Annotated in this window: 214 protein-coding genes, 3 tRNA genes and 7 pseudogenes (2 of these 224 only partly in view); 100 read left to right on the top strand and 124 right to left on the bottom strand. The window is 34.4% G+C overall.

The features are described from left to right. Positions 1 to 9,347 carry the 5' portion of an ankyrin repeat domain-containing protein gene (locus tag ASM33_RS03445; protein ID WP_110410363.1) on the bottom strand. The gene continues 4,162 nt to the left of window position 1, outside the view, so only the first 9,347 of its 13,509 coding nucleotides appear in the window; its start codon is at positions 9,345 to 9,347; its stop codon lies off the left edge, out of view. A 54-nt stretch (positions 9,348 to 9,401) separates the two neighbouring features. Between ASM33_RS03445 and ASM33_RS03440 the strand changes: the two genes are divergently transcribed. Continuing rightward, positions 9,402 to 10,526, top strand: a complete 1,125-nt coding sequence (locus ASM33_RS03440; RefSeq protein WP_110409390.1) for an IS4 family transposase — start codon at positions 9,402 to 9,404, stop codon at positions 10,524 to 10,526. Here the strand turns inward: ASM33_RS03440 and ASM33_RS03435 are convergent. The 30 genes from ASM33_RS03435 to ASM33_RS03290 all read right to left on the bottom strand — a co-directional run bounded on the left by ASM33_RS03435 (position 10,514) and on the right by ASM33_RS03290 (position 39,531). Then, positions 10,514 to 12,772: an ankyrin repeat domain-containing protein gene (locus ASM33_RS03435; RefSeq protein ID WP_237342958.1), complete on the bottom strand. Its 2,259-nt coding sequence runs from the start codon at positions 12,770 to 12,772 to the stop codon at positions 10,514 to 10,516. The two genes, ASM33_RS03440 and ASM33_RS03435, sit on opposite strands and share 13 nt — an antisense overlap. 698 nt (positions 12,773 to 13,470) lie before the next feature. Next, the gene (locus tag ASM33_RS03430) at positions 13,471 to 14,691 is read right to left on the bottom strand and encodes an IS256 family transposase (RefSeq protein ID WP_110409989.1); all 1,221 of its coding nucleotides are present in this window, start codon (positions 14,689 to 14,691) and stop codon (positions 13,471 to 13,473) included. 129 nt (positions 14,692 to 14,820) lie between these two features. After that, positions 14,821 to 18,219: an ankyrin repeat domain-containing protein gene (locus ASM33_RS03425; protein ID WP_110409990.1), complete on the bottom strand. Its 3,399-nt coding sequence runs from the start codon at positions 18,217 to 18,219 to the stop codon at positions 14,821 to 14,823. 183 nt (positions 18,220 to 18,402) lie between these two features. Beyond that, a complete protein-coding gene (locus ASM33_RS03420) occupies positions 18,403 to 19,029 on the bottom strand; it encodes a hypothetical protein (protein ID WP_110409991.1) in 627 nt (208 codons plus the stop codon). A 212-nt stretch (positions 19,030 to 19,241) separates the two neighbouring features. Further along, positions 19,242 to 20,894, bottom strand: a complete 1,653-nt coding sequence (locus ASM33_RS03410) for a recombinase family protein (protein WP_110409993.1) — start codon at positions 20,892 to 20,894, stop codon at positions 19,242 to 19,244. Next, positions 20,878 to 21,315: a DUF2924 domain-containing protein gene (locus ASM33_RS03405; protein WP_110409994.1), complete on the bottom strand. Its 438-nt coding sequence runs from the start codon at positions 21,313 to 21,315 to the stop codon at positions 20,878 to 20,880. The genes ASM33_RS03410 and ASM33_RS03405 overlap by 17 nt, the downstream gene beginning before the upstream one ends. Before the next feature lie 16 nt (positions 21,316 to 21,331). After that, positions 21,332 to 21,802 (bottom strand): ankyrin repeat domain-containing protein, encoded by a 471-nt coding sequence (locus ASM33_RS03400; protein ID WP_110409995.1) that lies wholly within the window; start codon positions 21,800 to 21,802, stop codon positions 21,332 to 21,334. A 35-nt stretch (positions 21,803 to 21,837) separates the two neighbouring features. Further along, positions 21,838 to 22,497, bottom strand: a complete 660-nt coding sequence (locus tag ASM33_RS03395) for an ankyrin repeat domain-containing protein (RefSeq protein WP_110409996.1) — start codon at positions 22,495 to 22,497, stop codon at positions 21,838 to 21,840. Between the two features lie 253 nt (positions 22,498 to 22,750). Then, entirely contained in the window at positions 22,751 to 23,902 is a 1,152-nt protein-coding gene (locus ASM33_RS03390) for a phage tail protein (RefSeq protein WP_110409997.1), read from the bottom strand. After that, on the bottom strand, positions 23,902 to 24,705 hold the full coding sequence (locus tag ASM33_RS03385) for a baseplate assembly protein (RefSeq protein ID WP_110409998.1): 804 nt from the start codon (positions 24,703 to 24,705) through the stop codon (positions 23,902 to 23,904). The genes ASM33_RS03390 and ASM33_RS03385 overlap by 1 nt, the downstream gene beginning before the upstream one ends. A 2-nt stretch (positions 24,706 to 24,707) precedes the next feature. Further along, positions 24,708 to 25,043: a GPW/gp25 family protein gene (locus ASM33_RS03380; RefSeq protein ID WP_110409999.1), complete on the bottom strand. Its 336-nt coding sequence runs from the start codon at positions 25,041 to 25,043 to the stop codon at positions 24,708 to 24,710. Positions 25,044 to 25,048: 5 nt separating this feature from the next. Continuing rightward, complete coding sequence (locus tag ASM33_RS03375; protein WP_110410000.1) at positions 25,049 to 25,303, bottom strand: PAAR domain-containing protein; 255 nt, start codon at positions 25,301 to 25,303, stop codon at positions 25,049 to 25,051. After that, positions 25,303 to 25,767, bottom strand: coding sequence for a phage baseplate assembly protein V (locus tag ASM33_RS03370; protein WP_110410364.1), 465 nt, complete (start codon positions 25,765 to 25,767; stop codon positions 25,303 to 25,305). Before ASM33_RS03370 ends, ASM33_RS03375 begins: the two co-directional genes overlap by 1 nt. Next, positions 25,754 to 26,224 (bottom strand): hypothetical protein, encoded by a 471-nt coding sequence (locus ASM33_RS03365; protein WP_110410365.1) that lies wholly within the window; start codon positions 26,222 to 26,224, stop codon positions 25,754 to 25,756. The genes ASM33_RS03370 and ASM33_RS03365 overlap by 14 nt, the downstream gene beginning before the upstream one ends. After that, positions 26,221 to 26,736 carry a phage tail protein gene (locus ASM33_RS03360; RefSeq protein ID WP_110410366.1) on the bottom strand — a complete coding sequence of 172 codons (516 nt, stop codon included), beginning with the start codon at positions 26,734 to 26,736 and terminating at the stop codon, positions 26,221 to 26,223. The genes ASM33_RS03365 and ASM33_RS03360 overlap by 4 nt, the downstream gene beginning before the upstream one ends. Next, positions 26,729 to 27,052 carry a head-tail joining protein gene (locus ASM33_RS03355; RefSeq protein WP_110410367.1) on the bottom strand — a complete coding sequence of 108 codons (324 nt, stop codon included), beginning with the start codon at positions 27,050 to 27,052 and terminating at the stop codon, positions 26,729 to 26,731. The genes ASM33_RS03360 and ASM33_RS03355 overlap by 8 nt, the downstream gene beginning before the upstream one ends. Before the next feature lie 114 nt (positions 27,053 to 27,166). Continuing rightward, positions 27,167 to 28,168 (bottom strand): major capsid protein, encoded by a 1,002-nt coding sequence (locus ASM33_RS03350; protein WP_110410368.1) that lies wholly within the window; start codon positions 28,166 to 28,168, stop codon positions 27,167 to 27,169. Positions 28,169 to 28,213: 45 nt separating this feature from the next. Continuing rightward, positions 28,214 to 28,582 (bottom strand): head decoration protein, encoded by a 369-nt coding sequence (locus tag ASM33_RS03345; protein ID WP_110410369.1) that lies wholly within the window; start codon positions 28,580 to 28,582, stop codon positions 28,214 to 28,216. 108 nt (positions 28,583 to 28,690) lie between these two features. Then, positions 28,691 to 29,773 (bottom strand): S49 family peptidase, encoded by a 1,083-nt coding sequence (locus ASM33_RS03340; RefSeq protein ID WP_110410370.1) that lies wholly within the window; start codon positions 29,771 to 29,773, stop codon positions 28,691 to 28,693. Then, the gene (locus ASM33_RS03335) at positions 29,770 to 31,182 is read right to left on the bottom strand and encodes a phage portal protein (RefSeq protein WP_110410371.1); all 1,413 of its coding nucleotides are present in this window, start codon (positions 31,180 to 31,182) and stop codon (positions 29,770 to 29,772) included. The genes ASM33_RS03340 and ASM33_RS03335 overlap by 4 nt, the downstream gene beginning before the upstream one ends. After that, entirely contained in the window at positions 31,151 to 31,360 is a 210-nt protein-coding gene (locus tag ASM33_RS03330; RefSeq protein WP_110410372.1) for a hypothetical protein, read from the bottom strand. Before ASM33_RS03330 ends, ASM33_RS03335 begins: the two co-directional genes overlap by 32 nt. A 9-nt stretch (positions 31,361 to 31,369) precedes the next feature. After that, positions 31,370 to 31,594, bottom strand: coding sequence for a gpW family head-tail joining protein (locus tag ASM33_RS03325; RefSeq protein ID WP_110410373.1), 225 nt, complete (start codon positions 31,592 to 31,594; stop codon positions 31,370 to 31,372). Further along, a complete protein-coding gene (locus ASM33_RS03320) occupies positions 31,587 to 33,416 on the bottom strand; it encodes a phage terminase large subunit family protein (protein WP_110410374.1) in 1,830 nt (609 codons plus the stop codon). The genes ASM33_RS03325 and ASM33_RS03320 overlap by 8 nt, the downstream gene beginning before the upstream one ends. Continuing rightward, positions 33,413 to 34,984 carry an ankyrin repeat domain-containing protein gene (locus ASM33_RS03315; RefSeq protein WP_110410375.1) on the bottom strand — a complete coding sequence of 524 codons (1,572 nt, stop codon included), beginning with the start codon at positions 34,982 to 34,984 and terminating at the stop codon, positions 33,413 to 33,415. The genes ASM33_RS03320 and ASM33_RS03315 overlap by 4 nt, the downstream gene beginning before the upstream one ends. 28 nt (positions 34,985 to 35,012) lie before the next feature. After that, positions 35,013 to 35,486 carry a hypothetical protein gene (locus ASM33_RS03310; RefSeq protein WP_110410601.1) on the bottom strand — a complete coding sequence of 158 codons (474 nt, stop codon included), beginning with the start codon at positions 35,484 to 35,486 and terminating at the stop codon, positions 35,013 to 35,015. 67 nt (positions 35,487 to 35,553) lie between these two features. Continuing rightward, a complete protein-coding gene (locus ASM33_RS03305; RefSeq protein ID WP_110410376.1) occupies positions 35,554 to 36,789 on the bottom strand; it encodes a DNA modification methylase in 1,236 nt (411 codons plus the stop codon). Positions 36,790 to 37,039: 250 nt separating this feature from the next. Further along, a complete protein-coding gene (locus ASM33_RS03300; RefSeq protein ID WP_110410377.1) occupies positions 37,040 to 37,528 on the bottom strand; it encodes a crossover junction endodeoxyribonuclease RuvC in 489 nt (162 codons plus the stop codon). Between the two features lie 24 nt (positions 37,529 to 37,552). After that, positions 37,553 to 38,560, bottom strand: coding sequence for a virulence RhuM family protein (locus ASM33_RS03295; RefSeq protein WP_110410378.1), 1,008 nt, complete (start codon positions 38,558 to 38,560; stop codon positions 37,553 to 37,555). A gap of 61 nt (positions 38,561 to 38,621) precedes the next feature. Beyond that, positions 38,622 to 38,753 carry a hypothetical protein gene (locus ASM33_RS08810; RefSeq protein ID WP_257791014.1) on the bottom strand — a complete coding sequence of 44 codons (132 nt, stop codon included), beginning with the start codon at positions 38,751 to 38,753 and terminating at the stop codon, positions 38,622 to 38,624. 106 nt (positions 38,754 to 38,859) lie between these two features. Then, on the bottom strand, positions 38,860 to 39,531 hold the full coding sequence (locus tag ASM33_RS03290; protein WP_110410379.1) for an AAA family ATPase: 672 nt from the start codon (positions 39,529 to 39,531) through the stop codon (positions 38,860 to 38,862). Positions 39,532 to 43,157: 3,626 nt separating this feature from the next. On the opposite strand from ASM33_RS03290, the gene ASM33_RS03285 reads away from it, so the two are divergent. The 11 genes and pseudogenes from ASM33_RS03285 to ASM33_RS03240 all read left to right on the top strand — a co-directional run. Continuing rightward, positions 43,158 to 45,227: an AAA family ATPase gene (locus ASM33_RS03285; RefSeq protein WP_110410380.1), complete on the top strand. Its 2,070-nt coding sequence runs from the start codon at positions 43,158 to 43,160 to the stop codon at positions 45,225 to 45,227. Positions 45,228 to 45,284: 57 nt separating this feature from the next. Then, positions 45,285 to 45,830, top strand: coding sequence for a helix-turn-helix domain-containing protein (locus tag ASM33_RS03280; RefSeq protein ID WP_110410381.1), 546 nt, complete (start codon positions 45,285 to 45,287; stop codon positions 45,828 to 45,830). Further along, the gene (locus tag ASM33_RS03275) at positions 45,827 to 46,657 is read left to right on the top strand and encodes an ATP-binding protein (RefSeq protein ID WP_110410382.1); all 831 of its coding nucleotides are present in this window, start codon (positions 45,827 to 45,829) and stop codon (positions 46,655 to 46,657) included. The genes ASM33_RS03280 and ASM33_RS03275 overlap by 4 nt, the downstream gene beginning before the upstream one ends. Positions 46,658 to 46,660: 3 nt before the next feature. Then, a complete protein-coding gene (locus ASM33_RS03270; protein WP_110410383.1) occupies positions 46,661 to 47,479 on the top strand; it encodes an AAA family ATPase in 819 nt (272 codons plus the stop codon). Between the two features lie 23 nt (positions 47,480 to 47,502). Continuing rightward, positions 47,503 to 47,715, top strand: coding sequence for a hypothetical protein (locus tag ASM33_RS03265; protein ID WP_110410384.1), 213 nt, complete (start codon positions 47,503 to 47,505; stop codon positions 47,713 to 47,715). An 18-nt stretch (positions 47,716 to 47,733) separates the two neighbouring features. Next, on the top strand, positions 47,734 to 48,237 hold the full coding sequence (locus tag ASM33_RS03260; RefSeq protein ID WP_110410385.1) for a hypothetical protein: 504 nt from the start codon (positions 47,734 to 47,736) through the stop codon (positions 48,235 to 48,237). A gap of 66 nt (positions 48,238 to 48,303) precedes the next feature. Continuing rightward, a complete protein-coding gene (locus ASM33_RS03255; protein ID WP_110410386.1) occupies positions 48,304 to 48,615 on the top strand; it encodes a hypothetical protein in 312 nt (103 codons plus the stop codon). 244 nt (positions 48,616 to 48,859) lie between these two features. Beyond that, entirely contained in the window at positions 48,860 to 48,991 is a 132-nt protein-coding gene (locus ASM33_RS08805; protein WP_257791013.1) for a hypothetical protein, read from the top strand. A gap of 481 nt (positions 48,992 to 49,472) precedes the next feature. After that, the gene (locus ASM33_RS08330) at positions 49,473 to 49,736 is read left to right on the top strand and encodes a DUF5372 family protein (RefSeq protein WP_157956406.1); all 264 of its coding nucleotides are present in this window, start codon (positions 49,473 to 49,475) and stop codon (positions 49,734 to 49,736) included. A 160-nt stretch (positions 49,737 to 49,896) separates the two neighbouring features. Further along, entirely contained in the window at positions 49,897 to 51,990 is a 2,094-nt protein-coding gene (locus ASM33_RS03245) for a recombinase family protein (protein WP_110409269.1), read from the top strand. A 9-nt stretch (positions 51,991 to 51,999) separates the two neighbouring features. After that, positions 52,000 to 52,173 (top strand): annotated as a pseudogene (locus tag ASM33_RS03240) (IS110 family transposase); the annotation flags it as partial. Between the two features lie 445 nt (positions 52,174 to 52,618). On the opposite strand, the pseudogene ASM33_RS03235 reads toward ASM33_RS03240, so the two are convergent. The 25 genes and pseudogenes from ASM33_RS03235 to ASM33_RS03115 all read right to left on the bottom strand — a co-directional run. After that, a pseudogene (locus tag ASM33_RS03235) lies at positions 52,619 to 53,164 on the bottom strand (phage tail protein); the annotation flags it as partial. After that, positions 53,164 to 53,973 carry a baseplate assembly protein gene (locus ASM33_RS03230; protein ID WP_110410388.1) on the bottom strand — a complete coding sequence of 270 codons (810 nt, stop codon included), beginning with the start codon at positions 53,971 to 53,973 and terminating at the stop codon, positions 53,164 to 53,166. The gene ASM33_RS03230 and the pseudogene ASM33_RS03235, both read right to left, overlap by 1 nt. 2 nt (positions 53,974 to 53,975) lie before the next feature. Beyond that, on the bottom strand, positions 53,976 to 54,311 hold the full coding sequence (locus ASM33_RS03225; protein ID WP_110410104.1) for a GPW/gp25 family protein: 336 nt from the start codon (positions 54,309 to 54,311) through the stop codon (positions 53,976 to 53,978). A gap of 6 nt (positions 54,312 to 54,317) precedes the next feature. Continuing rightward, the gene (locus ASM33_RS03220) at positions 54,318 to 54,572 is read right to left on the bottom strand and encodes a PAAR domain-containing protein (protein ID WP_110410389.1); all 255 of its coding nucleotides are present in this window, start codon (positions 54,570 to 54,572) and stop codon (positions 54,318 to 54,320) included. Further along, complete coding sequence (locus tag ASM33_RS03215; RefSeq protein ID WP_110410390.1) at positions 54,572 to 55,036, bottom strand: phage baseplate assembly protein V; 465 nt, start codon at positions 55,034 to 55,036, stop codon at positions 54,572 to 54,574. Before ASM33_RS03215 ends, ASM33_RS03220 begins: the two co-directional genes overlap by 1 nt. Next, positions 55,023 to 55,496, bottom strand: a complete 474-nt coding sequence (locus ASM33_RS03210) for a hypothetical protein (RefSeq protein WP_110410391.1) — start codon at positions 55,494 to 55,496, stop codon at positions 55,023 to 55,025. Before ASM33_RS03210 ends, ASM33_RS03215 begins: the two co-directional genes overlap by 14 nt. After that, positions 55,493 to 56,005 (bottom strand): phage tail protein, encoded by a 513-nt coding sequence (locus tag ASM33_RS03205; RefSeq protein WP_110410392.1) that lies wholly within the window; start codon positions 56,003 to 56,005, stop codon positions 55,493 to 55,495. The genes ASM33_RS03210 and ASM33_RS03205 overlap by 4 nt, the downstream gene beginning before the upstream one ends. Position 56,006: 1 nt before the next feature. Then, positions 56,007 to 56,318, bottom strand: a complete 312-nt coding sequence (locus ASM33_RS03200; protein WP_110410393.1) for a head-tail joining protein — start codon at positions 56,316 to 56,318, stop codon at positions 56,007 to 56,009. Positions 56,319 to 56,395: 77 nt separating this feature from the next. Then, entirely contained in the window at positions 56,396 to 57,397 is a 1,002-nt protein-coding gene (locus tag ASM33_RS03195; protein ID WP_110410394.1) for a major capsid protein, read from the bottom strand. A 4-nt stretch (positions 57,398 to 57,401) separates the two neighbouring features. After that, positions 57,402 to 57,773 (bottom strand): head decoration protein, encoded by a 372-nt coding sequence (locus ASM33_RS03190; protein ID WP_110410395.1) that lies wholly within the window; start codon positions 57,771 to 57,773, stop codon positions 57,402 to 57,404. Between the two features lie 105 nt (positions 57,774 to 57,878). After that, positions 57,879 to 58,967, bottom strand: coding sequence for a S49 family peptidase (locus ASM33_RS03185; RefSeq protein ID WP_110410396.1), 1,089 nt, complete (start codon positions 58,965 to 58,967; stop codon positions 57,879 to 57,881). A gap of 14 nt (positions 58,968 to 58,981) precedes the next feature. Further along, a complete protein-coding gene (locus ASM33_RS03180) occupies positions 58,982 to 60,394 on the bottom strand; it encodes a phage portal protein (RefSeq protein ID WP_110410397.1) in 1,413 nt (470 codons plus the stop codon). A 130-nt stretch (positions 60,395 to 60,524) separates the two neighbouring features. Continuing rightward, entirely contained in the window at positions 60,525 to 60,809 is a 285-nt protein-coding gene (locus tag ASM33_RS03175; protein ID WP_110410398.1) for a type II toxin-antitoxin system RelE family toxin, read from the bottom strand. After that, positions 60,800 to 61,075 (bottom strand): hypothetical protein, encoded by a 276-nt coding sequence (locus ASM33_RS03170; RefSeq protein WP_237342957.1) that lies wholly within the window; start codon positions 61,073 to 61,075, stop codon positions 60,800 to 60,802. Before ASM33_RS03170 ends, ASM33_RS03175 begins: the two co-directional genes overlap by 10 nt. Before the next feature lie 28 nt (positions 61,076 to 61,103). Continuing rightward, positions 61,104 to 61,337 carry a gpW family head-tail joining protein gene (locus tag ASM33_RS03165; RefSeq protein WP_110410399.1) on the bottom strand — a complete coding sequence of 78 codons (234 nt, stop codon included), beginning with the start codon at positions 61,335 to 61,337 and terminating at the stop codon, positions 61,104 to 61,106. A 1-nt stretch (position 61,338) separates the two neighbouring features. Further along, positions 61,339 to 63,165 (bottom strand): phage terminase large subunit family protein, encoded by a 1,827-nt coding sequence (locus tag ASM33_RS03160; protein ID WP_110410400.1) that lies wholly within the window; start codon positions 63,163 to 63,165, stop codon positions 61,339 to 61,341. Further along, the gene (locus tag ASM33_RS03155) at positions 63,162 to 64,736 is read right to left on the bottom strand and encodes an ankyrin repeat domain-containing protein (RefSeq protein WP_110410603.1); all 1,575 of its coding nucleotides are present in this window, start codon (positions 64,734 to 64,736) and stop codon (positions 63,162 to 63,164) included. Before ASM33_RS03155 ends, ASM33_RS03160 begins: the two co-directional genes overlap by 4 nt. A gap of 52 nt (positions 64,737 to 64,788) precedes the next feature. Continuing rightward, a complete protein-coding gene (locus tag ASM33_RS03150; RefSeq protein ID WP_110410401.1) occupies positions 64,789 to 65,295 on the bottom strand; it encodes a hypothetical protein in 507 nt (168 codons plus the stop codon). 22 nt (positions 65,296 to 65,317) lie between these two features. Next, on the bottom strand, positions 65,318 to 66,553 hold the full coding sequence (locus ASM33_RS03145) for a DNA modification methylase (protein ID WP_110410402.1): 1,236 nt from the start codon (positions 66,551 to 66,553) through the stop codon (positions 65,318 to 65,320). Positions 66,554 to 66,811: 258 nt separating this feature from the next. After that, entirely contained in the window at positions 66,812 to 67,300 is a 489-nt protein-coding gene (locus ASM33_RS03140) for a crossover junction endodeoxyribonuclease RuvC (RefSeq protein ID WP_110410403.1), read from the bottom strand. A gap of 1 nt (position 67,301) precedes the next feature. Beyond that, positions 67,302 to 67,562 (bottom strand): AAA family ATPase, encoded by a 261-nt coding sequence (locus ASM33_RS03135; protein ID WP_110410404.1) that lies wholly within the window; start codon positions 67,560 to 67,562, stop codon positions 67,302 to 67,304. 12 nt (positions 67,563 to 67,574) lie between these two features. Beyond that, positions 67,575 to 67,994: an AAA family ATPase gene (locus tag ASM33_RS03130; protein ID WP_110410405.1), complete on the bottom strand. Its 420-nt coding sequence runs from the start codon at positions 67,992 to 67,994 to the stop codon at positions 67,575 to 67,577. 106 nt (positions 67,995 to 68,100) lie between these two features. After that, positions 68,101 to 68,790 (bottom strand): AAA family ATPase, encoded by a 690-nt coding sequence (locus ASM33_RS03125; protein WP_110410406.1) that lies wholly within the window; start codon positions 68,788 to 68,790, stop codon positions 68,101 to 68,103. Between the two features lie 1,036 nt (positions 68,791 to 69,826). Then, a complete protein-coding gene (locus tag ASM33_RS03120) occupies positions 69,827 to 70,507 on the bottom strand; it encodes a Clp protease/crotonase-like domain-containing protein (protein WP_110410408.1) in 681 nt (226 codons plus the stop codon). Positions 70,508 to 70,829: 322 nt separating this feature from the next. Continuing rightward, positions 70,830 to 71,666 carry a type IV toxin-antitoxin system AbiEi family antitoxin domain-containing protein gene (locus tag ASM33_RS03115; RefSeq protein WP_110410409.1) on the bottom strand — a complete coding sequence of 279 codons (837 nt, stop codon included), beginning with the start codon at positions 71,664 to 71,666 and terminating at the stop codon, positions 70,830 to 70,832. A gap of 223 nt (positions 71,667 to 71,889) precedes the next feature. Here ASM33_RS03115 and ASM33_RS03110 point away from each other — a divergent pair, with 223 nt between their 5' ends. From ASM33_RS03110 to ASM33_RS03085, 6 genes are all read left to right on the top strand, one after another. After that, positions 71,890 to 72,381 (top strand): RNA polymerase sigma factor, encoded by a 492-nt coding sequence (locus ASM33_RS03110; RefSeq protein WP_110410410.1) that lies wholly within the window; start codon positions 71,890 to 71,892, stop codon positions 72,379 to 72,381. Between the two features lie 66 nt (positions 72,382 to 72,447). Next, on the top strand, positions 72,448 to 73,269 hold the full coding sequence (locus ASM33_RS03105; RefSeq protein WP_110410411.1) for an ATP-binding protein: 822 nt from the start codon (positions 72,448 to 72,450) through the stop codon (positions 73,267 to 73,269). A gap of 17 nt (positions 73,270 to 73,286) precedes the next feature. Continuing rightward, entirely contained in the window at positions 73,287 to 74,108 is an 822-nt protein-coding gene (locus ASM33_RS03100; RefSeq protein WP_110410412.1) for an AAA family ATPase, read from the top strand. Between the two features lie 37 nt (positions 74,109 to 74,145). Continuing rightward, positions 74,146 to 74,643, top strand: coding sequence for a hypothetical protein (locus ASM33_RS03095; protein ID WP_110410413.1), 498 nt, complete (start codon positions 74,146 to 74,148; stop codon positions 74,641 to 74,643). Next, complete coding sequence (locus tag ASM33_RS03090; RefSeq protein WP_110410414.1) at positions 74,640 to 75,902, top strand: AAA family ATPase; 1,263 nt, start codon at positions 74,640 to 74,642, stop codon at positions 75,900 to 75,902. Before ASM33_RS03095 ends, ASM33_RS03090 begins: the two co-directional genes overlap by 4 nt. A gap of 37 nt (positions 75,903 to 75,939) precedes the next feature. Then, positions 75,940 to 78,015, top strand: a complete 2,076-nt coding sequence (locus ASM33_RS03085) for an AAA family ATPase (RefSeq protein ID WP_110410415.1) — start codon at positions 75,940 to 75,942, stop codon at positions 78,013 to 78,015. Here the strand turns inward: ASM33_RS03085 and ASM33_RS03080 are convergent. Next, positions 78,012 to 78,470 carry a hypothetical protein gene (locus ASM33_RS03080; protein ID WP_110410416.1) on the bottom strand — a complete coding sequence of 153 codons (459 nt, stop codon included), beginning with the start codon at positions 78,468 to 78,470 and terminating at the stop codon, positions 78,012 to 78,014. The two genes, ASM33_RS03085 and ASM33_RS03080, sit on opposite strands and share 4 nt — an antisense overlap. Before the next feature lie 119 nt (positions 78,471 to 78,589). Between ASM33_RS03080 and ASM33_RS03075 the strand changes: the two genes are divergently transcribed. The 18 genes from ASM33_RS03075 (at position 78,590) to ASM33_RS02995 (ending at position 92,202) form a co-directional block, all read left to right on the top strand. Next, complete coding sequence (locus ASM33_RS03075) at positions 78,590 to 79,273, top strand: hypothetical protein (protein ID WP_110410417.1); 684 nt, start codon at positions 78,590 to 78,592, stop codon at positions 79,271 to 79,273. Between the two features lie 56 nt (positions 79,274 to 79,329). Then, positions 79,330 to 81,288 (top strand): DUF4815 domain-containing protein, encoded by a 1,959-nt coding sequence (locus ASM33_RS03070; protein ID WP_110410418.1) that lies wholly within the window; start codon positions 79,330 to 79,332, stop codon positions 81,286 to 81,288. A 36-nt stretch (positions 81,289 to 81,324) separates the two neighbouring features. After that, positions 81,325 to 82,518, top strand: coding sequence for a hypothetical protein (locus ASM33_RS03065; RefSeq protein ID WP_110409293.1), 1,194 nt, complete (start codon positions 81,325 to 81,327; stop codon positions 82,516 to 82,518). A 4-nt stretch (positions 82,519 to 82,522) separates the two neighbouring features. Continuing rightward, positions 82,523 to 82,723, top strand: coding sequence for a hypothetical protein (locus tag ASM33_RS03060; RefSeq protein WP_110409294.1), 201 nt, complete (start codon positions 82,523 to 82,525; stop codon positions 82,721 to 82,723). Beyond that, entirely contained in the window at positions 82,720 to 82,968 is a 249-nt protein-coding gene (locus ASM33_RS08690) for a hypothetical protein (protein ID WP_237342940.1), read from the top strand. The genes ASM33_RS03060 and ASM33_RS08690 overlap by 4 nt, the downstream gene beginning before the upstream one ends. Beyond that, the gene (locus ASM33_RS03055) at positions 82,968 to 84,071 is read left to right on the top strand and encodes a hypothetical protein (protein WP_237342939.1); all 1,104 of its coding nucleotides are present in this window, start codon (positions 82,968 to 82,970) and stop codon (positions 84,069 to 84,071) included. The genes ASM33_RS08690 and ASM33_RS03055 overlap by 1 nt, the downstream gene beginning before the upstream one ends. A gap of 12 nt (positions 84,072 to 84,083) precedes the next feature. Beyond that, the gene (locus ASM33_RS03050; protein WP_110409295.1) at positions 84,084 to 84,662 is read left to right on the top strand and encodes a hypothetical protein; all 579 of its coding nucleotides are present in this window, start codon (positions 84,084 to 84,086) and stop codon (positions 84,660 to 84,662) included. 131 nt (positions 84,663 to 84,793) lie between these two features. Next, positions 84,794 to 85,969, top strand: a complete 1,176-nt coding sequence (locus tag ASM33_RS03045) for a phage tail sheath subtilisin-like domain-containing protein (RefSeq protein ID WP_110409296.1) — start codon at positions 84,794 to 84,796, stop codon at positions 85,967 to 85,969. Positions 85,970 to 85,987: 18 nt separating this feature from the next. Beyond that, complete coding sequence (locus ASM33_RS03040; RefSeq protein ID WP_110409297.1) at positions 85,988 to 86,494, top strand: phage major tail tube protein; 507 nt, start codon at positions 85,988 to 85,990, stop codon at positions 86,492 to 86,494. A gap of 62 nt (positions 86,495 to 86,556) precedes the next feature. Further along, positions 86,557 to 86,766, top strand: a complete 210-nt coding sequence (locus tag ASM33_RS03035) for a hypothetical protein (RefSeq protein ID WP_237342938.1) — start codon at positions 86,557 to 86,559, stop codon at positions 86,764 to 86,766. Beyond that, complete coding sequence (locus ASM33_RS03030) at positions 86,750 to 87,031, top strand: type II toxin-antitoxin system RelE family toxin (protein WP_110409298.1); 282 nt, start codon at positions 86,750 to 86,752, stop codon at positions 87,029 to 87,031. The genes ASM33_RS03035 and ASM33_RS03030 overlap by 17 nt, the downstream gene beginning before the upstream one ends. A gap of 78 nt (positions 87,032 to 87,109) precedes the next feature. Then, positions 87,110 to 87,367 carry a phage tail assembly protein gene (locus ASM33_RS03025; RefSeq protein WP_110409299.1) on the top strand — a complete coding sequence of 86 codons (258 nt, stop codon included), beginning with the start codon at positions 87,110 to 87,112 and terminating at the stop codon, positions 87,365 to 87,367. A gap of 109 nt (positions 87,368 to 87,476) precedes the next feature. After that, positions 87,477 to 89,807 carry a phage tail tape measure protein gene (locus ASM33_RS03020; protein ID WP_110410419.1) on the top strand — a complete coding sequence of 777 codons (2,331 nt, stop codon included), beginning with the start codon at positions 87,477 to 87,479 and terminating at the stop codon, positions 89,805 to 89,807. Next, a complete protein-coding gene (locus ASM33_RS03015) occupies positions 89,807 to 90,163 on the top strand; it encodes a phage tail protein (RefSeq protein ID WP_110410420.1) in 357 nt (118 codons plus the stop codon). Before ASM33_RS03020 ends, ASM33_RS03015 begins: the two co-directional genes overlap by 1 nt. Then, on the top strand, positions 90,160 to 90,366 hold the full coding sequence (locus tag ASM33_RS03010) for a tail protein X (RefSeq protein WP_110410421.1): 207 nt from the start codon (positions 90,160 to 90,162) through the stop codon (positions 90,364 to 90,366). Before ASM33_RS03015 ends, ASM33_RS03010 begins: the two co-directional genes overlap by 4 nt. Next, positions 90,367 to 91,308 (top strand): phage late control D family protein, encoded by a 942-nt coding sequence (locus tag ASM33_RS03005; RefSeq protein ID WP_110410422.1) that lies wholly within the window; start codon positions 90,367 to 90,369, stop codon positions 91,306 to 91,308. 51 nt (positions 91,309 to 91,359) lie between these two features. After that, the gene (locus tag ASM33_RS03000; protein ID WP_338063658.1) at positions 91,360 to 91,890 is read left to right on the top strand and encodes an ankyrin repeat domain-containing protein; all 531 of its coding nucleotides are present in this window, start codon (positions 91,360 to 91,362) and stop codon (positions 91,888 to 91,890) included. A 72-nt stretch (positions 91,891 to 91,962) separates the two neighbouring features. Then, positions 91,963 to 92,202, top strand: coding sequence for a hypothetical protein (locus tag ASM33_RS02995; protein ID WP_110410423.1), 240 nt, complete (start codon positions 91,963 to 91,965; stop codon positions 92,200 to 92,202). Here the strand turns inward: ASM33_RS02995 and ASM33_RS02990 are convergent, their stop codons facing one another. Then, complete coding sequence (locus tag ASM33_RS02990) at positions 92,203 to 92,718, bottom strand: phospholipase D family nuclease (protein WP_237342955.1); 516 nt, start codon at positions 92,716 to 92,718, stop codon at positions 92,203 to 92,205. A 1-nt stretch (position 92,719) separates the two neighbouring features. On the opposite strand from ASM33_RS02990, the gene ASM33_RS02985 reads away from it, so the two are divergent. The 8 genes from ASM33_RS02985 to ASM33_RS02950 all read left to right on the top strand — a co-directional run bounded on the left by ASM33_RS02985 (position 92,720) and on the right by ASM33_RS02950 (position 99,752). Then, positions 92,720 to 93,646: a patatin-like phospholipase family protein gene (locus tag ASM33_RS02985; RefSeq protein WP_110410424.1), complete on the top strand. Its 927-nt coding sequence runs from the start codon at positions 92,720 to 92,722 to the stop codon at positions 93,644 to 93,646. Between the two features lie 203 nt (positions 93,647 to 93,849). Continuing rightward, a complete protein-coding gene (locus tag ASM33_RS02980) occupies positions 93,850 to 94,107 on the top strand; it encodes a hypothetical protein (RefSeq protein WP_110410425.1) in 258 nt (85 codons plus the stop codon). 34 nt (positions 94,108 to 94,141) lie between these two features. Further along, positions 94,142 to 94,972, top strand: a complete 831-nt coding sequence (locus tag ASM33_RS02975) for an ankyrin repeat domain-containing protein (protein WP_110410426.1) — start codon at positions 94,142 to 94,144, stop codon at positions 94,970 to 94,972. A gap of 24 nt (positions 94,973 to 94,996) precedes the next feature. Beyond that, positions 94,997 to 95,257, top strand: coding sequence for a helix-turn-helix domain-containing protein (locus ASM33_RS02970; RefSeq protein ID WP_110410427.1), 261 nt, complete (start codon positions 94,997 to 94,999; stop codon positions 95,255 to 95,257). A 3-nt stretch (positions 95,258 to 95,260) separates the two neighbouring features. After that, entirely contained in the window at positions 95,261 to 97,207 is a 1,947-nt protein-coding gene (ligA, locus tag ASM33_RS02965; RefSeq protein WP_110410428.1) for an NAD-dependent DNA ligase LigA, read from the top strand. A 55-nt stretch (positions 97,208 to 97,262) separates the two neighbouring features. Then, positions 97,263 to 97,508, top strand: coding sequence for an XRE family transcriptional regulator (locus tag ASM33_RS02960; RefSeq protein WP_110410429.1), 246 nt, complete (start codon positions 97,263 to 97,265; stop codon positions 97,506 to 97,508). 536 nt (positions 97,509 to 98,044) lie between these two features. Further along, positions 98,045 to 98,956 carry an Rpn family recombination-promoting nuclease/putative transposase gene (locus tag ASM33_RS02955; RefSeq protein ID WP_110410430.1) on the top strand — a complete coding sequence of 304 codons (912 nt, stop codon included), beginning with the start codon at positions 98,045 to 98,047 and terminating at the stop codon, positions 98,954 to 98,956. A 214-nt stretch (positions 98,957 to 99,170) separates the two neighbouring features. Further along, complete coding sequence (locus ASM33_RS02950; protein WP_237342954.1) at positions 99,171 to 99,752, top strand: pyrimidine dimer DNA glycosylase/endonuclease V; 582 nt, start codon at positions 99,171 to 99,173, stop codon at positions 99,750 to 99,752. A gap of 144 nt (positions 99,753 to 99,896) precedes the next feature. Here ASM33_RS02950 and ASM33_RS02945 read toward each other — a convergent pair whose 3' ends face one another. The 6 genes and pseudogenes from ASM33_RS02945 to ASM33_RS02920 form a co-directional block, all read right to left on the bottom strand. After that, positions 99,897 to 100,793 carry a hypothetical protein gene (locus tag ASM33_RS02945; RefSeq protein ID WP_110410431.1) on the bottom strand — a complete coding sequence of 299 codons (897 nt, stop codon included), beginning with the start codon at positions 100,791 to 100,793 and terminating at the stop codon, positions 99,897 to 99,899. Positions 100,794 to 101,220: 427 nt separating this feature from the next. Beyond that, positions 101,221 to 101,394, bottom strand: a pseudogene (locus ASM33_RS02940) (IS110 family transposase); the annotation flags it as partial. Positions 101,395 to 101,403: 9 nt separating this feature from the next. Further along, positions 101,404 to 103,497: a recombinase family protein gene (locus ASM33_RS02935; protein ID WP_110409269.1), complete on the bottom strand. Its 2,094-nt coding sequence runs from the start codon at positions 103,495 to 103,497 to the stop codon at positions 101,404 to 101,406. A gap of 161 nt (positions 103,498 to 103,658) precedes the next feature. Further along, a complete protein-coding gene (locus ASM33_RS02930) occupies positions 103,659 to 103,991 on the bottom strand; it encodes a DUF5372 family protein (protein WP_110409270.1) in 333 nt (110 codons plus the stop codon). Further along, positions 103,976 to 104,821 (bottom strand): annotated as a pseudogene (locus tag ASM33_RS02925) (IS110 family RNA-guided transposase); the annotation flags it as partial. The pseudogene ASM33_RS02925 and the gene ASM33_RS02930, both read right to left, overlap by 16 nt. Before the next feature lie 254 nt (positions 104,822 to 105,075). Beyond that, positions 105,076 to 105,726: a JAB domain-containing protein gene (locus tag ASM33_RS02920; RefSeq protein WP_110410049.1), complete on the bottom strand. Its 651-nt coding sequence runs from the start codon at positions 105,724 to 105,726 to the stop codon at positions 105,076 to 105,078. A 294-nt stretch (positions 105,727 to 106,020) separates the two neighbouring features. Between ASM33_RS02920 and ASM33_RS02915 the strand changes: the two genes are divergently transcribed. Continuing rightward, the gene (locus ASM33_RS02915; protein ID WP_110410432.1) at positions 106,021 to 107,100 is read left to right on the top strand and encodes a hypothetical protein; all 1,080 of its coding nucleotides are present in this window, start codon (positions 106,021 to 106,023) and stop codon (positions 107,098 to 107,100) included. On the opposite strand, the gene ASM33_RS02910 is transcribed toward ASM33_RS02915, so the two are convergent. Then, positions 107,097 to 107,444, bottom strand: coding sequence for a helix-turn-helix domain-containing protein (locus tag ASM33_RS02910; RefSeq protein WP_110410433.1), 348 nt, complete (start codon positions 107,442 to 107,444; stop codon positions 107,097 to 107,099). The genes ASM33_RS02915 and ASM33_RS02910 overlap by 4 nt on opposite strands. A gap of 69 nt (positions 107,445 to 107,513) precedes the next feature. Between ASM33_RS02910 and ASM33_RS02905 the strand changes: the two genes are divergently transcribed. From ASM33_RS02905 to ASM33_RS02880, 6 genes and pseudogenes are all read left to right on the top strand, one after another. Beyond that, positions 107,514 to 107,960, top strand: coding sequence for an XRE family transcriptional regulator (locus ASM33_RS02905; protein ID WP_110410434.1), 447 nt, complete (start codon positions 107,514 to 107,516; stop codon positions 107,958 to 107,960). A gap of 454 nt (positions 107,961 to 108,414) precedes the next feature. After that, the gene (locus tag ASM33_RS02895; RefSeq protein WP_237342935.1) at positions 108,415 to 108,762 is read left to right on the top strand and encodes a reverse transcriptase family protein; all 348 of its coding nucleotides are present in this window, start codon (positions 108,415 to 108,417) and stop codon (positions 108,760 to 108,762) included. 28 nt (positions 108,763 to 108,790) lie between these two features. Continuing rightward, complete coding sequence (locus ASM33_RS08325) at positions 108,791 to 109,054, top strand: DUF5372 family protein (protein WP_157956406.1); 264 nt, start codon at positions 108,791 to 108,793, stop codon at positions 109,052 to 109,054. Positions 109,055 to 109,215: 161 nt separating this feature from the next. Beyond that, entirely contained in the window at positions 109,216 to 111,309 is a 2,094-nt protein-coding gene (locus tag ASM33_RS02890; RefSeq protein ID WP_110409269.1) for a recombinase family protein, read from the top strand. A 9-nt stretch (positions 111,310 to 111,318) separates the two neighbouring features. Then, a pseudogene (locus ASM33_RS02885) lies at positions 111,319 to 111,492 on the top strand (IS110 family transposase); the annotation flags it as partial. A gap of 427 nt (positions 111,493 to 111,919) precedes the next feature. Beyond that, the gene (locus tag ASM33_RS02880) at positions 111,920 to 112,540 is read left to right on the top strand and encodes a hypothetical protein (protein ID WP_110410435.1); all 621 of its coding nucleotides are present in this window, start codon (positions 111,920 to 111,922) and stop codon (positions 112,538 to 112,540) included. Here ASM33_RS02880 and ASM33_RS02875 read toward each other — a convergent pair. The 5 genes and pseudogenes from ASM33_RS02875 to ASM33_RS08865 all read right to left on the bottom strand — a co-directional run. Continuing rightward, positions 112,472 to 113,014: a hypothetical protein gene (locus tag ASM33_RS02875; RefSeq protein ID WP_110410436.1), complete on the bottom strand. Its 543-nt coding sequence runs from the start codon at positions 113,012 to 113,014 to the stop codon at positions 112,472 to 112,474. The genes ASM33_RS02880 and ASM33_RS02875 overlap by 69 nt on opposite strands. Further along, positions 112,995 to 114,293, bottom strand: a complete 1,299-nt coding sequence (locus ASM33_RS02870; RefSeq protein ID WP_110410437.1) for an OTU domain-containing protein — start codon at positions 114,291 to 114,293, stop codon at positions 112,995 to 112,997. Before ASM33_RS02870 ends, ASM33_RS02875 begins: the two co-directional genes overlap by 20 nt. 437 nt (positions 114,294 to 114,730) lie before the next feature. Beyond that, positions 114,731 to 115,870 carry a hypothetical protein gene (locus ASM33_RS02865; RefSeq protein WP_110410438.1) on the bottom strand — a complete coding sequence of 380 codons (1,140 nt, stop codon included), beginning with the start codon at positions 115,868 to 115,870 and terminating at the stop codon, positions 114,731 to 114,733. Next, the gene (locus tag ASM33_RS02860; RefSeq protein WP_110410439.1) at positions 115,804 to 116,184 is read right to left on the bottom strand and encodes a hypothetical protein; all 381 of its coding nucleotides are present in this window, start codon (positions 116,182 to 116,184) and stop codon (positions 115,804 to 115,806) included. Before ASM33_RS02860 ends, ASM33_RS02865 begins: the two co-directional genes overlap by 67 nt. A gap of 142 nt (positions 116,185 to 116,326) precedes the next feature. After that, positions 116,327 to 116,416 (bottom strand): annotated as a pseudogene (locus ASM33_RS08865) (molecular chaperone DnaJ); the annotation flags it as partial. A gap of 126 nt (positions 116,417 to 116,542) precedes the next feature. Between ASM33_RS08865 and ASM33_RS02850 the strand changes: the two are divergent. The 3 genes from ASM33_RS02850 (at position 116,543) to ASM33_RS02840 (ending at position 118,741) form a co-directional block, all read left to right on the top strand. After that, on the top strand, positions 116,543 to 117,088 hold the full coding sequence (locus tag ASM33_RS02850) for a hypothetical protein (RefSeq protein WP_110410440.1): 546 nt from the start codon (positions 116,543 to 116,545) through the stop codon (positions 117,086 to 117,088). A gap of 285 nt (positions 117,089 to 117,373) precedes the next feature. Further along, positions 117,374 to 117,928, top strand: coding sequence for a hypothetical protein (locus ASM33_RS02845; protein ID WP_110410441.1), 555 nt, complete (start codon positions 117,374 to 117,376; stop codon positions 117,926 to 117,928). A 246-nt stretch (positions 117,929 to 118,174) separates the two neighbouring features. Continuing rightward, positions 118,175 to 118,741 (top strand): hypothetical protein, encoded by a 567-nt coding sequence (locus tag ASM33_RS02840; RefSeq protein ID WP_110410442.1) that lies wholly within the window; start codon positions 118,175 to 118,177, stop codon positions 118,739 to 118,741. A gap of 28 nt (positions 118,742 to 118,769) precedes the next feature. On the opposite strand, the gene ASM33_RS02835 is transcribed toward ASM33_RS02840, so the two are convergent. Then, complete coding sequence (locus ASM33_RS02835) at positions 118,770 to 119,030, bottom strand: J domain-containing protein (RefSeq protein WP_237342971.1); 261 nt, start codon at positions 119,028 to 119,030, stop codon at positions 118,770 to 118,772. Between the two features lie 172 nt (positions 119,031 to 119,202). Here ASM33_RS02835 and ASM33_RS02830 point away from each other — a divergent pair, with 172 nt between their 5' ends. Then, on the top strand, positions 119,203 to 119,775 hold the full coding sequence (locus ASM33_RS02830) for a NifU family protein (RefSeq protein ID WP_110410444.1): 573 nt from the start codon (positions 119,203 to 119,205) through the stop codon (positions 119,773 to 119,775). 4 nt (positions 119,776 to 119,779) lie between these two features. Further along, entirely contained in the window at positions 119,780 to 121,045 is a 1,266-nt protein-coding gene (gene hisS, locus ASM33_RS02825) for a histidine--tRNA ligase (protein ID WP_110410445.1), read from the top strand. Here the strand turns inward: hisS and ASM33_RS02820 are convergent. Together ASM33_RS02820 and mnmE are read right to left on the bottom strand one after the other, a co-directional pair. Further along, positions 121,024 to 121,114: transfer RNA gene (locus ASM33_RS02820), tRNA-Ser, on the bottom strand. The genes hisS and ASM33_RS02820 overlap by 22 nt on opposite strands. A gap of 146 nt (positions 121,115 to 121,260) precedes the next feature. Continuing rightward, positions 121,261 to 122,589: a tRNA uridine-5-carboxymethylaminomethyl(34) synthesis GTPase MnmE gene (gene mnmE / locus ASM33_RS02815; RefSeq protein WP_110410446.1), complete on the bottom strand. Its 1,329-nt coding sequence runs from the start codon at positions 122,587 to 122,589 to the stop codon at positions 121,261 to 121,263. Positions 122,590 to 122,721: 132 nt separating this feature from the next. Between mnmE and ASM33_RS02810 the strand changes: the two genes are divergently transcribed. Further along, a complete protein-coding gene (locus ASM33_RS02810; protein WP_110410447.1) occupies positions 122,722 to 123,711 on the top strand; it encodes a P44/Msp2 family outer membrane protein in 990 nt (329 codons plus the stop codon). A 258-nt stretch (positions 123,712 to 123,969) separates the two neighbouring features. Then, positions 123,970 to 124,578: a cell cycle transcriptional regulator TrcR gene (locus ASM33_RS02805; protein WP_110410606.1), complete on the top strand. Its 609-nt coding sequence runs from the start codon at positions 123,970 to 123,972 to the stop codon at positions 124,576 to 124,578. 63 nt (positions 124,579 to 124,641) lie between these two features. Here the strand turns inward: ASM33_RS02805 and ASM33_RS02800 are convergent, their stop codons facing one another. From ASM33_RS02800 to ASM33_RS02775, 6 genes are all read right to left on the bottom strand, one after another. After that, positions 124,642 to 124,890, bottom strand: coding sequence for a hypothetical protein (locus ASM33_RS02800; protein ID WP_110410448.1), 249 nt, complete (start codon positions 124,888 to 124,890; stop codon positions 124,642 to 124,644). Positions 124,891 to 125,009: 119 nt separating this feature from the next. Further along, positions 125,010 to 125,783 carry a CDP-alcohol phosphatidyltransferase family protein gene (locus ASM33_RS02795; RefSeq protein WP_110410449.1) on the bottom strand — a complete coding sequence of 258 codons (774 nt, stop codon included), beginning with the start codon at positions 125,781 to 125,783 and terminating at the stop codon, positions 125,010 to 125,012. Then, positions 125,780 to 126,472 (bottom strand): phosphatidylserine decarboxylase, encoded by a 693-nt coding sequence (locus tag ASM33_RS02790; protein ID WP_110410450.1) that lies wholly within the window; start codon positions 126,470 to 126,472, stop codon positions 125,780 to 125,782. Before ASM33_RS02790 ends, ASM33_RS02795 begins: the two co-directional genes overlap by 4 nt. Before the next feature lie 86 nt (positions 126,473 to 126,558). Further along, complete coding sequence (gene recA / locus ASM33_RS02785) at positions 126,559 to 127,629, bottom strand: recombinase RecA (RefSeq protein WP_110410451.1); 1,071 nt, start codon at positions 127,627 to 127,629, stop codon at positions 126,559 to 126,561. A 270-nt stretch (positions 127,630 to 127,899) separates the two neighbouring features. Beyond that, a complete protein-coding gene (locus ASM33_RS02780; protein WP_157956365.1) occupies positions 127,900 to 128,478 on the bottom strand; it encodes an outer membrane beta-barrel protein in 579 nt (192 codons plus the stop codon). A gap of 116 nt (positions 128,479 to 128,594) precedes the next feature. Then, complete coding sequence (locus tag ASM33_RS02775; RefSeq protein WP_110410453.1) at positions 128,595 to 129,218, bottom strand: hypothetical protein; 624 nt, start codon at positions 129,216 to 129,218, stop codon at positions 128,595 to 128,597. A gap of 436 nt (positions 129,219 to 129,654) precedes the next feature. On the opposite strand from ASM33_RS02775, the gene ASM33_RS02770 reads away from it, so the two are divergent. Then, positions 129,655 to 130,440 carry a hypothetical protein gene (locus ASM33_RS02770; protein WP_110410454.1) on the top strand — a complete coding sequence of 262 codons (786 nt, stop codon included), beginning with the start codon at positions 129,655 to 129,657 and terminating at the stop codon, positions 130,438 to 130,440. Between the two features lie 65 nt (positions 130,441 to 130,505). Then, on the top strand, positions 130,506 to 131,165 hold the full coding sequence (locus tag ASM33_RS02765; protein ID WP_110410455.1) for a VirB8/TrbF family protein: 660 nt from the start codon (positions 130,506 to 130,508) through the stop codon (positions 131,163 to 131,165). A gap of 216 nt (positions 131,166 to 131,381) precedes the next feature. On the opposite strand, the gene ASM33_RS02760 is transcribed toward ASM33_RS02765, so the two are convergent. The 5 genes from ASM33_RS02760 to ASM33_RS02740 form a co-directional block, all read right to left on the bottom strand. Next, on the bottom strand, positions 131,382 to 134,672 hold the full coding sequence (locus ASM33_RS02760; RefSeq protein ID WP_110410456.1) for an ankyrin repeat domain-containing protein: 3,291 nt from the start codon (positions 134,670 to 134,672) through the stop codon (positions 131,382 to 131,384). 183 nt (positions 134,673 to 134,855) lie between these two features. Next, the gene (locus ASM33_RS02755) at positions 134,856 to 135,371 is read right to left on the bottom strand and encodes an RDD family protein (protein ID WP_110410457.1); all 516 of its coding nucleotides are present in this window, start codon (positions 135,369 to 135,371) and stop codon (positions 134,856 to 134,858) included. 142 nt (positions 135,372 to 135,513) lie between these two features. Continuing rightward, positions 135,514 to 137,886, bottom strand: coding sequence for a phenylalanine--tRNA ligase subunit beta (gene pheT, locus ASM33_RS02750; RefSeq protein ID WP_110410458.1), 2,373 nt, complete (start codon positions 137,884 to 137,886; stop codon positions 135,514 to 135,516). 113 nt (positions 137,887 to 137,999) lie between these two features. Beyond that, positions 138,000 to 138,293 (bottom strand): hypothetical protein, encoded by a 294-nt coding sequence (locus ASM33_RS02745; protein WP_110410459.1) that lies wholly within the window; start codon positions 138,291 to 138,293, stop codon positions 138,000 to 138,002. Positions 138,294 to 138,359: 66 nt separating this feature from the next. Further along, the gene (locus ASM33_RS02740; RefSeq protein ID WP_110410460.1) at positions 138,360 to 138,713 is read right to left on the bottom strand and encodes a hypothetical protein; all 354 of its coding nucleotides are present in this window, start codon (positions 138,711 to 138,713) and stop codon (positions 138,360 to 138,362) included. Between the two features lie 183 nt (positions 138,714 to 138,896). On the opposite strand from ASM33_RS02740, the gene ASM33_RS02735 reads away from it, so the two are divergent. Together ASM33_RS02735 and ASM33_RS02730 are read left to right on the top strand one after the other, a co-directional pair. Further along, a complete protein-coding gene (locus tag ASM33_RS02735; protein WP_110409715.1) occupies positions 138,897 to 139,298 on the top strand; it encodes a hypothetical protein in 402 nt (133 codons plus the stop codon). After that, the gene (locus ASM33_RS02730; protein ID WP_110409534.1) at positions 139,292 to 140,020 is read left to right on the top strand and encodes an IS4 family transposase; all 729 of its coding nucleotides are present in this window, start codon (positions 139,292 to 139,294) and stop codon (positions 140,018 to 140,020) included. The genes ASM33_RS02735 and ASM33_RS02730 overlap by 7 nt, the downstream gene beginning before the upstream one ends. 127 nt (positions 140,021 to 140,147) lie before the next feature. Here the strand turns inward: ASM33_RS02730 and cgtA are convergent, their stop codons facing one another. The 4 genes from cgtA to ASM33_RS02710 form a co-directional block, all read right to left on the bottom strand. Next, on the bottom strand, positions 140,148 to 141,170 hold the full coding sequence (gene cgtA / locus ASM33_RS02725; RefSeq protein WP_110410461.1) for an Obg family GTPase CgtA: 1,023 nt from the start codon (positions 141,168 to 141,170) through the stop codon (positions 140,148 to 140,150). Continuing rightward, positions 141,158 to 142,435, bottom strand: coding sequence for a phosphopyruvate hydratase (gene eno / locus ASM33_RS02720; protein WP_410543251.1), 1,278 nt, complete (start codon positions 142,433 to 142,435; stop codon positions 141,158 to 141,160). The genes cgtA and eno overlap by 13 nt, the downstream gene beginning before the upstream one ends. A gap of 713 nt (positions 142,436 to 143,148) precedes the next feature. Beyond that, positions 143,149 to 143,775, bottom strand: a complete 627-nt coding sequence (gene tsaB / locus ASM33_RS02715; protein ID WP_110410463.1) for a tRNA (adenosine(37)-N6)-threonylcarbamoyltransferase complex dimerization subunit type 1 TsaB — start codon at positions 143,773 to 143,775, stop codon at positions 143,149 to 143,151. Then, entirely contained in the window at positions 143,775 to 144,908 is a 1,134-nt protein-coding gene (locus ASM33_RS02710) for a cation:dicarboxylate symporter family transporter (RefSeq protein ID WP_110410464.1), read from the bottom strand. Before ASM33_RS02710 ends, tsaB begins: the two co-directional genes overlap by 1 nt. Before the next feature lie 160 nt (positions 144,909 to 145,068). Here ASM33_RS02710 and ASM33_RS02705 point away from each other — a divergent pair, with 160 nt between their 5' ends. From ASM33_RS02705 to ASM33_RS02685, 5 genes are all read left to right on the top strand, one after another. Next, positions 145,069 to 147,174 carry a glycine zipper 2TM domain-containing protein gene (locus tag ASM33_RS02705; protein WP_110410465.1) on the top strand — a complete coding sequence of 702 codons (2,106 nt, stop codon included), beginning with the start codon at positions 145,069 to 145,071 and terminating at the stop codon, positions 147,172 to 147,174. 150 nt (positions 147,175 to 147,324) lie between these two features. After that, on the top strand, positions 147,325 to 148,083 hold the full coding sequence (locus ASM33_RS02700; protein WP_110410466.1) for an alpha/beta fold hydrolase: 759 nt from the start codon (positions 147,325 to 147,327) through the stop codon (positions 148,081 to 148,083). A 232-nt stretch (positions 148,084 to 148,315) separates the two neighbouring features. After that, positions 148,316 to 149,194 carry a hypothetical protein gene (locus tag ASM33_RS02695; RefSeq protein WP_110410467.1) on the top strand — a complete coding sequence of 293 codons (879 nt, stop codon included), beginning with the start codon at positions 148,316 to 148,318 and terminating at the stop codon, positions 149,192 to 149,194. A 38-nt stretch (positions 149,195 to 149,232) separates the two neighbouring features. Next, positions 149,233 to 150,951, top strand: coding sequence for an ABC transporter ATP-binding protein (locus tag ASM33_RS02690; RefSeq protein ID WP_110410607.1), 1,719 nt, complete (start codon positions 149,233 to 149,235; stop codon positions 150,949 to 150,951). 145 nt (positions 150,952 to 151,096) lie between these two features. After that, positions 151,097 to 151,870 carry an ABC transporter ATP-binding protein gene (locus ASM33_RS02685; RefSeq protein WP_110410468.1) on the top strand — a complete coding sequence of 258 codons (774 nt, stop codon included), beginning with the start codon at positions 151,097 to 151,099 and terminating at the stop codon, positions 151,868 to 151,870. 16 nt (positions 151,871 to 151,886) lie between these two features. On the opposite strand, the gene ASM33_RS08800 is transcribed toward ASM33_RS02685, so the two are convergent. The 3 genes from ASM33_RS08800 to ASM33_RS02665 form a co-directional block, all read right to left on the bottom strand. Then, positions 151,887 to 152,408, bottom strand: a complete 522-nt coding sequence (locus ASM33_RS08800) for a holo-[acyl-carrier-protein] synthase (RefSeq protein WP_257791012.1) — start codon at positions 152,406 to 152,408, stop codon at positions 151,887 to 151,889. Then, positions 152,405 to 153,682: a proline--tRNA ligase gene (gene proS / locus ASM33_RS02670; protein WP_110410469.1), complete on the bottom strand. Its 1,278-nt coding sequence runs from the start codon at positions 153,680 to 153,682 to the stop codon at positions 152,405 to 152,407. The genes ASM33_RS08800 and proS overlap by 4 nt, the downstream gene beginning before the upstream one ends. Positions 153,683 to 153,780: 98 nt before the next feature. Continuing rightward, the gene (locus ASM33_RS02665) at positions 153,781 to 156,234 is read right to left on the bottom strand and encodes a WH2 domain-containing protein (protein ID WP_110410470.1); all 2,454 of its coding nucleotides are present in this window, start codon (positions 156,232 to 156,234) and stop codon (positions 153,781 to 153,783) included. A gap of 265 nt (positions 156,235 to 156,499) precedes the next feature. Between ASM33_RS02665 and ASM33_RS02660 the strand changes: the two genes are divergently transcribed. From ASM33_RS02660 to ASM33_RS02635, 6 genes are all read left to right on the top strand, one after another. Beyond that, the gene (locus ASM33_RS02660; protein WP_179947427.1) at positions 156,500 to 157,939 is read left to right on the top strand and encodes a hypothetical protein; all 1,440 of its coding nucleotides are present in this window, start codon (positions 156,500 to 156,502) and stop codon (positions 157,937 to 157,939) included. Between the two features lie 4 nt (positions 157,940 to 157,943). After that, positions 157,944 to 158,552, top strand: a complete 609-nt coding sequence (locus ASM33_RS02655; protein ID WP_110410472.1) for a hypothetical protein — start codon at positions 157,944 to 157,946, stop codon at positions 158,550 to 158,552. Position 158,553: 1 nt separating this feature from the next. Beyond that, positions 158,554 to 159,360: a hypothetical protein gene (locus ASM33_RS02650; RefSeq protein ID WP_110410473.1), complete on the top strand. Its 807-nt coding sequence runs from the start codon at positions 158,554 to 158,556 to the stop codon at positions 159,358 to 159,360. A gap of 148 nt (positions 159,361 to 159,508) precedes the next feature. Further along, positions 159,509 to 159,581: transfer RNA gene (locus ASM33_RS02645), tRNA-Thr, on the top strand. A 25-nt stretch (positions 159,582 to 159,606) separates the two neighbouring features. Next, entirely contained in the window at positions 159,607 to 160,308 is a 702-nt protein-coding gene (locus ASM33_RS02640; RefSeq protein ID WP_110410474.1) for a triosephosphate isomerase, read from the top strand. A 152-nt stretch (positions 160,309 to 160,460) separates the two neighbouring features. Next, a complete protein-coding gene (locus tag ASM33_RS02635) occupies positions 160,461 to 161,393 on the top strand; it encodes an ankyrin repeat domain-containing protein (protein WP_110410475.1) in 933 nt (310 codons plus the stop codon). Here ASM33_RS02635 and ASM33_RS02630 read toward each other — a convergent pair. From ASM33_RS02630 to ASM33_RS08795, 6 genes are all read right to left on the bottom strand, one after another. Then, positions 161,390 to 163,090, bottom strand: coding sequence for an ABC transporter ATP-binding protein (locus ASM33_RS02630; RefSeq protein ID WP_237342953.1), 1,701 nt, complete (start codon positions 163,088 to 163,090; stop codon positions 161,390 to 161,392). The genes ASM33_RS02635 and ASM33_RS02630 overlap by 4 nt on opposite strands. 156 nt (positions 163,091 to 163,246) lie before the next feature. Continuing rightward, entirely contained in the window at positions 163,247 to 164,104 is an 858-nt protein-coding gene (gene ubiA / locus ASM33_RS02625; RefSeq protein ID WP_110410477.1) for a 4-hydroxybenzoate octaprenyltransferase, read from the bottom strand. A 6-nt stretch (positions 164,105 to 164,110) separates the two neighbouring features. Continuing rightward, on the bottom strand, positions 164,111 to 164,542 hold the full coding sequence (locus ASM33_RS02620) for a ribosome-binding factor A (RefSeq protein ID WP_110410478.1): 432 nt from the start codon (positions 164,540 to 164,542) through the stop codon (positions 164,111 to 164,113). Next, positions 164,542 to 166,854 (bottom strand): translation initiation factor IF-2, encoded by a 2,313-nt coding sequence (gene infB / locus ASM33_RS02615; protein WP_110410479.1) that lies wholly within the window; start codon positions 166,852 to 166,854, stop codon positions 164,542 to 164,544. The genes ASM33_RS02620 and infB overlap by 1 nt, the downstream gene beginning before the upstream one ends. Positions 166,855 to 166,864: 10 nt before the next feature. Next, a complete protein-coding gene (gene nusA, locus ASM33_RS02610) occupies positions 166,865 to 168,454 on the bottom strand; it encodes a transcription termination factor NusA (RefSeq protein WP_110410480.1) in 1,590 nt (529 codons plus the stop codon). Positions 168,455 to 168,642: 188 nt separating this feature from the next. After that, positions 168,643 to 168,768 (bottom strand): hypothetical protein, encoded by a 126-nt coding sequence (locus tag ASM33_RS08795; protein ID WP_257791011.1) that lies wholly within the window; start codon positions 168,766 to 168,768, stop codon positions 168,643 to 168,645. A 77-nt stretch (positions 168,769 to 168,845) separates the two neighbouring features. On the opposite strand from ASM33_RS08795, the gene ASM33_RS02605 reads away from it, so the two are divergent. The 3 genes from ASM33_RS02605 (at position 168,846) to ASM33_RS08685 (ending at position 170,660) form a co-directional block, all read left to right on the top strand. Next, positions 168,846 to 169,121 carry a hypothetical protein gene (locus ASM33_RS02605; protein ID WP_110410481.1) on the top strand — a complete coding sequence of 92 codons (276 nt, stop codon included), beginning with the start codon at positions 168,846 to 168,848 and terminating at the stop codon, positions 169,119 to 169,121. 51 nt (positions 169,122 to 169,172) lie between these two features. Next, positions 169,173 to 169,436, top strand: coding sequence for a hypothetical protein (locus tag ASM33_RS02600; protein WP_110410482.1), 264 nt, complete (start codon positions 169,173 to 169,175; stop codon positions 169,434 to 169,436). A gap of 66 nt (positions 169,437 to 169,502) precedes the next feature. Then, on the top strand, positions 169,503 to 170,660 hold the full coding sequence (locus ASM33_RS08685; protein ID WP_157956364.1) for a radical SAM protein: 1,158 nt from the start codon (positions 169,503 to 169,505) through the stop codon (positions 170,658 to 170,660). 38 nt (positions 170,661 to 170,698) lie between these two features. On the opposite strand, the gene gltX is transcribed toward ASM33_RS08685, so the two are convergent. Continuing rightward, positions 170,699 to 172,021 (bottom strand): glutamate--tRNA ligase, encoded by a 1,323-nt coding sequence (gene gltX / locus ASM33_RS02590; protein WP_110410484.1) that lies wholly within the window; start codon positions 172,019 to 172,021, stop codon positions 170,699 to 170,701. A 249-nt stretch (positions 172,022 to 172,270) separates the two neighbouring features. Between gltX and ASM33_RS02585 the strand changes: the two genes are divergently transcribed. Continuing rightward, entirely contained in the window at positions 172,271 to 172,666 is a 396-nt protein-coding gene (locus ASM33_RS02585) for a hypothetical protein (protein WP_110410485.1), read from the top strand. Positions 172,667 to 172,849: 183 nt separating this feature from the next. Here ASM33_RS02585 and ASM33_RS02580 read toward each other — a convergent pair whose 3' ends face one another. Both ASM33_RS02580 and ASM33_RS02575 read right to left on the bottom strand, forming a co-directional pair. Beyond that, positions 172,850 to 173,725 (bottom strand): hypothetical protein, encoded by an 876-nt coding sequence (locus tag ASM33_RS02580; RefSeq protein WP_110410486.1) that lies wholly within the window; start codon positions 173,723 to 173,725, stop codon positions 172,850 to 172,852. A gap of 64 nt (positions 173,726 to 173,789) precedes the next feature. Continuing rightward, on the bottom strand, positions 173,790 to 175,046 hold the full coding sequence (locus ASM33_RS02575) for an IscS subfamily cysteine desulfurase (protein WP_110410487.1): 1,257 nt from the start codon (positions 175,044 to 175,046) through the stop codon (positions 173,790 to 173,792). Between the two features lie 355 nt (positions 175,047 to 175,401). Between ASM33_RS02575 and ASM33_RS02570 the strand changes: the two genes are divergently transcribed. Further along, positions 175,402 to 178,185, top strand: a complete 2,784-nt coding sequence (locus ASM33_RS02570; RefSeq protein ID WP_110410488.1) for an ankyrin repeat domain-containing protein — start codon at positions 175,402 to 175,404, stop codon at positions 178,183 to 178,185. A gap of 41 nt (positions 178,186 to 178,226) precedes the next feature. Here the strand turns inward: ASM33_RS02570 and ASM33_RS02565 are convergent, their stop codons facing one another. Continuing rightward, the gene (locus ASM33_RS02565; RefSeq protein WP_110410489.1) at positions 178,227 to 179,225 is read right to left on the bottom strand and encodes an ankyrin repeat domain-containing protein; all 999 of its coding nucleotides are present in this window, start codon (positions 179,223 to 179,225) and stop codon (positions 178,227 to 178,229) included. Positions 179,226 to 179,529: 304 nt separating this feature from the next. Here ASM33_RS02565 and efp point away from each other — a divergent pair, with 304 nt between their 5' ends. Next, positions 179,530 to 180,096, top strand: coding sequence for an elongation factor P (gene efp, locus ASM33_RS02560; RefSeq protein WP_110410490.1), 567 nt, complete (start codon positions 179,530 to 179,532; stop codon positions 180,094 to 180,096). A 9-nt stretch (positions 180,097 to 180,105) separates the two neighbouring features. Next, positions 180,106 to 180,798 (top strand): inositol monophosphatase family protein, encoded by a 693-nt coding sequence (locus ASM33_RS02555; protein ID WP_110410491.1) that lies wholly within the window; start codon positions 180,106 to 180,108, stop codon positions 180,796 to 180,798. Here ASM33_RS02555 and mnmG read toward each other — a convergent pair. Both mnmG and ASM33_RS02545 read right to left on the bottom strand, forming a co-directional pair. After that, positions 180,791 to 182,830: a tRNA uridine-5-carboxymethylaminomethyl(34) synthesis enzyme MnmG gene (gene mnmG / locus ASM33_RS02550; protein WP_110410492.1), complete on the bottom strand. Its 2,040-nt coding sequence runs from the start codon at positions 182,828 to 182,830 to the stop codon at positions 180,791 to 180,793. The two genes, ASM33_RS02555 and mnmG, sit on opposite strands and share 8 nt — an antisense overlap. A gap of 123 nt (positions 182,831 to 182,953) precedes the next feature. Beyond that, entirely contained in the window at positions 182,954 to 184,300 is a 1,347-nt protein-coding gene (locus ASM33_RS02545; RefSeq protein ID WP_110410493.1) for a dihydroorotase, read from the bottom strand. Between the two features lie 155 nt (positions 184,301 to 184,455). Here ASM33_RS02545 and ASM33_RS02540 point away from each other — a divergent pair, with 155 nt between their 5' ends. Together ASM33_RS02540 and ASM33_RS02535 are read left to right on the top strand one after the other, a co-directional pair. Next, on the top strand, positions 184,456 to 184,950 hold the full coding sequence (locus ASM33_RS02540; RefSeq protein WP_110410494.1) for a hypothetical protein: 495 nt from the start codon (positions 184,456 to 184,458) through the stop codon (positions 184,948 to 184,950). A gap of 19 nt (positions 184,951 to 184,969) precedes the next feature. Beyond that, positions 184,970 to 185,788 carry a hypothetical protein gene (locus ASM33_RS02535; protein WP_110410495.1) on the top strand — a complete coding sequence of 273 codons (819 nt, stop codon included), beginning with the start codon at positions 184,970 to 184,972 and terminating at the stop codon, positions 185,786 to 185,788. A 71-nt stretch (positions 185,789 to 185,859) separates the two neighbouring features. On the opposite strand, the gene ASM33_RS02530 is transcribed toward ASM33_RS02535, so the two are convergent. Next, positions 185,860 to 186,846 carry an integrase core domain-containing protein gene (locus tag ASM33_RS02530; protein ID WP_157956349.1) on the bottom strand — a complete coding sequence of 329 codons (987 nt, stop codon included), beginning with the start codon at positions 186,844 to 186,846 and terminating at the stop codon, positions 185,860 to 185,862. Between the two features lie 65 nt (positions 186,847 to 186,911). Further along, positions 186,912 to 188,240, bottom strand: a complete 1,329-nt coding sequence (gene der / locus ASM33_RS02525; RefSeq protein WP_110410496.1) for a ribosome biogenesis GTPase Der — start codon at positions 188,238 to 188,240, stop codon at positions 186,912 to 186,914. A 134-nt stretch (positions 188,241 to 188,374) separates the two neighbouring features. On the opposite strand from der, the gene ASM33_RS02520 reads away from it, so the two are divergent. The 6 genes from ASM33_RS02520 to sucD all read left to right on the top strand — a co-directional run bounded on the left by ASM33_RS02520 (position 188,375) and on the right by sucD (position 194,376). After that, positions 188,375 to 189,223 (top strand): hypothetical protein, encoded by an 849-nt coding sequence (locus tag ASM33_RS02520; RefSeq protein ID WP_110410497.1) that lies wholly within the window; start codon positions 188,375 to 188,377, stop codon positions 189,221 to 189,223. 230 nt (positions 189,224 to 189,453) lie between these two features. Next, positions 189,454 to 191,844 carry a hypothetical protein gene (locus tag ASM33_RS08680; RefSeq protein WP_237342952.1) on the top strand — a complete coding sequence of 797 codons (2,391 nt, stop codon included), beginning with the start codon at positions 189,454 to 189,456 and terminating at the stop codon, positions 191,842 to 191,844. 51 nt (positions 191,845 to 191,895) lie between these two features. Beyond that, a tRNA-Pro gene (locus ASM33_RS02510) sits at positions 191,896 to 191,969 on the top strand. 139 nt (positions 191,970 to 192,108) lie between these two features. Continuing rightward, entirely contained in the window at positions 192,109 to 192,309 is a 201-nt protein-coding gene (gene rpsU / locus ASM33_RS02505) for a 30S ribosomal protein S21 (RefSeq protein WP_110410498.1), read from the top strand. A gap of 30 nt (positions 192,310 to 192,339) precedes the next feature. Then, positions 192,340 to 193,500, top strand: coding sequence for an ADP-forming succinate--CoA ligase subunit beta (gene sucC / locus ASM33_RS02500; protein WP_110410499.1), 1,161 nt, complete (start codon positions 192,340 to 192,342; stop codon positions 193,498 to 193,500). A 3-nt stretch (positions 193,501 to 193,503) separates the two neighbouring features. Next, the gene (gene sucD / locus ASM33_RS02495) at positions 193,504 to 194,376 is read left to right on the top strand and encodes a succinate--CoA ligase subunit alpha (protein WP_110410500.1); all 873 of its coding nucleotides are present in this window, start codon (positions 193,504 to 193,506) and stop codon (positions 194,374 to 194,376) included. Positions 194,377 to 194,500: 124 nt separating this feature from the next. On the opposite strand, the gene ASM33_RS02490 is transcribed toward sucD, so the two are convergent. From ASM33_RS02490 to ASM33_RS02460, 7 genes are all read right to left on the bottom strand, one after another. Beyond that, positions 194,501 to 195,568, bottom strand: coding sequence for a P44/Msp2 family outer membrane protein (locus ASM33_RS02490; RefSeq protein ID WP_110410501.1), 1,068 nt, complete (start codon positions 195,566 to 195,568; stop codon positions 194,501 to 194,503). A 64-nt stretch (positions 195,569 to 195,632) separates the two neighbouring features. Next, positions 195,633 to 196,868: a tRNA (N(6)-L-threonylcarbamoyladenosine(37)-C(2))-methylthiotransferase MtaB gene (gene mtaB / locus ASM33_RS02485; RefSeq protein ID WP_110410502.1), complete on the bottom strand. Its 1,236-nt coding sequence runs from the start codon at positions 196,866 to 196,868 to the stop codon at positions 195,633 to 195,635. Positions 196,869 to 196,879: 11 nt separating this feature from the next. After that, complete coding sequence (locus tag ASM33_RS02480; protein WP_110410503.1) at positions 196,880 to 199,558, bottom strand: 2-oxoglutarate dehydrogenase E1 component; 2,679 nt, start codon at positions 199,556 to 199,558, stop codon at positions 196,880 to 196,882. A gap of 77 nt (positions 199,559 to 199,635) precedes the next feature. Next, positions 199,636 to 200,799 (bottom strand): DnaJ domain-containing protein, encoded by a 1,164-nt coding sequence (locus ASM33_RS08320; protein ID WP_410543250.1) that lies wholly within the window; start codon positions 200,797 to 200,799, stop codon positions 199,636 to 199,638. 106 nt (positions 200,800 to 200,905) lie between these two features. Next, positions 200,906 to 202,114 carry an ankyrin repeat domain-containing protein gene (locus tag ASM33_RS08315; protein WP_110410505.1) on the bottom strand — a complete coding sequence of 403 codons (1,209 nt, stop codon included), beginning with the start codon at positions 202,112 to 202,114 and terminating at the stop codon, positions 200,906 to 200,908. Between the two features lie 144 nt (positions 202,115 to 202,258). Continuing rightward, the gene (locus ASM33_RS02465; RefSeq protein ID WP_110410506.1) at positions 202,259 to 202,555 is read right to left on the bottom strand and encodes a DUF2610 domain-containing protein; all 297 of its coding nucleotides are present in this window, start codon (positions 202,553 to 202,555) and stop codon (positions 202,259 to 202,261) included. Continuing rightward, positions 202,555 to 202,947, bottom strand: a complete 393-nt coding sequence (locus ASM33_RS02460) for a hypothetical protein (RefSeq protein WP_110410507.1) — start codon at positions 202,945 to 202,947, stop codon at positions 202,555 to 202,557. Before ASM33_RS02460 ends, ASM33_RS02465 begins: the two co-directional genes overlap by 1 nt. A gap of 80 nt (positions 202,948 to 203,027) precedes the next feature. On the opposite strand from ASM33_RS02460, the gene ASM33_RS02455 reads away from it, so the two are divergent. Further along, positions 203,028 to 204,074 (top strand): class I SAM-dependent methyltransferase, encoded by a 1,047-nt coding sequence (locus tag ASM33_RS02455; RefSeq protein WP_110410508.1) that lies wholly within the window; start codon positions 203,028 to 203,030, stop codon positions 204,072 to 204,074. Between the two features lie 123 nt (positions 204,075 to 204,197). Here ASM33_RS02455 and ASM33_RS02450 read toward each other — a convergent pair whose 3' ends face one another. The 5 genes from ASM33_RS02450 to ASM33_RS02430 all read right to left on the bottom strand — a co-directional run bounded on the left by ASM33_RS02450 (position 204,198) and on the right by ASM33_RS02430 (position 209,397). After that, positions 204,198 to 205,433, bottom strand: a complete 1,236-nt coding sequence (locus ASM33_RS02450; RefSeq protein WP_110410509.1) for a DEAD/DEAH box helicase — start codon at positions 205,431 to 205,433, stop codon at positions 204,198 to 204,200. Positions 205,434 to 205,468: 35 nt separating this feature from the next. After that, a complete protein-coding gene (locus ASM33_RS02445; protein ID WP_110410510.1) occupies positions 205,469 to 205,720 on the bottom strand; it encodes a cold-shock protein in 252 nt (83 codons plus the stop codon). 172 nt (positions 205,721 to 205,892) lie between these two features. Beyond that, positions 205,893 to 207,227 (bottom strand): TldD/PmbA family protein, encoded by a 1,335-nt coding sequence (locus ASM33_RS02440; RefSeq protein ID WP_110410511.1) that lies wholly within the window; start codon positions 207,225 to 207,227, stop codon positions 205,893 to 205,895. A gap of 18 nt (positions 207,228 to 207,245) precedes the next feature. After that, positions 207,246 to 208,118: an ATP synthase F1 subunit gamma gene (gene atpG, locus ASM33_RS02435; RefSeq protein ID WP_110410512.1), complete on the bottom strand. Its 873-nt coding sequence runs from the start codon at positions 208,116 to 208,118 to the stop codon at positions 207,246 to 207,248. A gap of 220 nt (positions 208,119 to 208,338) precedes the next feature. After that, positions 208,339 to 209,397 carry an ankyrin repeat domain-containing protein gene (locus tag ASM33_RS02430; RefSeq protein WP_110410513.1) on the bottom strand — a complete coding sequence of 353 codons (1,059 nt, stop codon included), beginning with the start codon at positions 209,395 to 209,397 and terminating at the stop codon, positions 208,339 to 208,341. A 214-nt stretch (positions 209,398 to 209,611) separates the two neighbouring features. On the opposite strand from ASM33_RS02430, the pseudogene ASM33_RS08670 reads away from it, so the two are divergent. Further along, positions 209,612 to 209,710, top strand: a pseudogene (locus ASM33_RS08670) (IS5/IS1182 family transposase); the annotation flags it as partial. A gap of 81 nt (positions 209,711 to 209,791) precedes the next feature. Here the strand turns inward: ASM33_RS08670 and ASM33_RS02425 are convergent. The 3 genes from ASM33_RS02425 to ASM33_RS02415 form a co-directional block, all read right to left on the bottom strand. Next, on the bottom strand, positions 209,792 to 211,048 hold the full coding sequence (locus ASM33_RS02425) for an ankyrin repeat domain-containing protein (RefSeq protein ID WP_110410514.1): 1,257 nt from the start codon (positions 211,046 to 211,048) through the stop codon (positions 209,792 to 209,794). Between the two features lie 140 nt (positions 211,049 to 211,188). Beyond that, complete coding sequence (locus ASM33_RS02420) at positions 211,189 to 212,628, bottom strand: ankyrin repeat domain-containing protein (RefSeq protein WP_110410515.1); 1,440 nt, start codon at positions 212,626 to 212,628, stop codon at positions 211,189 to 211,191. 58 nt (positions 212,629 to 212,686) lie between these two features. Beyond that, complete coding sequence (locus ASM33_RS02415; protein ID WP_237342951.1) at positions 212,687 to 212,950, bottom strand: outer membrane protein assembly factor BamE; 264 nt, start codon at positions 212,948 to 212,950, stop codon at positions 212,687 to 212,689. Positions 212,951 to 213,150: 200 nt separating this feature from the next. Between ASM33_RS02415 and ASM33_RS02410 the strand changes: the two genes are divergently transcribed. Together ASM33_RS02410 and ASM33_RS02405 are read left to right on the top strand one after the other, a co-directional pair. Then, positions 213,151 to 214,146: a ribonucleotide-diphosphate reductase subunit beta gene (locus ASM33_RS02410; RefSeq protein WP_110410517.1), complete on the top strand. Its 996-nt coding sequence runs from the start codon at positions 213,151 to 213,153 to the stop codon at positions 214,144 to 214,146. 128 nt (positions 214,147 to 214,274) lie between these two features. Continuing rightward, positions 214,275 to 214,910: a TenA family protein gene (locus ASM33_RS02405; protein WP_110410518.1), complete on the top strand. Its 636-nt coding sequence runs from the start codon at positions 214,275 to 214,277 to the stop codon at positions 214,908 to 214,910. A gap of 110 nt (positions 214,911 to 215,020) precedes the next feature. Here ASM33_RS02405 and typA read toward each other — a convergent pair whose 3' ends face one another. Then, positions 215,021 to 216,850 (bottom strand): translational GTPase TypA, encoded by a 1,830-nt coding sequence (gene typA / locus ASM33_RS02400; protein ID WP_110410519.1) that lies wholly within the window; start codon positions 216,848 to 216,850, stop codon positions 215,021 to 215,023. 299 nt (positions 216,851 to 217,149) lie between these two features. Between typA and ASM33_RS02395 the strand changes: the two genes are divergently transcribed. Next, complete coding sequence (locus tag ASM33_RS02395; protein WP_237342950.1) at positions 217,150 to 218,562, top strand: hypothetical protein; 1,413 nt, start codon at positions 217,150 to 217,152, stop codon at positions 218,560 to 218,562. 67 nt (positions 218,563 to 218,629) lie between these two features. Here ASM33_RS02395 and ASM33_RS02390 read toward each other — a convergent pair whose 3' ends face one another. Continuing rightward, positions 218,630 to 220,120 (bottom strand): phosphomannomutase/phosphoglucomutase, encoded by a 1,491-nt coding sequence (locus ASM33_RS02390; RefSeq protein WP_237342949.1) that lies wholly within the window; start codon positions 220,118 to 220,120, stop codon positions 218,630 to 218,632. A 132-nt stretch (positions 220,121 to 220,252) separates the two neighbouring features. On the opposite strand from ASM33_RS02390, the gene ASM33_RS02385 reads away from it, so the two are divergent. From ASM33_RS02385 to ASM33_RS02360, 6 genes are all read left to right on the top strand, one after another. After that, positions 220,253 to 221,326 (top strand): AI-2E family transporter, encoded by a 1,074-nt coding sequence (locus tag ASM33_RS02385; protein WP_110410520.1) that lies wholly within the window; start codon positions 220,253 to 220,255, stop codon positions 221,324 to 221,326. Between the two features lies 1 nt (position 221,327). Beyond that, positions 221,328 to 221,957, top strand: a complete 630-nt coding sequence (locus tag ASM33_RS02380) for a DnaA ATPase domain-containing protein (protein ID WP_110409208.1) — start codon at positions 221,328 to 221,330, stop codon at positions 221,955 to 221,957. Between the two features lie 342 nt (positions 221,958 to 222,299). Next, complete coding sequence (locus ASM33_RS02375; protein ID WP_110409209.1) at positions 222,300 to 223,295, top strand: tyrosine recombinase; 996 nt, start codon at positions 222,300 to 222,302, stop codon at positions 223,293 to 223,295. A gap of 47 nt (positions 223,296 to 223,342) precedes the next feature. After that, positions 223,343 to 224,044: a lysophospholipid acyltransferase family protein gene (locus ASM33_RS02370; protein WP_110410521.1), complete on the top strand. Its 702-nt coding sequence runs from the start codon at positions 223,343 to 223,345 to the stop codon at positions 224,042 to 224,044. 117 nt (positions 224,045 to 224,161) lie between these two features. Next, positions 224,162 to 225,313, top strand: coding sequence for an ankyrin repeat domain-containing protein (locus ASM33_RS02365; RefSeq protein ID WP_110409210.1), 1,152 nt, complete (start codon positions 224,162 to 224,164; stop codon positions 225,311 to 225,313). 168 nt (positions 225,314 to 225,481) lie between these two features. Continuing rightward, positions 225,482 to 226,027: a GNAT family N-acetyltransferase gene (locus tag ASM33_RS02360; RefSeq protein WP_110409211.1), complete on the top strand. Its 546-nt coding sequence runs from the start codon at positions 225,482 to 225,484 to the stop codon at positions 226,025 to 226,027. Positions 226,028 to 226,195: 168 nt separating this feature from the next. On the opposite strand, the gene ASM33_RS02355 is transcribed toward ASM33_RS02360, so the two are convergent. Beyond that, positions 226,196 to 229,150 carry a YhdP family protein gene (locus ASM33_RS02355; protein ID WP_110409212.1) on the bottom strand — a complete coding sequence of 985 codons (2,955 nt, stop codon included), beginning with the start codon at positions 229,148 to 229,150 and terminating at the stop codon, positions 226,196 to 226,198. Then, positions 229,143 to 229,580, bottom strand: a complete 438-nt coding sequence (rnhA, locus tag ASM33_RS02350) for a ribonuclease HI (RefSeq protein WP_110409213.1) — start codon at positions 229,578 to 229,580, stop codon at positions 229,143 to 229,145. The genes ASM33_RS02355 and rnhA overlap by 8 nt, the downstream gene beginning before the upstream one ends. Before the next feature lie 458 nt (positions 229,581 to 230,038). Between rnhA and ASM33_RS02345 the strand changes: the two genes are divergently transcribed. Beyond that, on the top strand, positions 230,039 to 230,686 hold the 5' portion of the coding sequence (locus ASM33_RS02345; RefSeq protein WP_110409214.1) for an IS5 family transposase. 312 nt of this gene lie beyond the right edge of the window; 648 of the gene's 960 nt are visible here — the first part of the coding sequence; the start codon lies at positions 230,039 to 230,041; the stop codon falls past the right edge of the window.

The following is a 230,686-nucleotide window of genomic DNA, read 5'->3' as shown; positions in this document are numbered from 1 at the left end:
CTACCAATGAAGCTGTTGTCATATTCGTAATCACGGTGAGTAAACTGAGGAAGACAAAGCATTTGTGCATCAGGAGAAGGAGATACCGGGACAATACGTGATAAATTTCGACCATTTCTTTCGTTGCTTGGGCTGGACATACCAATAGAGCTACTACTTGGCTCCACTTTCACCTCTTTTGGTTTTGGTAATAATTCTTTAATTGCTTCTTCCAGATCCTCTTGATTATGAACGTAAATATCGTTTCTCAATTTGGCACCTGTTATAGATTGTTCCATATCATCTACCATTCTTTTAGAACGGGAATGAGTATCATCGACAAATCTAATCTCTCCAAGTCCCATACCATAAGCAGCTACATGAGTATTATTCTGGAGATATTCCCATGCTTGTTCAGCTAATTTATTTACTACGTCTTTCCTTGCTGCAAGATATTGTACATCCTCAGGTGGTAGTTGCAGCGCAAATGTATGCCAAAATAGTCGAAACTCTTGGTTAGTGGTTAATTTGTACTTCTTATACTCAATGACCATACTAGTACCACTATAAAGCCCTTGACCAACAATGATTCCAAGTCCAATTACAGTGCCAGCACCTGGTTTTCCAAGAGCAGTAAATGCCACACCTATTGCAACTGATGAACCAGAGAAAGTAACTCCTGCTATACTATCTCTCCATTCTTTAGAGCCTTTTTTGCTATTTGCTAAATCAATTGATGAACTGACTAAATCATAAATATCAAATGGACTTGAGATTAACCCAGCAAACCCTCTTGTTAAGAAAATACTATGTTTCATCTGCTTAATAACTTGTGGCGCTACTTTTACAATGCCATCTTCAATTAGCTGCGAAAATAATGAAAAGCCAATTTCTCCAGAGCCAAGTAAAAAGCCTTGAGTATCTCCATAACGTATAGAGTGAGCAATATCATAGAATCCTTTGGCCATACTGATTCTGCCTGCTGCGTTAGTTAATCTATTTGGCCAGTGTTTCGTATTTGCAACTTCCATGTAATAAGGCAAAGCTTTAATTGATTGTTCTATTGGCCCTTTAAGAATTTTATTCAATTGATAAGAATCTAACATTTGACCATCATTAGAAAGAACTAAGTCTTGTATAGTTTTAGTATCCTTAATCTCATTAATTGACCCATCAAAATGCAGAGTAGAAACCTTTTGTACTAAGTCTTGAACAACTTCCTTTTTATTACCTTTAAGGTTTTGTAGATATTCACGAGCTGTGATCTTTATTTTACCAGAGTTTAAGTTTGCTGCTAAGTTTTCGCTGTTCATTTCAGAATTAATTAGTATAGGAGCACTTGCCTCTACATGTAATTTAGCTCCCATGTCATACAGTGTTACTCGAGATATCTTCTCACCATCAACATCAATCAGGCCATGCTCTTGATCTTGCAAAGAAAGAAGATGACGTTCTGTTTGAATTGGTTTTTCTAAGATTTCTTTCTGCTCATCTGTTAATGCATTATTTGCCGCAGTAACATCAAAATGCTCTACTAAAAACCCTTCTTCAGCCAGTTCATAGCCCGCATATTCTACACCTTTTTTCACAACTTTCATCAGCTGATCAACATTTTGTAAATCAGATACCAAAGCAACGTTACTATCAAAGTATGTATAAGTGTTACCTCTACGGTAAATTGCAACTACGTGATTGCTAGTGACTAAATGAATCGCAAAATCTTCAGTGAGTCTACCTACATAACGAGATAAATCATCAAGTGTTTTATAGCTTTTAATGTGACTAAGAGTTGAAGGCAAGCTGCTTGTAGGTGAATTTAACTCGCTCTCAGCACCATCAAGTAAACGACTTAAGGCAAAAATCTCCTGTTCCTCTCGAGAAGATATCTGTTTACCTTGCGCTAGGCGTTCATACAGTTCAGCTGAGGTTTGTAAGTTAGCCAAGAATGATTCATGCACTTGCCATAAAAATAACCCTTGAGAAAATATGCGAGTAATGGCTGCACACTTACCATCGATCTTAATATTTCGACTTTCAAATGATGGCAAATATAGTCCTTGCTTTACTGACTTTGTTTCAACTTCAGGAAAGTTACTGCCTATATACTTACTTAAACGTGTAAAGGCTTTTTGCTGTTTTTGATTAGATTGTATTTGACTACTTGAATGTCCTAATTGAGCTTTAGAAAGTAAATCAATAATACCGTAATTACCTCTTTCTTTAGCTGAATCTAACAGAGTTTTCCCGTTTTCATCTTTAGCATTAACGTCAGCTCCTTTTTCTATTAGGTATTTTACTACTTCCCATTTCAAACTGTAAGCAGCTCTATGCAGCAGTATACCGTAATATCCCTTAGCCTTAGCATTAACATCAGCTCCTTTTTCTACTAAGTACTTTACTACTTCCAATTTCCCACTTTCAACAGCTATGTGCAGTGGTGTTTCACTGTAATATCCCTTAGCATTAACATCAGCGCCTTTTTTTACTAGGTACTTTACTACTTCCAATTTTCCACTTTTAACAGCACTGTGCAGCAGTGTTTCATTGTCCTTAACATCAGCCCCTTTTCCAACTAAGTATTTTATTTCTTCCAACTTTCCACTTTCAACAGCACTGTGTAGTGGTGTAATGCCATTGTTGTCCTTAGCATTAACAAATTCGCTCAACTTATCAAGGTCTGTTTCTTCTACATGCTTTATTAGGTATTTTACTACTTCCCAACTTCTTCTTTTAGCAGCAATGTGCAGCGGTGTTTCCTTACCTTTGTTCTCAGCATAAACATTTGCTCTTTTCCCGACTAAATGTTCTACTATATCCAACTTTCCACTTTCAACGGCACTGTGTAGCGGTGTAATGCCATAGTTGTTCTCAGTATTAACAAATTCGCTTAACTTATCAAGGTTTATTTTTTCTACATATCCTATTAGGTATTGTACTATTTCCAAGTTTCCCATGCTGGAAGCTCTGTGTAGCGGTGTAATGCCATAGTTGTCTTTAGCATTAATAAATCCAAATTCGCCCAACTTATTAGGGTTTATTTTTTCTATATACTCTATTAGGTATTTTACTACATCCAATTTTCCACTTTCAACAGCACTGTGTAGCAGTGTAATGTCATCGTTGTTCTTAGCATTAACAAATTCGCTCAACTTATCAGGGTCTATTTTTCTTACATACTCTATTAGGTATTGTACTATTTCCAAGTTTCCTCTTTTAGCAGCAATGTGCAGAGTAGTACTGCCACTATAATCAACAGCATTAATATTAGCACCCATACCGATAAGCTTGCTAACTTCCTTCCGAATTTCTTCTGCTGAGCTTCCTTTATCTACAGCCTCTATTAGATAATAGTTGATAATATCTCTATAGTCCACTCTACTGTCTTCAGGTTTTTGCTGAATATAGCTTAATAACTCTCGCTTTTGATCTTCATGAAGACGATAAAATTCTCCACCATACTTTCTCAACAAAATTATAGCAACTTCCCAGTGCTTGCCTTTAGCAGCTAAGTCTAATGGTGTTTCCCAATTGTCATCTGTAATATCAGGATCTGCTTGTTTGCGTAATAACAACAGCACAATTTCTTGACTACCAACTTTAGCAGACCAGTGTAATGCTGTTTTGCCTTCATTATTTTTAACATCAACATCAGCTTCATACTCTAATAGTACTTGAGTTGCATCAACTTTCCCTAGCTCAGCAGCACACATTAATGGAGTGTTACCTTCAGTGTCTTTGGCATTAATATACTGGTCTATATCTTCTTTCGTTTCTTTAATTTTATCCAAGATTAATTTTATTATTTCTTTCTTATTACCATGTACTGCTTCATGTAATATTGTAGGGTGTTTATTTTTTATGAAAGCTTCTATTGTTCTTTCTAAAAGTGGTTCTACTACTGAAGATTGGTCATTAAAATCAATCTTGTTATCTGCCTGACCAAAAACTAACTCTTTTAAGCTATTTGGGTTATTCTTCATTCTATCTAACAGAATATCAATTACCTCTTTATGATCATTTAATGCAGCATAGTGTAATGGTGTTATTCCATACCCTTTAGTATCAAAAAGAAACTTATTTAATTCCTCAATGTCATCTTTAACTTCATTTAATAAGGCATTTACCACATCTTTGTTGCCATACTTAGCAGCTTTGTGTAATGGAGTGCCACCTCTCTTATCTTGAGTATTAATAACTGCTTTTATAGTATCAGAACGCTTTGCTTGCTGTAATAGATGTTCAACACTGTCTCTGTCATTTTTCTGAATAGCATTAAATATATTATCAATAAGTTTTAATAATTTTAAAATTTTAGATGATGGTTCAGAAAATTGAAACATAAGCTCTAACGCTTTCATCTTATTTTTTTTACCTACATCACTCAACTCCAATAAAGTTGTACTCAAAAAATCTATATCTTCAGAAGCAGTGATTTTCAATATTAAGTCATCTAATCCTTCTGGATTCTGCTTTTGGACAGTTTGCTGTACTCCTTTTTGCAACTTCTGTTTGCACTTCATTGCTTCATCTTTTACCTCATCGAATGCTTCAGAAATTTTATAATTCTGATTGACAAAAAGTTCCAGCACTCTTTTTAACAACCCCTCTTGCCCCTGCATATCATCGCTAGGGTTTTGTGATCTTAATTGCTTTAATACTTTAGAACCTAATATCTCATTAACGCTATAACCACCACGTTTCCACATTTCTTCTTGCTCTTGCAACCCATTCATATAAGAATCAAGTGACTCTAACACTGTATCTAATTTTTCATCCAACCCAAACCATGACATATAATCAGGCATTAGTCCTACTTTCTTTAATGCTTCATGAATTGTATCACCACTCAGGTTATGGCTCTTTAATTCTAATACTTTATCTGATACTTCATCCAGTATCTCATCAATTTTATAATTCTGCTGTTGACCAAGTTGATATACTTTTTTTAACAATTCTTGCACATAATGCATCTGCTGGGCAAGTTGTAATGGTGTTTTATCATTACTTGGGTTATAAATAACACCATATTCTAGCAAATGCTTCACTGTGTTAAAGAAATTTATATTTGTATCAGAGTAAAACAAATTACCCTTATAATTGACTTTTGTTATCTTGCTAATAGGAGCCAACAGACTATCGTATTTGAACTCGAAAATGATTGTATTTAAAGGTGTAAAACCTTCCTTATCAACTATGTTTAAATCAAGACCTTTTTTTACAAGAAGCTCCATTATTCTTGAACTTACATTTGAGTCTTCGTAGCCAGGCAAGTACCCAATAATATACATTACAGCGGAAGTAGAGTGTCCTCCAATTTTAAGATTATTGACACGGTCAATGTTAGTTTGCTCTATTAATAATTCAATCACATCTAATGGTGCATGTTCAGTAATGGTGTAAACTAGTAGTGATGTTCCATAACCACCACCAATATCACTATTAACATCAATTATTTTTAATTCTGGATTTAAATTTAAACAAGATCTAAGGACATCGAATTCTTTCCGCTCCAAGATAAATTTGAGTAGAGTATAGTGGTTGTTATCCGCCCTCCAAGTAAGATAATCAGGAAATTTTTCAATGAGAGTTTTTGCAATATTTATGTGACTATTTTCAGCAGCTAACCAGAAAGGACTAAAGTGCCATTTACGATAATAATCTAAATGACCTGAATCAACTGTGAGCTCTGGTGAAATTATCAAGGCGTTAGTAAATTTTATACACCCAGTTTCAGCAGATATGCGCAATAACTCTAATTTCTCATATTTGTTTACAACTACACTATTAATAATTTCTGAATCTTTTTTTTCTTCTCCTAATAAAGACAATTCAACAATAGTGAACAGTAACTTTATAGACTGTGAAAGATTATCAAATTTATAGCCAGGAGATTTAGTTATTTTAGGAGTAAGATTCTTTAATAGTGTAGTAATTTTGTGATCTTTATCAGAGAAATCAGTATCTTTTGCAAAGTCTCTCTGTGCTGCAGAGTAAAAGAATCTATAAATTTGTAATTTATAATCTGCAAAAGTATTTTCAATTATAATATCTTTAAGAAATCTATTTTCAAACTTGTCAATTTCAATTGACTTAAATTTTTCCCAAAGGTAATCAGAGGCAAAATATTCGGCATAACTACGGTGAACGAAGCTGGGCTTACCATTGATAATACGATTAATAATACCTATATTCTCTTTACCTTCTTCCACCTCTTCTTTATATTTTTTTATTTCATTCATTTTTTTGTTAGAAAGAAGCTTATTTAAGTCTTCTTCAGAGAAAAGTGCACTTAAAGCTAATAATCTATGTTTTTTTACAAAAGACTCTTGTTGTGATTTATATACTTTATCTATTTGTGCAGAATAAATGATCTTTTTTCCTACAAGATACCAATCCTTGTGTTTACTTTCAACAAAGCGCTTATATAAGTCGACCAGATCAAGCTTTTCAGGTAAGTTTGGTTCATTTTGACTAGAATCGTGAAATTCTTTAAAATTATTTTTAAAAGCTTGAGCAAACATTTTTATCTGCAACGGTATACCAATAAATTCTTCTGTATCAGCAATAGATCTTGATAGAAGATCAAGTGATTTCTCGATATACTTTTCTAACCGAGTTTCATTAATATTGCCGAGATCTAGGTTTTTACTCCAAAATTTCTTTAAAAATGTTTCTTGATTCTCTCTGGATAGTGGCTTTAAAGTGTATGCTAATATACCTAATTCATCTTCTAATTTGTCTCTCATGTGTGGACGAGTAGTTGCCCATAACTTCTCCACTTTTGTATCTTTTAAAATTTGTAGTAGTTCAATAACTTTTTCCTCATGTGTAGTAATTTCATCAAACCCATCAAATAACAAAGCAATTTTACCTTGATGATTCACTCTGCTCTTCCATAACCCTTTCTCTAGAGGAGTTTTTAGATCTGCCATATCCAATGGGAAGTTAATAACTTTATCTTTACTAAAATTTATCTCATCTAGCTTTTGCATATAATCATTTAAGTTAATTCTTATAATCCATAAAGAAGGATCAGATTTTTTCATTTTTTCTGCTAGCTTAGTTAATACAGTAGATTTACCCATACCAGATTCAGCACTGATGATTACTATTTTATCAGGTATATCTGTAATTTCCTCAGGTGTGTATTGTTTAGGTTTAGCACTTACATCTACAAATTTACGTAGCTCAGATAGATCACCTTGAGATTGTTGCCATATAAACCCGTTATCCTCTTTTTTGAGCCAATGAATATTATGTTGTGAGTAATCTTGCTTTAGCTGCTTAAAGTTTTCTTGCGTATTTTCACTATTATCTAATACAATAAACCTTATAGGGTTACTTTTATCTGGATCGTTATCTCCAAACCTACGTACCTTTTCTTTTTGCTCTTCTTTCTGCTTCTCATTAACTAACTTGTATAACTTATCTTGTTCTATATTACTAATAGCGAATAAATCAGTTATGCTTGCTTTTAAAAACTCTTGTTTAATTTTTACCTGACGATTAAATGTTCTAGGAATATAATAATCTTTAACATCACCTAAATCTTGAAGTGGTTTACCTATCTCTATTTCCTTACCGTTAATAAGCTTAGATAATACTTTCCCGTTTATTAATTTTTTTAACTCTTCGTAGTCTTTGTTTATTAAATCACCTAAACTTACCTCCTGCCCTTGAAATATAACTTCTCTGTCTTGCAAGAATTCTGCTTGTTGTTCAGGAGTGAGATCAAGATCGATAAGCCCATTGTTTTTATCAGGTTTTTCTATACAATTTTCATCAAAACCAGTCTTAAATTTACTAGCTAAAATATCACCTTCTTGAGTGATAAGAATAATTTTTTTACTACCATTAAGTTTACCTTGTAGAGAATTATATAATTCTTGTACATCTTTCTTTTTATCGTCACATTCAATTATCAATAAATCACCTTTTTCAAAAGCACTCAATACATGATCTTTTATTAATAAAATAGAGCTTAAGCGCATGAAAATATAACTATCCTGTTTTTGATATTTATCTATAGCTTTCATTGCTTGATACACTTTAATAGAAGTTAATACACTTTGTTCAGTAATGAGGTTAAAGATTTGTTTTTGAGAAGTAAAAAAATCGCTTAATTCTTCATGCTCTTCATTTTCATGTCCTTCAGTAAAAGTAAGAAGTCCATCAACTATATCTGATTTAAACTCAATATTAAATTCTTCAATTTTTTTAATATATTCTAAGGTTGGACCAATAAGTATCAGTCGATTAATTTGTTGTCTAGCCTCATTAAAAAATTGTGAAACTTCTTCAGCAGTTGAGATAAATTTCTCTTCAGTTAAGTCTAATGCTTTGGCTATTTCAACTCTAAAAGCATGTGCTATATAATCGTTGTCAATTAATCCAAATTCTTTGCCTAATTCATCTTCAACAACCTTACTTAACCTATCCTTAGAATAATTAACTGCAAATACTAACTTATTAAAAAAACCTTCTATATCGTTCTTTATATCGGTTAAGCTATGGTTTGGTAAATCCTTAGGTAGTGTAACAGTAGCAGAACCTTCAAACTGATTAAAATCTTTTATACCTTTCCAGAATGAATCTTCGTCTACTAATATTTCTTTATGGGTTTTAAAATTTGCGATTCTAAACTTACATTCCTTAAGCTTATCAGCTGTTAGCTGACTTTTTAATGTGTTTCTAAAAACTTTTAGATTGTCATCTGGCAGCTCATTGTCACTTGCGGCCCAAAACTTAGGATTAAATTGTATATCATCATCTTTCTCAATCAGTACATATCCCTTTAATTTATCGATATCCTCTGTAATATCTTCGCTTCTTATAATTTCGACATGTCCACTTTCATATATTTGAGATGCAATTTTTTGAGCTAACTTTTTACAATCAGATTCAGATATTACTAAATCTCCCTGTATATCTTTCTTCTTGCCTGTAACATTAAATCTATATTTCGTAAGTTTATTAGCAACTTGCTCTGCTGAATCCTGACTATTTATCAATCCTTTTGATTTAAGCTCGTTTTTTAAGGCATCTCTAAAAGCTTGTAAATTACCCAACTCATCATTACTCTTAGTCCAAAACTCATGATTAAATTGTGTGTCACCATTTTTCTGAACTAGTACAGATCCGCTTAATTTATCAATGTTCTCTTTTATAACTTTTGCTTTCCTTTCAATTTTAACAACATTAGGTTGACTGTCTGTTACTTTAAGCACAATTGCGTTAGCAAGAGCTTCAGGATTGTTTATCTTATAATCCCTGTTTAAAGATTTTCTTTGACTTGTAAATGCTTCTTGAAAAAAAGCTTCTCGTAAATTATTAATCTGCTCGGATAACCCTCGACCGCTTATACACAACTGTACGAACGTCTAATTTAGCGATAAGATAGGAAAAAAATTAGGGTGTGAAGTGTGTTTTATTACAAAGAAATAATATCAAAATTGCCGAAAGCAGTGTTAGATGAAATAGGCAAAGCGGTTGGCGTTGATTACAAAGTGGGCAAACTTACGGGAGAAAATATATTTAATTTACTGCTGTACAGCATATTGGAGAAAAACGAGCTGAGCTTGCGGACTATCGAGGAAAATTATCGTCGGATGTTTTGCCTGAATACGCGCCATTCATCGGTGGCAAGCCGCTTAAAAACGATACCAATTAAGTACTTCGAAAGAATTTTTTCGTTCGTTTTACAAAGTTTTTGTAACCAAAAAGACCAAGAAAAGCTATTAATTATAGATTCCACAACCCTGCAGTTATCGAGCAAATTACTGCAATCTGCAATACCATGGCGTGGTGGTGCAAAGAATATGGTAAAGTGCACCGTTGCCACTGACGGCAGGTTTGCAAAGTTGCTGAACTTGTATACTCAAGCCAAGGGCTCCTCTGACAGCACATCGTTCCGGGAAATGATTTTAAATCACGGTCAAGAGTCGATTTGCATATTTGATCGAGGACTGCAAAAACGTGCAACTTTCGAGGAGTTTATAGATAAAGGCATACATTTTATCACACGTGGCAACGATAATATTCGTTATCAAATTGTGCGTATCCACGGAAAAGTTGCAGGCATGCAGACTGGAACGCTTGAGCTAATGGAAGATGTAGTAGTCAGGCTGGGGCAAAAAGGTTCAAGATTTTTGTCGTTTGAAATCAGGCTAATTAAAGCGCAAAATCGACAGAATGGCGAAGTTCTCACATTTTTGACTAATATTTATGAAATGTCTGCTGAAGAAGTCTGCGCTCTTTACAAAAGGCGCTGGTCAATAGAAGTTTTCTTCAAATTTATCAAGCAGGAGCTCAACACGAAGCATTTTCTTGGACATAGCAAAAACACAATTTTGGTCACACTATACATGATTCTTATTGCTTCGGTTTTATTAACAGAATACAGAAAACGCAGCGAAATCAAGAGTTATAAGTTTGCAAGGAGAGCTTTTATGAATGAACTCAGGCTTGAAATCCTAAAACCTGTCATTGAATATTGTGGTGGAAACCCAGAAAAAGTCTACGATTATTACCTTTTTCACTTTCCATAACAAACGTTCGTACACTTGTGACCGCTTATAAAAGAGTTACGAAATTTATTTGCTTGAGTGTCAATTACGTTTTGTTCTAACACTGTACTATAAGGATTTAGAAAATTGTCTGTTGATAGGGATATAGGCTGATTATTTAATACACATTCTCCTAATCTTCTTGCTAGCTTTATTAAATCATACGTACCTTCTAGCATCTGCTCTATTTTCTCTTTATCAGGGGAGTTACTCTCCTTAATTTTCCAATACTCTGGCTTTTTACTTTGTATATCAGATATAACTTCTAAAACAGGAATTTTATTTTCTGGTTTTTCAAAGCTATTCTTCAAATCCTCATCTAAGTCAATATTTGTTACAATAATTAAGTTTCCTGTTTGTTCTTCATTTTTTTTATTTTGATATTTTGGATTTGTTTTTATTCTATCACGATAGGAAGTGAAGTATTTTTCTAGAGCGAAAGGACGTTTATCTGTTTTATCAGGTTTTGAAGAATCTTTTTGTTTAGGTTTGAGCAAGTCCTTAAGAGTAATTGTTTTACTTGGATTTAGCTTATGCTTGGCTTGCAAAAAATTATATCTATCTTCTTGTTGATCATCTTTATATTGCCAAACCACATCATCAAATTTTCCAGCATCCTTATCTTCCACTTCTGTTTTGAATGTAAAACCACTAATAGCACTATGCTTTTTTGACTCCAATGCAACTATCATCATCCATTGTATCTGATAGACAACTCCATGATAAGATGTAAGTAATCCAGTAGGAGAACGAGGTTTATCAATGTTTACAGGTTGGCTAGGCCGATCATCAGGAATTGCTTGCTGACCAGAAGATCCTGCGCCAACTGAGCTAAGTTTTGATCTTTTTGGACTTGAAGGCCCTGATTCAGGTTCTCTATCAACTTCCTCAGGACCAGAAATTCTTGGCTTTTTCGGATTACTGTCTTCCGGTGTATTTTCATCAGAATCGGTTCTAGTTCTTTTTTGCTGGACTAATGGCTGCCCAATAGAAGCTTGCTGATTAGAAGGTCCCGGTATCGGTTGAGAATGTGCTTGTAATATTCCAATAATAACATGATTCCCTAGGCGTGTAGCAATATCTAATGGACTTCTACTTCTATCATTTTTAATATGAATATCTGCTCCATTTGCTATAAGTAACCTAATAACCTCTAGATCTTGTTTACGAACAGCGATATGTAAAGGTGTATCATTATTTTGACCTTGAAAATTAACATTTGGCTTTAACTCTTTTGCGAAAAGTCCTCTAATCTTCTGCAGCTTTTCTTCTTCTAAATCGCTACTTTTTACAGCGTTAATTAACTCTTCTTCAGGTGTAGCATCATCATCATAATCTGGGGAATCAGAAGACCTAGAATGTATTTGGTGAGAAGAATCAGCTCTATTATTAATAGAATCAATAGGCTGGTTACCTAAATTAGGCTGTCGAGCTAAAGACGATTGTCCTACCGGATTATTAACTTGGCCAGAAGCTCCTGATTCCGGTTGTCGGTCTGATCTAGGCTGGCGGTTATCAGGAGGAGATTGCCTATTCTCTTGCTGGACTGTTTCTCTAACTCCTGCTTTATTGAGTATTGGTTCAAAATGTAAGTGCCCTTTATTTACTATGTGTATTGTATTGGCTTCATTATAATCTATATCATCTATAGACCTTGAACCTGATTCATCTACAATTTGACTAGTCCATATTTCTTCTCCTTGCACAGTATGCTTCTCAACAATATGTAATTTTATACCATATTCTTTACAAATTATCCTTCCCTCAATTTCAGTTCTACCCCATATTGGTGAAGTTAGTCTTAATAAGTTTATTGTGCCAGATCTTTGCTCAATATCACTTGCAGTAAATTCAATGCGAGGAATATACTCATTAATTTGTTCATTTTCATTTTTTAAAGCCTCTTTAAGCCATGATTGGTCTTCATTTAACTGATCTTGTGCAAACTTCTTACAAACTTCTCGTAAAGATTTCATAGTAAAGTCTGTTTCAGGTTTTAATTGTTTAAGTCCTTGCACAACTGAGTCGAAAAAACAATCTCCTCCACCTATTGCTGATTTTATTTCAAAATTGTCTGGTAAGCTTGGATTGTCTACAGAACGTTTAAATCGAGGTCTTTGTTTCCAATCTTTCCGCTCTATGTGTTGCTTTGCCTCTAGTGGATCAATGACTTCTGAATTAACCCATTTTTTTTTAAAATAATCTGTTGGATGTTGTGTTTTTAGCATAGAGATACCATATATTAATCAAACCCACTATGCTAAGCTTGGCTATATAGTAATCAGGAAAATCAGCAACGCAAGTTATTTAATACATATTTTGGCATTTATTTTTAGGCTGTTTTTGACTCGGATCCAGTGCTGACAAAAAATGTTTTATTTACTTTTGAATTTCGGCTTTTCTATAAATTTGCTTTAATTTTGTTCTCAGTTCTCCGATAGGTATGTACTAAATTTAATATCGCATATCATAAAAACCCAAGGAATATCACAACTTTCAGCCATTTTACATAACAGACGTGAGAGCAAGTTTTATTTGAACGGTAAGGTCCACCATTGAAAATCTAGAAATCGCTCTATGTTATAGTTTCAATACAGGTTTAAATCTGCCATATTAGCCAGCTTTAGGCATTTGGATATTTGGTGCTTTTACCCCCAATTATTCCCTAAAAAGCCCCTATATTTTTACATAATCTATTAATAAAGCTCTCTATTTCTCCACAATATAGGGATTTTTCGCCCATTTTTGAGAAAAACAAAGAGTAAATAAGTAAATAAAAGAATTTAAGATAGCGCTAAATAGAATGTTTCTTTGTAAATGAATTTGGTTGCCTTAATTTCAAGATTAGTATATTTGAATAATGCAAATTTTATCACAAATGCAGCTATGGCTGGGAGTGTTAAATAAACTGTGTCAAACCGCATTTTTAGCTCAACTCAATTTTCAATCTACCAGGAAAGAAAATGTCAAGCTGGGATATGGTTAATGCCCAATCATGTACAGACATAGTCCACTTTTCCTCTGCCTTCTTTATAGCACAATATACTAACTTGTACAAGGCATTTATGCTGTTAAATGAGCCTTTGGTTTTGGTAAATTTCCTGATTTGCCTATGCAACCCCTCTATGGGATTTGTGGTGTAAATCACTCTCCTAACAGGGCCAGAATACTTAAAGTAACAAGATAAATTCTCCCAATTGTTCTGCCAAGACTTTATAACCATAGGATACTTTGCACACCATTTTTCATCCAATTCCAACAGATAATTCTCAGCAATTTCCTTGCTTGAAGCTTGATATACCTTCTTCAAATCACCTAAAAAGCTCTTTGCATCTTTGCTAGCCACATACTTCAATGAGTTGCGTATCTGATGCACTATACACAGCTGCACTTCTGCGTTAGGAAAGACGCTGTTTATAGCTGCAGGAAAGCTTTTTAGCACATCAACACAAGCAATAAGGATATCTTCTACACCTCTTTCTTTGAGGTCATTCAATACTCCCAACCAGAAATTAGCACCTTCGCTTTCTGCCAAATAGAAGCCTAACACCTCTTTTCTGCCACTCTGATCTATGCCTAATATGCACTTACTTACACAACGTCCATCTTCCTTGACTTTAAAGAACATTCTATCCATGAAAACTATTGGATAAATCGACTGCAAAGGACGACTACGCCACTCGTTGATTACTGGAAGCAGCTTGTCAGTAATGTTAGATATTTCAGCAGTTGATATCTTATGGTCATACATTTCTTCAACGTGTGACGTTATGTCTCTATAGCCCATGCCACTGGCAAACATGCTCAAGATCTTCGTTTCAAGTTCAGGATCTAGGCTTGTTTGCCTTTTTTTGACTATCTGTGGTTCAAAATTTCCTTCTCGATCCCTTGGCGTTAGCAGCTCAAATGATCCTGAGCTTGTCCGTAAAGTTTTTGAACTTTTGCCATTTCTTCTATTCTCTTCTTCGTCGTTTGATAGATGATTTTCCATTTCACCTTCTAAACCTGCCTCCAGCAGCTTTTTTATCAATGGTGTTAATGCTCCATCTCTTCCGGTAAGTGGCCTACCTTCTCGTATAGACGATAAAATGTTTTCTTCCAATTCTTTGTAATCCACTAATCCAACATAGTTGTTTGCTTGACTCATGTCTAAACCTCCGTTTTTTATACTAATTATAATATATCATTTTTCGGTTTGACACAGTTTATTTAACACTCCCCTATGGCTTCTATTAAACGTTTAAATAAGCTTCTATTAAGCAGATAAAAGGCCTGTTTACATTCCTCTACCACAACCTTCATTTGTTCTTTTGCCTTGCATTCTGTTTAACCAAGATTCTTCTCCTGTATTTTTTATGTCTGTGCTACCAATATTTTCCATTACTTTTTTTGCTTCTTCTTTAATGTCTTGAGAAATAAAGCTTACTGTTTCAGAAGGTTCAGACCTTTTACAGCTTATTGTTTCAGAAAATTGAAGTTTTCCAGACCTTTCAAAATATCCTTGTTCAATAGCATCATAAACGGATAATCCTCCAAATAGACAATTTTTTCCTATTTCCTCTTTGATATTTACTAATTGATTAAATTTTTCAGGATCACAAACTTCTACTTCAATAGAATCTTTGTATTGTGTGCTGTTGTATAACCTAACATCTAACTCACCTAAACTTGTCTGAAACGTTATTATTACATCACCATTGTCTGAAAGATCAGTATAATTTCTTATGCCGCTCTTTGTTTCAATTTCTATTTCACTTTCACCAATTTTTACTATATTGCTGCCAAATACAATATTCCCATCGTATAATCCTAAACCTCTTGCTGCTTCTACGGCTTTTGCAACATCTACTGTGCTATCTGCCGAGTACTCCAGATAAAAAGTTGTATTATCTATTTCTATAAGTTCTATTTTACCAGTAGTTGCGTTTGCTACAGCTTCGTGAAAATCATTAATACGTTTATTAGCTTCTAAGTAAGCTTTTTGTATATTAGTTTTATGATCTTTAAATACTTCTTCCAATTCTTGATTTATTTTTTCATAGCTGTTAATATCGGCTCCCCTTGATACCAAATTACATATTATATTGCTGGAAATTTTAGAATTCTCTTTTAGCACTTGTATTCTTTGCATTACAACATCTGTAAAGCTGTTATTTTTATTATTAAGAAAATTTAATCTTACTCCTGATTTTAATGCTTCACTCACAACTTGATTTAATTCAGCTATGTCCTTACTTTTTGCTACCTTATCTGAAAATATATTCAGCCTTTCTTTGTCATGAAATGTGAGTCTAATTTTATTGATACTGTCTGTTTTTTGTTTAGTAGATTTTTTATCAGGTTTTTGTTCAATAGATTGATCTTTATTTTCTGATTTGTCTCCAGGCTTTTTAAACTCTAAATTTCCTAGATAACTCTCTTCTAATTCTTTTGCAAGATCTGGATAAAGTTCTGGAATTTCTTCAACATAAGAACCTATCTCACCAAAGAAACTATCATCAAGTGGCGGAGCGCTTGGTACATATTCATCCACTGGAGCATTTGGCAATTTATCATTTTCTCTATCCCTTAAGGCTTTTTCTAGTATTTTTCTCATTCTTTCATCATCATTTGTTGCTCTCACCAGAAAAGACTCTTCATCTTTACCAGTCCACGCTTTCTTTAATCCATTAACTATTTGATTGATACCACCTTTAGGCTTGAAAGCTTCAATATCAGAAAACATTGCTAGCTTCTCTACAATTCTATATGCTTTTTCTCTTTCTTCCTCTTTACAGCTCTTATCACATGCTGTTCTTATCGCAATATATATAGGTGTCCAACCTCTACTATCACTTATATTTGCCTTTGCTCCATTTGATAAAAACATTCCCACGGTATTTCCGTGATTATTACCCGCAGCTATTGAGATAGGTGTTTCTTTTTTATGCTCAATATCTTTTTTTATATTTTTTTCAGAGTCCCTAATATAAATGAATTCTCCTTCAGTGAAATCTCCTTTTTCTTTAACCTTTTCTAAATCATCAATTTCTGATTTTGTAAACTTTCCGCATTGAACGTTTATCCTAGCCTTTTTCTCAATAAAAAACTCTATTAGATCCTCTCGCCCATATTTCGCAGCTATATGAATTGGTGCTACACCATTTTTATTTTTTGCATTAATATCTATTCCACTTTCTACAAGAAAGTTAAGTATTTCTCTATCACATCCATATCTTACAGTCCAATGCAGCAGTGTGTTTCCCTGGTTATCTATAATTTTAGTCAGTATTTCTTTAGCTTTATCAATATCAATTTCTTTATCTAGTTCATTACCACACTCATCTATTTTATGTGGTAAAATTGCGCTTAGTGCTTCCAAGCTATTTGTTTTTACTGCATACTCAAATACTGTATACCCTTTTTTATTTCTTACACTTGTATCGGCACCCTTATGCACTAACTGCTTAGCAACCTCATTGTTACAATGTTCAACAGCATAAAATAAAGGTGTACTTCCACCTTCATCTTTAGCATTAACCTCACAACCTAAACTAATAAATTGATCCACTACCTTAGATTGAATATCTTCATAGCTATCAATATCGTTTAAGATTTCTTCAGCATATACATTCTTTGCTGCATTATGTAAACAATACTTATCTATATTTGCGCCCTTTGCTAATATCTTCTCTACTATGTTTGTAGTGCTAACACCTGCAGCAAGTAACAAAGGACTTTCTCCTTTTTTATTCTTAATATTTACATCTATATTTTTAGCATTTTCTAAAATGGCTTCAGGAACACGTTCATCTTTATTATTTAGAGCAATATGAAGTGCTGTATCTCCATCCTTATTTACAAGGTTAACATTATCACTCCTTTTTGTAAGAAGTCCTACTGAATCAATATAACCAACATTAGCTGCATAGTGTAGTGGTGTATTATCTTTATAGTCTTGAATGTCAATTTTTGCCCCTTTTTTTACTAAAATATCTATCATTTCATTATCTACTTCCCAAAATGTAGCATGGTGCAAAGGTGCTTTTCCTTCATTATCTTGGGCATTAATATCAATAGCTTCTTCTGTTAATAGCCTACTTATAACCTCATTGTGGCCATGAAAGACAGCATAGTGTAATGGTGTCTTTCCGTTTTCATCTTTTACATTAATATCAATAGATTTTTCTTCCAACAGTATATTCAGAATATCAAGATTATTGTACTTAGCAGCACAGTGTAATGGAGTTTTGCCCTTTTTATCTCCAATGTTTGGATCTGCCACAGCCTTTAAAAATAAATATACCGCCGAAATATTGCGTGTTGCCATTTTTTCCAATACTGTTCTTTTTCCTTCTCCTCTTCTTAGGTTAAGTACTACTTGCAGGTCTGGATCATTTTTATTAGCATTTAAAAACTCTTCAAGCTGCTTAGTACCAGCACGATCATAAATAAAGTCGCTAGCATTATAGAGCTCTAAATAACTACAATTAATGCTACTCAGCGCTATTAATAACCCCTGATCTAGCTTGTATTGATTTTCTGTTAATACTACTTCCTCTGAAAGCCATTCAACTATTTTCTCTCCCCACACTAAATCAGGTAGCATCGAGTTTTTTACCTGCAGATCATCAAAATAAATTTCCTTTATAGTTTCCAGAAATAATTGATTATTCTTTCTATTTTCATCAACCATACAACCCCCTACATTCTTTTTATATAGTATACTATAGTAAGTATATCATAATATTATTCCAATGTAAGAATAAATTTTCTATTATTTTGATATGATAGGAGAAAATCTTATTGTAAAATCTAAGGCGAGAGCTTGCTTTCTGCTATATATGAAAATTAGCTACTACAGGATATCTAATAAGCTTCACAAACTTTGCCTGCTATATATTTCTCCTGCTTTCAAAACTTCACTTTCAGTAATAAAACTCCCTGGTTCTTTAACTTCAGACGTTGAGCTATTTAACTTTTTAGATACAGCTGCTCCTAAACATTCCAAAGCACACACAAATAACATAGCAGCTATGCTTCCATATTGCAGATATATTGCAGTACCTGCTAACAAAGCTAACCCAACTAGAACCAACCCTTTTTTATTTGAAACAAGAGCTTCTGTTCTTTGCACTTCAGCTTTTTTATTTGCAAATTTTCCAATTTTCAACTTATCTAATTGTGTAGCCTGCACTTCCTTAGCTTGTTCTACTGCCATAGCTTTTTGTATATCGCTTTGACTGAAAAGCTCTTCCTGAGATGCGATTGTTTCTTTATCTTTCAGTAATTTTCTTCTTATTGGCAATTTTGTAATTTCTGTTTTATTTTTTTGCTCTGTTATTTTGGATTGCTCTGCTTTTTCAGTCAATATTGCCTCCATACCTTCTTCTACTTCCTCTGATTCCCGTTTTACAGGAGATATTTTGAGAGTGTCTTCGTCTATCTCCGTTGTCTTGAAGTCTACCTCTACTATTCCACTATTTTCTTCTTGTCCTATACCCATTGACTATTCCTAAATTAACATGAGAATTTTGTATACAGTATTGTTTAAGATATAGTAAATCCCACTTACAATACGTAGGTCCACATATTGGTAGCACTTTCAATTCTGAAGTGATAGGAACTTGCTTGATAAATAAACCAGCTTCCTTATCCTTAATTTTACTATAAAAGCTCGATTTATGCCATTTCTCCAACACTTCTAAATCCTCCAAGCTACCTATAAAATCTCTCTAACTGCCTTTCCCACAATAAATCCATTTTTGAACCCATGAAGTTATTCAACCTGATGTGAGGTGGCTGCTTTCCTTCCAATATTGCTTCCTTTATTTCTGAAGCCAGAAAGTTTAATTTTAAAATTGATCCAACATACTTAGGGCACGATATCTTGTTTGCATGACATATTTCTTTTATATTGGCATATTCTCCACTGTCTATCTGACTTTGCCATAAATGTGCTCTTACTAGTGCTTTTAACAATTTATCGTTTTTCTTTTCCTTTATCTCTCCTCCCTGTGGAACCAATATCATACTTTTTCCACTGCTTTTCTTTAACTTTAATTTTACAAATGTTACAATTTCTTCTCTGCTTACTTCTATTTCCTTTTCTGTGTTTCCATACTTACTGACTAAATCTTTTAGCCCTTCTTTACTTATTTCTATTTTTATTCCATCTTCTTTTAACCATATAGTTTTTATTAAGATATGAATTATGTTTTCTTGTTCTATTGGAAATATATTTTCCCAGATCTTGCTTATTTCTTCTAAAGTACCCAGTGCTATTTTTTCTCCTTTTTTAAAAGCTTTTTCTATTAATTCACTATTGCTCATTATCAAAGGCACCTGCTGCATTATTACTTGCTCTATTTCCCCAGCTGCTATTGTCTGATCTTTTGCTTTACATTCTCTTGCCTTTAAATGTTTTCCGCATACGTAATATCTATACTCTTTATTTTTCTTTCTAGCGTAAGTTGGCTGCATTGAAGTGTCGCATCCATAGCAACGCATTAACCCTTTTAATAACACTGCTGCTCTTTTCGTGCTTATTTGTTCTCTAGTACTAAAGTTTTCTTTTACCTTATTCCATAATTCTTGATCAATTATTGCTTCGTGCTTTCCTTTATATAATGTTCCCTTGTGACTTACAAAACCTATATAAGTTGGATTAGTTAAAATCCCTTTTACTGTTGCTTTTTTAAACTCTTCTCCTCCTTTATTTTTTAACTCTTTTGTTTGATAACCTTGTTCATTTAACTCTTTAGTCACTTTAACTATAGATTTTAAATCTGCAAATCTCTCAAAAATATGCTTTACTAGCTCTGCTTCTTTTTCATTTATTATCAGCTTTTTATCCTTGGCATCATATCCTAGTGGCACTCTACTTCCCATCCACAATCCTTGTTTTCTTGATTCTGCTATCTTATCTCTTATTCTCATACTTGCTAATTCTCTTTCATATTGCGCAAAACTCATTATTATGTTCAGCATTAACTCACCTACTGGGTCTGCTGTATTAAATGATTCTGTCACTGATACAAATGCTACTTCATGTTTTTTCAATAAATCCACTACTTTTGCAAAATCAAGTAACGACCTTGATAAGCGATCCATTTTATATACTACTACCAAATCTATTCTTCTTCTCTCTATGTCTTTAAATAACTCTTTCAATCCTGGTCTTTCTAAATTTCCTCCTGAAAAACCTCCGTCATCATATTTCTTTTCTATCGCTACCCATCCTTTAAGTTGCTGGCTCTTAATATAACTTTCTCCAGATACTCTCTGTGCATCCAGACTATTAAACTCTTGATTTAGACCGTCTTCACAGGATTTTCTTGTATATACTGCGCACCTAATTTGTTTTAACATTTTTCACCCCAAAAAACACTAACCCATTCCATCTTGTTCCTGTTATTTTATTAGCTATTGCAGACAGTGACTTATACGGCTGTCCTTTATATATAAATAATTTTTTACCACTGACTGTTACTTCATGCTTCTCTCCATGGTATTCTTTGATAATTTTTGTCCCTACTGCCATAAGAGGATTTTCACTACTTACTTTTTTTCCTTCTTTCATTTGCTCTGCTAAATAGTCTAGTTTCTTGGCTGCTTTTTCGGACAATTCTCCAAACGCATTTGCTTGTAACCAATGAGATATCCATCTGATAAAGTACTCCCTACGATATGGTGGTGCTTTCCCTTTAGATGCTGTCTCATACATTTTCCTCAGCTCTTGTGACGTTTTACTCGATAAAGACAAAACCTCTTTTTCTACAGATGCATTCATTTGCTTTTCCCCTTTTTTAAAATTTATACTGTTTGCTCTTTAATGAGGTGCTATCTTTATATGCAGTTAGCTCCTCCACTATCTCCTCAACTTGTCCCATATAAGCTAAATCTATTGGTGTATACCCCTTATAGTCTTTCACATTTGGGTCACCTCCTGCTTCCAAAATTGCTCTAACATTTTCCGGCTCCCTCATAAATACAGCTTGGTGTAGTGGCGTTCTTCCTATATGATTTTTAGCATTAACATTTGCCCCTGCATCTATTAGTGCTCTCACTTTTTCTACGCAGTTCATCATGCTTGCTAAGTGTAGCGGTGTATACTCTTCATGATCAGCAGTATTGACACCAGCTCCACTTTCTATTAGTGCTCTCACATCTTCTACCTCTCCAAAAATTGCAGCAGAATGTAATGTGGTCTTTTCTTGATTTACTTCGTTAATTCCATAAAATGAGTTTTTTTGAAGTTTTTTGTCTAATTTACTCATTGTTACCCCCACAAAATTGCCTCTTTAACTATAAATTAATGGTATTTCTTGTCTTTATCGCCTTCTACATCTGGTTCTTTATCGTCTGTTTTCTTAAGTTCTTCAATTTCTTCTGCATATAATTTTTTCACTGCCGATGATATTTCTTTCATAAGATGATCACCATAAAAATTCACGAATTCTTGTACACCTGTACCGAGCCTATTTATTATCTTTCCTCCATATTTTTTTATCAGCTCTGCTAACTCTGGTTGATCTTTAGCGCGAAATAATGGACTGGTTCCAAATCTGTCTATAGCGTTAACATCTGCTCCTGCTTTTAGCAGCTCTTTTACTGTTCCTTTGGCATTACCACCTTTCTCTCTAAATAACCATACAGACCCACTTGCAAGATGTAACGGTGTAGAACCATTGTAGTTTGTACAATCAACATCAGCTTCTGCTTCTATTATTGCCTTAACGTTTCTTGCCTTTCTTGCAAGTGCAGCTCGGTGTAGTGGTACTTCTCCTTCATTATTTTCAATATCAACATTAGCACCTTTTTCTATTAGTAATTTTACTGTTTTATAACTAGAAAACTGTGCTGCAAGATGCAGTATTGTATTACCATCTTCATTCTTTTTATTGATCCCATGAAACGATTTCAGTGATAATTCACTAAGTAATTTATTGATGGTGTTTTTGCTTTTACTCATATATCCCTCACAACTAGAACATAATACACTATGTGCTCTTATAATTATAATTAATGAACATAATATCTCCGTATTGGAAATAACTATGACCTTTCCTTACAAAATTAAGCCTCTTTCAACAGCAGCTTTTTTTCTTTTATTTACTGCTATTATTTTAGTATATTCCATCAAAAAGCGAAAAGCAAGATATTTCCACAATCGCGCGTATAGGTTTAACCCAATATTAGTATATATGAATATATTGAATATATAATTAATGTATTAAACAGATTGGGTGTTTTTCTTTCCAAGTCCTATGCAAATGACGATGCTCGTGCCATAAAAGTACGCCTGGATAAAGTACTGCTATATAATTTTCTAATTCATGAATTGGATCATCTTGTTTTAAATCTGAGCTATTTTTCCAATGCACATGATATTCGGTTAAGTTAAATTCTATAACTTTTTGATCAGTAAAATTCTTTGCTTCATAGTTGTAAGTAATGCTAAACCTTTCTAAAATCGGCGTGTATTTAAAATTCCACAATTGTTCTGAAAGCTTACTACTACCTAAGTAAAATCCACTTCCTTCTTCTTTTTTGCTAGTTGCAGGAAAACAGGTATTTATATCTCCTAACTTCCAACTGTCTGATAATACAACCTGCGCTTTAGCAAACTTAATTGGCGGCAATAAGCTTTGTGGGATAGGATATAGGGCTTTAAAATTATACCATACATGATCTCGCTCATATATACCATTATAGTTCTTTGTATGAGGCTCTGTTTCCCCAAGTACTGCTATGTCTAGCCTGTATACATCATTGCTGAAAGCTTGTTCATAATGAAACCTAAATGTACCAAACTTAAAACTTGGATTTTCTATTTTTAGCTCAAACGAACTCTTCCGACCAAATGATAATACTGGTCCATCCTTTTCCGTTTTAATACCTGAATAATCAGAAAGAACATCTCCCCATAAACTCTCATCCAGTATAAATCGTTGAGCATTATAATGATTATTAAAAATCCGCATTAACCTTGATCTTGCAGGAAGCGATAGATTTGCTAACTCTACTACCACATCAACAAAAAAATCATTTGGTACATCTGTTATTCCCACCTGAAGCTCAAAAAAATGCTTGCCTGGTGGTTCTTCAATAATCGTTATGTTATCTATGCTTGCCCACTTCAGTGCAATTTTTAGTGATGCTGGTGTTCCTCTTAGTCTCTGAAACTTTATCCCTTCTTTGATAGCTTTTTTCTTATCCTTTACCCAGAATAAAATTTCTTCCAGGCCGTATTCTTCTATGAGCCATGGTAAGATTTCTTCTCCATATTTAAACTTAAATCCTCTAATGCAACTTGGATCTACTTTATAATCGGTGCTGTCTACTATATCCCTTTCTTGCTTTGTGGAATTTGGCATTAGCTTTTGAATTCAATTTTTAAGTTACCAAGAGTAGCACACTCATTCCCTTTTATCTCAATATCTTCTCTTGGTTCTATTAATTCTACATTTTGCACTCCTTCAACGAAAAGACTTGCTATAATCCAAGACTTAGTAACATTCCAGCCCAATCTTTTGGCTGCTTCAAACTTTTCAATAAATTGCTTTTTCGCTGCTTCAATTGTCTCTTCTGATACTGCTGTAATCCTACTTTGAATATCTATTGCCATAATATTGCAATTTACAACTTCAATTGTATCTGTTAAAACCCTTATATCTTGGCTATTTAGCTGCTTTCTTACGATTTGAAGTAGCTCTTCTGATGGCACACCACCTGTTGATAACTCCGTGGATAAAATCGAAATCTGCACACTTCCTGGGTTAGGTGACTCAACTAGTGCATCTTTAACTCGAGAATCAGCTGATAATGCATGAAAGCGGTAATGCTCTTTACTTCCACCTGTACTCCATCCTGCTATTCTTGCTTTGATTCTTTTTCTAAAAGCTTCATCACCTTCTTCTCTGTTTCTCTCTACTCCATAAAATTCAGCTAAGTGGTCAAGGTCAGACCCTTCTGCGAACTTTAATAAATTTGCTTTAGCTGCTTCATTAATCCTCTGTCTTAGCAAAAGCTCCCTCCATGCAGCTACCTCTAAAATTTTTACTGCAGGATCATTTTCTATAAGCGCTGAAAACGTTGGGTCTCTACGTATTAATTCCTCCTTCATCCGTGAAAATATTTCCTCGAAGCTTAATTTTTCAATTACATTGGGTGGATGCATTTTTATATAACGATTCCTTTAAGCAAAATATTTTCGTTGTTTGGTAAGTAGATTCCTTCAAGATCAAGCGTTACTTTTCCTTCTTTGACTTCTGTAATTTTTACCTTTTCAAGTTTAAATCTTTTCTCCCACTTTTCCAGTGCTTCTGCTGTTGCTGCATAAATCTCAAGTGTAAAATCACGGTTTACTGGATGATCAACTAACTCAACCAACCTTGAACCATAATCTCGCCTCATTATTCTACTACTCACCGGAGTGGTTAAGATATCAATAATTGATTGTTTTAAATGTTCTATCCCTTCTAATTCCTTGCCTGTTATAGCACTCATCCCACGCATTATCTCTATCCTGCAAATACATTTTTGCTAACACTCATCACGTGAAAACCACACGACACCAAGTTGCCTGTTCTTGCTACACCTATGCCATTAGAAAATACACTGTTTGACCCTTGTGTTAGTGTCTCCCCTAGAGTCAAAATATCACTTTTGCGACAAGCAGATTTACCATTCACAAAAACATTGCTACTTCCACTCATACAAACATGGACAGGTATTCCTGTACAATGGTCCCCTATACAAACAATAGCTTTATCCATCAGTTTAAATCTATTCTATTTGCTTTAAGTTTTATACCATTCTTTGTTATTTCTATCTCTGACTTTCCAACCTTAAAAGTAATTCTATCAGCTACAATAAATTCAAGGTGATGACTTTCTCTGTTATATGATAATTTTGTTCCGTCCTTAAACTCAAAAATATCAGCATTTTCTTGGCGTTCAGATGGAAGGTACTTCTGCTGATAAATTGCTGGTAATACAACCCCTAACGACAATTCACCCAGCGGCGATAATACTACTACCTGCTCATTAACACTTGGTGGAGCCCAGTTTCTATCTTCTCCTGCTCTACTTGTTATCCACGGTAACCAATCTGTTAAAAACTCTCCTATTTGTACTCGTACTCTTGCTTTTTCATAATCTATTTCTTTAATGATCCCAATACGTATAATATTGGCTAATTTTCTCTGCAGTTCTGAAATGGCAAAATTACTTTCTAACATTCTCGCCTACCGTGATTTCATGCGGCTTAATTTTATCTTCTAACCAGACTGATTCTCCTAAATGTAGTTCATGCGTCCATTCAATCAACCAAACGAGGTACGCATCTAATTCCGGTCTAAATCCGTCAATTTCCGCAGATATAAATTCACCTGGTGAAATATTCATATTAAATGTATTTTTGTTTACAATCCTTGCAACCTCAGCAGCTAATGATCTGGCAACTATAGGAGCATTTTCTACTGTAGAATCAATTACTATTCTTGCATCAAATCTTGCCTTAAGAGCCAATTCCTCCGTCCCAGCATCTCTGCCAGGCTCTAAACTTGCTAATTCTACAAACACTGCAGGAGCTACCAGTTCTTTTCTTATTGCTGGGTAAATTTCACAAGTTTGAATCTCTGGTATTTCTGCCTTTAGCGTATCACAAATAGCGTTATGTAAATCAGCCCAATTCATACTTTCGCAATATAATTCAATTCACGTTGAAGAAATTTCTCAAATACCGCCTCAACTTCATGAATTACAAGCTCACTAATTATCCTTGAAGCCTCTGGTTCTAATGGTAATTTTACTTCTTTAATCGGTAGCGCTGTTCTTCCTTCTCTTTTAAAAACACCACGATGACCCTCTGGCATGGTTGCTATAAATGCATTATCAAACATATATTTTCCTGCTTTTGCTCCCATTTTTGTTTGCCTCATACTTCCAAGCGATGAAGCACTTACAGCATATAAATTTGCTTTAACTAAAACTTCTAACGTACTTGCTCTTGCTTTAATAATTCTCAGCCTTTTCCTCATTACCGTTAGTTTTATTTGCTTTTCTTTGCTAATCTCTTTAGCAGCTTGTGCTTTTAGCCAAAGTGCAGTCTTATTTAGTGCTTTTGCGGCTAGCAGCCGTACTTGTGACCCTTGATTATCAATATTACTAATAATTTGGTTAATATTATTAGCTTTAATGTTAAGCATCCTCAACCTCAATTGCTTGAATTTCCCATAAGTTATTTGAAGAATCTTTCAGTGGTGGTTCAAAAATCCTATAGAATTTATTACCAATTTTGATATAGTCTCCTGGACTAGGGTAAGTCACGTCCTGACTACGTATTTCTATGGAAGCAATTTGGTTCGTTAATGTTCCATCATTTCCTAAGGAATACGTAGTATCGGGACGTTTTACTAAAACTTTTACCTCACAGATGGCTTCCTTGTTTTTATTGCAATATGTGGCTTCCACTCCTAGATATTCGAAGCAGTCTATAAATAATCTATTGATATTTTTAAGCATAGTTTCTATACCAAGTTCAGTTGCTTTATATGCTTAAATTGGTATAATGCTTATTGCCATAGGTATGTGAAGCAGCCTGCTAGTAACTCAGCAATAGTCATTTTTGCCTCACAGCTAGCAGGTCACTTTGATTAAAACACCTGGCCTATGGCACATTGGTAGAGGATTGGATTGAGTATGTAGATCTGTTCCTCTATCAAATCTTCTTGGCTCTTGTTTTGCATAAAGTGGTTGCCCAAGTGTATTTACTGTCTCATTAAAATCTGCTGGACCAAAATAAGTCGTAAATGTATTTGCTGTACCAAGTGGAAAACAATGCCCTGTGTCTTTTTCAATAAATCTTCTGACATTACCTTCTGGATCAGTTGCTTGTCCTTTATACTCCTCAAATGTAATGCCACAGAAAGTAAATCCTGACCTCATATCGTTTCTGAGAGCTGCTCCTTCTTGCCATCTTTCATATGCTTCTTTTACTTTTTGGTGTGAAGTTAAAGCGTCAAAAAACTCAGGACTAACTAGGGCATGAATCCCTGTCATATATTCACCACTTAAGCTATCTTCAATATGGCGCAGTACTTCCATGCACTTCCTTTTTACATCTGTTGTTGCAGTTCCAAGTGCAAAATTTACTACTTTTGGAGTAATGCCAAATTCATTGTAGAGGTTTAAGAGCTCAGAGCCATCTGCATCAAGAATAATTCCCTTTAATGCTCCCATACGTAAATGTTCCAGCGTTATAGCATGTTTATTTCTCATTGACTGCAAATGATCAGTGACAACATCAGCAAGAGCTACAAGTTCATTTTCTGAACCAAAGCTACGTATTCCTTGAACTTCTTCAGGTAACACAACGTCATCGTGGGGAATATGAGGAATTGTAAATGTTCGAACCTTTCTCTTGCCACGTTTTCCCACTGTTGCTGGTGCTCCTGGGACTTGAGTTGGTAATAAATTTAAGACTCCGTTTTGCTCTTCTATAGTAATGTGACGAAATCTCACTGATTTACTTGGAAATAATTTCAAACTTTCCGTACGACCAAAATTAATCGGTAGAATATTAATTGCACCAGTTAATGCTGTCATATTGAATGCTGGATTTGAAAATGGATTTTGCATAATGTTTAGCTCCTGTTATGTAGAAAAATTAATATAGATTGAGGTTTAGACTCCCTTACGGACTACAATACCGCGCTCTTCAAGTTGTTTTATTGCTGCTGTTTTTTGCTCTTCGGTTATACTAGGTGGCCAAACAATTGCGTGATCAGCTAGCAAAGCTATACGAGTAATTATTACTGCTTTGGTGTTCTCTTTTGCGTTGACATCACTTGTCATCACACCTATGGCAGTTTGAATTCCATCTGTGGCTAGCGGATTTAGAATCTTAATTAAATTCTCTTTATCCAAGCCAACTACAGTACCCAAGGTAAGATTTTGTCCTTTGGCAACAGTAACTTGATCTCGTGAGTAAAGATTTGATGCCTCGTATTTTAAGAGGTCACCAAGATTGTTCTGTTCAGTTATACAAGACATGTTTTTTCTCCTGAAAATTTTTATAGAAATTATGTTTTTTGAATTTTTTCGCTGAGTTTGTAATTGCTATAGCCTGCGGAATAGCTTTAGCTTTGTGATGATTGAGGTTTATTGTCGTGCCTTAGCCGCTTTCATTACTAGACCTTCTGATGAGTCTTGTGGCAATGCACTGAAAATTTCATTCTTCACCGTTTGCTCTGCAAGAGTTTTCATTAAGATCTCTCGTGCTTGTTCAACATTTACGCTTTGTTCAATAAACTCTGTTATTTTTTCTGGCATTCGTGATAAATTACACAAACGTATTACCTCTAAAACTTCAGTGCGACATTTTTCATAACCAATATGCTTACCTTGATCAATTAATTCATCAGGGTTTATAGTTTGTGCTTTAGTTGCTTGTTCATTCATAGTGAAATTCCTCCTATGTTGATTAATAAATTCAGAAAATGTTATAATTCCATCTGCAATGCCAATCTCAATCGCTTTTTGACCAAAATAAAGCCCTGCTTCAGTGGATTTGACAGCTTCTATAGAAAGATTTCGATTGCGTGCTATAAGCTGTACAAACATTCCATATAAGCGATCTATTTCCCCTCTCAAACTTTCTAAGCCTTCAGAGTTAATAGGCTCATGCGGGTTTAAATCATTCTTTCTGCTACCTGCAAAAATAGTTGTATATTTAATACCTTGTTTCTCATCAAATCCACTTTGATCTATATGGCTTGCTATTACTCCAATACTTCCTACTCCTGAAGTACGAGTCACAAAAACCTTTTCAGCGCTAGAGGCAATAGCATACGCGGCAGAGTACGCATCATCATTGGCTATTGCTACAATCTTTTTTTTCGACCTTGATTCGTAAATAAAATCAGCTAGATCAAAAATACCATTTACCTCCCCTCCAGGGCTGTCTATATCTAGTAAAATGGTTTCTACTTTATCATTTCCCAATGCTTCCTCTATTTGAAAGCGAATTCTTTCATATGACGTCATACCTAAAATATCGTCAAAAGTTCCGGGGTTTTTAGTTAGAATTCCGTAAATTGGTACAATTGCTACTCCTTTTAGGCTTATAGTATTATGCTTTAAGTTCTTAAAGTTTGCTTGTTTTCCGCTATATAAAGATAGTAGTTCAAAACTTCTTGTCTCTACCATCATTGGTTTATTTAGCCATATTGCTTGTTTTGTCATGATTTTTGTTGTGTACTCCTTGTATCCGAGTCAAAAAATAGGTTGAAAGAATCAGCACGATTTTGATCTTCAGCTATTTCTTGATCAATTTCTTCAGCATCATATCCCATTTCTGAAACTACTTCTGACCTGCTCTTGAAGCCATTTCTTACTGCCATTTGCTGTGCTTGTTGGTCTTTTAGCGGGTCTACCCAATCAAATCCCTGTGGTATCCACTTTACTTCTTTTAACGTTTCTTTTGCTGTTGTAGGGAGTTTTCCAGATAGAGTGGCAAGTTCTATCCATCGATTCCATATAGGCCTGCAGAACTGAAATACCATAATATTGTGTTGTAACATTGCACATCTTCTGCGAAACTCTATTAATCCTGCTCTAATTGAAGAATAATTTACGTTGGTTAAATCACCTGTTAGTTGTTCATAGGTAATCCCAATGCCAATTGCAATTGCACGTAACTGCTGTCTCATGAATGCTTCATAACTGCCACCAACGTCAGATGGTTCTGAAAACTTAATATCTTCGCCTGGATCAAGTAATTGCATAGTGCCAGGTTCAAGGCCAGAAAGCGCAACTCCATGCTCATTTGCTTCACCTTCTCCTAAAATACTTGCCTCTGGATCAAGTCGTGTGATAAATCCAGCAAACATTGCCGCAGTCTTTTTTCTAACTAATTCTGCATCATCGTATTGGTCAAGCTCATAGAGTTTCAAAAGTACGTTGGAAAGCCAAGGTTCTCCTCTAATTTGCCCAGGTCTGAGTGGCTTATAGATATGCAAAACATCATTTGCTGGTACTCTTACAGACTCACCAAAAGTACTCTCACCAGGGTGTTCTCGAAATAGGTAATACGCTTCTCTTTGTCCAAGCCTATTGAACTCAATACCATTTCGGATTACGTTACCATTTGCCAGAGTTTGATTGCTTTTATTATCCAAGTGCTCTGATTCAAGCACTTGCAACTGCAATGGCACAGAGAATCCATCTTCTTGCTTGCGAGTACGTAACCGAACAAAACATTCCCCGCCTTCAACCATACTTCTGCATACCAGAGCCTGTAATCCGTAGAAATCACTAATATTATTACTATCTGCTTCATCGGTCCAACAAAGCCACAGCTCTTGAATTTTTTTGCGAAACTCTGCATCTTTAGCTTTTGATTGGGGTTTTATGCCAGTTCCAACAGAGTTGCTCACTATCGTATCAATAATATTTGCAGCATATGGATTTTTCCGCACCATGTCTCGAGAACGACTGCGCAAAGTTTCAATACTATGAGAAAGTAAGCTATTTATGCCACCTCCCTCTGGCTGCCAATACATAACTCTTCTACCAGATCCTGCTCCATCCCATGCAGAACTTTTGGCTTTTGGTAATTTGTTAAATAGTTGCTTTAGTGATTTGATCCACATGCTTTTTACTTCCTTTAGTTTTTGGGTTCTTAGATAACTCAATCTCTTTTACACTTGGAGAGCATTTTCTATGTTTTCTGATTCTGTGTTTTGCTATTCCAGAATGGCTAGCAGTAATAAAATTCTTTAGATGCTCTAAAAAGTCCTGATATTTCTCTTCTTCTGCAATCTTTTTCATAGACCTCCTTTAAATAATTCCCTTATTCGCCGAAAACACTACCTTTCTTTTAGGCTTTTGACCTGCAATTTTCAGTTCAGCTTTGATTCTTTGCCGAAGACTCAATAAATCGTTTATTTGTACTTCTGCATAACGAACAACATGATCACCATAGCCAATAGATACAACTCGCTCTCCTTTTTGGAGTTTCTTTATCGCTTTTTCAACTTGTAATAAATATTCTTCACTATACATTTTGATCGCCCAGCCACTTACTCTTTCTTATTTTTTCTGATTTCTTTCTACTCTCGGTCTTTTCACTCAAACTACTCCACTGATTTTCTTGCCAACGATCGATTCCCAGTGCAATAGATGCAGCTCTTGCGTAAATTCTACAATCAAGTGCTTCGTTACGATCTCTTATTTTCTGCCACTCTTGCTTCGTATATCCTTTTACTACTTTGGTAATTAATTGCTCTGCTGTAAGCTGTTTAAAATATTCAGGTGAGTACTCTGGGAAATGGCAATATCCAGCCTCTTCATTTTGCGAAATATTAAGCAATTGAAACAACTCTGACTTTAATATTGATACTCCAACTGGCCAGAGTTTCATTCCTCTGCGTAGTTTTTTCCCGCTAACCGTTATATCAACTCTACTTGGGCTATTGAGCGGAACAAGGGCTTTGTTCATTCCTTTGACTGCCATAACTCTGCCAGATCCTTGATGACTTCTCACCCAATTATATACTTCTTGCGTTGCATATCCTGCATCCACTGCCATCATGCTAATTGTGTATTCAACTCCATGCGGCCCAAGAAAGTGATGATTCAATAACTCTGATAATTTATTCCAAATAACTTTGTCTCCAGGATCTCCTTCAAACACTTGATAATCAATTGACCAGCTCTTTCTACCTTTTCCCCAAGCTACAACTTCAACTTCTAACCGATCTTTTTGAACATCAACACCTGCTGTGAGAACTACTTCTCCTTCTGGTATTGTGCCAATAAGGTAAGATTCTCTACGCTCAAAAAGATGTTTCCAGTCTGGTACTTCTCCTCTATCAACCCAAGTTTCTCCCAGCACTGTATTTATCCAGACTTTTAATAGTTGTTCGTTATCTTTACTATGCAAAAATTCCGCTACTGCTTGACTCCAGCTATACCATCCAACTGGACTATACAAGCTTGAAATATGAAACCCTGCTGTCTTTCCATCTTTTGTTGAATCAGTAGCTCTCCACTCTCCCTTGGCAAGCATATCTATTTTTTGATGGTTTTCTATTTTGCCTTTGCATTCAGTGCATTCATAATGTGCTGTTTTTGGATCCTTATCTTCCCACTTTATTTGTGACCATTTTAACACTTGATGGTGATTACAATGAGGACATGGGACAAAAAAGTAACGTTTATCGGAAGCTTCAAATTCTTTTTCTATTCTGCTGATGCCATGCACTGTAGGAGTTGATACTAAAAATATCTTTCGACGGGTAAAAGTATTAGTGCGGGCTATGCTAAGTAAGACAGGATCACCTTCTCCACTTGAATCTCCAGGATAGGCATCAATCTCATCAAGAAAGAGATATTTTACCGGCATAGAACGAAGGCCTACACTGCTATTTGCGCCAGTTATTACTACAATTCCTCCAGGAAACTCTTTACTTTGAACGGTATTACCTGAATCTCTTGATCTGGGATCTTTTACTTTATCTTTTAAACATGGCGTATTTTCAATTAAAGGCGCAAATCTTCCTTTAGACCAACGCTTTCCCATTTCTACAGTTGGTTGAACTACTAGCATGGGACCTGGTGTTTGATCAATGACATAGCCTATCCAGTTATTTCCAGCTTCTGTTCCTCCAATTTGTGCTCCTTTCATAAAAATCACTCTTTCAACCTTCGATGACGGCGAAAGTGAATCCATTATTTCTTTAAGGTAAGGAGTTCTTTCTGTTCTCCATTTTCCTGGCTCTGATGATGCTGTTTGTGAAAGCACTCGATATTCATCTGACCACTCTGAGACTTTAAGTAGTGGATCTGGCTTGAATCCTGCATAAAAACTGCTGCTATAAATCATCTTCTGCCTCTACCAATAGCAGCAACATCATCAAAGCTTTCTTTACTTTCTGTTTCTTTATATTCTTCTCTACACCTACTATTTACTACATCTTCTACTTCTTGAGTTGTTTCCAAAATGGAAATATCTCCCTGAGGTTCACATTGCTTCTCTAATTCTTTGGACATCTCTTTCTGGAATTCGTTTTCTATGTATCTTCTAGTAATGTCACTCATAATTATTGCTGTAGTCAGAGCGAGTATTCCAATCACTATGGCAATTACAGGGTTAGCGTATATTATGGTCAATGTTACTGCGCTAACTGCTGTAAAAATCCAGATAACATTGTTGTACTTTTTCACCTTTTTATCGGCTACTTTTCTATGTTCTATATATCTATTGTTCAAAGCATGAAAAGTTGGAAAATTTATTCCAGATGTTCTGTCCAATAGGGATATATTTCTCCCAACAAGCAAAATCTTTAGTAGCTCTAAATTATTTGATTTTATTCCATAATTAATGGCTGAAATAGGATTTGCTCCTTTTTTAAGTAGTAATTTTACAACATTTAAATGTCCTTTTTCTGCAGCAAGATAGATTGGAGATTGATCTTTATTATTTGAAACATTTACATCAATTCCTTCTTTTAAAATATCATCCAGTAACTCAACATATCCTCTTTCTGCTGCCAAATGTAATAAACTGTTTTTATCAGATCCATATTTATTACTTATTAAAGCCCTCTTGATCTCAGGCCTATTTCCCTCTTTAGCATAGTCAAATGGTGTTTTGCCATTATCATCCTTGACTAATGGGTCTATATCTTCTCGGGTTAGTAAAACTTCTATGGTTTTGAGCCTATCAGCGTAATGTAGCGGTGTTTTATTTTCATAATCTTGTAAATTGATCTTGGAGTTAGGAGCGTTTATTAAGCATCTCACAATATCCAAGCATAAGTCTCGTTCATCGTAATTACTGACACTTACAGCGTTGTGAAGAGGTGATAACTCCATCGAGCCTTGGCCTTTGCGAGCTAAGTTCACATCTCCTCCAAGCTTTAGAAGTAATTTTACTATTTCCAGTTTTTTATTGTTCACTGCATAGTGCATTGGAGTCTGATTTCTTGCATCAAAGACATCAAGTTCAGCGTTTCCTTCTTCAACTAAAACTTTTACAATTTCCGCATGTCCAATAGCAGCTGCTAAATGTAATGGCGTGTGAAGTAAAGCGTTTTGTGAATTAACATCAACACCTTTTCTGATTAAATATCTAACTGCATTAATCTCACCCACCATTGCTGCTAAATGAAGTAAGCTATCTTGTTCTGATCCATATTTATTATTAATCAGAGCTTCTAATATTTCTACTTTTTTACCGTCTTTTGCGTAATCAAGAGATGTTTTACCATCGTTGTCTTCCACAAAAGGATTAATGTTTTTCTTAAGTAATAGAAGCTCTACCAGACTCAGCTCATCGAGCTCTATAGCACAATGTAATGGGGTTTTGCCATTAGAGCCTCGAGCATTGATATCTATGCCTGGTTGATTGACAAGACATCTGATTAATTCTAAGTGTAAGTTACTGGTCATTTAAGGTGTTTTTGGTTTATTAAAATTTTTATTTAGGCAACTCTTCCATGGCAGTTCTAATTTCTTTTGTTAATTTTTCATGGATCTTTTCTGCCTCATTCATCGATGCAAGAAGTGCTGACACTCTATCTGGAATATTTAAAAGTTTATTTCTTACTACTCTTGCGACGTTAAAGGCATCACGCTTTACTTCTTCTATCGCTACTAATTCGCCAATTTCAGCTTTAGCCTTAGCTTCTAGGAGTTTACCACGCTCTATTTCATTTTTAATTCTGGTTTTAAGCAGCATGGTTGAAAGCTCACTAGTATTTTTTCTACCATCATCGTTTTCACCGTTTTTTCTTCTAAGTGGCTGACTTGGATCACGAATTGTTTCAAGTGCGTTATTTGCTTGTTCTCTATCCACCATACCACCTTCAAGTTCTACAATTCCTTGTTTCACTAAATAACAGACGTATTGCTTGGAAAACCCTTGTTCTCTTGCCCATTCTGTTTGTGTCATTTTTCCTTTTTCCACTTCTTTTTTCTCCTTTGTAATTTTTCTCTAAATGTTGAATCAAACTTAATTTTCACTTTTGTATTATCTTTTCTTGAGTTTCTAAAAAAGTCTTTCCAGTGTCAGCGAAAAGAGCATCTCTTCCTGTGTATACTTGCCAACGTTTTATAGTCACATCAACAAATGCAGGATCTAGCTCAATTGTTCTACATATTCTGCCTGTGCGCTCACATGCAATCAAAGTACTTCCAGACCCGCTAAATGGATCAAGAACTATATCACCTGGTCTACTGCTATTTATTATTGCTCTCTCCATTAACTCAACTGGCTTCATGGTTGGATGTAATGAGTTATAAGTAGGTTTGTCATAAAACCATAGATCACTTTGATTTCTCCCACCATACCACTGACGTTTACTTCCATCTTTCCAACCATAAAGTATTGGTTCATACTGTCTTTGGTAATCAGATCTCCCAATAGTAAAATGATTCTTTGCCCAAATGATAAATGTTGACCAACGTCCTCCTGCTTCTTCAAATACCTTTTGCAGCGTGGCAAGCTCAGATGATGATGAACAAATGTAAATTGCCCCTTTGGTATAGGCTAAAATATGAGAGCAAATGTTATAGAGGAACAATTCGTATTTTTCACCTTGATCATCATTAAGCATTTTTCGATCATCTCTTTCCTGACTAGCGCCATAATCAACGTTATAAGGAGGGTCACAAACTGTAATATCAGCCATTTTGTCATCTAAAATCGCTTTAAATGAATCAATTACTTGACTATCACCACAGTAAATTTTATGATCACCTAAAATCCATAAATCTCCTGGTTTTGTGACTACTGATTTGCTTTTACAACTGTGTTCATTTAAATCAGCAAGATCTTTTTCTTCCTCTTTGTATTCATCGTCAAGAAAACGTTGGATTTTTTCCAGTTCAAACCCAGTGAGCTTTAGATCAAAATTTAAATCTTCAAGATCCTGGAGTTCAAGTTTCAATAGATCATCATCCCACTTCGCCCAGTTAGCTGATTCATTTGCTAGTAATCTAAATGCTTTGGTTTGTGCTTCGCTTAAATTATCACTTAAGACCACCGGAACACTCTCCATACCAAGCTTTCTTGCAGCTTTAAGGCGTAAATGGCCATCAACCACCGTACCATCACTTTTTGCAACTATTGGAATGCGAAAGCCAAATTCGCGAATAGAGGCACACATTCTGTTCACCACAACGTCATTTTTACGTGGATTGCGGTCGTATTCGATTAGGTTCCCAATTGGATAATATTGAAGTTCTAAATTCATGATTTCAAAGAATTAATAGCTCGGTAAAGTAGTTAACATTCAAAATATCTCTAACGCTAGAAAACGCCCGGGCTCTTCGCCACCCACGCGAATTTTATTATGGGAAGGACCCACAAAATTGGTTAATATACAAAGGTTTTTTCATCATTATAATTAAGTTATTCATTTATTTTGTTTCTTATTTAGAATTATTACTTAATAAGCTAGGATATAATTTCTACTATGAGTATACATGGCCATATCTTAACGTTTAAGAATATTTATTTATATCTTCATAATTAGAATTGGAACTGAAATTCCTCTGTGCCAAAAACATAATAGCCAAAGCATCTGCCTCATTATCGTCTTGAGGTACAAATCCTTTGTTTTTCACAGCTTCAATTACTTCTGCCTTACTTGCGTTGCCCTTACCGGTAATAAAGCGTTTAATAGTCTTGACAGGTACACCTTCGTATGGAATACTATTTTCCTCACACCAAGCAGTTAAATGAGCTAAGAACCCTCCGTAGCAATGGGCAGCATCAGTCCCTAAATGTCTTCTTACCTCTTCAAAATACACTGCAGAAATATTTCCAAGTTTTTCCTTTATAGAGTTAAGCCAGCTATGGAAATTTAAGAACTTCATCCCACCACCGCTAAAACGATTACCATGAAAACTTTCACTCCCACTATGAATTACTCCATCATGTAGAATAGCCCATCCGGTTTGTTTGCCTAAATCAAGTGTTAGTATTGACATATTTTATTTTGAGATATAGAATTCTTAAAGATTTTTCTTTTTACTTTCTTCTAGCAATTTATCGAAGTCTGATTTGTACGATTTATCTTGTATTTTTCTGAATTCTTTATACTCCTTTGTAGCTAAGGCAATTGCTACTTCATGAGAAACTTTACCATAGTTCTTTAATATCTCTTGCTCGTTAAATTTTAAAAATGCGTCAAGCTTTTCCTTCCAATCTTTCATATACATTACTTTACCTCGAGCAGCTTGAAACTCTGCATGGTCTATATACATATTCACTATCTTATTCAATTGAGCAATTTCATTTTTATCTAAATAGTTTTTTGCTACCTGAGTGTTAGAGAGAAAGATTTTCTCTTTAGGTGCTTTTCGCCAATTTGTTAGGCCCATATTTGGTTTATTTCTATTTGCTCTATTTGCGATTATTTCTGCTGCTGTATTTCCGGTAATGGCAAAATGTAATTTGTTTTGCACTATAGCAAAGAAATCTCTTGTTTCAATTGCACAACTTGAATAATCTAATGAAGTTGCATAAATATCTGTAATTTTCTGGTAAGCTATACGCTCGCTAGCTCGAATTTCTCTTATTTCTTCAACTAGCTCATCAAAGAACCTAGCATCAAATCTTGTGCCATTCTTAAATCTATTACTATCTATTGCAAAGCCTTTAAAAATGTAATTCTTTAGTTTATCTGTTGCCCATGTACGAAAAGCTATGCCACGCTCTGAATTAACACGATAGCCTGCTGATATAACAGCTTCTAAATTGTAGAATACTACATTACGTTTTACTTCTCTTCCTCCTTCTTTTTGAACTGTCGAGAATTCCTCGGTAGTTGAGCTTTTGTCTAATTCTTTACTTAGATAAATATTCTTTAGGTGTAGCGAAATATTATCACTTGAACAACCAAATAGCTCAGCCATATGTTTCTGTGTAAGCCATAGATTGTCATTTTCAAACCTGACTTCTATACATACCTTTCCATCGCCTGTTTCATAAAATATGATTTCATTGTAACCTGGATTCATAAACTTTAATTCAGATACATACTTCAAGTTATTGTGGCATTTTCTGCTTTAAGTAGCAATTTTATTTGAAAAGAGACTTACCAACTTCATATTCTCCTTTAAGGAACGAAACATCTCCCATGGAAAGCCAACCCTCTAAAATAAACTCTTTCTCTGGAGCGCACCATTTTGCAAAATCTATTGCTTTTCTCATAAAATTATTTAGATGTTAAAAAGTTAAACTGGTAGTCTGTCTAGTATTTTCAAAATATAAAACACTCCATAATGGAAAATAACCCAGCCAGAAAATTAACTAATTGTCACTTTTGTTTGGAATAATGAGAGATGTAATTTACTAAATAGCTGCTATCTTCTTCATCCTGATAAGCATACATGTGAAACTTCATCGTATCGCGCCACACTCCTGTTTCTATTAACCCATGTTTACATAATAAAACAGCGCAATTAACTTTTCTTGCTATGTGAGCGCAGCACTTTTGAACAAATTGTTTGACATGAGAACTATTATTTTCATCTCCTCCAAAAAAGTCTGAGACTTCGTCCAACACTACAAGTTTAGGATTAAATGATTCAATATCACTAAGTAATTCATCAAATAAATGAGTTAATATTCCTACGTTATTGTTGTCAAATTTCATCAATAAATTTTCTTTACCAAATAGGGAAACCATTTTTATTCTGTGAGGACATCTTCTGCTCAGTCTTGTGTGAACTCTATGCTGTCGTGTCAATAGCTCATTTTCATCAATTTCCGAAAATACTCCATAAACTTTAGCTGGTTCAAAACTTGTATCTAACCAATGTTGACCAGTTGCAAGGGCTGTAATTAATTCTTGAACTAAGAAAGATTTGTTTGTACCACGTTCACCAGAAAGAGATGAAACGCTTCCAATAGCAAGCCAATCTTTAATTACCCATTCTTGTTCAGGCGGTAAACCATTCCACATTGAAAAATCTATTTCTTTTATCATAAATTACCAAAATATTGAAAGAAGAATTGCATAAAAAACTTTATGTAGAATAGCCAAGCCAGCTAAGATCAAGTGTGAGTGTCGACATTCTATTTGCTAACAAAGTTCATAAAAGAAAGAATTATTAGAGGCAGCCTAAGAAATGGAACCTTAAGCCACCTTTTTGAGATAGCGAGTTCATTGCCCCTATACTAATTATATACCGGATTTCTCACAACTTTTTCCGGAGATTTTGCAAAAAAATTCAAATAAATTTCAAATTTGCTAAAATTGTTCAATAAAACCCATTAAAATAGTAAAAATAATAATAAAATTTCTTGATATTTTAATCCTATATAAAGATTCGTTAAAAAGTTAGTAGTTAGAGCTTTTACCAGCTAAAAAATAAACCAGTTAAAATGTTCCCTATAGTAAAAAAGTTCTTGGCATAAAAATACGAATATGATAAAATTAAAAGGGTGTTTCTCTTCACAAGGAATTTATCTTGGTAATAAGTAGTAAGAAATACCGTTTATTTCAATTTTAAGCTATGTTACAAGCGTTCTTTGACTAAGGGGGGTATATTTCTTCATCCAGGTCATGGGTAGCTTTAAAAACGCATTTAAAACGACTTTTATATTTCGGTTAAAAATTTAAATGGTAAGTAGCACGGTATTAATTTGTATTAGCCTTTATTTAAAGCTTGTTCAGTTGAGCAGATGGCCGCCGCGGAAACTTTTCTTATGTATTATAAACTATTTGTAGGCTTTTAAACTATTTGTAGGCTTTTTAAGAAAAATTAATAAATTAAACATTTTAGCGCGTTAATAATATTATAGGTAGGTGTTATGAAGGTTACATATCCTATATGCTCTATTATTATTATATATTATTATTTTATATAATATAATATAAGGTCTCTCACGAAACTAAGCTATACTAAAAAACCCGCCACAGGCCTAGCTTTCAAAGCAATTAAGAAGTTTTCTTGAATTCCAACCTTAAATTACCATTAACTCTTGATATATAGCAGGATTTTTCCTTTTAGGAGATTTCATTTTCCAATCTAAAACGGACTAAACTGCCAAAAATCTGTGTAATCTCGAATCTAAAGCACTTAATTTGCAAATAACTATTATAAATAATTTTACTAATATGGCATTTTCGGAGCTCATGTACCTTAAGGTTTTTATCTTAGCAGCAACCATAATTTCTTGATTGTTTTAAATCTTTTAGTTAGGTTTTTAACTACATTGTTGCTTATAGTTTAAGGGTAGATAGAACGTTAGCAAAGAAAAATTAGATAAAGACCGATAGAGGTATGGCAGAAAATAGCTCAAGTTATCAAGAATTTTTAATATTGTACAAAATTTAAAGAGAAAGTTAGTGCATTTAGACCCACAAGGCTTGTACTTTAACCATACCCCTAAACTATCTTTATTGCTTTATGAAGACCTAAATAACGTTTCAAAGCGATTCTATTGTTTTTGGGTAAAATTTATCCACCCATACTCCTATCGCTAATATAAACCCTATTTAAATTTGAATAAAAGGCATAGCTGCACTGCCTCCATTTTAAATTCTATCACATTTTTTTGTTAGCTGTAATTAAAAATTTGGTCATTTTCCAAAATTTTGGTGAATATATATAATAAGCACAGGAGAAAAACTTTAATCGATACATTAGGAGGCCTTATGGAAATATAACCGCCAAAAAAAATTTGAACATTTTGAGAAGATTTCGCGATATATATTAGTAGGAGGGCATTAAAAAAATTAGACATTAGAGGCGGTTAGTTTCGGCATATAAATTTTTTTTAATTTTTTTTCAAATTTGCGGACGAATTTGCGAGTGACCGTATATATATATTATATGCAAGTTTAGTTTCATCGTATAAAATTTTTTTTATATTTTGCGACGAATTTGCAAATGACGGTGTATATATGTTACATGGGGTGATAGAAATGACTTACCGAAAAATTTAAGTTATGAAAAAATCTTTTACTCCAAGCAAGTTGTTTGTTTAGGCTACTTTGAAAAATTTTTATTGGTATTGCCAAAAACTTTTGAACATTTTGAGAAGATTTCGCGATATATATTAGTAGGAGGGCAAAAATTAGACATTGTGGAGAAGGTTTTTGGAATTCCTAGCCGGCTTGCTCTTTAAAACTTCTTAGGAGAGCTATGGAAATACAACAGCTTCTATCTCAAACCCCTGAACAATTTTTTGTTGTTCAACTTTTTTTTCAAAACCATCATAAAGTGAGGAGGCTAATCCTGTAATACATTAGTAGAGGGGTATAGAAAATAAGCATACTTCTCTCTGGTAATTGTAAATATGTTAAGCTTTTTTTTGATTCAAGACAGTTGGAAAGGCAAATTGCGTTGTCACACAAGTATGGTCTTTAAGACGTAAAAAATATTTTTTTGAACACTTTGAGTAGTTTTGTTGATATTTATTAGTAGAAGGGTATGAAAATCAGTTATGGGAGAAGAACAGCACAGGACTAAACCTATAGATGGCTTATTTAGGAGTGATCTTGCTGTAATTACGTAAGTATCTCATAAGCAAAGTATAGCGTATTTTGCAACATAATGCAGATGAAATATGCAACTTATAGGAGGCCTTTTTGTTAAAAGTTAAAATGAAAATAAATTTTGTAATCATCACAATTTTTGCTTATTGAAAGGAAATTATTTCAACAAATAAAGATTTTTTGGACAAAAATTTTCCAAATCCTGAATATAATATACATGGCATGTATTAAATGCAAAATTTTCTTCTTTTTTAAAAGTTGAATTTGTTAAGAAATGGAGGGTATTTCAACTTTTTTGGACGAAATTTAAAGTGCGCGGTGTATATATATAATATCTGAGGTAAATTTTTTTGAACAAAATGAGAGTGAATGTTGATATATATTTATAGGAGGCCTTTTTGTTTAAAGTTAAAATGAAAATAAATTTTGTAATTTTTTTGAGGAGTGTAAGTTGAGGGCAGAGTTAAATTTTCAATGCCACCATTAGCCGCTATAGAAGCAACTTTTCTTTGTGCTATTTATATATTTTTGCAATTTTTTGGACGATTTTGAAAGTTACCGGGTATATATGTAAGGCCTAAAACAAATAGGATATAAATTTTTTTTGTAATCTTTTAGACAAAATGACAATTGAACTTGTATATATATTACGGAAGCATATGAAAGTTTGTTAAAAAAAAGTGAACAGTTTTTGTAATTTTGTTGAACTTATTATATTAGGGGGCATAGCTCTTTTACCTAACAGACTTAGGCCGCAAACATTTTTATTAATATGGTAAATATGAACACTACTAACTTATATTTGAAAAAAAACTTCCACTATTCCCGGAAAAAACTACAACAAATCCGGTATATCTATAATAGAGGGCCATGAAAACATTAAGACACCTCTATTACTAACTCGCGTTAAACTTTAACTTATACGAGTGCTAAATAATAGTGAAACTAACCACTTCTTATTGTATAGCAGAAAGTAACGTTGTCAAGGGTTATAATTGATAAAAATGAAGAATTTTTTCAGGGCCAAATAGACAATGTCAATTTCACTCATAGAAGTAAGAGTTGAGACGTGAGTTGCAATTTATTTAACGTTTTTAAAGGTAATAAATATGTATACTTCACATGATAAACAGACTTTATTTGAAAGAACAGAAAAAGCAAAATCGGGGCTGATCTCAAGAATGGATTCATGCCTATCTTACTTATTTCCAGCCGGTTTCTTTCGCGATGATCAATTCTTTGTTGGTAACACAAGCGGAGATAAAGGTAAAAGTTTAGTAGTAGAAACAAGAGGTAGTAGAGCCGGATTATGGATTGACTTTGCCACAGGTGAGGGAGGAGATGAAATTGATCTCTGGCGTGATGCTACCGGTAAAAGCAAGTTTCTTGATACCATAGAAGACATAGAAAAATGGCTTAGTTATTCGACACCTCAACATAACAGAGAAATTTCAGAGCATTTAACAGCATGCTGGGACTACCATGATGAAAATAACCAAGTAATAGCTAAAATCTATCGTTATGATAACACCTTAGGAGAAAAACGTTACAGTTGTTTTGATGTAAGAAGATCAACTAATACTGCACCAGATCCAAGACCTCTATACAATGTCCCTGGCATACTTAAATCCGACAAGATCATTTTTGTTGAAGGTGAAAAGTGTGCTGAAGCTTTAATAAGCAAAGGCATAACAGCTACAACAGCAATGTTCGGAGCAAATGCACCTATTGATAAAACCAATTGGTTGCCACTCAAAGGTAAGCACATAACTATATGGCCAGATAATGACAGCCCAGGTCAGAAATATGCTGAAAATGTTGCAAAGAAGCTTTTAGATATTGGCGCTGCATCACTTGCTATTTTTAAAATTCCACAAGATAAACCAAAAGGTTGGGATGCAGATGATTGTATTGAAGAGGGAACAGATGTCGAAAAATTTTTAACTTCAACTGTTTCTTTCGAATGTACAAAAAACCTTACGTCATTTCCTGTATGGCAATATCTAGATGACAAATCACCAATGCCAGAAGATATCATAGCTCCAAGAATCTTAACTCCAAGTGGTCTTTTAGTCTTTGCTGGAGCACCTAAAGTTGGAAAGAGTGATTTTCTTATTTCTTGGCTCTTTCACCTGGCTGCCGGGGTTCCACTTCTTGATATGGCACCAAAAAGGCCTTTAAGGATCTTCTATCTTCAGACTGAAATTGGTTACCATTATATGCGAGAACGTTTGCAACAATTGAAACTCAGTGAAGAGCTCATAAAACTTGCTAAAAATAATTTGGTTGTTACTTCTCAGACCAAGTTACTTTTAAATGAAAATGGCATTAAGGACATTGTACTTGAAGTAGAGAAACATTTTGATCCAAAGACCATTGATATTATTGCTGTTGATCCATTACGTAATATTTTTGATGCTGACCAATACGGCAATGAAAACGACAATAATGCTATGCTCTTCTTTTTGCAAGAGAGAATAGAAAAGCTGCGCACTTTAATTAATCCTAATGCTGGAGTTATTCTTGTACACCATACACGAAAAATGCAGAAGAAACTATTGGAAGAAGATCCATTTCAGAGCTTTAGCGGCGCGAGTAGCTTACGAGGGTTCTATACTACAGGTATGATCATGTTTAGACCAGATGAGAAGAACAGCAATCGTCAACTGATGTTTGAGCTGCGTAACGGTAATTCTATTGCATCAAAGTGTATTGATAAAGTTGATAACCGTTGGTACGAAGTTGACGCTGAATCACAAAGGTTAGCAAATGAAGAATACGGCAAAAAACTGGATGCTGAACGTTCTCGTAGATACGATATCATTTTGGATTTAATTTGCGAAGAAGGGCGCAAAGGACATGTTTACACGATTAACCAATTTTGTCAGGCATTTGAAAACAGAGAGAGCCTAGGTAGTAGACATTCTATACGCGATCGTCTCGATGTTCTTGCCACGAAAGGTTGCATAAAATTCAACAAAGAAGGTAAAAACGCTGCAAGAAATAAATACGGAGTGCTTTGCGTTGAAGGTATGGAACTTGGGAAGAAAATATTTGATCCCGAGAAAAACAAGAAAGTAATGGTCTATCATAGATTATTACCAACACACTACAAATCAATGGACTATGGAAGCGTAATTCCAGTAGAAAATTCAAACTTCTGGGTCAATCACTACTAAATTCCCCCAAATATTAACATCTTAAATTCTTTCACATTTTTTTATTATGGAGAAATTATGACTTCAAAAAATTCCTACACTGGCATTAATCCAAAATTTGCTGAAAAAATAAAACACTATGCTAAATTTCTTAAGAGAAAGAATATTTTTGCTCACTGGCATATTAAAGATGTAGAACAAGAACTTTCACTGCATTGCTTACCTGGACTTAAGAAATACGATGAACGTGATGAGCAGTACGAGGCTAAAATTACTCAGTATATCAAATGCCGTTCTATTAATTTAGAAGAGAGAGAAGAGTGTAAAAAACGTGCGATTGATTTTGTTGATGAGGATGATTTAGATGCACTGGACGAAGAAAGTGAAAGTTTTGAATATGACTGTGCAGTACGAATTGATGTAAATGAAGCAATTGCAAAATTACCTTCGGAGCTAGGGGAGGTATGCAAGTTACTCATGGAGAATAATTTTAACGTCAATGAAGTTAGTAGGATAGCAAGTATACCAAAATCAACTCTTCACGACACACTTAAAAAATTAAGCGAGGATAAGAATTTTGTCAACTTAAAGATATATTTGCCTGTTTCAGGGGGAAAAATATGAAAATAATCAACTGCAATGAAAGAGCAAAAACAACAACAGGTATCAAGGTAGTAATCTTTGGTCCTTATGGTATTGGTAAAACCAGCCTCTTAAAGACTATAAGTGAACCAACACTCTGTCTCGATTGTGAGGCAGGTTTGCTTGCTGTTCAGGAGTGGAAAGGGGATTCTATTAGCATTCGTACTTGGAATGAAGCTCGGGATCTTGCCTGTCTAATTGGTGGTCCAAATCCTGCATTAAAATCTGATTCAGCATATAGTCAAAAACACTATGAGCATGTATCCAGTAAACACAAGGAGCTTTCTTCAGAGTTTCTCAAGTATCGATGTATTTTCATTGATAGCATCACAGTAGCATCACGCCTTTGTTTATTATGGGCAAAAATGCAACCTGAAGCTGTTTCTGAGAGATCGGGAAAACAGGACATGAGAGCTGCATATGGATTACTTGCTCAAGAAATGATGGCTTGGCTCAATCAGTTTCAACATATTAGAGATAAAGATATTATTCTAGTTGGGACTCTAGGTCAATACTTAGATGACTTCAATCGTCCAACTTGGCTACCTCAATGTGAAGGGGCTAAAACTGCCAGTGAAATCCCTGGTATTGTTGATGAAGTTATCAGCATGGTTGGTATCAAAAAAGATGATGGTACTGAGAAGCGCTCATTTGTTTGCCATACTATTAATTCTTGGGGATACCCAGCTAAGGATCGAAGTGGCTGCCTGAATATGGTTGAAGAACCGCATTTGGGAAAATTACTTACGAAAATTAAAACTAAAGCATTTTCTACTACTACTCAATTTTCCACTCAACTTGGAGCATAATTTATGACACAAAGCTTTTCAAATATCGATTTAAATATCGGTCAAAAAATTCCCTTCTTCAGCGTTAAAGAATATTTGAATGATCAATCGCCAATACCAGAGGATATAATTTCACCAAGAATCTTAACTCAGAGAGGTTTATTAGTATTTGGTGGCCCTCCCAAGATAGGAAAGAGTGATTTTTTGATTTCTTGGCTCGTTCATATGGCTGCTGGAGTTTCGTTTCTCGGTATGACACCAAGTCGTCCTATGAAAATTTTCTACATACAAACTGAGATTGAATACGACTACATGAAAGAGCGTCTGCAATACCTGAACCTTGATGAAGAACTTTTGAAGGTAGCTGCTGATAACTTAATTATCACTCCAAGGGTACAACTATCATTTAGTGGCGAAGAAATATCTGAAATAAAAAATACTGTCAAAGAGCGTTTTAAACCTGATGTTATAGCTGTCGATCCTCTGCGGAACATCTTTAGCAGTGAATATGGCAACGAAAATGATAATAGTGCTATGCTATTCTTTCTGCAAAAAACCCTTGAGAAGCTGCGTAATGCTATAAATCCTGATGCTGGTATAGTATTGACCCATCATACCAAAAAATTATCCAAAAAGATGCTCGAAGAAGATCCTTTTCAAGGCCTCAGTGGTGCTGGATCTTTGCGAGGATTCTATAGTACTGGAATGGTAATGTTTGCTCATGATGAAGAAAGTAGCGTACGTCAGATAGTATTTGAACTTCGTAATGGTGAGCGTGTCCCAAACAAGCTTGTAGACAAGGTAAATGGCCGTTGGCAAGTTGTAGATCAATGGAATAGCTAATTTTTTAATTTATTGGAGAATTTATGTTACAAAACTTTTTAAATGATAACAAAACGGTAACAGATATAAAGTATTTAAATCAAGAATATACTACAGAGGCCAGTGAATATCGGTCTACAATTGATAGAATTATTCGAGAGAACCCTGAGCTCAGCTATAGCGCAGTTAAAGAAATTTTATTAGGCCTTGAGGATGTCAAAGCAGGAAGAGTATGTGAATTCAAAACAAAAGTTTAACTTAAAAAGGAGATAATTATGATAGAAGGTTTCTTAACTGATTTTAATACTGCTAAGCCACAAAGTGGTTTAATACCGAAAGGCACAGTAGTAAAGGTCAAAATTGCAATAAAACCAGGAGGCTACGAGAATTGGTTTACCAGAAGCTTATCTACTGGGAGTATTTATTTAAATGCTGAATTTACTGTCACTGAAGGTCCATATGCAAAACGTAAGATTTTTCAGATGATTGGTATTAAAAGTGGCAAAGCAGAAGGTGCAGAAGATACATGGGGAGAAATGGGTCGCTCTATGATTAGAAGTATTTTGGAGTCAGCCCGTAATATTCATCCAAATGACACTTCTGAAAAAGCAACACTTGCCCATAAACTTAGCTCTATTGCAGACTTAAATGGTTTAGAATTTACAGCAAAAGTGGGAATTGAGGCCGATAATGGGTACGGAGACAGGAACAGAATTGCTACGATCATTACTCCGCAGCAGCAGCCTGAACCTCAGAAGGATGACTGGATACCTTTCTAAGAAAATTACAATTTTAAATGTGTTGCAGCACAAAACAATTTTTACAATAAATTAGTAGGAAAATTTATGACATCTTATATGAATAAGTCTCGAGAAGAAATAAAAGCATTGTTAGTTGATAGTATTGAAGAATATCTACTCTATCTAATACCTGATGGTGAATTTTATAAAGGTAAGTTCTACATTGGAGATTTATGTGGAGATAAAGTAATAGTTGAGACAACAGGAGAACGAGCAGGAGATTGGTATAAATTAGCTAAAATTAAAGGGGACGTAGTTGAATTTTTTACTTTCATTGCAGGTGATAGAGAAAGTGCTGAAGAGTTATATCGATACATTTTAGAGAAATATCCTGCTGCATTTTCTGTTAAGCATTAACTTACTTGGTACTTCTTCTCATTTAACCAAATTATTGAAATTCTCTCTGAAGTATTCTGCAAATCAAGCAAATCGAACTTCAGCCTATTTCAGAGCTAAATGGCTTAAAAGCAAAGAATATAAGTTAAATAATGAAATATTTAATGATAAAATTCCGTTTCAAAAATAATTTAAAAAAAATCAAATATTTTCCGGAAAAAACTATGAGAAATCCGGTATAACATATATAGAGGGGGTGAAAAACATGGCTATCGAATTTCAAGTGAGCTTTGGCAAAGGAACTGCTAATTTCTTAAAGTATATAGCAGAGTGTCAAGGTAAGACTATACCGAAATTGATAAGAACGTTGGTATTTGGTGCGCCAAGAAGTGCGTAAAGTTCAGTTGGTGAAAATCCAACATGGGAAAAGCTTAGCCAGCAGCCTGGAACAGACCATTATGCTACGTAAGGTAACGAGCGTAGTAAAGCTAATGGAATGGACAACATAGGGTGCAACGAGAGTGAAGGTATTGAGTCCCGTAAAAATGTTTGTTATGGAGGTTGACACTTTCAAAGAGGTGGAAGACAGTATGAGTGATAACGCTAAGGCAAGATGTCACTTACTCCATCGGGATCTAAGGCCGTATCATGTGTTGAGATGGAATTTACGTAAACTTGGGAGATCCTTTGTGTTCCCAATAGGGTACTCTGGAACAAGTCAATAAAGGCGAGAACTAGGGGATAATGCAAAGGAAGTCGGACTGACTGATAGTACTCGGAGTGTGGGAAAGCCACATACAAGGGGAAGCGGTCAGCAATTATAGTCATGGTTAGAATTAACTGCACCTAAGTCCAGTCGATATTCGGGATACGCTACTATTACTCATCCATTCCATCCATGGAAGGGGAAAAGTTTTCAAATATTATCAACAAAAAACTTTAATAATCGGGATATATTTAGTTTGAAAACGTTGACGCGTGGTACAGTAGGCATTCCACGTGATTGGACAGACAAAGCAGATCCTAATCTTTATCAAACCCTTACTGATTTATCGCCTATTTTATCGTTTTCCCATCTTCAGCAGTTAGTTAAATTAGTTACCAATCTTGATCAAGCTAAAAATAGCAAAGAGGTTGATTAATGACTAACACAGAAACGATTATAGGAAAGAATTATGCCATTGGAAGGAAAAACCTCCGTAATATCAGTAGATGCTACCAGGATAGCTATTTGTATAGCAAACATGTTGCATGAGTATTTAATAGTGGAACAACAATTGATTAAAACGGAGGATATTAATAATGACAGCACACAAAATTCAGAACCACCATATATTAAAACCAGCATACGTTTATTTAAGGCAATCAACAATGGGACAGGTAAGGCTCAATCAGGAGAGTACTGAAAGGCAGTATAAACTGAAAGATAAAGCGCAACAAATGGGATGGTCTCAGAATGCCATAAGAGTTTTAGATGATGATTTAGGGATTTCAGGAGCTCAAGCTAATAATCGAGAAGATTTTAAAATATTAGTTGCTGATGTATCAATGGGAAAAGTAGGAGCCGTGTTTGTACTGGAAGCGTCGAGATTATCTAGATCTTGCAGTGATTGGCATAGATTACTGGAATTATGTGCTTTAACAGATACATTGATTATAGATGAAGATGGTTGTTACAATCCTAATGACTTCAACGACCAATTGGTACTTGGGCTAAAAGGAACGATATCACACGCAGAGTTGCATTTCATCCGTGCTAGACTTTTAGGAGGTAAGGTAAATAAGGCTAAGAAAGGAGAGCTTCGATTTCCTCTCCCAGTAGGATTTTGCTATGATGATGAAGGTAATACTAGATTTGACGATAATGAGCAAGTAAGAAGTGTGATTCAATTATTGTTTAAAGTATTTAAAGAAAAGGGCAGTGCTTATGGAGTAGTACATCATTTTGGTAAGAACAAAATACAGTTTCCAAAACGAGCATATGGTGGTATTTGGAAAGGAAAGTTAATATGGGGAGCACTGACACATTCTAGGGTATGTTCAGTATTAAAAAACCCTTCTTATGCTGGAGCTTATGTTTATGGTCGCTTTAAATATCAGAAAAAATTATCAAGTACTGGATTGGTCAAGACAACAGTAGTTCGCCTACCGACAGAAGCCTGGCATACAATGATAAAAAACCACCACGAAGGTTATATAACGTGGGAAGAATATGTAGCAAATAAAAAGGTTTTAGCAAATAATCAAACCAGTGGAGAAGAGAATATGCTACCTACAGCAGTACGAGAAGGATTGGGATTATTGCAGGGATTATTAATTTGTAGTTACTGCGGCTGTCGTCTTACTGTAAGGTATAAGAGCAAAGGTGGTGTTCTTGCTGTTTATGAATGTAATTGGAAAAAGAAGTGGGGAGAAGATAGTAAGAGTTGTTTTTCTGTTTATGGAAATCCTCTGGATGAAGCTATCGTAAAAAGAGTATTGGAAGTCATGGAACCTGCGCAAATTGAGATTGCCGTAAAAGCATTTGAAGAATTGGAGCAACGAGGTCACATGCTAGATAAACAATGGCAAATGCAGATAAAAAGAGCAGATTATGAAGTACAACTGGCACAGAGACGTTATGAAGAAGTAGACCCATCAAATCGCCTAGTAGCTGGAACATTGGAGAAACGTTGGAACGAAGCTTTAATAGCATTGGAAGAAGCACAGAATCAATATGATGAATATAAGAAAAATGATGTACTTACAGCTACAAAACAACAAAAAGAGAAAGTGTTGGCACTAGCTCAGGACTTACCACGCTTATGGAATGCAGAATCAACAAGTGCAAGAGATCGAAAGCGTATTTTACGACTTCTAGTTAAGGATATTACTGTTGAAAAACTACGTAGTGAACAAAAAGCAGTACTACATATACGCTGGCAAACAAATGCTATAGAGGACTTAGAGGTGCAATTGCCAAAAAAATCCTATGACAGATGGAGGCATTCAGATGATATAATTGATCGGATAAGACAGCTATCGAAAACAATGACTGATGAACAAATTATTAGTTTGTTAAACCAAGAGGGGCTGACAACAAATAAAGGTAATCCTTTTACTATAAAAAGTATGAAATGGATTCGATTTAAACATAAGATCCCAGCACTATGTAATCAAAAATCTGAAGAAGAGTTATCAGTGAAACAAGTTGCAGAAAAATTCAATGTCAGTCATTACGTAGTACGTTATTGGATTGAACGTAAGTTTATTAATGCACGACGTATTGGTGAAAGGTTCTGGATATCGATAAGTTTAGAACAAGAACTGGAGTTAAAAAAACGTATTGAGAGCTCTTCTAAAATAGCAATTGCAAGGTTGAAATCACAAAAACAAATTGAAGGAGGTGTATTATGAAGTTATCGTGCTATACGTTATAGTCCTTACTTGAAAAGTTTCTATGAAAATGTGAAAAAAAGGCGTGGTTCTGCTAAGGCCATTATTGCTACTGCTAGGAAATTCCTGACAACCATTTTCTATACGCTTAAAAAGAACTGGATTTTTAAAGATTTCACAAAATTTGAATTTTTTATTGGATAATAATCGTGAAGGAAAATATGGAACCTTAGTTTTATAAGCTAATGAATATGTGCATAAGTACTTAAAATATGTGGGGACATACTTATACACATATTCATTAGCTACATTAATTTAAAAAAGATTAATTAAAAACTTGGTGTTTTTGTTGCCAATGAAACAACTTTTGATTGAATCAGATGGCACAGTAATAAATAAAAAATTGTATTAGAGCTGAATTTTATATCAGAAAATGTTTTGGGTAATGCAAAAAATCATTATTGACTTTTATGCAATTTAGAGCTGCTGAGAAATTGCTGACAGAAATTTTCTACACACTTAAAAATAACTGGGTTTTTAAAGATTTTACAAAATATGAAATTTATAATTGACAACAATCATAGGAGCTTTGCTGATAATGAAAACGAAATGTACTAAACTTAAAAGTTGGATTTGATATTTTGAGTTCAAATGAGTTCTTTCGACCAAACGACAGCACTGGCCCATTTTTTTCAACTTTCACCCCAGAATAGTCTGAAAGAAGATCTCCGAATAAGCTCTCATCTAATATAAATCTTTGAGCATTGTAGTAATCGTTAAAAATCCGCATTAGCCTTGATCTTGCCGGCAATGAAAGTTTTGCGAGCTCTACAACTGCATCTACAAAGAAGTTATTCGGCACATCTTTTATCCCTACTTGCAGTTCAAAAAAGTGCTTTCCTGGTGGTTCTTCAATAATTATAATATCATCAATATTGGCCCATTTTAGTGCTATTTTCAGCGATGCTGGTGTTCCTCGTAGTCTTTGAAACTTTATTCCTTCTTTTACGGCTTTCTTCTTATCTTTCACCCAGAATAAAATTTCTTCTAAACCATATTCTTCTATTAGCCACGGTAATATTTCATTTTTGAGATTAAATTTAAATCCCCTAATGCAGCTTGGGTCAACAGTTTTGTAATCGATTGCTTCCACTATAGCACGTTCTTGTTTCGTTGAATTTGGTGGTAGCAGCATCAAATTTTACCTACTAATTCGATTTTTAGATTACCAAGGGTTGAGCACTCATTTCCTCTAATAGCAATGTCTTCTTTTGGCTCTATTAGCTCTACATTACTCACTCCTTCTACAAATAGATTTGCTATAATCCAAGATTTGGTAACATTCCATCCCAGCCTTTTGCTTGCTTCAAACTTTTCGATAAATTGTTTCTTCGCTACTTCTATTATCTCTTCTGATTGTGCTGTAATCCTACTGTGAATATCTATTGCTATAATATTGCAACTTACAACTTCAATTGTATCTGTTAAAACCCTTATATCTTCCCTATTTAGCTGCTTTCTTACGATTTGAAGTAGTTCTTCTGATGGTATGCCAGTTGTGGATAAGTTTGTTGATAACACTGAAATTTGTACTTTTCCAGGTATTGGTGACTCTACTAATGCATCCTTAACACAAATATCAGATGATAAGGCATGATAACGATAATATTCTCTACTTCCTCCAGTGCTCCAGCCAACTATTTTAGCTTTAATCCTTTTTCTAAAACACTCATCATCTTCTTCGTTTTTTCTCTCTACTCCATAAAATTTAGCTAAATAATCAAGATCACTTCCTTTTGCAAACATTAGTAAATTTGCTTTTGCTGCTTCATTAATTCTCTGCCGTATTAGTAATTCCCGCCAAGCTGCAATTTCTAAAATTTTCATTGTTAGATCGCTTTCGACCAGAGCAGTAAAGTTTGCATCACAACGGATTAATTCCTCCTTCATCCGTGATAAGATTTGCTCAAAATCTAATGGCTCAATAATTTCTGGTAGTTGCATTCTTAAACAGTAATTCCACTAATATTTACAAATTCACCTTCTGGAAGATAAACCCCCTCTAAATTAAGTATTACTTTTCCTTCTTTTACCTCTGTAATTTTTACTTTTTCTACTTTAAATCTCTTTTCCCACTTTTCTAGTGCTTCTGCTACTGCTGAATAGACTTCTAAAGTAAAATCTCTATTCATTGGTTTATCAACTAATTCAAATAGTCTTGATCCATAATTTCGGCGCATTATCCTACTGCCTATAGGAGTAGTTAGTATATCAATAATTGATTGTTTAAGATGGTCTATTCCCTCCAATTCCTTTCCCGTTTTAGAATCCATTCCTCGCATATTTCCTCAGCTACAAAAAACATTTGGACTGCCACTTGTTATTTTAGAACCACAAGACACTTGATCACCAACTCTTCCAACTCCGTAACCATTTACAAACACTGTTTTTGATCCATTGGTGAGTACTCTAGCTTCTGTAAAACTATCTCCTTGGCAGCAAATAGGCTTATTATTAATAGAAACATTCATACTTCCCGTAATACAGAAATGTGGTATAGCTTCCATACAATAATCACCTATGCGTACAACTGATTTGCTCATTAGTTAAGATCGATTCGATTCCCTTTAAGTTTTATACCGTTCTTTGTCATTTCTATTTCTGATTTTCCAACTTTCAAAGTGATTTTATCTGCTACTAATATTTCCAAATTGTGGTTCTCTTTGTCGTATAATAATTTTGTTCCGTCCTTAAACTCAAAAATATCAGCATTTTCTTGGTGTTCAGATGGAAGATACTTTTGCTGATAAATTGCAGGTAATACAATCCCAAGCGATAATTCACCCAGCGGCGATAATACTACTACCTGCTCATTAACATTTGGTGGAGCCCAGTTTCTATCTTCTCCTGCTCTACTTGTTATCCACGGTAACCAGTCTGTTAAAAACTCTCCTATTTGTACTCGTGCTCTTGCATTTTCATAATCTATTTCTTTGACAAGCCCAATACGTATAATATTGGCTAATTTTCTCTGCAGTTCTGAAATAGCAAAATTACTTTCCAACATTTACGTCTCCTACATTGATGCTATGTGGTTTAATTTTACCTCCTTCCCACACTGACTGTCCCAGATGTACCTCATGAATCCATTCGATTAACCAGACGAAATATGCATCTAATTCCGGCCTAAATCCGTCACTTTCCCCTGATAAAAACTCTGCTGGAGATACATTCATTCCCCATGTGTTTTTATTTATTACTCTTGCAACCTCAGCAGCTAATGTTCTGACGACGAGAGGTGCATTTTCTATTGTACTATCAATCACAATTCGTGCCTCAAATCTAGCTCTTAATGCCAATTCCTCTGTTCCTGCATCTTTTCCTGCCTCTAAACTTGCAAGTTCCACAAACACTGCAGGCGCTACTATAGTAGTACGTACTGCTGGATAAATTTCACAAGTTTGAATCTCTGGTATTTCTGCCTTTAGCGTATCACAAATAGCTTTATGTAAATTATTCCAATTCATACTTTCGCAATATAATTTAATTCACGTTGAAGAAATTTTTCAAATATCGCCTCAACTTCATAATTAACTAATTCCTTAACTATTTTTGATGCTTCAGGCTCCAATGGTAATTTAACTTCTTGAATTGGCAATGCAGCTCTTCCTTTGCGTTTAAATATACCACGATGACCCTCTGGCATGGTTGCTATAAATGCATTATCAAACATATATTTTCCCGCTTTCGTTCCCATTTTTGTTTGTCTCATACTGCCAAGTGATGAAGCTCTTGCAGCATATAAATTTGCTTTTATTATAACTTCTAACGTGCTTGCTCTGGCTTTAATAATCCTCAGCCTTTTCCTTACTACCGTTAGTTTTATTTGCTTTTCTTCACTGATTTCTTTTGCAGCTTGTGACTTAAGCCATAATGCTGTTTTGTTCAGTGCTCTTACCGCTGCTAATCGTACTTGCTGTTCAGTCGCATTAATATCTTTAATAGTCTGATTAGTATCATTACTAATAGTGAGCATTTTAATTATCCATAATCATAGCATTTATTTCCCAAACCATACCTGAATTATCTCGAAGTGGTGGTGAGTGTATTCTGTATTTACAGCCATTGACTACAAAAACGTCTCCTATTACTGGCTGCAATACATCAAACACACTCACTTCCAAAGTCAAAGTTTTTCCAACAAAATGCCCCTCACCCACTCCATATAGTTTATCGGGCTGTCGCTTTAGTATCTGTACTGCGTATGATTTATCTTTTGACTGATAAAGTGCTTGTTGTCCCAAATACTCAAAGCAATCCATAAATAGCTTTTTTGTGTTTTTATTCATTGCTCTTTATTCTCAAGTTGGTATAATAGCTGTTGCAAGGGGTATATAAGGCAATTTATAAAAACATTTACCTCATTTTATATTGTAATTTTGACTAAGACTCCTGGACGATGGCACATAGGCAAAGGGTTAGATTGAGTATGTAGATCAGTTCCTCTATCAAATCTTCTTGGCTCTTGTTTTGCATAAAGTGGTTGCCCAAGCGTATTTACTGTTTCATTAAAGTCTGCTGGACCAAAATAAGTTGTAAATGTTCCGGCTGTCCCAATTGGAAAACAATGCCCTGTGTCTTTTTCAATAAACCTTCTTACATTACCATCCATGTCTGTTGCTTGTCCTCTATATTCTTCAAATGTAATACCACAAAATGTAAATCCTGACCTCATATCATCTCTCAGCGCTGCACCTTCTTGCCATCTTTCATATGCTTCTTTTACCTTAGCATGTGATGTTAAAGCATCAAAAAACTCAGAACTAACGAGGGCATGAATCCCTGTCATATATTCACCACTTAAGCTATCTTCAATATGGCGCAGTACTTCCATGCATTTTCTTTTTACATCTGTTGTTGTTGTTCCAAGCGCAAAATTTACTGTTTTTGGAGTAATGCCAAATTCATTGTAGAGGTTTAAGAGTTCAGAGCCATCTGCATCAAGAATAATTCCTTTTAATGCCCCCATACGCAGGTGTTCAAGTGTTATCGCATGTTTATTGCGCATTGACTGTAAATGATCAGTAACAACATCAGCAAGCGCTAAAAGTTCGTTTTCTGAACCAAAGCTACGTATTCCTTGAACTTCCTCTGGTAAAACAACATCATCGTGAGGAATATGCGGAATTGTGAAAGTTCTTACCTTTCTTTTGCCTCGTTTCCCAACAGTTGCTGGTGCTCCTGGAACTTGCGTTGGCAGTAAATTTAAGACTCCGTTTTGCTCTTCTATAGTAATGTGACGAAATCTCACTGATTTACTTGGAAATAATTTTAAACTTTCCGTACGACCAAAATTAATCGGTAGAATATTAATTGCAGCAGTTAGTGCTGTCATGTTAAATGCTGGATTTGAAAATGGATTTTGCATAATGTTAAGCTCCTTTACGAATAATAATGCCACGAGATTCTAATTGTTTTATTGCTGCAGTTTTTTGTTCTTCGGTAATATTTGCTGGCCAAACAACTGAATGATCGGCAAGTAAGGCTATACGAGTAATTATCACTGCTTTTGTGTCTGCTGCTTTTGCATCTACATTATTTGCTATCACACCAATAGCTGTTTGTGTTCCATCTGTAGCTGCTGGATTTAGAATCTTAATTAAATTATCTTTATCCAAGCCAACTACAGTACCCAAGGTAAGATTCTGACCTTTAGCGACAGTTATTTGATCACGTGAATAAAGATTCGATGCCTCATATTTTAAGAGGTCACCAAGGTTGTTTTGTTCAGTTATACATGTCATTTTTTCTCCTGGAAATTTTTATAGAAGTTTGAGTTTTTCCGCTGAATTTGTAGTTGCTATAGCCCGCGGAATAGCTTTAGCTTTGTGTGTAGTTTATGTTGGGGTTTATATATTTTGCCGTGCCTTAGCTGCTTTCATCATCAAGTCTTCCGATGAATTTTGCGGCAATGCACTGAAAATTTCAGCTTTTGTTGTTCGCTCCGCAAGTGCCTCAATTAAAATTTCTTGTGCTTGTTTGCTACTCACATTCTGCTCAATGAATTCTGCTATTTTCTCTGGCATTCGTGATAAATTACACAAACGTATTACCTCTAAAACTTCAGTACGGCAGTTGTTGTAGCCATTACGTTTAGCTTCCTCAATCAAATCATCAGTGTGTTCTTTACAGTTAAACTCGGCTGTAGTCATAGTAGTACTCCTATAATTGTTAATAAATTCAGAAAATGTTGTAATTCCATCTGCAAGACCAATCTCAATCGCCTTCTGACCAAAATAAAGTCCTGCTTCGGTATCTTTGATAGTTTTTATGGAAAGATTTCGATTGCGTGCTATGAGCTGAGAAAACATTTCATATAAACGATTCACTTCTTCCTGTAAGCTTTCTAGACTTTCAGATGTTATCGGCTCATGTGGGTTTAAATCATTTTTTCGGCTTCCAGCAAAAACCGTTGTATACTTAATGCCTTGTTTCTCATCAAATCCACTTTGGTCTATATGGCTTGCTATTACTCCTATACTTCCTACCCCTGAAGTCCTCGTAATAAATACCTTTTTAGCACTTGAAGCAATGGCATACGCGGCAGAGTAAGCATCATCATTTGCTATTGCTATTATACTTTTTCTTGATCTTGCATTGTAGATAAAATCAGAAAGGTCAAAAATACCGCTTACTTCCCCTCCTGGACTATCTATATCAAGTAAAATCGTTTCAACTTTTTCATCCATTAGAGCTTCTTCTATTTGTGTTTGGACTCTTTCATACGATGTCATACCAAGAAAATCATCAAAAGCTCCTGGGCTTTTAGTCAAAATTCCATGAATGGCTACTACTGCAATTTTCGCTACACTATGAGTTACTGCATGTTTCACATTTTTAAAGATAGGCTGTTTTCCATTATATAATGACAATAGGTCAAAGCTTTTTTGCTCTATCATCATCGGTTTATTCAACCAAGAGGTTTGTAAAATTTCCATAATATAAATTAGGTTTATTTTGTTTGTGTATTGTGGTTCCTTACATCCGAGTCAAAAGAAAGGTTGAAAAAATCAGCGCGCTTCTGATCTTCTGCTATTTCTTGATCAATTTCTTCAGCATCATAACCCATTTCTGAAACTACTTCTGACCTGCTCTTGAAGCCATTTCTTACCGCCATCTGCTGTGCTTGTTGGTCTTTTAGTGGATCTACCCAATCAAATCCTTGAGGTATCCATTTTACTTCTTTCAGCGTTTCTTTTGCCGTTGTAGGAAGCTTTCCAGATAAAGTAGCAAGTTCTATCCATCTATTCCATACAGGCCTACAAAACTGAAATACCATAATATTGTGTTGTAGCATTGCGCATCTTCTGCGAAACTCTATTAATCCGGCTCTAATTGATGAGTAGTTGACATTAGTTAAATCTCCTGTCAGCTGCTCATAAGTGATTCCCATACCAATTGCTATAGCTCTTAGCTGCTGCCTCATAAACGCTTCGTAATTTCCGCCAACGTCAGATGGTTCTGAAAATTTTATATCTTCACCTGGATCCAAGAGTTGCATAGTTCCTGGCTCGAGTCCTGATAAAGCTACACCATGCTCATTTGCTTCATTCTCTCCCATGATATTTGCTTCTGGATCAAGCCTAGTAATAAATCCAGCAAACATTGCTGCAGTCTTTTTTCGCACTAATTCTGCATCATCGTATTGATCAAGCTCATAAAGTTTCAAAAGCACATTGGAAAGCCACGGTTCTCCTCTAATTTGCCCAGGTCTTAAGGGTTTATAAATATGTAAGACATCATTTGCTGGCACTCGAACAGATTCTCCTAATGAACTTTCCCCTGGATGTTCTTTAAAAAGGTAATAAGCTTCTCTTTGACCTAGCCTATTAAATTCAATACCATTGCGAATAATATTCCCATTTGATAATGTTTGATTGCTTTTATTATCCAAATGCTCAGATTCCAATACTTGCAGTTGCAAAGGAACAGAAAATCCATCTTCTTGCTTTCGAGTACGCAGGCGAACAAAACACTCCCCTCCTTCAATCATGCTACGACATACTAAGGCTTGCAATCCGTAGAAATCACTAATATTATTGCTATCTGCCTCATCAGTCCAACGAAGCCATAGCTCTTGAACTTTTTTGCGAAACTCCGCATCTTTAGCTTTTGATTGGGGTTTTATGCCAGTTCCAACAGAGTTGCTCACTATCGTATCAATAATATTTGCAGCATATGGATTTTTTCGCACCATGTCTCGAGAACGACTGCGCAAAGTTTCAATACTATCAGAAAGTAAGCTATTAATGCTACTTCTCTCTGGTTGCCAGTAACATAATCTTCTTCCTGACCCTGCGGCATCCCATGCAGAGCTTTTAGTCTTTGGTTTATTAAATAGCTGTTTAAATGATTTTAATAACATTTTGCTTTGAGATTATTAATTATGCAACAAGCTGCTGCACAAATGCGATAATTTTTGTTTTAAGTTTGAGAAATTATAGCAGCCTGCTGTAGAATTTGGTCAACAAGATGTTGAAATTTTATACTTCTATTTATTCTGGTACACGTTTGTAAATATCTCTTCTATGTCCTATTGCCGTAATAAGCACCTTGCGTTCTAGAACTTCTATACGATAAATGACACGATAATCACCAACACGTAAACTGAAGTATCCCTTGAATTCATGAGATAATTGTTTTCCAAGTTTATCAGGGCTAACCGTAAGGCGTCCCCATATTGCTTTTTTTACTCTTCTTTCTATTGTAACTGGAAGTGTTAAAAGATCTCTTTCAGCAACACCATCTAAAAAATCAATTTGATAAAGTTTTATCTCCATTTGATGTTTTCATATTTAATCCTTTTTGCACCTGGAACATCACGTTTAAGAGAGAGCTCAGCTAATGCTATTTCCCCCTCATCCATTTCATCATCATCTTCAGATAGTTTACTTACCTCAATCTCTTCTTCTACTAAATCCTTTACAACTTCTTCGATAGTTCTATTTTGAATTTTCGCCATGTCTGTAAGATACTGGGCAAATTCACCCTCGAAACTTACATTAACACTAAGTCTTTCCTGACCTTGAACCATACTATTCACCATAAAGTATCAACCTTAAACTATAACATTTTTACACAATTTTGTCAATCCCTTTATTCGTTGAAAAGACTATCTTCCTTTTAGGCTTCACACCAGCAACCTTAAGCTCAGCTTTGATTCGTTGCCTTAAATTCAATAGGTCATTTATCTGAACCTCTGCATACCGCACTACATGATCACCATAGCCAATAGAAACAACCCGTTCACCACGCTGCAATTTCTTTATTGCTTTTTCAACTTGTAATAAATATTCTTCCGTGTACATTTTATTTCTCGTGTAACCATTTGCTCTTTCTTATTTTTTCTGACTTCTTTTTACTTTCAGCTTTTTCACCTGCTAAACTATTCCAATTAGCTTCTTGCCACCTATCAATACCAAGGGCAATAGATGCAGCTCTTGCATAAATTCTACAATCAAGTGCCTCATTACGATCTCTTATTTTCTGCCACTCTTGCTTCGTATATCCTTTTACTACTTTGGTAATGAGTTGCTCTGCTGTGAGCTGTTTAAAATATTCAGGTGAGTACTCTGGGAAATGGCAATATCCAGCCTCCTCATTTTGCGAAATATTAAGCAATTGAAACAACTCTGACTTTAATATTGATACTCCAACAGGCCAGAGTTTCATTCCTCTGCGTAGTTTTTTCCCGCTAACTGTTATATCAACTCTACTTGGGCTATTGAGCGGAACAAGGGCTTTATTTATACCCTTAACTGCCATAACTCTGCCAGAGCCTTGATGGCTTCTCACCCAATTATATACTTCTTGAGTTGCATACCCTGCATCAACTGCCATCATACTGATTGTGTATTCTACTCCATGTGGCCCAAGAAAGTGATGATTCAATAACTCTGATAATTTATTCCAAACAACTTTGGCCCCAGGATCTCCTTCAAATACCTGATAATCAATTGACCAGCTCTTTCGACCTTTTCCCCAAGCTACAACTTCTACTTCTAATCTATCTTTTTGTACATCAACTCCAGCAGTGAGAACTACTTCTCCTTCTGGTATTGTACCAATAGTGTAAGATTCTCTACGCTCAAAAAGGTGTTTCCAGTCTGGCACTTCTCCTCTATCAACCCAAGTTTCTCCCAGCACTGTATTTATCCAGACTTTTAGTAATTGTTCGTTATCTTTACTATGCAAAAATTCCGCTACTGCTTGACTCCAGCTATACCATCCAACTGGACTGTAAAGACTTGAAATATGAAACCCTGCTGTCTTTCCATCTTTTGTTGAATCAGTAGCTCTCCACTCTCCCTTTGCAAGCATATCTATTTTTTGATGGTTTTCTATTTTGCCTTTGCATTCTATACAAACATAATGTGCTGTTTTTGGATCATTGTTTTCCCACTTTATTTGTGGCCATTTTAATACTTGATAATAATTGCACTGTGGACAAGGAACAAAGAAATAACGTTTATCAGAACTTTCAAATTCTTTTTCTATTCTGCTGATGCCATGGACAGTTGGTGTTGAAACCAAAAATATCTTGCGACGCGTAAAAGTATTAGTTCGGGCTATGCTGAGGAGTACTGGATCACCTTCTCCACTTGAATCCCCAGGATAGGCATCAATCTCATCAAGAAAGAGATATTTTACCGGCATAGAACGAAGGCCTACACTGCTATTTGCGCCAGTTATTACTACAATCCCACCTGGAAATTCCTTGCTTTGTACAGTATTACCTGAATCTCTTGACCTTGGATCTTTTACTTTATCTTTTAAACATGGTGTATTTTCAATTAAAGGCGCAAATCTTCCTTTGGACCAACGTTTTCCCATTTCAACAGTCGGCTGAACAACTAGCATAGGACCTGGAGTTTGATCAATAATATAGCCAATCCAATTATTCCCAGCTTCTGTGCCACCAATTTGTGCACCTTTCATAAATATCACTTTTTCAACTGGGGAAGATGGCGAAAGTGAATCCATTACTTCTTTAAGATAAGGAGTTCGCTCAGTTCTCCATTTACCAGGTTCTGATGACGCAGTTTGTGAAAGCACTCGATATTCATCTGACCACTCTGAAACTTTGAGTAGTGGATCTGGCTTTAATCCTGCATAAAAGGCTGTGGCATAAATCATTTTCTACCTCTGCTTTCTGCAAGTTCCTCTAATTCATCTATTTCTAATTCACCCATCCCTCTTGCCTGCAATTCTTGAGTTTCAATGTCACTTGAAATAGTGCTTGCACTTTCGCTTGTTTTCTCACTTTCTAGCTCAATGGACATTTTTCTTTGAAATTTCTCTTCTATATATCCTCCAACCAGTCCACTCGTTACTATTGCTACTGTAAGCGCAACTATTCCTACTACTACTGCAAATCCTATATTGGGGTACACTACTACAAACGCTACTGCGCACACGGTAACAAAAACATATATAGCGCTTTCGCATGTTCTTATTCTATTGTCTGCTATTCTTCTCTCTTCCAAATATTTATTACTTAATACATGGAATGTTGGAAAGTTATCCTGTTTTCCAAATAAAACTATATCCTTTTTCTTGCTTAATAACTTAATTAGTTTTATATCATTCATTATTATTGCGTACTGAAAAACATCCGTAGCATCCGCCCCTTCCTTCAGTAGCAATTTTACTGCATTGGTATGACCATTCTTTGCGGCAAGATATATTGCTGATTCTCCACTTTCATTTAACGCATCTATTTCAACCCCTTCATCTAAAATACTATCTATAAGTTCTGCATATCCTTTCCTGGCAGCTAAATGAAGTAAACTTTCTTTTTCTTTTCCATATTTATTACTTGCTAGAACCTTTGCTATATCTAATCTATTTGCTTCTTTTGCATAACAAAATGGTGTTTTGCCGTCCTCATCTTTAATCAGTGGATCTATATCTTCTCTGGTTAGCAGAATCTCTATGGTTTTTAATCTATCTGCATAATGTAGCGGAGTTTTATTTTCATAGTCTTGTAAATTGATTTCAGAATTTGATGCATTAATTAAACACTTTACTATAGAAAGGCATAAATTCCTCTCATCGTAATTACTGCTACTTACTGCAACATGTACAGGGGATAATTTCATTGAACCTTTGCCGCTACCAACTGTATTGCTACTTGCTCCAAGGTCCAGTAATAATTTTACTGCCTCAAGCCTCTTGTTATTTACTGCATAATGAATTGGAGCATGGTTTCGGCTATCCAGAATATCTTTATTTGCATTTCCTTGCTTTACTAAGACTTCTATAACTTTTTCATGTCCCATTCCAGCGGCAAGATGTAGTGGAGTATGCAGAAGAGCGTTTTGTACATTGGCATCAACACCCATATTTATCAAAAACCTTACTGCATCTATTTCATCCATTACTGCTGCTAAATGAAGCAAACTATCTTGCTCTGACCCATATTTATTATTAATTAGAGCTTTCAATACCTCCTTCTTTACAACATTTCTTGCGTAATCCAGCGAGGTTTTACCTTCGTTATCTTCAATTAGTGGATTTATGTTTTTCTTGGTAAGCAGCAGTTCCACTAAGCTCAGTTCATCCAGTTCAATAGCACAGTGTAATGGAGTCTTTCCACCTATTCCTTGAGCATTAATGTCAACTTCAGATTGGTTTATTAAACATTTGATTATTTCTAAGTATATCAGTTTATGTTTGATGTACTCAGATGAGATTGATGTACCCATGTTTTTTTCCTGCTCTTTACGTTTCATATGAATGCGCTTTTTCTTCATAGACTTATGTATTTGGGTGAAACTCTTTGGATAAGCTTTCCAGCGCTGTTTTGATCTCTTTTGTAAGTAGCTCATGAATCTTTTTAGCATCAGTTATAGGTCCAAGAAGTTCTGATACTCTATCTGGAATGTTAAGTAGATTATTTCGAACAACTCTTGCGGTATTAAAAGCCTCACGTTTTACTTCTTCTATGGAAACTAATTCACCAATTTCAGCTTTAGCCTTAGCTTCCAGTAACCTACCACGCTCCATTTCATTTTTAATTCTGGTTTTAAGGAGCATGGTTGAAAGCTCGCTAGTATTTTGTCTACCATCACCGTCTTCACCGTTTTTTCTTCTCAGTGGCTGGCTTGGATCACGAATTGTTTCAAGTGCTTCATTTGCTTGTTCTCTATTCACCATACCACCTTCAAGTTCTACAATTCCTTGTTTCACTAAATAAGAGACGTATTGCTTAGAAAACCCTTGTTCTCTTGCCCATTCTGTTTGTGTTATTTTTTCTCCTTTCATTTTTTCTTTTTCCCCTTACTTTTTATTCTTGCATTGTCTCTTGTTGAATTTGTGCGAAAGTCTTGCCAGAGCTGGAAAGAATAGGATCTCTACCCGTGTATACTTGCCAACGTTTTATAGTCACATCAACATATGCAGGATCAAGTTCAATTGTTCTACATATTCTGCCTGTGCGCTCACATGCAATCAAAGTACTGCCAGAACCGCTAAATGGATCAAGTACTATATCCCCTGGTCTACTGCTATTTATTATTGCTCTTTCCATTAACTCAACTGGCTTCATGGTTGGATGTAATGAGTTATAAGTAGGTTTGTCATAAAACCATAGATCACTTTGATTTCTTCCTCCATACCACTGACGTTTACTTCCATCTTTCCAACCATAAAGTATTGGTTCATACTGTCTTTGATAATCAGATCTCCCAATAGTAAAATGATTCTTTGCCCAAATGATAAATGTTGACCAACGTCCTCCTGCTTCTTCAAATACCTTCTGCAACGTGGCAAGCTCAGATGATGATGAACAAATGTAAATTGCTCCTTTGGTATACGCTAAAATGTGAGAGCAAATGTTATAGAGGAACAATTCGTATTTTTCACCTTGATCATCATTAAGCATTTTTCGATCATCTCTTTCCTGGCTAGCACCATAATCAACGTTATAAGGAGGGTCACAAACGGTAATGTCAGCCATTTTGTCATCTAAAATCGCTTTAAATGAATCAACTACTTGACTATCACCACAGTAAATTTTATGATCACCTAAAATCCATAAATCTCCTGGTTTTGTGACTACTGACTTGCTTTTACAACTGTGTTCATTTAAATCAGCAAGATCTTTTTCTTCCTCTTTGTATTCATCATCAAGAAAACGTTGGATTTTTTCCAGTTCAAACCCAGTGAGCTTTAGATCAAAATTTAAATCTTCAAGATCCTGGAGTTCAAGTTTTAACAGATCATCATCCCACTTCGCCCAGTTAGCTGATTCATTTGCTAACAATCTAAATGCTTTGATTTGTACATCACTCAAATTATCACTGAGGACCACAGGGACACTCTCCATGCCAAGCTTTCTTGCTGCTTTAAGGCGTAAATGGCCATCAACCACTGTACCATCACTTTTTGCAACTATTGGAATGCGAAAGCCAAACTCACGAATAGACGCACACATTCTGTTCACCACAACGTCATTTTTTCTGGGGTTACGGTCGTATTCGATTAGGTTCCCAATTGGATAATACTGAAGTTCTAAATTCACGATCCTAAGAAATTAATAAAATAAAAAATTAGTAAAGTAGTTAACATTCAAAATAGTTCTAACGCTAGGAAATGCCCGGACCCTTCGCCACCCACGCGAGTTTTATTATGGAAAGGACCCGTAAAATCGGTTAATATACAAAGGTTTTTTCATTATTATAATTAATTTATTCATTTATATTACTTCCTATTTAAAGTTATTACTTAATAATCCAAGATATTATTTCTAGTGTGGGTATATATGATTATGTTTCAATATTTAAGGATATTTATTTATATCTTCATGATTAGAATTGGAACTGAAATTCCTCTGTGCAAAAAACATAATAGCCAGAGCATCTGCCTCGTTATCATCTTGAGGTACAAATCCTTTGTTTTTCACAGCTTCAATTACTTCTGCCTTACTTGCATTGCCCTTACCGGTGATAAAGCGTTTAATAGTCTTGACAGGTACACCTTCATATGGAATACTATTTTCCTCACACCAAGCTGTTAAATGTGCTAGAAATCCTCCATAGCAATGGGCAGCATCAGTACCAAGATGTCTTCTTACCTCTTCAAAATACACTGCAGAAATATTTCCAAGCTTTTGTTTCAAAGAATTAAGCCAACTACGAAAGTTTAAAAAGTGCATGCCACCACCGCTAAAACGATTACCATGAAAGCTTTCACTGCCACTATGAATTATTCCATCATGCAAAATAGCCCAACCAGTTTGTTTACCTAAATCAAGTGCTAAAATTGACATTCTATATTACAAAAACATTATCCTGATAACGCAGTAGGTGACTTGATTTTCCACAATACAGCATGCGTTCATCTTTGATCTCTTCTGATCTAGATAAAAAGCATACTCTATCGTTACATATTGCCATGCCTGAATCGTGCTCACATATTAAAACAGCACAATTTAATGTTCTTGCTAAATAAGCGCAGCAACCCTCCACAAACTGAAGGTGATAGGGATTCTTCTTATCTCCACCAAATAAATCTGAAGCTGTATCTAACACTAGAAGTTTTGGTTAAAATAGTTTAATATCTTCGAATAATTCATGAAAAAAAGGAGTAAGCTCTCCTACACCATTATTGCTAAAAGTCATCAACACATTGTCTTCTCCTGCTCGTGCTAGCATCTGTATTTGACTCTCAACCAAAGGCTCATCAAGCTGAAAAAGACGATTGATTGCACGTTGCTTACGTATCAGGTCTTCTCTCTCATCTTCACAAAATACTCCATATGCCTTCACTCGCTTAACATCCATATTGAGCCATGGTTTGCCGATAATAACAGCCGTCATTAATTGCTGAGCTAGGAGGGATTTGCCAACTTCACACTCGCCTTTGAGAAATGATACTTCTCCTACAGCAAGCCAATCTTGTACTATAAATTCTTTTTCAGTAGGTAGATTATCCCATTTTAAAATGTCTATCGCATTTATCATAAAATTATTTAAATGTTAAAAAATCAAACTGGTAGTCTGTCTAGTATTTTAAAAATATAAAACACTCCATAATGGAAAATAACCCAGCCAGAAAATTAATTAATTGTCACTTTTGTTTGGAATCACGAGAGATGTAATTTACTAAATAGCTGCTACCTTCTTCATCCGGATAAGCATACATGTGAAACTTCATCGTATCGCGCCACACTCCTGTTTCTATTAACCCATGTTTACATAATAAAACAGCGCAATTAACTTTTCTTGCTATGTGAGCGCAGCACTTTTGAACAAATTGTTTAACATGAGAACTATTATTTTCATCTCCTCCAAAAAAGTCTGAGACTTCATCTAATACCACAAGTTTTGGCTGGAATAATCGAATATCTTTAAGCAGCTCTTCAAAGTAAGGAGTTAAATGGCCTACATTTTTGTCGTCGAAAACCATTAGCAAGTTATCTTTTCCTACTCGAGATAATAAACGAACGTTGTTAACCAGGCTAGCAAACTTCATATTCAAACAGTAATACCTATTTATAGCACACTGCCTAGTCCAAAGCTTTTCCTCACTATCTTCGCAAAACACTCCATAGGTTTTTATTCTTTTGATACGCTCCCCCAACCAAGGTTTACCAGTAGCAACTGCTGTGATCAATTGTTGAGCAAAGAGAGATTTACCGGCTTCAGGCTTACCCTTGAGAAATGAAACATTCCCTGTGTAAAGCCATTTATCTCGTAATACAAACTCTTTTTTTGGAGATAAATTCTTCCATTTTGAAAAGTCTACTGCATTTAACATAATACCATCTCAGAAATTTTAAACCTGCAATCCAAAGCAAGATATATATACCCGGCAAATCCAAAAATCGTCCAAAATTTTTTCAAGTTATCCATACCCATATCACAAACCTGCATGTATATATACCCGGTCTCTCGCAAAATCGTCCAAAATTTTTTCAGGTTACCCATACATATGTCACAAATGTGCATCCCGGTCTCTCACAAAATCGTCCAAAAAATTTTATAATCAAGGATAGATACACAACTTTTTTGTCCCCTCCATTTTTCCATAAGTTGAACAAGCTAGGTTCTAAGTCTCACTATAGAAGTTGATACAGCTGTCATGATGCCATTTACTGGGGTTTTAAGTGGTGCTACATACGTTTCTTGGGTGTAAGTGAATTATTTCTCTAAAAACAGATGAACTGCTTTAAAAACGCATTTACAGGCAATTTTGTTTCTTTACCTTTTCTTTCACCACTTAGTCTTCGCTTTTTGCATTCACCATTCACCTCTTACCCTTTAACACTCATAAATTACATTAGCATTACATATTGGTTATTATATCCCCGTTACCTTATTTTATTATTATTAATATTATATCGTATATATAATATTTACATATATTATATAATATATATAGATTTTAGGAAAGTGGGAAACAGGCTACTGTAGCGGGGTTTTATTGATTCCATACTAGCTGGATTTTTTGAGAATGGAAAGATAACATTTGTGTGTATTAAGTGACAAAAATAACAGAATTTCAATATCTTAGGTGTGCTATATCTTTATTCCCAAATGTCTACAATTTTTCTGGAAAGCGTGGAATTTGTAAAATATGGAAACCATTTTTGATCACAGGAAGGGGCTTTGAATTAGTAAAAATATTAAGCTCACTATATAATTTTCACAATAACGATAAACATAGAAAAACAAGAACTTTTACCTCTTTCCACCTGAGTTTTTAGGCAATTTTTATACGTGATGAAAAAACTAGCTTTTTATTTGCCATAATATCCAGAATAACAAGTGCTGAATTAGCTCTCTATTCATATCTAATCATATATAAATTTAGGTAAAGAGTTAAAGTTATAAGTGAAATTTTCTAGCCATGAAAGCTTCTCTTTTATCTTCTCTCTTGTGTCCTTTAGTTTCTTTTCAACCTCCTCCATTTCTTTTCTACATTCTGTAGTACTGACTTTACCTTCTTCCTCTAGCATTTCTATCTTATTCTCTAGGCATTCCAATTTGTCTACATCTTTTGCTAGCAGGTTAACTAAGTTACTTAGCTCTGGTTCTATTTCTATTTCCCCCAAAAAACCTTTGATATTCTTTAAAATAAGGAACAATATAAAAACATCTGCTTTATAATTTAACTCTGGTTGAGACATAAACACCACAACTAGCTTATTCATTGCCCTTTTTTTCTCTTCCTCAGAGCCGAGTTCTGCTCTCTTTAGTAGCACAAAGGTACTAATATTATGACGTAAAAAGTTGTTAGATTGTAGTTCTTTTTCCACATAATTTTTCATATGATTTGTTAACCTTAACTTTAGTTTTTCACACATATCAGGCAACAATTCATCTAGCTCTTCTAACTCTCTTAAATCTTTATCATTGAAAGGATGCGTAATTAAAGTAAGACGTCTGCACAATTTTCCAATGAATTCTAGTACCGCTGTTTTGTTAAAAGGATTATCACTATTGTAGAAGGGTTCCAATAATTTATCATCCATTGTTTTTTCTATTGCAGTAGCTAATTTGCTTAGTCGCCTAAGTTCTTCTAGAGTCTTTCCCTTAGCTTCATCTATAGCCCGTTTATAGAGATCTTGTTTATCCTTATCACCAAGAGATTCACAGTATGTCTTAATTGCTCAGGAGTTTTAGATAAAAGTTGCTGTATCTTCATGACGATCTCACCTTATGCTTCTTATGAAAGCAATTTCATGTCTCTTCGTCAAGCAAAATGTGAGAACTTCTCGGATACTTGGAGAACTAAAAGCAATCTGTCTGTAGATAGTTGTAAACTAAATCTAATTGTTAATAATAAGACCTTACTCAACTTGTCTTGGTTCTTGCCAAGGTCGACCATTCTTGAATAAAGCGTCTTGGTTCAACCTCAAGTATATCATTAATCAACAGTTTCCAACGATTTGCACGCTGACAATTATTACTACAACAGTCAGGACGCAAACAAATAAATTGTATTTTTCGTTTCTTTAGTTGCTGCTCAATAACTGATGCCATATTATGGTAACCTGTAAATTCAAGAATATATCCTAGTCTTTGTAGCACTGAGTCTGTCTTTTCATTTTTCACTACTCTAGCTAAAAGCTGTGGTTTACATTCTTTAGATAGGTCTTTTACAACTGTTGCAACGTTACTCAAGTAGCCACATGATGTATAAAAACGTACAAGATCCAGTAAAGTTTGCTCTCTAGTAGAAATCTTCACATACCCTGTTGGTAAAGTAATTTGTTCTTTTGCTGCGGAGGAACAATTCTTATAACAGTGAAATTCTATCATACCTCTCTCAAGTTTAATATTCCTTCTTGCCTTATTGGTAATTACTTGAAAAGACATAGGTTGTTGATGAGTAGCACCATACAAAGAAGCTGCACTTAAATGGCCTATGTAATAATCTTCTCCTAGATGTTGCATCAGAGAATCAATAATCCAATGGGGTGGCAATGATCCTAGATGCTGATATTCTGCAGGTACAATCATGAAAAAGTCCCCTATTAAACTCTTTACAACTCTTTTTTTAGCAAGTCTATAAGCTTGAAATCTAAATTGAGAAGGTGTTATCTTTAACTCTGATACAACCTCTTCTTTAGTAAAAAAGTACTTACCATTAGCTAAAGAAGATTGTATATAGTTACGCAAGTATTTCATAATCAAATTATTGCATATTCTGCAACATTTTGCAAGTAAAATATACAGCAAACTTAAAATTTTCGTTCAGTCTTATTTAAATTTAGAAAAGTCTTATATTATTTATTAATAAAACTGAAAAAATCTTATTTAATTTTTCATAATAGACAGAAATATCTTATTTAAATTCTGCGGAGTCTTGGAAAAATCATTATTCATATGCTTTTAATTATCGGAGGTTTGTATGAAATCAAAGAATTCTTATTCAGGTATTGATCCTATCATTGTTAAATACGTGAGATACCATGCTTATTATCTTAAATATATTAACTATTTTGCCCATGAGAGTCTTGAAGATATAGAGCAGGAACTTTTTTGTGAAGTTTTGCCTTTTCTTGATCAGTATGATGAAAAAAGAAGCAGTTATAATACTTTTATTGCCAAGGTCACTCAATGCCGTGCTCGCAATCTATTACGTAGTCAATCATCTGCAAAACATCAAATCACTTTTGGTGTAGATGATAGTCTACCAGACTGTAAACACCTTGAAAGTGGCATGATAGCACGTATTGATGTAAGTGAAATGATGTCTAGATTGCCAAAATCCTACAGGAACATATGCGAGTTACTTAAGATCTTCAACATCAGTGAAATTTCTAAAATGACTGGAATACCAAAAACGACTATTTATAACGTCATTAGGCAGATACGCAGCAGATTTTCGTCTTGTAAGTAAAAATATTTTGGACGATTTGTATGGGTCACCGGGTATATATATACGCACAATTAAATTGGTAAAAAAATGGAACTAATAAGTAGAACTGAAAGACTAAAAATGCAAACAGGTACTAAAATTGTAGTATTTGGTTCCTATGGCATCGGTAAAACAAGTCTTCTAAAGACCATAGATGAGCCAACCCTTTGTCTTGATTTTGAAGCTGGGCTTCTTGCTGTTCAGGATTGGGAAGGTGATTCTATCAGTATCCGTACTTGGAATGAGGCACGTGATATCGCTTGCCTTATAGGTGGCCCAAATCCTGCTTTAAAGGCTGATCAAGCATATAGTCAAAGACACTATGAGCATGTATCTAGTAAGTATAAAGAGCTTTCTTCGAAACTGTCTAAATATCGATGTATTTTTATTGACAGTATTACAATAGCTTCAAAATTATGTTTAACTTGGGCAAAATCACAACCTGAGGCTTTTTCTGATAAAACTGGTAGACCAGATAACAGAGCTGCTTTTGGTTCTCTTGCTAGTGAGATGATGAATTGGCTTTATCAGTTTCAGCATATTCCAGATAAAGATATTATTATAGTTGGAACACTCGGTCAGTACCTAGATGATTTCAATCGTCCAACTTGGCTACCCCAATGTGAAGGGGCTAAAACTGCTAGTGAAATCCCTGGTATTGTTGATGAAGTTATCAGCATGGTTGGTATCAAAAAAGATGATGGTACTGAGAAGCGCTCATTTGTTTGTCATACTCTTAATTCTTGGGGATACCCTGCTAAAGATCGTAGTGGCTGCCTTGATATGGTTGAAGAGCCACATCTTGGTAAGCTGCTTACGAAAATTAAAACCAAGTTTTCTACCGCCACTCAATTTGCTGCACACAACTAACTTTTGGAGGATAACTTATGACACAAAGCTTTTTAAACATCGATTTAAATATCGGTCAAAAAATTCCTTTTTTCAGTGTGAAAGAGTATTTGAATGATCAATCACCTATACCAGAAGACATCGTTCACCCTAGAATTTTAACCCAAAGAGGCTTATTAGTGCTAGGTGGACCACCTAAAATCGGCAAAAGTGATTTTCTCATTTCCTGGTTAACTTATATGGCAGCTGGTATTTCTTTTCTTGGCATGACTCCAAGTAGACCTTTAAAGATTCTTTATCTTCAAACTGAGATTGAATACCATTACATGAAAGAGCGCCTGCAGCAACTTCAACTTGACAAAGAACTTTTGGATATAGCTGCTGGTAACTTAATTATTACACCAAAAGTACAGCTGTCATTTAATCATGAAGAAATAAATGAAATAAAAGATGCTGTAGATAAGAAATCCTTCAGGCTTGACGTTATTGCCATAGATCCTCTACGGAACATCTTTAGCGGTGAATACGGTAATGAAAACGATAATAGTGCTATGTTACTCTTTCTACAAAAAACACTTGAAAAACTACGTAATGCTATTAATCCAGATGCTGGCATAATCATCACTCACCACACTAAAAAATTATCCAAGAAAATGTTAGAAGAAGATCCATTTCAATCTTTAAGCGGTGCTGGGTCTTTACGAGGGTTCTACAGTACTGGAATGGTTATGTTTGCACAAGATGAAGAAGGTGCTGCACGTCAAATAGTGTTTGAACTACGCAATGGTGAACGTGTGCCAAGTAAGACTGTCGATAAGTTAAATGGTCATTGGCGGCTTGTGGATCAATGGAATAGATAAATAAGGATTTTCAATCAACTTAAAAATGGAGAGTTATATGTTACAAGATCTTTTAACTGATTTTAATAATGTGAAATCGTACAGTAATTTAATACCGAAAGGCACAATAGTAAAAGTAAAAATGGCAATTAAGCCTGGAGGTTATGAATGTTGGCTCACTAAAAGTCTTACCACTGGCAGTATTTATTTAAATGCAGAATTTACCGTTATTGAAGGTCCATATGCAAAACATAGGATTTATCAAATGATTGGTATCAAAAGTGGCAAAGCAGAAGGCACAGAAGATATTTGGGGAGAATCTGGTCGTTCTATGATTAGAAGTATTTTAGAATCAGCCCGCAATATTCATCCACATGATACTTCAGAAAAAGCAATACTTAGCCGTAAACTTAACTCTATTGCAGATTTAAATGGGTTAGAATTTACAGTGAAGGTGGGTATTACAGCTGACGGATATGGAGAAAAGAACAAAATTGCTTCAGTCATTGCTCCAGAATATCACAAGGGTCCTGAAGCTGATTGGGCGCCATTTTGAAGTACGATGAAGGGAAGCTGTGGAATGCTGTTGTAACTAGAGCTATTAAGGATGCAACAGGAAAAAATCATACACTTAGAGAAGAAGCTCTTAAGTGGATTCACAGCTCAGAATCTTTTGAAACTGTTTGTGAGCTTGCTAATCTTGATCTCATACGTCTCACAAACATGTTGAATAAAATTGGAATAACAAATATGGGGGATTTTATGTCTAAAATAAAAGCGTTATTAATTGATAATATTAAGGAATGTGTATCTTACTTGATTCCTGATAGTAAATTTTGTCAAGAAAGAACTTATCTAGGTAGCTTAAATGAAGACACCATTATGGTTAAGATAGTAGGTAAAAAAGCTGGAAATTGGCGTAATTTTACTAAAGGAACTAGTGGTGATATTATTGATCTTTGGACATTAGTTAAAGGTAATATAGATTCTGCTAAGAAGTGGTTAAATGCTAAAGAACCACAACAAAACACAAACGAGCATAAAATTACATCGTTTTCAGTGAGACATTACTTAAATGATAAATCACCAATGCCACAAGATATAATAGGCCCAAGAATTTTAACACCAGGTGGTCTTTTGGTCATAGGTGGTACTCCAAAGATCGGTAAGAGTAATTTTTTACTTTCTTTGTTAGTGCATATGGCTGCTGGAGTATCATTTCTTGGTATGAAACCTGCAAAACCACTAAAAATACTCTACTTACAGAATGAAATGGAATACGATTACATCAGAGAACGCTTGCAACAGTTGAAAGTTAACAAAAAGGTTCTTGATATAGCAACAGAAAACTTAACTATTACTCCAAAAACAAAATTAACTTTGAATCTTGAAGGTATAGAAAGAATAAAAAGCATTATAGCAGAAAAGTTTGACTCAAGAACAGTTGATCTCATCGTCATAGATTCTCTCTATAACATACGTGATTATGGAAGCAGCAGAGCTATGCTTTCCTTTTTACAGGATGGAATTGAAAAATTACGTTCTATCACTAATAGTGCGGCAGGAATAATCCTTACGCATCATACTAAAAAAGTGTCTACGACCATGTTGGAAAAGAATCCATTTCAATCTTTAAGTGGTGCAGGAGTTTTAAGAAATTTCTATACATCTGGCATAGTCATGTTTAGGCCTAATAAACATAGAAATATCTTGCAAGTGATGTACGAGCTTAGAAACGGAAAACCTATACCAACGAAATTCATTAAGAATATTAATGGATGTTGGAAAACTTCTAAGGTTATAGCTACCGCTTAGCTGAATTTTAAATTAGTTAAATTTATTAGGAGATTTTATGGGTATCTATTGTGATTTTAATACTGCAGCTCCACAAAAAAATGGACACTTTCCGTCATTATTAGAGAAAGAACAGTTAAAAGCTCAGCTTCTGCTGAACATTAGATCTTGTCTTTCTTACTTACTCCCAAGAGGAGTTTTTCGTGGTGATAAGTTTTACGTAGGTGATGTGCAAGGCAATAAAGGAAAAAGTATGGTAGTGGAACTAACAGGCAGTAAAGTAGGACTATGGCACGATTTTTCTAGCGGAGAAGGAGGAGATATTATCGATCTTTGGGCTGCTGTTACTGGAAAAAATCAATTCACTGAAACTATAGAGGATATTGCTAAGTGGATTGGTTATTCAAGAGAGCATAAAACTAATGAAATGCTAGGGCAGCCAACTTCATCATGGAATTACTATGATGAAAATGATCAAATTATTGCTACAGTTTATCGTTATGACACTGGCAAAGGTAAACGATATCTTCCGTTTGATGCTAAAAAATCTAGCTTTACTGCACCAGAGATAAGGCCTTTATACAATATTCCTGGTATATTAAAGTCAGATAGAGTTGTTCTAGTTGAAGGTGAAAAATGTGCAGAAACTCTTATAGAGCAAGGTATTACCGCAACAACAGCAATGTCAGGAGCAAATGCACCAATAGAGAAAACAGACTGGTCACCACTGAAAGGTAAACATATTATTATTTGGCCTGATAATGATGAGCCAGGAAAACAATACTCTGAAAAAGTTGTAAAAAAGTTTTCCTCACTTGGTGTTTCCTCATTAGCTATACTTAATATACCGTGTGATAAACCTCAGGGTTGGGATGCTGCTGATTGTGTAGAAGATATTACTAACTTCATTGAAAATAATTCCAAAAAAATAATCATTAAACCACAACTTAATATCCTAGATTGGAGAGCAGACCGTTATATAGGTTCTGTACCAGAGCAAAAGTTTCTTGTTGAAGGGTTATTTCCCTTGGGCGTTACTTCAATAGTAGCTGCAATGGGAGATACCGGCAAAGGTATGCTTCTTCTTGATTTAGCACTTAAGGTTGCTGATAATATAGATCAAGCGTGTGGTTTTGGTCCTCTTGTTACTGAGCATGGAGCAGCGGTAATTTTTTCAGCAGAAGATGATGTAGGTGAAATACATCGCCGTCTTGATCGCCTTGATCCTGAGTGTAAGAGAGCAGAATACCACAATCGATTGTTTATTGTACCTATGCCAAACACTGGAGGACCTTTTTCTATCATAAATACTAATATGCGTGGTAAATGTCCTGAAACTTCAGAAAAATTTGAAGATATTAGTAGGCAGCTAAATGCAATTAAAAATTTAAAACTTATTGTTTTTGATCCACTAGTATCATTCGTTCATGCTGATATAAATTCAGACCCAGAAATGGGGTGGTATTCAATAGGATTACTTGCAAATTTGGCAACTGAAACAGGTGCATCTGTAATTGCAGCACACCATATGAGAAAGCCTAAATGTGGGTCGATTACAACTGTAGAACAAGCAAGAGATGCAATTAGGGGCACAACAGCACTTGTTGATGGTGTTAGATGTTCTTTTGCATTATGGCCTGCATCTATTGAGCAGCAGAATGAGGTATTTAATAAGCTGAGGATTACAAAAGTTAATAATGCAGTTTATCAGGGAGCCATTGTAAAATCTAATGGATTAACAGATAGGAATATAAGGACTTATTTACGTTCATCTATTGGATTGCTTGAGGATGTATCTGAGCAGCTTAATCTTAATACGTTATCTGATGGGTACTTAAAAAAGGTGCTTATGCAAGCTATTGAAATCTCATCACAAAAAGGTCATCCATTTACACATACTGGTGGGCCAGGGGTATTTAAACAACGGCACAGATTACCAACCGCATTTCATGATATTAGCAAGCACAGACTGGAACGTTTAGTACAGAGTTTACTAAATGAAGGTAAGATAGTAAAAGGTATGGCTTCAGATTCAAAAGAAGATAAGTGGCTAGATGTTTTAAATGGACCATTTGCAAGAGGTGAAGGTAATTTTAGTATGGGAGCTGGAAATTTTAAGATAGCTGATTTCTAAATACTAAGGCACGGGGTACACTCAGGTTTTGCAACACTCAAAGAAAGTATAAAAGGATTAAGACGGTAACCATAATCTCTACCAGTGTACCCTGGCCAGCCAATACTTTCTATAACATCATTACATTCAATTCCTAACTCATTTGACAAACTTTCCCGTATTGTTTGCTGCATTTTATTTAATGGCCTTCTAACCTTTTGTTCTAAATTCTGAGTTGTTGAATCAATGCCAAGAAGTTCTGCTAGTTGATTTATGTCAAAGAACTTGTATTTTTCTGGAGGCAAACCATTTTTAAAATCTTGCAGAAACTGATCCAGTAGAATGTGGAAGATCTTAAGGCGCATTCTTGAGTGCTCACTGACAACTTTTACGTTATTAATATAAACTGCGTTATTTATAATATGTAATTGTAATATTTTTGGTTGATATAATTTGCTTGATGGACTCTGTAACATTCATGCTAGTCATAGTATATTTATTGTTAGCAAAAAGAGGATAAAAAGGAAAGTGAAAATTTTTTGGACGATTTTGAAAGTTACCGGGTATATATAGTATAGGAGTAAAACTTTCAAAGATGTCAATTCTCACACAGTCAGGTCGAGCAGCAATTGCAGCAAGCATAAAAGAGCAACCAATACATCTTGCTTGGGGAAGTGGTGATTCTAGCTGGGAAAGTAGCCATAAAATTGAAAAAACTTTTATAAATGGTGAAGTAAAACTTGATCACTATCCAGTTAAAGATGTAAAAGTTTTTCAAGGGCAAACAACTTATCAGTCAAGCGTAGATTATATAGTTGATAGCAGTACTGGTATTGTCAAATATGTGGAAAATAGCGCTATTCCAGCTAATGGTGCAGTGACTATAGAGTACATCAAAAGCACACCACCAGAGCCTATAACTTCTGCAAAGCTGCTGAGCGAACTTGGTAGACGTACCGCTGATGAGGTTCTTTTCTGCACAGGTGATGAAAATGGAGAGCTTATTACTCCTTCCGGAAGGTTTCACCCTTCAAATGTACCAACTAATAATCTCTATCTCAAGTTTACCTTCGATTTCACGGACGCAGCAAATCAAGTGATACGAGAGCTTGGAGTTATGGTTGGTACAAGGGTGAAAAAAGAATTGCCTGAAGGACAAAGATATTTTGAACCACAAGATATTGAAGACCAAGGAATTTTATTAGTGCTAGAACACACAGTTCCACTTATCAGAACTGCTGCCACTCGTGAGACTTTTTCTTTTGTGGTGACATTTTGAAGCAAGTTCTTCAGACAATTTTTGAGCAATTTTAAAGTAATTTTTAAACAATTAAAATGACATTAAATAGTTATTATAACCGCTTCAATCCTGATAAAAAGTATGAAAGAAGCTTATTCTTGGCTGGTAGAGGTCTTCAATCTGCTGAGCTTAATGAATTGCAAGATTATGCTCTTTCAAAGCTCAAAGGAATAGGCGATGCAATATTTAGAGACGGTGATATTATAACAGGAAGCGACTGTATAATAGACATTGAAACTGGCAAGACCACGCTTGAAGCAGGTAAAATATATCTTCGTGGTTCAGTGAGAGGAGTGGAAAAAGCAGAGTTTACAATTCCAACAAATACTGCTGTTCGTATTGGTGTTTTCTACGCTGAATCAACTATTACAGAGCTAGAGGATTCTACACTTCGCGATCCTGCAGTTGGTACAAGAAACTATCAAGAAGTAGGTGCTGCAAGACTTAAATCAACCATTACTTGGGGCTATCAATCTGAAGGTGTTACTGCAATTGATCACCAGGCAAATGGAGAATTTTACCCAATTTATAACGTTGAAAATAGTGTGCTTATTCAGCATTCTGCGCCACCTCAGGCCAATTTAGTTACTACAGCTCTCGCTCGTTATGACCGTGAAGCTAATGGTTCTTACGTTGTGGAAGGTCTTGAAGTAATGTTTTTACACACTGAAGATGAAGAAGAAGGTGGAAAAGGGGTGAAAAAACAGGTTTTTGTGGTGAATGAAGGTAAAGCTCATGTTGATGGTTATGAAATTGAGTTGCCACACAGTCTTCGTGTTTACTTTGATGAAGATCCGGATATAAAATCAGTTGAATCAGAGCCACATACTTTTCAGCCAAATAGTCAAAAAATAATGGAGCTAAAAGTTAATGATTTTCCAATTAAAGAAATTAAAAAAGTAGATATTACTGTACAAAAAACTATAACTATCACTCACGGTTCATACTCTGGAGCTGTGGATCCTATACCTGATTCTGCAGTGCTTGAAATAATTCAGATAAAGCAAGGTAATGTTATTTATGAAAATACTACAGATTATAAATTACATGCTGGAACTGTTGATTGGTCACTACCTGGAAAAGAACCTGCGCCTGGAAGCAGTTATCAAATAACCTATCGCTCTCGTACTCGCGCAACTCCAGAGGATATGAGTCAGCAAGGATGTAAAGTTCAAGGAGCTGTTGATGGAACACTTATACTAGTTGATTATGATTGGAAAATGCCTCGCTATGATTTAATTACAATTGATAGCAAAGGAACCGTTAGAAGGATAAAAGGCATAGCTCGTCCATGGCAACCATCAATGCCTAAAGCACCATCCGGACAATTGCTACTTTGTTACATTTATCAAACATGGAAAGAAGGGAAGGTGGGAAAAATTATAAATAACGCTATTCACGCTGTGCCTATGAATGATTTGGAGGCGATGAAAAAGGGAATAAATGATCTTTATGCTTTAGTTGCTACAGAACGTCTGCGTAATGATGCAAACTCAAGGGATCCAACTGCTAAAAAAGGAGTGTTTGTTGATCCATTCTTTGATGATGATATGCGTGATCAGGGAATAACGCAGACTGCAGCAATTGTTAACCGAGAGCTTACTTTACCAATTGAGGCAAAAGTTGTTGATGTTGATAAGAGTCAAAAACCTCAACTACTTCCATATGAACTTGAGCCAGTACTTGAACAACTTTTACAAACCACAGAAATGAAAATTAATCCTTATCAAGCTTTTGATCCCATTCCAGCTAAAGTTATTATTAATATGAATGTTGATCATTCTACAGAAATAAAAACTAATTGGTCAAGTCCAGTAACAAGAGAGTTTAGCACTACAATGAATTCAGAGACTACAGAGCTTTTATCAACTACATCAAAAGATGCTGAATTTATGAGAGAAGTAACCCAAAACTTTGAGATTGAAGGTTTTGCAGTTGGTGAAAAGCTTAAGGAATTAAAGTTTGATGGAATAGTTATTCAACCTCAAGCTTAATAAGAAATAAATGCCAAGAGAGAAAATATTGAAAATATGAATACCGCTGATCATCAAGGAAAAATAAAAGGAAGATTCACAGTTCCTGCTAATATCCCTGCCGGTACAAAACTTGTACAATTCTTTGGCGAAAAGGGAAGTTACGGTGAAGCAACTTATACTGGTAAAAAAACTATTACCATAGAAGAGCGAAGAAGAATCATAGCAACCAAACGTGTTGATCCTTTAGCACAAACATTTACTTTAGGTGAAAACAGGCATATTGCAGGAATTGATTTATGGTTTACGACTAGAGGTACAAAACGTGTTGCTCTTCAAATTCGTGAAACAGTTATTGGTGTGCCCTCGCAGACGGTAATTGCTGAGAGTTTTGTTGAGCCAGAGAGCATTAATACAAATGGCACAGCAACACGTATTGTTTGGTCTCCTGTCTTTTGCGAAGCAGGAAGAGAATATGCGATTGTCCTACTTACTGATGATAAAGATACTGCAGTAAAAATAGCAGAACTTGGAAAATATGATGCCGTAAACAGCCGTTGGGTTACAAGTCAGCCGTATCAAGTTGGAGTATTACTTTCATCAAGCAACGCAAGCACTTGGACTCCTCATCAAAATTTTGACCTTACTTTCCGACTTTTAGCGGCAAAGTTTACTGAAAATATTTCGACGTTTAATCTTGGAAAAGTAACAGCTAACAATGTTTCAGATTTAATTGTTTTGGCAAATATTGAAAAAGCAGGTTTTGATACTAATGCTGAATTTATTTTAACAGATACAGAAGGACAAGAGCATTTTCTATCTGATAATTTGCCTTTAGCATTGCGTTCAAGATTTGATGGAGAATTAACCGTAAAAGCAGCGCTGAAGGGGTCGGAAAAAAGAAGTCCGGTGCTTTATCCAGGAATACAAGTAGTGCTTGGCAATATTGGAGAAACTGCAGACTACATAACAAGAAGCATTACTGCAGGTTCCAACACTAAAATCACAATTACATATGATGCTATTATTCCTGGTACTGCAGATGTTAAAGCGTATATACAAAAAAATATTGAAAAGGAAGAATGGCAGTTAGTTAATTTAACAACGGGCAAACCTATAGGTGAAAATTGGGTGGAGAGAACTCATACATTGACGAACTTTAATGCCAATGAAACCAGAGTGAAATTAGTTTTAAGTGGAACAGTTTTATATCGTCCTAAAGTTAAATCCTTAAGAATTATAATAACATAAAAAAATGCCAAATGATCAGACAAATAGAGGATATCTTTTACCACACCCAGAGAATATTGCTTTCAAGGATGTGGTTCGTATCCGCACAACAATTGAGAAAGTAGATGATGATATTACCAAAAGAGAAAATGAACATATTAACCTTAAAGAAGCATTTGAACGATTTAGTTTTGAAACTTTTTTGAATTTTTGGAGCAATAAATGAGCATTACTAAAGAAGTGGTCGATGCTTTACACCAAAGAATTAAGGCTTTAGCAGTAGACAGCACACCTGATCAATTGGCATATCTTGCTAAATCTCTTGAATTAATAGTAGATAAGAGAACAATTTCTAATATTGTCCAAATGACTACTGTCAAAGAGATAATTGATGCACTACAAAAAAGGCTTAAGGACCTAGCAGCAGATAGCACTCCTGATCAGTTATTGCCAAAGCACTTGAATCAATAGTGGATAAAAGTGCAGTCTCTGATATTGTGCACATTACTGATAAAAAGTTAAATGAGCTTCTAAATAGTGCAAAATCACACTTAAATACCCTCAGTGCCAATAAAGAAAACTCTGTATCAGTTATAACTGCAGCAAAGACTGAGTCTCTAGATGAAATCAATACGCTTAGGGCTAATTCCTTAGACGCCTTAAAAACCTCATCAGATTCATATATATCGTTACTTGATACGAGGAAGGATGCCAACATTGCAGCAATTAATAGTGTGGGTAATGATCATAGAGATGCTCTGAAAGGTGTAGTAGAAGGTTTTCGTGCTGTTAATGATGTTCCAAGTGGTTCATCAATCATGAAAGAAGTAAGGAATCGAAATATGGTTGAACCTGAATCATTACCTTTTTTGTTTGGTGTTCTCGGTAGATTTAATGATGCTAACAGGGGCCATGGTCACTTTAAGAGTGAATTAGGACAGTGGTATAAAGATACAACACAAACTAACCATATGCTTAGTTTGCTTGCAGGTACTCATACATATAATACAAGTTATGTCGGCTTTTATCGACCACCAAGTATATATTTTTTGCAAGGTAAGGACGGTACATTTATTTATAGAGAGTCGTATGTACGTTATACTGGCGCTTTTTCTGATTCGATTTCTTACCCATATGCACTACTTGGAGCAATATTCATAAAAAATACTACTAAAGCAGATATAACCAGGGTGTTAAATTTTGTTGGTTCATCGTATTGGGATTCACAGTATGAAGGCGCAGGTATGTTTGTTGGTACACCTGATAATACGAACACTAATCAAGAAGAGATTTCAACAATTATCTGGAAAAATGTTTATAACAATTCATCTTCTAGTGAGGGTTTTGCTGATTCATGCAGTGTTATTGCTCCAGCAGAAAAAACAGTAGTAGTCTTATTTTACTCATCACCATACCATTATGGAATGCTTACTTCTCATGCTCAGTTTATGCAATGGGGAATATATAGCTTCCGCAGTAATTTTTTAACCACAGGACTTGAAGTTGATGTAGAGAGAACACTCAAAGCTTGGCAGTGCCCAGGCTTAGAACATTCATATCAAATTTGGAATTGATAAGGGGGAAAAATGACAATTTATATCCGTTTTGAAAACGACAAACAAGTTGAAACAACAACACTTGAAAATAAGCCAGAAGGAATCGGTTGGCATGAAGCTCCAGAAAGTTTTGATTGGCAGAAAAGTTATTGTTTAACAGAGGGAGGGGAAATTGCTGAACGTAGTGAAAAAGATATTGAAGATGAGTTACTACAAAATGCGAAATTTTCTGTACTTTCTAATCTCGATATTTATTTTAATAACTATACTAACCAATACACAGGCAATTCTCATCAAAAAGCTAAGTCATATGAAATACAAGAAAAAGCTGCGGAGAACATTTTAGTAGCCGAAGAAGCAAATCAGCCCTTACATAGTAAAGATACAGAGATTATTGAACCTCTAGCAAAAATCCGTGGCATTTCAGTTATTGAGATGGCAAAACTTATTCAAGATAAAGCAAAAAAAGCAGTGAAGGTCGTAGCAAAGTGTGAAGAATTAGAAGATTTAGCTAAAAAAAGAATAAAAGAAGCGAAGACCAAAGAAGAACTGCAAAATTTTCTTAAGCATTTTGAGCAAGAGATAGAAAATTCTCTAGCAAATTTATAAAGATAAAAAGAAAGATTCCCAAATTATAGGACCTCTAGCAAGAATCCTTATCTATAGCCCAAATAGCAAAAGGCGAAAAAACTTCTTAAGCAATTTTAAACAACAAATCTCTAGCAAATTTATAGGAAAAAATGACAGAAAAGTTTTTACATGGAGTCAATGTTATTGAAGTAACTTCTGGCCCAAAAACAATTAGAACAAGTAAATCATCAGTAATTGGTATTATTGGTACAGCACCAGATAGTGACGCAGAAAAATTTCCACTAAATAAACCAGTTCTTATAACGGGAAGTCTAAAAGAAGCAGCAAAACTCGGTAATAAAGGAACTCTTCCATCTGCAATAAGCTCAATCTTTTCACAAATTGGTGCGACAGTAGTAGTTATTAGAGTTGAAGAGAGTGAAATAATTAAAAATATCATCGGTGGAGTTGATTCAGAAACTGGAGAATATCAAGGGATAGAGGCTTTCCTCAGTAGTGAAAGTATAGTCCATGTTGCGCCAAGAATCCTTATTGCTCCAGGATTTACTCACCAACTACCAGAAGCTGAAGATGGAGAAGGGTCGAAAAATCCAGTAGTAGCAGCATTAATAGGGGTAGCAGAGAAGCTAAGAGCTATAATAGTAGCAGATGGACCAAATACCAATGATGAAGAAGCAATCAAATGGAGAAAAAGTGTTGGCAGCAGCAGAGTATACATTGTTGATCCATGGGCGAAAGTGTTCACTAATGGGAAAGAAGAGATTTTGCCTTCTAGCCCGTTTGTTGCTGGCTTAATTGCTAAAATAGACAATGAACATGGATTTTGGTGGTCACCATCCAATCAAGAGATTAATGGTATTGTTGGAACTAGCCGTCCAGTTGATTTTACTCTAGGTGACTCAAACTGCAGAGCAAATCACTTAAATGAAAATGAAGTTGCAACAATTATTCACCAAAATGGCTATAAACTATGGGGAAATAGAACCTGCTCAAGTGATTCAAAATGGGCTTTTTTGTCAGTCAGACGCACAGCTGATCTAATTAACGATAGTCTTCTTCGAGCACATCTCTGGGCAGTTGACCGCAATATCACTAAAACCTACATGGATGATGTAATTGAGGGGGTGAATTCTTACCTGGCAAGTTTAAAAGCCCAAGGAGCTATTATCAGTGGAAAGTGTTACGTATCACCAGAGCTAAATACACCAGCTAATATTGCAAGTGGAAGAGTATTTTTTGATTTTGAATTTACGCCACCATATCCCGCTGAGCAGATTACGTTTAGGTCGCGTCTGGTTAACAATGAAATAGAAAAATATAGTTAATTTTATAAAGGAGAAAAAATGCTGCCAAAAATCTTAAAGAATTTTAATGTATTCGTTGATGGTCGTGGTTATGCCGGTCGTATTGATGAAATAACCTTGCCAAAGCTTACCATAAAAACAGAAGAGTATCGCGCTGGTGGTATGGATATCCCAATAAATATCGATATGGGCATGGAAAAGTTGGAAGCTGAATTTACTTTTTCTGAATATGATACAGAGTTATTCAGGCTTTTCGGCTTAATAGATGGGAATTCAGTATCTCTGACACTTCGAGGTGGATTACAAGGCAGTGGTATCAATAATATCGAAGGAGTAATCATTAATCTCAGGGGAATATTCAGAGAATTTGACTTTGGTAGTTGGAAACCTGGTGAGAAAGCAACACTCAAATGCACTGTCGCTGCTCATTATTATAAACTCACCATTGGTGACAAAGAACTTATTGAGATTGATGCTGAAAATATGATTCGAAAGATAAATGGTGTTGATCAGATGGCTTTACTACAAACAATTTTAGGTATATGATAAAAGTTGACAAAATGACGTAAAAGTGTTAAAATACATCAACTTATAAGTTAGGTAATACTATGGCTGAAATGAATCATAAAACTCATGAGGATCTTGAAAATCAGTTGAATGATTTACTTGTTAATATTGCTCAGTCTCAAAACAAATCTGTTCTAAAACTATTAACCGAGTTAATGGGAGAGGAAATTGAGGATATAGAATTATCTAAAATTGCTGGTGAACGCTATAAAGAGAAAAGAATAAGACATCAAGATGCCTTCTGGGATTAGGCCATATAATATAGATTACTCAGAATCTGTTATAAAGAAAGATATTCCAGCACTTCCAAAAAAGATAAAATCAATTATTGAAAAGGCAATAATGGAACGTCTTACGGTTGAGCCGATAGGACTTGGAAAACCTTTGCGCCATGATTTAAGTGGACAGTACAGTTTAAGGGTAAGTACTTATCGTATACTGTACTATATAGACGCTCCAGCACATACGGTAGTAATTACTTCAATTGAACACAGAAAAGATTCTTATCAAAGCTAACAATTCTTACTTTTTAAGAAAGTTAGTCATGTAAAAGTCAATGTAGGCTTTTATTTAATTAACTTTTTGAGGAAAAACATGCAAACAATTACACTAAACAATCCAATTACAGTTGATGGAATTTCTGTTTCAGAGCTAACTATCAGACGTCCAAAAGTAAGGGATTACCTAGCAATTGAGCGCCTTAATGGTAGTGATCTGAGTAAAGAAGTGACCCTAACTGCAAATCTAGCCTCTGTTACAAAAGAAGCAATCGAAGAATTAGATATTGCAGATTATGTAAAAGCACAAGAGATCTTAAAGGATTTTTTTTCACCAATTATCCAAAGGACTTAAGGCTAAACGTATTAATGCTCAGCTCTATCACAGGCGGTGGGGTTGAGCAAATACTCAACATGGAAATTAGTGAATTTATTTTATGGTCGAAAGTAGCCAAGGAGTTTAAATGTCAACATTATCAATAAAAATAGGAGCTGTCTTAGATGGCAGTTTTAATGCTGCAATAAAGGGAAGTAGCGGTCAGCTCTCTAGTCTTGGTGAAAACATCAGGCGGCTTGATTCGTCTTTAAAGTCAGTGTCTAAGTTCAAACAATTGGGTTCTGATATTTTGGCTAGCAAGAAATCCTGGAAAGGCTTTGAAGATCAGGTAAAATCCTTAGCTAAGCAGATCAAAGCAGTAGAAAAACCAAGTAAAACTTTAAAAGCCGAATTTGATAAAGCTAAAGCGTCTGCAACAAAAGCAAAAGTATCTTACCTGAAAAAGAGAGATTCACTGCATTCCTTAAATGAAGAAGTAAGGAAGAGTGGAACAAATATTAAATCCTTAGTAAGAGATCAATATAAACTTGGATCATCCGTTGAAACGCTGAAGAGTAAATACAGCAAACTTGGATCTGTAATACAAAAACAGCAAAATGCCCTAGCAAAAAAAGCATATTACAAATCACAAGTAATCGAAACTGTGGGGCTAGGGTTAGCACTCGCATCTCCAATTAAAGTTGCGATTGATTTTGAGAGTGCTATGGCTGATGTGAAAAAAGTAGTCGATTTTACTCCTAATACAGATCAGGCTGATAAGTTTGCTCAAAAGTTAAAGGAAATGTCACGCACTATACCGCTATCAGCTGCAGAATTAGCTCAGATAGCTGCAAGTGGAGGGCAACTTGGTATTCCAAAAGATGACCTTTTCAAATTTACAGAAACAGTGGCAAAAATGTCAACTGCTTTTGATATGTCTGCAGAACAAGCAGGTGATTCTATAGCCAAACTTGCTAACGTTTACGATATTAAAGTTAGTGAAATGGAACATGTTGGTAATGTAATCAACCACTTGTCAGACAACACTGCTGCTAAAGCGAGAGATATGGTCCAAGCATTAGGCATAGTTGGTGGTACTGCGAAGCAATTTGGACTAAAATTTGAAGAGACAAGCAGCTTAGTAAATGCTTTCATTAGTTTGGGTAAACAACCAGCAAAAGCAGCAACTGCGATAAACGCTCTACTTTCAAAACTTCAGACTGCTGAAGGGCAAGGACAAGAGTTTAAAGCAGCACTAGAGGACATAGGTATAACTGCAGAAGAAATGGCACAAAGAATCGGTCAAAATGGCCAAGAAGCGTTACTTTACTTTTTTGAAACCTTGGAAAAAGTAGATAACCAGGAACGTTCTAAAATTCTTATGAAACTCTTTGGTCAGGAATACCAAGATGATATTGCACTGCTGGTGGGAAGCTTGAAAAAATACAAAGAAGCCATAGCTCATTTAGATGACAAAGAAAAGTATAAAAAATCTATGGGGAAAGAATTCGAAAATCGTGCAAAGACGACAGCCAATAATTTACGGCTACTAAGAAATACAATAGCAGAGCTAGGAATGAATTTAGGCTCAGTAATGCTACCTCCTTTAAATTGGATAAGTGAAGTTTTGAGGTCTGTATCCACAGGTATAGCTTGGTTTGCAGAGAAGTGTCCAATTATTACTACTGGAATTATGAGCATAATTTCACTTTTGATTCTTGGTAAGATTGCGATGGTGAGTTTTGGTTATGCAATTGCTCTTGTTAAAGGTGGAGCTGCAACTTTATCAGTTATTCTGCATGGACCACTTGGATCAGCACTAGTGGCATTATCATCATATGTGATTCCTGCGGTAGTTACGGGCTTTAGAGTATTAACAGCTGCAATGATCAGTAATCCCATAGGAGCTATTATCGCTTTACTTTCAGTTGGTGCACTTCTTGTTATTACCAATTGGCAAAAGGTAAAAGACTTTTTTTCTAGTGTTTGGGAATATATTAAATCAATTATAAAACCCATTGGAGAATTTTTTGCATGGATTGGTGGTGGTATATATGGAAAAATCTTTGATGATAGTCCACTGAAAGAATTTGAGAAAAGGGAAAGTATTGTTTCATTAGTCGATGGAAAAGTTGATAATGCACTTACTAAAAATAGCATTTTCAGTGATGGAAATCCATTACTCAATAATAGTGTACTGAAAGAAATCTCTGAGAATAGTAAAAATAACATTGAAAATTCCAAAATCAAAAGTGTTATCGAAGAGAAAAAATCTGTAGAAAGCAACAATAATAAAGAATTCAAGGATTTTGCAAAAAATAAGTGTGAGAATAAAACTTTTAATCAAACTCAACATATTAACATAAGCATACAAGCAGCACCAAATCAAGATGTTCATAGCCTTGCAGATGAAGTAATAAAAAGAATAAGAGAAAAATCGCGAGACGTTCTATTTGATACTATGGATTCCATTTACTAATGTTGTCTTTTGGACAATATAAGTTTTCCCCAACAAGTTTGAGATATAGCAAGGAAAAGCGTTGGAGTATAGTTGAGTGTATTGGAAAAATGCCATCACTACAAAATATTGGTCAAGGTGCAGAAAATATAGACATAGAAGGAGTTATTTATCTTAATAATCTAAACGGATTAAATCAATTAAATAGCATGAAAGAAGCAGAAAAAAACCAAGAACCTAGTACCTTAGTTGATAGCTTAGGAAACGTTTTAGGACAATTTGTAATTGCACGGCTAGAAGAAAAGCAAACGTCATATTTTCCTAGTGGATTGCCGAAAAAAGTTGAATTTAATTTAAACTTGAGGAGTTATAGATGATCGTATATTTGGCCAAGGAAAACGAAATGTTAGATCTAATCTGCTGGAGACATTATGGATTTACAGACGGAGTAGTAGAATTAGTACTTGAAACCAATCCAGGTTTAGCAGAATACGGGAGCTTTTTGCCTGCAGGATTGAAAATTAAGTTACCTGTAATTCAAGAACCATTGAAAAGATCAACTTTAAAGATTTGGGAGTAAATGAAACCAGAGTTTGATATTGAAGGAAGCGAATTAATAAAAGATCATCTAATATCAATACGCCTTACCGATGAATCAGGGACAATAGACGATGTAGTTGAAGTGTGCGTTGATTATAGAGATGATAATGTAAAGATTCCTGATGAATTGAAAATTGCTTTAGGCTATAGAAAAACAGGGATAGTACTCATGGGAGTATACACAGTTAATGAAGTTACAGTACAAAGTCCACCTAAAACTTTAGTAATCAAAGCTCATGCAACGAATTTAAAACTTTCTTTAAAAGAGAAAACATCTAGAGAATGGCACCAAATTACGCTGGGCAACTTAGTTAAAGAAATAGCAGAAAAACATGGATATGGGTATAAAGTTGCAGAAGAATTTGAAAATGTGCTGATTTTATATATTAATCAAATTGAAGAAAGTGATATTAGCTTGCTAACAAAAATAGCAATGGAACGTGAAGCAATTGCAAAGCTAGCTGGAGGATATATACTCTTTATTCCAAAAGGCAAAGCGAAATTAGCAACGGGAAAAGTTCTAGGAACAACGAAAATTACACCTCAAGACGTAATAAATTGGAAAGTACATTTTACCGTGAGTAGATATAACTCAGTAATCGCAAAATGGCATAGCTATGACAAAGCTGAAACCATATCAGAAACAGCAGGTTCTGGTAGTCCAAGTTATACTATACAGACGCCTTACTCGAATGCAGAATCAGCGCTAAGTGCAGCTACAGCAAAGCTCAAACAACTTAAGCGAAATAACGCAACGTTAGAAATTACTATGCCAGGTAACCCAGAGCTATTAGCAGAGGCTAAACTCAGTTTATTAGAATTCCATCAAGACATAGATGGTGAATGGGTAATTGATAGAGCAGAACATGTATTAGATGGTTCTGGTTATCGCACTACATTATCTGCATCCATAAATAAATGAAAGCGATGTTAGGAGAAAATTAAGTGAATTATATATTTAATATTGGGAAAAATGTCACACATGAACAAGTTAGATCAGAACAAAAAAGATAAGCTACACTTCTGGTGGTTTATAATAACGGTAGTATGTGTTTTTATTACCTATTACTATCAAAAATCTAAAGCTACTAATCATTATAAGAGAGTATTGCAAACAGCAGCTGAAAGTTGCAGTTATAAGGTTATTGAATCCTTAGTGGAAAGTATAGTTTATGTTGATGAAACAGGAGTTTCTGGCCTAACATCTCTTGGTTATGCATCAAGTTCAGGATGTCTGAAAATTGTAGGATTTTTGATAGATAAAGGAGCAAACATGAACGCTACTAGCAAATATGGAGGTACAGCACTCCACAATGCTGCTCATGCAGGCAACGTAGAGATTGTGCAGTTTTTATTAGAAAAGGGTGCAAATCCTAAAATTAGAAGTAAAGATGGAAAAAATCCTAGAGATGTAGCTGTATTAAGATCAAGGCACAACAAAGATAAGCCATATAGGCAAATAATAAAGCTGCTTGCAGAGGCAGAAGATAAACATTCAAGCTAATCAGTAGTGATTTTCAAAAATACATAAAACATCTAATCATAAAATTTTAAATACACTTAAACAGAAAAAAACATGCAAAACCAAAACACAGGGAAAATCCCAATTACGGTAATTATTACTATGTTAATACAAACCGTAGCAACAATTTGGTGGCTAGCCAAGCTAGATTTAAGAGTATATATTCACGATAAATTCATAGAGCAGAATAACGGATTGACTGTAACGGTATATCGCCTTGAAGAGAGAGTAAAAAATCTTTCTGAAGAACTTGATGAGTTTAAAGGGCAGGTTTCAAATAGTAAATGGAAGTGATCATTCTTCTATTGGTTGATAAGGATTGGACTGTAATTGACGTTTCTGCCAATTTTCCACATATTGCTCAACTAATGGATGATTGCCAGTAATAATCAGCAAATTCTCAGCATTTCTTCCTTGCGCAGAGTAAGTAAAGTTGAATGAACCAGTTATTATTTTTCGATTGTCAATTATCATTAACTTGCTGTGTGCTATAGCTGGTTTATAGTCGATCCAAATTGGGATTTTTTGTTTAAATAGCTCATTGATAACACTGTATTTCGATTGAATTTGCGACTCATCAAGAATAACCTTTACATTGACACCTCGCTCTTTAGCCTGAATTAAAGATCTTGCAATTGGTCTAGAAGTGAATTCAAACGCTTGAACTAGTACGGATTCTTCGGCTCTATTTATCGCATCAATTATCTGATTAGCACAATTTTCGCCAGGAGTAAAACAAACCGTGGTCTTCGGGCAAACACAAGCAGACAAAACCACACATATTAAAGAAAACAAAAAACATCTAAACATTATGACCAAATTTATCCTCTCAGTTGACGGTGGCGGAATTAGAGGCATTATACCAGCTTTAATATTAGCAGAAATAGAGCATAGAACAAAAAAACCAATTTCACAAATATTTGATTTAATGGCTGGTACTTCCACCGGTGGAATCGTTGTTGCAGGTCTATGTAAGAAGGATGGAAAAGGGAAACCACAATATTCAGCGAGTGATTTAGTTGAGCTATATCAGGAGTACGGATCCTATATTTTTAAATCTTCATTTTTAAGGAAAGCAATTACTTGGCTGAACGGTGCAGAGTATTCAAATAAAAACATTGAACATGTACTTGATAAATATTTTGGTGAAACCACTCTTGCGGACAGCATAAGTCATTTACTGCTTACTAGTTACGATATTCATAACAACTGCCCATTCTTCTTCAAAAGCTGGAAAGAAGACAGAAATTTTTTAAGATTACAAGACGCTTTAAGATCAACTACAGCAGCACCAACATACTTTATCCCTAAATTTCTAAAAATTAATCAAATAAATAGAGTCTTAGTTGACGGAGGAGTTTTTGCTAATAATCCAGCAGCATGCGCATATGCAAACAGCAAAAAACTATTCCCTGATGATGATATAGTGCTGCTTTCAATTGGTACCGGCCGGTTATCTAATCCTATTAAATATATTAATTCAAAGAAATTTGGAAAAATAGCTTGGGTAAAACCACTACTAAATGTAATGTTTGGCTCAAGCCTTGATGTAGTGAATTACCAACTTAAGAATATCATCGATGACCAATATTTGAGATTTCAATCGCAACTTACAATAGCATCACCTGAAATGGATAATGTTACGGCTAAAAACATGAAATATTTGCAGCAGGAAGCGCATTTAATGATTGAATCTAATAGCAAAGCTATGGATGTGCTTTGTAGTATGGTAGCATAACGCATTTCTAGCTATATTTTTTTACCTATTTTATATTTATTAAATACTTCTCTATTTCTATTTATATATTAGTACTAATTATTAACTTTCTCGACTAGAGAGAATTAATTTATTTACCTTCTAACTAGAGTTGCATGCCAGTCAATATTTTGTTAATATCTATCACTGTAAACTATAACAGTTTGGTAATAATGTGAGGTTATATGCAAAATAAGAAAATTGTACAAGATAATGATCTTTTGATTGTTATAAAACAGATCTTACACAGTTTTTCGAGCAAATTAAAAAGCGTAAGGTTTGAAAATGAATGGTTGAAAAGTGAACGAATGCCTTCTCCTCAAAATGTTGTTTTCGACACACGCAATCTGGAAGAAGGGCTTAACTATCATCTTAATCAAAAATCCTTAAATTATCAAGAACGTCTAAGTCCATTTATGGTCACTAACGTCCTAGGGCGCTAGCAACAAATTACAGACTTTAATAGTGGAGGCTAGTATGGATATCGATAAGGAGTTAGTGGCTATAGTCAGAAAAATTAAGAGGGATAGAGTACTTACGATACTTTCACTTCCTTTTTACATAATTACAAGCGTTGTTGCGAATACTAAACTCGGTATAAAGTGTCTACGTTTTGCTTGTAAATGGAATTGCAAAAGGGTTGTTAATTTCCTCGTTTTGTGCGGAATAAACGTTAATGCTAAGGATAACGAAGGCAATACTGCTATTCACTTGGCAGCCCAATATGGATATAGCAATATTCTTGAAGCTCTAATTATAAGTGAAGGAAATGTTAATGCTAAAGATATCTATGGCAGGACACCTCTTTTCCTTGCTGCATTATTTAATCATCAGGAAACGGTTCAAACTTTACTGCAATATGGAGCTGATATAAACCGTCAGGATAATTGCCTGAACACTCCTTTTCATATAGCTGCAAAGTGTGGGTATGACGGAATATTGTCAATGTTTATAAAAAGAGCTAGTTGCAATATTAATGACTTAGATGGAGATTTTTATACACCATTACATTTAGCGGTTGCCCATGGTCATAAATCAACAGCAGAAATTCTGCTACGGAATAGAGCTAACGTTAATGCATTAGGCGGTAAACACTGCTGTACTCCATTACATGCTGCAGTCATGAAGAATAACAAAGAAATGGTTGAAATACTGGTAAGCAATGGAGCAAATGTTTATGTAAGAGCTGATGTTGAAGGCAATTTGACTGCACTTGGTATAGCAATTGCAAAGAATAATCAGGAGATAGTGGAGCTATTATTACTGCATAGGGGGATAGTAAAAGCTGGAAATAGTTATGGAATATAAAGCTGAATTAGAGAGGTATAAATTATGGAAAAGACAATTATAGCAAATGGCAATAATGTTAAAACAGAGATGTTGAGCATTGTTAGAAATATAATTAAGGCAAATGGTTGGACTCAAAAAAAGGCTGCAGATGTACTCAAGATCGATCAACCGAAAGTATCTGCAATTGTAAATTTGAAAACAAAAGGATTTAGCTTAGACAGGATTTTCATGTTCTTATCTCTATTGGGTTATGAAGTGGAAATTACTGTGAAGAAGGCTAATGAGCTACATGTAGTGGGGTAATGTATGGCAAATCAAGAATTAATCCAAAAAATCAAACATCATAACGTATTGTACTATCAAGAAGATAGGCCTGAAATAACAGATTCTGAATATGATGAACTTAAGCATAAAGCAATTGAAGCAGGAGAAGAAATAGAGATAGGTACAGAACCTGATGGTAGGTTTAATAAGGTAACACACCTCAGTCCGATGTTATCTTTAGATAATGCCTATGATCAGAACGACGTGGAAAAGTTTTTGGCAAAGGTAAAAAAGCTTCTGAATACTGATAAATTAGAAATTATATGTGAACCAAAAATTGACGGATTATCGTTCTCTGCTATATATGAGAATGGAAAATTGGTCAAAGCAGCAACCCGTGGGAATGGCAGTGAAGGTGAGGATATTACTAGAAATATTTCAACTATAGATGATTTTCCGAAGGCTCTGCCAAATGTCAAAGATAGGTTAGAAATTAGGGGTGAAGTGTACATAAGCAACAATGACTTTCTTGAATTAAACAAAAATAATGACTTCGCTAATCCAAGGAACGCTGCTGCAGGTTCCTTACGACAGTTGGATTCAAATGTTACTGCAAGCAGACCACTTAAATATTTTGCATATTCTTTAATTGGTGGAGCGGAAAAAGCTCAGAGTGAGGTATTAAATAGGCTGAAAGAACTTGGTTTTTGTGTGAATGAGCACCAATCATTAGCAAACAATGTGGATGAAATGCTACAGTTTTACAATAAGATTTATAGTGAACGTTATAACTTAAACTATGACATAGACGGAGTGGTATTCAAGATCAATGATTTAAAATTACACAGCAAATTAGGAAGTACAAACAGGGCACCACGCTGGGCAATAGCTCATAAATTCCCTGCAGCTTATGGAAAAACCAAGTTAGAAAAAATATTTGTACAAGTAGGCCGTACTGGTCAGCTTGTTCCAGTTGCAAAATTAACACCAATAAGTATAGGAGGAGTGATTGTAAGTAGAGCAAGTTTACATAATTTTGATGAAATCAGGCGAAAGGACATACGTGAAGGTGATATTGTAGTAGTTGAACGCGCTGGAGATGTAATACCTAAAATTGTAGAAGTAGACAAGAATTTTCGTTTTTCAGATGCACCTGAATTTGAATTTCCTAAAGTTTGTCCAGAATGCGGTAGCAGGGTCGAAAAGGTTGAGGGTGAAGTTGCTATTAGATGCACAAATGAACTGACCTGCAGGGCTCAAGTTATTGAAAAGTTAAAATATTTCGTTTCCCAGGAAGCTTTTGACATAGTTGGCCTAGCCGATAAGCAGATCGAATTCTTCTATAATATTGGCCTTATTCAGCAAGTTTCAGACATATTTATGTTAGAAGAAAAATTAAAAGAGTTTGACTTGAAAAAATATAATGGATGGGGACCAAAATCTATAGCAAATTTGTTGAATTCCATTAATAGTAGAAGAACAATCAGCCTCGATAAGTTTATATGTTCACTAGGCATTCGCTTCGTTGGCCAGTATGTAGCAAAATTGCTTGCGAATCGCTATGTTTCATTTGAAAATCTAATGGTTAAGTTATCAAACAATCAAGCCTACCATGAGTTACTGCATATTGATGGCATAGGCGAGAAAATAGCTGAATCTATAAGATCATTCTTTTCCAATCAACAAAACTTGAATATGTTAAATGAACTTATACCACATTTAAAGATTATTCCAGTTGATAACAATAAATGTAGCACAACTATAAGTGGTAAGGTGGTTGTTTTTACTGGTACACTTTTAACCCTAAGCAGAACCGAAGCAAAAGAACAAGCTGAATCTCTGGGTGCAAAGGTAAGTTCAGGTGTGAGCAGCAATACAGATTTTCTAGTTGTTGGAAACGAGCCTGGTTCAAAGTACAAAAAAGCAATGGAGCTTGGTATAAAAGTGCTCAGCGAGGAAGAGTGGTGCGAACTAGCTAATTGTCATTGATTTATATAAAGATTCTGCTAATTTTATGTTAATTCTAATATAATGATTAAGATGAATGGAGACATTAAATACTACTAACACTAATATAAAAGCCATGTTAATTCAAATGATAAATAAGGCAATAGATAATAAATGGAACAGTAAAAAAGCCGCACATGTTCTACAAATTCCTCTTTCAAACATTTCCATGATTAAAAGATTAAACACTGCAAACTTTTCATTAGATAAGCTTCTTATGCTTTTGGTAAGACTAGATTTTGAAGTTAAGATTTTAATAAATAGTAAGAAAACAACTTCATAACGCTAGCATAAAACCATGCGAAAATGGAGAATATATTTACCGGGCTTATAAGTGGATTTATAGAGGTAATAGCAAAAGACAAGAAGATTGACCATCCAAGCCTAAAACGGTGTTCTAATGGCGCGTAAAACAGTCAGTTTAAAAATGAATACACCTGAAACTTGAAATTAGACATAAATTTACTATTAATGAGAGCTGCAGCTAAATATTATCATCTATTATAGCAACAAACACCGCTTTCTATTGAAATCTTTCTGCTAAAAAAAGTTGAATACTATTTTCAAGTATTTTATAATAGAGGAGTGGGCGATTGACAGATCCGTCCTCTCGATGGTAGGTAATCGTGATTGAGCTTATGCGCTTGTGTTTTTTGGGAGGTCAATCGTCTACACTGAAAAAATGAATTTGCTTATTAGGCTTTTTAGCTACTTTACAGAGGTATTTATAAAAATGATGTTAAGCAAAACACAACAAAAACGTTGAATATTTATCATAAATGATGTATAATTATCAATGGTTTTTCAGGTATCTCGGTTATGGCTATTTCTAAGTTTCTAGATCCAAAATGCGACTTAACGTTCAAACGAATCTTTGGTACTGAAAAAAATCAAAATATTCTTATCCATTTTTTAAATGATATTTTGGGGTTCGGTGAGGAAAATGCAATACAAGAAGTGGAGTTTCTTAGTACTATTATGAATCCCGAGATTGCTTCTGATAAACAAAGTATAGTTGATATTCTTTGCAAGGATTCAAGTGGTGCGAGATATGTTGTTGAAATGCAGGTTGCTAGAGATAAGGGTTTTGAAAAACGCGCTCAATTATATGCTGCTCAAGCTTACTCAAGACAATTAGATAAATCTGGTAATTACATTGATTTAAAGATAGTTTATTTCATAGCTGTTTCCAATTGTAACTTGTTTCCTGAAGAGATTGATTACTTATCTACTCACAATATACGCGATATCAAAACCAATGGACATTACTTAAAAGATTTGCAGTTTATCTTTATTGAGCTACCTAAATTTCCTAAAAGTGAAGTAGAGCAACTAGAAAACATAGTAGAACGTTGGTGTTATTTCTTTAAATACGCAGAAGATACAACAGATGAAGACCTAAAGAAGATTGCTGAACAAGCACCAATAATAAAGTTAGCGTACGATGAATTAGATAGGTTTAGCTGGGATAAAAAAGATCTAGCAGCATATGAAGAAAGAATTTTGAGTGTACAGAAAGAGGCAGCTATTTGGGAACAACGGCTTGATGATGCTAAAGATGAAGGCAAAAAAGCAGGTAGGGAAGAAGGCAGAGAAGAAGGTAGAAAAGCAAGGGAAATTGAAGTAGCAAAGTCAATGCTTGCTGATAACATGGATGTTAACACCGTTGCTAAATTTACTGGATTACCTATTAGCGAGATCGAGAAACTTCAAAAAGAAAGTATTCATTAAATTTTCAATTAATTATATAATTTAGTTCATTATCATAGTAATCATACTGATATATAAAAATCTTAATTTCAATTACAACTAGAATGAAAATAACTTATTATAAAATACGTACAAGTAACAGAAGAAAGAAGCAGAAAAAATTGAAATAACAACAGATTTATTTTGAATTTGGCATACCTACTTGATATAATAGATTAAGCTAAAGTGAGGTGTGATGAATATTTTTGTACTACATGAAGACCCAGTAATTGCAGCACAAATGTTGTGTGATAAGCATGTGGTAAAGATGGTGTTGGAAACTGCTCAATTATTAAGTAGTGTTTTTTGGGTAGCAAAAGAGTCAGGTCCGTTAGTAAGCATTACAGATAAGAGTATATCAGTTCCATATAAACTTACTCACAAAAATCACCCTTGTTCTGTATGGGCAAGAGAATCAAAAGAAAATTTCGATTGGTTAATAACCCACGGAAAAGAATTATGTAAAGAGTATACTTACCGGTATAAAAAAGAGCATAAGTCAGAAAAAGTAATAGATTGGTGTGATAGTAATAAAAATTTGCTCATTTTTCAATCAACTGATATGCAAGCTTTTGTACAAGCACTACCAGAGCAACATAAATGTAATGATGCTGTAGAAGCTTATAGAAAATATTATCTGCAGGAAAAAATGAGATTTGCTAAATGGGAGAAAGGCAGAGCAAAGCCGGATTGGGTAACAGAGCAACCTACTACGTCAGTGTCTGATGTCAAAGTTGCGGCAACTCATCAAGCTGTAGAGAGACCAAAAAGAAGGTAGAGAGGAAGGTTAAATGAGAGCTAAAGTAACAAGTTCACTTAGTCCAGTACATGTATAGACGTTATATAGCTATGCCTTTACCCTGATGAAACACAAAAATTGCAAAAAGACTCTTTAGCCACTTCAGCGCGAACGTTATCCCAGTTATTGAGCTACTGTTCTTAGCAGTTGTTTCACTAGCCTTTTCCTTTCATCAATTAAATCAACTGACTTGATGTACTTTTCTTTAATTTCCTCCATTTCCTTTTCCCGTTCTTTAATGCTATCACGAATGACTTCAGTTGAATATTTACTTTTTCCGCTTTCAAGTTCTGATTTTAATCTTCTGATCTTATATTCCAATCCGTCAAATTTTTCATACTTTTTTAGAAGCTCAATCATACTGCTTATTTCAGAAAGTAGCTCTTCTTCCTTTGTCTTTTTTGTAATCAAAGAAAGCAGAAACTTATCTATTTCATAGTCAACCTCTGACCGATTTGCAAATAACTCTATGGGATCTTCGTCAAACTTAAAATCACACAAAAATCTGCAAAACCCTATCTTCCTTTCAAGGTAATTTTTCATATCCTTCGAAAGATTCAACTCTTCATAACCCTTTGATAGCAATTTTACCAAACCCTTTAGATCTACCTTTCCTTCAAAATCACTCGACAGTAGCACTATCAATACGTGTTTAACCAACTCAACATCATCTGATTTGATTGCTTGGTAAAGCGCTTCTTCTTTATTTTCTCTTAAGTCGTAGAGTTTCGATGAATCACCAAGACTAAACAGATAATTGGTTAACCCATCTCTCTCTACTACGATATTTGCTTCCTTAAGCGGATTTTCATCGTCAAAGGATTCAAGCAACTCTTTTTCACTTACTTCTTCCATTGCAACTGCAGCCTCACTCAGTTTTTTTAGCTGATCAATGTCGTTACTTTCAATTGCTACTTTTGCTTCTTCCAGCACCTGTCTGTAAAGCTCTTGTTTCCCTTTGTTATCCAAGCTTTCACAATGTTTTTTGACTTCTAGAGATGTCTGCAATAGTAGTTTCATAGTTAATCCTTAAATCTTACTACAGTAACTTATTTTCAGCAAAGCTCCTATGATTGTTGTCAATTATAAATTTCATATTTTGTAAAATCTTTAAAAACCCAGTTATTTTTAAGTGTGTAGAAAATTTCTGTCAGCAATTTCTCAGCAGCTCTAAATTGCATAAAAGTCAATAATGATTTTTTGCATTACCCAAAACATTTTCTGATATAAAATTCAGCTCTAATACAATTTTTTATTTATTACTGTGCCATCTGATTCAATCAAAAGTTGTTTCATTGGCAACAAAAACACCAAGTTTTTAATTAATCTTTTTTAAATTAATGTAGCTAATGAATATGTGTATAAGTATGTCCCCACATATTTTAAGTACTTATGCACATATTCATTAGCTTATAAAACTAAGGTTCCATATTTTCCTTCACGATTATTATCCAATAAAAAATTCAAATTTTGTGAAATCTTTAAAAATCCAGTTCTTTTTAAGCGTATAGAAAATGGTTGTCAGGAATTTCCTAGCAGTAGCAATAATGGCCTTAGCAGAACCACGCCTTTTTTTCACATTTTCATAGAAACTTTTCAAGTAAGGACTATAACGTATAGCACGATAACTTCATAATACACCTCCTTCAATTTGTTTTTGTGATTTCAACCTTGCAATTGCTATTTTAGAAGAGCTCTCAATACGTTTTTTTAACTCCAGTTCTTGTTCTAAACTTATCGATATCCAGAACCTTTCACCAATACGTCGTGCATTAATAAACTTACGTTCAATCCAATAACGTACTACGTAATGACTGACATTGAATTTTTCTGCAACTTGTTTCACTGATAACTCTTCTTCAGATTTTTGATTACATAGTGCTGGGATCTTATGTTTAAATCGAATCCATTTCATACTTTTTATAGTAAAAGGATTACCTTTATTTGTTGTCAGCCCCTCTTGGTTTAACAAACTAATAATTTGTTCATCAGTCATTGTTTTCGATAGCTGTCTTATCCGATCAATTATATCATCTGAATGCCTCCATCTGTCATAGGATTTTTTTGGCAATTGCACCTCTAAGTCCTCTATAGCATTTGTTTGCCAGCGTATATGTAGTACTGCTTTTTGTTCACTACGTAGTTTTTCAACAGTAATATCCTTAACTAGAAGTCGTAAAATACGCTTTCGATCTCTTGCACTTGTTGATTCTGCATTCCATAAGCGTGGTAAGTCCTGAGCTAGTGCCAACACTTTCTCTTTTTGTTGTTTTGTAGCTGTAAGTACATCATTTTTCTTATATTCATCATATTGATTCTGTGCTTCTTCCAATGCTATTAAAGCTTCGTTCCAACGTTTCTCCAATGTTCCAGCTACTAGGCGATTTGATGGGTCTACTTCTTCATAACGTCTCTGTGCCAGTTGTACTTCATAATCTGCTCTTTTTATCTGCATTTGCCATTGTTTATCTAGCATGTGACCTCGTTGCTCCAATTCTTCAAATGCTTTTACGGCAATCTCAATTTGCGCAGGTTCCATGACTTCCAATACTCTTTTTACGATAGCTTCATCCAGAGGATTTCCATAAACAGAAAAACAACTCTTACTATCTTCTCCCCACTTCTTTTTCCAATTACATTCATAAACAGCAAGAACACCACCTTTGCTCTTATACCTTACAGTAAGACGACAGCCGCAGTAACTACAAATTAATAATCCCTGCAATAATCCCAATCCTTCTCGTACTGCTGTAGGTAGCATATTCTCTTCTCCACTGGTTTGATTATTTGCTAAAACCTTTTTATTTGCTACATATTCTTCCCACGTTATATAACCTTCGTGGTGGTTTTTTATCATTGTATGCCAGGCTTCTGTCGGTAGGCGAACTACTGTTGTCTTGACCAATCCAGTACTTGATAATTTTTTCTGATATTTAAAGCGACCATAAACATAAGCTCCAGCATAAGAAGGGTTTTTTAATACTGAACATACCCTAGAATGTGTCAGTGCTCCCCATATTAACTTTCCTTTCCAAATACCACCATATGCTCGTTTTGGAAACTGTATTTTGTTCTTACCAAAATGATGTACTACTCCATAAGCACTGCCCTTTTCTTTAAATACTTTAAACAATAATTGAATCACACTTCTTACTTGCTCATTATCGTCAAATCTAGTATTACCTTCATCATCATAGCAAAATCCTACTGGGAGAGGAAATCGAAGCTCTCCTTTCTTAGCCTTATTTACCTTACCTCCTAAAAGTCTAGCACGGATGAAATGCAACTCTGCGTGTGATATCGTTCCTTTTAGCCCAAGTACCAATTGGTCGTTGAAGTCATTAGGATTGTAACAACCATCTTCATCTATAATCAATGTATCTGTTAAAGCACATAATTCCAGTAATCTATGCCAATCACTGCAAGATCTAGATAATCTCGACGCTTCCAGTACAAACACGGCTCCTACTTTTCCCATTGATACATCAGCAACTAATATTTTAAAATCTTCTCGATTATTAGCTTGAGCTCCTGAAATCCCTAAATCATCATCTAAAACTCTTATGGCATTCTGAGACCATCCCATTTGTTGCGCTTTATCTTTCAGTTTATACTGCCTTTCAGTACTCTCCTGATTGAGCCTTACCTGTCCCATTGTTGATTGCCTTAAATAAACGTATGCTGGTTTTAATATATGGTGGTTCTGAATTTTGTGTGCTGTCATTATTAATATCCTCCGTTTTAATCAATTGTTGTTCCACTATTAAATACTCATGCAACATGTTTGCTATACAAATAGCTATCCTGGTAGCATCTACTGATATTACGGAGGTTTTTCCTTCCAATGGCATAATTTCTTTCCTATAATCGTTTCTGTGTTAGTCATTAATCAACCTCTTTGCTATTTTTAGCTTGATCAAGATTGGTAACTAATTTAACTAACTGCTGAAGATGGGAAAACGATAAAATAGGCGATAAATCAGTAAGGGTTTGATAAAGATTAGGATCTGCTTTGTCTGTCCAATCACGTGGAATGCCTACTGTACCACGCGTCAACGTTTTCAAACTAAATATATCCCGATTATTAAAGTTTTTTGTTGATAATATTTGAAAACTTTTCCCCTTCCATGGATGGAATGGATGAGTAATAGTAGCGTATCCCGAATATCGACTGGACTTAGGTGCAGTTAATTCTAACCATGAGCAACCCAAGTACACTGTATTAAAGCAGTGCGTGCCATTTTCGACCCTCGTTTGGTAATCCTTCCAATCGTGCACTGTTGATTAGATTGAGAAACATATGGTACAACTCCAAAATAAGCAGTGAGTTTTTCAGGATCGCGAAAGTCATTAATATCACCAATTGTTGTAATAAAAACAGCTGCAGAAATTACACCAATGCCTTTAATGCTAATGAGATTATAAAATCCAGGAAGCTGTTTAACAAAAGTTTCAATTTCCTTTTCAAGTTTCTTGAGGCTTTCTCGTATAGCTTCTAGGTGATAGCTGATCACTTCAATTTCAACTTTTTCCAAATGACACCAATTATGTTTTTGAATAGCACGTTTAAACCCCGTTTTGGTTGTCAGTGCTTCCTTTTTAATTTTTATTCCGTGGTAATTAAAAAGACTGTGCATTTTGTTAATCAAAGATATCCGTGATTTTACTAACTGTTCTCTTGTTTTAAGAAGAGAAACTAATTGCTGATATTGTGTGTTTTTGCATCTTGCTTCAGGCAGCATATCCTTGCTTAGAAAAAAAGCAATAGCTCTTGCATCATGCTTATCTGTCTTGTGTACAGAACGGCGAATAACTTCGAATTGCAAAGGAGCAATTATTACCACACGCTTGACGTAAGGTAACACTTCATCATAAAAGAAACAGCTGTTACCTGTTGCTTCTAAAGCTACTTCATCTGTTGGCTGAAGATTCTCAATAAAATTGTTTATATCCTGCAAGCGAAACGTGCGAATATATTCTGGTTTTTCTTGCTCTAAATAACAGGCAGTGAAGCTATTTGTATGTAAATCAACTCCAATGTAACGCATACTTTTTCCTCCAATTGCATAATAATATATCAGAGTAGAATATTGCCGGTTGATCCAAACTCCTATACGCGGTCACCGAATTTTATGGGCCGCACGATGGTTTTCGGTGGCAGGTGCGGTTAATCTAAAGTACGAGGTCTTCTTTCACTGCATATAAAAGCAGAGGGAGCCTCAAGCTTTGCCCAACCTGCTACCTATCCACTCTGAGAAGTTATTATCTTCTCATGCTCTCAACCGAGCAATAACTATTCATATCATCTAAAGTAATTTTTTTCTGTCACAATTATGTGATCAATTAACTCTATCTCCATGCTACTGCACGCTAATGATAGGATTTTGGTTAAACTTATATCGTGCTGTGATGGTTTTGCACTTCCTAAGTGGTTGTGTGCTATAACCATTGCAGTTGCTCCTACTAGTAGTGCTCTTTTTATTACTTCTCTCGCATATAGAGGTGTTTTATCTACTGTTCCCTCTTGAGTGTACTCATCGATAATACGAGATTTCTTGTTCAAATAAATAACACGAAAGTTTTCTATACTTAATTGGCCTATTGTTACTCTTAAGTATTCTATCAATTTTTTCTGATTCTCAATTATTGGCAGTTCTTCCAGATCTTCTCTGAGCATTCTTTCAATTGTTTCCCTCACACACATAATACTTGCTATTGCTGAATCGTTCATACCAGTTACACTTTTCAGCTCATGAAAGTCAGCGCTAATCACCTTACCAATACTCTTGAACAGCTCTAATAATCTTTCTGCAACTTCTTTATTTTCCCCATTATTAAATGAAGAATATAAAATAAGCTCCACCAGCTCAAGATCAAGTAATGACGACCTACCTTTGCTTGCTAATACTCTTTTTTCCAGTTCTGTTTTTCTTTTGTTTTCACTATTATTCATAAAATTACCTATTTATTAACGACTAAACAAATTCAATTATTTACTCTGCTTTTTGGCAGTGGTGGCCATAAAGCCATGGATTTTCAAGAAGATCAAGTCATTTTTAAATTTTTTTTTGCAATTTTATTTATTAATAATAGTAGTAAGTATATTATTACTTTTTTGTTTATTACCTATATTCTTTGTTTAGTATAAATAATCTTTATAAGACTTGATTAGTCACAAGAAGCATGTTATATTAATCTTTTACTCATGATTGAGGTTATATACTAATATAAAGATTCGGAGGGTATTATGAGCAAACGTAAAGTAAAAACTACTATTTCTACAGATTTATTGAAAAACGTAGCTAAAGGTCTAGCAGCTAATCTAGCGCGTACTTCAAAAACAAATAAGAAACAACTGGGCTATCCTGGAGCACTTAACCCATTTCAATCAGCTCTAAGCAAAATCAGGTTAAATGAGCATGAAAACTTGAAATTAAGTGCATTTTTGGAAAAAGCTATTATGGCTAAAACCATAGATGAATTGGGAAAAGTGGTCGATGAGACACTGGAATCAGGGATAAGAATAAATGCACCTAACGAGGATGGCTTTAGCTTTTCTCATGTTTCGGTACTTAAAATACTTGACAGTAAATTCATTGGAAGTAAGCAAGAAAGTATCATTAGGAAATTGGCACTAAACGGAGCAGATTTTGATGAACTAGACGATGAAAAAACAATTGAAATTTGCAATAAGATAAAGATGGAAGTTGAGCCACAAGTACACAATCGGCTCGCAAAACTTAGACAAGTTGCAGAGAATGCTACTGCTACAGGAAGTGTTGAAAATGTGGAAATAGACAATCAAACTTTCCATATAGAATTCTCACAAAATAGCAAAGTTGAGATTGCAAAAGTCGTTGAAGGTGCAAGAAGTTTAGGCCTCAGCAATGGTCACTTAGAGCTCGGAAGTAATATCATAAAAATAGGAGAAGGCGAGCTAGAAATTAAAACCGGAGAAAATGGTGAAAGAAATTATTCAGATATTTCAGATAATAGCTCCTTTACAATAACTTTTCCTAGCAGCTTGGGAGAATTACACGTCAGAGTTTACCAAGATGTGAAAAATTATGATCAAATACAAGTTAGCGTAGAAAACAAAGAGCTATGGGATGATCTGCAAGAAACAGGGGAAATTATAGGTAACGGATGCCTATTTGGTGGAACATCTGTCAAAGCAGCAATAGAGAAAGGAAGTTTTGTAAGATCTGGCCGGTGGGGTAATCCAAAAACTACAGAGACAATCAAACACGCTGAGCCTAAAAGCAACGAAACCATATTATGGGCTGATAAAGTAAGTGGTAAAGAAACTTCTCATTTAGAACGTTAATCCCTGGGAAAAGACTTTATCACTAAACGAGCTGATCCCTGTAATTCTTTCTTGATTTTTCTGTAATCTGCTATGAGCTCTACTATTTCTCTACCTTCTGTATCACTTTCATCGTCTTCATGTAAGTCCGAAGACATATCAATAAAAAAGTCCGATACACCAACTGAAAGAACTTTTGCTAACTCATATAGCCGACTTGCTGAAATTTTAGCTTCAGCTCTCTCGTATTTCATTATTTGGCTAGATGAAATGCATAACTTTTCTCCCAATTGCATCGTTGTCAATCCACGTGCTCGCCTCCACAGCCTTATTTTTTTACCTATTATTATATCAAGAGAGTTCATACCACACTATAACCACTTGAAGAATATATTACAATCCTCTACTAAAAAAATCTATTTGAGTAAAGTGTCATGAAATTTACTGTTACTTCACCAACTTCACAATTTGATTTAAGAAATATTAAGGATGTTAGAATTGTATTGGTAAAAATAATCAACACTATAGTACAAAGAGATTCTTGGTCCCAAGAAGAAGTAGCTGAAGTTCTTAAAGTTAATCAACCAACGGTATCTAGATTAAAACATCTAAAAATTTCAAGCTTTTCTTTAGAGCGTATTTTTCTTTTTTTATTGAGATTGAATTGCGATTTAAATTTAGTAATAAATAGACCAGAGTATATAACAACTATAAAAGTACGATCTAACATAAAAAATGTAAGAATAGATATTATGAGCTATATAACAAGCATAATTGCTAAGTATCAATTGACTCAGGTAGAGGCAGCAGAGGTCATGCTTATAAATCGTGTGTCCAGGAAAGGCACGTATGTTCAGTGGGAGTCAGACCCACCAGGATAAGAGTCGGAGTCCTGTAGCTAGGGTAGCAATGTGGAGGGAAACCAAAATGTTGAAGCCTACCGACAACGTTATCGTAGGATAATGGCGAATTACTAGGCCGTAGTGAAAACGAACACATAGGTGGCCTCGAAAAGCAAAGTACTGAAGGCTGAACCAACGGTTTACTGGTGAAGGCAAAATAGGCAGTTGAAATGCGGCTGATACAACTGTTCTACTTCAGCGGGGTGTGAGTGATGGCATGGTAATGAGGACATACAAAGCAACTGGAGAAGCCCTCCTCATCCAAAGGAGAAATACCTTGGAGCGGTAGGTTCTATAACTGGAAAACAGGAAATGAACCGAAGATGAGAGGGTGGCGGATGGGTGTGTAGTAGTGATGAAGTGAGGTAACGCTCATGGAGCAAAGGCACCCTACTAGTAGGAATCTTTTAACAAAAGGGAGGTAAAGGTAAAAATGATAAAAATGCCAATTAAATTACAAGACCTGAGAAGAAAGATATATACCAAAGCGAAGGCAGAACCGGAATGGCGATTCTGGGGAATCTATGTTCACGTCTGTAAGATGGAAACACTAGAAGAAGCATATAAGCTGACAAAGAAGAGTAATGGGGCACCAGGAATTGATAAGGTGACATTCGAATCGATAGAAGCAGAAGGCTTAGAAAAGTATCTCCAACAAATAAGACACGAACTAATAACCAAAACCTATAGCCCAAATAGGAACCGTAGGAAGGAAATACCAAAAGCTGGAGGAAAACTCAGAGCATTGAACATACCCATGGTTAGAATTAACTGCACCTAAGTCCAGTCGATATTCGGGATACGCTACTATTACTCATCCATTCCATCCATGGAAGGGGAAAAGTTTTCAAATATTATCAACAAAAAACTTTAATAATCGGGATATATTTAGTTTGAAAACGTTGACGCGTGGTACAGTGGGCATTCCACGTGATTGGACAGACAAAGCAGATCCTAATCTTTATCAAACCCTTACTGATTTATCGCCTATTTTATCGTTTTCCCATCTTCAGCAGTTAGTTAAATTAGTTACCAATCTTGATCAAGCTAAAAATAGCAAAGAGGTTGATTAATGACTAACACAGAAACGATTATAGGAAAGAAATTATGCCATTGGAAGGAAAAACCTCCGTAATATCAGTAGATGCTACCAGGATAGCTATTTGTATAGCAAACATGTTGCATGAGTATTTAATAGTGGAACAACAATTGATTAAAACGGAGGATATTAATAATGACAGCACACAAAATTCAGAACCACCATATATTAAAACCAGCATACGTTTATTTAAGGCAATCAACAATGGGACAGGTAAGGCTCAATCAGGAGAGTACTGAAAGGCAGTATAAACTGAAAGATAAAGCGCAACAAATGGGATGGTCTCAGAATGCCATAAGAGTTTTAGATGATGATTTAGGGATTTCAGGAGCTCAAGCTAATAATCGAGAAGATTTTAAAATATTAGTTGCTGATGTATCAATGGGAAAAGTAGGAGCCGTGTTTGTACTGGAAGCGTCGAGATTATCTAGATCTTGCAGTGATTGGCATAGATTACTGGAATTATGTGCTTTAACAGATACATTGATTATAGATGAAGATGGTTGTTACAATCCTAATGACTTCAACGACCAATTGGTACTTGGGCTAAAAGGAACGATATCACACGCAGAGTTGCATTTCATCCGTGCTAGACTTTTAGGAGGTAAGGTAAATAAGGCTAAGAAAGGAGAGCTTCGATTTCCTCTCCCAGTAGGATTTTGCTATGATGATGAAGGTAATACTAGATTTGACGATAATGAGCAAGTAAGAAGTGTGATTCAATTATTGTTTAAAGTATTTAAAGAAAAGGGCAGTGCTTATGGAGTAGTACATCATTTTGGTAAGAACAAAATACAGTTTCCAAAACGAGCATATGGTGGTATTTGGAAAGGAAAGTTAATATGGGGAGCACTGACACATTCTAGGGTATGTTCAGTATTAAAAAACCCTTCTTATGCTGGAGCTTATGTTTATGGTCGCTTTAAATATCAGAAAAAATTATCAAGTACTGGATTGGTCAAGACAACAGTAGTTCGCCTACCGACAGAAGCCTGGCATACAATGATAAAAAACCACCACGAAGGTTATATAACGTGGGAAGAATATGTAGCAAATAAAAAGGTTTTAGCAAATAATCAAACCAGTGGAGAAGAGAATATGCTACCTACAGCAGTACGAGAAGGATTGGGATTATTGCAGGGATTATTAATTTGTAGTTACTGCGGCTGTCGTCTTACTGTAAGGTATAAGAGCAAAGGTGGTGTTCTTGCTGTTTATGAATGTAATTGGAAAAAGAAGTGGGGAGAAGATAGTAAGAGTTGTTTTTCTGTTTATGGAAATCCTCTGGATGAAGCTATCGTAAAAAGAGTATTGGAAGTCATGGAACCTGCGCAAATTGAGATTGCCGTAAAAGCATTTGAAGAATTGGAGCAACGAGGTCACATGCTAGATAAACAATGGCAAATGCAGATAAAAAGAGCAGATTATGAAGTACAACTGGCACAGAGACGTTATGAAGAAGTAGACCCATCAAATCGCCTAGTAGCTGGAACATTGGAGAAACGTTGGAACGAAGCTTTAATAGCATTGGAAGAAGCACAGAATCAATATGATGAATATAAGAAAAATGATGTACTTACAGCTACAAAACAACAAAAAGAGAAAGTGTTGGCACTAGCTCAGGACTTACCACGCTTATGGAATGCAGAATCAACAAGTGCAAGAGATCGAAAGCGTATTTTACGACTTCTAGTTAAGGATATTACTGTTGAAAAACTACGTAGTGAACAAAAAGCAGTACTACATATACGCTGGCAAACAAATGCTATAGAGGACTTAGAGGTGCAATTGCCAAAAAAATCCTATGACAGATGGAGGCATTCAGATGATATAATTGATCGGATAAGACAGCTATCGAAAACAATGACTGATGAACAAATTATTAGTTTGTTAAACCAAGAGGGGCTGACAACAAATAAAGGTAATCCTTTTACTATAAAAAGTATGAAATGGATTCGATTTAAACATAAGATCCCAGCACTATGTAATCAAAAATCTGAAGAAGAGTTATCAGTGAAACAAGTTGCAGAAAAATTCAATGTCAGTCATTACGTAGTACGTTATTGGATTGAACGTAAGTTTATTAATGCACGACGTATTGGTGAAAGGTTCTGGATATCGATAAGTTTAGAACAAGAACTGGAGTTAAAAAAACGTATTGAGAGCTCTTCTAAAATAGCAATTGCAAGGTTGAAATCACAAAAACAAATTGAAGGAGGTGTATTATGAAGTTATCGTGCTATACGTTATAGTCCTTACTTGAAAAGTTTCTATGAAAATGTGAAAAAAAGGCGTGGTTCTGCTAAGGCCATTATTGCTACTGCTAGGAAATTCCTGACAACCATTTTCTATACGCTTAAAAAGAACTGGATTTTTAAAGATTTCACAAAATTTGAATTTTTTATTGGATAATAATCGTGAAGGAAAATATGGAACCTTAGTTTTATAAGCTAATGAATATGTGCATAAGTACTTAAAATATGTGGGGACATACTTATACACATATTCATTAGCTACATTAATTTAAAAAAGATTAATTAAAAACTTGGTGTTTTTGTTGCCAATGAAACAACTTTTGATTGAATCAGATGGCACAGTAATAAATAAAAAATTGTATTAGAGCTGAATTTTATATCAGAAAATGTTTTGGGTAATGCAAAAAATCATTATTGACTTTTATGCAATTTAGAGCTGCTGAGAAATTGCTGACAGAAATTTTCTACACACTTAAAAATAACTGGGTTTTTAAAGATTTTACAAAATATGAAATTTATAATTGACAACAATCATAGGAGCTTTGCTGAAAATAATTTATTATAGTAAGATTTATGGATCAACTATGAAATTACTATCGTGGACATCTGTGCAGGTGCAAGAACACTGTGAAAGTTTGGATAACAAAGAAAAACAAGAGCTTTACAGGCAGGTACTGAAGAAAGCAAAAGATGCAATTGAAAGTAATGACATTAGTCAGTTGAAAAAACTTAGCGAAGTTACAGTTGTAATGGAAGAAGTCTGCGAAAAAGAACTGATAAAATCCTGTGATGATGAAAATCCACTGAGGGAAGCAAATATTGTGGTAGAAAATAAGGGTCTAACTAATTATTTGTTTAGTCTCGGTGGCTCATCAAAGCTCTACGACTTGAGAGAAAATAAAGAAGAAGCACTTTACCAAGCAATCAAATCGAATGACGTTGAGTTGGTGAAGCATTTATTGACAATTTTGCTGCCTGAAAAAATAAACAAGATGGATTTGGACTATCTACATGAGAAACTATCCAAAGCTTATGAAGAGCCGAATCTTTCAGAGGATATGAAAATTTACCTTGAAAATAAGATAAGGCTTTATGGCTTTCTGTGTGGCTGTAAGAATAATATTGGTGCTATAGAATTATTTGCAAACCGGCCAGAGGCTGATTATGAGATAGATAGGCTTCTGCTTTTTGTAATTATGGACTAGAACCTTTTTTAATTCTGTAGATAAATTCTCTACGTCTACATTATTTTTCCTACTTATGCATTCAATTACTAACAGATTTTTATTTCCTTCAAAAGCATCTACTACATGACTCTGGAGACGCAGCACAGAATCTATGGGCATGAAAATGTAGCTACCACTTTTATAGATATTGTTTAAAATCTGACATACCTTAATAGCGCTTAATGTATTTTGTTCGGTAATAACATTGAAAATTTGTTTATTGGAATTTTCAGGAGTGAGAAAATTCTTTAATTGTTCCTGAATTTCATCTTGCTCAAAACTAATACCAAACTCTGCAATCTTGATGCGATATTCCAAAGTAGAAGCGGCTAATGCTGACCCAGCAAGATTTTGTTGTGCTTGATCAAAAAAATCATTACTTTCTGTTAGATACTCACCATTCTTTCTTTTCCACCATTCCAGTACTTTATCCTTAACCTGAAGAAAAATCAAATCTATATCCTGATAGATTTATTTCGTAAAGCTGTCCACCAATACCTGAAGTTCCCTCTCTTTTATTATATTTTACTTCCTGAGCTGATAACTGTGAACCTGATGTTCCCTCTACCTGATTTGGGGATCTAAGTTTCAGCTCTGGTTGTTGATCTGATCTAGAGTTACGATTGCTAGATGATTGTTTTATTGGATCATTTATTTGACCAGAGATTCCCAACTCTTGTTGTCTATCTGACCTAGGTTGACGATTACTATAAGGTTGCTGCTTATGCTCACCAGAATCAACTTTGCTTTGGACAAACTCATCAGAGCTTAAGCCCTGTCTCACGTTAGATACTTTTGCAGGAAGTTGATGTTGAGAAGAATCAGCTCTATTATTAATAGAATCAATAGGCTGGTTATCTAAGTTAGGATGTTGAACTGGATTATTAACTTGGTCAAAAGTTCCTGGTTCCGATTGTCGGTCTGATCTAGGCTGGCGATTATCAGAAGAAGACTGCTGAAGTTGTTGCTGAATCGCATTTCTAATTCTTTCTTTATTAAGTATTGGTTCAAAATGATTTGTGCCTCTATTTATAATACGAATTGTATCAACTTCATTATAATCTATATCATCTACAGATCTAGATCCTGATCCATCAACAACCTGATTCGACCACCCTACAATAGGCAACTTTTCAACAATATGTAGCTCAATGCTATATTCCTTACAAATTAACTGACCCTCGATATCAGGCCTTCCCCATATAGGTACTTGTAATGTATTTCCATATTTTAAATTAGTTAATGATTGATATAAAGTAGGATTATTAATTCGAATCTGTTCTATATCTTCAAAAGTATACTCAATACTAGCTAAATAAATATTCCAGAGTTCATCATCACTAATATCAGAATTTGGAACAATTACTGTAGGATCTTGAATACTCCTAGCATCTCTTATAACTTTACCCCTTAACTGCTGATTATCTATAGCAAGCCTTTTACAAACTTCTCTTAGGGATTTTACAGTAAAGTCCATTTCAGGCTTTAGTTGTTTAAGTCCTTGTGCAATTGAATCAAAAAAACAGTCTCCTCCACCTATTGCTGATTTTATTTCAAAATTGCCTGGTAAGGCTAGATTATCTGCGGAGCGTTTAAAACGTTTTAAGTTAGGTTTTTGTTTCAAATCTTTAGCTATTTGCTCTATGTGCTGCTCCTCTTCTGATAGATAGTTAGCTCCTGAATTAATCCCTTCTTTTTTTAGATAATCTGTTGGATATTGTGTTTTTAGCATAGAAGCCCCTTAATTGCTTTCACTACTCAAACCCACTATGCTAAGCTTGGCTATATAGTAATCAGGAAAATCAGCGGTGCAAGTTTTTAATGCATATTTTTGCATTTTATTTTCATGCTGTTTTTTTACGTTTTTGTGTTGCAAATCAGTGCTAATAAAAAAGCTGATATTTACCAATTTACTTTAGATTTTAAAATTTGGTTGTTCTCTTTCTCAGATAGGTAGGTACTTTTATGTAAATAGATACTACCAAAAACTTAAGAAATATAGCCTATTTCACCCATTTTACATAACGCCCGTGAGAGCAAGTTTTTTTAGCACGGTAACCTCCACCATTTATGTACAGTGGATTTTCCTATATCGTAGTTCTAAAATATTCCAAAACACCGCGCGGTAGCCAACTTTTACACGTTACAAGTTTTGTTTCTCACAGAAGTTCAGTAATAATGCAAGTCTTGGCTAAGTACTGTTCCTACGCCGTTATCTGTGTATTCAAAATCTTGTTGTTCAGGCACATGATAATATGACTTGTCCTTTGCCATCTCTGCTAATGTTTCCAGTGTTGTTTGTAACTTTTGTACTTTTGCAGCTAGTTGTGTGTTTTTCTCCCTCAGTTCATCAATGGTAGCCTTATACTTATTTTCTTGCTCTGTATTTTGTTGTGCAATTTGCTTTTCAAGTTCTTCAACAGTACTTTTACACTCATTTTTCTGGTCCTCATTTTGCTGTTTAAGTTGTTCAATGTTATTTTTGCAGTCTTTCTCCTGTTTTGAATTGAGTTCTTTGAGTTGATCATTCTGATTTTCAAGCTCATGAATATCATTGTCACACTTGGTTTTCTCCTCCTCATTTTTCTGTTTAAGTTGTTCAACAGTATTTTTGCAGTCTTTCTTCTGCTGTGAATTCATTTCTTTGAGTTGTTCATTCTGATTTTCAAGTTCATCAACATCACTGTTACACTTGGTTTTCTCCGCTTTATTTTGCTTTTCAAGTTGCTCAATAGTACTTTTACACTCTTTCTCCTGACCTTCATTTTTCTGTTGAAGTTGTTCAATGTTATTTTTGCACTCTTTTTCTTGTATTTTGAGCTTTTCTTGACAAGTATCTTGCTCATGTTTTTTGTTATCTTTGTGATCATTGAATACAAGCGCACTTTTTAGTATGTTATTCAGTGCTGCATTGTATGGTTTACAATGGTCATGCTTTATACCTAATTCATTGACAAAATGATGTGTAGGATTTATAATAGTGCCATCTTCATAAGAGAAATAAGAGTGATAATCTCCATTTTGATTTTTGACTATGGTGATGTATTTAAAATTACCATAAACACCTTTTGATGTCCAATTATAGTCGGACGACGACATTGTACTAATGACATCATGAAAGAACATTATACCAGCAGTGTATAATAGGCAAATTTTCTTTCCTCCTGTTTCTGCAATGAAGGTTATAGGACTTTTTTCATATTGCTGCGTATCTAGTGGTGGTGATCTGTGTATACCAAGAACTAGCGAATCATCAGTAGTGTATTTACTAAGATCATAATCAGCACCACAGTATGCAAAGTGATGCATTTATCGTCTTCACAGAGGGTTAGCTGATACTCGCCATTGCTATCAGGCTTCACTTTCACCTTAATTTTTTCATAATCAAGCTTACCTGTATCTATCTTGTTTCCCTCACATTCAGTAAAATAACAAAGTTCAAGAGATCCCATGTCCATTGAATATGCACCAAGATATAGACCTGGATTTATTTCTTCTCCACTCTCTATATCTATAAATCTCGCTTTGTAATACTCATTGAGATAGGGTGCATAATCTCTATCTCCTACTATGGTATACTTTGGACCTTTTTCAATTCTAAAAATACGTTTGTTTTCAGTCATATATTTTTCGCTAAATTAATAAAAATATTAACAGAATTATATTGATTTATTATTAAATTGATATAAAACGCATATTATACCAACTCCAATCAACAAGCTGAAAATGGTGGTTTGAAAAACGCTTGTAAAGCAGATAGAGAATCTATTTCTTCAGCAACTTATCACGCGATGCATTTAACTTTTGTGCAAAATATTCTGAGCCGCCTTTGTCTGGGTGAACTAATTTCATTAAATATAGAATTTATTTAAGAAATTTATCTTATTTCTTGTAAAAAAAAGAAAAATATAAAAATACTTGACTTATTAGATGCTTATTGGCATAATATTACTAGTTTATTAATTATATAGGTAAAAATATATGTGTGTTTTTTGGACAAATGATACAGAGATTAGCGTGTATGCTAAAGAAGTTGATTATAATACTACTATCAAAGTATCTTTAACTTTCGAAATAAGCTCAAAAGATATTGCTGGTTATACGATTGAAGACAATCATGACCTTATCAATACACTCGTTTGCGAAATGTTAGTTAGCACAATTCAAGTAGAAACTTTCATTAACTTTGAAGAAATAAGAAGTGACGAAAGATTTGGTAATGAAAGACTATTTAGCGAAGAAGCTATAGCGGAAATAAAACAATTTATGGAAGATTATCCTGATGGTTTTAAAGAAGGTGGTAATAAAGATAAAAGCGCAGAAACAATTACTGACGGCTTTCCAATAAAAGTAGAAATGGTTTTGGAAGTAAATTTGGCAAATGATAATCATACAGAAGAATTTCACATAGAAGTAAATGGTGAAGTTGTAGATGTAAATGAATTAATGTCAATGGTAAATGAGCATCACCAACCTTTAGATAACTGGGCTTATGAGTTTCCAGTTGACTATATGTCAGTTGCATAAACAATATATCAGCGTGTCTAGTGATAAGTTACTATTTCTTGCAATAACTTATCACGTGCTGCATTTAACTTTTGTGCAAAAATTCTGAGCCGCCTTTGTCTGGATAAACTAATTTCATTAAATATAGAATTTATTTAAGAACTTTATCTTATCTCTTATAAAAAAAAGGAAAAAATATAAAAATACTTAACTTATTATTCATTTATTAGTATAATATTACTAGTTTATTAATTAAATAAGTAAAAATATATATGTGTTTTTTGGACAGATGATACAGAGATTAGCGTGTATGCTAAAGAAGTAGATTACAATACTACGGTCAAAGTATCTTTAACTTGGGAAATAAGCTCAAAAGATATTGCTGGTTGTAAGATTGAAGACAGGAATAACCTTCTCTATGAGCTCTTTGGCAAAATGTTAATTAGCAAAATTCAAGTAGAAGCTTTCATTAACTTTGAAGAAATAAGAAATGACGAAAGACTTACCGAAAGATTGAGTGAAAGCTCTATCGAGGAAGGTATAGCGGAAATAAAACAATTTATGGAAGATTATCCTGATGGTTTTAAAGAAGGTGGTAATAAAGATAAAAGTGCAGAAACAATTACTGACGGCTTTCCAATAAAAGTAGAAATGGTTTTGGAAGGAAATATTGACAGCTTTCCAATAACATTAGAAACGGTTTTGGAAGGAAAGATGGAAAATTGGACAGAGGAATTTCACATAGAAGTAAATGGTAAAGCTGTAGATGTAAAGGAATTAATGTCAATGATAAATGAGCATCACCAATCTTCAGATGACTGGGCTTGTGTGTTTCCAGTTGACTATATGTCAGTTGCATAAACAACATCTCAGCAGTCCTAGTGATAAGTTACTATTTCTTCAGCAACTTATCACGCGCTGCATTTAATTTTTGTGCAAAAATTCTGAGCCGCCTTTGTCTGGGCGAACTAATTTCATTAAATACAGAATTTATTTAAGAAATTTATCCTATTTCTTGTAAAAAAAAGAAAAATATAAAAATACTTGACTTATTAGATGCTTATTGGCATAATATTACTAGTTTATTAATTATATAGGTAAAAATATATGTGTATTTTTTGGGAAAATAATGAAGGAATTAGAGTGTATGCTCAAGAAGTTTATCGTGGTACCGCGATCAAAGTATCTTTCGCTTGGGAAATAAACTCAAAAGATATTGCTGGTTGTAAGATTGAAGACAATAATGACCTTCTTCTTGCACTTGAGCACATGCCAGTTACAAGAATTCAAGTAGCAGCTTTCATTGACTTTGGAGACATGAAAAATGACGAAAGATTTAGCGAAAAAGATATAGCGACATTAAAACAATTTATGAAAGATTATCCTGATGGTTTTCAAGAAGGTTGTTTTAAAGAAGGTAGAGATTGTTGGAAAGACTATGGTGATAAAGATAAAAGTGAAAAAACAATTACTGATGGCCTTCCAATAATGGTAGAAGTGATTTGGGAAGGAAATTTGGAAAAAAATTGGACAGAGGAATTTCGCATAGAAGTAGGTGGTAAATCTGTAGATATAGATGTAAATAAATTAATGTCAATAGTAAATGAGTATCACCAATCTTTAGATGACTGGGCTTGTGAGTTTCCATTAGTTGACTATATGTCTGCTGCATAAACAACATCTCAGCAGTCCTAGTGGTAAGTTACTGCTTTTTTAGTAACTTATCACGCGCTGCATTTAATTTTTGTGCAAAATATTCTGATCCGCCTTTGTCTGGATGAACTAATTTCATTAGATTTTGATATGCTTTATTGATTTCATTTTCATTTGCTTCGGAGCTTAATCCTAGCACTCTAAACGCCTCACCTCTAGACATGTTATCGCTGCTCAAATTGGTGTGATTTTGAGCATAACTTTTACTATTATTAAATTCATTCAAAAATTTATTTAATATAGAATTCATCAAGAAATTTATCTTATTTCTCCTTGTAAGAAAAAGAAAAAACACAAAAATACTAGGCAAAATAAATGTAACTATTATAAATACCAAAAAAAGGAAAAAGATGAATGACATGTATATTTTTTTATCATTTTATGATTAAATAGTAACAACTATAATTGTAATGGTAAATAACATGTTCATTCAGATTGAAGAAACACCAAATCCAAACACATTGAAATTCCTTCCTGGGTTTGCAATTCTGAGCGATGGAGAAACTGCTGACTTTTCAAACGCAAATGAAATAAAAAACTCTAAGTTAGCAGCAAATCTTTTTCATGTAGAACATGTGGTAAGAGTGTTCTTTGGTCATGATTTTATTTCAGTGACAAAATTGGGTGAAGTTAATTGGGATATATTAAAAGTGGAAGTTTTAACTACAATAATGGATCACTTTACTTCAGGTGGAAAAGCACTAGATAAAGAAGGCGCTCATGACGATAATGCAACAGATGAAGAATTTTTCGATGAGAATGACATAGAAATTGTAAATAGAGTAAAAGAATTGATGGAAAGTTATATTAAACCTGCAGTTGCTCAAGACGGTGGTGACATAAAATTTCGTGGTTATAAAGACGGAATAGTTTATGTTGAACTTCAAGGAGCTTGCTCTGGATGCCCAAGTGCTGCAATTACTTTAAAGCAAGGAGTGGAGAATATGCTGAATTATCACATACCAGAGGTTGCTGGCATAGAAACTATGAATTAATGTTATGAATAATCAGACCGTCCGTGGAACAAAAGATCTTTTATTTGATGAATGGTATAAGCTTAAATACATCCAAGAAATAGCAAACAAAATATCAAGCTTATACGGGTTTCTACCTGCTCAAACTCCAATATTTGAATACACAGAAGTCTTCACAAAAACTTTAGGTGATAGCTCAGACATTATTACTAAGGAGATGTATACCTTCACCGATAAAGGGGGAAAGAGCATAACCCTACGCCCTGAGTTCACTGCAGCAATTGTTAGGCTATTGATCGAAAAAAAATTACAAACGCCGATAAAATTATTTTCAACAGGGCCTGCATTCCGCTATGAAAGGCCACAAAAGGGAAGACAAAGACAATTTCATCAAATAAATTTTGAAGTTTTTGGCATAGAAGATCCAAAAGCTGATGCTGAATTGATTTCGCTTGCCCAACACTTACTTACTGAGTTTGGTATGGACAAAAATGTAAAACTGGAAATCAACTCCTTAGGCGATGGTGAAACAATACTCAAGTATAGAGAAGCTTTAATATCATATTTCAAAAAGTATCAAGATGATTTATCAGAAGATAGCAAAAATAGGCTGATCAAAAATCCACTCAGAATACTTGATTCCAAAGCTGAGCAAGATAGAAAAATAATTTTGAATGCACCTAAAATTAGTGACCACTATACAAAAGAATCTTCACATTTCTTTGGTCAGGTGTTAAATGGACTTCAAGCTCTTGATGTACCTTATACTATAAACAATAGGCTAGTTCGAGGTTTAGACTATTATTGCCATACAGTATTTGAATTTGTCACAGAAGATTTGGGTGCCCAAGGAGCGATTTTTGCGGGAGGAAGGTACGACAATTTAGTATCTTCAGTAGGTGGAAAACACACTCCAGCAATAGGATTTGCAGGAGGTATTGAGCGCATAATGGAATTAATCGCTTACTCTCCAAAGGAAGATAGGCCTATTTGTTTGATTCCAATTGGAACAAAAGCTGAGGAATATGCCTTTACACTTGCAAGGAAATTGCGCAGAAATGGTTTATATGTGAGTTACGAATATAGCGGATCACTTAAAAGTCGTATGAAAAAAGCAAATCAAGTGAATGCTAAAATTGCACTAATTTTTGGAGATGAAGAGCTACAGAGCAGTGCCATAAAAATAAAAAACATGGATACAGGAGAAGAGCAAACAATTGCTTGTGATGATATTATGAATCAGCTACAAAATGACTTGAACATGACATATGGCGGACGGAGTGGGATTTGAACCCACGGTACGCTTATCACGTACGTCAGTTTTCAAGACTGGTGCCTTAAACCGCTCGGCCATCCGTCCGCTTCTTTTCTACCACAATATTTGGTTTTAGGCAATCTATAAAAACTATATCCACTTCAAAATCTGCTTAATACCTAATGTATTTGAGGAGCGTAAGCAAATTTTAACGCAAAAATTACTATCTGAAAGCTGGTTATGCAAGCGGTCTATTTGCCGACACAAAAAGTGCTGAAGATACTACCCAATATTTCCTCAACATTAATAACCCCAGTAATTGTTCCAAGCTCAAGTGAAGCAAGTCTCAGGTCCTCAGAAATCAACTCAATTGGATTATCGACATTAAAATGCTGCAAATGCTCTAGTGCTTTCTGCATATAATTCCTGTGTCTTTGCCGAGTGATCACTGGAGTGTCTCTGTCATGCCCAAATTTTTCTTCTGCTTTTTCTTTAATTAAAGAGATTAATTTGTCTGTTCCAGTTCCTTTTAAAATCGAGATAGGCAAAAAATTTACATCACCAACCAATACGCTTTTGTCTTCAATTATATCATCAGCTTTGCTTAATATGTAAATAGTATCATGGTCCTTAGCATTGCAGCTAGTATTATTACGCCGTTCAAAAGGAAATAGCTCTATTCTCAAATCAGCTTCACAAGACCTTTTCTTCGCGCGACTTATGCCCTCTGATTCTATTGGATCTGAACTTTCACGAATTCCAGCGGTATCAGAAAGAATTATAGGGTATCCGCCAATGTCAATATGAGCTTCAAGCACGTCCCTTGTTGTACCAGCGTATTCAGAAACAATGGCAATATCACGTTTAGCCAAAAAGTTAAATAGTGTTGATTTACCGACATTTGGCTCACCAGTTATTACAACATGTAAACCTTCACGCAACCTTTCACCTCGTCTATTATCATTTAAATGCTCTTGTATAGATCGAATAAGTTCCTGCACTTCATTGTTCACTTTTTCCAATTCACTTTTCTCTATGGCAATATCCTCAGGAAAGTCTATATACGCTTCAATTTTAGACTGTATTTTTATCAATGCTTTCCTCCAACCACTGTATAATTTTTCAAGCTCTCCAGACATCTGCTTTATTGCCTGTTTTGCTTGCATTTTTGTCTCGGCATCAATTAAGTCTGCTATTCCTTCTATTTGAGTTAGATCAAATTTACCGTTTAGAAAGGCCCTAAGTGAAAATTCTCCAGGTTCAGCCATTACAAAGATTTTTGATAATTCCTCTAGGATTATTTTAATTACAGCTTTGCTTCCATGCACCTGCAGCTCTATCACATCTTCACCGGTAAAACTATTTGGAGCAGGGAAATAAATAATTATTCCATTATCTATTAATTCCTTTGAGCTATCATATAGATCAACTAAAGTAGCAAACCTTGGTGTGACATCTTTCTTGACGTTAAAATGATCTAAAGCCTTAAGCGCGTTCTGACCTGATATTCTAATTACCGCCACCCCTGATTTACCAAATGCCGTTGATAAAGCAAAAATAGTTTTATCTGTATTGACCATTGCTTAGCGTATTTCTTAGCAATGTTACACTTAAGTAGCCAGAATATCTAATTTAAAAATATTTAAAATTTTTACTTGTTATATTAGCTTATACTAATATAATGCTATTATGTTAACAAATTAAGGGTATTTATGAACATGTTGTATAAAAAACCACTACTCAAAACAGCAATTGTAACACTATTATTAACTTTTTTATCAAATTCGTCTTTTGCTTACACTGAATCACCATATGGATCTGTTCTTGAAAATGAGCATGATGAAGATTATTCGCACGATTACTCATATGATTACACAGATTCAGAAGAAGAGAGACCAAGTAATTTCTATATGAGTTTTAATTACAGTAAAACGATGCCTAAGGTTGGTCCATTCAACGTAACGGAAAATAATATTCAAAAAACAGAAAGTAGTAAGAATCTTGATTATAAAAATGATTTTGCAGGAAACGCTGCTATTGGTTATAGAACTGGGAATATGAGAGTTGAGCTTGAAGGTCATGCTTCGTCAGCAAATACACAGATTGAACTAAAGAACCAAAGAAAATCTATGATCAGTTTTGATGGCCCTGAAAAAGGGAAATCCTATGTTGTAAAAATTCTTACAAATGATGCTAAAGAAGTTTTTCATGGTAGTAAGCACGACTTTTCCGAATTTGAGCACACCGATCCTCAATATAAAAAGCTATTTGTAGACAACATTGAAATAACAAACGAAGGTTTTCAAAACAAGGCAGCAATGATTAATGCTTACTATGATTTTAAGAATAGTAGTAGTTTCACTCCATATTTGGGTGTAGGTGGCGGCCTGGCAAACATTAAATTTTTTGGCATGTCAAAAATGAAACCTGCCATTCAGGGTAAGTTTGGATTACATTACAATGTAAGTGATAAAGTTCAGTTGTCAGCAGGATATAGATACTTTACTGCTTTAAGTAGTAGCAGTTTTAGCAAGGTAATCAAGGATGAAGTTTCTTATCAAGTTCAAGAAAAACGTTACGATGCTCAAACTCAAAAATATTTATTTGATACTGTTAAAGTGGTAGATCTTTCAAAATCAGCAACTGTTGAAAGTAAATTTGTTAACCATGCTTTAGAAGTTGGTTTAATATTTAATTTTTAATTAGCGCACTGTGATGTGCTTGAATAACAAGATTTGCATAACAGTATGATTTATGCTAAGAATGGCATGTTAAGTAAATAGAGGTAAAAATGAAAAAGTTATACAACAAAGATTTAGGGCCTCTATTGAAAATATACTATAGAACTTCTAAAAGTATATGATGCAATTTAGAAAATCACTAACGTGATAAAATTAATGCTTTTTTAACTTTAATGACTTATATTCTAAAGCCTGTGTACAAGTAACGGATATTTTATGATGTGGGATGCCTCTTTGATGTCGACAGAATTTTCTAAAGGTAATAATGATAGAAACAAGCAGTTTCTTATACAAATTGCTGCTTGGCTTGTAGATAATACAGGATTAACTTTTGACCAAATAGCCAAGTGTTGCGAATTAACACTTAAAGACGTACAAGATATAGCTGATGAAGAAATAGACGTTGAAAAATATAACCCTATTATGTCTGGAGTAGTGACCCAGAAAGAACTTGATGATGCTGAAAAAAATCCAAATCAAGTGCCAAACTTGATTATGAAAAATATAAAAAAAAGAAGTAAAGTAATCGGTAATGCTTTTGGTTTTGCATCAGCAGCAAGACGTAGAGACAAACCTGATGCGATTTATTATTTAGTAAAAAAATTCCCTATTTTGGATAACAGTGTTATCGCTAAATTGATTAGCACCACAAATTGCACAGTGGAGCAAGTAAGAAACGGATCTCACCATAATATGCAAAACATAAAATCTCAAGATCCTGTCCTGCTTGGTCTATGCAGCCAAGAAAATTTAGAGGCAGAAGTGGAAAAAGCAAAAGTGGAAGAAGAAAAGCAAGAGAGATTAAAAAATATAAAAGACAACTTTTAGACCTTTTCGCCCAAGCTGTTGATTCTTCATTCTTATGAACTCTTACAGTTCAATTTCTCTTGATTATAAAATATCCGTTCCATCATAAGAATACCCTTCCCCCTTATTGCTATCATTACACCCATAAACACATTGAGAATATTTCACCATGAATTCGTTTAATTCCTCTACGCACTTGTTTATGCATCCTGCATTATTACTGTTACCAGTACCAGTATTAACATTGTTATTATTAATGTTAGTATTAGTATTGTTATTCTCAATATCTATATTAATGCTAGCATGTGCTTTTTGAGTGATGGTACTTTTCATGACTATTTCTCCTATAAATATTTATTTTAGCATAAAATAGTAAAATAATTAACAATATATCCACTTTACAATAACAACTGCTTATTTTTAAAATTGTTTAGTTTCTATAGCCAAATTAACTAGTAATTTTTATACGAAAAGTACATATACAATCCAACACTTATTGGAATAGTAAGCATATATATTATTCCTAAAATTGGTAGTGTCATCCATGGTTTACTGATGAAAAGTATTATGAATACTCCAAAAAACGACACAAATATGTAGGATAGATTTTTAGGAATATAAATATATTTTGCAGAGAAAGTTGGAATGTGACTTACAGAAAAAAATGAAACAGCCAGGAAGTAGAAAGCTATATTTCTTATATTGAAAAATTGCTCCACAAGCAATAAATATTCACTTTCCTGAGATTGAATGGTCACAATGATTGGCAACAAAGAGAGTAATGCACATACTGGCGCTGGAACACCAGAAAAGAAAAACTTTTTCCAGTTGTCTAATTGCTCCGATTGTAGTGATACATTAAACCTTGCAAGTCTTATTGATATACAGATTACGTATATCATTACTAAGATCCAGCCTATAACTTGAATTTCATTTAACTTCCAAAAATATAAAAGAAATGCAGGTGCTGCACCAAAATTTAAAAAATCTGCAAAAGAATCAAGCTGCGCTCCAAAATCACTAGTTGATTTTAAAATTCTGGCTATTCTACCATCCATTCCATCTATTATTGCTGCAATAATGATAAAAATTACTGATTGTTCCCACTGTTCATTAAATGTAAATTTGAGTGAGGTAAGCCCTGAGCATAAGCCCAATAAAGTTACAAAATTCGGAAATAATTTAGCGACAGGTAGAAATCTACTGTTGCTGCTGTCGCTGTTCATATAATATCAAAAGTTAGCTTCTCTTCAGCACCTTCCTTATTTAAGCTTGCTATAATTGTTTCACCACCGACAACTGTTTGCCCTTCTGAAACTCTAACTTCTATACCGCTTGGAATATAAACATTAACTCTACTACCAAACCTTATAATACCAAATCTCTCACCAGTTTTAACATTCTGAGGCACTTTCAAATTACAAACAATACGCCTCGCAATTAATCCAGCTATTTGCTCTACAATAATTTCTTTTCCTTCTTGATATTCAATAACAATAACTTGCTTTTCATTTTCATTACTAGACCTATTGCTCATTGCAGATACAAACTTGCCCTTTTTATAATTCATTTCCTTTATTGTGCCAGATATTGGTATACGGTTTACATGCACGTTCAGAACGCTTAAAAATATGCTTACAAGTGTGAATTTCTTCTCTTCTTTATTTTCACCTGATAATGGATAGCTAACTTCTTCAATTTTAGAAATCACACCATCACCTGGGCTAACTACAAGATCTTTATTACTTGGCACGGCCCTTGCAGGATCACGAAAGAAATAAGTGCAGAGTAATGTTGGAAACAAGCACGTAACACCAAATCCCCAAGATATAGAGAATCCTATGCACGTTACTACAAAGGAAATAATTATAAACAAATAACCTTCCTTGTTTATATTAGGTAAATTAAAACACATAACATTATTGATAATAATCTATTCTTATCAACTTATCATTTATAGCTTCTCATGAAAAGCTTTTTTTAAAAATACGTAGCAGCAAATCAGAACACAGATTCTTCTAAAATCTGCTGACTGTCCTCATCAATTACAATAGAATTATCAGCGTTTCTTAACAAGTCTCTGATTTTCACCTCTATCTCATTTGCAACGTCTTTGTTTGTTTTTAAGTAAATCTTTACATTTTCTCTTCCTTGTCCAAGACGTGTATTATTATAAGAATAATAAGCACCTGCCTTTTCAAGCACACCAAGCTTCGCTCCCATATCTATTATTTCTCCAAGTTTTGATATACCTTCATTATATATTATATCAAATTTTGCTTCTCGAAATGGGGGTGCAACTTTGTTTTTCACAACCTTAACTCTTGTTTCGTTTCCTGTAATATTTTCTTTATCTTTTATAGCGCCAATTTTTCTTATATCAAGCCTTATAGAAGCATAAAACTTTAATGCGTTTCCACCTGTTGTTGTTTCTGGATTTCCATAAACCACCCCTATTTTCATACGAATTTGATTTATAAAGATCAATGTACAATTTGTTTTAGAAACAATCGAAGTTAATTTTCTTAAACCATGACTAAGTAGTCTTGCTTGCAGACCCATGTGTTGGTCACCCATATCACCTTCAATTTCAGCTCTTGGTGTTAAAGCTGCAACAGAGTCAACAATTATAACGTCAACTGCGCTTGAGCAAACCAGTCGTTCAACTATCTGCAATGCTTCCTCTCCACTGTTTGGTTGCGAAATCATTAGATGTGAATCTTTAACGTTAACTCCAAGTTTACTGGCATATAGTAAATCCAGTGCATGCTCTGCATCAATAAATGCACATACTCCGCCACTTTTTTGTGCCTCAGCCATCGCATGTAAGGCAAGAGTAGTCTTACCAGAACTTTCAGGACCAAATATTTCGATTATACGCCCTTTAGGTAGACCACCACCAAGCGCTATATCAAGAGCAATAGATCCAGTAGAGATTCTTGGTACCTCTTGTATAGGGTTTTGATCTGCCCACATTATTGATCCTGTACCAAATAGTTTATTTATATGACTGATTGTATTATCTAGCGCTTTTTGCTTATCATTATTTTTTTCTTCTGAGTTGCTTGCCATGAATCACTTATGAATTTGTATAATGATTTATATTAACTAGAAGTAAACAATCTGCCAAGGCTTTTATAGTATCTATCTATTATTCTTAATAAAATTTATTAAATTTTTTATCAGTATGCACTATTAATTAGATAATACTTAACATAGTTTTCAGAAACATGATATTCAACATATAAGATCCAATATCTATTATCTTAAGTCACGAATCTAAATGAACAGTGTTCTATTAGATTGTACTAAATGAAAAAGCTTGAGTTTTACTGCATAGTATTAAAAACTATACTTTACTCCTATTTCTAATCCATGTGAAATTTTGCCCTCTGATCTGGATTTAAGAAGTTCTTTACTAAACCTTTGCCCTCCAATCAGGCGATAGCCGCCAGAAATAGTTATTTCTGAGGTTATTGGATATTCCACACCAATTTTTATCTGGTGCGCTAAAAAGAAACAAAAAGAACCTTCTGGGTTACATTCATCTATTTTATTTATACCAACACCCATACCAACCCCAAAATATGGAGTAAGATCTATATTCTCGATCTTATAGGTACAACGTAACCCTGCAAGTAAATTAACAATATAACTGTCCTCTTTAGGACTACCAAACATAACTTCAAGCTCAGCTTTAGCGTTTTCTGTATAGTTATAACCGCCAACAAGGCTACCTCTAAAGCTATCTCTTAAAGTTTCATCATTACAACATAGTGCACCTGTGGTACTAATATTAGCACCTATATAGAAAATTTTTTCCGAATTAGTGAAATCATTTTCTAAATCAGCCGCAAGACATTGCTGTATTAAAGAATTAGAAAGTAATATAGCAAAAGTGAACAATTTTTTTATCTTCACACCATTTTCCACATAACATATATACCGCAATCAGTATATATGATATTAAAAACAATGCAATCAAGAAGCTAAATTATATAAAAACTCGCTATAGTGCTTAATTTTTAATGCTCGCATTAAAAATTATAACGTATTCCTAGTTCTATTCCTGTGCCTGGATTTAATTTTATTAGACTATGCACTGAACCACCAACGTTAATGCCAACTGCACCAACTATCTGTGGGGTGAATTCATAATCAACACCAACCTTCAGTTTGTAGAAAAAATAACCAAGTACCTTGTCTATCATAGATGTACCATCAGCTACAGTTTCACCAGCATACACAACTGGAACTGTAACTTTAGCTGGCTCTTCCTTTGTCGCTGTTGTCCCACCATCACCTGTTACGCTTGTACTTGACACTCCACCTTTTGTGTAACCTGCTCCAAGTCCAGCACTAACATACAGAGTAACAGGATCGATTTTAAAGTCAGGATAATAACGGTAGTTTCCTAAGAAACCAATTGTAAAATGTTTTAATGATTCAACATCACCATTAATCTCAAGTTCTAACTTAGAGCTTTTTTCATAATGATAGCCAATAAGAACATTAGGACGATAACTCAAGCTGCCACCAGAGCGGAAAGAATATTGACCACCAAAGTTCAAACCTGCATAGTATTTATTTTCTAAATCAATTGCACCTGCTAAAGATGAAGTGAGCAATGCAGCTAAAGTAAACAATCTTTTTACTTTCATATAATTCTCCATATAAAAAATATATATAATGTATAAATATACATATTTTATATTAAAAATAATATAATGATGGAGTTAAATTATATGAAAATTTACTATCGAGCTTAAAACCTGTTATATTAAGATTAAAAATTATAACTTACTTTTACTTCTAAACCATATGAAGTGATTTCATTTTTTGGATCAATTAGCATGTCTTTATCAAGCAAGTTCCCTACAATAAAACGATAGACTACAGAAGCAAATTAACAGTTTTAGCTCTCCTAAAAATTTTGAAAGAGGTATAACACCTTACGTTTTTTCTTGCTTAGTTAAGCGTTCTTACATCTGCTGGTTTGTGAAAGAAATTCATCATAAAAAGAAATTTATGGAATATAATACTTTTAACATAAATTTATGATAAAATCTTATTAATTTAATATTTAAAGTATATAACTTGAATGATGATGATTCTTCATTAACTGTATGGCAGTCGATAGAAATTCTGACAAGAGCCATACTAAGTATGCAAAAAGAATTGGGTGCGAATCAGAAAATAACTTTAAAAAAAGGAGCTGAGCTACTACCTAATAGCATTTATGAAGCAAAACTTAAGCTAAATAATGAAATCAGTATAGCTACATTACCAATAATTGGTTACCGTATGTTGAATGACGAGTTGGTTATACGCAATCATATCACAGAGGAAGAAGTAAAAATCCCTAGAGATTTTCACTACCTTAAAGTTGTGAAATTTGGTTATGATAATTATAAATTAATGTTTTGTAACTCCTTAGGTAGTGAATTTTTTGAATATAAAAAATATGACCCTCTATATTCTAGCATTTCAGATGAATATAAATTTGTAAATTTAAATAGTATAAAGAAAATTTTCAACCCAAACATCCGTGAATATGTCAGTCATGCACCTTCATTTTTAATTGCAGAGGGAGATATTGAACCTGGATCTCAAAATTACGCAGCTGATTTATTTGAATTGGCCAATGGCAGTAAGGGTAGGAAGGTGGGAACACTTGTTGATGAGTTTGGTTATTTTGATCATGAGGATCGCTTAAACTATTGTAATTATCATAGTAGTGCAGAAAGTAATATTTATGGGCAAGAAGAATTCAAAGTGAAAAAAATAAATATGGATATGAGCGAAAGCGACAAATTTTACCTTGTTGCAAAGCCTGATAGTGTTCTAGATCTTCACCCTATAAGTAATTTAGACATATTTTAAAGTTTTTAGGGTGTCTAATCATATTATTGTTATAATGATGCAGTCGAGCTTTGTAGTGTCGTATTATGGAAGATAAATTGTTTGAATCAGTAAAAAACAAAAGCTATTTCAACAAATCAGTTGAATGGTATTGCAATAGGTATTTATTTTGTGTGGCAGAAAGGTCTTGGATTGCACTAATAGGGTCATTTCTTCTGATATGCTTATGTTTATTGCTGCTTAATATATACCTGTTATTTCCTATTAAAAAAGATTTAAATTTTGTTAAGTATATGGATCACACAGAAGATGAATTTTCTGTAATGCATAAGCTTAGTACTACTCACAAGGAGGATGAGTATGATTCAATAGCAAGTTACTTAGTGGGCAAATATGTTGAAATATACGAGTCGAATAAAATTGTTGAATCAGAGTACCAAATAAATTTCATAAAAAACAATTCCATACATAAAATCTATCAAAGTTTTCAAGATAGAATAAATAACGAAGCTAATTCATCTCAAAAGAAAATTGCCAATATAAATGTAGTAAAATTATTTATTGACCGATCAACCAAGGACTTGATGACATTTGCTGGAAATGCTACTGTAGTTTTCAAAATTGAGCAAAATAAGAAGATGAAAGATCAGGTTGTTGAAATCAGCTTTACTTTACCGAATATACAGGCAACTCTGAGTGGCATAATACCATTTAAATTTATCGTTAACGACTATAAATTAAGGTAGTTTTATAAAGCCAGCGTGATTTATAGTTATTCTTAATGAATTAATTACTGAGAAATTGTCCTTTATTTGATTCATCACTTCGCAGCAGAATGTCTAATTTTGTACCCATTCAGAAGAATGATAAAAACTCATCTCTGAATGGATACAATGTCCTACACTAACCTAAAGAACGATCAAAGAAAATAAGCAGAGCAACTATAATCACAATAATAAAAGTCATTTCTGTAACCCAGTTTTATTATTATGAACCAACACATCATCAAGACGAGAACTAGGACCATATTTCTCCTCCGCCTCCCGTAGAGTTCTTTCAGCTCTATCCAAATTATTCAGCCCCATTGATTGTTCAATTGGGGACAAAAGGTTCTCATGTAATGGAAGTTTTTGTGAACCGGTTGCAAGAATACCCAATAACAGTGTGTTATTTACTAGAGTAGTGTTTATTTCCGGCGTGGCTGCAATAGTATGATTGTTATGCTCTCCAGAAGTAAGTAGAGCTGGAGACTCTGTGGATGATATTAAGCCTTTAACCCAATTAACACCACTGTTCATCCATGAATTATTCGATACTTCACGACGACTACGTCTTCCGCACCTATAAGATGAAAGAAATTCAACGACTTTTGGATTGCCTCCTGCAATGTCTAAAGGTGTTTTATCGTTCCCATCTTTAGCCATTACATCAGCACCTTTCTCTACAAGGTATTTAACTTTATCTAAGTTACCGTATAAACGACAATTTATAGAACCATTTACAGAACAGCTCATACCACCATGCATAACAGCATAATGCAAAGGTGTACGACCTGTTTTACTTTTAGCATTAATATCAGCTCCATTTTCTACAAGGTATTTAACTACACGAATGTGTCCGTGAATAACAGCCTCATGCAAAGGTGTATAATCTCCTCCATTTCTAACGGTAGTATCAAAACCCTCATATAAATAAGGCGCATAACCTCTTTCACTCCTAACATTAATATCAGTACCTTCCTGTATAAGACATCTCACCCTCTCTAACTTTCCATGCTTAGCAGCTGAATGTAAAGACGTATTATCATGCTCATCACATGTGACTCGTGGCTCCTCTGTAACTTGTTGTCCTTCTGTAACTCGCTGTATTTCGGTAATTTGTGGCACTTCTGTAACCTGCTGTCCTTTCTCCGCGAGGTGTTCAACTATATCTAAATGACAGTCTTGATCAGCTATTTGCAGAGGAGTCTTGCCTTCACTATCAGTAATTTTTGAATCAGCACCATTTTCTATAAGATACTTGACTATACTTAAGTTACCATTCTTAGCGGCCAAATGAAGAGGAGTTTTACCTTTACTATCAGTCATTTTTAAATCAGCACCATTTTTCATAAGATACTTGACTATACTTAAGTTACCATTCTTAGCAGCCAAATGAAGAGGAGTTTTGTCTTCACCATCTTTAAGATTAACATTAGCTCCTGCATTTATAAGATATTTTACTACCTCTAAATCATTTTTATTAACAGCAACGTGCAATGGCGTTCCAACCCAGCGATTAATATTAATCTGAGCTCCTTTTTCTATAAGATATTTTACCAAATCTAAATTACCACTTCCAGCAGCTACATGAAGAGAAGTTATGCCATTGCCTTGTCTAATATCGACATGCATTCCCTTACTTTCTACAATACACCTAACTAAATCTAAACTGCCTTTTTCTACAGCTTTATGTAAAATAAAATATCCAGCCGAATCTTGAACAAGAAGATTAGCCCCTTTATCTACAAGAAATATTGCAATATCAAATTTCTCTTCTTCTATAGCTGTTTGTAGTAATGTCTTTCTATTCACCCAAGCATTAACACCAACATTTTTTTCTTCCACAAGGTATTTTACTAAATCTAGATCCCCTTTTTTAATAGCTAGGAGTAAAGTTTGAGAACCACCTTGCCTGGAATCAGCACCCTTTTCTATGAGGTACTTTGCCATATCTAAATTACCATTCATGGCAGCATTGTATAGAGGAGTAGTTCTACTATAACCTCCTTCAACGTTAACATAAGCTCCTTTTCCTACAAGGTACTTTACTACATCAAGCTCACCTTTCAAAACAGCTCTATGCAAAGGACTATAGCGATTACTGTCATTCACATTCACATCAGCCCCTTTTTCTACAAGGTATTCAACTATATCCAAGTAACCTCCCTTAGCAGCTAAGTGCAAAAGCGTATCACCTCTACTATTTTTAGCATTAATATCAGCGCCGTTCTCTGCAAAATACTTTATCATATTCAAATCACCTTGCTCAGCACCTGAGTGCACAGATGCGTTGCTATACCTTTCTGCTATGGGCATTTCTGTAGTTGGTGGAATTTCTATTGTAACATTTTGCACTTTTGCAATGGGCGGAACTTCCGCTGTAGCATTTTGTCCTTTTGCAATTGGCGGCACTTCTGCTGTAGCATTTTGTCCTTTTGCGATTGTCGGGACTTCTGCTGTAGCATTTTGTCCTTTTGCAATTGTCGGGACTTCTGCTGTAACATTTTGCACTCTAGTGACTGGTGGAATTTGTGTTGTAGCATTTTGCCTTTCTGTAACTTGAGGCATTGCTGTTGTAATATTTTGTCCTTTTGCAACTGGCAGAACTTCTATTGTAGCATTTTGCCCTTTTGCAACTGGCGGCACTTCTATTGTAACATTTTGCACTTTCGCAATTGGCGGAACTTCTATCGTAGCATTTTGTCCTTTTGCAACGAGTGGCATTTCTGTTGTAACATTTTGCACTCTAGTAAGTGGTGGAATTTGTGTTGTAGCATTTTGCCTTTCTGTAACATGAGGCATTGCTGTTGTAACATTTTGCACTCTAGTAAGTGGTGGAATTTGTGTTGTAGCATTTTGCCTTTCTGTAACGTGAGGCATTGCTGTTGTAGCATTTTGTCCTTTCGAGACTTGTGGAATTTCTGTTGTAATATTTTGTCTTTCTGTAAGTTGCTTTTCGCTTGGTTTTTTAAGCTGATATATAATATCGCCTGTATCAGTTATGACCATTTCGTGTCCTTTCGGAACTTGTTCTTCATTCCATTCCCAAAACCCAGGTTGTCTTGTCAAATCTACAATATCACCTACACCACGAAAAGGATCTAAAGCATCCAAAGTCTCTAAAATCCTATCTAAAATCTTCCATACTAAATCCTTGCTCTCATTTTGGTGTGCCAACTCATGCAACCGAGAAGCTCCTTCTTCGACTAGCAGCTCTTCTAGCACCTCTTTATTCTCCTCCGTATTTAGTCGCTGTATCAATCTGCGTAACCAATGATATCCCTCCTTAAACCCCTTCCCTAAACCTCTCCTTGAACGACGCAGTTCCACTGCATTATCTTCACTTGTACTGATAATATCATTTATTAATCTTCTCGCTTCTACTCGATCAATTTCATTGCCAAGATTTCTTTGCTTTAAAATCTTTAACAGCTGAATAACATTATCTCTTGTAGCTCCATTATTAGTTAATTGTTGCTCATTCACACCCATTTGACCCTCCTCAAATGTAATTAATAAATTACCGTCACCATGAAGCTAAATGGCTATAAAAAATCACTCACACACCAAAACTTGGCCCTACTTGTAACACATGTATTTTTAGTGTCAACGATCTTTTTAAATGAATTTGGCATGAATGAGAAATTCAACTGAAGAGGGATTAAGAGCAAATAATTAGCTTGAAGGCTTATAGTTTATTGCCACAGTTCCTGCAATTTTGTCGTGAAAAAACTGCTTACGTCGGTCAAGCATTGCAGAGATAAAGATTAGTATTATGACCATAATACTTAAGATTGATAGAGACTGAAACCACCATTCAGAAGCATACTTAACAGGAAATCTGCTCGTAATGAATATGGATGAGCGAATCGCTTCAAACGAAACATACCTAATTATCGCTTGTACTAGAGTAACATTTTTAAGTGTATTTGCGTCTTTTATACGGATAAGGCACAGAAATTGCCCTGGGGTGTAATTCAATCTCCTTATCATGAATACTTCAAATACCACAGATATCAAAAAAAATAAACAAACGTAAATGCATATGATTAATAATTCAGATTTAACATGGTCAAAAGTCATTTTTATAAAACAAAAAAAGATCAAAAGAATTCCCCTGATAATAAAATGGTCAATAACATATGCTATAGCGCGCCTAGTTATTCCTACATAATTTACTTTAATATCCATTGCATGCTCCAAATCATTATGTAATATACTAGCAGGCAATTAAATAATAGTAAATTGTGGGCTTAGATTTTTTTAAACGAATTTAGTATGAATTAGAAATTCAATCGAAGGAGGAATTAAGTGCATAAGAATTGAGACATATTCAGCTTTCCCTCAAAACGCCTCCGGTATTTTCACAAACTGAATTAACTATACTACTTGATTCTTTTTGAATCTCTTCTTCATTTAAAGTATGAGATATGGAGCAGAAAGTAACTGATAATGCTATAGAAATTTTATCAGGTTCTATATTATTTCCACGATATACATCAAACACTAACACCTCTCTGATAAGCTCTGAGCTTTTTTGTACAATATCAATTATTCTGCCTATTTCTACATCCTCACTTACAATAAATGCAAAGTCGCGTTTTACACTTTGGTACTTATAATCAATAAATTTCTTTTTACTAGTAGGTAGGTTTTTAATATTTTCTAATATGACATCAAATCCTACAACTTTTTGTTTGATACCAAAAAAATCCAATATATTTGGGTGCAGTTCTCCGAAATAACCTACTATCTTATTCTTAAAAGAGAAGGTTCCAGACTTCCCTGGGTGATAATACTCTTTCTCTGCTCTTTTTATCGACAAATTATCACAATCGATGTTAAAAAATTCCAAAGCTTCCATAAAGTCAGCTTTTGCATCAAAAACGTCTACTTTCCTGTCAATGTTATAATGATTTCGTGGTAGATTATTTCCTGATCTTATTCCGCTTAAAACATATTTAGGCTGATTTAAAATATCTTCACTATCGTAAACAGGTCCAATTTCAAAGAGTGCAAGATCAGGTGTACCATGAGCGATATTATCAGCAGCAACTTGCAATAAATTTGGCATAATACTTGGCCTCATTATATTGAAATTGTTGTTAAACGGGTTTTGAATGGTGAATAATTTATCTGAGTACCCAAACTTTTCAGCTACTGATTCGCTCATAAACGACCAGGTTAACACTTCATGAAACCCTCTGCTTGTCATCAAAGTGCACAAATCATCATGCGCATTGGTTTCTACCTTAACGTTATCTATTAGTGGTTCTTCTTTTATTTTATCATAGCCATATATCCTTGCTACTTCTTCAATTAAATCAACAGGTATGGTAACATCTGGCCTCCAACTTGGAACTTGTACGTTCCAGTTACTTTCACTCTTTCTATCAACGCTAAATCCCAATTTAGTTAGAATGTTGAATACCTCATCAGGTGATGCGGATATACTCCCGAATTTGTGCGTATCGAGGTAGTTGAAATTAATAGACCTGCTGGTGTCATTCCAGTGTGTGACACTGGGATCTAGAGCTGACACTATACTTGAAGCTTCACCACCACATAAGCCCAAAATCATTTGAGTTGCAAGATTTAGCCCGTCTAAAGTGAAGCCAGGATCAACTGAACGTGCAAACCTGTAACTGGATTCTGTGGAAATGCCGAGCTGCCTTGAAGACTTAGCAATAGAGATAGGATTAAACCAAGCAGACTCTAAGAAAATGTTAGTAGTTTCAAGAGTACATTCACTGTACTGTCCGCCTATAATACCAGCAATTCCATGGACGTTTTTATCATCTGCGATAATGCTTATATCAGTATTCAGTAAATATTCCTTACCATTTAAAGCGGTGAACTTTTCTCCGCTTTTTGCTTTGCGCACTATAAGTTTTCCCTCTATTTTATCTCCATCGTATGCATGCATAGGGCGACCAAAAGATATCATAATGTAATTAGTGATATCAACTACTGCAGAAATAGAGCGCATTCCTATTGATTCCAATTTTTCTTTTAACCATTTTGGACTCTCTTGATTTTTTACACCTGCAATGTATATGCCACTAATAAAGCTCTCACTATCAGTAACTTCAACGTTTATTGGTGAATCAAATATATGGATTCCAGCGTCACGCGCTGGAATGACATCAAGCTGGATTAATGTCCCAATTCCAGTTGCAGCAAGATCGCGAGCGATTCCATAAACACTCAAACAATCTCCACGATTTGGAGTAACGTTTACATCAATCACAGGATCACAATTGAAGAATTTATCTCCCACTTTGTAATCACCGGAAAGCTCCATTATACCTTCGCTCTCTCCTTTAGTTAACCCAAGTTCGGATGCAGAGCAAAGCATTCCTTCGCTTAATATGCCACGTATTTTTGTTGGCTTAATTGTGAAATCACTTTCCGGTAATGTGCTACCGAGGGATGCAAGCACTGTTTTCATACCACTTCTAACGTTGTTTGCTCCACAGACTATTTGCAGAGTTTTACTTCCGTCATTTACTTTACATAATTTTAATTTATCAGCGTTTGGATGTGCTGTAACCTCTAATACTTCCGCAACAACAAATCCACTTAACTTTGTGTTATCAATAATATCTTCTACTTCTAAACCTATATGAGTTAATTTATCTGTAATTTCTTCTAAGCTTGCATTGGTTTCTAGATGCTCTAACAACCAAGATAGTGTAAATTTCATGAATTTTGAAATGATACCAAAGAAATTATTTTAGTGTAAAATCTTGCAATTTTAAAGCTTATTATAAAAGCAGCTCCTACATTATAAGCAATAATATAGAAGCTTTTTTGTTTTTATGCTTTTTTGAGAGAAAGAATGTGTTCTATATCGCCTTCTAAGTTTACTTCCACACCATATTTGACACTAAGTTTGTGATCATCAAGATGCAAAGCTTCAACCTGTCCATTAATAACTAAACTTCCTATCATATGATAATTTTTATCTAGTATTTCACCTGTTGCTTTATACTCACAAGTATTTGGATTAAAAGAGTCCCCTGTAACCATGAGATGCCCATTACCAAAGTTAAATATTGCATGATCAAAGCTTGAAGACTGATCAACGTTAATAAAGTCTATTTCATTCATAATGTACCTCACATTAAATTAACAACTAATTAAATTATAGTTAAAATAACATGCAAAGTCAAATAATTAGGAAACTTTAGAAAGATGAGATAATACCATAGTGTATACCTTTTTTGATTCAAATAGGTTGCTTTCTTTACTTTTTTCATACTGATAAAACTGATCCTTGTGGTCTACATGACCTTTAAACATTTCAAGGGATTTCGTGTCCTTATTGAAAACCGTGCATTCAACATTGCAGCAAGAGTTTAAATAATCTAATCCTATACAAGTTTCTTTAAATTCAATTATATAATCATTTAATGGAAAATTATTTTTGTATTCTACTTGTGAATGATTATGATTAACAATACTTGCTTCATTAAAGTCTAAGCCTTGCGAGTCATATCTATCGTTATCAGCAAAATGCACTTCACCCATGAGTCCCCCTATGAAAAATAAAATATATCTTACCATAATAGTTATTTTACATAAAGTCAATAGAATTTTTAACAACAGTGAAGATTGTATATAGCCAAAAGCCGTGTCATCCCAGTGCGTGACACACAACTGTACGAACGTCTAATTTAGCGATAAGATAGGAAAAAAATTAGGGTGTGAAGTGTGTTTTATTACAAAGAAATAATATCAAAATTGCCGAAAGCAGTGTTAGATGAAATAGGCAAAGCGGTTGGCGTTGATTACAAAGTGGGCAAACTTACGGGAGAAAATATATTTAATTTACTGCTGTACAGCATATTGGAGAAAAACGAGCTGAGCTTGCGGACTATCGAGGAAAATTATCGTCGGATGTTTTGCCTGAATACGCGCCATTCATCGGTGGCAAGCCGCTTAAAAACGATACCAATTAAGTACTTCGAAAGAATTTTTTCGTTCGTTTTACAAAGTTTTTGTAACCAAAAAGACCAAGAAAAGCTATTAATTATAGATTCCACAACCCTGCAGTTATCGAGCAAATTACTGCAATCTGCATACCATGGCGTGGTGGTGCAAAGAATATGGTAAAGTGCACCGTTGCCACTGACGGCAGGTTTGCAAAGTTGCTGAACTTGTATACTCAAGCCAAGGGCTCCTCTGACAGCACATCGTTCCGGGAAATGATTTTAAATCACGGTCAAGAGTCGATTTGCATATTTGATCGAGGACTGCAAAAACGTGCAACTTTCGAGGAGTTTATAGATAAAGGCATACATTTTATCACACGTGGCAACGATAATATTCGTTATCAAATTGTGCGTATCCACGGAAAAGTTGCAGGCATGCAGACTGGAACGCTTGAGCTAATGGAAGATGTAGTAGTCAGGCTGGGGCAAAAAGGTTCAAGATTTTTGTCGTTTGAAATCAGGCTAATTAAAGCGCAAAATCGACAGAATGGCGAAGTTCTCACATTTTTGACTAATATTTATGAAATGTCTGCTGAAGAAGTCTGCGCTCTTTACAAAAGGCGCTGGTCAATAGAAGTTTTCTTCAAATTTATCAAGCAGGAGCTCAACACGAAGCATTTTCTTGGACATAGCAAAAACACAATTTTGGTCACACTATACATGATTCTTATTGCTTCGGTTTTATTAACAGAATACAGAAAACGCAGCGAAATCAAGAGTTATAAGTTTGCAAGGAGAGCTTTTATGAATGAACTCAGGCTTGAAATCCTAAAACCTGTCATTGAATATTGTGGTGGAAACCCAGAAAAAGTCTACGATTATTACCTTTTTCACTTTCCATAACAAACGTTCGTACACTTGTGTGCGTGACACTGGGATCCAGGAATTTTCTTAGAACTGGATCCTATGATCAAGTCATAGGATGACAGAAAAAATGGTAAACCTTATTTATATTAGCTATATCTAATATTTATATCTTAAAAGGATCATACACTTCACTTTCTTTTGGTTTGTTTTTTTGCAATTTAGTGTTTAGCAATCTTAAAATGCTCTGTAAATCATCGTCGATTGATAAACACAGCACCTCTTTACCAAGATGCTTAGTTAGGTGATTCCTTTTTTCAAACACTTCCTGCTCTGCAAGTAAGTCACATTTATTTAATACTACAATTTCTTCTTTTTGAGCAAGTTCGCTATTAAAAAGCTCCAATTCATTATGCGTACAATTATAAGCCGAAATAACGTCATCATGAGTTGCATCAATTAAATGAAGTAAAATTTTACACCTTTCTATATGCTTCAAGAATTTATGCCCAAGCCCAACTCCAAGGTGGGCATCAGTGATTATTCCAGGAATATCTGCTATCACGACTTCGCTATCGTCAACTGTTGCCACACCTAAGTGAGGTCTTAATGTAGTAAATGGATAATCACCTACTTTTGTATCTGCGTTTGAACAACGGGTCAAAAATTTTGATTTACCTGCATTTGGCATACCAACAATTCCAACATCAGATAAAACTTTTAGCTTTAATAAAACGGATTTCTCTTCACCAGGCTTACCATGAGTAAAATGCCTCGGAGCTTTGTTAATGGAAGATTTAAAATTAGTATTTCCAAGTCCACCTTTTCCCCCTTCTGCTATTAAAAATTCCATGTCAGGTTTGTCAAGATCTACTATGACATCTTCACTCTCTTCATCGATTATTTGTGTGCCAACTGGAACTTTAAGTATAACATCTTTGCCTGCCATGCCAGATCTATCCCTACCTGCACCATTTTTTCCACTATCTGCCTTAATATGTCTTCTATAACGAAAATTAAGCAAAGTGTTGAGGTTGGCATCGCTGATAAAAATTATGTCTCCACCACTTCCACCGTTACCACCATTTGGGCCACCAAATTCAACAAATTTTTCTCGACGAAAACTTGCGCAGCCATCGCCACCATCACCGGCTTTTAAATACAACCTTACTTCGTCTATGAACCCCATGCTAACCCATGATAATATCGAGAATTTTTTCCCAGCATACCTTCTATTCTCATTAATTCATTATATTTCGCTAGCCTGTCAGAACGTGATAGGGAGCCAGTTTTTATTTGCCCACAATTTGATGCAACTGCTATGTGAGATATTGTAGTGTCTTCTGTTTCGCCTGAGCGATGGGAAACAACAGCTTTGTATCCATTTGATTTTGCCATCTCAATTGCACTGAAAGTTTCTGTTAGCGTTCCTATCTGGTTTGGCTTTATAAGCACAGCATTTGCTATTTTTTGTTCTATGCCTTTACTTATCAGCTCACAATTTGTAACAAATAAATCATCTCCAACTAATTGGATTTTATTCCCAAGCTTTTCAGTAATTAATTTCCAACCGTCATAATCATCTTCACCCATCGCATCTTCTATGGAAATTATTGGATATTTCTCCACTAAATTACTATAAAATTCCACTAATTTTTCTGCAGTTAATTCTCTATTTTCAAATTTGTAAATTTTATCTTCATAAAAAGTAGATGAAGCAACATCAAGTGCCAGTGCAAAGTGATTTTTTGTGGAATAACCTGCAGATTCTATAGCTTGCATTATCAAATCAAGCGCCTCTTCAGTTTTTTCAAGATTTGGTGCAAAACCTCCTTCATCCCCTACATTTGTACTATAGCCTTTCTTTTTGAGGATATTACGCAAATTATGAAACACCTCTGCAGACATTCTAATTGCATCACTAAAAGTTCCAGCTCCAACAGGAAGAATCATAAATTCCTGACAGTCAAGTTTATTGTCTGCATGCACTCCACCATTAATTATGTTAATGAGCGGTACAGGCAAAATACTCGCCTGAGTTCCACCTAAATATCTGTAGAGTGGCATGTTAAAGCTATTGGCAGCAGCTTTTGCAGCAGCAAGTGACACTCCCAAAGTCGCATTTGCTCCAAGTTTAGATTTATTTTTTGTTCCGTCCAGTTCAATTAACGCTTCATCAATTGCACTTTGGTCTGCTGCATCCATTCCAATGATTTCATCTGCTATTACGGTATTTACTGCTTGAACAGCCTTGAGCACTCCCTTCCCACAATATCTTTTCTCATCTTTGTCTCTCAGTTCCAAAGCTTCGAGTTTACCAGTTGAAGCTCCAGATGGAACAGATGCTCTGCCTATTGATCCGTCACACAGTCCAACTTCTACCTCAACAGTTGGGTAGCCCCTGCTGTCTAAAATTTCTCTTGCAAATACGTTGCTAATTATTTTTTTCATTATAGTTACATAATATCGAAAAAATTGGCACTACTCACAAAAAAGACTGAGAGTCAGCAACCACAATGAATATAACAAATTTCTAGAAAAAAGAGGAAGTATTTTTCATTAGACTTTTTTCTAAACTCTGTCATCCGAATAGCACGATACACAACTGCACGAACATCCCGTAAAGCGATAATACAGGCATTAAATATCAACTAAGGGTGTCATCCCAGTGCTCAGACACTGGGATCCAGTAAATTTATTTATTATATATGAAAAACTATTATGCTTATATAACTGCAAGTGAGCGTAATGGATGCTGATATAGCATCAAATTTAATTAAGCGAATTTGGAAAATTGATTTAATTGAAGAAGAAAACCAAGATTGGAAAGATTTATATGATAAAATTATTAAATAAGAAAACTGGATTCCAGTGTCATAGCACTGGAATGACATCACGGTTATACGCATTAAACTAGAAGTTCGTACAGTTGTGTAGCACGATACTGGGATCCAAGAAAAAAGTATAGATTCCGGTGTCACGCTACTTGCATGAAACCTTGCCTTACTGGACGTTCGTATATAGACCTATAAAAAACGCTTGCAGGTTTTTTATTATTGTACATAATGTTTTCCATCAGGCATAACTATCTCCTATTTCATACTAGTATGGGGTAGGAGTTTTTTCCAGAATGACCATTGTACGCTTATCACTTACTTTGGAAAGCACTACAATGATTTCATATATTGAGGTTCACTTAAATATAAAGGTTCTGCATCATTTAAGTTTTGCTTATTTTTGAGCCTATAACGTACCAATAACCCAGCATGACTTGCATTTAATTTAGGTTGAATCCCGGTGTCATCCGAGTAGCTGACACTGGGATCCAGGTATGTGATACAATCACTGTGACTCAGCTCATTTTCATCAATCATTTCTGGTCCTGATAATTGCAACAAACTGCAATCAAATAACTGCGTATAAGACCCTTGCGTATTTTTTATTATAGATCTGATGTTTTTCTTGTTATTTGCATGAAGTAAAGATATTGCATATGCTTGAATTTCCAGTGCACTCACTCCATATAATGGCTTATTTGTAGCAAGGCTGATACCTTTTGCAGATGACACACCAACTCTAATTCCAGTAAAACTTCCTGGCCCAACCACTACTGCTAAATGGTCTATTTTATCGTAGTTATAAGTATGCTTATTGAACAAAGTATCCAAAATTTGGAAAAATGACTCTGCGTGATTGTTGCTGGCAGAATTATGCCCTATAAAACAATTACCATCATATTCAATTATTGCTATAGAACTACCAGCACCTACAGTATCAATTGCTAAAATAGACATCACTTAAGCTTATTATAGAGCTTTGTAAACATCATAGTAAATGCACCGTTACCCATAACATTTGCCGAAGTGATTATTGGATCAAACACTATATATAATGCTGTAATTAATGAGAGCATTTCCGGAGAAAACATTAAATATTTTTCAAGAATAGGTAGCATTACCACAATTCCACCTGCTGGAACCGCAACGATAGCAAATTTAAATAGTAAAAAATAAATAAGAAACGTTACATAATCTGTCATGCCTAATGAGTAACCAGATGCGATTATCATTGATAATATTATAATAAAAAAGCAATCACCTACTAAGTGAAAACTAGCAGTGATTGGTATAACAGATGATGCAACATCATCTTGCTTTACATTTTTTTTGCTTCCCTCAAGTGTGAGTGGCATGGTAGCATTGCTAGACATTGTGCTCATTGCAGTAATGAATGCTGGCATCATATTGCCTATACTAGTTATCCAATTTTTGAGCCCAAATGAATTTGCTGCCCCATATAATAGGAAAACATAAAAATAAGCCACAGATGTTATAATAATAAAAATTATTGAGTAATTTTTAAATATTAAAGATAAGACCTCATCGTGCTGCATTTTTAAAGCAAGCCCAAGTACAAATATTGGAATAACCGGTGTCAAAAACACTTTCAAAACAAATAGGGTTAAATTCAACATTTTTTGTGAAAGCTCTTTACTTTTCTTAGGTAACAACAAAGAGGCAATAATGCTTGATATAAACCCGCAAGCAAGAGCATGAAAGTTAGAAAGTAGTGTAGGAAGTTCAAATGACCACAAAGGAGCTATAGCTTCTTTATGCTGCGATATACCCTGTATAGGGCCAGTATTCTTTATTATAAAATATCCAACAGAATAAGCTATGAGGCTTGAAGCTAGGTTTGATAAAAAAATTGTTATTACAAGTAATAATATAAACTTTACAGCTGATTGTTTTAGATTATTAACACTGCTGAAAATTAGAGTAAAAACAATAAAAGGCATTATAAACAACAAAACTTCTTTGATACTTAGGCTCGCTGAATATAAAAAAGTTTTTGCTTCTATAGGCACTAAATGACCGAAAAACGCAACTGAAATGATAACAGTAAGTAAAGTGAGTAGTTGTAGCATGTTATGATGAAATAATACTCTATAAATATAAATACAATAAGTGAAATATTAAGTAAAGAAAACTGTTTTGCTAAACATGAGTTTGATAAAAGTTGACAAGTGTTAAGATGTTAGGTAAAATTGCTATATATATTAATCATAATATTAAATAGGTAGGAAGATGAATTTTGATCAGTATCTCAATCTTACAAATCGCATTTTAGATTTAAGTAAATTAAATAATATAGACACAACTCAGTTAGTGAGATTTCTTCAAGGGAATATAGATGCTAGGCATCTTAAGTTAAAGGCAGGTGAAGCTCAAAAAGATCTGCTTCAACTTAAATATATCTTGGATGTTATAGCAGGAATACTAAACGGAGGAGGTTATGCAAGTGATTATATAAATTTTCGCAATATTTTATTAAAAGCAAATTCTGGAAGCAAAATTGTTGATAAGCAGGATATAGATAGTTTAAAAAAAATGGTTTTTTGGTTAGCTGCAAATGATACATACGGAGGGATAATTGTAAATATATTAAGACAATCTGATAAATATCCTTTTTTAATTAACTTGCAAGATGAGCAAGGACATACGTTATCTCATTTTTACAATCATATGCCTCGTATAAATGAAATTTTATTTGAGCATGGTTTTATTCCTAGAAAAAAACAAGAAGGTAATGAGTTACAGAATATTTTACAAGATAAGCAATCTGTTCATTTAGATCTAGCAGTTAAGAAAACAAATTTTATCACTAAAAATTTGATAAACTCTATAAAAGCCAATAAGAATGAATTAAAACAAGCAGCAGATTCTTATGAAAAACGTATACCTCTCCTGCTTAAACAATATCAGGATAATCCAGTAATGTTAAAATTACTAAGTATTAGTGAACAAGAAAAAAAGAGCGTAATGGAAGAAACGCTTAATGGTAAGTCTGTTCCAGGTGATAAGGAATTTATTACTGAAGTTGCTAAAAAAGCTACACAAGCATTAATAGAAAACTATCTCACAAAAGACCAAGATGGTAAATATTGTGGAGGATATACCGCAGATTCGCTACAATACGATTATAAAAGAGATGATGCAAAGGTTACAATACCAGAGTCTATAGGATATGTGAAATTACTTATTGATAGGCTCTCTATTCCATTAGAAGAAAGGAAAGAATTGCTGGTTACTCTTGCTGCACAAAATTCAGGCTTGGTAGAAGGAAAGTTGCATCTTATAAAATCTGAGCTCGAAAGTGATGATATTTTTGAAGAGCAAAAAGCTAGTGATATTTCTCCACGAAAAGTGAGTAGAACTAAATTTCACAATTTGATTCGCAGTATAGCTGATAGTAATAAAATAGATGGACTATTTAATCAGATTAGCGGCTTAAATATAGAAAGAATATGGAGAGAACAAAAAGAATTTGTTCTTATGAAACAAATATATGTAGCAAAAACAACATATGGTGGAAATGGTAGTGCTTGTGTTCAAGGTTCGTGGAGCCAAATTATCAATAGTGTAAGTGAAATTGATTCAGGGTTAATGGATCAATGTGCAAAGCATTTAGACAAAGAAATAGCACGGAAACAGGAGATGGCAAAACAAAAAGACTCTATTACAGAGGAAAATATTACAGTTTTTGTGGAAGATTTAGCTAGAAAATTAATTCAGTATGCTGAAGATAATCCAGAGTTAAAAGAAGCTTTACTTGACTTTTCAATGAACGTTGTAAATGTTGAGAAGCCTGAAGATATTACATATGAGCAACAAAAGATTCTCGCAAAGATTAATCAGGAATTTAGTCAAAACATAAAGAAATATTTACCTAATTACGGTAGGAATATACCAAAAATAGATGAGTACAAGATCATTATTGCTGCATTACCTGCAGTTCAAATAATGCAAAATTTTGGGCAAAAGTTTTTACGATCTCAAATGACAGAAGAGGAATTAAACCATACAGATGACTATGAAAGTGAAGGATTTCAACAAGAATTTTTAGTAGAAGAAGTATCCACAGAACCAGCGATTGAACAACCTCAAAAATTTAAAAGCAATAGAAAATATCATGTGGTTGGCGCTTTAGCTGGTATTGGTTTAGCATTAGGATTAGGGATGGCATATTATTTAGAAGCTACTTTAGTAGTATTTATTGGAGCTGCTGTGGTTGGTATTGTTGTTGGTGCTTTGCTTGGAGCTTTAGTGGATTATGGTGTGGGTAGATTACTTGATAGTCCTAAATGCGAAAGACAACAACAACCAAAGATGCAGCAACCTTGTATAAGTTAAACAAATAGCTCAAAATCTGTGCATCATATCATATAGGTGTGGTAATACAAGATTATGTACAAATTGAATGCAAATTTTTGAGTTCTTAAGGAATGTAAAAGTGATACATAGCAAAAATGAAAAGAGATTAAGAGCATTCATGGAAGCAGTATGGTAGAAGCGTTCAATATCTTACATAATTCAACAAAAAGGATCTATATACTCCTTCATGGAGCATGGCACGCAAGTTGGTGTTGGCATCGTGTTATTCCGATTCTTAAAGAGCAAGGACACAAAGTATTAGCTCCAGATCTTTCTGGTCACGGCAATAACACAGTATCTTTCGAGAATATAACGTTGAAAACATATGTAGATGAAGTAACCAAGTTAATAAAGCTTCAAGATCGACCTGTAATCCTGGTTGGTCACAGTATGTCAGGCATTGTTATTTCTCAATTAGCTGAAAATATACCTGAGCATATTGAAGCACTTATTTACCTTAGTGGTTTTATTCCAGATAACAATGGTTCACTTATTCATGAAGTAGAAAAAGCTAAAATACAGGGAATTGCTAAAGGAGTAATAGTTGATGAATCTAATAATAAGATTACGCTTCAGCTATCTTCTAAAACACAAAAATTATTTTTTAATACTTGTAGCAAAGAAGATGTACATTGGGCAATGAATAAACTCCAAGCTCAACCTTTGCGTCCCTTTGTTGACACAGTTACTCTGAGTCCTAAGAGATTTGGAAATGTACCTAAGTTTTATATCGAGTGTTTAAAAGATCAGGCGATAAGAATAGAAGATCAAAAAAGAATGCATTCTAAAGTTGAAGCAGAAGTTTTTAGCTTAAACACAGACCATTCACCATTTTTGTGCGCTCCACAACTACTCAGTACGTTGTTAATTAACATCAGAGCAAAATAAAGAGAAAGCACACCAAGAATTAAAGGTTAAACAACCCAAACAAGGTATTACAATTGAAAAATTCAAACCCTACTATGGTTGCCAAGTAATACAAGATTATGCACAGTATTTTATCTCCCAATGTTGGGAAATTTGACTTTTTTTCTGTTTTTTCTCATCAATCCAGAATTGCTTATTTACTGTATAGATAACTTAATATACTATACATATTAATATATTAATTAAAATAGTAATGACTAATATAACAAAAGAAAATATAGAAAAGGAGATATTTAAATTTCTCAACAAGGGTGGTGATCGTGAATTTCTTAGATATAGGATTAATAATATCGGTGGAAGTGGGTTTAATAAGGAATTTGTTGATTTTAAAAATACTACTCATACTACAAATAATACAAAAGACACCTGTACTGGTGTGACGGTTAATGTATACCATAACACTAACTCTATTTTAGATGATCCATTTTTTTGGTTATGGTTCAGTAGCAGCATTTCTTATAACAATCATAGTTACAGTGATAGCTCTAGCTCAGGATGTATGGGTGGTGATTGTTCCAGTAATGGAGATGGTGATGGAGCAGAATGCTTCTTAATATTCGTTGTAGTGATATTTTGTACTTGCGTAGTAGCTATTAATGCTTTTGCAACATATAAAATTTGTGAGGCGCTGAGTAAGACAAAAGATAATGGATGTAAAATCTTTTGGGCTGTTACTGCTTTTGCTGTACAAGCTGCTATAGCTGGTGGGCTTATATTTTTTATTATAAAGGCAAATGGAATTTTTGATGAAAAGACGGCTCCGTTATATCAAATGCTTGCTGGTGTTAATGTTGCTATATCTGCCATCGCTTGCCTTGCTTGCTTGTATTTTATCATTGTTGCATTATATGAACGTTATCAAAACAGTGAAATTGCTAAAGAATATGCTGAGTTAGCAATAAAGAATTTTATGTCTATTGATGAAAATTCTTTCAATAACATTCCACCTTCAGGCATAGAAGCTACACCGGAACCTAGTGCTCCACCTCCACCACCAGGATTTATTAATGATGTAACTTCCCAAAATACTTCCAGCTTTAACTGTTCTTATGATGCTTCCTCCTTAAACTAAAATCTATATACTGATTGATAAGACACATAAATAATATGATGCAATCCAGTATTAGGCAGTTATTCTATTATATCAAACCGAATCTATCTTATTTCATCATAGCGTTTATTGCAGTTTTATTTTCCGCATTAACGATTCTTCTGTTTGGCAGAGGCTTGAGCAACATAATTGATTTTGGTACAGAGCACCATTTTACCAACGAATTATTACTTATAGTTTTAGCAATTTCTCTCAGTGCATTTGCTCGGTTATATTTCATCGGAGTTGGTAGCGAAAAAGTTATATCTAGAATCAGGTATGATTTGTACAGCAGTATTACTGATTTACAACCAAGCTTCTTTGAGGACACTGGTGTACAAGATGTCATTTCAGCGTTAATTACTGATACATCTGTACTACAATCAATAATAAACAGCAGCTTACTAACAATATTGCGAAATTTTGTAATATTAATCGGTAGCGTTGTAATGTTATTATATACCAATATAGAGCTAACAGCATATGCAATTTCAATAATACCTATCTTGTTAATTATTATGACCTCACTCGGAAAAAAAGTGCGTAGCTGTGCTCGTTTTTCTCAGGATAAATTAAGTGAGCTTGCGTCACTTAGTGAGGAAAATTTCAGATCTATAGTCACTATAAAATCCTTTGTACTCGAAGAAAACGAAAAAATACGCTTTAAGGAATATTTAAGTTCAGTGTCAAAATCATACATAAAATTAGTGCTCTTGCGCGCTATTTTAGTGACTATTATTATTACATGCGTAGTCGGCTCATTGGTTGTTTTACTCTTTTTTGGAGTTAAAGAAGTCTTAAGTAGTAATATAACTATTGGAGAGCTATCTTCATTTGTGTTTTATTCAGCACTTGCTGCAGGAGCTATAAATAATTTAAGCGATAATATCAGTGACTTACAGCGAGGGCTTGGAATAGTAGAGCGTTTATTTGAATTTAAAAATATGAAAAGCTCTATAGTAGACTCAAGTGACCCTATAAAAATTTGTAATATTCAAAAAGAGATTTCATTTAATAACGTAACATTTTTCTATGAGTCTCAGCCTGATAAGCCAGCATTAAATAACGTATCATTTTCTATAGATGCGGGACAATCAGTGTCAATTATTGGACCATCAGGTAGTGGTAAAAGCACTATTTTAAAACTTCTATTTCGGTTCCATGACCCAAGTGAAGGTAGCGTTACTATTGATGGACACAACATTAAATCAATTGCACTCAGTGACCTCAGATCACTGTTTGGCCTGGTACCACAAGATCACACAATATTTTCATGCTCAATAATGGAAAATATATTATACGGAAAACCTGATGCTGAATATGAAGAAGTAAAACAGGCGGCGATTAGTGCCTACGCTATGGAGTTTATTGATAAATTACCTGATAAATTCGGTACATTTGTAGGAAAAAGAGGATTAAAACTTTCTGAGGGACAAAAACAACGTATTATCATAGCAAGAGCAATACTTAAAAATCCACAAGTCTTAATATTAGATGAGGCAACTTCTGCTCTTGATTATGAAAGCGAGAGTCTCGTTCAAAAAGCATTAGGAAAATTAATGCAAAATAGAACGACAATTGTAATTACACATAGACTATCTACAGCACTTAAAACTGACAAAATTATAGTAATAAATCATGGAAAAGTAGAAGAAATAGGAAGTCATGATACTCTAATCAAAAAAGATGGACTGTATGCAAGACTAGCGAAGGTACAGCACACATATTCTGGAAAATAAATTTTGAAAAATAGGTACGCTGAACATAATAGACCATCTTATAGATAGTTTAATGCCATTAAATTTATGACAGCAAAAAAACATTTCTGCATTTCTCAAGTATAGTGCTATCATATTTAATGAAGTGTTTTAAATTAAGGGATTAATGCTAATTAACAACGTTAGTTATTTTTATAACAATCAAGACGATTTTACTTTAAGTAATATAAACATAAAAGTAAAGAAAGGGAATATTGCTTGTCTATTGGGGCATTCTGGCTGTGGGAAGTCAACAATTTTGAAATTAATTGCAGGAATAGAGAACCCAAAATCTGGAACAATTCTTATAAATGATAGGTTAGTTGCAAGTAATAAAACATTAACTGCCATAGAAGATAGAAATGTCGGGTTGGTTTTTCAACATTCTGCATTGTTTCCTCACAAAACAGTGTTGGAGAATATAGCTTTTGCTATCAAAAATTCTTCTAAGATAGGAAAACGTCACATTGCGCTGGGAATTCTGAAGCTATTTGATATAGAAAAATATGAGAATATGTACCCAAATGTCTTGTCTGGTGGGCAGCAACAACTAGTTGCGATAGCAAGAGCAATGGCACAAAATCCTGATGTTATGTTACTTGACGAACCATTTTCTAATTTAGATATGCTTTTAAAGCGTAGAGTAAGGCAACATATATTGTCGCTTTTTAAAAGAAAAAATATCCCCGTTCTTATGGTAACTCATGATCCGCAAGAAGCATTGGAAGTTGCAGATTTTATTTATGTGATGAAAAATGGTAAGATTATTCAATCAGGAGTTTCTAGCGATATATATCATCAACCCAAAGATGACACGCTAGCAAAGTTTTTTAGCGAACTTTCTTCTACTTTGCAGCTAAGAGAATTTCATCTGAGTGATACACTTGCTGCAAGGAAATAATCAAATTCCTTTTATATTATCCGCAAATTATAACAAAAGCAGTAGCATAGTCCTTATCATCACTGAGAGAAAGGTGGATTGTAGAACTATTATGTATAAAATCTTTGCTGATCTTAATAGACTTCTTTTTAAACTCTACTTCCACGGGCAACTGCGTTGTCGCTTCGGTACTCAAATCCTCATGTATGTCTAATACACTCCGGTTTTCCGTTCCGTGTGCTTCTAGCATTTGTTCCCCAGAAGCAAGTTTCGTCGAAAGAAGTCTAATATACGGCTTACCTCTTATATCGCTGTATATTTCTATATCTTTCATTATAATGCCGTTGCTGAATCCAGTACCAAGCGCTTTAACAAAAGCCTCTTTTGCTGCAAAACGCTTGGCAAAATATTTTGCCCGCATTTCTTGACTATTATACTTTTCACTTATTTCTATTTCTTGTTTAGTATATATTCTGCCCAAAAATTTTTCTCCGTATTTTTGCAATATCTTCGATATCCTTGGTATATACACTATATCAGTACCGATGCCATGTATCATCTTGTGTTAAAGCGGTTTATTACTTCTTCCATCTTCATGTCTTTTACCTCACCTGTTGCTCTGTTTTTCACTTCAACAAGATTCTCGCTTACTGCCTTCTTTCCAACAATTATTTGCCAAGGCAGGCCTATTAGATCCATTCTAGCAAATTTTATTCCCGCACTTTCTTCTGAGTCATCATAAAGAATTTTATTGCTATTAAAAGATTCATATACCTTATTTGCAATTTTTGTACATTCCTCTACTTTTGGTTGTAAGTTAATTAGCCCGATTTTAAAAGGAGCTACTGCTTCTGGCCAGATAATACCTTTATCGTCATGAAAAGCTTCTATTATTGCACCAACAAGTCTTGAAACTCCAATACCATATGAACCCATGTGAATATTGACACTTTTTCCATCTTTTGAAGTAACACTTGCCTTCATAGGCTTTGAATATTTATCACCAAAGTAAAAAATATGCCCTATTTCGATACCTTTACTAATTTTTAGTTGTTCCTTTGGTACATTACAAGTTTCTGGATCGTGCATGTCATCTGCAACTGCATATATGTTTTTCAAACTTTCGATATCTTCACTTTCCATCAGCTCAGAAAATTTATTATCATAGTACAAAGTACTTTCACCGGTATTTGCCAGTATATGAAATTCGTGACTTAAGTTTCCTCCGATTGGCCCAGTGTCTGCTCTCACTCCAATTGGAGTAAGCCCCATACGCTTGAAAATTTTGATGTAAGTCTTATACATCAAATTGTATGAGTTTATTGCACTTTCGTAATCCACATCGAAACTATATGCATCTTTCATCAGGAATTCTCTACCTCTCATGACACCATAACGTGGTCTTACTTCATCACGAAATTTCCACTGAATTTGATATAAACAAAGCGGTAAGCTCTTATAACTTTTTACTATGCCTCTAATCAAGTCAGTGACTACCTCTTCATGAGTTGGGCCAAAAAGCATATCGCTCTGGTGTCTATCTTTTATACGCAGCATTTCTTTGCCGTAATCATCATAACGGCCTGACTCCTGCCAAAGACTTGCAGGTTGTATACAAGGCATTAATACCTCAACGCTACCTGATTTATTCATTTCATCCCTGATAATATCTTCAATGTTTTTAAGCACTTGCATACCAAGTGGCAACCAAGAGTAAATACCAGACGCTGTTTGTTTTATTAAACCTGCACGGAGAGAATATTGATGAGAAATAATTTCAGCACCAACTGGAATTTCCTTTAAAGTTGGCAAGTAATATTGTGATAGGCGCATTATAATAATTCCAATTCATATCAAAAACTCTAATGCAAATTGTTTTCTAGGTAAACTTATTTTAAAGATAAGGGAAGTGCCACGCACTTCCCTTGATATTATACTTTACGGCTTTTTTCTACCACAGGTGGTCTGTTTGTAATAGAATTTCGCCATTCTCCTTTGCGCGCTTTTGGGCCAAATATACTAGCACGAGCATTAATAGAAAAACTAGATGGTTCAACACCATCAACTTCTGTTGCAGGAGGAAACTTAGACTCTGCCTGTACCGTCTGGTTAGCTCCAGCTCCAGTTTTAGTTGGTTTTAAATGAGGAGGCTTTGGTGGCACCGGAGGCCTTTTATGTGAATTTGTCCCATTGCTTGGTGCAGGTGCAGGCACAACTCCAGGTCCAGATGGCGCTTCAGGTGCAGGTGCAGGTGGAACCTGAGGTTTTTTATGTTGCTCACGCTTTTTTGTTAGCACCTTTTGCCTAGGTTGCACAGATGTTGTTTGATCTCCATCATCACTCCAATTGTGTTCGCTATCGGAACCAGAATGTTCTGATTCATTGTCAGAAGCATGCCAAGCATCAAGTGTTGCTCTTAAAGTTTTAGCTAGAGGATCATCATTATCCTTTTTCTCCTGATTCTCAGGAACTTTGTTCAATGTCATTCCTTTTCTTATTTGCTTCATCATATTATCATGATTACTCTCGCCATCAGGTTTCTTCACACCAGCACCTTCACCTAGCGGAGGAGGAGGAGGAGGCGGCGGCGGCGGTGGTGACCCACCACTTGGAAGTGTAGGAGCAGGTGGACTTGTCCCATTGCTTGGTGCAGGTACAACGGTAGGTGCTGGTACAGGTGATGGACCAGTGTTAGATGCATGTACCTGTCGATTCACATTATTGCTAGAGCTATCAGTACTGCCTGATAGGGAATGTGTGTCATCTTCATCTTCGCTATCAGAATCTTGTGTTGCTCGGAATCGTGCTCTCAAAACTGCAGTAGTAATAGGGTTCGAAGCCAGAGCTACCAACCTGGTAGTCTCAGCTATCTTCTTCCTGCTCTCTTGTTTATCAATCCTTGCAGCAAGCTCTTCTGGCGTTTCCTGATTGGCTTCACCATCACTATTTTGTTGCCCATTGCCCTCCGAATTATTATCTGCTTGTAGTGCAGTACTTTTTTTAGTAACTACGTTTTTTCGAGCTTGTAAGTTTTTTGCCAATTCTTTCATCAAATCGGCTTGCCCACCAGAACCAGGTTTCTTTGGCTCTTCTTCTCTCTCAGAAGCTTTTCTCAATGTAGCACCTTTTCTTATTTGGCCAAGTAAGCCAGCACGTACATCAAGTACCACCGCATCTGGTGGTGGAGGAGGTGGTGGTGGCGTACCTGTACCTTTTGCCATTGGTAGCAAAGGAGGAGGCGGTGGCGGTAATGGTGGCAGCCCACCACTTGGAAGTGTAGGAGCTGGAGGTGGTGATAATTGAGGGATTGCTGTACCAAATGTTACCGGAATAGACACAGGTTCTTTTTCTTCCCCATCAACCTCATCATGCCCCACATTATCACTATTATACCCAAACTCTTGCGTTGGCTCTTGAAGTGCAGTATTTTCTTTTAGTTGCTGAGTAGGTTTAGCAAGTTGTTTTCCTCTAGGGTTAACTTTTTTCTCACTACTAACTGCTGACTTAACAAGATATGTTATTGAAATCAACCCAACAACTACAGAAGCAGTAAAAGCTGCAAAAGGAAGAGCAACTCCTCCTATCGAAACAGCACCAGAAATCAATGAAGCAACAGCAGGGGAGTATAGACCAATTACAAAAGATGCACAAGGCAACAAAATTGCAGCTGAATATTTTAATACCTTATCTCCAATTGTCACAGTTTTTTCTATGGTTTGTGTTGCAATATTTCCGGTTGTCACAGTTTTTATGGTTTGTGTTTCGATCTCTCTTGTTGCAGGTTGCTTCTTTATAATAGGATTTAGTGGAGTTGATTGCTCTTTTGATTCTTCATCATCACTCGTACCATTCTTGTTAACCCGTCTCAATTTAATTCCTTCTTGTATTGCTACAAGTAGAGCACCCCTGCCACCACCTTCAGCATTCGCTTCAGGTTTAGCAAAAGGTCTAGGACTCCATTTGCTTTTCGGTTTAATCACAGGAGGAGTATTCGAAAGAGTTGATTGCTCTTTTGATTCTTCATCACTAGGTTGCTCATTACTATTTTCTGCTCCTTTACATCGCTTTGCAATTGCTTTTTGCAACTCAGCCATCATATCACCACTTACTTGAGGTTTAGCGGAAGAACTAGGACTTCCATTACTTGTTCCTATAACAGAAGCACTTTTTGTTTTGTTAGCAGTGCTTAGAGGAGGTGGTGGCACAGTACCAGGTGGCGTGATATTACCAGAAGCCATATGATTATGTGAACTCCAACCTGGAGGAGGCGGTGGTGGTGGAGGTGGTGGCCCAGAACTTGTTGCAGGAGGTGGTGTTACAGTTTTAGCAGCATCTCCAACAGGAGGTTGTAGTGGTATTTCATGATCAACATTAGGAGGACACATTTTTCTTACCTTTATAATTAATATTATATTAATAATAATTAAATTAGTAACTTTTGTCAACTGCAATAAGTTAACAGTTAGAACGATCAATAGGTTTCTCTGACATTTTTATCATAATATCTTGTGATTTACACTAAATATATCAAGAAAATTATACTATAAATTACATTATTGAGGGAGCTTATAATAAATATTCTCCTCTGATGTTTAATGAATTTCAATAAATTATCTTTTTAATTCTAGAATAAGTATCTGCCCTATTAATATGTTTAGTTCAAAATCCAAAAGTAAGTTCATGCTTTCGATTGGAGAAGAAGGCATAATATTACTATATTTTAAAAATAGCACTTTAAATAAAAGATATTTTATTAAAAATAGAAGTGATAAAGCAGTTTCTGATTTAAAGTCGTGTCTTTTATCTGATAAAAAAGCACCGTTATATCTGGTTCTGAATCATATAGATCAAAATTACTCATTACAGTATATTCCAGGAGTAAATAGAATTAGTGCATATCTATCAGCAAAAACAAAAATGGAGCATTTCTCTCGTAATAATGATATAAATTCAGTCTTGCTAATTAGCAAGCCAAATAAGTTTAATCAGAACTGGTGTTATCTTTTTGTCTCATCAAAAGCAAATCATTTAGTGGAATATTGGTTAAATATGTTTGTAGAGATAGGTTCTAACTTTAAAGGAATATTGATGTTTCCCATGGAAATGAATAACGTGGCAAAAAAGATTTTATATAAAGATCCCGATAATTGGAAAATCATAGTTGCTGCAACCAAAACAGGGGGTTATAGGCAAGTGATCCTTAAAGATGATAAAATGGTATTTACACGTTTAATATCGTTTACTAATGATAATCTACCAGGAATCATTGCAGGCGGAATATATCAGGAGGTACAAAATACCATTCAATCACTAACCAAGTTTGGTTTTAAAAAAAACGACTTTATCGATCTTTGTATGATAGTGCCTGAAGATATTAAAGCTAGTTTATCAGTAATAAATTTTTCAGAAAACAATGTGAGCATACTAACTCCATATGAATTAGGCAAATTATTAGGATCAGAATTAGCTATAAGTGAAAAAGATAACTTCTGTGACACCATAGTTTTATTACATAGTTTTACAAACAAGCCCGCAGCTATCTTCAATACAAAAGAGACTAAAGAATTTTTCCTGCTCAATTCCTTTTATTTACACTCCCATCGTATTTTTTTGTGTTTTATTTTTGTTTTATTTGTAGTTAATGTATTCTCCTTACTAAATTTATATTCAGATTTAAATGTTGCTGACGATTTATCAGCAAAGGAGAAAACCTTAAATGGTCAATTAATGCGGCTTAGCCAAAATTATAATATAAAAAAAATAGATGAGATATACGATTTTATAAGCATCAACAACATTTTATCGAAAATAGAATACTCGCCTCTTACACAAGTTCAATATGTAGAAAAATTAAAAGTGTCAAGTGTAGATCTTCAATCCTTTGAGTGGCACTGCAATGAAGCAAAAAATTCTATTACTACAACTTTAAGATTTAGCTTTCAACCTGATCAAAACGTTTCTTGTAAATATGATGAGTTGCAAAAAAAATTAAATAACAATTTTCGTGCTAAGGATATTAATATTTCTAGCTTACCTGCTTCTGAAGAGCAGAATATATTTATTGATGTTGAAATAGGAGAGGCAATGTAAATTGATGACTATTTTGCAACTGAAAAGAAAAACTACAATTCAACTTATATTGTATCTATTACTCTCTGCTCTATTAGTGGCATCATTAGCATATGTTATTATTTATGATAGAGAGGTTTATAATAAAAATCATGGTAATATCGATAAAATACGCTCTATTAACTTACAAATTACTGAAATTCGAAAAAAGGAACTTATCTTAAATAGAAACCTGGACTTATGGAAGAAAATTTCTTCTTCGAATTTACACAGCAGTAGATATGTTGCTAACTTAAACTTTGAGCTTAGTAGACTATATAAAAAATATTATATACTAGAACCTGAAATATCAATCTCTATACCTAAAGAAATTGATATTCATCATAAAAGCAAACGTGCAAAAGTAATAAAAAGCGAAGTGACTCTAAATTTAAGCTCAATCAGCGATAAACATATTTTTTTATTTTTACAATCTGTACCAAGTCTGCCTGGTTATGTTATGATTAAGTCTCTTACTTTAAATAAGGAAAGGAATATTGATGCTACAACTATGAATCAGATTTTAAATGGTAATATGATAGAGATCGTAAGAGCTAACATAGTTTTTGACTGGTATACTATATTAAGCAGATAAGATGAGGATAAAGCTGCTTTTTATTTTTATGCTATTATTTTTGAGTTTTAATGCAAATTGCGGTTGTGAAGGTGTTATAGAAAGCATAGGAATTTGCAAAGAATATTCTTGCAGGCAATATGCTGGTAATGAAAGTTTTATTGAACACAAAATATTAGGATTAAATAGTGAAAACTTATGTGTATATATAGAAAAACGAGGCAATGATGAAATGGTTTGTCATCACTCAGAGTATGGAATGATGATAGAAAAAAAATATTTTGAAAGTATTTTGCAGGAAGAAATCGGTGATCTTACTGACATAACAAACCTGCGTGCAAAAGAGTGTTTTTTTATTACCAATAACAAACAAATTCATACAGATCGTGATGACATAATAAAGGAAGCAGTGGAGAATGATTCTGATGTTCTATCAAAATACCATGATATAAAAAGCATTTTTTTTGATGAAGAACCAGTGAATAGGATGATTGATGAAATGGAAAAGTTTAGCTTGCAATCTTCAAGGACTATAGAAGAAGAAATAACAGATGAGTTCGGTTGTAATGTAGTGAGTTTGGACTCAATTTTATATCTTTCTCCAGATACATGGAAAATATGGGTAAATGGAAAGTTGTTTATAAACACTAAAGATCTCAAGGTGCACTCAGTAACTGAAAATCACGTGACCTTTATATGGGATATAGATAAACAAGCAATAAAAAAACAAGGGAGCGACTCACAAAATGTGTATTTTGGTCATGGCAATGTCATGTTTACACTTTATCCAAAGCAAAAATTTGATTTGGAGAGTTTATCTATCACATGAAGTATGGTTACTAGGATTAGGTTTACCTGGACCAAATTTTATTTTGTATGTTAATTTTATAATTCCATAACACTCTGAAACCGTGCAACTACACAAAAATTAGTTGACTATAATTCACTGATAATTGTATATTATTAACATGTTTAATGCCGGCTTAGCTCAATTGGTAGAGCAACTGACTTGTAATCAGTAGGTTGTCAGTTCAAGTCCGACAGCCGGCACTCTCAATCTATATAAGTAAAGTTGATGTCCTTTTTAATAGTAGCAAATTGGAAGATGAATGGAACACGTTCTTCGTTTATTGACTTTATGGATAAGCTAAACAGCAAGAACAATGAAATTACTTCTAAGCTAGTGATCTGCCCACCTTTTACATCATTTCCTGGCAATATAGAACTGCGTAACAACATTAATATAGGGGCACAGAATTGCCATAATAAAAAATCTGGTTCTTATACAGGTGAAATCAGTGCAGCTATGCTAAAAGAATTAGGATGTACTTACATAATACTCGGGCATTCTGAAAGAATAAATGAAACAGATAATGAAATAAAACTTAAGGCAGAAGCAGCAATAGAGTCTGGTTTACATCCAATTATTTGTATAGGTGAAAACCTAGAAGATTATAAGAATGAAAAAACAAAGGAAGTAATAGAACGTCAATGTAAAAATCGTTTACCAACACATGGTGAATACACCATAGCGTATGAGCCAATATGGGCAATAGGCACAGGTAATATACCAAGTAATGATGCAATTGCTGAGGTAATAAAATTTTGTGCTAGTAAACAACGCATTATATATGGTGGCTCAGTAAATTTAGAAAACATAGAGAATTTGTTAAATATCTCAAATTTATCCGGAGTTTTAATCGGTAGTGCAAGTTTGGACTTTGATCATTTTTATGGAATTGTACAAAAGGTTGAGAAGAGAAAGTATAACATATAGTAAGTGACATAATTTTTGGGCTACTAGCTACTTGAAATGTGCCGGGCAGTCTCTGTAGATGTTTTCATAACCTTTGCTTCTATAAAAAACCTTTACTTAACATATAATGTATTATTAAAATGGTATATTATATTTTAGAGGGTTATTAAGGAATGTTTGCAAGCAAATTACGCTCTGCTGCTCAGGGTGGGCAAATAAGAGTTATCAAACAACTTCTGTTAAAAAAAGGGGATAGTGTCAACATTTATATCGAGGGTAGTCCTCTATTAAGTTGGGCTGCTTCCAGTGGTAAAAAAGAGGCTGTAAAGTTATTAATAGAAAAAGGAGCTGATGTTAATCTTATAGATGAGAACGGATGTACCGCACTACATGAAGCTGCTATTAATGGTCATGTAGAGGTTGTAAATTTCCTAGCAGATAAGATTAATGTTAACACCAAAAACAAGGATGGCTTTGCTCCGTTACATATGGCAGCTCAAAGCGGTAAGCAAGAAGTTGTTGAAGCATTATTGAATAAAGGAGCTGAAATTAATCTGGCTGGAACAGGTGGCCATACACCGCTATATGTTGCTTCTCAAAATGGCAGTGAAGAGATTGTAAAATTACTGATAAGAAAAGGTGCAGATGTTGATGCTAAAACTCATGATGGTTTTAATCCACTGCTTATAGCATCTAAGAATGGTCATATAGGAGCTGTAAGGTCGCTGGTAAATTATGGAAAAGCCAATATTAATGTTGATTGTCCTTATGGCTCTCCTGTATCTATTGCTATTAAGCACGACAATGCGAAAGTTGTTGATTTTTTGTTAGATAATGGAGCTGGTGTTAAGTGTGAAGGCACTTCATGTATTATAAGCTATAAAGATAAAAATGGTAAAAGATATCTACGAACACTTGAAGACAGAGTAATTCAAGGACCTTGCGGCATAGCAGTTAATCCAGACGAGAATTTGACCCATGCTCTTGCAAACATGAACATGCATCCCATGAATGAAGCGCAAGAAGTGCCAGAACAGCAACCATCAACATCTTATTCGGTTAATTCAGTAGATCAAGTGGATAGTAAAAGCCTATTTAAAAATTAAAGAATATCTTTCTCTTTTGCATTCAAGGAATTTCTATAATGAGAGATTCCTTCACCTTCCTTTTTATCCGGTAAAAACCCACCAACTTGTGCATCCCATAATGTTTTATACATTCCATTTTTATCAAGAAGTTTTTGATGCGTGCCATCCTCCACAATTTTACCTTGATCAAACACTAAAATGCGGTCCATGTGTAAAAGTGTAGATAGGCGATGGGCAATTACTATTGTAGTTTTGTTTTGCATCAATTCCCATAAAGATTCCTGAATATTACTCTCTGTTATAGAATCAAGTTGTGATGTTGCTTCATCCAGAATCAAAATAGGTGCATTTTTTAAAATAGCTCTTGCAATTGCTATACGTTGGCGTTGTCCACCTGAAAGTTTCACGCCACGTTCACCAACAAGTGAATCATAGCCTTGTGGTAATTTTGAAATAAACTCATGAGCATGTGCGCGTTTAGCAGCCTCTATCACTTCATCATCGCTTGCATCTATTTTTCCATAGCGAATATTTTCGATCAGAGTCCTGTGAAAGAGTGATGGATCTTGTGGAATCATACCAATATTTTCACGCAAGTGATCTTGTTTTACATCGCGAATATCCTGATTATCAATTAAAATTCTTCCAGATGTCACATCATAAAGCCGAAGAATCAAATTAACAAATGTTGACTTGCCACCACCTGAATAACCAACAAGTCCAACCTTTTGACCAGGTTTAATTGTTACGGTTTTGTTTTGAAATATAGATTCAGTACCTTTGTATTGAAAATGAACTTTATCAAATTTGATTTCACCTTTTTGCACGATCAAAGGTTGAGCACCCAATTTATCTTGGATTTCAGGAATTACCAAAATTGCTTGTAAACCTTCAGTAATTTTTCCCCACAATCTGATAAATCTTGCAAGATTTTGTGTTAAATACCAAAGAACGCCGACTATGGTAGTGTTAATTCCCATTACAAGAGCAAAATCTCCTACAGTTATGGTGCCCTGCTGTCTACCTTTGATTAAAAAGTACAAATTAAACCCTTGGACAATTACGTATGAGAATCCATAAATACAAAAGATCACAAAATAAACCCAACCGATCTTCTGCTCTAATAAAGTGGCTTCTTTGCAAGTGGTGCTCAGAGATAACCTTTCAGTGTTATTCCTTGCAAATAATCTTACTGATAAAATATTAGAAAATATATCTACCATTTTACCTGTAATTATTGATCCATACTCTGAAAAAGCAGTTGAAAGGTGCACTAATCTTTTCAAAAAAGTAAGAGATGAAATTATAAATAGTGCGGCCCAAATGAGCATTGCAATGGCAAAGTTAGCATTTACTGTCCATAATATATAAATAGCAATGCTAAGTGATAAGAAATTATGAAGGAACACTTCTACTATAATTTTTATCATATCTGGAATGTTATCTACCAGATTATTTACCTTATTTCCAAGGCTGCCTGAAAAATTATTTTGATAATAATGATGACTTTTGCCAAGCAGCACCTCAAAACTTGAGTCATTAATTTTTTTATGGAGATTTGGAACCAGCGCAATCTCAACAAGATAATCATATAGCCTATGAATGCACACCATAAAAAACAATATCACAATATAAGACACAGCAGGGGTAGCCAAATGTTCAAACACATTTTCAGCAGGTGCTACAGCAATTCGATCTACAATAATTTTTATCATATAAGGAGTAAGAGAGTGGTCAATTGCCCAAGCTAGCGGGATAAAATACATGAGGATCACTTGCCATTTGAATGGACGCAGCATCTTCAGAATAAAGGATATGACTTGTTTTGTTGTAATGTCATTCATAACTATTTATTAACAACCAAGCACGTGTCAATTGGCTATTCTATCTAACAAGATGCCAAAAAAAAGTAGCAATCCAACATAGGAATTACTTTTGAATATTGACATACATTGAGCTGAATCATCAGGATTAAAATTTTTGTATTGGCGATGAAATATAAATCCTACAGCAAGTAAGGCAATATAAAAAATGTTATTTAGTGATGATAAGATACCAGCATATAGCCATACCATCATAGTCGTTAAATAAAATCTTTTTAACCAGGATTTTGTCGTATCACCAAAATATAATGCAGTTGATTTCATTCCAAGTTTTTCATCATCTTTTTTATCCTGGTGAGCGTATATAGTGTCGTAACTAATCGTCCAAAAAATGCATCCTGCATAAAATAGTACGGATTCTATAGTAATCTGGTTCTTTATCGCGGCTGAGCCCATTAGCGACCCCATATTGAAAGTGAACCCTAAAAACAACTGCGGCCACCAAACATAACGCTTTAATAAAGGGTAAATAGCTATCATACACATTGAAACTATTCCAAGTATAAGTGTAGTTTTATTAGTTAGTAATAAGATTATCAGAGCAATAGACAGTAATAATAAAAGCAAAATCAATGCTTGCTTTACATTTAGTGCACCACTTGCTAGTGGCCTAAATTTTGTTCGCTCAACGTGTGCATCTATTTCTTTATCAAAAATATCATTAATTATGCACCCAGAAGGTCTCATTAAAAATGCACCTATAGTAAATAAAATAATGTAAAAAAAAGTCTGCCACGATAAAGAAGTTGAAGCTAAAAGAATACCGCTTAAGCTAGGAAATAGCACAAGCCACAAACCTGTTAAGCTATGCATTCTCATCAATGAAAAGTAAGAATTCAGATGCATTGGTTCTTAATCATTATAATTATGCAGTATCTCATTCACATTAACAAAATTATCGAATCCTAGATCAGGTTTAAACACTAACTCAGGTATAAAACGCAAATCAACATAACGAATTATAGACTTACGTATTGACCATGCAGACTTGTTCATTTCGTTAACAATAGAGTTAATGTCGCAATCGTCCTCAGACACGTCTGATGCCATTCCAGCGCGTGATGCTGGAATCTGGATGTCAGTGTCAGCTACTTGAATAATAGGTTTATTCAATGAGGATAGGACTATATAGACATCTGCTTTGGTTAGATCTTTACTTAACTTTACGTCAGATACCATTACGTTTTTATTAAAAACCTTACCTTCCATCAAGATTTTAGATATTGCCCTATGTAACACTGACGCTATCTTTAGACTTCTAATTTCTTTTCTCGTATTCTCCACTAGAGTACCCTTTCCTCTTGTACTAATTGATAAGCTTCTAAGATATCACCAACTTTAACATCTACATTACCTTCTAGTGATACTCCGCATTCAAAGTTTAGACCTACTTCTTTAACGTCATCTTTAAATCTACGTAATGCCTTTAATTTTCCTTCATATATCAATTTATCACTGCGCATCACCTTGATCAAAGAGTCTTTTTTGATAACCCCATCGCTTACATAACATCCAATAATATTGCCGGCTTTAGATACATTAAATATTTGCCTTACAGATACGGAACCAACACGAACTTCTCGTGTAACAGGCTTTAACATTTTAGTTAAATACATCTTCATATCATCGATAAGTTCATATATTATATTGTAAGTATGTATTTCTACACCTTTCTGTTTTGCTAAATCCCTTATTTTTGAATCTACTTTTACATTAAAAGCCAAAATTACTGCACCAGATGCTTCTGCAAGGAGCACATCAGAATCTGTTATTCCTCCCACAGCTTTGTGTAGAATATTTAATTTCACTTGGTCTTTACCGAGTTTATCAATTGAACTTGATATTGCTTCAATAGATCCGGTTACGTCACACTTTAAAACTACAGATAACTCTTCTATTTCACTGTTATTACGGCTGAATATATCTAAATCATCCTCGTCTAAGCTTTCTTCTTTTTTCTTAATTAACTCTAATCTGTGTTCAATAATTTCACGTGCCTGCTTTTCAGAACTTACAACAACAAATTTATCACCAGCGTTTGGTGCACCATTTAAACCAGTCACTTCAATTGGAGTGGATGGCAGAGCAATCTTTTCTCTTTGACCAAGATGATTGACCATGTTACGCACTTTACCATATGTTGTGCCGATTACCAACATATCACCGATTTTTAAGGTTCCTTCTTCAACTATCAATGTAGCTGATATCCCTTTTGTTTTATCTATTTTAGACTCTATCACCCATCCAAGTGCACGACAATCTTCCACTGCTTCTAGCTCCAAGAATTCAGCGACTAACAAAATCGTTTCTTCTAGCTTATCTAAGTTGATTCTCTTTTTTGCCGATACTGGTACAACCATTACATCACCACCGAGCTCTTCAGGTATTAGGTCATATTGAGGTAAGCTACCCATTACTTTCTCTACATCACCAGGTTCAGATTTATCAATTTTATTAATAGCAACTATAATAGAGACATTTGCTGCCTTTGCATGGTTTATTGCTTCAACTGTTTGTTTCATTATTCCATCATCGGCTGCAACTACTATCACAACTATATTAGTTATGTTAGCACCACATGCACGCATCGCAGTAAACGCTTCATGTCCTGGTGTATCAATAAACGTGATTTTTTGCTTATCTTTTGTCATTATTTGATAAGCACCTATATGCTGAGTTATTCCACCTGATTCTCTTTCTGCAACATTAGATTCACGAAATGCATCAAGCAATGAAGTTTTACCATGATCTACGTGGCCCATAAAAGTGACAACTGGTGGTTTAAGTTTTTTAGGTAAATTTTCCCGGCCTTCTATGAAAAATAAATCCTTTTCTTTATCAGAATCACTCACTCGCTTGACTGTATGATTGAACTTTTTTACTATTTCGGATGCTATATCTGGATCCACTAAATCGCCTACTCTGTAACTTTCACCAACTTCTTCTTTTAACATCTTTAATACACTTTTGCTATCTTCTGCCATGCGAATAGATAATTCCCTAATTGTAATTTCATCCGGTACAACAACTTCTCTTGATATATTCTTACCTTTAGTAAATTTTGATTTCCTATTCCTTATTCCAAATCTTTGCCTAAACACAGTAGGCTGCTCAGCTTTTTCATCTATTGCCTGCGCAATTACGAGCTTTGAATGTTTAGAATATGTATCCTTACTAACTTTTAAAGATTTTTTCTTACTCTCTTCCTCATCTTCTTTTTGTTTAATTAAATCAGGATCTTTTAAAACTTCCTTGCCGGCTTCCTCAAGAACAGTACCTGAATCACTACTCTGGTCTTCATCATTATCATCTTTTTCTACTACTATTTCCTCTTCTACTTTACTACTTTTTTCTTTAAGTAAAGCAGCATTCTGTACAGCATGAATCCGGGAAATTTGTTCTTTCTCTGTCAAAGAACCTAATTTGCTACTATCAAAAAAATCATGCTCCTCAGAATCATTGGGCTTCTTTCTTCTTTTTTTTACTATTGTTGCCCCAGCATTTGAGTTGGCTGAAGCGCTTAAATCCAAACCTAACTTAAACTTACTCAAGCCCTGCAGTGTTAATTTTTTACCGCTAATATCTTCATTGTCCATATAATTTCAACTATATTATTCCAAGCTTTTTACGCGCTTCCATGATTATTGAGTTTGCTGTATCTTTTAAATTTTCTTTACTGTCAGATGAAGAAGAAATTATGCTACAAAACTCATGACTTGATAAATCAGCTACATCTTCTAAAGTTTTAACACCATATTTACTAAGAGCTATTTTATTATCTGTGGATAAAGGTAGATTTATTACATAATCTTCCATACCCAAGTTTCTTAGCTCTTCGATTTTCCTATCGTTTTCTTCCTTCAGATACTTATTCGCTCTATTACGCAACTCATTTGCAATATCTTCATTAAAACCTTCTATCGAAGCAAGCTCTTTAATTGAAACATTAGCTATATCTTCCACAGTTGAAAAGCCTTCTGTAACCAGCAGTTGGCCCATGATCTCTTCTAAATTTAAAGCTTCAGCAAATAAAGCAGAACATTGAGTAAGTTCTTTGCCTCGCCTTTCTGATTCTTGCTGAGTACTTAATATCTCAATTTTCCATCCAACAAGTTGTGAAGCTAACCTTACATTCTGACCTTTTTTTCCTATAGCTAAGCTCAGTTGATCCTCAGCAACTATTAATTCTATACACTTTTCGTCTTCATCAATAATAACTTTTGATACCTCTGCAGGAGTAATGGATTTTATGACGAACTGGCCCAAATCTGCAGAATAATTTATAACATCAATTTTTTCACCATTTAATTCGTGTATGATAGTTTTTATTCTATCACCTTTAATTCCAACACAAGCACCAACTGGGTCAATATTTCTATCAGGGGAAAAAACTGCAACTTTAGACCTCGAACCAGCATCTCTAGCTATACCTTTAATTATCACTAATTCATCCGCAATTTCTGGTACTTCTTGCTTTAATAATGCTTCTAAAAAGCCTTCGTGAGTTCTAGACATAATAATCTGACGTCCATCGTCAGAGCGCTTAACACTTTGTATATAAGCTTTGACCTTATCGCCTTCACGGAACAACTCACTACCAATTAAATTACGCAGCGGAAGATATGCCCTAGTGCCATTTATGTCTATAATCAAATCTATATATTCTACTTGTTTTACAATACCATATCTTACTTCTCCCACTTTATCTTTAAATTCTTCATATTGCTTTTTTGACTCTTCGTCTTTCATTATTTGAGCAATCTTTTGCTGGGCAATCCTTGCTGAAGCAAGATCAGTGTTAAGAGAAAGTGGCTCATGAATAATATCACCAACTTTTATATCATCTTTTGTTATTAATCGAGCTTGCGAAAGTGTGATTAATTCACATTTGGCATCACTTGAATTTCTTCTTTCATCTGAATAATTTTCATCTGACTCATCATCAATAACTTCTAACTTTCTGTATGCAATAATCTTACCTGTATTCCTATCGATATTCACTATAATTTTACTTCTGTTACCATATTTTTGATGAGCTACGGCTTCTATAGAACTCTCTAATGCTTTTATTACCACTTCAAAATCTAGACCTTTTTGCTCTGAAAGCTCCCTTGCTGTAATTATTATACCAGGGCTTCCAACCATATTATTCTTGTTACTTTTTTGCTTAACACTGCTTTTGCGATTAGCAATCATATAAATAAATCCAATGTAATTAGTATACAACTATAGCTTCAACAAGCGAAGAACGCTATCTTAAATATTAAGTAATTGCTAATTTAAGTCAAGTTTTTTCATGTCCTGGCATGGCAACGGTGCAGTATAAAACAAGATTACACTCTAGAACTGTATATCTAGGTTTGCTGTATGCTTAACTTTATTCCTTACTTTTCTTCAAGCCTGCTCATGATACTTTCTTTCCGAATATCGATGCTCTCTCTAATAGCTTTTACCCATGCAGACAATGTGTTTTCATTAACCGTCTTACCAACTAAAATAAATATATACATATCACTTTTTTGCTTGACAAGCACTATGGTGAGCGTAAATTCATACTAATTTATTATGAAAAATTAGAGGGGCAATAATGCTAAATAAAAAGGAGGCAGAGGTAAGTTTATTATTAGAACGTCTTAGTGCTAGTACTGGTCAATTTAGTGGCAATCTCCTTCTTAAAGGGATAGACAGATTTTCAGGCGATTCTGATAGTACAAACGACCATACTAATCATTGCAGTCATAGCAGGAGTGGTGGAATGCATGTGAATGTATGCTTTGATGACAATCCAATAGGGGATTTGATTAAAAGTGATAACCAGGATAATTTGCTTGGAATTGAAAGGAACAGAGAAACATCAAAGTAATTTTCAGGTAAGTTGTTGTTAATTTTTTTATGCAAAGTTGTGGAGGCAGTTATGGTGAATATTAAAGAAAAACAAGTAGATTCGTTACTAAAAAGTTTTGGCGCTATTACAGATGAGGTTAAGAGCAGTCTCATACTTGAAAGCATAGAGAGAATTTCAAGTGATCCTCGTAGTAGAAATAACCACACTTCACATGATAATCACTGTCAATTTGATAGGGATGGTGGAGGACATATTAATGTGTGCTGGGCAGATAAGATAACGGAAGAATTGATCAAAGACACCAGCGGAAAAGATAAAGGAGAATCTAGATAATTTTTGCAATAGAAGTAATCACTTTAAGCGTGATGGTTATTGTTAATTTTAATGTGAGGTATACTAGTGAAGGCTGGAGTAATACTTAAAACTGTAGAAAGATGCAATATTAATTGCACCTATTGTTATTACTTTAATAAAGCTGATCAATCGTGGCGCAATCGAAAGCCTCAGATCTCAATGGAGATGGTTGATCGATTTAATGATTTTATCTCTCAAGGGGTGAATGACCTAGGCGTTACAGATTTGCTTGTTGAATTTCATGGGGGAGAGCCATTACTTCAAAAGAAGCATCATTTTATTCAAATGTGCCAAAAAATTCAAACTACAGCCAAGCAGTTAAACTTGAATAGTATTAAGTTTGCTCTACAAACAAACGGAATGTTAATTGATATAGAGTGGATAAAAATTTTCAAGGAATATGATGTTGGAATAGGCATTAGTTTAGACGGAACAAAGGCTTTGAATGATGTTTATAGATTAGATAAAAAAGGGCGTAGTACTTATGAAAGCGTAGTAACCAAAATTAGATTGTGTCAAGAAAATGAATATCCATTCGGATTGTTATCTGTTATCAATCCTGAGGCTAATGGTGCTGATGTTTATAATCATTTCACCAAAGAATTAAAATTGAGACATTTTGATCTTTTGCTACCCGATGCTAATTATGGCTCTCTTCCTATTTATCCACCTGAAAAGTATGGTAAATTCATGGTTGAGGTGTTTGATGAATGGATAAAAGAGAATTCAGATAACCCAAAGGTATTCATCCGGTATTGTCTTAATGCCTTAGAACTATTTTATGGTAATTATTCAAGAGTTGAGGGATTTGGCAAGAGAAGTCCCTTCGTGCTGCCATTAATATGCGTTTCCAATAATGGAGATCTTGGTCCATTAGATGATTTGAGAACATGTGTTCCCCATAAATTTATTGAATATAATATCAGTAATACTAGTTGGGCCGAGTTTTTATCAGATAAATTTTTCAGTAATTTTTTGGCTGATATGGAAAATAGACCTGATGAATGCAAGCAATGCTGTTATGAAAATGTTTGTGGCGGGGGAACCTACGGTCATAGGTTCAACCCTTCTAGCGCAAGTTTTAATAATCCTTCAGTATATTGTGAAGGTTTAAAGATTTTTTGGCAAAGAATTGTACAATTTCTTTTAATGCACGGATTTTCTAAAGAAAAAATGAAACAAGTATTGTTGGTCAATCAATGATTTTGATCTCAACTATTTTTTAATTCAATGAACTATTTTTACTTTCCTTTAAGCCTGCTCATGATGCTTTCTTTGCCGATAAAAATTAATAATTTAGCAAGCTCTGGTCCAGTTTCCCTGCCAGTTAACGCTAAACGCAACTGCATAAATAGGTCTTTTGCCTTTATATCCACACTCTCTCTAATAGCTTTTACCCAAGCAGACAATGTGTTTTCATCGCAGTTTCCTTCAGGTAACGCGCTCAGTGCAATTTGTACAAGCTCTTTATTCAGAATCACAGGTTCTATACTAGATTTGCATATTTGCCACCACTCAGCCACTTCAGAAAATTTTTCTATGTTATTCCTTATAAAATACCAAAATTCTGAAGAATCCACCCCAATTTGAGCTAAGCGTTTTTTCACCATTTCAAATGACATCTGCTGTAGGATTTTGTTATTTAGCTTATGCACTTCACTCAAGTTAAATTGTGTAGACGCTGAACTAAATTTTTTAATATCAAATGAATCAATCAAAGATTGCATGTTAATATGAGCTTCAATCGAATCTGACGTTCCAAGTTTCACTAAATAACTACTCAGCGCCATTGGCTCAATTTCATCTTCCTTTATGGATTTGATATCCAGCCCGCCAACTCGCTTAGATATCTTATTATCATCGAAATGCAGAAGGGAAAGGTGAGCAAATATAGGAATTTTCACTTTCAATGCTTGCAGCATTTGGATCTGCACAGCGGTGTTAGTTACGTGATCCTCTCCACGCACGACATGTGTTACGTTAAAGTCAATATCATCAACTACAGAAGGCAACATATACGTGTAATTTCCATCTTCCCGTTTTACTACTGGGTCACTAATGCTACTGGTTGAGATACTTATTTCACCTTTAACTTCATCATTCCATTTTACAACTTCATTTCCGTTTAATTTAAATCTAAAATGCGGCCTTCGCCCCTCTTGCTCATGATGAACTTTCTCTTGATCAGTTAAAAGCAATGCTCCCCTATCATAGACCGGAGGCAATCCTTGCTTTAACTGCAATTTTCGTTTTATGTCTAACTCTTCTCTTGTTTCATAGCACGCATAAACATGCTCTTCTTTTATCAACTGCAAAAATACTTCATGATAACGCTGGAAGCGCTCTGATTGCTTAAAACTTGAATCCCAATCTATACCAATCCATTCAAGATCTTGTATTATACTATCTATGTACTTAATATCCGAACGCTCAAGATCGGTGTCATCCAAACGCAGCAAAAACTTTCCATTTTGATTGCGTGCATAAAGCCAACAAACTAAAGCTGTACGGACATTTCCAACGTGGAGATAGCCAGTTGGGCTTGGAGCAAATCTTGTTAACATTTAACTTATAAAATAATAGCTCATTACTATATTTACTCTAATTTATTTTAATTTTATACAAATATATTATAGTTTTCTTAATTTTAGCCTATGCTACTCAATTATACAAACCTCAAGTTAAAAATTATTCAAAATCAAGATTTGTGAAGCAAGTTACGGACATTATAACCTTAATATCTTAATATTATTAATAATAATTTTAAGATTATCATGTATAATTTAAATAGTTTTTATATTAAGGTGAAAAGTATGGTAAAACAATTAGAATTAAAAAATGTCAGGAGTTACGATGTCGACTTTAGTGGAGGAGATAACCAGTCTTATAGTATAATAAACGGTTCAGAGTATGGATATACTCGGTTACAGCTAGATAATTTGAAGTACGTATATCCTGCTGATATGTTTGATCCGAATAATCCACATAGATTTGATTGCAAATTTAGCTTTGTTACCATAGATCAAGACAATAAGTTTGTTACTAGCAAGGAGCTTTTTAACATTAAAGGTTTGGATCTTGATGGGAAAGTTGAATGTGACATAATGAATCGTACTTTTACTGTACCGCTAGATGAAAGTAAGGAAATAGGTTATGCTGACTGTTTAAATTATTTTATGAATAATAATTTAAATCTACTTATTCAATAATGTTACTAATGGGCTTAGAAGTTGCTTTTTAAGCCCCAAATCTATCCATGTTCTTACTTTAATATCAATACTCTAACTGCAGGCAATCTCTGTTCCATACAAACGCTATATTTTTGTCAGATAGCTTTTTTGCAAGGTTCTTTACTTATATCAGAAGCGGTTAGGTATCAATCGGGAGAGCTTTTAGCTTCCTGCGGTAATTTCCGAACCAAGCTCTTGATTAGCATCAGTTTCAAGCATTTTAGTCCTTGGCTGATTGGATGTGTATACACTACGACCAATTACTGCTGATATCGGTACCACCGCAACTGCAATTATCAATGAATTAAAGATAGCAGCTAATATAAAGCTAGCTAATGCTATAACAAGACATGCACTCATACCTTTCTCTTCAGCTTTTTGGTTCTGCTGAAGCTTATTGATTATTGCATCATTACTCTGCTCCTTATTACTATCAGATAACTCTTTTGCAAGTTCCTTTCTTATACCAGAGGCAATTAGAACATCCTCTAAAATTCCATTCTCCCTAGCTGAGTTTAAAATTATTTCAATAAATTCCTTCGCTTTTTTAAAATCCTCATCTTTTGTATAATCCCAAAAATCTTTATCATCATATAGGGAAGAGTGAACAACTTCTTCAACGTCATTCGTTACTTTTTTATCTTCCTCACTTTCACTTCGGTAATCACTGCATTTATTATAATGGTAAATACATAGCTCAAGTGGTGTACGTTGATAAACAATATGTGGAACTTGAGTAGTGAAAGCCTTTTTGAAAATCTCAGAAAAATATCTTCTCTTCATACTTAAAACCATTTTGTCATCAATAAGTTCCATAGTAGGATTTTGTTCTGAAATTTCTTCCTTCGTAATTTCTAAAGCTTCTTCATCAATCAATTCTGAAGCTGCTTTATCAATAGATTTTGAAATCACTTTATCAATACGTTCTGAAATTTGTTTATTCACAACTTCTAAAATTACTTCTAAAACCCCTATGTTTTTAGTGTTAATAGCAAAATGTACGTGTAAACTTAGCTTTTTGCTTATTCTGGATTTCATATTTTAAATTATTAGCTAATTAATATAAATATTACATATTTTAACAAAAGAGTCAACTATTTAATTAATGAGCGTCCCACTTAACAGTGTTCAAATCTATACCTTCCTCAACCATTTCCAGAAGTGGGCTCATCTCTCTCAACCGGCCAATATTTTTCGTGATAAGGTTAGCCGCATATAAAACCTCTTCTTTAGTTGTAAATCGGCCAAGTCCAAACCTGATTGATGAATGTTCAAGGTCATGACCATTATTTAGTGATCTTATAACATAAGAAGGCTCGAGAGATGCCGATGTGCATGCGGAACCAGAGCTTACTGCTAAATCTTTGATTGCCATAATAATCGATTCACCTTCAACGTAAGGAAAGCTTAAATTCAAATTACCAGGAATTCTATTTTCATAATCACCATTTAAAACTACATCAGGAAACGCTTCTTTTATTTTTTTGTACAGAATATCTCTCAACTCTTCCACTCTGGTTGCTTCTTCTCCCATTTCTTCCTTTGCAATTCGTGCTGCTTCACCAAATCCAACTGCAAGCGGTGTTGGAACTGTACCAGAACGCATCCCTCTTTCTTGCCCTCCCCCACTAATTAATGGAGTTAATCTAACACGAGGATTTTTTCTGCGAACATATAAAGCGCCTATTCCCATAGGTCCATAAATTTTGTGACTGGAAAGGCTCATCAAATCAATATTCATTTCGTTTACATCGATTGGAACTTTTCCAAAGCTTTGAGCTGCATCAGTGTGAAAAAATATATTATGTTTTCTGCATATTTCTCCAATTTCTTTTACAGGCTGAATAACTCCAATTTCATTATTTACCATCATAACTGAAATCAAAATGGTCTTATCTGTAATTGCATCCTCAAGTTTTGACAAATCTATCATCCCGTTTTGCTTAACAGGTAAATATGTAACTTTAAACCCTTCATTTTCCAGATGCCTACAAGAGTCCAGAACACACTTATGTTCCGTACAAACAGTGATTATATGATCACCTTTATTTTTATAAAAATGAGCAACTCCCTTAATCGCCATATTATTTGATTCAGTTGCACCTGAAGTAAATATTATTTCTTTACTATCTGCATTTATCAAATCAGCAATATACTTCCTTGCTTTTTCCACTGCTTCCTCAGCAGTCCAACCAAATGAATGGCTACGAGAGTGTGCATTACTGAATTCCCCGAAGTAAGGAATCATCATCTCTAAAGCACGAGGATCTACTTTAGTAGTTGACTGATAATCAAAAAATATTGGTAGCTTTACATTATATTCTTTAGCGTTATGCATTTTTTCATTTTTAATATTCATAAAGCTACCATATAGACAAAATTTATACCAATTAATAACATAAAACTTAACTTTTTCAAGGGTTTTAATTGATATCAACGTCCAAAATTTATGTATAGCTTCTATCGGGTTTATTTATTGTTTTATACGCAGCCATAGCTGCAAGTGAGTTTAATTTAGTGTCAGGCTTGTCAATTTAAACATTCTACCTGCTTTGTTGTTGCTTATATTGCAAGCAACACAAAAGAAGTTTTAATTTTACCAGAAGAGCATGCAGAACCGAAGTAAATTTTATTTAACTTATATAATAATTTTTCTATACCTTTTTAGTAAATTACTGTAATTAATATATTATGTAAATAATAGTGATAAAATTATGGTAAAAGAATGTAAATCTCAAAACAACAATAACTATGGATCGCTTAAAGGGTATAATTCTGGCATAAGCACAATATCAGAGAGCAGTACTTCAACACACAAAGAAGCTATTAGGTATAATAAATCAAAGGAAGAAACTGCGATTGAAATAGAAGCAAACAATAACCTTAAAGAAAAAATTGATCCTGCTGTGAGTGAACAGGAGTTAAGGCACTATTACAGAGCGCTCAAAATTGATGGTTATGGTAATAATGCAAGCCTAAACCAATGGATACATTTCTTTAGTTATGAAAAAAGCATGACGCTTTTGCACTTGGCTGCGCAGGATGGTGATATAGCCGCTATCAAAAATTTGATAAAAAGGGGTGTAAATTTTACAAAAGATGTTGACGGAAAAACGCCTTTGCATTACGCAGCTATTGCTGGAAAGAAAGAAGCACTTGAAACTATTATCAAGGAGATAAGGTACGATAGAAGCGAAATTAATAGACAAGATAAGCACGGTAATACTCCACTACATTGGACATCTAATGTTGATTGTGTGCAGTCTCTTGTAACACATGGAGCAAGAGTTATAAGAAACAACCAAGGTCATACGCAATTACATACTTTTGCTATGAAAGGTTTAAAAGAATGTGTTGAACACTTGATATATAACTTAAATAGCATTCGCAACCTTGATGCTAGGGACAATAAACACTGTGCATTACTACATTATGCTGCCAAATCTGGTGTTGGTATACACTTTATAAAATATCTACATCAAAGGGGTTTAACATTTGTAGATGATGGTGAATTAATTGCAGATAAAAGTGGTAAAAGCCTGCTGTTCTATGCTGCAATGAGTGGAAGTTGTCAATATTTTATAGACTTTTACACTTCATTAATTACGATACCAGGGTTTAATTCAGAATTTGAAATTGGAAGAAAAGACGAAGATGGTGCAACAATATTACACCATACTGCACAATCCGATGAAGAAGGTTTATTAAAATTCATAATAGAACAGGGAGTTAAAAAAAGAAATCCGGTTCATTTAAATGATGGTAATAGCTCAATTATCAAAGACGTAAAGGGACGCTCTTTATTGCATTATGCTGCTCAAAGCAAAACGGGCAATTGTCTTCAATTTCTTATAAAGCAATTGGAAAGAGATAGAGCAAAATATCCAATTGATCTAAGGCAAGAAATAAATATGCAAGATGAAGATGGTAATACACCTCTACATTATGCTGCTAAAGAAGGAAATTGGGAGTGCGTTCAATTATTGTGCAAAAGAGGAGCGAATATTTATTCTATTGATAACAATGGAATGAACCCATTACATATTGCCTCTATCTATGGACACGTATCTTGCGCTGAATTACTTCTTTCTCATAACAAAAATAAACAAGATTACATTAATGGTAAAACTATGAGTGGCGAAACGCCATTGCTTTTAGCCATTAGTGAAAACCATGAAGACTGTGCTAGATTATTAAAAAATACAGGGGCAAATATCTATGCTTGCAATAATGCAGGGGCTACTATGTTACACTATGCTGCTCGCGGAGGCATAGAGTGTCTTGAATTTGCCATAGAAGCAATGAAAAACTTTGATCGGATATATAATATCAACGCGTGCGATGAATATGGAAGAACACCATTACACTTTACAAGAAATAAAGAATGCTTTGATTCTCTTGTACAAAATGGTGCAAATTTTGTTGATCAAGGGAAGCTTGTGCGTGATCACTATAGTAAAACCATATTACATTATGTTGCTGCAAGTGGAGATATAAGCTTTATGGAATTCCTTTTAAGAGAATTGGAAAAACAGAAAGTCAATATCAACAAACAAATCAATCATCAAGATGACAGTGGCAGGATGCCATTATACTACGCAGTTAATCAAGAAAGATTAGGGATGATAAAACTGCTTTTAAGTATCAATGCTCAACTTGCTGCTGAAGAGATAAACGGTTGTGTTGAGGATAGGACATACAAATTACTAATGTACAATGTATCAAATAAAGACAAAATTCTTCATGCTAAAGATGAGTATGGCAGGACAATTTATGATTATATTTTAGAAAGCGATGATGCAGCCATACTAGAGTCATTCTTAGAATTCTCCACTAGGATGAAAAAATTGAAGGAAAAGTTTCACGATAAACTTGACAATCAATTTATGAGGAAATTTGCTTACTTTAGTTCCCTTTCTGGGTTGATTATGTCTTTGTTTAGCATCAGATATTTTGTGCGCGTAGACTATCATGGAAGACGTGAGCTCTCTGATTTTGTTCTTTCTGTTCAGATTCTTCTTTCTGTTCTTACGACTCTCGTAGTCTTTTGCCCTGCAGCTAAAAAAAATAACCTAGCAAAGATAATGAATGAATATGAAGAAGAAAGAAAAAAAATTAGCATTAAGCTTAATGAAATTGAACAAGAAAAATCTAATTATACTCAAGATATAGAAGAAAAATTACAACAATACGTTGAAGCAGCAGTAGGAGAAGGCAGCGCACCTGGCAGTCAAAAACAATGCCTTGATGATTTAAAAAAAGAAAATGAAGCTTCTTTAATTGCAAAAAAAATATTTTCAAATCTATTTGCAAATTTAATTACCAAGAGTAACAGGCCAGAACCAACAGAATCATGGATAAGGGCACAAAAAAGATGGAAAGATGCTGTCAATAAGATCATCATTGATGATGGGCAAAACAAAAAAGATGACATAGAGAAAATTAACGATACAGATATGCAAAATGAAAAGGAATATTATGAAATAACTAGATTATAAATGTGTGATTTTTCAACCACACATTTGATAAGAATTTTTATTTACAGTGATAGTTGTCCAAAACTTTCTATTAGTTGTATCTCTTCCATACGAGCTTGCTTAGAAGGAGTTGTTTCTGCAACTTTTTCACTATTCTTTCTTTTTAATGCTTCTTCCAAACGGACTCGTTTGAAAGTACCATCATCTTCTGTTACCTCACTAATAGTCCTTTTTGGTTGAGTTGCTGTTTGTGGTTTTTCCAAACAAATTCGCTTTGTGTCTTCTGCAACTTCTCCACTATTTTTCCTTTTTAGTTGAGCTACTTTTCGTGGTTTTTCTAGTGACGTAACTATTTCTTGTTCGCCATTTTCTTTAGCATAGTCTAATGCTGTTTCACCATTTTGATCTTTAATACCAGCGTCTGCTCCAGCATTAAGTAGCATTTCTACCACATCTGCGTTTGCAGCAGCATGGAGTGGTGTTGTATTCTCTGGACATACAGCATTAATATCAGGATTACGTGCTATAAGTTCTGCGACTATTTCCAAATTCCCATGCAAAGCTGCAAAGTACAAAGGTGTATAACCAGGTTGACTATCATCTGGTGGAGGAAGCATTACTTCGTACGAGATCTTAGCGTTAATATTGGCTTTATTATTAAGAAGAAATTTTACAGCATCTACATGTTGACGCATAATAGCAAGATGAAGAGGTGTTTGTCTGGGAACTTCTGTTGTCCTACAATCTATTAGCTCAGTGCAGTTTTCAAGTAATACTTGCATAACTTGTGTATTACCATTTAGAGTTGCATTATGAAAACAGTTGTAACCTTCACGGTTTTTAAATTTTATGTCAGCACCATTTTTAATGAGAAATTTCACAACATCCAGATGACCACGCTCCGCTGCCAAATTAAGTGAAGTGTTTCCCTTGTCATCCTTAGCATTGACATCAGCACCTAGCTCCACAGATTCTTTCACTTGACCAAGATTTCCTGCCTCTGCAGCAGCAAGTAGTTCTTTATTTTTTTCTTCTTGTGATATTATATGTTCAGTTGGCATAATTAAATCTCCATAATTAGTAAATATATTAACAAGTATACGTACTAATGGTTGAATTTGCAAGCACTTTCTTTAAGATTTTAATTTTAGTATAGAATATATTAATATATCTAGGGATTTACTAGATCCATGTATCTTCTACTCGAATGACATCATCTTATCTATTTTAGCTATATCAAGCTTCAAAGGTAAAATTGCCATCAGAAATCAAGTTTTGAAAGAAGCCTGTTGTATAAATTGCTTTGCATATTTACTTAACCTATTATAATGTGTGTAATAACCAAGTCAGATTGAAAGTATAACTATGGCAGAAAGAGCTAATGATATTAGACCAGGTCAAGTGCTAGAGCATAATGGCGGACTATTTTTAGTTGTGAGTATTATGCACACTCAGCCGGGTAAAGGTGGTGCGTACATACAAGCCGAAATGAAAAACATCAAAACCGGAACAAAATATTATGAGAGATTTCGCTCTGATGCAACAATAAGAAGAGCAATTTTAGATGATGAAGAATACGTTTATCTTTTTACTGAAGGGAATATTGTAAACCTCATGCATCCTAAAAGCTACGAGCAAATCACTATAAATTTAGACCTATTGGGAGAAAAAAAGGTTTATTTACAGGATAACATGAAAATTAAAGTGGTGTCTTACCAAGACAAAATGATTTCTGCACATGTGCCTGATTATGTAACATTTGCTATAAAAGAAACGGAATCTGTAATTAAAGGACAAACTGCTACTGCTTCTTATAAGCCTGCAATTCTGGAAAACGGAATGCGTGTTAGTGTTCCTCAATTTATCAAGGAAGAGGATAAAATTGTAGTATATACTCCAGATGACAGCTATTATGAAAGGGTGAAAGAATAAAAGGAAAGGATGTCCATTTCATCACCGCGAATTAATGTAATGCTTGAATCTGTACGCAGTGCTTCCAAGCATCTTATGCGTGATTTCAATGAATTGCAAATTTCTAATGTTAAATCAGCAGATTTCATTAATAAAACTTACTCGAAATCAAAACAAATTATATACGATTGTTTGCATGCTTATAAAGAAGACTATGGATTTATATTTGAAGACGATATTGACCAAGAAATAGAGAATGATGGATATACTTGGTTCGTTACGCCTATAGAAGGAAGAGAAAATTTTTCTGGTTGTATAGTTTATTTTGCAGTTTCAGTCTGTCTTATTCATAAAAATAAAGTTGTGGCAGCCGTAATTGATGCTCCAGCTCTCAGGGAAACTTTTTGGGCAGAAGAAAAGAAAGGTGCTTTCCTTGAAGATTTTCGTTCTCGCCACATAAAAATGCGAATGAAAAGCAGAGAAGGTGGAGTTATAGATGTAAGTGGTAGTTTATTGGGTAAATTACTACCAAAAAGTAGTGATGTGCGATCGATTGGCTCAACAGCTCTAGGATTTGCATATCTTGCTGCAGGAAGACACAGCGGCATAATTTATTCTGGAGTTAATCAATATAAAACCTTGATCGGTAAGCTTTTTATACAAGAAAGTGGCGGCAGATTAATCGAAAATAATGGGTTAATTGTTGCTGGCGATATCAACTAGCAACTTTGCTCATTTTCTTATTTTTCAAATACACTAATATACTCACTATTGCTGCTGGAGTAATACCCTGTATTTGTTTTGCAATGCCTATTGTACTAGGGTTTATTGTTTGCAGTTTTTCTCTCACTTCACTTGAAAGACCTTTTACTTGTGAATAATCAAAATCAAGTGGAATGGAAGTGTTAGTTTCCTCTTGTAAAAACTTCATATCTGCTTCTTGTCTTACAAGATATGGTTTGTATTTTGCTTCAATTTCGATTATTTCGTATATTTCATTTTGAATTGCATGATCTATTTTGGTGTCATTCCAGCGCGTGACGCTGGAATCTATGTGTTTTTTCTGGATCCCAGTGTCAAGCACTGGGATAACAAAATGGGGTTCTGGGATGATGGAATTGGGCTCTGAGGTCACAGAGAGTTGTGCAGAAGATTCATTCTGAATTTCATTCAACTCCGGCCATATTTCTTTTAATTTATTCCAGTCAATATTTGGATAACTGAGCAGGTCCAGTGCAGTTTTTCTTATTCCATCATAAGATATTTTAATTCCATAGTTTGCAAGTTGCTCAGGAATAATGTTCAAACTCTCTAATTTTTCTTCAAGTTGTGTAATAGACTTAAGTTTGCTCTGTAAAGCAGAGTATCTCTCATGCGACACCAGTGAAATATCATAGCCTTTTTGTGTCAACCTTCTGTCAGCATTGTCTGACCTGATTGATAGCCTATATTCTGCACGCGACGTGAATAATCTATATGGTTCTGCAACTCCTTTAGTAACTAAATCGTCTATCATCACACCAATATATGAATCTGTACGATGGAGAACAAAGTTTTTCCCATTACCAGATGCAGAAAGCGCTGCATTTATTCCTGCAATAATCCCCTGCCCTGCTGCCTCTTCATATCCAGTGGTACCATTGATTTGTCCTGCAAAATAAAGACCCTTAATCTTCTTAGTTTCAAGAGTGTGATATAATTCTCTTGGATCGATATAATTATACTCAACCGCATATCCAGGCTTTAATATTTCTGCATTTTCAAGCCCTTTGATGCTCTTGATCATTTCGCACTGCACTTGAGCAGGCAATGAATTTGAAATTCCGTTAGGGTATACAGCGTCATCATCCAGTCCCTCCGGTTCCAAAAATATTTGGTGACTGTTTTTTTCTGCAAATTTGTTAACTTTAACTTCAATAGACGGACAATATCTTGGCGCAATAGCATCACCCAAATATGAAGAAGCTGATCTGTGAAGATTTTCTCTAATTATTCTATGTGTATTTTCATTAGTGTGAGTGATAAAACATGAGATCTGAGGTTGATTAATTTTTTCTGTTAAGTAAGAAAAAGGTACTGGTGGATTATCACCCACTTGCTCTTGCAAGATTGACCAATTTATAGTACTTCGATCGAGCCTTGGTGGAGTTCCAGTACGCAACCTACCCAGTTTAAAATCATATTTTTTTAATGTATTAGCAAGTTCTATTGCAGGCTTGTCACCCATTCTGCCTGCTGGAGTCGTTTTTTCTCCTATGTGAATTACACCATGAAGGAAAGTTCCAGTAGTTAAAACAACTCTACCTGCAAATATCCGTTCTCCCGAGCTTGTAACCACTGCTTTTATGTAAGATTCACCATTTTGATTATGCTCTATAAGAAAATCGTCAACTGACTCTTCTTTTATTGTAAGATTACTGTAATTTAAGAGAATTGCTTGCATTACCTGCTTGTATAGCTTTCGGTCTGCCTGAGCACGTGGACCCCACACTGCTGCACCTTTACTTTTATTTAAAATAACAGAGTGTATGCTTGATTGATCGATTGCTCTTGCCATTATTCCATCCAAAGCATCAACTTCTCTAACTACAACGCCTTTGGCGATTCCTCCAATTGCTGGATTGCATGACATTTCTCCGATAGTTGAAATCTTGTGAGTTATGAGCAATGTGCTAGCACCAAGGCGAGCCGCAGCTGCCGCTGCTTCACACCCTGCGTGCCCACCACCTACAACAATTACATCATATTTATGCATATCTCTTTAGATAATTATTACTGATTTAATGTTCTCAGTATAAGCAGTAAATGTCAAATTTTAGAAAGTAGGTTACAAAATAGGTTACATAGAGATTTTAGTAGCTCAGTCTGCTCGCTTTTTCTATTTACCTGAATGTCTATCTTCACTATACACTGTTTTGCCAGATACGACAGTGCGTACTACACGTCCTTTTACCTTACGCTCATCAAATGGAGAATTTTTTGATTTACTAGCAAAGTTTTCAGTCTTAATTTCCCACTCATGATTTAAATCAACTAAGACTAAATCTGCAGCAAGATTTTTTTGTATGCGCCCACGTGGTATGTGCACAATATCTGCAGGTTTATATGTAAGCTTTGCAAGCACGTCAAATAAACTCATTTGCCCACTGTGGTAAAGTTCAAGTGAAAGAGGTAACATTGTCTCAAGGCCAACAATACCAAACGCAGCATTTTCAAGTGGCAAATCTTTAGAACTACGGTCATGCGGAGCATGATCAGTTGCAATGCAATCAATCACACCTGTCTTTAAGCCTTCAATCATAGCTAAACGATCTTCTTCTGTGCGCAGCGGCGGATTCATTTTTGCGATTGCTCCATGTTGCTTTACTATATCTTCAGTTAAAGTGAAGTGATGAGGAGTAACTTCGCAGGTAACGTTTAACCCTAAATCTTTTGCATGTTTAATAGCATCGAGCGAATCCTTAGAAGAGACATGTAGAATATGATAGTGGACATTCTCAATGTCTTTCATCAGCAGTATATCGCGACTTACCATCACAGATTCTGATGCACTTAAAATTCCTTTAACTCCTAGCTCTTCAGAAACTCTACCTTCGTTGATTGCACCACCTGCTGATAGATTCAAGTCTTCTGCATGCTGAGCAATAGGAACATTTAGCATGCTTGAATAAAGCAGAGCCTGTCTCATAATCATCGGATTCATAACTGGCATACCATCGTCAGTAAACCCAACCGCACCTGCTTCCTTTAAAAGTGCCATTTCAGTCAATTTTTCTTCCGAAGTGGTGATTTTAGCATAAAACTCAACGTTTACATGCGAGGTTTCAAGTGCTCTGTATTTCAGATGCTTAGCTAAAATAACATTATCAATTGCTGGAACAGTGTTGGGCTGGCAAACTACAGTTGTAACTCCTCCTGCAGCAGCGGATTTACTTCCTGTATATATAGTTTCCTTATGCTCCTGACCAGGTTCACGAAAATGCACGTGAATATCAACAAGGCCTGGCATCAGAACAAGCCCTTTGCAGTCTATAACCTCGTCAATACCACTTGGAACTCCATTTGAAAACAGCGATTCGCCAAAATCAACAATTTTACTTCCTTCAGTTAAAAGCGAGCCATTTATATCAAGTTTTGTTTCAGGATCAATAATACGAGCGTTTATATATGCTATTTTGTAGTTTTCCTTCTGTCCTGTTTCTAATAAATTCCAAATTTGAGTCATTATATTTGAGTGCTAATTGTAAATTAAAACTAAAGGTTTTTAGAATGAAATGCAATTGAAACCGTTAAACTAAAAGTTGCTAGAGTGATTCATCAATTATTGATAAATCAAACACTATACTTGTAATAGCTATTATTTATTAATAGGGGGGCTAGATGGGTAAAGAATTTGAATCCGAAAAAAATCACTCAAAAGATAGTGATAACAATAAGGGTACGACCTTGTCAGGAAACACGCTAAGAGTTGCATCAACAGCGCTAGCTTTTATGCTTCTTGGCCCTGTAGGTGGTATGGCTGTTGGAGCTTTAGCGCTTGCAGATCATGGATCAAAAGGTAAATTTTCTGAGGCAGGAAAGGATTTAGCATCTGGTACAGGGAATATATTAGAAAGTTTATGGAAAGGAATAAAATCACTGGTAGAGCAACTTTTGCCACATGAAAAAAAGCAAGAAGTCAGTTTAAATGGTTCCGGAACAAATAGAAAAGGACATGGCTCAGCTGAAATTAATAACCATAATACCTTGAGCACTCAGGAAGTAAAAGCACAAGCAAAAAAAATAGGAGAAGAACTCAAAAAAGCACTAACTGGTGATCAAGCAGGCCAGAATAGAGTAAACGATATCTCTGAGCAACAAGGCATGGAACGTTAATGTAAGCAACGGAGGCTATATGTCGAAGTATAAAGTGTCAAAGTATGAATCTGCGATTGTAGATAGAGTAGAGAAAAAAGCTGATGTGATAAATAATAAACCTTATGTGAAGCCAAATAATTCACATAATATAAAAACACATTCTTCTTTCGGTGATTTTAAAACTGGTATAAAGCATGGCGCTTATGCTTACATAGGAATCACGCTTGCAAGTATGATTGCAGGACCGTTGCTCCTTGTAACTGCTCCTTATTTAATCATGCCATTTGCTTTATTTATGTTTAACCCTGCAATTTGGGCTGGAGTAGGAGCGGCTTGTATATTCGCATTTGGAATGGGCGAAAGTTTAGTTAAACCTTTAACGCGCTCAATTGAAGGCAAAGGCACATCTTCTTTAGGCAATGCTCTGAGGGCAGCATCAACAGCTATCGCTTTCACATTACTTGGTCCTGTGGCTGGGATCGCTGTTGGAGCTGTAGCACTTACAGATTATGCATTAAAAGGTAAACTTACTGAAATGGGGCAAGATCTATTATCTGGAACAGGAAATATATTACAGAACTTATGGAAAGGACTAGTAGAAAAGCTTTTGCCATGGGGAAAAGTAGAAGAGCAAAGTAGAGAAAAAAATGGAAAAGCATTCACTGCTCATGCTTCTTCTGAAAGTATGAGTAATGCAAAAGACCAAATAAAAAGTCATGAAAGTTTTAGTGCTGAGGTTAAAAAACAAGTAAACGAACTAGACAACCCATTTGTAAAAGCTACAGATAGCAAAAACTCAGCTTGTATTCAAAACATACTAAATAGAACTGAACATCAAGAAAGTAGGGAACGTTAATAAATCTTTCTCGAAACTCTACTACTGGTATCATCCAAGTAACCATACTCTTGTCATCCTGTAAAGGTCAACTAATTCATTGACAAATTTTGCAAAAAGCTCAAAGGAGTAATACCTCCAAGAGCTTGATGCGGCCTGTGTTCATTGTAATAAATTAAATATCTAAACAATTCATCCTTAAATTCTTGAACGGTCTCAAACGTTGTTCCCTCAATCAAATCATCATTTAAAGTCCGCCAAAAGCGCTCTACTTTTCCATTTGTTTGTGGTCTATATGGCCTTGTATATAAATGCTTTAAGCCAATTTCAACTAACATTCTTTCAAATGGATGTCCATCCAAATTACTTCTTGATGCAAACTCTGGTCCATTGTCTGTCATTACTTCTTTGAACTGAATACTGTAACTTTGCTTTATATAATTAAAACATCTGAGCACTGCAAACATTACATTCAGACTCTGAATATTTTCTAAAACTTCTGCCCATGCTATACGGCTTGCATCGTCTATTACACACACTAAATAGTATCTTTTGCTCTCATTTATTATCATATCTTTACTCAGATAATGACAGTCTATATGTGCCAATTCTCCAGCTTTTTCCCTGATTATCTTTCTCTTCACCTCTTTTTCTTTTGTGCTCAACTTATTCATGCCGGCTCTCTTAATAATATTATATATACCAGATGGAGAAGGTGTTTTGTTGCCCAACTTTTTTGCTAGTATAGCACAAATTTCATATTTATTTATCCCTTTTTTCCGCTCCTCTATAACTGCTTTTTCTATTTCAATATCTGTTCTTCTACTTTCCCATCTTGGACCTCTTTTTCTTGGTAAAAACTCTTTTTCTAATCCGCTATTTCTATACCTATTATAATATTTACAGAATGTTTGTCTGTTGATTCCATTAGCGTGATAAAAATCGCCTACAAATCTATAAAATGGATGCTTTTTTGCCTTTGTTTGCTCATATTCTTTGATCAAAAATCTCCATTTACTTTGGTAATTTCTCTCTAAAGTTTTATCTTCTGTGTTTCTTCTCATACCTAACTCCCTCAAAAATGTTTCTTTTATCTTAACATTTTTGTCATCGAATTAGTTGACCTTTACAGTTCGTATGGAGCTCATTTCACATAAGGATTTTTATTTTTTTTCAAAAGCAGCCTAACAGGTACACCATCTACAAAAAAATCTTTTCTGAGATTATTCATTAAATAGCGTTTATAACTTTCATCAACATTCTCAGGTACATTACATATTAAAGAAAAAGCAGGTGGAGTGGTCCCAATTTGAACAATATATTTCATTTTAATAGCTCTACCTTTTACAAGTGGATGAGGATGTTTTTCTACAGTTTCTATAAGCCAATTATTCAATTTTGCGGTGCTGATCTTCTTATTCAAAGATTCATTTATTTCAAGGCATTGACCTATAACATCACTACAGCGCATACCCTTCAGTGCAGAGATTGTTATGGTTGGCACTTCTAAAAATAGCCTAGTGACTTCTTGTTGTTTTACGAACTTTATTAATTTACTTCTATCATCTTTATTTATTAGATCCCATTTATTTAAAGCAATGATTATTCCCTTACCTGCTTTGATTGCAGCTTCACCAATTGATAAATCCTGTTGTTCAATGCCAAGCAGAGAATCCAGCATCAAAATCACAACGTGAGAACGCTTTATTGATTCTAAGCTTTTTTCAACAAATCTTGATTCTAACTCGTCTGTAACATTAGCTTTTCTTCGAATTCCTGCAGTGTCAATAAGAGTAATTAGCTGTCCCTCATGATCGTATACAATATCTACAGAATCACGTGTTGTGCCTGGCTCTGAGCTCACTATTACTCTGTTTTCTGTAAGTAAACTATTTAAAAAAGTTGATTTTCCAACATTTGGGCGGCCAATAATCGAAATTCTTAATTTACTGCTGGATTTACAGTCGCTTAATTGACCTTCTTCATTTAAACCTTTAATAGCATCGGACAATGCATCATAAAGATCAGCCATTCCAAGGTTATGCTCAGCAGAGATGTATACTGGCCCAAGAAATTTAAAAAATTGCAAATAATCAACATTTTCTGACCTATGGCTTTCGCACTTATTTGCTATCAATATTACAGGCTTATTCGTTTTTTTCTTCAGCCACTTTGAAAATTCTTTATTCTGGTCGTTTTGCACTTTTGCATCAACAAGAAAGAAAATTATATTTGCATTGGATAAAGAAAATTCTATTTGCTCAATTACCTGCAGTGAAAAATTAGTTTGATCGTTCCAGCCACCTGTGTCTATAACCTTAAATTCTAAATCGCTAATTCTGCCTATTCCTTCTCTTCTATCTCTTGTTACTCCTGGAATATTGCTGACTACCGCTGCTTTTCTTCCAACCAACCTATTAAAAAGAGTTGATTTGCCAGCATTTGGTAAGCCTATTATAGCGATTTTTAGCATGATTTAAAGGGATGTAAAAGTAGAGTATAAACGAAATCTTATAATTTAACTATTGACTTTATAGACCATATGAATACCCTAATGAATATCCTAGGATAAGAATATATTCTTTTATTATGTGGAATGGAGGGTTTATGCATAATTCAATTGAGACAAATGAAACTATAATAATAAATTCAGATCAAGTTGTTCAATCAACTGCTGAAAATTTTAAATTAGGAGTACCTTACACCAAAAATACACGTATATATAACTATATACCTTTGGCCAAGGCATTGGAGAACCTCAATGACCCATCCAAGTCACATCTAAATAAAGAGCTTTATTTAGATATAAAGGATCAAAAAACTCAAGAATTTGTGAATTCAATTCAAAAAGGGCTTGCTGAATATACAGGTAATGATTCTGTAGACGTGAGGTTAAGAGGAAAAGAAGATAAATCGTTTACTGCATGGGTATCGTTAAAAGACGGAAAAGAAGGTGAGTTAAAATTTGATAACTCATTTCCTGGTGAAGCATTAAAGAATAGTAATCCAAAGATTGGGGCTTTTACATTGGTATCTCCAGAAGATAAAAGGTTGGCGCGTGTTTCACAAAATGACGATGGTGTAAGGCTGTATCAAATACTCAATGGGTCTTCTACAATTAAATTTAACTGGAAAGTGGACGATAGAGATTGCAGCATTACTTTTACTATTAGTAGAAGAGATGATGGAAAGGGTAATGATAACGATTATGATGTGGTTTGTACTGATATGGGTGACAATACAAGTTTTGATGACTTAAAGAAAAACGAAGCTGTAAAGATAAAAATTGGCTATTACGAGAATAAGAATTTTGATAAGTATAATGACATGACTCTGACAAAATTGGCCTTATTAGATCGAAACTTACAAGGAGTTGAAGCAAGTGAAGTACTAACAAATCTAACAAGTGCAAACACACAGCAGGTGCAAGCTGCTGCTGGAAAGAGTGCCAATTAATTTTAGCTTCATTAACTGTACATTTCGCTACTTGTTAGTGGAATGTATGGTTGGGTTAAAGTTGACTTTCCTGCATTTGGTAGGCCCACTATGGCAATTTCTAACATGGAACACCTATAAAAACAAAGTATATATAATGTAGTTTCATGATCAAAATAGCTTCAATGTATTGATTTTTTTATTTTTTTTATTTATAATTAATAAAGAACAAAGTGAGAAGATAACTTGTAATGTCCTCTAAATTAGAAGAATTTGATCAACATGAAAAGCCTCATAGTTTAACAGGTGGTATCGAACATAAAGCTGTAACTACTGTTAATAATGAATCTAGTAATGATATCTATTTCGATGCCCTAGAAGAGTTGATGCAGAATGATCAGTATTATAATGCTGCAAATTATGGATTGATAAAAAATTCAGAGATTTTTAAAAACAAACAAACGATAGCATTAGCTTTATATAACCAGCCAAGTTCTGATAAGCTTGAAATAAGAAATAAGCCTAAATTAGAGTGGAAAGATAGTGAAGAATTTAAACTTATGAAATTTGAACTACATGGATGTGGCTATACTGCAGAATTTGCAAGTGGCAAGCAGATTATGACTATTACAGGTAAAAATGCTTACATAGTTACTCCAGATTTTATGGATTCTAGTATAAAGAGAAAAAAAGACAAGAGAGAGAATGTAAACAAAGGTATTCCTGGATATTATGATGACAATCCAGCAATAAAGTCCGAAGTAAAGTTTAACGTTATGGTTATGCTCGATACAACAATTAATGTAGGTAGTCTGTTTAGAGTTGAAAGTAATACATGGAATCCATCAATCCTAGCTATGAATGTAGCATCAAATAAAGCGTTGAGTACTGCAAGAGGACGTGGAGCTTCCGCTGGATATCATGTAAGTAGTGAGCAAAAAGACTATACAAAGTTTACTATAGGTGCCAGCACTTTCAAAATAGAGGTAAACAAAAAAAGGGCTATAAATTACTATAAAGGAAAAAAATATCATCCAGATTGGGTAGATTCACTAATAAAAGCATTGCCAGCATTGGAGTCAATCATAAGAGCGGTTTATAGTACTGTAGTAAAAATATTAAGTCAATCCTGTAAAGAAAAAATAAAAGTAGATAAAGAAGGAAACTTGGAGCTTAATTTAGCGCAAAAAAACATTTTGATAAATGGAGAAATTTTGAATCAAACTCAAGATATTGCCTTGCAAGGTATAGCCAATGTTGGAATATTAGAGAGAGGAACAGAAACCGAGCAAGTTATAGATGCGCGTTCCAATGTTAAAACGTTGGAAGGAGAAACAGGGACGAAATTGACACAAGCAGGTGCTTCAATAAACGAAGAAATTGTGAATGAGAAAGTAGGACGTCAAGAGTATTGGCTAGAAAAACTTAAATATGCTGCTAAACAATTTGGTAAAGCTGGTACCACATCAGAATATCCTGGAGTGCCAAAAGAGCAACAGTTATCTATCGATTTAGGTAATAGAAAAATTTTTGGTATAATAAACAGAATTTTACATTGGATAGAGAGTAAATTTACATATTTTTTTGCGCGTTATAATTTATTTCCAGAGGTTGGAACTAAAGAAAGAAAAGTTCCATGGACTAACACTAAAGTCAAGTATTTTACTCCAAATGAGCAAGCTGAACATGCTTTATACATTGGTGAAGAAAATGGAGATTTAAAGTTATACGACTCAAAAGGTAAGTTATATGATACAACGGGTAAAATAAGTAAAGGAAAAAAAGGCTATGTAGCTTACGTACTTACACTTGATGGGAGATTAATAACCCATGAACATATTAATGCCGGCAAAGAAGGGTATGCTTATCGTCATTCAACGCTTGCAGGTGGCAAACCAATTATATGTTCTGGTTTGATTCAGGTAATAGATGGTAAAATAACATATATAGATAACAATAGCGGGCATTACAAGCCAGAAGCAGCAAATGTACGTAATGCTGTGGAGAAATTTAAGGAGCTATTTTCAGAGAATGCAAAAGTTGTTTGTTTTGGTTATTTTAAAAGATTATTAAAGCAAATTCCATTTATACGTAAAATTCCGATTCCAACAAAAAAAGAGTCAGTAGAAAATTTCTTAGAGAGGATGGAAGAAAAAGGAGAAGATGGATTAACTGAATACGAAAGGTATTTTGCCAAAGTAAAAAAAGATAATCAAGAATATGCAAATCAGTTGGACTGTCAATCGGTTTATACTAAAGTGGTTTCTTCTAATTATGAGCCAATTCCTATCTCAGATAGTAATAATCCGAGAGAAGTAAAAATGATAGTAGAACACTCAATAAGAAAAATAATTGGTGCAGGTTATGGTCATAAACCAAAAATTGATGTAGAGCGTTATAACGGGAAGACCTGTGGTATTAGTGTAACTTTCCATGATGAAAATGATCGCAGTAGATTCATTGAGGTTTTAGATTCAGAGCAATGCAGCTATGTATTACGTACTCAGGAAAATAAATATAAAATTACGATGAGTACAGAGCAAGCTAATGAATTCATAAAAGATGGATTAAAAATTGAAATAGACAGTATTAAGCAATTAGATACAATAACTCGAGGTCATTCTATCAGAAGTGCTGGGTAAATAAATGTAACTTGCATTTTTTATGAATTATTGTTAGCATATGAAAGAAGTCGGGGCGTAGCGCAGCCTGGTAGCGCACTTGGTTTGGGACCAAGGGGTCGGGAGTTCAAATCTCTCCGCCCCGATTTAATGCACGATTCCATGTGTGAGAGTTTTTTAAAGCAGTACAATTATATTATAACTCAACTATCAAGTTTATAAAATAATTGACACTGTTAATTTTCTAATTTATAAATAGATCTTTGACCGAAGGAGGTATAGAATTTGATTGAAGTATCAGTTCATCATGGTGATGTAGACAGAGCTCTTCCAGTATTGAAAAAAACAATTCAAAAGGAAGGTAGAAGCTTAAAAATAAAAAAACGGTATCATGAAAAAAAATCAGAAAAAAACGCTAAAAAAAAAGCTGAAGCTAGAAAAAAGAGGCACCAGCAACAGTGCAGAAGGCAGCGTTACGGTTGGTAGTTTTTACTTAAGTTAATTATTGGTTATTTTATGAATATTCACGAATATCAAGCAAAAGAGATTTTGCATAAATTTAATGTACCAGTGCCGAAGGGCTTTCTTGCTACATTTTCGGAAGCGATGAAAGCTCAGCTAGACCAGTTAAAGTCTGATATATTTGTAGTTAAAGCTCAAATCCATGCAGGTGGAAGAGGTAAAGCTGGCGGTGTCAAACTTGCAAAATCTTCCGAAGAAGCTCGGAAATTTGCAGAAAGTATGCTAGGGTTAACTTTGGTTACTCATCAAACTGGACCAAACGGGCAGCAAGTAAGAAAAGTGTACATTGAAGAAGGCTCAAGCATTAAAAAAGAGTATTACCTAAGTCTAGTAGTTGATCCAAAATCAAGCAGGCCAACATTCATATTTTCCTCAGAAGGTGGAATGGATATTGAAGAAGTGGCAAAGAATTCTCCTGCAAAAATTGTAAATTTTGATGTTGATCCTGCTGCTGGCTTTACAAGCTTTGATAACAGCAAATTGAGTAGCAGTTTTGGCCTGAATTCAGAGCAAATAGAAAAAATATCGAGCATTGCAAAGAATGTATATGATGCATTTATTGCAACTGATGCAAGCCAAATTGAAATTAACCCTCTAGTTGAAACAAATTCTGGAGATTTTATTGCACTGGATGCCAAGATGAATTTTGATGACAATGCTTTATATCGTCATCCAGAAATTGTGGAGCTTCGTGACTATGATGAAGAAGTAAAAGAGGAAGTGGAAGCTTCAAAGCATGGACTCAGTTATATCAAAATGGATGGTAGTATTGGTTGCATGGTAAACGGTGCTGGTCTTGCTATGGCAACAATGGATATAATAAAGTACTACGGAGCAGAGCCTGCTAACTTTTTGGATGTTGGCGGTGGAGCAAGTAAAGAGACTGTAACCGAAGCATTTAAGATAATATTATCCGATAGTAACGTAAAAGGCATTTTGGTTAACATATTTGGTGGCATAATGCGTTGTGACATTATTGCAAATGGTATTGTTGAAGCTGCAAAAGAAATGAGCATCAAAGTACCTTTAGTGGTTAGATTGTCAGGTACTAATTTTGAGGAAGGAAAAAAAATCTTAGAGAAATCAGGGTTAAACATTATTGCTGCAGATGAGCTTGGTGAAGCTGCACAGAAGATAGTAAAAGAGGTGAAGTAGAGTATGTCCGTTTTAGTAAACAAAGATACAAGATTAATATGCCAGGGTTTTACTGGTGCACAAGGTACATTTCATTCAGAGCAAGCAATTGACTACGGAACAAAAATGGTAGGAGGTGTAACACCAGGAAAGGGTGGTAGCACTCATCTGAATCTTCCAGTTTTTAACACTGTAGCAGAAGCTAAAGAAAAAACCGATGCAAATGCTACAGTTATATATGTGCCAGCTAAATTTGCTGCAGATGCGATACTTGAAGCAATAGATGCAAAAATAGAGTTGATAGTCTGCATCACAGAGGGCATTCCTATACTTGATATGGTGAAAGTTAAGCGTGCACTCATTGGCTCAAAAAGTCGATTAATTGGTCCTAACTGTCCTGGAATTATTACACCTGAAGAATGCAAAATAGGGATTATGCCAGGTCATATTCATAAGCGTGGACACATAGGGATTATGTCTCGTTCTGGAACTTTAACTTATGAAGCTGTAGCACAAACAACTGCTGTTGGTCTTGGTCAATCTACATGCATTGGAATTGGTGGGGATCCTGTTCACGGCATGACATTTGTTGACTGCATGGAACTATTTCTAAAAGATGACGATACTCATGGAATTGTGGTTATTGGTGAAATAGGTGGAAACGAAGAAGAAGATGTGTCGCATTTTGTAAAGACAGAAAAAACTAAAAAGCCAATAGTTGGATTCGTAGCAGGTCAAACAGCACCTCCAGGTAGACGCATGGGGCACGCTGGAGCGATTATCTCTGCTAGCGGAGGAAGTGCTGATGCAAAGCTAGAGGTTATGAAAAGTGCTGGTATTGTAGTTGCGGAGACTCCAGCTATAATTGGCAAAAAAGTATTGGAAGTGATGAATTAGGCTAAATCCCTTTTAAAATCTCCTCGCTATTGTTTCTTAAACCACTCAGATAAACGGATACCCTTTTCAGGCAACTTTAGTTACTCTGGCTATAACAGTTGCAAAAGATAAAACCTTTAATTTACTAAAAGTTAAACAGCAAGCCAACTTCAATATTATGAGTAGCTATATCATCTGCTAGTGCTATAGGAATACTAAAATAACGATAGCCAAGGAAAGTTTTTATTTCTGGAATTATGGAATAATCAACACCAAGTTTTACTTGATAAGCAAACCAAGGAACATTTAGTGGCATTAGGTCTTTATTTGGCTCATTGACTTTTTTTAATCTAAAAACAGTTGGACCTATTCCAAGTCCTGCATATGGAGCAAATTTTGTATTTTGAATCCTAGGATTATAATAAAAATTTAACAAAAATGTAAATATCCCTGCTGATTTATCAAATATTGGAGTAGCATTACTATCTTTAATATTTACCTTGGAATACATAACTTCAAAATCAACCCTACCATTTTCTGCAGCATAGTAACCTAAAGATGCACTGCCAAGCCACTGAAAATCAACTTTACCGTTAAATTGCTTGATGTTTTCAAATTGTTTTGTTGCTACGGTCTTTATGATAATATTAATATAATGATCTTCTTTGATCAAATTTATGATTCTGTCTCCTATTGCTTTTATGCCACTAACAAATAATTCTGAGCTATCAGAGTATACTTTGCCTCCACTAATGCTAGCATAAAAACCACAACCTTTATTACTTTGTGACCGTTCTTCTGAAGCATGCTCATTATCAGCAATATTCATAGCATGAGCACTCAAAATATTTTCAGACTTTTCTTCATATTTGAAGACCTCTAGGGATGTTTCCTTTTCAGTAACCTCTTCAACATGTGCAATGCTAGGTTTATCTTCACTAGACTTCTTTCGAAACTCTACTTCTGTGGAAAATTGCGTTGTCGCTTCAGTGCTCAAATCCTCATGTATGTTCAATACACTGCGGTTTTCCGCTCCGTGTGCTCCTAGCACTTGCCTCTCACAAGCGAGTTTCGAAAGAAGTCTACTATTTCCAACTTCTGAAGGGGCAACTTGTATTTCAGTAACTTCCTCAGTGTTTGAATTGTTGGTAGTAAAAAAATAGATGCATGAAAATAAAGCAAAAAGTAAAGCAACAGATCTCTTAATTATCATGAATGAACTCATAACTTACAACTTATAATATAATTATTACACATATTTTAGTACTATGCAAAAATTAAGGAAAAATACTCCCAATTAAATAATTATTTTCAATCCCTATAATATTAGCCTGTACAATGCTTTTAGCTGGTAATTGTGATTTTAATTTTACCAGCGCAAAATTTTCTGCTCTACCTATACAATTTTGTTCAACTAGAACACTTTGCTCAACTCCTACCAAAGATTGATAAAAATTATCCATCATCTCTTTATTGATTTCTCTTAAATGTTTTACTCGCTCTTTTCGCACATTTTCTGGCACCTGTGGCATTCTTGCAGCAGGTGTGTTTTTTCGCTCTGAGTATGGAAAAGCATGTAGGTAAACTATGTTTGCTTCTCTTAATAGATTAACTGTATCCTGAAACATTTGATCAGTTTCTGTTGGAAATCCAGCGATAATATCAGCACCAAATGCTATATCAGGTCTTAAACTCTTCACTTTGTTACAAAACTCTATCACTTGCTCTCTGTTGTGACGGCGTTTCATCCTTTTTAATATCAGATTATTGCCAGATTGCAGGCTTAAATGTAAATGAGGCATTAATCTTGGCTCATTGATTATTAAATCAAGCAACTCATCATCAACTTCAGCAACATCAATAGAAGAGAGTCTGAGTCTCTTTAGCTCTGGTATATCTCTTAAAACTCTTCTAATCATTGAACCAAGTGAGGGCTTGCCAAATAAATCTACGCCATAGTCTGTGATATCAACTCCGGTAAACACTACCTCTTGATAATGATTTTCTATAAAGACTTTGATTTGCTCTATAATATTGTTTATTGGTACGGACCTATTATCTCCTCTTGCTTCAGTAATTGAACAAAATGTGCAACTGTGGTTACAACCGTTTTGAACCTCGATAAATGCTCTTGATTTATCTTCAAATTTATTAAGTAAAACAGGCTCTGACTTACTTGATGTATTCTTATTTACCAATATCTTATCACTACTTGGTAAATAGCTTTCAGTGATTAGTTTATCCTTATTACCCAATACTCTACTCACACCAGGGATGTTAATATAGGATTCATGGTCTAATTGAACAGCGCAACCAACTACTATAATTTCTTTACTTGGATCGTTTTTATAAATCTTGCGTATTTTTTGTTTTACTTGGCGTTCTGCTTCATTTGTTACTGCACAGCTATGCACAACAACAACATTTTCTCTCTCTGCCTTTTTTAATGCTTCTTTGATTAACTCACTCTCATAAAAATTCAGGCGACAACCAAATGTTATTACTTCATTCATGCTAGCATCGTTCAGTCTGACAGGACTACTTGTTTCAAAATTTCCTCTTGCTCTTTAGCATGAACGCTAGCATAACCACATGCAGGAGATGCTGCCATAGGCCGCGCAATGCACTTTGGTCTTTTTGCTTCAATATTAAGGCCAGAAAGCACCTCTTCTATCAATGGGTTAACAAAAAACCATCCTCCCATATTTTTTGGCTCTTCTTGACACCACACAACTTCGGCATTTTTATATTTCTCAAGTTCCTTACTCAGTTTATCTACAGGAAACGGATAAAACTGCTCTAAGCGTATTACTGCGACATCGTTTATTTTTTGTGTTTCGCATGCTTCAATTATATCATAGAAAACTTTACCGCTACATATTATCACTTTCCGTATTTTGTCGTTTGAAACTAAATCTTTTCTATATTCTGGAATCACTGCGCAGAATGTCCCTTCAAAGTCAGATAAATCAGAAACTGCTTTTTTGTGACGTAATAACGACTTAGGTGTAAATACCACCAAAGGTTTACGAAAATCTCTGTGAATCTGTCTGCGCAAAGCGTGAAAATAGTTAGCAGGAGTCGAGCAATTGACAATTTGCATATTATCTTCAGCACAAAGTTGCAAAAACCTCTCTATACGAGCAGAGCTATGCTCAGGCCCCTGCCCTTCATAACCATGAGGCAATAGTAAAACTAAACCACTTGATCTCAGCCACTTCGTTTCTGCAGATGCAATAAATTGGTCAATCATAATTTGAGCACCATTTGCAAAGTCACCAAATTGCCCTTCCCATAGCACTAATGAATACGGAGAATCAAGACTATAACCATATTCAAAGCCCATCACGGCATACTCTGATAAAGCGCTATCTATAACCTCAAAGTGAGCTTGCTTTTCATTTATGTTATTTAGTGGAATAAATGCTTCCTCCGTCACTTGATCAATTAGCCTTGTATGACGATGTGAGAAAGTTCCACGACCAGAGTCTTGACCTGACAAACGCACTCCTATTCCTTCCGTTAATAGCGATGCAAATGCAAGGCTTTCACCTGTTGCCCAGTCTATATTACCACCGGAATTTATATTATCTATTCTTCCATCTAGTATTCTTCTGACCTTATTATTGATATTAAAGCTACTTGGAATATTGGTATTTATATGTACGCCTAATTTCTTTAATTCACCTTGGGAAACCCCAGAATCCGTATAGTATTCACTCAAATCATTCAACCTTGCTCTTCTTAATTTTGACCAAACTCCACCAAACCAATCAGCTTTCTTGGGAACAAAACCCACTGACTCCTCAAGGTTTTTATCCAATTTTGCTCTGAATTCACTGCGTAATTTGATTACTTCATCACCACCTAATACTTTCTCTGCAATCAACTTCTCCTCATAAAGTGTCGCTGGAGTTTCGTGTTTTGATATTAACTTATACATGAGCGGCTGAGTGAAATTTGGCTCATCGCCTTCATTGTGACCATATTTGCGGTAACATATTATGTCAATCACCACATCTTTTTTGAACTTTTGTCTATATTCCATTGCAAGGTTTGCAGTGAAACTCACAGCTTCTGGATTATCACCATTCACATGAAATACTGGAGCTTCTATTGATTTCGCCACATCAGTGCAATAAAAAGAGGATCGTGCACAGCACGGATTCGCAGTAAATCCAACTTGATTGTTTATAACAACGTGTACTATGCCGCCCACCTTATAACCTTCAATATTACTTAAAGTTAGTGTTTCAGCAACCACGCCCTGCCCTATAAAAGCTGCATCACCGTGTATTGCTATCCCAAGTACAGAATTATTTTTTGTTTCTTGTTTTGCCCTTATTCTACCAACCATCACAGGATTTACCGCTTCAAGGTGAGATGGATTAGGACACAAACTTAAATGCATTTTTTTACCACTTGGTAGTTCTCGGTCAGAAGAATAACCAAGGTGATATTTAACATCACCAGAAACCTCAAGACCTGCTGGATATGCAAGATTCCCTTGAAATTCAGATAGCATTGCAGAGTATTCTTTTCCCATAACTTTAGTTAGAACATTAAGCCTGCCGCGATGTGCCATACCAAGAACTACTTCTTGCATACCAAAAGCTGCGGAATCACTAATAATTTTCTCAATTGCAACAACGGCTGACTCTCCTCCCTCTATAGAAAAACGCTTATATCCAGGAAATTTCATATGAAGAAACTGCTCGAACATTTCAGATTCAATCAAATGACTCAGTATTTCTCTTTTATTTTGTGAATCCAGTTTGTAGTTTTGATTTTCTATTTTGTCTTGCAGCCATATTCTTTCTTCATAAGAAGAGATATGCATAAATTCAAAACCAATATGTTTGCAGTAAATGTTCCTATAGATTTCAGCATCAGACGCTGGAGGTAGATTCGAATATTTTTTGTAATCTATTGATTGATTCTCATTTGGCAATAATGGATCAAGATCTGCAAAAAAATGACCATAAGATCTAAAGAAATTTGCCGAACTAGAGCCAAGACCATCTGTTTCAGCTATATTCTGCACATTGTTGGATTCTGTGCTATTAATACCTATATCACTCGAAAAAATTCTGTGCCAATCTTCTCCAATTGATTTATCCCCTTGCAGATAACGATTATATATTTCTTCTACAAATTCCGCGTTATCCCCATGAAGGCAGGAATTATTTTTTAAGTCAGGCATAGCTACTATATTAGATATCAAATACTTATAAGTATAACTTAAGTTTTTTAAAAAAGAACTTTTTTGATCTCCATAAATTAAACCACACCTATTGTATTACCTTTATCTTGTAATTGTAAATTACTTCTAAGATACTCTGCTCTTGCTTCCTTAAGTTCAGATGAAGGTTCTGGGAATGCAGCACATACAGCACTGTATGCATAATATACTGCAAGAACAGTCAAAACTGTTGCAACGAGTAAAATTACAATTTTGTCATTTAAATCTAAAATTTGGTTGTCCGATGCTTTACTACACCCCACAGCTAATTCATAGAGCATTCCTACTGCAAGACATGCTAATGGTATCGCAAGAACAGAATAGTAAAGCGCTTCCTTGTAACTATGAGCGCCAAGTAATTCTCCAATGACACTTCTATATTCAACATAATCCACTGGTTTTTTACCATAATTATCCTTTATATCTGGATTAGCACCTGCCCTTAAAAGCATTTTCGCAAGGTTTGTATATTTTTGTTCAAAAGGTTGGAAGCCTTTAGTATGCTTATAGCGATATTGACATAATCTATGCAATGGTGTTTGGCCATTTTCATCTTGTATATTAGTATTAGCATTTTTTTCTAACAGAAACTGTAATACGTTACAAAGTTCAAAACTAAGATAGGAATCAAAAAGATAATGTAATGCTGATTTACCATTATTGTCTATTACGTTAGGGTCAGCCCCATTATTTAAAAGCAGTTTTATAGTATTATCTGTACTTCTTCCCAATGCATAATGTAATGCTGTTTTACCATGCTCATCCTTTTTATTTAAATAATCACGTTTCTCATACTTTTTAAATGATTCATTATTAAATAATTTACTTATAAACTGTGGATAATCACATGAGCAAGCATCGCATACTAAATTAGACAATTCCTCTATAGATTCTTCACCACTTAGTAGAGTTTTATCTAATTTTTGTCTTTTTTCCCTACAAATCTCACTTAGAACATCACTTAAAGTCTCATCCAGAAATTTATCAACTTTCTCCTTAGGTTCATTACTAAGTATTTTATATGCTGCACCCAATGCTTTAAATTTTTCTTCTGCCTGCTTTTTCTCATCTTCACTCTCATTTGAATGTTTATCAGGATGATATTTCAGAGCTAATTTTCTATATGCTTTTTTGATTTCCTGTTCACTAGGATTATTACTTGAATTAAACTCTAATACTGCTAGAGCTTCCTCTCTTTCCATTGTCATAGTATTCTATTCCTACTGCAGCTTATATAATTAATTTTACATTATTGTAGATATAATAGCAAGTCCCTTAAAAAGAAGCTTTTTATAAATTAAACTACACCTAACTGCTACCTCGTGTTACATCACCTTCTAGACCCATCACCCTTTCACTTTCAACTTCAACAAATTCATGGGAAGGTTTAGTTGGAAAAAATGTAGGTTTTATAAAAGCGTACAGAGCGTTATATGTACATAATAATGCAGGCAGTGCTAGAATTACTGCTGGTATGAAATACAAAGGAAATGCAGCACCATAAATTGCAAAACGTATTGCAATACAACAAAGAGAAAAAGCAAATACTGTATTTAACATCAGATATTCTTTGTCAATACCACCATACTGCACTAGCAATTTCTTAACATCATTATTATAACCATACGGTAAAAATAATTCTTTAGCGCGATCACGTGGTTTACCAGTATCATAATGGTCACGAACATGTCCCATTAAATACCCATTAGCACTTTTTTTTGGCTCTGCACCGTATTGCAGGAGTAATTTTATGACATCAACATGACATTTTCTAGAAGCAGAGTATAATGGATCCGATAAATTAGGATCTGCATGACGTTTTAGTAAAAATTCTACAATGCCAGTGTGACCAATTAAGCAAGCACTGCTTAATGCAGTAAAAGTAGAAAAAAATGATTTGTCTTGTGAATTAATGTCTGCACCATATTGTATCAGCAACTCCACAACTTTGATATTGCTTATTTTTCTCAAACAAACAGTAGTCAATGGTGAGTAGCCTAAAAAGCCAATCTTAAGTTTAGCATCTGCTCCATATTTTAGAAGTAATTCAACAACTTCAGCATTACACTCTTTTCCAAAATAAATCGCTGTACCTAGTGCTGTAAAACCTTTTTCTGGACGATAATTAATATAATTACCAAATTTTTCACCTTCACCACTCTTAAATTTAGAAAGTAACTTGTCTAAAAAATCCTTCTTCTCATTTAAAATAGCAAAATGTAAAAAGTTTAATAGATCCTCTCTGGAGTTAATTTGATCTAAATCTTCGTCACAAAGTTTTATCGCTTCCTCTGCAGATTGATTAGTAAGAACAGCATACGCTGTGCCTAATTTTTTAAATTTTTCTTCTGCCAGCTCTTTCTCATCTTCACTCTCATTTGAATGTTTATCAGGATGATATTTTAGAGCTAATTTTCTATATGCCTTTTTGATTTCCTGTTCACTAGGATTGTAACTAGGATTGTAACTTGAATTAAACTCTAATACTGCTAGAGCTTCCTCTCTTTCCATTGCCATAATGTTGCCCCCTATCACAACCTATATGAGTAATGATACCTTATTGTAGAATATAATAGCAAGCCCTTTGAAATTGGATTACGCTTAGCAAAAGAAAACCTTTACATTAGACCTTGTATCTTGAATGGTGAGGACTAGCAACACTCAACTAATCTCATTATTATCACTCTTATCATTTTTATTGTTATTACTCACCACAGTGATGGCATATGCACATAATTCTGAGAAAGAAATTCCATTTTCTTGAGATAATTTATACAATTTCTGTAGACTTTCTTTCACTTTATTAGGGATATTCCCTCCACGTTCCTTTACAAGCCAAGAGTCTTGATGCTGAATTGGATGAGCATCACTTTTTGGGTTTCCTATATATATTGCAAAAGGCGAACTTTGCCCTTTGAAGTCACATTGTACAGTAAATTTTTTTATAGATTCAGCCATCAAAGACCTCTACCTTTCTTTGTTGGTAATTTCACAGCAGGCGGAATAGGTGGTGCTTTTATGAAATTTTGCATATTAATGACACTGTGTTTACCTTCTAAAGCTCGGCGAACATCAGCCTTGCGCAATTTCGACTCTTCTGCTACCTTCATTCCGTGCTTTGCCATAATATTAGCATGTGCTAGCACTTTTTTTACTAATTCTAAATCACCGTTTAACATTTGAACTAGTGCTTGAAACACCTCTGCTAAAGTGAGTCCATCAGCACTTATAACCTTATTTTCTATAAAATTGACAACTTCTTCAAATTTGTGTTCAATATCACCATCCTTAGGCACAATGGTAACGTAATCGGTGTCTTGATCGTCCATAACTGAAGCACTGTTACTCATAAACTTAAGTTTATACCATATATATGAATACTCTACTATTTTATAGTATGACACGCTATAGTTAAACATTTATTAATAATATGATCACTTATATCAGCAAATTAATTGACAAAAATCAAGGATCAATATCTATAAGCGATTTCATGAATGCTGCTTTATATCATCAAAAATACGGCTATTACATGAGCAAAACCCCACTTGGTAAAGATGGCGATTTTGTTACTGCACCTGAAATCAGTCAATTGTTTGGTGAAGCAATTGCAGTTTGGATCATGCATACATGGGAAAAATTAGGAACACCATCAAAATTTTCTCTAGTTGAGCTTGGGCCAGGTAAGGGAACACTTATTCATGATGTGGTACGAATTACTAAGAAATACAAAGACTTTTTTGATTCAATGTCTATTCATTTAGTTGAAATAAGCCCTGTTTTACGAAACATACAAAAGCAAACTTTAATGGATATAGAAGTTAATTGGCATGAAAACATTGATAATCTGCCAGAGAATCCCACCATTTTTTTAGCAAATGAATTTTTTGATGCTCTTCCAATTGATCAGTTTATTTACCATAATGGACAGTGGTATGAAAATAGAATAGTAATACAGGATGACAACGGATTGAAAATTGCCAGACTCTCTCAATCGGAACTAGCATTATCCAATTCCTGGATCCCAGTGTCACGCACTGGGATGACAGATGGTTTTAATGGTGCAGTAGTAGAAATATGCCATGCTGGAATTGAAATATTAAAAAAACTTGAGAAGAAGATATATAATAATAAGGGAGCCGTCTTAATCATAGATTATGGTTATATATATCCTTCTTATAGGAGCACTTTGCAATCAATAAAGCAGCATAAATATTCCAATTTTCTTGAGAATGTTGGGAGTAGTGATATTACTGCGCTTGTGAATTTTCAAGCGCTGAAAGATTCATTAAAGTACGTAGATTGTGAAATTTCAACTCAAAGAGAATTTTTATACTCCTTTGGAATAAAGGAAAGAGCACAGGCTTTGATGAAAAATGCAAACGAAGCGCAAAAAAATAGGATTTTTAGTGAATTTCTTAGATTGACTGAAAATATGGGCACTCTTTTTAAGACAATAGAACTCTTGCATAGCTAGCTTAAAACCCAAATTTTGGATTAAAAGCAATAGGCTTCTTTCGAAGCCCTACTTTTGCATGCAATTGAGTTGTCGCTGAGGTGCTCAAACCCTCATGTATATCTAATACACTCATGTTTTCTGCTAATACGCCTTCGCTAATACTCTACTTTTCTTTTTGAAAGTATTGACCTTTTTCCTACCATATTTAACGTCTAACGCACCTGGTCTTTTAAAAACCTTTTTGCTTTTGACGTTATGTTTTTTAAACGGTACTTTACTATCAAAATTTGGCTCTCCTTCATTTTGATCGAGTGCAGGTAATTTTCTCTTATCCTGTGGTGTAATGAAAGATAATGCAAACCCTTCAGCTCCTGCACGCGCAGTTCTACCTATACGATGAGTATAGTCGTCTTGCGATTGCGGTATATCATAGTTGATAACATGTTGAATGTGCGGGATATCAAGACCACGAGAAGCTACATCAGTTGCAACCATAATTTGATTACGACCACGGCGAAAAGAATTAAGAACCCTTTCACGTTTTTGTTGTCTTAAATCACCATGAATTGCCAAAGCACTATAATCATCTTTGCGTAGTTTGTCAGCTAGTTGATCTGCCCCATGCTTCGTTTTTACAAAAATAATAACAGATCCTTCTCGTTCAATCAGCTGTGTTAAGAGCTTGTCGTACTTAGCTGATTCTGTAACATATATGATTTCCTGTTTTATTTTTTTAAAAGTTACAATATCATGATCAACGGAGATACGCTCTGGCTGATTAAGATATCGTTCAGCAAGCTTCACTATATTACTCGGAAGAGTTGCAGAAAACATAAAGGTTTGCCTTTGTTTTGGTAGGTGTTTCATAATTTCTTCAATCTGAACTCCAAAGCCCATATCAAACATACGATCCGTTTCATCAAGTACAAGAGTACTAATATTATGAGGAGATAGAGTTTTGCGTTTGATATGATCAATAATACGGCCAGGTGTACCTACTATAATTTTAGGTTTTGCATTAAGCTGTTTTATTTGCGGGAAGATAGGTTCCCCACCAATCAATAAAGCAAGCTTAAACATTGAACCTTTAGGTAAAAGCTTTTCTTCTATTTCCCTTTTTACTTGGCTTGCAAGCTCTCTTGTAGGCACAATAACTAAAGCTAATCCCGTACTGGATTTATCTAGCAATTTTGCAACAAGTGGGATAGCAAACGCTAGAGTTTTCCCTGTTCCTGTCTGTGCCGACCCAAGAATATCCTTACCCTTTAGTGCTAAAGGAATCGCCTGCGCTTGAATAGGAGTTGGAAGAGAAAGATTATTTTCATCTAGCGCTTGCTTAAGCAAGATCGGGAGCTCCATCTCATGAAAATTACTCACAATATGTTCACTCTATTAAAAGATTTCATATATGATCAATCTTCCAATCTTAAGTTTATTGCAGATTTTTTTGATTTCCCATCTCTGCCAACTTCTTCTTTAATCTCATAACTTACTCTCTCTCCTTTTTTCCCCTTCTCCGTATTTTCTCCTTTAAGTTGATCAGGTCTTATTCCTGAACGCTCGAGCACACTGATGTGTACAAAAACGTCTGCCCCATTACCTTCTGGCTTGATGAAACCATAGCCTTTTTCGGCATTAAACCATTTTACATTACCGTATTCCATTTAAACTACTCCAGTTATTAATTAATATTATTAATGTGATGAAAAACTTTGAAATTATGATTGAGAATGTCTTAAGTCTAGCTCTTGAAACTAAACCTTTGTACTCCATAGTCTATTCTTAACATTACAGAATAATAATATACAGTTATTGTTCTTAATGCAACTAAATTTTTTAATTATTAAGAGAACCAGCAACTGTCATTTCATTAACTTTAATTGTTGGTGAATTAAATTGCCCACAAAATGTGAGATCATCTGCTAGGGCCAAGTTGATAAACATGTAGCTTAAATTGCTAGCAATAGTAATCTCATGTATCGGGTATGTTATTTTTCCATTTTCTATGAAAAATCCTGATGCTCCTTGGCTATAATCACCATTAATCACATTGACACCAAAACCAAATAAATCTGTTACATATATACCTTCTTTTACTTCCCTGATCAGCTCTTCAAATGATACACTACCGTTTTCAATATAAAGGTTACTGGCTGCAGGGGTAATTGCAGCATTGCTTGCGCGGGTTGCATTTCCAGTTGTTTCCAAGTTTAATTTTTTAGCAGAATATAGGTCTAAAATCCAATTCTGTAGTATTCCATTTTTTATAAATATGTTTTTCTTACTAACTATACCCTCTCCGTCAAAGGGTCTTGATGCTATTCCTCTTGAGAGCAGTGGATCGTCAATAATGTTAACTCTATCGCTAAAAACCTGAGTATTTAAGCTATTCCGCAAGAAAGAACTATTAGTTGCGATACTATTGCCATTTATAGCAGAGGCAAAGCTTTTTACTAGCGCCTTTGCTGCCCTTTTCTCAAAAATAACTGGAAACTTGCCAGTTTTTATTGTACGTGAATTTAACTGTTCGACTGCTCTTTTTGCAGCTTCTTTGCCTATTAACTCTGGTGACTTTAAATCATTAAAATTACATGCTACATCGTAATCATAACCAACCTTCATTTCATTTTCTTTTCCAGCAACAACAGAGACCTGATTAGCAAATGTAGATTTGCTAAATGAGCCTACAAAACCAGAAACGGTGGATAATACCGTATTTACTAAAGCATATGAAGAAGACGCTCCTTCAGAGTTCGTGATATTTTTATGCTCAAGAGCTGAATTTTCTGCAGCTTCAGCAATTTCTTTTAGATTATCAATAGTGACAACATTATTATCCAAAATACTTAAATCCGTATAAGAGGCATGGTGACCTCTCTCCATAGCAAAATTAATATAAGGATCTTCTGGAGCATTTTTTGCCATTTCTACCACTTGGCTCACCGTATCACTAAGGTTATTTAGATCGTTAGTGGAAATATATGCAGCTTTGTTTTTATCTGCTATAGCCCTGATTCCTATAGTACAATTCTTAGATTGTGATATTTGCTCAACTTTTGATAGGCGCTGAGAAACTGAGATTTTATTAGTTTCATATATAGTTACTTCCGCATCAAGATTTTGCTTTTTTATTAGCTTAGTGATGTCTGCTGCAATATTTAATATATTCATTTCTTATCCCTTCAGTTTCTATAAAGATTCTGCACCACCTATCACTTCAATCAAATCAGTTGTAATTGCTGCTTGACGAGAGCGATTATAAAGTAGTGCTAATTTATTCAGCATTTCTTTAGTGTTTCTATTTGCTGATTCCATGGCAACCATTCTAGCACTATTTTCACTTGTTGCACTTTCAAGCAAAGCAGAATAAAGAGCAATTCCAACATAATCTTGAATCAAAGATTTTAAAATGAACTCAACATTTTGTGGTTCAAATTCATAGTTATAGTCTGTTGTTTTCTTAATCAAAGAACTATCAATTAACGATGAATCATTACTCCATGGCTTTATTATTTCCATCATTGGCTTTTGCGTGAAGGTATTATAAAATTTGCTATAAAAAACTTTAACCTTATTGTATTTACTTAAGTCTATATCATTAATTAAATCACCTACATCATTTAGTGTGATCCCCTTGCTATTCTTAGTTTTTAAAATGTTTTTAGAGTCAAATCTATTTTTACCCATATCAAAAGCTTTTTTGCCAAGAAATACGATGTCTACTTTTTTACCATTTGTGATTAATTTATTTATATGCTCTTGACTAAACTTGATAACAGAAGAGTTGAAATTGCCGCATAGGCCACGATCAGATGCTATAATAAATGCTAAGCAAGAATCTTCGTTACCGACATTTAAAATTTTCGCTAGTAGTTCTCCACCTGCAGTTAGCACTAATGAAGAAATAATCCCATGGAGCTTAGATATATATAGCTTTGAGTTTGATAGCCTCTTTTGACTTTGCAATAATTTTGCTGCAGAAACCATCTGCATTATTTTTGTGATCTTCTGTGAAGATTTAATAGTCTTAATTCTTAAGGATAATTCCTTTAAGCTCTTCATTTTTAATAAAACTCTGATTTATTAAAATGTATAACTGTTTTTATCTAAAGGCAAGTTTTTTTACTACGAGATTGATTTTTCTAATTATCTATATAACTGGCTGGTCTACTTACCGCACATAGGTTTTTCTATGAAATTCTTTACCATATGATGCTTTTTTTATGATCTTTGATCATACATGTAATATTTACTCCATAATTTCTCCTTATTTTGCTAACTTCTAACACATCATCTCCTTCTTCAGAGTTGCTATCTCTACATTTGTTAACATAGTAAATGGCTCCATTATTTCATTAAATGCAAATAGAGGTAGTTCTCTAAGACTTCTTTTATCTACACCGATTACTATAGGGAACAGACCAGTTTTCTCTTTGGGTTGATTTATAATTTTACTGAAACATTGCGGTGATAGATGTATTACCTTTTTAATTAATTTATCAAGCTGCTTTTTATCTGAACCATATCGTCTTAATAATTCTTCTAAGATACCTAGAGAGTCTTTCCTCTCCTTTCCTTTATTATGCTGGGCTGCTATGATTCTTTCTATATGATCACCATAGAAAAAGAAAGCATCTTCCCATTTCTTTATGTATTCTCTGTCTTTTAAACATTCTTGCATATTAGTGTTAGATACCAAATCTGCCAAGTAATTTTCATCTTTTGTAAACAAGACACTATCGAGTGTTACATTGCTCCCATCAATGTTTTCATCTCTCATGCTCATTCTCTCCTTATTCGCCATATTCTGAAACGAAGACCAATATTCAGATAGACTAGAATTCTTGAGGACACAATCAGGTTTCTCTCCATTAATATCACGTAACAGAGTGTACAAGATTAGAGTGTTACTGCACTCTGTGTAACCTTTTTTAACAGTCCAATCCAAAGGCGTCATTCCATGTGCATCTTTTACATTAAGATCTGCACCTGCATCTAATAGGATGTCTATTACATGATTATTATGGCCCTCTTTAGCAGCAATATGCAAAGGAGTTAAATTTTTAATATCTTTATCACTAAAATCTATACCGGCTTTCATATCATCAAATGATACATAGATACCTTGAAAATTAACATTTGCTCCTGCTTTTATCAGAGCATTAATTATACATTCATTGCCTCTTTGGGCAGCAGTACATATAGGAGTACCCATCATATCAAGCGGTACTTTATTAACGTCCGCTCCAGCTTCTATACACTCTAAAACTCTCTCTACATCTACTTTAATTATATTTATATAAAGCTCTCGGTTTAGCTCTTTTTGTTCTGCTTCGTTCATAATTTTACCTCTATATGCCTTACATATAATGTCTTTCCATAAAAAATCAACTTATTCTTTCTGTCAAAGCAATTGAAAGGCAATAGATATTAGCTCTTTTACATAATCTATTTATTATGATAGGAAATTTTTATGAGAAATAATTAAGAGAAGCAGAGCAGAACACTCGAATGTATTCGAGGAAGATTTGACAGCAAAATTGTCTAATGGGTATATTTATAAAGAACAACATTTGATCAAATGTTTTTTCGGTAAAATCGAGAATTTTATGCGCATTTTCTCTCGATTTGATAAAACAACTGAGGTTTTTTGAATTTTTTGGGGCACTTATATAGCTACCCCAAATTTTGTTCACATGGCCTAGTAGCTAAAGCTATAGAACGACAAAAATTTATCAGCCTGGCATAGGAACTTCAGATGCAATTTTCTCTACAGACGGCGTATTCTCTACTTTTATTTCAGTGCTAGGCTTTGAAAACATATATGCAACACCACCAACAACGGTACCAATTAGAATAAAAGATCCTACAACTATACCAGCAATTGCTACTTCGGGTAAGTAAGAGAATATAAGTAATGTAGCAATTAAAGACATAAGTATAATACCAACTACAACTCCAACTTTAACAGGCATTTGAGCTGCTTTTTCTGCTTCCTTTAAAAGCTTTGGAATCCCTCTATTCACACAATCACTTGGGGTCCAACCCTTATCATTCTTTAAAAGAACATTTGCTTCTTTACCTATTAGATATTGAACTACCCCATCGTGGCCCTCAAAAAAAGCGTGATGTAGAGGAGTATTTTTATAATAGCTACTCTGTGCATTAATATTCGCTCCTTTTGTAACTAGAGCTTGTATCACACTTTCATAACCATTTTCAGCAGCAAGATGTAGAGGAGTTTTTTTGTCAAAAGTACCACCTAATAAATCTGTCTTTGCTTCTGCGTCTATTAAAGCATTTACTACATCTATATGACCATTTTGAGCAGCAAGGTGTAGCGAAACGTATCCATTTGTGTTTTGTGCATTAACACCTGCCTTTGCTTTTATTAGAGCATTTACTACATTTATATGGCCATTTTTAGCAGCAAGATGTAGCGCGGTGTTTTCATATCCACCTACTGCATTAACATCTGCATTTGCTTTTATTAGAGCATTAACTATATTCACATGGCCATTCTGAGCAGCAAGGTGTAGTGGGGTATTACTATTAAAGTCTAATAAATCTACCTTTGCTCCCTTTGATATTAGAGCATTTACTACATCCATATAACCATTGTGAGCAGCAAAGTATAAAGGAGTACGACCTAATACATCCATTACATCAATTTTTGCTCCTGCTTTGAGCAAAGCATTTACTACATTTTGATAACCATGCTTAGCAGCAAAGTGTAACAATGTTTGCTCATAAATCCTTGAGTTAGAAACTTCACAGGGATAAGTGTTAAATTTAAAGAAGTGATCAATCTTCGAGCCACCATCTTTCCAGTCTTTACATGCTGTTTCTATAGTTTGACGTTCAGTTTTGTAGTCTTCATGTTTTATTGCTAGCATAAACTCGTTTTTTATCTTTTTGACTACATTTTTCCCATCCAGATTTGGAAGATTATTTACTTTATATAACATTTTTACAATACTGTACTCTTTCATGATTTTCTCCAATTTAAAATATATAGTTTAATTATTATGTATTTTAGTAAAAAAGTCAAGAATTAATTGGAATTAGGTAAATTGTTACCTTCTCCGCAAATGCTCTATGATCTATATAATAATAGTATGACAAAAATTAATTAGGCAGGATGTGCTATAGTTTTTCCTTCAGATACAAGTTTCTCTACAGGCGTTTGTTCCACTGTAACTTCTCTTTTAGGCTTTAAAAGCATATATGCAGCAGCACAAATAATAGCACCAATTACAACACAACCAAATCCTACAGCTATACCAATACTTAAGCTAGTAATAGATCCAACCACAGCACCAACAGCAATACCAACAGCAAAATCTGCTATCAATGCAATTTCCCACTTGTGTTGACTGAAGAAGCTTGTTGATGATTTGCTAGTGTGGGCAACTGCAATCCCTCCTATTGTAGCTGAATCTTCTGATTGCTTTTTTTCATCACCACATTTAGAGCTATTTGTAAAATTTGAGTTAGTTTCTTCGCCACCTTTTTTAGATTGTTTTCCTGCTCCATCTAAAAACCCTCCGACATTTCTATTTTTAGCTAAGTTTATTCGAGTTTTATCTGCTCTATCTTCTGATTGCTTTTCTTCACCATCATCTTTCTTAATAGAGCTATCTGTAGCTTTTTTAGATTTTTTATCTTCAGCCAAGTCTATCGGAGTTTCACCTGCTTTATTTTGTAATGAATGGTTTGCTCCATTTGCAAGTAGAATCTTGGCTATTTGTATATTGCCCTGTTTAGCGGCTAAATGTAAAGGAGTACTTCCATTATCATCTTTTGCATTAACATCTACTTCTTTTGCTATTAGAGCATCTACTAGATCTTTATGGTTATTGTGAACAGCAAAATGTAAAGGAGTACTTCCATCATTATCTTTTGCATTAACATCTATTCCTTTTGCTGCTATTAGAACATCTGCTACATCTTTATGATTGTTTTTAGCAGCCAAATGTAAAGGAGTATTTCCATAATTGTCTTTTGCATTAACATCTGCTCCTTTTGCTATTAGAGCGTTTGTTATATCTTTATGGCCACTTTGAGAAGCCCAATGTAAAGAACTCCTACCATTATGATCTTTTTTATTAATGCATCCTAGTTTTTCGATTAGAACATGTACTACATCTACGTGATTTTTTTCAATAGCCCGACGTAAAGGGGTCAATCCAAAATCACCTTTTTCATTAGCGTTTATTTTGTCTGATTTTAATAGAGCACTTACTATGTCTGTATAATTTTTATCAATAGCTAAACTTAAGGGAGTGATATCCATATATCTATTACATACCACATTAGGATCTGCTCCACTCCTTAGCAAACTGGTTACCACGCTTTCATTATTGCATAAAATGGCTGCAAACAATAATGTAACTTTATATTCATGTGAGCCAAAACTTAAAGTAAATATGTGGTTTATGTCAAACTTCTTTTCTTGCCACTTCTTATGCACATCTGGACACTTTTTTTGTAATTTCTGCTTGAACGCCTCAATTATATTTTTTGATGTGCTTGCTTCTTTAAGTATAATTGTAAATGTATTATAATGCATGGTTTTTCTCTCTACTTTAAAGCATATAGTTTTATTATTATATATTTCAACCAAGAAGTCAAGAATTAACAGATGCTAGAGATCTTTCCGAGACGTTAATTTCTTTTATATCTGCAACTTTGCTGTCATGGTCAAATGAAATTTGCAGAGATTTGCTGCTATATTTTCTCTTTCCTAGAAAGTTAGCTTGTTTGATTTTGTACGAAACATAATACCAAATACTATCATCAAATTTTGATACTAATGTTGGCGATCCTAAAGTATGAACTACCTTTTCTTTATCATCGCCTATTTTTATTTGGCTCCACAGTTGAACACTCATACCTGGAGCCCCGTGACTCTGAATAGTATGTGTGCAACTTATTGAAAATAAAAAAATTAAAACAAAGGATATTAATATTCGCATTCTTATTAACCAGATACTTAAAGTGATGATAAGGTATTTATAATTAATTTTCAACAAAGTTAAATTGACTGATTTATAATATTACTTAATATAAAATAAACATAGCAGGTACATAAATGTCATTACTAGAAGCAAATCCAATATATAAACCTTTTAATTACCCTTGGGCATACGATGCATGGTTGCAGCAACAGCGAATACATTGGATACCTGAAGAAGTTCCACTAGCTGACGACGTAAAGGATTGGAAAACTAAGCTTTCAAAGGCAGAAAAGAATTTATTAACTCAAATTTTTAGATTTTTCACTCAAGCAGACATTGAAGTGAATAACTGTTACATGAGACATTACTCAAATATATTCAAGCCAACAGAAATATGCATGATGCTTGCGAGCTTTTCTAATATGGAAACGATACATATTGCAGCTTACTCCTATCTTTTAGATACAATTGGAATGCCAGAAAGCGAGTATGAAGCGTTTTTAAAATATGACGCTATGAGAAAAAAATATGAATATATGCTAGAATTCGAAGAAAGTAAAAAACATGATAAAAAACACGTAGCAAAAACTCTCGCTATATTTGGTGCTTTTACTGAAGGATTACAATTATTTGCATCGTTTGCAATTTTGCTCAACTTTCAACGCTTTGGAAAAATGAAGGGTATGGGACAAATAATTGCTTGGTCAGCTCGCGATGAAACTCTGCATACAAATTCAATTATTATGTTATTTAATACATTTGTTAAAGAAAATAATGAAATTTGGGATGACGAATTTAAAGAGGAATTATACTCTGCATGCCGTACCATTGTTGGGCTTGAAGATGAATTCATAAAGCTTGCTTTTGATCTAGGGGATGTTGAAGGTTTGTCAGCAGAAGAAGTGCGTAATTATATACGCTATATAGCAAACAGACGATTAACGCAGTTAGGCCTTAAATCAATATATGATGTTAATGACAACCCTATTCCGTGGCTCGATGAAATATTAAATGGTGTAGAGCACACCAATTTTTTTGAAAATAGAGTTACTGAATATAGCCGTGCAGCAACTCAAGGAACATGGGAAGAAGCTTTTGCTGACCCAGCATTGAACAATACAGATAAATAAATAATTTATTTATGCTATATTGAACATATTAAGATTGAGTGCATAAAAGTTCTGGTTTTTTTTATGTAAGTGGTATATTTGTAAAGAGAGCTTTAGTTCTTTAAAAAAAAATTAAGCAAGGTATTTCAATGAAATTATCAGAAAAAGCTTGGGAAAAATCACAAGATATTTATCAAGCTATTACTCAGCATCCATTTAACCAAGAGTTAATACGTGGAACATTACCACAAAGAAAGTTTGGCCAGTATATAGAGCAAGACTCTATATACCTAAAAAGTTTGGCACGCGTACTTGCTAAGATTGCAGCATTGTCACAAAACACAAAATATATCAAACAATTTTCAAAATTTGCACTTGATACAATAATTATTGGCGAAGAAATTGTAAATGAATTTACCCAAAATGAGCTCAAATTGGAAATGACAGGTAATATTACAAATGCAACCTCAAATTACATAGAATATTTGCTTGATATATCAACTACTCAACCTATTGAAATCATTGTAGCCGCTGTTTTACCTGCTTTTTGGATTTATCATAAGGTGGGGTTATATATTGCAGAAAATGCTATAGATAACAATCCTTTTCACCTTTGGATTGAAACTTATTCTGGTAGAGAGTTTTCGCAGAATGTTGAATACGTTTTAGAAATTTTCGATAAGCTTGCTGAGCAAGCAACAGAGTCTACAAGATCACAAATGCTTGACACATTTTATAAAGCAACTTCCCTGGAAAAGGAATTTTTAGACGATATATATATATAACTTAATTTATAGCCCATCCTCATAATAATCCAAATTGTAGGATAGGATTTAAAGTAGTAGACTATCCATAATATGGGTCTAGTGTTAAATGCCGACTGCAGTTATGGAGTCTATTCTTTACTCTTTGCTCTTCCTGCACGTTTACGTTCATTTGGATCAAGAAATTTCTTGCGTAAACGTATAGATTTTGGAGTTACTTCCACCAACTCATCATCATCTATATATGCTATCATATCCTCCAAAGTCATTATTTTCGGTGGTGTGAGTTTTATAGCTTCATCACTGCCTGATGCTCTTACATTTGTTAATTGCTTACCTTTTAATACGTTTATTTCCAGGTCATTATCACGGCTATGCTGACCGACTATCATTCCTCCGTACACCTTATCTTGAGGTTTAATGAACATGATTCCTCTGTCTTGCAAATTGAAAATTGCATATGCTACAGCTTCGCCTTTATCAGTGGAAATGAGCACTCCATTGCGTCTTCCAGAAATCGGACCCTTATGTGGAGCGTAACTATGAAATAAACGGTTGATTATGCCTGTACCTCGAGAATCAGTTAAAAATTCCCCTTGATAACCAATTAATCCTCTTGATGGCACTAAAAAAGTTAACCTTGTTCTTCCATTACCAGAAGGTCTCATATCCGTCACTTCACCTTTACGGAAGCTAAGTTTCTCCATGATAATGCCACTGTATTCATCATCCACATCAATTACTACTTCCTCTATAGGCTCAAGTTTTTTACCGCCTTCTTCTTTAAATAACACTCGAGGGCGTGATACCGAAAGCTCAAACCCCTCCCTTCTCATATTTTCAATTAACACTCCAAGCTGCAATTCACCACGTCCACCGACTTCAAACGCATCACCACTTGAAGCCAAAGTCACAGTAATCGCAACATTCGTTTCCGCTTCCGCATATAAACGATCCTTTATAACAGTGGAGGTAAGCTTTGTACCTTCTTGACCAGCAAAAGGTGAATCATTCACACTCAAAGTAATTGCCATTGTTGGCGGATCAACCGGAGTTGAGCTTATAGCAGTTGTCATTTCTGGCACGCAAATGGTATCTGAAACCGAAGCTTTTTCAAGCCCTGCAATTGCAATTATGTCTCCTGCTACCGCCTCTTCTACTCCAATACGTTTCAAACCAGAAAAAGAGAGCAATTTAGTTAATCTTCCTCGTTCGATTATTTTACCATCAAGGTCAAGCACTTTAAGATCTGAGTTGACTTTTGCAATACCTTGATAAACTTTTCCTGTTAATATCCTGCCAAGAAATTTATCAGATTCAAGTAGAGTAACCAGCATAGCAAAAGGTGCATTTTGATCATAAACAGCCGGTTTTATATAATCTACAACTGTTGAAAATAATGGGCTTAAATCTTTTCTCTCATCTGCAAGCTCCTTAGCACACCAACCATTTCTACCTGAAGCATATAATACTGGAAAATCTAACTGTTCATTAGTTGCGTCTAAGTTAAAAAATAACTCATATATTTCATTTAATACTTCATCAATTCTACTATCTGGCCTATCAACTTTGTTGATTATCACAATTGGCTTTAAATTCGCCTTTAGCGCCTTTGAAAGCACAAATTTCGTTTGCGGCATTGGACCTTCTGCAGCGTCAACCAGCAATAACACACCATCTGCCATGCAAAGCACCCTTTCCACTTCTCCACCAAAATCTGCGTGTCCCGGCGTATCAATAATATTAATTTTTTCATCACCCCACATTATTGATGTGCATTTTGCAAGTATCGTAATTCCGCGTTCGCGCTCCTGATCTCCGCTGTCCATCACTCGTTCTTGAATTTCTTGATTCTCACGAAACGTACCACTTTGTTTTAGCATGTTATCAAGCAAAGTGGTTTTGCCATGGTCAACGTGCGCGATTATTGCGATGTTACGGATTGATTTAAATTCACTCATTTTTTATTATTTCAAAATTAATTTAGTAATAAGTATACATACAATATACTTGGAGTAAATAACTGATTAGTTAATGGTCAGTAATATCTAGCTAAAATCGATAAGGTTTGCCATTTTTTTTGCCTGTATATAGCAACTTTCTAAAACAAACGATAGGTGCATAACGTTCATTCAGACATACAGAAAAAGTGATGGTATACACTATTTAGTATTTCAATGTAATTCCATAATCAATTATTAACTAATTTTTAAACTAAATTGGTATATTATATAACAAGGAAAAACAACGAATTTTTACAATGCCAAAAGACATAAAGCAGCCAACAACACCAAAAGAACAACTAATAGAAAAATTTAAGGGCGCTGCTGAGAAACTCAGCAAAACTGCTACAACATCTAAGCGTCCAAAAATACCAAAAGAACAACTAATGAAAAAGTTTCAGGATGCTGCTAAGAAATTTGGTGAAGCTGCTACGACATCTAAGTATCGACCAGTACCAAAAGAAGAGCAACTATCTATCGATTTTGGTAATAAAAGGTTCTTTAAGATTATAGATAAGATTTTATACTGGATACAGGATACATTTAAGAATCTTTTTCCGCGCTTTGGTTTCTTTGCAGAGTTTAGTGAAGAAGGAAAAATTATTGGTACTGACATTAAGGTTAAACATTTTACTCCCAAGGAACAGGCTGAACATACTGCATATGTACGTGTAGATAAAGAAGATGGAAAATTAAAGTTATATGATTTTCATGGCAATCTATGTGATACAACTGGTAAGACTAGTAAAGGAAGAGCAGACACTGTAGCTTATGCGATGATGCTTGATGGAAGGTTGGTTATTCATGAGCACCTTGATGTTGGTAGAGATGAAGTTGAAGAAACAGGATATGCCTACCGTCACTCAACGCTTGGGGGTGGTAAAGCAATTTTATGTTCTGGTCTAATAGAGATAAAAGAAGGTCTGATAACACATATAGACAACAATAGCGGACATTATAAGCCAGCACCAGCAAATCTATACAATGCAGTAAAGAGATTAAAGGACGTCTTTTCAAAAGATGCAAACATTACTTCTTTATCATATTGGGGTAGGCTGAAAAAAGAATTTTCTTTTACACGTAAAATGCCAGCTAAAGAAGAATCGGTGGAGGACTTCTTAAACAGAATGGAAACACCAGGAAAAGATGGGTTTACTGAACCTCAAAGGCATTTCGCTAGGGTAAAAGAGCAAGATGAGCAGTACAGAAAGAAATTGTATCTTAAAAGTTATAAGTCACCCACAAGTGAACCTCCTAAAACACATATAGAATATGGCTTAAAGATTGATTCATATAATGAGTTTATGAAAAAGTTTGAAGAAAGCCCAGAAATTAGAAAAACAGCAGTAGAAGATTCAATAAGAAAAATCATTGGAGCTGAGCATAAGATTGATCATAAACCAGAAATTGATATAGAACATAATGAAGAAGAGATTTTGGGTATTAATGTAACTTTTATGTATCCAGACGATAGTGATCGTTTCACCAAACTCTTAGATTATAAAAAGTGTAAGTATACAAAGTGTAAGTATACATTACCTGGCAAGCAGGAGGGAAATAAATATAAAGTTACAATGGATAAAAAGCAAGCTGATAAGTTCATAAAAGGTACTTTACAGATTAAAATAGATAGTATTGAGCGGTTAACAGATACAAAAGGTAGAGCTTAAATATAGATAATATTAGCGATGATAAACTTCGGTCATCGCTTTAGAAAGTACTATAGCGTCTAATAGACTAATTTAAAGACGTAGCTTCATCAATATAATGGCACAAAACCTTTTTAGTGAGCTCAAATCCTTCTAGCGTGTCGCCTTCGCACCTTGCTGTAATGCAGTTTTGTGTATTTGATGCCCTTAGCAACCACCAATCTTTATGATTGTCAGAGATTACCTTAACCCCATCAATGTCTGAAAATACAATATTTTGCTTCTCCAATATTTTTTTTATTGATTCAATTATTTGAAATTTTTTCTCATCCTTCACTACAATCTTGACCTCGTGGGTGATATATAATTTTGGTAAATCGTCAATTATTTGAAATAAGCTCTGCTGGTCTTCAAGTAAAATGTTAACAGCCTTAATAGCAGAGTATAATCCGTCGTCAAAACCCAATTCAGAAAAGAAGAAATGCCCGCTTAATTCACCGGCAAATTTCGCATTTTCTTCTACCATCTTTTTCTTAACTAGTGAGTGTCCAGTAGCACACGTGATAACTTGCCCTCCTAATTTGCTAACAAAATCATGCACCTTCATGCTCATTTTTATGTTTGCAACCACTTTGCTTTCTGGATATTCCTTCAACGCTTCACGTGCGAAAATCATAAATAAGTGGTCATTGGACACAACATTACCATTATTATCAATAAGGCGTATCCTATCGCTATCACCATCCAGTGCAATCCCGAGATCACACCCAAGCTCTTTCACAATGTCAATTAATTGAGCAAGGTTTTTTTCTTCTATTGGATCTGGGTCATGTAGTGGAAACGCTCCATCAATAGAGTTATTAGTTACTATATGTGTATGGCCTGGCAAGATCTTTTCAATATACCTTATAATGCCACTTGCTGGACTATTGCCACAATCCCATGCTATTTTTAATTTCCGTTCAGTATTATTTTTCAATGCACTTTTTAATATGCTGATATATTGGCTATATATGTTTATATTAATTATGCTGCCAATTTTTATGCTGTCTTTAATTGAGCTATTTATAACCTCTTTTATTTCTTGATCTGAAAAAATCTTTTTACTACTAAAAAACTTAAAGCCATTATATTCACTTGGGTTATGGGAGGCAGTTATTATAATTCCAAGATCCGCCTGCATAATTTGCGTTGCAGCGTATAGCATAGGAGAGGAACAGAGCCCAACACGTATAACATTTGCTCCGGATAAAGTTAAGCCTCTAATTAGCTCTTTTTCTATACTAGGTGAAGTTATTCTGCTGTCATAACCAACACAAACATTAGACCTCTTTCGAAACTCTACTTCCAGGGGTAACTGCGTTGTCGCTCCGGTGCTCAAATCCTCATGTATGTCCAATACACTCCGGTTTTCTGCTCCGTATGCTTCTAGCATTTGTCCCCCAGAAGCGTGTTTCGAAAGAGGTCTATTAACTACGTTTTGACCAAACTTCCTACCTATCTCATATCCATCATCAATATGTAAATCTTTGCCTACTACACCTCTAATATCGTATTTTCTTATAATAGTATGATCCATGATATACTTCTTAAGGAACGTCTATTGTATAATATATAGTACAAACTCTCAATCTAATTTAAGCTTTACGTTAATTAAGATGTATAGAGAAAATGCTCTTTATATTTTCAGTAAATCAGATATGCTCAAATCATGCAAAAACGTAACGTAACTATTTGTTTTATACTGCTTTCCATAATTGGCGCGCTATTTTTGATGCGCCCTATGATTTTTCCATGCCTTGCATCCATTGTTGCTGCATATTTATTTAATCCATTAGTAGTAAAACTTGAAAAATATAAAATACCACGTTTATGTTCGGCAATTTTTATAATACTTACCTTACTAATAATTTTTATATTACTTATAACTTTTGCTTTACCTATTATATATTATAAAATCACCTCAATATTAAACTTTTTAGTAAGTAAAGCGCCTTCACTTAGATTTAAAATAATCCCATCTTTATTGAAATTCCTTAACATAAAAATAGATGATAATTTATTTGAGCATTTGTCTAAAAATCTAGCAGAAAATTATAGTGATTATGCATCATATTTCATAAATGCTTTTGATATTGTAAGTAACTTCACAATCCAAGTGTTAAGTTCGAGCTTTAGCTTGATCCAAATAGTGTCACTAATGGTGATTACTCCTGTAGTGTTCTTCTATATATTGCGTGATTGGCATTTAATTATAGAAAAAGCCAGGAGATTAATTCCTGTCCCACACAGAGAAAAAATTGCAGATTATTTTTCAAAAATAGATTTTATTGTATCTAATTACCTAAGGGGACAGCTAAATGTATGTATTGTGATGATGATCTTTTACTCAGTGGGCCTAAGTATAATAGGATTGGAGCATTCCGTTACTATTGGGATTTTATCAGGAATATTAACATTTATACCTTATGTAGGACCATTATTATATACAACAATTGGTGTTTTGAGCGCTGTCACTCAATTTAGTGAATGGTTTGAAAGCATTGCTGTTTTAATATTATTTTGTGCCGGGCAATTAATAGACTCAAATATATTGGTCCCTTTATTAATAGGAAAAAAAGTTCATATACATCCAGCTGTAATTATTTTGGGAATTACTATATGCGCTTCATATTTTGGATTTATAGGCGTGTTGCTTTTTATTCCAATAATTGCAATGTTTAATGTATCAGTAGAATGTGCAGTCAATAAATATTTGAAGAGTGAATTTTATAAAAACGGCTAATGTGCAATTAAATTTATTTAATAATAATCAAGTTGATTATTCTCAGCAAAATTTTATTATCTTGGATGAAAATAGGGACATATATCATTCGGTAGTTGATGATTTGTCTTGGAAGTGTATGATTCTTTTTGGGCCTAAAAGTTCAGGTAAAACTCACCTTGCACATATTTGGCAATCAGTAAATAATGCAATTTTTATCAATGTGAATAATTTTGTAAGCGAGATTAGGTATAGCGATGCTTTCATTTTAGAAGATATACAAAATATTAAAGATGAAACAATGTTATTACACTGTTATAATTATATGAAAGAAAATAATAAGAGGTTGCTCATGACTTCTTCAATCTTGCCAAAAAAGCTTAATTTTAAGCTAAGAGACTTAAGTTCTAGAATATTAGCAACTATTACATTAAAAATTTCACCTGCAAGTGAGGAATTATTAAGAATTATGCTGATAAAACGATTTTCGGATAAACAGTTAAAAATTGATTTAAAAGTGATTAATTACATTTTAGCAAGAATAGAGCGTTCTTTTTATAGTGTTAATAAGATTATAGAGAAAATAGACAGTGAATCTATGGGATCAAATATTACAATTCCGTTTATTAGTACTTTGTTAAAAAGAGCGTAACATGATTTCTATTTGTATACTAAAGATTTATTAACTAACATAGCTAAAATTTCTGTTTATTTATAGTAGAACTATAATAAATATTATGTTATAATCAATATAGACCGATATGGTTAAAAATAACTTTATAATACTCGCTTTGTAAGGTGTTTTTTTATAGATTTTGTGTTATAATTTTAACTATGGTAATGATAAGAACAAATTTAAAAAAAAGATTAAAAAGAAGGTTTTTAGTGCTTATTCTGTTGTTAAATGCTTTACTTGTCTCATATTTTTTAATAAGGAATACGGATCACACTTCCAATCACATTAAAATTAAAGAAATAAATATAGGAGCTGATAATGAAAAATGAACAGTCGAAAAATAAGAAAGAAAATTTTTATATCACATATTACATAGATGCTTTGGCTTCAGAGAGGTCTGCTACACAAAATACTTTAGAAAGTTATTGTTCAGACTTACACCAGCTTGAAGAATTTTTATCAAAAAGTGGTACTACTTTGGTTGCCGCAAATAAAACAAATATTAAAGATTACGTGAAATTTCTATGTACAGAAAAAAATTATAAAAGCAGCTCTATATCAAGGAAAATATCTGCAATGAAAAATTTTTATAAGTGCTTATTTCAGGATGGAGTAATAGATTTTAACCCAGCACCAGCTAATGACGATGAATTAAAAAATCCGAAATTTTCTCGCCCTTTGCCAAAGTATTTAAGCGTGAAAGAGATATTTTTGCTAATGGATACAGTTAGAAAATTAGCAAATGAATCAAATAAAGAAATAGGTAATAAAAGGCTATGTGCTATTTTAGACATCCTTTACTCTTCTGGTATGCGTATTTCTGAGCTTATTAATATGAAGATACATGAAGTGTCACATATAATAAAGAGTAGTGACAAAGAGTGCTACATAATAATAAAAGGAAAGAGTGGTAAGGAAAGGCAAATCCTTTTTAATGAACAAGCGCTAAAAAGTCTCAAGAATTATTTATCAGTACGTGAAAATCTTGTTGCTAATGGCAAGGAATCAGATTGGCTATTTCCAGGTGATAAATTTAATAAACCAATTACAAGACAAAGAATTGGTCAATTACTTAAGGAATTAGCAAAAAAATGCAATATCGATACGAAGAATATCTCTCCACATGTGATAAGGCACTCTTTTGCTACTCATCTTCTGGACAGCGGAGCAAATATTGTGTTGATACAGAAGGTTCTTGGGCACACTAACCTTTCTACAACGCAAATATACACTCACGTTGCTAATGAAAAGTTAAAGGAAAAATTATCTGATTCGCATCCTATCACTCAGATGATCAATAATGAAACTTGTTGAATTTAGCTTGTAATAAAGTTAAATTTCAATGAGTTTATGTGAGATTTGTGATTTCAGGCCTTTTATTTAATTTCTTTCTTATATTATGGGAGGTATTCTATACTTTTATTACTCTCCCTGTGCTCTTCTTTCCTGCACGTGTAATAACTATTTTCCTTTCCTTCTCAGTAAGAGTCGTATTGCTCATGCTTCGTTTATTATGTGGAGTTAAATATGAAGTTAGAGGAATGGAAAATATTCCAAAGCAGCCTTTTATCATTGCATCTAAACACCAATCCCCTTTTGAAACATTTATTTTTATACTGCTATTTAAAGGAGCGGTTTTTGTTTTAAAGCGTGAGTTGAAATGGATTCCATTTATTGGTTTACATCTCATGGCACTAAAAATGATTTTCATCAATCGCTCAGATGGCATTAGCTCTATACGTCACATAATCAAATTGGCAAAAATGCGTATAAAAGAAAATAGAAGCATAATAATATTCCCAGAAGGTACAAGAACAACTGCAAAACAAAATACAAAATATCAATCAGGTATTGCTGCTTTATATAGCGTATTATCTGTTCCTGTGCTACCCGTAGCTTTGAATACTGGTTTATTCTGGCCAAAAAATATACTCTCCTTGAGCAAGAATTCCGGAAAGGCAATAATAGAAATCCTTCCTCCAATATATCCAGGACTAAATAAAGATGATTTTTTGCAAACTTTAGAAAAAACCATTGAAGAAAAAAGTCGTCAGATCTCATAGATAAAATCAAACAGAAATATTTAATATTAAGATTAGCATAATCTTAGTTGTACTTGTAAACTTAGGAATTAATAAATATACTTATTAGTATGTTTGCTAATTTATGGGGGGTGAATTATGCCAAGAGATTTGATAAAACTTGTTGCAAGCATTATTTGCAATCCAGAACTTGCAGAAAGTGAAAAAGTTACACAGCTAGAATCTATTTTAGAAAGAGATTCTAATATTGTTCATGCTAAAATTAGCAAGGCTATATGGAACTCAGTAATAACGCCTGAGTATCAATATTATGATAATTCAACTTTACTTCACTTTGCTACTCGATGGAATTACACAGAAATTATACGATTATTGATCAAGAAAGGTGCTGATGTTGACACTATAGACAAACATGGAAACACACCACTTCATAACGCTGCCTTAAACGATAAGAAAGAAGTGGCTGAGTTACTTGTAATACATGGGGCATCAATATTGAAAAAAAACCTTTATGGTCATACACCACTTCGTAAAGCTGCATTATATTCTCATGAAGCAATGGTAAAGCTACTGTTAGAAAAAGCATATGGTATTGATGCTCTAGCTATTTATGAATTTGTAACTATTATGCACCACCCAAAACTTACAGAGGACAAAAAAATAAAACAACTCAGACTTATTTTAGATAAAAATCCTAATATTATTGACGCTAGAGTTAGTTGTGATATATCGGAATCAGTAACTTCTGATCATGGTAAATATGAGGATCATACAACTTTGCTTCATATTGCTGCTATATGTGGTTATACGAAAGTTGCCGAATTATTGATCGATCAAGGTGCTGATGTTAATGATATAGATAAAAAAGGAAATACACCACTTCACAACGCTACCTTAAATGGTAAGACAGAAGTTGCTGAGCTTCTTTTAGAACGTGGAGCAAATATTGAAAGTGGAACAATTTGCGGCTATACACCACTTCATATAGCTGCTTCGCATAATAGTAGTTCAGCAATGGTAAAGCTATTATTAGACAAAGGTGCTGATGTTAATGCTTGCACAGATAAAGGCAAAACAGTTTTGGAGCTTGCTAGATCAAGTATTATTAGAATTTACTGCCCTCACAATACTGATTATCAAGCAATGGTTAATATACTAGAAAAAGCAGCTCAGCCACGAAGCAATGTTAACGAAACAGTAATAAAAAGGTTGCAACAACTATCACTTCAGCCACGAAGTCATATTAGCAAAACAGTAATAGAAAGGCTTCAAGAAATATTACGTAGGTAAAAACTCTCATCAAATGTGTGATTGAAAAATCACACATTTTGAGGAAGCGTTTCATCTTTGGATCCACTTCTAACGCAACTGCTTTGTTGTAAAACATCAGTTTTTTATATTAAAACGAAACAATATGCATATACTGTTGATGCGCTGTATTCTGTATTGGGTTTAATTATGAATGAAGTCATCACTTTTAAAAAACTAGCTAAAGAACATTTCCCACTTTTATTAAAATGGTTAGAAGCACTTCATGTGAAAAAGTGGTGGAGCAAAAACATAAAATGGACACCAGAGTTAATTGAGAAAAAATATGGTAATTACATTAAAGGATTTAAACGTTTGGAACTTGCAACAGAAGTAATTGAAAAACCAATATATGCTTTTATTATCACTATTAATGGAGTTGATGCTGGTTATATTCAATGTTATGACCAGGAGGATTTTCCACCTGAAAAAGGCTATGATACTTCGTGGATTCCAAAAGGCAGCACTGCTGTTATAGATTGGTATATTGGAGAGCCGAATTATTTAGGTCAAGGAATTAGTTCAGAAGTTTTGAATTTGTTTTTAGGTGCATTTGTCTTTAAAGTTTTTGACGATGCATTTGTTGATCCTGACACAAGAAATATTCTTGCAGTTCACGTTTACGAGAAAATTGGCTTTAGAAAACTCAGGGACGTTTGTGGCGTAACTTTTATGGTCAAGAATCGCGGATGGTAAAAATATAAGATTTTATGCATAGAATCCCACATATAAAAAAAGACTCAGAAAAAATGTAATATACATAAGGTAGAAATTAGGTATGTGTGTACGCCACATGCGCTAAGTTTACGAAGTACTATATAACAATTTTCGCTACACAAAAAGGCCATGTTTCTTCAAGCCTGCCTACCCAGGTATATAACTTGCTATAGTTTTATTAGTTTTTGTCATAATGCGATCAAATACTCCAAGCACTCTTTTTAATAGGCTTGGTGTTAGCGAAGAGATAAAATCAACAAATACGCTGCTGTTTTTATCATCACCACTTGCTTTATAGTCTATTGAGACAATCCCTCTGCTTTTTCCACCTGTAAGAAGTTTTCCAATTATTGGTATCCTGAGCAGAGACTTATTAATTGAATATGCTGGTATTACCTGCCCTTCAACCTGAAATTTATAACCTTTAATATCAAGCGTACCACGGGTGCTAATGCCTAACTCTGCCCCTTCAAGCCAAGATTCTTCAATTTTAATAGTGCCATCTTTATATGAAAAAGGTGCATTACATTTATAAAAGTATACACCTTCGTTTTTTATAGCATTTACAATACCAGGAAGTGAAGACATCGATAATAAAGTAGTAAGTAGTGGAGCATCTTTGATATAAAAATTACTAATAGATAACATGCCATAATGCTCTTTACCTTTTCTTTGAGGGGATAGATAAAAAGACAGTTTACCGTTTTTAAACGATTTACTAATGCCAAAGGAACGCAAGAGCATCCCTGAATTATCAGAATATATCTCTAGCCCTATTCCACTATATTCCGCTAGTATATTGCTTTTATCTTCCAAGAACTGCCCAGTAAATTGACTTCCATTACAATCACCTTTAATACATGTAATATTTAGCTTAGCATCTTTGATAATAATCCCTTCTTTCATAATTACATTGTCAACCTTCACATCGACTTCTATGTCACCGCTTGATCGACCATTACTTTTTGTAAGTAAATCCAAAATATCGCTCAAGTTAATTTTCTCGCCGTGAATGGTTATGGTATTTTTTTCTTTATCAGACTTAACCTCTATACTAAAATCATTATCCGGTAGTTGAAAATTACTAGAGTTTAAATATAGATTTCCATTTTCTGCTTTTCCACTCAATTTTATATCTAAATCACTTCCCGTAACATCTAGCTGATCCAGTGATAATTTATCCTTACCTTTCAACTTTACAGCAAATGCAACTTTATTGTGATCTTCAAAATGATTTTTCCATCCTAAATAACTTGAGTGTGATTCTAGCTCCGATAAATCTATATTACCATTAATATGCCCAGTTCTGTCTTGATTTATAACTGATTCTATATTTGCGTTCACATAACCACTAATGCCTTCATCAAGGTTAAATATTTTCGAAGGTAAATCTCCTATCAAATTCCAGGCAAAACGCTCATTTTTATTGCTGCTTTTTAGGTCAAATAGCAGTTGTGTATTATTCACCATCCCGCTACCATTTAAATCTATAAAATCACTACCAAAATTAAGCTTAATATCATATTCACCAAGACTTGCATTATAAATAGTTAAATCATCAATTTCAGAGTGGAAATCGGCTGAAAAATCTACTTTTTTGTCGTCAGCATTTAGATTGAAAATTCGAAAATTGAATACAGATTTTGCCATTCCACTCACTTTATCTCTTTCGGTCGTGATAACGTCATCTAGCTTAAATTTTATAGGCTCGTATAAAGCATAAGCATCACTTACAGCTTTGCCATTAATGGTTAAGACTGAATTCTCCTTATTGAGAGAGTTCATTTCAATATCGCTATTATTAATAGTAAAATTCTGAAATTTAGCACTATTCACAGCAATTTTAAGATTGTTATTCTTGAGAATCAATTCACCATTTAATTCCTTAACTTGTTCAAAATCTTCGTCAAATTTTACGCTGCCATTTTCTATATCAGCAACAATTATGACATCTGATAAATCATCATCAATTAAATTATTAATTTTACCATTGAAACTTATAATTGTGTTTAAAATATTTCCATCAATATTGTCACAATACCAACTCTTAAATTCATCATTTACTACGCCACCCGGTACATAAACACATAAGTCTTTTGCAGCAATTTTGCTAATATTCACTCTCATTAAGGCATGATTAGTATTAAAGTTCATTTTACCAATCAAAGAGAGATACGTGTCTTTTAGCTTGAAATGGAAGTTTTTTACGCTAATAATTTTGTTACTATATATTAAATTTATATTTACGCTATTTGGAATCAAGTCCTTACTTTCTGTATTTAATACATATATATTCCCATCTATGATCTCATTCTTTTCATTAATTTTCAGTGAAAAATTTCCTTTAAATCCTATATTTTCATCCAAATTGTAACTTTTTACTAATGTAGATAATTCGCTAAATAGTCCCAATTTTAGGTCATAAAATGTCCCATATATATTTAGTAAATTATTGCGATTTTTTATAGTAATGGATAAATCATCCAGCAATCTTTTTTTATCTTTTGTTTGAATATTGATGTCTAAAACATTAGAATCTTCTCTCTTGCCTATATATAATTTATCGACAAAAAATTCACCTTCCGTACCTTTATTGATTGCAATGTTAGTAAATTCAATTTTTGACCCTGCATTTAAGCCAAAAAAGAACTCTCTAATATAAGCAGATGTCATTTGAGTAGCTTGACTACTTGTGATCCATACTTCTTCTTTTTGCTGGTCACGTCCAGGAATTATAGTAGTTGGTCGCGTATATACATGAATGTTGTCAGCTAAAACTTGAGAGAAATTTGTGTTAGCTTTAAATAAGGAACTTAACTTAAAATGTACAAAAAGCTTAGGAATTTTTATAGTAAAATCAGGATTTATTATCACCAAATCTGTAACGATTAAATATGGATCTTTCGCATCTTTCTGCCAAATAACAGAAGTGTTCTCTGCATTAACATCTGAGCCCTCAAATATTTTCGATATTTTATTCTTTACATAAAAATCAATATAGCTAATATTTATTTCTAAAGCATCTTCACCTTTAAAAAAAATAAAAAGGCAGAATATGAAAGGTAAAAGTATAGAAAATAATATAATGATTTTTTTAAGCATCGATTATTGCTTTTCTCGCTAAACTATCAGCCTCCTCATTATATTGATCACCATTATGTGCTCTAACCCACTTCCAATTAATTTTGTGTTGTGAAGCAACGTGATCTAACTCTTTCCACAATTCCATATTTTTTACCGGTTTTTTATTACTCGTTTTCCAACCATTTACCTTCCACTTATTTATCCACTCTGTTATGCCATTCTTAATATATAGGCTATCTGTATATAGACTAATGTTACAAGAAGTTTTTAACGATTTCAGTCCATTGATCACAGCTGTTAACTCCATTTTATTATTTGTAGTGTTTTCTTCTCTACCATATACATCTTTTCTGTTATCCTGAAATAATAAAATAGCTGCCCATCCTCCTGCTCCAGGATTACCAGAACACGCTCCATCTGTATATATTGTAACTTCTTTCTTATTCATCTTCGTCTATATGAATTAATAAAGTATATAGTTGCTTTATAGCTAAAGTAAATAAGGTTTATCGAATAAAACCTAAGCAATTTTAAGCATTTGTCACTAAACTTCTGCTAACTCGCTTTTGACAGGTAAGTGCTAGAAGCACACGGAGCAGAAAACCGGAGGGTATTGCATAGCTGCACAAACGTTGTGTTTCAAAGATAATTTTGACGTCCCATACTCCTGTCATCCGAGTAGCGGACACTGGGATCTTTCTTAATTTCACAATATAAATCATATTAATCTTGATTTTTTCTTGCAACTAAATCGATTTTCCATTGCAAGTATATAAATAGTGTAATTTCCCATAAAACCTAGATCCCAGTGTCACGCAGGCTTTGTTGCATAGCTAGGGAGAAAAAAGCTGGAAGTTACTGACTAAATTCATTATAAAATGGCCATTTAACCGCCAAAGGAAAAATATGCCAGTCAAAATGAAAGTCAGTAACCAAAGTGAATATAACAAATTTCTTCAAGAAAGGGGAAATATTTTTCATTACATCAACGACGCCATTGAAAATTGGCACGAAAATAGACCAAAAGTAGCAGGTGGCAATAATATTTACACCGATAAAGTTGTGATTTTAGTTCATATAATAACTTATCTATTTAGGATTGGCCTGAGGCAAACGGTAGGATTTATAAAAGGATACCTCGAGCAAATAGGAAAAAGCCTACAAGTCATCAGCTATTCACAGGCCTCAAGAAGATTTAAAAAACTGAATATTAAGATTAATGACAACAGGGTTGATAAAAATAATATGGAAAATATTGAAATTGCTATAGATAGCACTGGTATTGGCATCTATAACACTACTGCTGGCCATAACAAAAAAAATAATGAAGTGAGACAATACAGAGGGAGAGAACAAGCAAGAAAAATGCATGTAATGTTAGATATAAGCAGCAAAAAAGTTATGGATTTAAAATACACTGAACTATATTATCCTGACCACTGGGCAGCTAGTAAGCTGATGAAAAATGATTATGGTAAAATAGAAACGTTATATGCAGATGGTGCATATGACAGAGCCATGATTTATCAGCAATGTTACAAGCTTAGAATAAAA

This window comes from Wolbachia endosymbiont of Folsomia candida (assembly GCF_001931755.2).
In the GTDB taxonomy this organism is placed as follows: Bacteria; Pseudomonadota; Alphaproteobacteria; order Rickettsiales; family Anaplasmataceae; genus Wolbachia.
Note: the sequence above shows the minus strand (reverse complement) of the source record. Positions and strands in the feature narration are given on the sequence as shown.

What these genes read in the sequence shown, in the direction of transcription:
- ASM33_RS03435 (WP_237342958.1), bottom strand. Translation starts at nt 12,772, where the DNA reads ATGCTAAAAACACAACATCCAACAGATTATTTTAAAAAAAAATGGGTT.
- ASM33_RS03430 (WP_110409989.1), bottom strand. Translation starts at nt 14,691, where the DNA reads ATGAGTCAAGCAAACAACTATGTTGGATTAGTGGATTACAAAGAATTG.
- ASM33_RS03425 (WP_110409990.1), bottom strand. Translation starts at nt 18,219, where the DNA reads ATGGTTGATGAAAATAGAAAGAATAATCAATTATTTCTGGAAACTATA.
- ASM33_RS03420 (WP_110409991.1), bottom strand. Translation starts at nt 19,029, where the DNA reads ATGGGTATAGGACAAGAAGAAAATAGTGGAATAGTAGAGGTAGACTTC.
- ASM33_RS03410 (WP_110409993.1), bottom strand. Translation starts at nt 20,894, where the DNA reads ATGTTAAAACAAATTAGGTGCGCAGTATATACAAGAAAATCCTGTGAA.
- ASM33_RS03405 (WP_110409994.1), bottom strand. Translation starts at nt 21,315, where the DNA reads ATGAATGCATCTGTAGAAAAAGAGGTTTTGTCTTTATCGAGTAAAACG.
- ASM33_RS03400 (WP_110409995.1), bottom strand. Translation starts at nt 21,802, where the DNA reads ATGAGTAAATTAGACAAAAAACTTCAAAAAAACTCATTTTATGGAATT.
- ASM33_RS03395 (WP_110409996.1), bottom strand. Translation starts at nt 22,497, where the DNA reads ATGAGTAAAAGCAAAAACACCATCAATAAATTACTTAGTGAATTATCA.
- ASM33_RS03390 (WP_110409997.1), bottom strand. Translation starts at nt 23,902, where the DNA reads ATGCCAAATTCCACAAAGCAAGAAAGGGATATAGTAGACAGCACCGAT.
- ASM33_RS03385 (WP_110409998.1), bottom strand. Translation starts at nt 24,705, where the DNA reads ATGCATCCACCCAATGTAATTGAAAAATTAAGCTTCGAGGAAATATTT.
- ASM33_RS03380 (WP_110409999.1), bottom strand. Translation starts at nt 25,043, where the DNA reads ATGCGTGGGATGAGTGCTATAACAGGCAAGGAATTAGAAGGGATAGAA.
- ASM33_RS03375 (WP_110410000.1), bottom strand. Translation starts at nt 25,303, where the DNA reads ATGGATAAAGCTATTGTTTGTATAGGGGACCATTGTACAGGAATACCT.
- ASM33_RS03370 (WP_110410364.1), bottom strand. Translation starts at nt 25,767, where the DNA reads ATGTTAGAAAGTAATTTTGCCATTTCAGAACTGCAGAGAAAATTAGCC.
- ASM33_RS03365 (WP_110410365.1), bottom strand. Translation starts at nt 26,224, where the DNA reads ATGAATTGGGCTGATTTACATAACGCTATTTGTGATACGCTAAAGGCA.
- ASM33_RS03360 (WP_110410366.1), bottom strand. Translation starts at nt 26,736, where the DNA reads ATGCTTAACATTAAAGCTAATAATATTAACCAAATTATTAGTAATATT.
- ASM33_RS03355 (WP_110410367.1), bottom strand. Translation starts at nt 27,052, where the DNA reads ATGCTTAAAAATATCAATAGATTATTTATAGACTGCTTCGAATATCTA.
- ASM33_RS03350 (WP_110410368.1), bottom strand. Translation starts at nt 28,168, where the DNA reads ATGCAAAATCCATTTTCAAATCCAGCATTCAATATGACAGCATTAACT.
- ASM33_RS03345 (WP_110410369.1), bottom strand. Translation starts at nt 28,582, where the DNA reads ATGTCTTGTATAACTGAACAGAACAATCTTGGTGACCTCTTAAAATAC.
- ASM33_RS03340 (WP_110410370.1), bottom strand. Translation starts at nt 29,773, where the DNA reads ATGACAAAACAAGCAATATGGCTAAATAAACCAATGATGGTAGAGACA.
- ASM33_RS03335 (WP_110410371.1), bottom strand. Translation starts at nt 31,182, where the DNA reads ATGTGGATCAAATCACTAAAGCAACTATTTAACAAATTACCAAAAGCC.
- ASM33_RS03330 (WP_110410372.1), bottom strand. Translation starts at nt 31,360, where the DNA reads ATGAAAAAGATTGCAGAAGAAGAGAAATATCAGGACTTTTTAGAGCAT.
- ASM33_RS03325 (WP_110410373.1), bottom strand. Translation starts at nt 31,594, where the DNA reads ATGTATAGTGAAGAATATTTATTACAAGTTGAAAAAGCGATAAAGAAA.
- ASM33_RS03320 (WP_110410374.1), bottom strand. Translation starts at nt 33,416, where the DNA reads ATGATTTATAGCAGCAGTTTTTATGCAGGATTCAAGCCAGATCCACTA.
- ASM33_RS03315 (WP_110410375.1), bottom strand. Translation starts at nt 34,984, where the DNA reads ATGACCAGTAACTTACACTTAGAATTAATCAGATGTCTTGTCAATCAA.
- ASM33_RS03310 (WP_110410601.1), bottom strand. Translation starts at nt 35,486, where the DNA reads ATGACACAAACAGAATGGGCAAGAGAACAAGGGTTTTCCAAGCAATAC.
- ASM33_RS03305 (WP_110410376.1), bottom strand. Translation starts at nt 36,789, where the DNA reads ATGAATTTAGAACTTCAATATTATCCAATTGGGAACCTAATCGAATAC.
- ASM33_RS03300 (WP_110410377.1), bottom strand. Translation starts at nt 37,528, where the DNA reads ATGTCAATACTAACACTTGATTTAGGCAAACAAACCGGATGGGCTATT.
- ASM33_RS03295 (WP_110410378.1), bottom strand. Translation starts at nt 38,560, where the DNA reads ATGAATCCAGGTTACAATGAAATCATATTTTATGAAACAGGCGATGGA.
- ASM33_RS08810 (WP_257791014.1), bottom strand. Translation starts at nt 38,753, where the DNA reads ATGAGAAAAGCAATAGATTTTGCAAAATGGTGCGCTCCAGAGAAAGAG.
- ASM33_RS03290 (WP_110410379.1), bottom strand. Translation starts at nt 39,531, where the DNA reads ATGATAAAAGAAATAGATTTTTCAATGTGGAATGGTTTACCGCCTGAA.
- ASM33_RS03285 (WP_110410380.1), top strand. Translation starts at nt 43,158, where the DNA reads ATGTATACTTCACATGATAAACAGACTTTATTTGAAAGAACAGAAAAA.
- ASM33_RS03280 (WP_110410381.1), top strand. Translation starts at nt 45,285, where the DNA reads ATGACTTCAAAAAATTCCTACACTGGCATTAATCCAAAATTTGCTGAA.
- ASM33_RS03275 (WP_110410382.1), top strand. Translation starts at nt 45,827, where the DNA reads ATGAAAATAATCAACTGCAATGAAAGAGCAAAAACAACAACAGGTATC.
- ASM33_RS03270 (WP_110410383.1), top strand. Translation starts at nt 46,661, where the DNA reads ATGACACAAAGCTTTTCAAATATCGATTTAAATATCGGTCAAAAAATT.
- ASM33_RS03265 (WP_110410384.1), top strand. Translation starts at nt 47,503, where the DNA reads ATGTTACAAAACTTTTTAAATGATAACAAAACGGTAACAGATATAAAG.
- ASM33_RS03260 (WP_110410385.1), top strand. Translation starts at nt 47,734, where the DNA reads ATGATAGAAGGTTTCTTAACTGATTTTAATACTGCTAAGCCACAAAGT.
- ASM33_RS03255 (WP_110410386.1), top strand. Translation starts at nt 48,304, where the DNA reads ATGACATCTTATATGAATAAGTCTCGAGAAGAAATAAAAGCATTGTTA.
- ASM33_RS08805 (WP_257791013.1), top strand. Translation starts at nt 48,860, where the DNA reads ATGGCTATCGAATTTCAAGTGAGCTTTGGCAAAGGAACTGCTAATTTC.
- ASM33_RS03245 (WP_110409269.1), top strand. Translation starts at nt 49,897, where the DNA reads ATGACAGCACACAAAATTCAGAACCACCATATATTAAAACCAGCATAC.
- ASM33_RS03230 (WP_110410388.1), bottom strand. Translation starts at nt 53,973, where the DNA reads ATGCAACTACCAGAAATTATTGAGCCATTAGATTTTGAGCAAATCTTA.
- ASM33_RS03225 (WP_110410104.1), bottom strand. Translation starts at nt 54,311, where the DNA reads ATGCGAGGAATGGATTCTAAAACGGGAAAGGAATTGGAGGGAATAGAC.
- ASM33_RS03220 (WP_110410389.1), bottom strand. Translation starts at nt 54,572, where the DNA reads ATGAGCAAATCAGTTGTACGCATAGGTGATTATTGTATGGAAGCTATA.
- ASM33_RS03215 (WP_110410390.1), bottom strand. Translation starts at nt 55,036, where the DNA reads ATGTTGGAAAGTAATTTTGCTATTTCAGAACTGCAGAGAAAATTAGCC.
- ASM33_RS03210 (WP_110410391.1), bottom strand. Translation starts at nt 55,496, where the DNA reads ATGAATTGGAATAATTTACATAAAGCTATTTGTGATACGCTAAAGGCA.
- ASM33_RS03205 (WP_110410392.1), bottom strand. Translation starts at nt 56,005, where the DNA reads ATGCTCACTATTAGTAATGATACTAATCAGACTATTAAAGATATTAAT.
- ASM33_RS03200 (WP_110410393.1), bottom strand. Translation starts at nt 56,318, where the DNA reads ATGAATAAAAACACAAAAAAGCTATTTATGGATTGCTTTGAGTATTTG.
- ASM33_RS03195 (WP_110410394.1), bottom strand. Translation starts at nt 57,397, where the DNA reads ATGCAAAATCCATTTTCAAATCCAGCATTTAACATGACAGCACTAACT.
- ASM33_RS03190 (WP_110410395.1), bottom strand. Translation starts at nt 57,773, where the DNA reads ATGACATGTATAACTGAACAAAACAACCTTGGTGACCTCTTAAAATAT.
- ASM33_RS03185 (WP_110410396.1), bottom strand. Translation starts at nt 58,967, where the DNA reads ATGGAAATTTTACAAACCTCTTGGTTGAATAAACCGATGATGATAGAG.
- ASM33_RS03180 (WP_110410397.1), bottom strand. Translation starts at nt 60,394, where the DNA reads ATGTTATTAAAATCATTTAAACAGCTATTTAATAAACCAAAGACTAAA.
- ASM33_RS03175 (WP_110410398.1), bottom strand. Translation starts at nt 60,809, where the DNA reads ATGGAGATAAAACTTTATCAAATTGATTTTTTAGATGGTGTTGCTGAA.
- ASM33_RS03170 (WP_237342957.1), bottom strand. Translation starts at nt 61,075, where the DNA reads ATGGTGAATAGTATGGTTCAAGGTCAGGAAAGACTTAGTGTTAATGTA.
- ASM33_RS03165 (WP_110410399.1), bottom strand. Translation starts at nt 61,337, where the DNA reads ATGTACACGGAAGAATATTTATTACAAGTTGAAAAAGCAATAAAGAAA.
- ASM33_RS03160 (WP_110410400.1), bottom strand. Translation starts at nt 63,165, where the DNA reads ATGATTTATGCCACAGCCTTTTATGCAGGATTAAAGCCAGATCCACTA.
- ASM33_RS03155 (WP_110410603.1), bottom strand. Translation starts at nt 64,736, where the DNA reads ATGGGTACATCAATCTCATCTGAGTACATCAAACATAAACTGATATAC.
- ASM33_RS03150 (WP_110410401.1), bottom strand. Translation starts at nt 65,295, where the DNA reads ATGAAAGGAGAAAAAATAACACAAACAGAATGGGCAAGAGAACAAGGG.
- ASM33_RS03140 (WP_110410403.1), bottom strand. Translation starts at nt 67,300, where the DNA reads ATGTCAATTTTAGCACTTGATTTAGGTAAACAAACTGGTTGGGCTATT.
- ASM33_RS03130 (WP_110410405.1), bottom strand. Translation starts at nt 67,994, where the DNA reads ATGATAAATGCGATAGACATTTTAAAATGGGATAATCTACCTACTGAA.
- ASM33_RS03125 (WP_110410406.1), bottom strand. Translation starts at nt 68,790, where the DNA reads ATGTTAAATGCAGTAGACTTTTCAAAATGGAAGAATTTATCTCCAAAA.
- ASM33_RS03120 (WP_110410408.1), bottom strand. Translation starts at nt 70,507, where the DNA reads ATGGATGATAAATTATTGGAACCCTTCTACAATAGTGATAATCCTTTT.
- ASM33_RS03115 (WP_110410409.1), bottom strand. Translation starts at nt 71,666, where the DNA reads ATGAAATACTTGCGTAACTATATACAATCTTCTTTAGCTAATGGTAAG.
- ASM33_RS03110 (WP_110410410.1), top strand. Translation starts at nt 71,890, where the DNA reads ATGAAATCAAAGAATTCTTATTCAGGTATTGATCCTATCATTGTTAAA.
- ASM33_RS03105 (WP_110410411.1), top strand. Translation starts at nt 72,448, where the DNA reads ATGGAACTAATAAGTAGAACTGAAAGACTAAAAATGCAAACAGGTACT.
- ASM33_RS03100 (WP_110410412.1), top strand. Translation starts at nt 73,287, where the DNA reads ATGACACAAAGCTTTTTAAACATCGATTTAAATATCGGTCAAAAAATT.
- ASM33_RS03095 (WP_110410413.1), top strand. Translation starts at nt 74,146, where the DNA reads ATGTTACAAGATCTTTTAACTGATTTTAATAATGTGAAATCGTACAGT.
- ASM33_RS03085 (WP_110410415.1), top strand. Translation starts at nt 75,940, where the DNA reads ATGGGTATCTATTGTGATTTTAATACTGCAGCTCCACAAAAAAATGGA.
- ASM33_RS03080 (WP_110410416.1), bottom strand. Translation starts at nt 78,470, where the DNA reads ATGTTACAGAGTCCATCAAGCAAATTATATCAACCAAAAATATTACAA.
- ASM33_RS03075 (WP_110410417.1), top strand. Translation starts at nt 78,590, where the DNA reads ATGTCAATTCTCACACAGTCAGGTCGAGCAGCAATTGCAGCAAGCATA.
- ASM33_RS03070 (WP_110410418.1), top strand. Translation starts at nt 79,330, where the DNA reads ATGACATTAAATAGTTATTATAACCGCTTCAATCCTGATAAAAAGTAT.
- ASM33_RS03065 (WP_110409293.1), top strand. Translation starts at nt 81,325, where the DNA reads ATGAATACCGCTGATCATCAAGGAAAAATAAAAGGAAGATTCACAGTT.
- ASM33_RS03060 (WP_110409294.1), top strand. Translation starts at nt 82,523, where the DNA reads ATGCCAAATGATCAGACAAATAGAGGATATCTTTTACCACACCCAGAG.
- ASM33_RS08690 (WP_237342940.1), top strand. Translation starts at nt 82,720, where the DNA reads ATGAGCATTACTAAAGAAGTGGTCGATGCTTTACACCAAAGAATTAAG.
- ASM33_RS03050 (WP_110409295.1), top strand. Translation starts at nt 84,084, where the DNA reads ATGACAATTTATATCCGTTTTGAAAACGACAAACAAGTTGAAACAACA.
- ASM33_RS03045 (WP_110409296.1), top strand. Translation starts at nt 84,794, where the DNA reads ATGACAGAAAAGTTTTTACATGGAGTCAATGTTATTGAAGTAACTTCT.
- ASM33_RS03040 (WP_110409297.1), top strand. Translation starts at nt 85,988, where the DNA reads ATGCTGCCAAAAATCTTAAAGAATTTTAATGTATTCGTTGATGGTCGT.
- ASM33_RS03035 (WP_237342938.1), top strand. Translation starts at nt 86,557, where the DNA reads ATGGCTGAAATGAATCATAAAACTCATGAGGATCTTGAAAATCAGTTG.
- ASM33_RS03030 (WP_110409298.1), top strand. Translation starts at nt 86,750, where the DNA reads ATGCCTTCTGGGATTAGGCCATATAATATAGATTACTCAGAATCTGTT.
- ASM33_RS03025 (WP_110409299.1), top strand. Translation starts at nt 87,110, where the DNA reads ATGCAAACAATTACACTAAACAATCCAATTACAGTTGATGGAATTTCT.
- ASM33_RS03020 (WP_110410419.1), top strand. Translation starts at nt 87,477, where the DNA reads ATGTCAACATTATCAATAAAAATAGGAGCTGTCTTAGATGGCAGTTTT.
- ASM33_RS03015 (WP_110410420.1), top strand. Translation starts at nt 89,807, where the DNA reads ATGTTGTCTTTTGGACAATATAAGTTTTCCCCAACAAGTTTGAGATAT.
- ASM33_RS03010 (WP_110410421.1), top strand. Translation starts at nt 90,160, where the DNA reads ATGATCGTATATTTGGCCAAGGAAAACGAAATGTTAGATCTAATCTGC.
- ASM33_RS03005 (WP_110410422.1), top strand. Translation starts at nt 90,367, where the DNA reads ATGAAACCAGAGTTTGATATTGAAGGAAGCGAATTAATAAAAGATCAT.
- ASM33_RS03000 (WP_338063658.1), top strand. Translation starts at nt 91,360, where the DNA reads ATGTCACACATGAACAAGTTAGATCAGAACAAAAAAGATAAGCTACAC.
- ASM33_RS02995 (WP_110410423.1), top strand. Translation starts at nt 91,963, where the DNA reads ATGCAAAACCAAAACACAGGGAAAATCCCAATTACGGTAATTATTACT.
- ASM33_RS02990 (WP_237342955.1), bottom strand. Translation starts at nt 92,718, where the DNA reads ATGTTTAGATGTTTTTTGTTTTCTTTAATATGTGTGGTTTTGTCTGCT.
- ASM33_RS02985 (WP_110410424.1), top strand. Translation starts at nt 92,720, where the DNA reads ATGACCAAATTTATCCTCTCAGTTGACGGTGGCGGAATTAGAGGCATT.
- ASM33_RS02980 (WP_110410425.1), top strand. Translation starts at nt 93,850, where the DNA reads ATGCAAAATAAGAAAATTGTACAAGATAATGATCTTTTGATTGTTATA.
- ASM33_RS02975 (WP_110410426.1), top strand. Translation starts at nt 94,142, where the DNA reads ATGGATATCGATAAGGAGTTAGTGGCTATAGTCAGAAAAATTAAGAGG.
- ASM33_RS02970 (WP_110410427.1), top strand. Translation starts at nt 94,997, where the DNA reads ATGGAAAAGACAATTATAGCAAATGGCAATAATGTTAAAACAGAGATG.
- ligA (WP_110410428.1), top strand. Translation starts at nt 95,261, where the DNA reads ATGGCAAATCAAGAATTAATCCAAAAAATCAAACATCATAACGTATTG.
- ASM33_RS02960 (WP_110410429.1), top strand. Translation starts at nt 97,263, where the DNA reads ATGGAGACATTAAATACTACTAACACTAATATAAAAGCCATGTTAATT.
- ASM33_RS02955 (WP_110410430.1), top strand. Translation starts at nt 98,045, where the DNA reads ATGGCTATTTCTAAGTTTCTAGATCCAAAATGCGACTTAACGTTCAAA.
- ASM33_RS02950 (WP_237342954.1), top strand. Translation starts at nt 99,171, where the DNA reads ATGAATATTTTTGTACTACATGAAGACCCAGTAATTGCAGCACAAATG.
- ASM33_RS02945 (WP_110410431.1), bottom strand. Translation starts at nt 100,793, where the DNA reads ATGAAACTACTATTGCAGACATCTCTAGAAGTCAAAAAACATTGTGAA.
- ASM33_RS02935 (WP_110409269.1), bottom strand. Translation starts at nt 103,497, where the DNA reads ATGACAGCACACAAAATTCAGAACCACCATATATTAAAACCAGCATAC.
- ASM33_RS02920 (WP_110410049.1), bottom strand. Translation starts at nt 105,726, where the DNA reads ATGAATAATAGTGAAAACAAAAGAAAAACAGAACTGGAAAAAAGAGTA.
- ASM33_RS02915 (WP_110410432.1), top strand. Translation starts at nt 106,021, where the DNA reads ATGAGCAAACGTAAAGTAAAAACTACTATTTCTACAGATTTATTGAAA.
- ASM33_RS02910 (WP_110410433.1), bottom strand. Translation starts at nt 107,444, where the DNA reads ATGAACTCTCTTGATATAATAATAGGTAAAAAAATAAGGCTGTGGAGG.
- ASM33_RS02905 (WP_110410434.1), top strand. Translation starts at nt 107,514, where the DNA reads ATGAAATTTACTGTTACTTCACCAACTTCACAATTTGATTTAAGAAAT.
- ASM33_RS02895 (WP_237342935.1), top strand. Translation starts at nt 108,415, where the DNA reads ATGATAAAAATGCCAATTAAATTACAAGACCTGAGAAGAAAGATATAT.
- ASM33_RS02890 (WP_110409269.1), top strand. Translation starts at nt 109,216, where the DNA reads ATGACAGCACACAAAATTCAGAACCACCATATATTAAAACCAGCATAC.
- ASM33_RS02880 (WP_110410435.1), top strand. Translation starts at nt 111,920, where the DNA reads ATGAAATTACTATCGTGGACATCTGTGCAGGTGCAAGAACACTGTGAA.
- ASM33_RS02870 (WP_110410437.1), bottom strand. Translation starts at nt 114,293, where the DNA reads ATGCTAAAAACACAATATCCAACAGATTATCTAAAAAAAGAAGGGATT.
- ASM33_RS02865 (WP_110410438.1), bottom strand. Translation starts at nt 115,870, where the DNA reads ATGCATCACTTTGCATACTGTGGTGCTGATTATGATCTTAGTAAATAC.
- ASM33_RS02860 (WP_110410439.1), bottom strand. Translation starts at nt 116,184, where the DNA reads ATGACTGAAAACAAACGTATTTTTAGAATTGAAAAAGGTCCAAAGTAT.
- ASM33_RS02850 (WP_110410440.1), top strand. Translation starts at nt 116,543, where the DNA reads ATGTGTGTTTTTTGGACAAATGATACAGAGATTAGCGTGTATGCTAAA.
- ASM33_RS02840 (WP_110410442.1), top strand. Translation starts at nt 118,175, where the DNA reads ATGTGTATTTTTTGGGAAAATAATGAAGGAATTAGAGTGTATGCTCAA.
- ASM33_RS02835 (WP_237342971.1), bottom strand. Translation starts at nt 119,030, where the DNA reads ATGAATTCTATATTAAATAAATTTTTGAATGAATTTAATAATAGTAAA.
- ASM33_RS02830 (WP_110410444.1), top strand. Translation starts at nt 119,203, where the DNA reads ATGTTCATTCAGATTGAAGAAACACCAAATCCAAACACATTGAAATTC.
- hisS (WP_110410445.1), top strand. Translation starts at nt 119,780, where the DNA reads ATGAATAATCAGACCGTCCGTGGAACAAAAGATCTTTTATTTGATGAA.
- mnmE (WP_110410446.1), bottom strand. Translation starts at nt 122,589, where the DNA reads ATGGTCAATACAGATAAAACTATTTTTGCTTTATCAACGGCATTTGGT.
- ASM33_RS02810 (WP_110410447.1), top strand. Translation starts at nt 122,722, where the DNA reads ATGAACATGTTGTATAAAAAACCACTACTCAAAACAGCAATTGTAACA.
- ASM33_RS02805 (WP_110410606.1), top strand. Translation starts at nt 123,970, where the DNA reads ATGTGGGATGCCTCTTTGATGTCGACAGAATTTTCTAAAGGTAATAAT.
- ASM33_RS02800 (WP_110410448.1), bottom strand. Translation starts at nt 124,890, where the DNA reads ATGAAAAGTACCATCACTCAAAAAGCACATGCTAGCATTAATATAGAT.
- ASM33_RS02795 (WP_110410449.1), bottom strand. Translation starts at nt 125,783, where the DNA reads ATGAACAGCGACAGCAGCAACAGTAGATTTCTACCTGTCGCTAAATTA.
- ASM33_RS02790 (WP_110410450.1), bottom strand. Translation starts at nt 126,472, where the DNA reads ATGTGTTTTAATTTACCTAATATAAACAAGGAAGGTTATTTGTTTATA.
- recA (WP_110410451.1), bottom strand. Translation starts at nt 127,629, where the DNA reads ATGGCAAGCAACTCAGAAGAAAAAAATAATGATAAGCAAAAAGCGCTA.
- ASM33_RS02775 (WP_110410453.1), bottom strand. Translation starts at nt 129,218, where the DNA reads ATGAAAGTAAAAAGATTGTTTACTTTAGCTGCATTGCTCACTTCATCT.
- ASM33_RS02765 (WP_110410455.1), top strand. Translation starts at nt 130,506, where the DNA reads ATGGAAGATAAATTGTTTGAATCAGTAAAAAACAAAAGCTATTTCAAC.
- ASM33_RS02760 (WP_110410456.1), bottom strand. Translation starts at nt 134,672, where the DNA reads ATGGGTGTGAATGAGCAACAATTAACTAATAATGGAGCTACAAGAGAT.
- ASM33_RS02755 (WP_110410457.1), bottom strand. Translation starts at nt 135,371, where the DNA reads ATGGATATTAAAGTAAATTATGTAGGAATAACTAGGCGCGCTATAGCA.
- pheT (WP_110410458.1), bottom strand. Translation starts at nt 137,886, where the DNA reads ATGAAATTTACACTATCTTGGTTGTTAGAGCATCTAGAAACCAATGCA.
- ASM33_RS02745 (WP_110410459.1), bottom strand. Translation starts at nt 138,293, where the DNA reads ATGAATGAAATAGACTTTATTAACGTTGATCAGTCTTCAAGCTTTGAT.
- ASM33_RS02740 (WP_110410460.1), bottom strand. Translation starts at nt 138,713, where the DNA reads ATGGGTGAAGTGCATTTTGCTGATAACGATAGATATGACTCGCAAGGC.
- ASM33_RS02730 (WP_110409534.1), top strand. Translation starts at nt 139,292, where the DNA reads ATGGTAAAGTGCACCGTTGCCACTGACGGCAGGTTTGCAAAGTTGCTG.
- cgtA (WP_110410461.1), bottom strand. Translation starts at nt 141,170, where the DNA reads ATGGGGTTCATAGACGAAGTAAGGTTGTATTTAAAAGCCGGTGATGGT.
- tsaB (WP_110410463.1), bottom strand. Translation starts at nt 143,775, where the DNA reads ATGTCTATTTTAGCAATTGATACTGTAGGTGCTGGTAGTTCTATAGCA.
- ASM33_RS02710 (WP_110410464.1), bottom strand. Translation starts at nt 144,908, where the DNA reads ATGCTACAACTACTCACTTTACTTACTGTTATCATTTCAGTTGCGTTT.
- ASM33_RS02705 (WP_110410465.1), top strand. Translation starts at nt 145,069, where the DNA reads ATGAATTTTGATCAGTATCTCAATCTTACAAATCGCATTTTAGATTTA.
- ASM33_RS02700 (WP_110410466.1), top strand. Translation starts at nt 147,325, where the DNA reads ATGGTAGAAGCGTTCAATATCTTACATAATTCAACAAAAAGGATCTAT.
- ASM33_RS02695 (WP_110410467.1), top strand. Translation starts at nt 148,316, where the DNA reads ATGACTAATATAACAAAAGAAAATATAGAAAAGGAGATATTTAAATTT.
- ASM33_RS02690 (WP_110410607.1), top strand. Translation starts at nt 149,233, where the DNA reads ATGCAATCCAGTATTAGGCAGTTATTCTATTATATCAAACCGAATCTA.
- ASM33_RS02685 (WP_110410468.1), top strand. Translation starts at nt 151,097, where the DNA reads ATGCTAATTAACAACGTTAGTTATTTTTATAACAATCAAGACGATTTT.
- ASM33_RS08800 (WP_257791012.1), bottom strand. Translation starts at nt 152,408, where the DNA reads ATGATACATGGCATCGGTACTGATATAGTGTATATACCAAGGATATCG.
- proS (WP_110410469.1), bottom strand. Translation starts at nt 153,682, where the DNA reads ATGCGCCTATCACAATATTACTTGCCAACTTTAAAGGAAATTCCAGTT.
- ASM33_RS02665 (WP_110410470.1), bottom strand. Translation starts at nt 156,234, where the DNA reads ATGTGTCCTCCTAATGTTGATCATGAAATACCACTACAACCTCCTGTT.
- ASM33_RS02660 (WP_179947427.1), top strand. Translation starts at nt 156,500, where the DNA reads ATGTTTAGTTCAAAATCCAAAAGTAAGTTCATGCTTTCGATTGGAGAA.
- ASM33_RS02655 (WP_110410472.1), top strand. Translation starts at nt 157,944, where the DNA reads ATGACTATTTTGCAACTGAAAAGAAAAACTACAATTCAACTTATATTG.
- ASM33_RS02650 (WP_110410473.1), top strand. Translation starts at nt 158,554, where the DNA reads ATGAGGATAAAGCTGCTTTTTATTTTTATGCTATTATTTTTGAGTTTT.
- ASM33_RS02640 (WP_110410474.1), top strand. Translation starts at nt 159,607, where the DNA reads ATGTCCTTTTTAATAGTAGCAAATTGGAAGATGAATGGAACACGTTCT.
- ASM33_RS02635 (WP_110410475.1), top strand. Translation starts at nt 160,461, where the DNA reads ATGTTTGCAAGCAAATTACGCTCTGCTGCTCAGGGTGGGCAAATAAGA.
- ASM33_RS02630 (WP_237342953.1), bottom strand. Translation starts at nt 163,090, where the DNA reads ATGATAAAAATTATTGTAGATCGAATTGCTGTAGCACCTGCTGAAAAT.
- ubiA (WP_110410477.1), bottom strand. Translation starts at nt 164,104, where the DNA reads ATGCATCTGAATTCTTACTTTTCATTGATGAGAATGCATAGCTTAACA.
- infB (WP_110410479.1), bottom strand. Translation starts at nt 166,854, where the DNA reads ATGGACAATGAAGATATTAGCGGTAAAAAATTAACACTGCAGGGCTTG.
- nusA (WP_110410480.1), bottom strand. Translation starts at nt 168,454, where the DNA reads ATGATTGCTAATCGCAAAAGCAGTGTTAAGCAAAAAAGTAACAAGAAT.
- ASM33_RS08795 (WP_257791011.1), bottom strand. Translation starts at nt 168,768, where the DNA reads ATGTATATATTTATTTTAGTTGGTAAGACGGTTAATGAAAACACATTG.
- ASM33_RS02605 (WP_110410481.1), top strand. Translation starts at nt 168,846, where the DNA reads ATGCTAAATAAAAAGGAGGCAGAGGTAAGTTTATTATTAGAACGTCTT.
- ASM33_RS02600 (WP_110410482.1), top strand. Translation starts at nt 169,173, where the DNA reads ATGGTGAATATTAAAGAAAAACAAGTAGATTCGTTACTAAAAAGTTTT.
- gltX (WP_110410484.1), bottom strand. Translation starts at nt 172,021, where the DNA reads ATGTTAACAAGATTTGCTCCAAGCCCAACTGGCTATCTCCACGTTGGA.
- ASM33_RS02585 (WP_110410485.1), top strand. Translation starts at nt 172,271, where the DNA reads ATGGTAAAACAATTAGAATTAAAAAATGTCAGGAGTTACGATGTCGAC.
- ASM33_RS02580 (WP_110410486.1), bottom strand. Translation starts at nt 173,725, where the DNA reads ATGAAATCCAGAATAAGCAAAAAGCTAAGTTTACACGTACATTTTGCT.
- ASM33_RS02575 (WP_110410487.1), bottom strand. Translation starts at nt 175,046, where the DNA reads ATGAATATTAAAAATGAAAAAATGCATAACGCTAAAGAATATAATGTA.
- ASM33_RS02570 (WP_110410488.1), top strand. Translation starts at nt 175,402, where the DNA reads ATGGTAAAAGAATGTAAATCTCAAAACAACAATAACTATGGATCGCTT.
- ASM33_RS02565 (WP_110410489.1), bottom strand. Translation starts at nt 179,225, where the DNA reads ATGCCAACTGAACATATAATATCACAAGAAGAAAAAAATAAAGAACTA.
- efp (WP_110410490.1), top strand. Translation starts at nt 179,530, where the DNA reads ATGGCAGAAAGAGCTAATGATATTAGACCAGGTCAAGTGCTAGAGCAT.
- ASM33_RS02555 (WP_110410491.1), top strand. Translation starts at nt 180,106, where the DNA reads ATGTCCATTTCATCACCGCGAATTAATGTAATGCTTGAATCTGTACGC.
- mnmG (WP_110410492.1), bottom strand. Translation starts at nt 182,830, where the DNA reads ATGCATAAATATGATGTAATTGTTGTAGGTGGTGGGCACGCAGGGTGT.
- ASM33_RS02545 (WP_110410493.1), bottom strand. Translation starts at nt 184,300, where the DNA reads ATGACTCAAATTTGGAATTTATTAGAAACAGGACAGAAGGAAAACTAC.
- ASM33_RS02540 (WP_110410494.1), top strand. Translation starts at nt 184,456, where the DNA reads ATGGGTAAAGAATTTGAATCCGAAAAAAATCACTCAAAAGATAGTGAT.
- ASM33_RS02535 (WP_110410495.1), top strand. Translation starts at nt 184,970, where the DNA reads ATGTCGAAGTATAAAGTGTCAAAGTATGAATCTGCGATTGTAGATAGA.
- der (WP_110410496.1), bottom strand. Translation starts at nt 188,240, where the DNA reads ATGCTAAAAATCGCTATAATAGGCTTACCAAATGCTGGCAAATCAACT.
- ASM33_RS02520 (WP_110410497.1), top strand. Translation starts at nt 188,375, where the DNA reads ATGCATAATTCAATTGAGACAAATGAAACTATAATAATAAATTCAGAT.
- ASM33_RS08680 (WP_237342952.1), top strand. Translation starts at nt 189,454, where the DNA reads ATGTCCTCTAAATTAGAAGAATTTGATCAACATGAAAAGCCTCATAGT.
- sucC (WP_110410499.1), top strand. Translation starts at nt 192,340, where the DNA reads ATGAATATTCACGAATATCAAGCAAAAGAGATTTTGCATAAATTTAAT.
- sucD (WP_110410500.1), top strand. Translation starts at nt 193,504, where the DNA reads ATGTCCGTTTTAGTAAACAAAGATACAAGATTAATATGCCAGGGTTTT.
- ASM33_RS02490 (WP_110410501.1), bottom strand. Translation starts at nt 195,568, where the DNA reads ATGATAATTAAGAGATCTGTTGCTTTACTTTTTGCTTTATTTTCATGC.
- mtaB (WP_110410502.1), bottom strand. Translation starts at nt 196,868, where the DNA reads ATGAATGAAGTAATAACATTTGGTTGTCGCCTGAATTTTTATGAGAGT.
- ASM33_RS02480 (WP_110410503.1), bottom strand. Translation starts at nt 199,558, where the DNA reads ATGCCTGACTTAAAAAATAATTCCTGCCTTCATGGGGATAACGCGGAA.
- ASM33_RS08320 (WP_410543250.1), bottom strand. Translation starts at nt 200,799, where the DNA reads ATGGAAAGAGAGGAAGCTCTAGCAGTATTAGAGTTTAATTCAAGTAAT.
- ASM33_RS08315 (WP_110410505.1), bottom strand. Translation starts at nt 202,114, where the DNA reads ATGGCAATGGAAAGAGAGGAAGCTCTAGCAGTATTAGAGTTTAATTCA.
- ASM33_RS02465 (WP_110410506.1), bottom strand. Translation starts at nt 202,555, where the DNA reads ATGGCTGAATCTATAAAAAAATTTACTGTACAATGTGACTTCAAAGGG.
- ASM33_RS02460 (WP_110410507.1), bottom strand. Translation starts at nt 202,947, where the DNA reads ATGAGTAACAGTGCTTCAGTTATGGACGATCAAGACACCGATTACGTT.
- ASM33_RS02455 (WP_110410508.1), top strand. Translation starts at nt 203,028, where the DNA reads ATGATCACTTATATCAGCAAATTAATTGACAAAAATCAAGGATCAATA.
- ASM33_RS02445 (WP_110410510.1), bottom strand. Translation starts at nt 205,720, where the DNA reads ATGGAATACGGTAATGTAAAATGGTTTAATGCCGAAAAAGGCTATGGT.
- ASM33_RS02440 (WP_110410511.1), bottom strand. Translation starts at nt 207,227, where the DNA reads ATGAATATATTAAATATTGCAGCAGACATCACTAAGCTAATAAAAAAG.
- atpG (WP_110410512.1), bottom strand. Translation starts at nt 208,118, where the DNA reads ATGAAGAGCTTAAAGGAATTATCCTTAAGAATTAAGACTATTAAATCT.
- ASM33_RS02430 (WP_110410513.1), bottom strand. Translation starts at nt 209,397, where the DNA reads ATGAACGAAGCAGAACAAAAAGAGCTAAACCGAGAGCTTTATATAAAT.
- ASM33_RS02425 (WP_110410514.1), bottom strand. Translation starts at nt 211,048, where the DNA reads ATGAAAGAGTACAGTATTGTAAAAATGTTATATAAAGTAAATAATCTT.
- ASM33_RS02420 (WP_110410515.1), bottom strand. Translation starts at nt 212,628, where the DNA reads ATGCATTATAATACATTTACAATTATACTTAAAGAAGCAAGCACATCA.
- ASM33_RS02415 (WP_237342951.1), bottom strand. Translation starts at nt 212,950, where the DNA reads ATGAGTGTTCAACTGTGGAGCCAAATAAAAATAGGCGATGATAAAGAA.
- ASM33_RS02410 (WP_110410517.1), top strand. Translation starts at nt 213,151, where the DNA reads ATGTCATTACTAGAAGCAAATCCAATATATAAACCTTTTAATTACCCT.
- ASM33_RS02405 (WP_110410518.1), top strand. Translation starts at nt 214,275, where the DNA reads ATGAAATTATCAGAAAAAGCTTGGGAAAAATCACAAGATATTTATCAA.
- typA (WP_110410519.1), bottom strand. Translation starts at nt 216,850, where the DNA reads ATGAGTGAATTTAAATCAATCCGTAACATCGCAATAATCGCGCACGTT.
- ASM33_RS02395 (WP_237342950.1), top strand. Translation starts at nt 217,150, where the DNA reads ATGCCAAAAGACATAAAGCAGCCAACAACACCAAAAGAACAACTAATA.
- ASM33_RS02390 (WP_237342949.1), bottom strand. Translation starts at nt 220,120, where the DNA reads ATGGATCATACTATTATAAGAAAATACGATATTAGAGGTGTAGTAGGC.
- ASM33_RS02385 (WP_110410520.1), top strand. Translation starts at nt 220,253, where the DNA reads ATGCAAAAACGTAACGTAACTATTTGTTTTATACTGCTTTCCATAATT.
- ASM33_RS02375 (WP_110409209.1), top strand. Translation starts at nt 222,300, where the DNA reads ATGAAAAATGAACAGTCGAAAAATAAGAAAGAAAATTTTTATATCACA.
- ASM33_RS02365 (WP_110409210.1), top strand. Translation starts at nt 224,162, where the DNA reads ATGCCAAGAGATTTGATAAAACTTGTTGCAAGCATTATTTGCAATCCA.
- ASM33_RS02360 (WP_110409211.1), top strand. Translation starts at nt 225,482, where the DNA reads ATGAATGAAGTCATCACTTTTAAAAAACTAGCTAAAGAACATTTCCCA.
- ASM33_RS02355 (WP_110409212.1), bottom strand. Translation starts at nt 229,150, where the DNA reads ATGCTTAAAAAAATCATTATATTATTTTCTATACTTTTACCTTTCATA.
- rnhA (WP_110409213.1), bottom strand. Translation starts at nt 229,580, where the DNA reads ATGAATAAGAAAGAAGTTACAATATATACAGATGGAGCGTGTTCTGGT.